217 protein-coding genes, 3 tRNA genes and 3 pseudogenes (1 of these 223 running past the window's edge) are annotated in these 226,475 nt (G+C 69.0%); 128 read left to right on the plus strand and 95 right to left on the minus strand.

Going from position 1 to position 226,475, the window contains the following annotated elements; genetic code table 11:
- The first annotated feature begins 283 nt into the window (after positions 1-283).
- The gene (locus QE388_RS05815) at positions 284-1,351 is read left to right on the plus strand and encodes an IS1249 family transposase (protein WP_307383792.1); all 1,068 of its coding nucleotides are present in this window, start codon (positions 284-286) and stop codon (positions 1,349-1,351) included.
- 105 nt (positions 1,352-1,456) lie between these two features.
- Here QE388_RS05815 and QE388_RS05820 read toward each other — a convergent pair.
- A tRNA-Leu gene (locus tag QE388_RS05820) sits at positions 1,457-1,540 on the minus strand.
- A 154-nt stretch (positions 1,541-1,694) separates the two neighbouring features.
- Between QE388_RS05820 and QE388_RS05825 the strand changes: the two genes are divergently transcribed.
- From QE388_RS05825 to pknB, 7 genes are all read left to right on the plus strand, one after another.
- Entirely contained in the window at positions 1,695-2,432 is a 738-nt protein-coding gene (locus tag QE388_RS05825; RefSeq protein ID WP_275796855.1) for a DUF3662 and FHA domain-containing protein, read from the plus strand.
- Entirely contained in the window at positions 2,429-2,965 is a 537-nt protein-coding gene (locus QE388_RS05830; RefSeq protein ID WP_307383796.1) for an FHA domain-containing protein, read from the plus strand. The genes QE388_RS05825 and QE388_RS05830 overlap by 4 nt, the downstream gene beginning before the upstream one ends.
- A 9-nt stretch (positions 2,966-2,974) precedes the next feature.
- A complete protein-coding gene (locus tag QE388_RS05835) occupies positions 2,975-4,213 on the plus strand; it encodes a PP2C family serine/threonine-protein phosphatase (RefSeq protein WP_275796850.1) in 1,239 nt (412 codons plus the stop codon).
- On the plus strand, positions 4,210-5,610 hold the full coding sequence (locus QE388_RS05840; protein ID WP_307383799.1) for an FtsW/RodA/SpoVE family cell cycle protein: 1,401 nt from the start codon (positions 4,210-4,212) through the stop codon (positions 5,608-5,610). The genes QE388_RS05835 and QE388_RS05840 overlap by 4 nt, the downstream gene beginning before the upstream one ends.
- Before the next feature lie 61 nt (positions 5,611-5,671).
- On the plus strand, positions 5,672-7,129 hold the full coding sequence (locus tag QE388_RS05845; RefSeq protein ID WP_307383803.1) for a penicillin-binding protein 2: 1,458 nt from the start codon (positions 5,672-5,674) through the stop codon (positions 7,127-7,129).
- Positions 7,126-8,871, plus strand: a complete 1,746-nt coding sequence (locus QE388_RS05850; RefSeq protein WP_307383806.1) for a serine/threonine-protein kinase — start codon at positions 7,126-7,128, stop codon at positions 8,869-8,871. The genes QE388_RS05845 and QE388_RS05850 overlap by 4 nt, the downstream gene beginning before the upstream one ends.
- Before the next feature lie 33 nt (positions 8,872-8,904).
- Positions 8,905-10,635, plus strand: a complete 1,731-nt coding sequence (gene pknB / locus QE388_RS05855) for a Stk1 family PASTA domain-containing Ser/Thr kinase (protein WP_307383809.1) — start codon at positions 8,905-8,907, stop codon at positions 10,633-10,635.
- Here pknB and QE388_RS05860 read toward each other — a convergent pair.
- The 3 genes and pseudogenes from QE388_RS05860 to QE388_RS05870 all read right to left on the minus strand — a co-directional run bounded on the left by QE388_RS05860 (position 10,613) and on the right by QE388_RS05870 (position 12,226).
- Positions 10,613-11,265: pseudogene (locus tag QE388_RS05860) on the minus strand (aminodeoxychorismate/anthranilate synthase component II). The gene pknB and the pseudogene QE388_RS05860 sit on opposite strands and share 23 nt — an antisense overlap.
- Positions 11,262-11,417: a hypothetical protein gene (locus QE388_RS05865; RefSeq protein WP_193751324.1), complete on the minus strand. Its 156-nt coding sequence runs from the start codon at positions 11,415-11,417 to the stop codon at positions 11,262-11,264. Before QE388_RS05865 ends, QE388_RS05860 begins: the two are co-directional and overlap by 4 nt.
- The gene (locus tag QE388_RS05870) at positions 11,417-12,226 is read right to left on the minus strand and encodes a class E sortase (RefSeq protein WP_307383815.1); all 810 of its coding nucleotides are present in this window, start codon (positions 12,224-12,226) and stop codon (positions 11,417-11,419) included. The genes QE388_RS05865 and QE388_RS05870 overlap by 1 nt, the downstream gene beginning before the upstream one ends.
- A 54-nt stretch (positions 12,227-12,280) precedes the next feature.
- Between QE388_RS05870 and QE388_RS05875 the strand changes: the two genes are divergently transcribed.
- Positions 12,281-12,520 carry a cell division protein CrgA gene (locus QE388_RS05875; protein ID WP_058596186.1) on the plus strand — a complete coding sequence of 80 codons (240 nt, stop codon included), beginning with the start codon at positions 12,281-12,283 and terminating at the stop codon, positions 12,518-12,520.
- Between the two features lie 27 nt (positions 12,521-12,547).
- Here QE388_RS05875 and QE388_RS05880 read toward each other — a convergent pair whose 3' ends face one another.
- Both QE388_RS05880 and QE388_RS05885 read right to left on the minus strand, forming a co-directional pair.
- Positions 12,548-13,513 carry a rhomboid family intramembrane serine protease gene (locus QE388_RS05880; protein ID WP_307383819.1) on the minus strand — a complete coding sequence of 322 codons (966 nt, stop codon included), beginning with the start codon at positions 13,511-13,513 and terminating at the stop codon, positions 12,548-12,550.
- Between the two features lie 18 nt (positions 13,514-13,531).
- Entirely contained in the window at positions 13,532-14,089 is a 558-nt protein-coding gene (locus QE388_RS05885) for a peptidylprolyl isomerase (protein WP_275796832.1), read from the minus strand.
- A 100-nt stretch (positions 14,090-14,189) separates the two neighbouring features.
- On the opposite strand from QE388_RS05885, the gene QE388_RS05890 reads away from it, so the two are divergent.
- Together QE388_RS05890 and QE388_RS05895 are read left to right on the plus strand one after the other, a co-directional pair.
- Positions 14,190-14,762 (plus strand): hypothetical protein, encoded by a 573-nt coding sequence (locus QE388_RS05890; protein WP_058596189.1) that lies wholly within the window; start codon positions 14,190-14,192, stop codon positions 14,760-14,762.
- Positions 14,759-15,232, plus strand: coding sequence for an aminoacyl-tRNA deacylase (locus tag QE388_RS05895; RefSeq protein ID WP_307383824.1), 474 nt, complete (start codon positions 14,759-14,761; stop codon positions 15,230-15,232). The genes QE388_RS05890 and QE388_RS05895 overlap by 4 nt, the downstream gene beginning before the upstream one ends.
- On the opposite strand, the gene QE388_RS05900 is transcribed toward QE388_RS05895, so the two are convergent.
- From QE388_RS05900 to dnaA, 10 genes are all read right to left on the minus strand, one after another.
- Positions 15,213-15,680, minus strand: coding sequence for an NUDIX hydrolase (locus QE388_RS05900; RefSeq protein WP_307383826.1), 468 nt, complete (start codon positions 15,678-15,680; stop codon positions 15,213-15,215). The genes QE388_RS05895 and QE388_RS05900 overlap by 20 nt on opposite strands.
- Positions 15,681-15,767: 87 nt before the next feature.
- A tRNA-Ala gene (locus tag QE388_RS05905) sits at positions 15,768-15,840 on the minus strand.
- Between the two features lie 12 nt (positions 15,841-15,852).
- A tRNA-Ile gene (locus QE388_RS05910) sits at positions 15,853-15,926 on the minus strand.
- Positions 15,927-15,994: 68 nt separating this feature from the next.
- Positions 15,995-16,399, minus strand: a complete 405-nt coding sequence (locus QE388_RS05915; RefSeq protein WP_058596192.1) for a DUF3566 domain-containing protein — start codon at positions 16,397-16,399, stop codon at positions 15,995-15,997.
- Complete coding sequence (gyrA, locus tag QE388_RS05920; protein ID WP_307383831.1) at positions 16,396-19,026, minus strand: DNA gyrase subunit A; 2,631 nt, start codon at positions 19,024-19,026, stop codon at positions 16,396-16,398. Before gyrA ends, QE388_RS05915 begins: the two co-directional genes overlap by 4 nt.
- 71 nt (positions 19,027-19,097) lie before the next feature.
- On the minus strand, positions 19,098-21,131 hold the full coding sequence (gene gyrB / locus QE388_RS05925; RefSeq protein ID WP_058596194.1) for a DNA topoisomerase (ATP-hydrolyzing) subunit B: 2,034 nt from the start codon (positions 21,129-21,131) through the stop codon (positions 19,098-19,100).
- Between the two features lie 118 nt (positions 21,132-21,249).
- A complete protein-coding gene (locus QE388_RS05930; protein WP_307383834.1) occupies positions 21,250-21,738 on the minus strand; it encodes a DUF721 domain-containing protein in 489 nt (162 codons plus the stop codon).
- A 5-nt stretch (positions 21,739-21,743) separates the two neighbouring features.
- On the minus strand, positions 21,744-22,895 hold the full coding sequence (gene recF / locus QE388_RS05935) for a DNA replication/repair protein RecF (protein ID WP_307383836.1): 1,152 nt from the start codon (positions 22,893-22,895) through the stop codon (positions 21,744-21,746).
- Positions 22,896-22,952: 57 nt separating this feature from the next.
- Positions 22,953-24,104 (minus strand): DNA polymerase III subunit beta, encoded by a 1,152-nt coding sequence (gene dnaN / locus QE388_RS05940; protein ID WP_275796820.1) that lies wholly within the window; start codon positions 24,102-24,104, stop codon positions 22,953-22,955.
- A gap of 448 nt (positions 24,105-24,552) precedes the next feature.
- Positions 24,553-25,968, minus strand: coding sequence for a chromosomal replication initiator protein DnaA (gene dnaA / locus QE388_RS05945; protein ID WP_307383839.1), 1,416 nt, complete (start codon positions 25,966-25,968; stop codon positions 24,553-24,555).
- Positions 25,969-26,264: 296 nt separating this feature from the next.
- On the opposite strand from dnaA, the gene rpmH reads away from it, so the two are divergent.
- From rpmH to rsmG, 6 genes are read left to right on the plus strand one after another with little or no spacing between them, the layout of a single operon-like run.
- The gene (rpmH, locus tag QE388_RS05950; protein WP_013584598.1) at positions 26,265-26,402 is read left to right on the plus strand and encodes a 50S ribosomal protein L34; all 138 of its coding nucleotides are present in this window, start codon (positions 26,265-26,267) and stop codon (positions 26,400-26,402) included.
- Positions 26,403-26,410: 8 nt separating this feature from the next.
- On the plus strand, positions 26,411-26,749 hold the full coding sequence (gene rnpA, locus QE388_RS05955; RefSeq protein WP_307383842.1) for a ribonuclease P protein component: 339 nt from the start codon (positions 26,411-26,413) through the stop codon (positions 26,747-26,749).
- Positions 26,746-27,102, plus strand: coding sequence for a membrane protein insertion efficiency factor YidD (gene yidD, locus QE388_RS05960; RefSeq protein ID WP_013584600.1), 357 nt, complete (start codon positions 26,746-26,748; stop codon positions 27,100-27,102). Before rnpA ends, yidD begins: the two co-directional genes overlap by 4 nt.
- Before the next feature lie 47 nt (positions 27,103-27,149).
- Positions 27,150-28,178 (plus strand): membrane protein insertase YidC, encoded by a 1,029-nt coding sequence (gene yidC, locus QE388_RS05965; RefSeq protein WP_373426638.1) that lies wholly within the window; start codon positions 27,150-27,152, stop codon positions 28,176-28,178.
- Positions 28,179-28,192: 14 nt separating this feature from the next.
- Positions 28,193-28,696 (plus strand): R3H domain-containing nucleic acid-binding protein, encoded by a 504-nt coding sequence (locus tag QE388_RS05970; RefSeq protein WP_275796785.1) that lies wholly within the window; start codon positions 28,193-28,195, stop codon positions 28,694-28,696.
- An 8-nt stretch (positions 28,697-28,704) separates the two neighbouring features.
- Entirely contained in the window at positions 28,705-29,334 is a 630-nt protein-coding gene (gene rsmG, locus QE388_RS05975) for a 16S rRNA (guanine(527)-N(7))-methyltransferase RsmG (protein ID WP_307383851.1), read from the plus strand.
- A 2,057-nt stretch (positions 29,335-31,391) separates the two neighbouring features.
- Here the strand turns inward: rsmG and QE388_RS05980 are convergent.
- A protein-coding gene (locus tag QE388_RS05980; RefSeq protein ID WP_307383853.1) for an IS5 family transposase occupies positions 31,392-32,286 on the minus strand; the annotation gives its coding sequence in 2 pieces (ribosomal slippage) (positions 31,392-31,934 and positions 31,936-32,286; 894 coding nt in all).
- A 3,041-nt stretch (positions 32,287-35,327) separates the two neighbouring features.
- Here QE388_RS05980 and QE388_RS05985 point away from each other — a divergent pair.
- The 3 genes from QE388_RS05985 to QE388_RS05995 are packed head-to-tail and all read left to right on the plus strand — an operon-like array spanning position 35,328 to position 37,615.
- Complete coding sequence (locus QE388_RS05985) at positions 35,328-36,245, plus strand: ParA family protein (protein ID WP_307383856.1); 918 nt, start codon at positions 35,328-35,330, stop codon at positions 36,243-36,245.
- Positions 36,245-37,225 (plus strand): ParB/RepB/Spo0J family partition protein, encoded by a 981-nt coding sequence (locus QE388_RS05990; RefSeq protein ID WP_307383859.1) that lies wholly within the window; start codon positions 36,245-36,247, stop codon positions 37,223-37,225. Before QE388_RS05985 ends, QE388_RS05990 begins: the two co-directional genes overlap by 1 nt.
- 42 nt (positions 37,226-37,267) lie before the next feature.
- The gene (locus QE388_RS05995; RefSeq protein ID WP_058596205.1) at positions 37,268-37,615 is read left to right on the plus strand and encodes a hypothetical protein; all 348 of its coding nucleotides are present in this window, start codon (positions 37,268-37,270) and stop codon (positions 37,613-37,615) included.
- Between the two features lie 401 nt (positions 37,616-38,016).
- On the opposite strand, the gene trxA is transcribed toward QE388_RS05995, so the two are convergent.
- The 4 genes from trxA to QE388_RS06015 all read right to left on the minus strand — a co-directional run bounded on the left by trxA (position 38,017) and on the right by QE388_RS06015 (position 43,295).
- Positions 38,017-38,340 carry a thioredoxin gene (gene trxA / locus QE388_RS06000; protein ID WP_058596206.1) on the minus strand — a complete coding sequence of 108 codons (324 nt, stop codon included), beginning with the start codon at positions 38,338-38,340 and terminating at the stop codon, positions 38,017-38,019.
- 61 nt (positions 38,341-38,401) lie between these two features.
- The gene (gene trxB / locus QE388_RS06005) at positions 38,402-39,388 is read right to left on the minus strand and encodes a thioredoxin-disulfide reductase (protein WP_307383861.1); all 987 of its coding nucleotides are present in this window, start codon (positions 39,386-39,388) and stop codon (positions 38,402-38,404) included.
- A gap of 74 nt (positions 39,389-39,462) precedes the next feature.
- The gene (gene murJ / locus QE388_RS06010) at positions 39,463-41,061 is read right to left on the minus strand and encodes a murein biosynthesis integral membrane protein MurJ (protein ID WP_307383862.1); all 1,599 of its coding nucleotides are present in this window, start codon (positions 41,059-41,061) and stop codon (positions 39,463-39,465) included.
- Positions 41,058-43,295: a DUF6049 family protein gene (locus tag QE388_RS06015; RefSeq protein WP_307383864.1), complete on the minus strand. Its 2,238-nt coding sequence runs from the start codon at positions 43,293-43,295 to the stop codon at positions 41,058-41,060. Before QE388_RS06015 ends, murJ begins: the two co-directional genes overlap by 4 nt.
- A gap of 68 nt (positions 43,296-43,363) precedes the next feature.
- On the opposite strand from QE388_RS06015, the gene QE388_RS06020 reads away from it, so the two are divergent.
- Together QE388_RS06020 and QE388_RS06025 are read left to right on the plus strand one after the other, a co-directional pair.
- Positions 43,364-44,878: a methyltransferase gene (locus QE388_RS06020; protein WP_307383866.1), complete on the plus strand. Its 1,515-nt coding sequence runs from the start codon at positions 43,364-43,366 to the stop codon at positions 44,876-44,878.
- 124 nt (positions 44,879-45,002) lie between these two features.
- Positions 45,003-46,430, plus strand: a complete 1,428-nt coding sequence (locus QE388_RS06025; RefSeq protein WP_307383868.1) for a CCA tRNA nucleotidyltransferase — start codon at positions 45,003-45,005, stop codon at positions 46,428-46,430.
- 329 nt (positions 46,431-46,759) lie between these two features.
- Here QE388_RS06025 and QE388_RS06030 read toward each other — a convergent pair whose 3' ends face one another.
- From QE388_RS06030 to QE388_RS06040, 3 genes are all read right to left on the minus strand, one after another.
- Positions 46,760-47,848, minus strand: a complete 1,089-nt coding sequence (locus QE388_RS06030) for a hypothetical protein (protein ID WP_307383870.1) — start codon at positions 47,846-47,848, stop codon at positions 46,760-46,762.
- The gene (locus QE388_RS06035; protein ID WP_275799065.1) at positions 47,845-48,201 is read right to left on the minus strand and encodes a PadR family transcriptional regulator; all 357 of its coding nucleotides are present in this window, start codon (positions 48,199-48,201) and stop codon (positions 47,845-47,847) included. Before QE388_RS06035 ends, QE388_RS06030 begins: the two co-directional genes overlap by 4 nt.
- A 198-nt stretch (positions 48,202-48,399) precedes the next feature.
- Positions 48,400-49,434 carry an NAD(P)-dependent alcohol dehydrogenase gene (locus QE388_RS06040; protein ID WP_307383873.1) on the minus strand — a complete coding sequence of 345 codons (1,035 nt, stop codon included), beginning with the start codon at positions 49,432-49,434 and terminating at the stop codon, positions 48,400-48,402.
- A gap of 237 nt (positions 49,435-49,671) precedes the next feature.
- On the opposite strand from QE388_RS06040, the gene QE388_RS06045 reads away from it, so the two are divergent.
- The 4 genes from QE388_RS06045 to QE388_RS06060 all read left to right on the plus strand — a co-directional run bounded on the left by QE388_RS06045 (position 49,672) and on the right by QE388_RS06060 (position 54,178).
- A complete protein-coding gene (locus QE388_RS06045; protein ID WP_307387065.1) occupies positions 49,672-50,961 on the plus strand; it encodes a GAF domain-containing protein in 1,290 nt (429 codons plus the stop codon).
- A 198-nt stretch (positions 50,962-51,159) separates the two neighbouring features.
- Positions 51,160-51,684 (plus strand): hypothetical protein, encoded by a 525-nt coding sequence (locus QE388_RS06050; protein WP_307383876.1) that lies wholly within the window; start codon positions 51,160-51,162, stop codon positions 51,682-51,684.
- 339 nt (positions 51,685-52,023) lie between these two features.
- Complete coding sequence (locus tag QE388_RS06055; RefSeq protein ID WP_307383878.1) at positions 52,024-53,574, plus strand: aldehyde dehydrogenase family protein; 1,551 nt, start codon at positions 52,024-52,026, stop codon at positions 53,572-53,574.
- 205 nt (positions 53,575-53,779) lie between these two features.
- On the plus strand, positions 53,780-54,178 hold the full coding sequence (locus QE388_RS06060; RefSeq protein ID WP_307383880.1) for a DUF779 domain-containing protein: 399 nt from the start codon (positions 53,780-53,782) through the stop codon (positions 54,176-54,178).
- 7 nt (positions 54,179-54,185) lie between these two features.
- Here QE388_RS06060 and QE388_RS06065 read toward each other — a convergent pair whose 3' ends face one another.
- The 5 genes from QE388_RS06065 to QE388_RS06085 form a co-directional block, all read right to left on the minus strand.
- Positions 54,186-54,791 carry a response regulator transcription factor gene (locus QE388_RS06065; protein WP_307383883.1) on the minus strand — a complete coding sequence of 202 codons (606 nt, stop codon included), beginning with the start codon at positions 54,789-54,791 and terminating at the stop codon, positions 54,186-54,188.
- Complete coding sequence (locus QE388_RS06070) at positions 54,788-55,897, minus strand: sensor histidine kinase (RefSeq protein ID WP_307383885.1); 1,110 nt, start codon at positions 55,895-55,897, stop codon at positions 54,788-54,790. The genes QE388_RS06065 and QE388_RS06070 overlap by 4 nt, the downstream gene beginning before the upstream one ends.
- Before the next feature lie 17 nt (positions 55,898-55,914).
- Positions 55,915-56,712 (minus strand): ABC transporter permease, encoded by a 798-nt coding sequence (locus QE388_RS06075; protein WP_307383887.1) that lies wholly within the window; start codon positions 56,710-56,712, stop codon positions 55,915-55,917.
- Complete coding sequence (locus tag QE388_RS06080) at positions 56,709-57,638, minus strand: ABC transporter ATP-binding protein (protein ID WP_307383890.1); 930 nt, start codon at positions 57,636-57,638, stop codon at positions 56,709-56,711. The genes QE388_RS06075 and QE388_RS06080 overlap by 4 nt, the downstream gene beginning before the upstream one ends.
- A gap of 118 nt (positions 57,639-57,756) precedes the next feature.
- Positions 57,757-58,668 (minus strand): AbaSI family restriction endonuclease, encoded by a 912-nt coding sequence (locus QE388_RS06085; RefSeq protein ID WP_307383892.1) that lies wholly within the window; start codon positions 58,666-58,668, stop codon positions 57,757-57,759.
- 884 nt (positions 58,669-59,552) lie between these two features.
- Here QE388_RS06085 and QE388_RS06090 point away from each other — a divergent pair.
- Both QE388_RS06090 and QE388_RS06095 read left to right on the plus strand, forming a co-directional pair.
- Positions 59,553-60,602, plus strand: a pseudogene (locus QE388_RS06090) (aminotransferase class I/II-fold pyridoxal phosphate-dependent enzyme); the annotation flags it as partial.
- Positions 60,603-60,711: 109 nt separating this feature from the next.
- The gene (locus QE388_RS06095; protein ID WP_307383894.1) at positions 60,712-61,116 is read left to right on the plus strand and encodes a PLP-dependent transferase; all 405 of its coding nucleotides are present in this window, start codon (positions 60,712-60,714) and stop codon (positions 61,114-61,116) included.
- 309 nt (positions 61,117-61,425) lie between these two features.
- Here the strand turns inward: QE388_RS06095 and QE388_RS06100 are convergent, their stop codons facing one another.
- On the minus strand, positions 61,426-62,487 hold the full coding sequence (locus tag QE388_RS06100; RefSeq protein WP_307383896.1) for an LLM class flavin-dependent oxidoreductase: 1,062 nt from the start codon (positions 62,485-62,487) through the stop codon (positions 61,426-61,428).
- A gap of 125 nt (positions 62,488-62,612) precedes the next feature.
- On the opposite strand from QE388_RS06100, the gene sfnG reads away from it, so the two are divergent.
- The 3 genes from sfnG (at position 62,613) to QE388_RS06115 (ending at position 65,830) form a co-directional block, all read left to right on the plus strand.
- Positions 62,613-63,746, plus strand: a complete 1,134-nt coding sequence (gene sfnG / locus QE388_RS06105) for a dimethylsulfone monooxygenase SfnG (RefSeq protein ID WP_307383898.1) — start codon at positions 62,613-62,615, stop codon at positions 63,744-63,746.
- Between the two features lie 41 nt (positions 63,747-63,787).
- Entirely contained in the window at positions 63,788-64,633 is an 846-nt protein-coding gene (locus tag QE388_RS06110) for an aminoglycoside phosphotransferase family protein (RefSeq protein WP_307383901.1), read from the plus strand.
- Between the two features lie 156 nt (positions 64,634-64,789).
- Complete coding sequence (locus QE388_RS06115) at positions 64,790-65,830, plus strand: putative FMN-dependent luciferase-like monooxygenase (RefSeq protein WP_307383904.1); 1,041 nt, start codon at positions 64,790-64,792, stop codon at positions 65,828-65,830.
- Between the two features lie 145 nt (positions 65,831-65,975).
- Here QE388_RS06115 and QE388_RS06120 read toward each other — a convergent pair whose 3' ends face one another.
- Entirely contained in the window at positions 65,976-66,881 is a 906-nt protein-coding gene (locus QE388_RS06120; RefSeq protein WP_307383906.1) for a LysR family transcriptional regulator, read from the minus strand.
- Positions 66,882-66,985: 104 nt separating this feature from the next.
- Here QE388_RS06120 and QE388_RS06125 point away from each other — a divergent pair, with 104 nt between their 5' ends.
- On the plus strand, positions 66,986-68,359 hold the full coding sequence (locus QE388_RS06125) for an MFS transporter (RefSeq protein WP_307383907.1): 1,374 nt from the start codon (positions 66,986-66,988) through the stop codon (positions 68,357-68,359).
- On the plus strand, positions 68,356-69,105 hold the full coding sequence (locus tag QE388_RS06130; RefSeq protein ID WP_307383910.1) for a 3-hydroxybutyrate dehydrogenase: 750 nt from the start codon (positions 68,356-68,358) through the stop codon (positions 69,103-69,105). Before QE388_RS06125 ends, QE388_RS06130 begins: the two co-directional genes overlap by 4 nt.
- A 141-nt stretch (positions 69,106-69,246) precedes the next feature.
- On the opposite strand, the gene QE388_RS06135 is transcribed toward QE388_RS06130, so the two are convergent.
- Together QE388_RS06135 and QE388_RS06140 are read right to left on the minus strand one after the other, a co-directional pair.
- Positions 69,247-70,353 carry a hypothetical protein gene (locus QE388_RS06135; RefSeq protein ID WP_307383912.1) on the minus strand — a complete coding sequence of 369 codons (1,107 nt, stop codon included), beginning with the start codon at positions 70,351-70,353 and terminating at the stop codon, positions 69,247-69,249.
- Between the two features lie 78 nt (positions 70,354-70,431).
- Complete coding sequence (locus QE388_RS06140) at positions 70,432-71,715, minus strand: hypothetical protein (protein ID WP_307383915.1); 1,284 nt, start codon at positions 71,713-71,715, stop codon at positions 70,432-70,434.
- Positions 71,716-71,904: 189 nt separating this feature from the next.
- Between QE388_RS06140 and rpsF the strand changes: the two genes are divergently transcribed.
- From rpsF to QE388_RS06170, 6 genes are all read left to right on the plus strand, one after another.
- Positions 71,905-72,297: a 30S ribosomal protein S6 gene (gene rpsF / locus QE388_RS06145; protein WP_058614014.1), complete on the plus strand. Its 393-nt coding sequence runs from the start codon at positions 71,905-71,907 to the stop codon at positions 72,295-72,297.
- A 5-nt stretch (positions 72,298-72,302) separates the two neighbouring features.
- Positions 72,303-72,812: a single-stranded DNA-binding protein gene (locus QE388_RS06150; protein WP_307383919.1), complete on the plus strand. Its 510-nt coding sequence runs from the start codon at positions 72,303-72,305 to the stop codon at positions 72,810-72,812.
- Positions 72,813-72,916: 104 nt separating this feature from the next.
- On the plus strand, positions 72,917-73,171 hold the full coding sequence (gene rpsR / locus QE388_RS06155; RefSeq protein ID WP_013584646.1) for a 30S ribosomal protein S18: 255 nt from the start codon (positions 72,917-72,919) through the stop codon (positions 73,169-73,171).
- Positions 73,172-73,181: 10 nt separating this feature from the next.
- A complete protein-coding gene (gene rplI, locus QE388_RS06160) occupies positions 73,182-73,634 on the plus strand; it encodes a 50S ribosomal protein L9 (RefSeq protein WP_275796252.1) in 453 nt (150 codons plus the stop codon).
- 238 nt (positions 73,635-73,872) lie between these two features.
- Positions 73,873-75,183, plus strand: a complete 1,311-nt coding sequence (locus QE388_RS06165) for an amidohydrolase family protein (RefSeq protein WP_275796254.1) — start codon at positions 73,873-73,875, stop codon at positions 75,181-75,183.
- Positions 75,180-75,638, plus strand: coding sequence for a cupin domain-containing protein (locus tag QE388_RS06170; RefSeq protein WP_275796256.1), 459 nt, complete (start codon positions 75,180-75,182; stop codon positions 75,636-75,638). The genes QE388_RS06165 and QE388_RS06170 overlap by 4 nt, the downstream gene beginning before the upstream one ends.
- 111 nt (positions 75,639-75,749) lie before the next feature.
- Here the strand turns inward: QE388_RS06170 and QE388_RS06175 are convergent, their stop codons facing one another.
- Together QE388_RS06175 and QE388_RS06180 are read right to left on the minus strand one after the other, a co-directional pair.
- Positions 75,750-77,234, minus strand: a complete 1,485-nt coding sequence (locus QE388_RS06175; RefSeq protein WP_307383923.1) for a chaplin family protein — start codon at positions 77,232-77,234, stop codon at positions 75,750-75,752.
- Between the two features lie 78 nt (positions 77,235-77,312).
- Positions 77,313-78,224 carry a hypothetical protein gene (locus QE388_RS06180; RefSeq protein WP_307383925.1) on the minus strand — a complete coding sequence of 304 codons (912 nt, stop codon included), beginning with the start codon at positions 78,222-78,224 and terminating at the stop codon, positions 77,313-77,315.
- Positions 78,225-79,100: 876 nt separating this feature from the next.
- Between QE388_RS06180 and dnaB the strand changes: the two genes are divergently transcribed.
- Positions 79,101-80,396, plus strand: a complete 1,296-nt coding sequence (dnaB, locus tag QE388_RS06185) for a replicative DNA helicase (protein ID WP_373426639.1) — start codon at positions 79,101-79,103, stop codon at positions 80,394-80,396.
- Positions 80,397-80,423: 27 nt separating this feature from the next.
- The gene (locus QE388_RS06190; protein ID WP_307383929.1) at positions 80,424-81,089 is read left to right on the plus strand and encodes a Type 1 glutamine amidotransferase-like domain-containing protein; all 666 of its coding nucleotides are present in this window, start codon (positions 80,424-80,426) and stop codon (positions 81,087-81,089) included.
- Positions 81,090-81,101: 12 nt separating this feature from the next.
- Here QE388_RS06190 and QE388_RS06195 read toward each other — a convergent pair whose 3' ends face one another.
- The gene (locus tag QE388_RS06195) at positions 81,102-81,788 is read right to left on the minus strand and encodes a TetR/AcrR family transcriptional regulator (protein WP_307383930.1); all 687 of its coding nucleotides are present in this window, start codon (positions 81,786-81,788) and stop codon (positions 81,102-81,104) included.
- Positions 81,789-81,817: 29 nt separating this feature from the next.
- Between QE388_RS06195 and QE388_RS06200 the strand changes: the two genes are divergently transcribed.
- The 3 genes from QE388_RS06200 to QE388_RS06210 are packed head-to-tail and all read left to right on the plus strand — an operon-like array spanning position 81,818 to position 83,317.
- Positions 81,818-82,510 carry a DUF4386 domain-containing protein gene (locus QE388_RS06200; protein ID WP_307383932.1) on the plus strand — a complete coding sequence of 231 codons (693 nt, stop codon included), beginning with the start codon at positions 81,818-81,820 and terminating at the stop codon, positions 82,508-82,510.
- Positions 82,507-82,875 (plus strand): bleomycin resistance protein, encoded by a 369-nt coding sequence (locus QE388_RS06205; protein WP_307383934.1) that lies wholly within the window; start codon positions 82,507-82,509, stop codon positions 82,873-82,875. Before QE388_RS06200 ends, QE388_RS06205 begins: the two co-directional genes overlap by 4 nt.
- 31 nt (positions 82,876-82,906) lie before the next feature.
- Positions 82,907-83,317: an Imm70 family immunity protein gene (locus QE388_RS06210; protein WP_307383936.1), complete on the plus strand. Its 411-nt coding sequence runs from the start codon at positions 82,907-82,909 to the stop codon at positions 83,315-83,317.
- Positions 83,318-83,326: 9 nt separating this feature from the next.
- On the opposite strand, the gene QE388_RS06215 is transcribed toward QE388_RS06210, so the two are convergent.
- On the minus strand, positions 83,327-83,905 hold the full coding sequence (locus tag QE388_RS06215; protein ID WP_307383938.1) for a hypothetical protein: 579 nt from the start codon (positions 83,903-83,905) through the stop codon (positions 83,327-83,329).
- A 741-nt stretch (positions 83,906-84,646) separates the two neighbouring features.
- On the opposite strand from QE388_RS06215, the gene QE388_RS06220 reads away from it, so the two are divergent.
- Positions 84,647-86,911, plus strand: coding sequence for a site-specific DNA-methyltransferase (locus QE388_RS06220; protein WP_307383940.1), 2,265 nt, complete (start codon positions 84,647-84,649; stop codon positions 86,909-86,911).
- Positions 86,908-89,430: a DEAD/DEAH box helicase gene (locus QE388_RS06225; protein WP_307383943.1), complete on the plus strand. Its 2,523-nt coding sequence runs from the start codon at positions 86,908-86,910 to the stop codon at positions 89,428-89,430. The genes QE388_RS06220 and QE388_RS06225 overlap by 4 nt, the downstream gene beginning before the upstream one ends.
- Positions 89,431-90,953: 1,523 nt before the next feature.
- Here QE388_RS06225 and QE388_RS06230 read toward each other — a convergent pair.
- From QE388_RS06230 to QE388_RS06240, 3 genes are all read right to left on the minus strand, one after another.
- Positions 90,954-91,682 carry a bifunctional 2-polyprenyl-6-hydroxyphenol methylase/3-demethylubiquinol 3-O-methyltransferase UbiG gene (locus QE388_RS06230; protein WP_307383946.1) on the minus strand — a complete coding sequence of 243 codons (729 nt, stop codon included), beginning with the start codon at positions 91,680-91,682 and terminating at the stop codon, positions 90,954-90,956.
- Complete coding sequence (locus QE388_RS06235; RefSeq protein WP_307383948.1) at positions 91,679-92,293, minus strand: hypothetical protein; 615 nt, start codon at positions 92,291-92,293, stop codon at positions 91,679-91,681. Before QE388_RS06235 ends, QE388_RS06230 begins: the two co-directional genes overlap by 4 nt.
- A 143-nt stretch (positions 92,294-92,436) precedes the next feature.
- Positions 92,437-92,892, minus strand: coding sequence for a VOC family protein (locus tag QE388_RS06240; protein ID WP_307383949.1), 456 nt, complete (start codon positions 92,890-92,892; stop codon positions 92,437-92,439).
- A gap of 97 nt (positions 92,893-92,989) precedes the next feature.
- Here QE388_RS06240 and QE388_RS06245 point away from each other — a divergent pair, with 97 nt between their 5' ends.
- The 3 genes from QE388_RS06245 to QE388_RS06255 are packed head-to-tail and all read left to right on the plus strand — an operon-like array spanning position 92,990 to position 96,089.
- Positions 92,990-93,976, plus strand: coding sequence for a YafY family protein (locus tag QE388_RS06245; RefSeq protein WP_307383951.1), 987 nt, complete (start codon positions 92,990-92,992; stop codon positions 93,974-93,976).
- Between the two features lie 4 nt (positions 93,977-93,980).
- Positions 93,981-94,547, plus strand: coding sequence for a dihydrofolate reductase family protein (locus tag QE388_RS06250; protein WP_307383954.1), 567 nt, complete (start codon positions 93,981-93,983; stop codon positions 94,545-94,547).
- A gap of 39 nt (positions 94,548-94,586) precedes the next feature.
- Positions 94,587-96,089: an SPFH domain-containing protein gene (locus QE388_RS06255; protein ID WP_307383956.1), complete on the plus strand. Its 1,503-nt coding sequence runs from the start codon at positions 94,587-94,589 to the stop codon at positions 96,087-96,089.
- Here the strand turns inward: QE388_RS06255 and QE388_RS06260 are convergent.
- Both QE388_RS06260 and QE388_RS06265 read right to left on the minus strand, forming a co-directional pair.
- Positions 96,079-97,500, minus strand: coding sequence for a type II toxin-antitoxin system HipA family toxin (locus QE388_RS06260; protein WP_307383958.1), 1,422 nt, complete (start codon positions 97,498-97,500; stop codon positions 96,079-96,081). The genes QE388_RS06255 and QE388_RS06260 overlap by 11 nt on opposite strands.
- A complete protein-coding gene (locus QE388_RS06265) occupies positions 97,497-97,781 on the minus strand; it encodes a helix-turn-helix domain-containing protein (protein ID WP_275801853.1) in 285 nt (94 codons plus the stop codon). The genes QE388_RS06260 and QE388_RS06265 overlap by 4 nt, the downstream gene beginning before the upstream one ends.
- A 252-nt stretch (positions 97,782-98,033) precedes the next feature.
- Here QE388_RS06265 and QE388_RS06270 point away from each other — a divergent pair, with 252 nt between their 5' ends.
- Positions 98,034-98,690 carry a LysE family translocator gene (locus QE388_RS06270; RefSeq protein ID WP_307383963.1) on the plus strand — a complete coding sequence of 219 codons (657 nt, stop codon included), beginning with the start codon at positions 98,034-98,036 and terminating at the stop codon, positions 98,688-98,690.
- A 61-nt stretch (positions 98,691-98,751) separates the two neighbouring features.
- Here the strand turns inward: QE388_RS06270 and QE388_RS06275 are convergent, their stop codons facing one another.
- The 3 genes from QE388_RS06275 to QE388_RS06285 all read right to left on the minus strand — a co-directional run bounded on the left by QE388_RS06275 (position 98,752) and on the right by QE388_RS06285 (position 100,746).
- Positions 98,752-99,126, minus strand: a complete 375-nt coding sequence (locus QE388_RS06275) for a DUF86 domain-containing protein (RefSeq protein ID WP_307383966.1) — start codon at positions 99,124-99,126, stop codon at positions 98,752-98,754.
- On the minus strand, positions 99,123-99,566 hold the full coding sequence (locus QE388_RS06280) for a helix-turn-helix domain-containing protein (RefSeq protein WP_307383969.1): 444 nt from the start codon (positions 99,564-99,566) through the stop codon (positions 99,123-99,125). Before QE388_RS06280 ends, QE388_RS06275 begins: the two co-directional genes overlap by 4 nt.
- Before the next feature lie 103 nt (positions 99,567-99,669).
- Positions 99,670-100,746 (minus strand): alkene reductase, encoded by a 1,077-nt coding sequence (locus tag QE388_RS06285; RefSeq protein WP_307383972.1) that lies wholly within the window; start codon positions 100,744-100,746, stop codon positions 99,670-99,672.
- A gap of 253 nt (positions 100,747-100,999) precedes the next feature.
- On the opposite strand from QE388_RS06285, the gene QE388_RS06290 reads away from it, so the two are divergent.
- Both QE388_RS06290 and QE388_RS06295 read left to right on the plus strand, forming a co-directional pair.
- On the plus strand, positions 101,000-101,755 hold the full coding sequence (locus QE388_RS06290) for a nitrilase family protein (RefSeq protein ID WP_307383975.1): 756 nt from the start codon (positions 101,000-101,002) through the stop codon (positions 101,753-101,755).
- Between the two features lie 72 nt (positions 101,756-101,827).
- A complete protein-coding gene (locus QE388_RS06295) occupies positions 101,828-102,916 on the plus strand; it encodes a M20 family metallopeptidase (RefSeq protein WP_307383978.1) in 1,089 nt (362 codons plus the stop codon).
- Between the two features lie 17 nt (positions 102,917-102,933).
- On the opposite strand, the gene QE388_RS06300 is transcribed toward QE388_RS06295, so the two are convergent.
- Genes QE388_RS06300 through QE388_RS06325 form a run of 6 tightly spaced genes read right to left on the minus strand, consistent with a single transcriptional unit; the run spans position 102,934 to position 108,018 of the window.
- Positions 102,934-103,929, minus strand: a complete 996-nt coding sequence (locus QE388_RS06300; RefSeq protein ID WP_307383981.1) for a LacI family DNA-binding transcriptional regulator — start codon at positions 103,927-103,929, stop codon at positions 102,934-102,936.
- A 10-nt stretch (positions 103,930-103,939) separates the two neighbouring features.
- A complete protein-coding gene (locus QE388_RS06305) occupies positions 103,940-104,767 on the minus strand; it encodes an ABC transporter permease (RefSeq protein ID WP_307383984.1) in 828 nt (275 codons plus the stop codon).
- Positions 104,764-105,549 carry an ABC transporter ATP-binding protein gene (locus QE388_RS06310; protein ID WP_307383986.1) on the minus strand — a complete coding sequence of 262 codons (786 nt, stop codon included), beginning with the start codon at positions 105,547-105,549 and terminating at the stop codon, positions 104,764-104,766. Before QE388_RS06310 ends, QE388_RS06305 begins: the two co-directional genes overlap by 4 nt.
- Positions 105,546-106,220: a M24 family metallopeptidase gene (locus tag QE388_RS06315; protein ID WP_275801867.1), complete on the minus strand. Its 675-nt coding sequence runs from the start codon at positions 106,218-106,220 to the stop codon at positions 105,546-105,548. Before QE388_RS06315 ends, QE388_RS06310 begins: the two co-directional genes overlap by 4 nt.
- A complete protein-coding gene (locus QE388_RS06320) occupies positions 106,217-106,990 on the minus strand; it encodes a glutamine amidotransferase (protein WP_275801868.1) in 774 nt (257 codons plus the stop codon). Before QE388_RS06320 ends, QE388_RS06315 begins: the two co-directional genes overlap by 4 nt.
- Positions 106,987-108,018, minus strand: coding sequence for an ABC transporter substrate-binding protein (locus QE388_RS06325; RefSeq protein ID WP_307383993.1), 1,032 nt, complete (start codon positions 108,016-108,018; stop codon positions 106,987-106,989). The genes QE388_RS06320 and QE388_RS06325 overlap by 4 nt, the downstream gene beginning before the upstream one ends.
- 127 nt (positions 108,019-108,145) lie before the next feature.
- Between QE388_RS06325 and pdxH the strand changes: the two genes are divergently transcribed.
- The 5 genes from pdxH to QE388_RS06350 all read left to right on the plus strand — a co-directional run bounded on the left by pdxH (position 108,146) and on the right by QE388_RS06350 (position 112,174).
- Complete coding sequence (pdxH, locus tag QE388_RS06330) at positions 108,146-108,787, plus strand: pyridoxamine 5'-phosphate oxidase (protein ID WP_307383995.1); 642 nt, start codon at positions 108,146-108,148, stop codon at positions 108,785-108,787.
- The gene (locus tag QE388_RS06335; protein ID WP_307383997.1) at positions 108,784-109,518 is read left to right on the plus strand and encodes an MBL fold metallo-hydrolase; all 735 of its coding nucleotides are present in this window, start codon (positions 108,784-108,786) and stop codon (positions 109,516-109,518) included. Before pdxH ends, QE388_RS06335 begins: the two co-directional genes overlap by 4 nt.
- 112 nt (positions 109,519-109,630) lie before the next feature.
- Positions 109,631-110,107: a hypothetical protein gene (locus QE388_RS06340; RefSeq protein ID WP_307383999.1), complete on the plus strand. Its 477-nt coding sequence runs from the start codon at positions 109,631-109,633 to the stop codon at positions 110,105-110,107.
- Between the two features lie 109 nt (positions 110,108-110,216).
- Entirely contained in the window at positions 110,217-111,371 is a 1,155-nt protein-coding gene (locus tag QE388_RS06345; protein WP_307384001.1) for a DUF697 domain-containing protein, read from the plus strand.
- 146 nt (positions 111,372-111,517) lie between these two features.
- Positions 111,518-112,174 (plus strand): HEAT repeat domain-containing protein, encoded by a 657-nt coding sequence (locus QE388_RS06350; protein WP_307384003.1) that lies wholly within the window; start codon positions 111,518-111,520, stop codon positions 112,172-112,174.
- A gap of 63 nt (positions 112,175-112,237) precedes the next feature.
- On the opposite strand, the gene QE388_RS06355 is transcribed toward QE388_RS06350, so the two are convergent.
- Positions 112,238-112,630: a hypothetical protein gene (locus tag QE388_RS06355; protein ID WP_307384006.1), complete on the minus strand. Its 393-nt coding sequence runs from the start codon at positions 112,628-112,630 to the stop codon at positions 112,238-112,240.
- 605 nt (positions 112,631-113,235) lie between these two features.
- Between QE388_RS06355 and QE388_RS06360 the strand changes: the two genes are divergently transcribed.
- From QE388_RS06360 to QE388_RS06390, 7 genes are all read left to right on the plus strand, one after another.
- Complete coding sequence (locus QE388_RS06360; protein WP_307384009.1) at positions 113,236-114,252, plus strand: LacI family DNA-binding transcriptional regulator; 1,017 nt, start codon at positions 113,236-113,238, stop codon at positions 114,250-114,252.
- 138 nt (positions 114,253-114,390) lie between these two features.
- A complete protein-coding gene (locus QE388_RS06365; RefSeq protein ID WP_307384011.1) occupies positions 114,391-115,713 on the plus strand; it encodes an ABC transporter substrate-binding protein in 1,323 nt (440 codons plus the stop codon).
- 58 nt (positions 115,714-115,771) lie between these two features.
- Entirely contained in the window at positions 115,772-116,734 is a 963-nt protein-coding gene (locus QE388_RS06370) for a carbohydrate ABC transporter permease (protein ID WP_307384013.1), read from the plus strand.
- Positions 116,734-117,660 (plus strand): carbohydrate ABC transporter permease, encoded by a 927-nt coding sequence (locus QE388_RS06375; RefSeq protein ID WP_307384016.1) that lies wholly within the window; start codon positions 116,734-116,736, stop codon positions 117,658-117,660. Before QE388_RS06370 ends, QE388_RS06375 begins: the two co-directional genes overlap by 1 nt.
- A complete protein-coding gene (gene yicI, locus QE388_RS06380; RefSeq protein ID WP_307384019.1) occupies positions 117,660-119,888 on the plus strand; it encodes an alpha-xylosidase in 2,229 nt (742 codons plus the stop codon). Before QE388_RS06375 ends, yicI begins: the two co-directional genes overlap by 1 nt.
- Positions 119,889-120,352: 464 nt before the next feature.
- Positions 120,353-121,189: an alpha/beta fold hydrolase gene (locus QE388_RS06385; protein ID WP_307384022.1), complete on the plus strand. Its 837-nt coding sequence runs from the start codon at positions 120,353-120,355 to the stop codon at positions 121,187-121,189.
- A gap of 150 nt (positions 121,190-121,339) precedes the next feature.
- Positions 121,340-122,377, plus strand: coding sequence for a helix-turn-helix domain-containing protein (locus QE388_RS06390; protein WP_307384024.1), 1,038 nt, complete (start codon positions 121,340-121,342; stop codon positions 122,375-122,377).
- Positions 122,378-122,514: 137 nt separating this feature from the next.
- On the opposite strand, the gene QE388_RS06395 is transcribed toward QE388_RS06390, so the two are convergent.
- Both QE388_RS06395 and QE388_RS06400 read right to left on the minus strand, forming a co-directional pair.
- Positions 122,515-123,237 carry an FAD-binding oxidoreductase gene (locus tag QE388_RS06395; RefSeq protein ID WP_307384026.1) on the minus strand — a complete coding sequence of 241 codons (723 nt, stop codon included), beginning with the start codon at positions 123,235-123,237 and terminating at the stop codon, positions 122,515-122,517.
- Entirely contained in the window at positions 123,234-123,827 is a 594-nt protein-coding gene (locus QE388_RS06400) for a molybdopterin-dependent oxidoreductase (protein ID WP_307384027.1), read from the minus strand. Before QE388_RS06400 ends, QE388_RS06395 begins: the two co-directional genes overlap by 4 nt.
- Positions 123,828-123,925: 98 nt before the next feature.
- Here QE388_RS06400 and QE388_RS06405 point away from each other — a divergent pair, with 98 nt between their 5' ends.
- Together QE388_RS06405 and QE388_RS06410 are read left to right on the plus strand one after the other, a co-directional pair.
- Positions 123,926-124,060, plus strand: coding sequence for a hypothetical protein (locus tag QE388_RS06405; RefSeq protein ID WP_307384031.1), 135 nt, complete (start codon positions 123,926-123,928; stop codon positions 124,058-124,060).
- Between the two features lie 158 nt (positions 124,061-124,218).
- Positions 124,219-124,461 carry a hypothetical protein gene (locus QE388_RS06410; protein ID WP_307384033.1) on the plus strand — a complete coding sequence of 81 codons (243 nt, stop codon included), beginning with the start codon at positions 124,219-124,221 and terminating at the stop codon, positions 124,459-124,461.
- A 52-nt stretch (positions 124,462-124,513) separates the two neighbouring features.
- On the opposite strand, the gene QE388_RS06415 is transcribed toward QE388_RS06410, so the two are convergent.
- Positions 124,514-124,777 (minus strand): hypothetical protein, encoded by a 264-nt coding sequence (locus QE388_RS06415; protein ID WP_307384035.1) that lies wholly within the window; start codon positions 124,775-124,777, stop codon positions 124,514-124,516.
- Positions 124,778-124,995: 218 nt separating this feature from the next.
- Positions 124,996-125,376 carry a PadR family transcriptional regulator gene (locus QE388_RS06420; protein ID WP_307387066.1) on the minus strand — a complete coding sequence of 127 codons (381 nt, stop codon included), beginning with the start codon at positions 125,374-125,376 and terminating at the stop codon, positions 124,996-124,998.
- 172 nt (positions 125,377-125,548) lie between these two features.
- On the opposite strand from QE388_RS06420, the gene QE388_RS06425 reads away from it, so the two are divergent.
- The gene (locus QE388_RS06425; RefSeq protein ID WP_307384038.1) at positions 125,549-125,854 is read left to right on the plus strand and encodes a hypothetical protein; all 306 of its coding nucleotides are present in this window, start codon (positions 125,549-125,551) and stop codon (positions 125,852-125,854) included.
- Positions 125,855-126,010: 156 nt separating this feature from the next.
- On the opposite strand, the gene QE388_RS06430 is transcribed toward QE388_RS06425, so the two are convergent.
- Positions 126,011-126,268: a hypothetical protein gene (locus QE388_RS06430; protein ID WP_307384039.1), complete on the minus strand. Its 258-nt coding sequence runs from the start codon at positions 126,266-126,268 to the stop codon at positions 126,011-126,013.
- A gap of 169 nt (positions 126,269-126,437) precedes the next feature.
- Between QE388_RS06430 and QE388_RS06435 the strand changes: the two genes are divergently transcribed.
- On the plus strand, positions 126,438-126,686 hold the full coding sequence (locus tag QE388_RS06435) for a hypothetical protein (protein WP_307384041.1): 249 nt from the start codon (positions 126,438-126,440) through the stop codon (positions 126,684-126,686).
- 657 nt (positions 126,687-127,343) lie between these two features.
- Here the strand turns inward: QE388_RS06435 and QE388_RS06440 are convergent.
- Together QE388_RS06440 and QE388_RS06445 are read right to left on the minus strand one after the other, a co-directional pair.
- Positions 127,344-128,042 carry a hypothetical protein gene (locus tag QE388_RS06440; protein ID WP_307384043.1) on the minus strand — a complete coding sequence of 233 codons (699 nt, stop codon included), beginning with the start codon at positions 128,040-128,042 and terminating at the stop codon, positions 127,344-127,346.
- A gap of 376 nt (positions 128,043-128,418) precedes the next feature.
- The gene (locus tag QE388_RS06445; protein WP_307384044.1) at positions 128,419-129,018 is read right to left on the minus strand and encodes a TetR/AcrR family transcriptional regulator; all 600 of its coding nucleotides are present in this window, start codon (positions 129,016-129,018) and stop codon (positions 128,419-128,421) included.
- Positions 129,019-129,161: 143 nt separating this feature from the next.
- On the opposite strand from QE388_RS06445, the gene QE388_RS06450 reads away from it, so the two are divergent.
- On the plus strand, positions 129,162-130,007 hold the full coding sequence (locus tag QE388_RS06450; RefSeq protein ID WP_307384047.1) for a helix-turn-helix domain-containing protein: 846 nt from the start codon (positions 129,162-129,164) through the stop codon (positions 130,005-130,007).
- Positions 130,008-130,137: 130 nt separating this feature from the next.
- On the opposite strand, the gene QE388_RS06455 is transcribed toward QE388_RS06450, so the two are convergent.
- On the minus strand, positions 130,138-131,124 hold the full coding sequence (locus QE388_RS06455; RefSeq protein ID WP_307384049.1) for a GlxA family transcriptional regulator: 987 nt from the start codon (positions 131,122-131,124) through the stop codon (positions 130,138-130,140).
- A 180-nt stretch (positions 131,125-131,304) separates the two neighbouring features.
- Here QE388_RS06455 and QE388_RS06460 point away from each other — a divergent pair, with 180 nt between their 5' ends.
- Genes QE388_RS06460 through QE388_RS06470 form a run of 3 tightly spaced genes read left to right on the plus strand, consistent with a single transcriptional unit; the run spans position 131,305 to position 133,258 of the window.
- Positions 131,305-132,021 carry an alpha/beta fold hydrolase gene (locus tag QE388_RS06460; protein ID WP_307384051.1) on the plus strand — a complete coding sequence of 239 codons (717 nt, stop codon included), beginning with the start codon at positions 131,305-131,307 and terminating at the stop codon, positions 132,019-132,021.
- Entirely contained in the window at positions 132,021-132,386 is a 366-nt protein-coding gene (locus QE388_RS06465; protein ID WP_307384053.1) for a UBP-type zinc finger domain-containing protein, read from the plus strand. The genes QE388_RS06460 and QE388_RS06465 overlap by 1 nt, the downstream gene beginning before the upstream one ends.
- A complete protein-coding gene (locus QE388_RS06470; protein ID WP_307384055.1) occupies positions 132,383-133,258 on the plus strand; it encodes a DUF5996 family protein in 876 nt (291 codons plus the stop codon). Before QE388_RS06465 ends, QE388_RS06470 begins: the two co-directional genes overlap by 4 nt.
- A gap of 239 nt (positions 133,259-133,497) precedes the next feature.
- On the opposite strand, the gene QE388_RS06475 is transcribed toward QE388_RS06470, so the two are convergent.
- From QE388_RS06475 to QE388_RS06485, 3 genes are read right to left on the minus strand one after another with little or no spacing between them, the layout of a single operon-like run.
- The gene (locus QE388_RS06475; protein WP_307384059.1) at positions 133,498-136,395 is read right to left on the minus strand and encodes an FtsX-like permease family protein; all 2,898 of its coding nucleotides are present in this window, start codon (positions 136,393-136,395) and stop codon (positions 133,498-133,500) included.
- A complete protein-coding gene (locus QE388_RS06480) occupies positions 136,395-137,120 on the minus strand; it encodes an ABC transporter ATP-binding protein (RefSeq protein ID WP_307384060.1) in 726 nt (241 codons plus the stop codon). The genes QE388_RS06475 and QE388_RS06480 overlap by 1 nt, the downstream gene beginning before the upstream one ends.
- Positions 137,117-137,695, minus strand: a complete 579-nt coding sequence (locus QE388_RS06485) for a PadR family transcriptional regulator (RefSeq protein ID WP_307384062.1) — start codon at positions 137,693-137,695, stop codon at positions 137,117-137,119. The genes QE388_RS06480 and QE388_RS06485 overlap by 4 nt, the downstream gene beginning before the upstream one ends.
- A 183-nt stretch (positions 137,696-137,878) precedes the next feature.
- On the opposite strand from QE388_RS06485, the gene QE388_RS06490 reads away from it, so the two are divergent.
- The 6 genes from QE388_RS06490 (at position 137,879) to QE388_RS06515 (ending at position 143,415) form a co-directional block, all read left to right on the plus strand.
- Positions 137,879-139,102: an acyltransferase gene (locus QE388_RS06490; RefSeq protein WP_307384064.1), complete on the plus strand. Its 1,224-nt coding sequence runs from the start codon at positions 137,879-137,881 to the stop codon at positions 139,100-139,102.
- A gap of 81 nt (positions 139,103-139,183) precedes the next feature.
- On the plus strand, positions 139,184-140,440 hold the full coding sequence (locus QE388_RS06495) for a glycosyl hydrolase family 18 protein (protein ID WP_307384067.1): 1,257 nt from the start codon (positions 139,184-139,186) through the stop codon (positions 140,438-140,440).
- Positions 140,441-140,449: 9 nt separating this feature from the next.
- Positions 140,450-140,608, plus strand: coding sequence for a hypothetical protein (locus tag QE388_RS06500; protein ID WP_275801026.1), 159 nt, complete (start codon positions 140,450-140,452; stop codon positions 140,606-140,608).
- A gap of 160 nt (positions 140,609-140,768) precedes the next feature.
- Positions 140,769-141,398, plus strand: coding sequence for a nucleotidyltransferase family protein (locus QE388_RS06505; protein ID WP_307384069.1), 630 nt, complete (start codon positions 140,769-140,771; stop codon positions 141,396-141,398).
- An 8-nt stretch (positions 141,399-141,406) separates the two neighbouring features.
- On the plus strand, positions 141,407-141,805 hold the full coding sequence (locus QE388_RS06510) for a hypothetical protein (protein WP_307384071.1): 399 nt from the start codon (positions 141,407-141,409) through the stop codon (positions 141,803-141,805).
- Between the two features lie 164 nt (positions 141,806-141,969).
- Positions 141,970-143,415 (plus strand): SDR family oxidoreductase, encoded by a 1,446-nt coding sequence (locus QE388_RS06515; protein ID WP_307387068.1) that lies wholly within the window; start codon positions 141,970-141,972, stop codon positions 143,413-143,415.
- 339 nt (positions 143,416-143,754) lie between these two features.
- Here QE388_RS06515 and QE388_RS06520 read toward each other — a convergent pair whose 3' ends face one another.
- Positions 143,755-144,108, minus strand: coding sequence for a hypothetical protein (locus tag QE388_RS06520; RefSeq protein WP_307384072.1), 354 nt, complete (start codon positions 144,106-144,108; stop codon positions 143,755-143,757).
- A gap of 318 nt (positions 144,109-144,426) precedes the next feature.
- Here QE388_RS06520 and QE388_RS06525 point away from each other — a divergent pair, with 318 nt between their 5' ends.
- From QE388_RS06525 to QE388_RS06545, 5 genes are read left to right on the plus strand one after another with little or no spacing between them, the layout of a single operon-like run.
- Positions 144,427-145,977, plus strand: a complete 1,551-nt coding sequence (locus tag QE388_RS06525) for a carboxyl transferase domain-containing protein (RefSeq protein WP_307384074.1) — start codon at positions 144,427-144,429, stop codon at positions 145,975-145,977.
- A 5-nt stretch (positions 145,978-145,982) separates the two neighbouring features.
- Entirely contained in the window at positions 145,983-148,085 is a 2,103-nt protein-coding gene (locus QE388_RS06530; RefSeq protein WP_307384077.1) for a biotin carboxylase N-terminal domain-containing protein, read from the plus strand.
- Positions 148,082-148,612, plus strand: a complete 531-nt coding sequence (locus QE388_RS06535; protein WP_307384079.1) for a MaoC family dehydratase — start codon at positions 148,082-148,084, stop codon at positions 148,610-148,612. The genes QE388_RS06530 and QE388_RS06535 overlap by 4 nt, the downstream gene beginning before the upstream one ends.
- Positions 148,612-149,397, plus strand: a complete 786-nt coding sequence (locus QE388_RS06540; RefSeq protein ID WP_307387069.1) for a CoA ester lyase — start codon at positions 148,612-148,614, stop codon at positions 149,395-149,397. Before QE388_RS06535 ends, QE388_RS06540 begins: the two co-directional genes overlap by 1 nt.
- A complete protein-coding gene (locus QE388_RS06545) occupies positions 149,394-149,981 on the plus strand; it encodes a TetR/AcrR family transcriptional regulator (RefSeq protein ID WP_307384081.1) in 588 nt (195 codons plus the stop codon). The genes QE388_RS06540 and QE388_RS06545 overlap by 4 nt, the downstream gene beginning before the upstream one ends.
- Positions 149,982-150,409: 428 nt before the next feature.
- On the opposite strand, the gene QE388_RS06550 is transcribed toward QE388_RS06545, so the two are convergent.
- The 6 genes from QE388_RS06550 to QE388_RS06575 all read right to left on the minus strand — a co-directional run bounded on the left by QE388_RS06550 (position 150,410) and on the right by QE388_RS06575 (position 155,893).
- The gene (locus QE388_RS06550) at positions 150,410-150,817 is read right to left on the minus strand and encodes an NUDIX domain-containing protein (protein WP_275798471.1); all 408 of its coding nucleotides are present in this window, start codon (positions 150,815-150,817) and stop codon (positions 150,410-150,412) included.
- 127 nt (positions 150,818-150,944) lie between these two features.
- Entirely contained in the window at positions 150,945-152,279 is a 1,335-nt protein-coding gene (locus tag QE388_RS06555) for an FtsX-like permease family protein (protein WP_307384084.1), read from the minus strand.
- Positions 152,276-152,980 (minus strand): ABC transporter ATP-binding protein, encoded by a 705-nt coding sequence (locus QE388_RS06560; RefSeq protein ID WP_307384087.1) that lies wholly within the window; start codon positions 152,978-152,980, stop codon positions 152,276-152,278. Before QE388_RS06560 ends, QE388_RS06555 begins: the two co-directional genes overlap by 4 nt.
- A gap of 78 nt (positions 152,981-153,058) precedes the next feature.
- Complete coding sequence (locus QE388_RS06565; RefSeq protein WP_275798475.1) at positions 153,059-153,826, minus strand: ABC transporter ATP-binding protein; 768 nt, start codon at positions 153,824-153,826, stop codon at positions 153,059-153,061.
- A complete protein-coding gene (locus QE388_RS06570; protein ID WP_307384089.1) occupies positions 153,819-154,790 on the minus strand; it encodes an ABC transporter substrate-binding protein in 972 nt (323 codons plus the stop codon). Before QE388_RS06570 ends, QE388_RS06565 begins: the two co-directional genes overlap by 8 nt.
- Positions 154,791-154,813: 23 nt before the next feature.
- Positions 154,814-155,893 (minus strand): iron ABC transporter permease, encoded by a 1,080-nt coding sequence (locus tag QE388_RS06575; RefSeq protein WP_307384093.1) that lies wholly within the window; start codon positions 155,891-155,893, stop codon positions 154,814-154,816.
- Positions 155,894-155,930: 37 nt separating this feature from the next.
- Here QE388_RS06575 and QE388_RS06580 point away from each other — a divergent pair, with 37 nt between their 5' ends.
- From QE388_RS06580 to QE388_RS06595, 4 genes are all read left to right on the plus strand, one after another.
- On the plus strand, positions 155,931-157,655 hold the full coding sequence (locus QE388_RS06580; RefSeq protein ID WP_307384095.1) for an ATP-binding cassette domain-containing protein: 1,725 nt from the start codon (positions 155,931-155,933) through the stop codon (positions 157,653-157,655).
- The gene (locus QE388_RS06585; RefSeq protein ID WP_307384097.1) at positions 157,652-159,403 is read left to right on the plus strand and encodes an amino acid ABC transporter ATP-binding/permease protein; all 1,752 of its coding nucleotides are present in this window, start codon (positions 157,652-157,654) and stop codon (positions 159,401-159,403) included. Before QE388_RS06580 ends, QE388_RS06585 begins: the two co-directional genes overlap by 4 nt.
- A gap of 192 nt (positions 159,404-159,595) precedes the next feature.
- Positions 159,596-161,806 carry a YcaO-like family protein gene (locus tag QE388_RS06590; RefSeq protein ID WP_307384100.1) on the plus strand — a complete coding sequence of 737 codons (2,211 nt, stop codon included), beginning with the start codon at positions 159,596-159,598 and terminating at the stop codon, positions 161,804-161,806.
- A gap of 79 nt (positions 161,807-161,885) precedes the next feature.
- Positions 161,886-162,995: a hypothetical protein gene (locus tag QE388_RS06595; RefSeq protein WP_307384103.1), complete on the plus strand. Its 1,110-nt coding sequence runs from the start codon at positions 161,886-161,888 to the stop codon at positions 162,993-162,995.
- A gap of 8 nt (positions 162,996-163,003) precedes the next feature.
- On the opposite strand, the gene ppsA is transcribed toward QE388_RS06595, so the two are convergent.
- From ppsA to QE388_RS06640, 9 genes are all read right to left on the minus strand, one after another.
- Positions 163,004-165,430: a phosphoenolpyruvate synthase gene (gene ppsA / locus QE388_RS06600; RefSeq protein WP_307384105.1), complete on the minus strand. Its 2,427-nt coding sequence runs from the start codon at positions 165,428-165,430 to the stop codon at positions 163,004-163,006.
- The gene (locus QE388_RS06605) at positions 165,427-166,269 is read right to left on the minus strand and encodes a pyruvate, water dikinase regulatory protein (RefSeq protein WP_307384107.1); all 843 of its coding nucleotides are present in this window, start codon (positions 166,267-166,269) and stop codon (positions 165,427-165,429) included. Before QE388_RS06605 ends, ppsA begins: the two co-directional genes overlap by 4 nt.
- Before the next feature lie 116 nt (positions 166,270-166,385).
- The gene (locus tag QE388_RS06610) at positions 166,386-166,784 is read right to left on the minus strand and encodes a hypothetical protein (protein WP_307384109.1); all 399 of its coding nucleotides are present in this window, start codon (positions 166,782-166,784) and stop codon (positions 166,386-166,388) included.
- The gene (locus tag QE388_RS06615; protein ID WP_307384111.1) at positions 166,784-167,032 is read right to left on the minus strand and encodes a hypothetical protein; all 249 of its coding nucleotides are present in this window, start codon (positions 167,030-167,032) and stop codon (positions 166,784-166,786) included. The genes QE388_RS06610 and QE388_RS06615 overlap by 1 nt, the downstream gene beginning before the upstream one ends.
- A gap of 76 nt (positions 167,033-167,108) precedes the next feature.
- Positions 167,109-167,504: a hypothetical protein gene (locus QE388_RS06620; protein ID WP_307384115.1), complete on the minus strand. Its 396-nt coding sequence runs from the start codon at positions 167,502-167,504 to the stop codon at positions 167,109-167,111.
- A gap of 94 nt (positions 167,505-167,598) precedes the next feature.
- Positions 167,599-167,898, minus strand: coding sequence for a hypothetical protein (locus tag QE388_RS06625; RefSeq protein ID WP_307384119.1), 300 nt, complete (start codon positions 167,896-167,898; stop codon positions 167,599-167,601).
- 11 nt (positions 167,899-167,909) lie between these two features.
- Positions 167,910-168,497, minus strand: a complete 588-nt coding sequence (locus tag QE388_RS06630; protein WP_275801841.1) for a hypothetical protein — start codon at positions 168,495-168,497, stop codon at positions 167,910-167,912.
- A gap of 35 nt (positions 168,498-168,532) precedes the next feature.
- Positions 168,533-168,931 carry a hypothetical protein gene (locus QE388_RS06635; RefSeq protein WP_307384123.1) on the minus strand — a complete coding sequence of 133 codons (399 nt, stop codon included), beginning with the start codon at positions 168,929-168,931 and terminating at the stop codon, positions 168,533-168,535.
- On the minus strand, positions 168,928-174,321 hold the full coding sequence (locus tag QE388_RS06640; RefSeq protein WP_307384124.1) for a DUF6531 domain-containing protein: 5,394 nt from the start codon (positions 174,319-174,321) through the stop codon (positions 168,928-168,930). Before QE388_RS06640 ends, QE388_RS06635 begins: the two co-directional genes overlap by 4 nt.
- 252 nt (positions 174,322-174,573) lie before the next feature.
- Between QE388_RS06640 and QE388_RS06645 the strand changes: the two genes are divergently transcribed.
- Complete coding sequence (locus QE388_RS06645) at positions 174,574-175,209, plus strand: acyl-CoA synthetase (protein WP_307384125.1); 636 nt, start codon at positions 174,574-174,576, stop codon at positions 175,207-175,209.
- Entirely contained in the window at positions 175,206-175,580 is a 375-nt protein-coding gene (locus QE388_RS06650) for an amino acid transporter (RefSeq protein WP_275801837.1), read from the plus strand. Before QE388_RS06645 ends, QE388_RS06650 begins: the two co-directional genes overlap by 4 nt.
- A gap of 89 nt (positions 175,581-175,669) precedes the next feature.
- Here QE388_RS06650 and QE388_RS06655 read toward each other — a convergent pair whose 3' ends face one another.
- The 4 genes from QE388_RS06655 to QE388_RS06670 all read right to left on the minus strand — a co-directional run bounded on the left by QE388_RS06655 (position 175,670) and on the right by QE388_RS06670 (position 179,577).
- Positions 175,670-176,710, minus strand: coding sequence for a zinc-dependent alcohol dehydrogenase family protein (locus QE388_RS06655; protein WP_307384129.1), 1,041 nt, complete (start codon positions 176,708-176,710; stop codon positions 175,670-175,672).
- 430 nt (positions 176,711-177,140) lie between these two features.
- The gene (gene purB, locus QE388_RS06660) at positions 177,141-178,520 is read right to left on the minus strand and encodes an adenylosuccinate lyase (protein WP_307384131.1); all 1,380 of its coding nucleotides are present in this window, start codon (positions 178,518-178,520) and stop codon (positions 177,141-177,143) included.
- Positions 178,521-178,547: 27 nt separating this feature from the next.
- Positions 178,548-179,054 carry a low molecular weight protein-tyrosine-phosphatase gene (locus tag QE388_RS06665; protein WP_275799944.1) on the minus strand — a complete coding sequence of 169 codons (507 nt, stop codon included), beginning with the start codon at positions 179,052-179,054 and terminating at the stop codon, positions 178,548-178,550.
- 118 nt (positions 179,055-179,172) lie between these two features.
- Positions 179,173-179,577, minus strand: a complete 405-nt coding sequence (locus QE388_RS06670; RefSeq protein ID WP_275799945.1) for a phage holin family protein — start codon at positions 179,575-179,577, stop codon at positions 179,173-179,175.
- 101 nt (positions 179,578-179,678) lie between these two features.
- On the opposite strand from QE388_RS06670, the gene QE388_RS06675 reads away from it, so the two are divergent.
- The 6 genes from QE388_RS06675 (at position 179,679) to QE388_RS06700 (ending at position 186,190) form a co-directional block, all read left to right on the plus strand.
- Positions 179,679-180,755 (plus strand): histidinol-phosphate transaminase, encoded by a 1,077-nt coding sequence (locus QE388_RS06675; RefSeq protein ID WP_307384134.1) that lies wholly within the window; start codon positions 179,679-179,681, stop codon positions 180,753-180,755.
- A 273-nt stretch (positions 180,756-181,028) separates the two neighbouring features.
- Positions 181,029-182,159 (plus strand): thiamine pyrophosphate-dependent enzyme, encoded by a 1,131-nt coding sequence (locus QE388_RS06680; protein WP_307384136.1) that lies wholly within the window; start codon positions 181,029-181,031, stop codon positions 182,157-182,159.
- Positions 182,160-182,167: 8 nt separating this feature from the next.
- Entirely contained in the window at positions 182,168-183,133 is a 966-nt protein-coding gene (locus QE388_RS06685; protein WP_307387071.1) for an alpha-ketoacid dehydrogenase subunit beta, read from the plus strand.
- 90 nt (positions 183,134-183,223) lie between these two features.
- Positions 183,224-184,552 carry a dihydrolipoamide acetyltransferase family protein gene (locus QE388_RS06690; RefSeq protein WP_307384138.1) on the plus strand — a complete coding sequence of 443 codons (1,329 nt, stop codon included), beginning with the start codon at positions 183,224-183,226 and terminating at the stop codon, positions 184,550-184,552.
- Between the two features lie 65 nt (positions 184,553-184,617).
- Positions 184,618-184,962, plus strand: coding sequence for a helix-turn-helix transcriptional regulator (locus QE388_RS06695; protein ID WP_307384141.1), 345 nt, complete (start codon positions 184,618-184,620; stop codon positions 184,960-184,962).
- Complete coding sequence (locus tag QE388_RS06700) at positions 184,946-186,190, plus strand: type II toxin-antitoxin system HipA family toxin (RefSeq protein WP_307384144.1); 1,245 nt, start codon at positions 184,946-184,948, stop codon at positions 186,188-186,190. Before QE388_RS06695 ends, QE388_RS06700 begins: the two co-directional genes overlap by 17 nt.
- A gap of 61 nt (positions 186,191-186,251) precedes the next feature.
- Here the strand turns inward: QE388_RS06700 and QE388_RS06705 are convergent, their stop codons facing one another.
- The 3 genes from QE388_RS06705 to QE388_RS06715 are packed head-to-tail and all read right to left on the minus strand — an operon-like array spanning position 186,252 to position 189,932.
- On the minus strand, positions 186,252-187,544 hold the full coding sequence (locus tag QE388_RS06705) for an MFS transporter (protein WP_307384147.1): 1,293 nt from the start codon (positions 187,542-187,544) through the stop codon (positions 186,252-186,254).
- A gap of 52 nt (positions 187,545-187,596) precedes the next feature.
- Positions 187,597-188,448, minus strand: coding sequence for an N-acyl homoserine lactonase family protein (locus QE388_RS06710; RefSeq protein ID WP_307384149.1), 852 nt, complete (start codon positions 188,446-188,448; stop codon positions 187,597-187,599).
- Positions 188,448-189,932, minus strand: a complete 1,485-nt coding sequence (locus QE388_RS06715; protein ID WP_307384151.1) for an aldehyde dehydrogenase — start codon at positions 189,930-189,932, stop codon at positions 188,448-188,450. Before QE388_RS06715 ends, QE388_RS06710 begins: the two co-directional genes overlap by 1 nt.
- A 59-nt stretch (positions 189,933-189,991) precedes the next feature.
- On the opposite strand from QE388_RS06715, the gene QE388_RS06720 reads away from it, so the two are divergent.
- Positions 189,992-190,903 (plus strand): NAD(P)-dependent oxidoreductase, encoded by a 912-nt coding sequence (locus tag QE388_RS06720; RefSeq protein WP_307384154.1) that lies wholly within the window; start codon positions 189,992-189,994, stop codon positions 190,901-190,903.
- 9 nt (positions 190,904-190,912) lie between these two features.
- Complete coding sequence (locus tag QE388_RS06725) at positions 190,913-191,611, plus strand: GntR family transcriptional regulator (RefSeq protein WP_307384156.1); 699 nt, start codon at positions 190,913-190,915, stop codon at positions 191,609-191,611.
- A gap of 53 nt (positions 191,612-191,664) precedes the next feature.
- Here QE388_RS06725 and QE388_RS06730 read toward each other — a convergent pair.
- Positions 191,665-192,027: pseudogene (locus QE388_RS06730) on the minus strand (MFS transporter); the annotation flags it as partial.
- A gap of 335 nt (positions 192,028-192,362) precedes the next feature.
- Here QE388_RS06730 and QE388_RS06735 point away from each other — a divergent pair.
- The 10 genes from QE388_RS06735 (at position 192,363) to QE388_RS06780 (ending at position 200,448) form a co-directional block, all read left to right on the plus strand.
- Positions 192,363-193,160, plus strand: coding sequence for an SDR family NAD(P)-dependent oxidoreductase (locus tag QE388_RS06735; protein ID WP_307384160.1), 798 nt, complete (start codon positions 192,363-192,365; stop codon positions 193,158-193,160).
- Positions 193,161-193,202: 42 nt separating this feature from the next.
- The gene (locus QE388_RS06740; protein ID WP_307384163.1) at positions 193,203-194,036 is read left to right on the plus strand and encodes an N-acyl homoserine lactonase family protein; all 834 of its coding nucleotides are present in this window, start codon (positions 193,203-193,205) and stop codon (positions 194,034-194,036) included.
- Positions 194,033-194,434, plus strand: a complete 402-nt coding sequence (locus QE388_RS06745) for a carboxymuconolactone decarboxylase family protein (protein WP_307384165.1) — start codon at positions 194,033-194,035, stop codon at positions 194,432-194,434. The genes QE388_RS06740 and QE388_RS06745 overlap by 4 nt, the downstream gene beginning before the upstream one ends.
- Complete coding sequence (locus QE388_RS06750) at positions 194,431-195,324, plus strand: NAD(P)-dependent oxidoreductase (protein ID WP_307384168.1); 894 nt, start codon at positions 194,431-194,433, stop codon at positions 195,322-195,324. Before QE388_RS06745 ends, QE388_RS06750 begins: the two co-directional genes overlap by 4 nt.
- A complete protein-coding gene (locus tag QE388_RS06755) occupies positions 195,321-196,070 on the plus strand; it encodes a carboxymuconolactone decarboxylase family protein (protein WP_307384171.1) in 750 nt (249 codons plus the stop codon). The genes QE388_RS06750 and QE388_RS06755 overlap by 4 nt, the downstream gene beginning before the upstream one ends.
- Positions 196,071-196,203: 133 nt before the next feature.
- Positions 196,204-197,208, plus strand: coding sequence for an ABC transporter substrate-binding protein (locus tag QE388_RS06760; RefSeq protein WP_307384174.1), 1,005 nt, complete (start codon positions 196,204-196,206; stop codon positions 197,206-197,208).
- 18 nt (positions 197,209-197,226) lie between these two features.
- Positions 197,227-198,066, plus strand: coding sequence for an ABC transporter permease (locus tag QE388_RS06765; protein ID WP_307384176.1), 840 nt, complete (start codon positions 197,227-197,229; stop codon positions 198,064-198,066).
- Positions 198,063-198,854: an ABC transporter permease gene (locus QE388_RS06770; RefSeq protein ID WP_307384178.1), complete on the plus strand. Its 792-nt coding sequence runs from the start codon at positions 198,063-198,065 to the stop codon at positions 198,852-198,854. Before QE388_RS06765 ends, QE388_RS06770 begins: the two co-directional genes overlap by 4 nt.
- Positions 198,851-199,669: an ABC transporter ATP-binding protein gene (locus QE388_RS06775; protein ID WP_307384181.1), complete on the plus strand. Its 819-nt coding sequence runs from the start codon at positions 198,851-198,853 to the stop codon at positions 199,667-199,669. The genes QE388_RS06770 and QE388_RS06775 overlap by 4 nt, the downstream gene beginning before the upstream one ends.
- The gene (locus QE388_RS06780; protein ID WP_307384185.1) at positions 199,666-200,448 is read left to right on the plus strand and encodes an SDR family NAD(P)-dependent oxidoreductase; all 783 of its coding nucleotides are present in this window, start codon (positions 199,666-199,668) and stop codon (positions 200,446-200,448) included. The genes QE388_RS06775 and QE388_RS06780 overlap by 4 nt, the downstream gene beginning before the upstream one ends.
- Positions 200,449-200,481: 33 nt before the next feature.
- On the opposite strand, the gene QE388_RS06785 is transcribed toward QE388_RS06780, so the two are convergent.
- Together QE388_RS06785 and QE388_RS06790 are read right to left on the minus strand one after the other, a co-directional pair.
- Entirely contained in the window at positions 200,482-201,291 is an 810-nt protein-coding gene (locus QE388_RS06785; protein WP_307384186.1) for an SDR family NAD(P)-dependent oxidoreductase, read from the minus strand.
- Positions 201,288-202,862 carry an FAD-binding oxidoreductase gene (locus QE388_RS06790; RefSeq protein ID WP_307384189.1) on the minus strand — a complete coding sequence of 525 codons (1,575 nt, stop codon included), beginning with the start codon at positions 202,860-202,862 and terminating at the stop codon, positions 201,288-201,290. The genes QE388_RS06785 and QE388_RS06790 overlap by 4 nt, the downstream gene beginning before the upstream one ends.
- A gap of 117 nt (positions 202,863-202,979) precedes the next feature.
- Between QE388_RS06790 and QE388_RS06795 the strand changes: the two genes are divergently transcribed.
- Both QE388_RS06795 and QE388_RS06800 read left to right on the plus strand, forming a co-directional pair.
- Positions 202,980-204,173 carry a serine hydrolase gene (locus QE388_RS06795; protein ID WP_307384191.1) on the plus strand — a complete coding sequence of 398 codons (1,194 nt, stop codon included), beginning with the start codon at positions 202,980-202,982 and terminating at the stop codon, positions 204,171-204,173.
- A gap of 96 nt (positions 204,174-204,269) precedes the next feature.
- A complete protein-coding gene (locus QE388_RS06800; RefSeq protein ID WP_307384193.1) occupies positions 204,270-204,995 on the plus strand; it encodes a GntR family transcriptional regulator in 726 nt (241 codons plus the stop codon).
- A gap of 22 nt (positions 204,996-205,017) precedes the next feature.
- On the opposite strand, the gene QE388_RS06805 is transcribed toward QE388_RS06800, so the two are convergent.
- The gene (locus QE388_RS06805; protein ID WP_307384196.1) at positions 205,018-205,431 is read right to left on the minus strand and encodes an MFS transporter; all 414 of its coding nucleotides are present in this window, start codon (positions 205,429-205,431) and stop codon (positions 205,018-205,020) included.
- A 187-nt stretch (positions 205,432-205,618) separates the two neighbouring features.
- Here QE388_RS06805 and QE388_RS06810 point away from each other — a divergent pair, with 187 nt between their 5' ends.
- From QE388_RS06810 to rpsN, 17 genes are all read left to right on the plus strand, one after another.
- Positions 205,619-205,927, plus strand: a complete 309-nt coding sequence (locus tag QE388_RS06810; RefSeq protein ID WP_307384199.1) for a type II toxin-antitoxin system RelE/ParE family toxin — start codon at positions 205,619-205,621, stop codon at positions 205,925-205,927.
- A gap of 12 nt (positions 205,928-205,939) precedes the next feature.
- Entirely contained in the window at positions 205,940-206,209 is a 270-nt protein-coding gene (locus tag QE388_RS06815) for a HigA family addiction module antitoxin (protein ID WP_307384202.1), read from the plus strand.
- Between the two features lie 149 nt (positions 206,210-206,358).
- On the plus strand, positions 206,359-207,036 hold the full coding sequence (locus QE388_RS06820; RefSeq protein WP_307384205.1) for an ImmA/IrrE family metallo-endopeptidase: 678 nt from the start codon (positions 206,359-206,361) through the stop codon (positions 207,034-207,036).
- A 145-nt stretch (positions 207,037-207,181) separates the two neighbouring features.
- Complete coding sequence (locus QE388_RS06825) at positions 207,182-208,084, plus strand: MetQ/NlpA family ABC transporter substrate-binding protein (RefSeq protein WP_307384208.1); 903 nt, start codon at positions 207,182-207,184, stop codon at positions 208,082-208,084.
- Positions 208,081-209,109: a methionine ABC transporter ATP-binding protein gene (locus QE388_RS06830; protein ID WP_307384211.1), complete on the plus strand. Its 1,029-nt coding sequence runs from the start codon at positions 208,081-208,083 to the stop codon at positions 209,107-209,109. Before QE388_RS06825 ends, QE388_RS06830 begins: the two co-directional genes overlap by 4 nt.
- Entirely contained in the window at positions 209,106-209,765 is a 660-nt protein-coding gene (locus QE388_RS06835) for a methionine ABC transporter permease (RefSeq protein ID WP_275800268.1), read from the plus strand. Before QE388_RS06830 ends, QE388_RS06835 begins: the two co-directional genes overlap by 4 nt.
- A gap of 270 nt (positions 209,766-210,035) precedes the next feature.
- Positions 210,036-211,052, plus strand: coding sequence for a metal ABC transporter solute-binding protein, Zn/Mn family (locus tag QE388_RS06840; protein WP_307384216.1), 1,017 nt, complete (start codon positions 210,036-210,038; stop codon positions 211,050-211,052).
- Positions 211,049-211,864, plus strand: coding sequence for a metal ABC transporter ATP-binding protein (locus QE388_RS06845; protein WP_307384219.1), 816 nt, complete (start codon positions 211,049-211,051; stop codon positions 211,862-211,864). The genes QE388_RS06840 and QE388_RS06845 overlap by 4 nt, the downstream gene beginning before the upstream one ends.
- On the plus strand, positions 211,861-212,721 hold the full coding sequence (locus QE388_RS06850) for a metal ABC transporter permease (protein ID WP_307384221.1): 861 nt from the start codon (positions 211,861-211,863) through the stop codon (positions 212,719-212,721). The genes QE388_RS06845 and QE388_RS06850 overlap by 4 nt, the downstream gene beginning before the upstream one ends.
- A gap of 42 nt (positions 212,722-212,763) precedes the next feature.
- The gene (locus QE388_RS06855) at positions 212,764-213,177 is read left to right on the plus strand and encodes a Fur family transcriptional regulator (RefSeq protein ID WP_058595985.1); all 414 of its coding nucleotides are present in this window, start codon (positions 212,764-212,766) and stop codon (positions 213,175-213,177) included.
- On the plus strand, positions 213,164-214,192 hold the full coding sequence (locus QE388_RS06860) for a permease (RefSeq protein ID WP_307384225.1): 1,029 nt from the start codon (positions 213,164-213,166) through the stop codon (positions 214,190-214,192). The genes QE388_RS06855 and QE388_RS06860 overlap by 14 nt, the downstream gene beginning before the upstream one ends.
- Positions 214,185-215,042 (plus strand): DUF1980 domain-containing protein, encoded by an 858-nt coding sequence (locus QE388_RS06865; RefSeq protein WP_058595983.1) that lies wholly within the window; start codon positions 214,185-214,187, stop codon positions 215,040-215,042. The genes QE388_RS06860 and QE388_RS06865 overlap by 8 nt, the downstream gene beginning before the upstream one ends.
- Positions 215,032-216,462 carry a hypothetical protein gene (locus tag QE388_RS06870; RefSeq protein ID WP_307384228.1) on the plus strand — a complete coding sequence of 477 codons (1,431 nt, stop codon included), beginning with the start codon at positions 215,032-215,034 and terminating at the stop codon, positions 216,460-216,462. Before QE388_RS06865 ends, QE388_RS06870 begins: the two co-directional genes overlap by 11 nt.
- Positions 216,459-217,133, plus strand: a complete 675-nt coding sequence (locus QE388_RS06875) for a DNA-3-methyladenine glycosylase (RefSeq protein WP_307384230.1) — start codon at positions 216,459-216,461, stop codon at positions 217,131-217,133. Before QE388_RS06870 ends, QE388_RS06875 begins: the two co-directional genes overlap by 4 nt.
- A 322-nt stretch (positions 217,134-217,455) precedes the next feature.
- Positions 217,456-217,692 (plus strand): 50S ribosomal protein L28, encoded by a 237-nt coding sequence (gene rpmB / locus QE388_RS06880; protein WP_013584774.1) that lies wholly within the window; start codon positions 217,456-217,458, stop codon positions 217,690-217,692.
- Positions 217,692-217,862, plus strand: coding sequence for a 50S ribosomal protein L33 (rpmG, locus tag QE388_RS06885; protein ID WP_013584775.1), 171 nt, complete (start codon positions 217,692-217,694; stop codon positions 217,860-217,862). Before rpmB ends, rpmG begins: the two co-directional genes overlap by 1 nt.
- A gap of 4 nt (positions 217,863-217,866) precedes the next feature.
- Complete coding sequence (gene rpsN / locus QE388_RS06890; RefSeq protein WP_022878196.1) at positions 217,867-218,172, plus strand: 30S ribosomal protein S14; 306 nt, start codon at positions 217,867-217,869, stop codon at positions 218,170-218,172.
- Between the two features lie 57 nt (positions 218,173-218,229).
- On the opposite strand, the gene QE388_RS06895 is transcribed toward rpsN, so the two are convergent.
- Positions 218,230-219,672: a LuxR family transcriptional regulator gene (locus QE388_RS06895; RefSeq protein ID WP_307384237.1), complete on the minus strand. Its 1,443-nt coding sequence runs from the start codon at positions 219,670-219,672 to the stop codon at positions 218,230-218,232.
- Between the two features lie 404 nt (positions 219,673-220,076).
- Here QE388_RS06895 and QE388_RS06900 point away from each other — a divergent pair, with 404 nt between their 5' ends.
- Entirely contained in the window at positions 220,077-220,364 is a 288-nt protein-coding gene (locus QE388_RS06900; RefSeq protein ID WP_013584778.1) for an HU family DNA-binding protein, read from the plus strand.
- A gap of 192 nt (positions 220,365-220,556) precedes the next feature.
- Positions 220,557-222,551, plus strand: a complete 1,995-nt coding sequence (locus QE388_RS06905) for a cytochrome c oxidase assembly protein (protein ID WP_275801657.1) — start codon at positions 220,557-220,559, stop codon at positions 222,549-222,551.
- Positions 222,552-222,583: 32 nt separating this feature from the next.
- On the opposite strand, the gene QE388_RS06910 is transcribed toward QE388_RS06905, so the two are convergent.
- From QE388_RS06910 to QE388_RS06925, 4 genes are all read right to left on the minus strand, one after another.
- A complete protein-coding gene (locus tag QE388_RS06910; RefSeq protein ID WP_307384241.1) occupies positions 222,584-223,621 on the minus strand; it encodes a hypothetical protein in 1,038 nt (345 codons plus the stop codon).
- Between the two features lie 101 nt (positions 223,622-223,722).
- A complete protein-coding gene (locus QE388_RS06915) occupies positions 223,723-224,205 on the minus strand; it encodes an Lrp/AsnC family transcriptional regulator (protein WP_307384244.1) in 483 nt (160 codons plus the stop codon).
- A gap of 40 nt (positions 224,206-224,245) precedes the next feature.
- Positions 224,246-225,721 (minus strand): aldehyde dehydrogenase, encoded by a 1,476-nt coding sequence (locus tag QE388_RS06920; protein ID WP_307384247.1) that lies wholly within the window; start codon positions 225,719-225,721, stop codon positions 224,246-224,248.
- 35 nt (positions 225,722-225,756) lie between these two features.
- Positions 225,757-226,475: the 3' portion of an APC family permease gene (locus tag QE388_RS06925; protein ID WP_307384249.1), read on the minus strand. Its footprint extends 691 nt past the window's final position; the window shows 719 of its 1,410 coding nt (coding positions 692-1,410); its start codon lies off the right edge, out of view; its stop codon occupies positions 225,757-225,759.

Raw genomic sequence — 226,475 nt, forward strand, 5'->3', positions numbered from 1 at the left:
AACTGACCGGCCATTTCCTGTTTACGTACAACTGGGTCTGAATCCAAGTACAGACCCTTGTGTGCGCGAGGGGGGACTTTCCCCACCGCCTCTCCACACGCCGCTTCGCGGCGCGCGGAGCCTCGGGCGGCGTGGGCCCAACCCAGAATGGGTCCCAAGCCGGGTTATAGGCAAGAACGTGTGGATGGGATGGTGATCTAGCCGCGCGATCACGCGGTGAAACGGGGTTGTGCATGGTCCGCGACGCTTAGGCGTGGACCATCCCTCGAATCAGGCGCTCTGCGTGATATGCGGTGCTCGGCTGGTGAAGAACGGTAAGACCGCCGCCGGAACACAGCGATGGCGCTGCCCCGACTGCGGCGCATCATCTGTCCGCTCCCGACGCGACGTGAGCGAGCGGGAGCAGCTGCGCCGGTTCCTGCGCTGGTTGACGGGCAAAACAACGCAAGCGGAAATCGGCGGCGGAACCGGGCGCTCATTTCGTCACGACACCGCCTGGTGCTGGGGTCTGCAGCCCGTGATGCCGGTCACCGGCGAAGTTCACGATGTCGTCCTCGTCGACGGTGTCTGGATCGGCTCCTGGTGCCTTCTCGTCGCCCAATCCGACACCGGACGCGTCCTCGCCTGGCAGTGGTGCGCCCGAGAATCCACCGCCGCGTGGACGGCCCTGTTCGAACAGGTCCCGCCCCCGGTCGTCGTCGTCACCGACGGCGGTTCCGGCATCCGCTCCGCCCTAGCCACGACCTGGCCCGACACCGCCGTGCAACGCTGCATCTTCCACCTGCAACTGAACGTCACCCGCGAGCTGACGCGCAATCCCCGCACCCGCGCCGGCCGCGACCTGCGCCAGATCTCCCTCGCGTTGACCGCGGTCCACACCATCGATGACGCCATCTCCTGGCGGCTCACGTTGCAAGCGTGGTGGCAGACCCACGGGCATCTCACCAAAGAACGCACCCTCTACGCGAACGGGCACTTCGGGTTCACCCACTTCAAACTCCGCCGAGCCTGGAATGTCCTTCATCGCGCCGCAGAATCAGGGCACGTGTTCACCACTCTCCAGCACGGAAACCCCCGCACCACTTCACGCCTGGAGGGTTTGAACAGTCAGATCCGCCACCTTCTGCGCCATCACCGGGGCATGCCCACCGAGCACCGCCGCAAAGCCGTCGAGTGGTTCCTGCTGCTGCACGAGGTTCCCCTCGAGCGCGCGCACCGGCACGCCATCACGCCCACCCCGCCGGCCACACCCGACGAGCCCGACGACGACGGACAGCCAGCTCTCTACGACACCGCCGTCACCGCCGAGGAAGGCCTCTGGATCCGAACCGGATGGGCAGGACGGAGCTGACACGCCCGAGCCATCCACACGTTCTTGCCTATAAGCCCCAAGCCCTCCCGCTCCCGCAGAGATGAGAAAGGCCCCCGGGATGAACCCGGGGGCCTTTCTCATCTGTGCGCGAGGGGGGACTTGAACCCCCACGCCCGTGAAGGCACTGGCACCTGAAGCCAGCGCGTCTACCTATTCCGCCACTCGCGCGTGCGCGACATCGAGGATGCCGCGCGACCAACTTCCCGAGAGTATCACGGCCGCGTCAACACAGCGAAACGCGGGCTCTGCAGGCGTCATCCATGACCTGCTCAGCCGCCCTGACTACGATGTGCCTACTGGTCTGCCTGCCCGAAGGAGTCTCGTGGGACTACTCGACAGTTTCGAGAAGGGTCTCGAACGCGCCGTCAACGGTGCGTTCGCGAAGACCTTCCGCAGTGGCATCCAGCCGGTGGAGATCGCCTCCGCGCTGCGGAGTGAACTCGACAAGAAGGCCGTCGTGGTCACCCGCGACCGCATCCTCGCGCCCAACGCGTTCGCGGTGCGCCTCTCGCCCGCCGACGACGAGAAGATGAGCGCCCTGGGGTCGACCCTCGTCACCGAGCTCACCACGCTCGTGAAGAAGCACGCCAGCACACAGGGGTACTCGTTCGCCGGTCCCCTCGCCATCTCGATCGAACGCGACGAGTCGCTGTCGACGGGGACCCTCCGCGTCGACTCGCAGACCAGCGAGGGCCAGGTCTCGTGGCGCGGTGTCGTCGACATCAACGGCACGCGGCACGAGCTCACCCGCGCGCGCACGGTCATCGGGCGCGGCAGCGACGCCGACATCACGATCCCCGACGCCGGCACCAGCCGCAAGCACGTCGAGATCCTCTGGGACGGCGAGCGCGCGATGGTCCGCGACCTCGGATCCACCAACGGCACGACCCTCAACGGCCGTAAAGTGTCAGAAGCCGCACTTCCGCCCGATTCGACCATCTCCATCGGTCGCACCACGATCGTGTTCCGTGTGGTGGCGCAGGCGCAGCCGGCGCGACGCGCGGCGGTTTCCGACGCCACGCGCCTGTTCGACGTTCGGGAGCGGGGGCCCCTGTCATGAGTCCGTTGACTCTTCTGCTGCTGCAGGGAGGCTTCCTCGTCCTCCTGTGGTTCTTCGTCTTCGGCGTGGTGTACTCGCTGCGCGCCGACCTCTTCGGCGTCAAGGTGCGAAAGCTGCCCGAGCCGGCGGCATCCGCCCCCGCCGCTCCCGCCCCGGTCGCGTCTCCCGACGCGGTGACCACCCAGGTCAAGCGGCAGCCCGCCCCGGCGCCCGCGCCCGCCGGCGGGCTCGCCACCACCGAAACCGTCTCGCGCATCGTCATCACGAGCGGCCCGAAGGTCGGTCTCGAGCTCCCGCTCGGCACCGAACCGCTCACGATCGGCCGCTCGAGCGAGTCCGGTCTCGTGGTCCGCGACGACTACACCTCCAGCCACCACGCGCGGCTCGTGCTGTGGGGCAACCAGTGGATGCTGCAAGACCTCGACTCGACCAACGGCACCACGCACGACGGGGTGCGCGTGGCATCCCCGGTGCAGGTGAAGGTCGGCGCCCCGATCAAGGTGGGCGCGACGACCTTCGAGTTGAGGAAGTAACCCTCCTCCATGGTCTTCCAGGGCTCGAGCGCCGCCATCTCCCACACGGGCAAGGTGCGCTCCAACAACCAGGATTCGGGCTATTCCGGCTCGAATCTCTTCGTGGTCGCCGACGGCATGGGCGGCCACGCGGGCGGTGACGTCGCGTCGAGCCTCGCGATCCACCGCATGACCGAGCTGGACCAGCCCTTCCCGACCCCCGCCGACGCCGAGCACGCCCTCCGCGACGCCCTGTCCGACACGGCAGCCGAGCTCATCGACACGGTCGCGCGCCGACCCGAGCTCGCGGGCATGGGAACCACCGTCAGCGCGCTGATCATGGTCGACGACTACGCCGTCATCGGCCACATCGGCGACTCGCGCATCTATCTCTACCGCGACGGCGAACTCACCCAGATCACGACCGACCACACGTTCGTGCAGCGCCTGGTCGACTCGGGTCGCATCACCCCCGAAGAGGCGCGGTACCACCCGCGCCGCTCGGTCCTCATGCGCGTGCTCGGCGACATGGACCCCGATCCCGAGATCGACACGTTCATCATGCCGACGCAGGATGGCGATCGCTGGCTGCTGTGCTCCGACGGACTCTCGGGCGTCGTCGACGACACGCACACGGACCGCACCCTCGCCCTCGGGATGCCGCCCGCCCGCACCGCGGACGCGCTCCTCAAGCAGGCGCTCGACGGAGGGGCGCCCGACAACGTCACCGTCGTCATCGTCGACGTCGGCGGCCAGCACCCCGTCTTCACCGGCACGCCGACGATCGTCGGTTCGGCGCTGAACCCGGTTGGAGCCGTCGCTCCCGCGGGCCGACCGGCGCGATCGAACTGGCTGCACCCCGTCCGCCAGGCCGCGAACGAGCCGACGCACTTCGAACCCGCGCCCGAGTTCCTCGAGGAGCTCATCGAGGAAGACCGGCGCCGCGCCCGTCGGCGCCGCCTCGGCTGGCTCGCCGCACTCCTGATCGTGCTGGCCGGCATCGGCCTCGCTCTCTTCGCCGGCTACAACTGGACCCAGACGCGGTACTACGTGGGCGCCGACGACGATTCCGTCGTCATCTACCGCGGAGTGCAGCAGTCCATCGGCCCGATCTCGCTGTCGTCGGTGTACGAAGACACCAACATCGTCCTCGCCGACCTCTCGGACTTCGACCGCCAGACGGTCGAGGCCACGATCTCGGCGCGCTCCCTGTCCGACGCCGAACAGATCGTGGAGCGTCTGCGTCCCACCCCGGAGGCCGGCGGATGACCGATCAGAAGCTGACCCGCGACAACGCCGTGTCGACCGACACGGCCGTGATGCGCGCCCTGAAGAAGATCCGCGTCCCCGCCACGCAGCGCAATCGCGAGCTGGGCCTGCTGATCTTCGCGATCGCCGTCTACGGCGCCGCTCTCGTCCTCGTGCAGTTGGGCGCCACCGGCGCGATCGAGTCGGGCTTCCTCACGCTGGCGAGCATTCCCGCCGTCCTCGCGCTGATCCTCCACGTCGTGCTGCGCCTGCGCGCCCGCGACGCCGACCCCTTCGTCCTGCCGATCGCCACGGTGCTGACCGGGATCGGCATCGCGATGATCTACCGCATCGACCTCGCGGTCCGCCTCGAGGGCTGGGATGCCACGTCCAACCGCCAGATCGCCTGGGCGGCCATCGCTCTGGTCGCCGCTCTCGCCGTGGTCGTCTTCGTGCGCAACTACCGCGTGCTCTTCCGCTACACCTACCTCTCGGGTCTCATCGGCATCCTGCTGCTGCTCCTGCCGTTCGTCCCGGGCCTGGGTACCGAGCAGAACGCCGACGTGTGGGTCTCGCTCGGGTTCGTGTCGTTCCAGCCGGGTGAGCTGGCCAAGATCTGCCTCGCGATCTTCTTCGCCGGCTACCTCGTGCGCACCCGTGAGAGCCTGACCTCCACGGGCACCCGGTTCCTCTTCATGACCTGGCCCCGCGCGCGCGAGCTCGGCCCACTCCTGATCATCTGGCTCGTCTCGCTCGGCATCATCGTGCTCCAGCGCGACCTCGGTACGGGTCTGCTCATCTTCGGCATGTTCGTCGCGATGCTCTATGTCGCGACCGGCAAGACGAGCTGGGTGCTGATCGGTGTCGTCCTCGCTGCGACCGGAGCGTTCTTGGCATCCCGGGTCCTCCCCTACGTCAACGGGCGCTTCGCCAACTGGCTCGACGCGTTCAACCCCGAGGTCATCAACCGCGACGGCGGCAGCTATCAGCTCGTGCAAGGGATCTTCGGCCTCTCGCACGGCGGACTCTTCGGCACCGGTCTCGGCCAGGGCCGCCCGTACATCACCCCGCTTTCGCAGAGCGACTACATCGTCCCGAGCCTCGGTGAAGAGCTGGGTCTCGTCGGCTTGTTCGCGATCCTCGCGCTCTACATGGTGTTCGCGAGCCGCGGCATCCGCATCGGTCTCGCGGGTCAGGACGACTTCGGAAAGCTCCTGGCGACCGGCTTCTCGTTCACGATCGCGCTGCAGGTGTTCATCATGGTCGGCGGTGTCACGCGCGTGATCCCGCTGACCGGCCTGACCACCCCGTTCCTCGCCGCCGGCGGCTCCTCGCTCGTGGCCAACTGGATCATCGTGGCCTTCCTGCTGCGGATCTCGGATGCCGTGCGCAGCCGCCCCCGGGTGGTGATCGGTTGATGACGCCCACGATCGCGCCCCCCACCGCGCCCCTCGGCGCTCCCCGACCGGAGGAGGCACCGTGACCAAAGAACTCCGACGCCTCAGCATCGTCATGCTGGCGATGTTCCTCGCCCTGTTCGCCTCGACGAGCATTATCCAGGTCGCCCAGGCGGGCAATCTCACCGATGCCCCCGGCAACACTCGCGCCCTCTACGACTCGTACGAGATCCAGCGCGGCTCGATCATCGCGAGCGGAAGCCCGATCGCGCAGTCGGTGCCGGCGGACGACGTCTACAGCTGGCAGCGCCAGTACACCGACGCGCAGATGTGGGCTCCCGTGACCGGGTACGTCAACCCCGTGCTCGACTCGCGAACCCAGATCGAGGATGCCGAGAACTCGGTGCTCAGCGGCTCGGGAGAGAACGAGTTCTTCTCGCGCATCAATCGCGCCATCACGGGTCAGGCGCCCCGAGGCGCGAACGTGGAGCTGTCGCTCGACGCCAACGTTCAGCGCGCCGCGTGGGACGCCCTCGGCGGTCTGCAGGGTGCTGTCGTCGCGATGGAGCCCTCGACCGGCCGCATCCTGGCCATGGTGTCGACGCCGAGTTTCGACACGAACGCCCTCGCGTCCCACGACACGGATGCCGTCGACTCGACCTACGATCAGCTGGTCGCCGACCCGTCGCAGCCGATGGACAACCGCGCCATCGCGGGCAACCTCAACCCTCCGGGGTCGACGTTCAAGCTGGTCGTGGCGTCGGCGGCCTTGGCATCCGGAAAGTACACCCCCGACTCGAGCTTCCCGAACGTGGCCGAGTACACGTTGCCGCAGTCGAGCAGCGTCGTGCGCAACGCCGGCGGCGGCACGTGCGGCGGCGGCGACACCGTCACGATCGCCACCGCGTTGCGGTTGAGCTGCAACATCCCGATGGCCGAGCTGGCCGTCGAGCTCGGCGACGACGCGATCAAGGCCGAAGCCGAGAAGTACGGCTTCAACAAGCAGTTCTCGATGCCCCTGACCTCGACGGCGTCCAGCTACCCCTCGGGTCTCGACGCCGCGCAGACGGCGCTCAGCGGATTCGGTCAGGGACAGGTGACCGCGACCCCGCTGCAGATGGCGATGGTGTCGGCCGGAATCGCGAACGGCGGGGTGGTGATGAACCCGCGGATGGTGGACCGCGTGATCGAGTCCGACCTGTCGGTGACCGACGAGCGCGCTGACAGCGAGTTCGGCCGCGCGCTCGACGCGAATCTCGCGGCACAGATGGTTTCGATGATGACGGCGAACGTCCAGGACGGCGCGGCGTCGAATGCAAGAATAGACGGGGTCCAGGTCGCCGGTAAGACCGGCACCGCGGAGAACGGATCGACACGTCCGTTCACTCTCTGGTTCACGGGTTTTGCTCCGGCCGACGACCCCAAGGTCGCCGTCGCAGTGGTGGTCGAGAACGGCGGGGGCCAGGGGCAGAGCGGGAGCGGCAACGACATTGCCGCCCCGATAGCGAAGAAGGTCATGGAGGCGGTGCTGGGTAAATGAGACCGACGCAGGGAGTGACCTTCGGAGGACGGTACGAGCTCGATACGCGTATTGCGATCGGCGGTATGGGTGAGGTGTGGGAGGCGACCGATCATGTGATCGGACGCACCGTCGCCATCAAGATCCTCAAAGACGAATACATGGGCGACCCCGGGTTCCTCGAGCGTTTCCGCGCCGAGGCCCGCCACGCCGCCCTCGTGAACCACGAGGGCATCGCCAGCGTGTTCGACTACGGCGAGGAAGACGGCAGCGCCTTCCTCGTCATGGAACTCGTCCCCGGCGAAGCCCTGTCGACGATCCTCGAGCGCGAGGGCTCGCTGTCGACCGACAAGACGCTCGACATCGTCGCGCAGACCGCCGCCGCGCTGCAGGCTGCGCACGCGGCCGGTCTCGTCCACCGCGACATCAAGCCGGGCAACCTGCTGATCACGCCCGACGGCCGCGTCAAGATCACCGACTTCGGCATCGCCCGCATCGCCGACCAGGTCCCGCTGACCGCGACCGGTCAGGTCATGGGCACCGTGCAGTACCTGTCGCCCGAGCAGGCGTCCGGACACCCGGCGTCTCCGGCGACCGACATCTACTCGCTCGGCATCGTCGCGTACGAGTGCCTCGCGGGCAAGCGCCCCTTCACCGGCGAGTCGCAGGTCGCGATCGCGATGGCCCAGATCAACGAGCAGCCCGCGCCGCTCCCGCCCACCGTGGCGGTTCCGGTGCAGAACCTCGTGATGGCGATGATCGCGAAGAAGCCCGACGACCGGCCCGCCTCGGCCGCCGCCGTCTCGCGCGCCGCCACGGCCCTGCGCCGGGGAGACCTGACCGCCGCCGCGGCCGCGGTCCCCGCCATCGCCGCGGGTGCCGCCGTCGCCGACGACGTCACGCAGCTCCTGTCTCCCGGACAGACGGGCGCGGCGACGCGCCTCATGCCGACGCCAGCGGCCACGTCGCTCCTCACCGAGGAGCACACCGAAGAGACCGTGCCGCAGAAGAAGAAGCGAAGCCGGCTCACGTGGCCGCTCATCGCGCTGATCGTGCTGCTCGTCCTGGTCCTCGGAGGAACGCTCGCCGCTCTGCTGACCAACCAGAACGAGCCCGACGCGGCCCCCTCGAGCACGGCTCCGACCGCAGCCACGCCGGTGCCGAGCGCGTCGACGCCTTCGCCGGCTCCGTCGCCCTCGCAGACGCTCGTCGACGTCGACTCGCTCGAGCTGGTCGGCCGCACATGTGACGAGGCCCGCGCAATCCTCCGCGAGAACAACCTCGCGGCCACGTGCGCCACCGGAAATGCGGCGACCAGCGCCGACGAGGTCGGCAAGGTCTACATCGTCGACCCCACCGGTCGTAACCCTGCGGGCACCAACATCACGGTGACGGTCTACGGCGAAGAGACGCCCCTCAGCCAGCCGGGAACGCCCACTCTGCCGTCGTCGGTCGCGGCCGGCGCCACGGTGCAGGTTTCGTGGCAGCAGTACACCTGCCCCTCGGGCACGGGCAACGTGACGTCGTACAATTTCACCGCCGAGCAGGGCACCTTCGCCACCAACGGCTCGTCGACGGCGTCGTTCTCCCCCGACGAGCGCAACGCCGAACTGGTGGTGAGCAACTCGCCCGGGTCGACTCTCCGCGTCACCTACACGGTCAGCTGCTCGGGCACCGATCGGACCGCGGGTCCCTCGGGCGAGGCCTCGGCCACCATCTCCGGCGGTCCGTCGCCGACGACCTCCGCGTCGCCCAAGAACTGACCCCTCGAACACGCACCACCCTGGAGTTCCTTCGTGACCACTGAGACGCGCGTCCTGTCCGGACGCTACCGCGTTGACGACCTCATCGGTCGTGGCGGCATGGCGAGCGTCTACCGCGGCTACGACCAGACGCTCGGGCGGACCGTCGCGATCAAGGTCCTCAAGGCCGATCTCGCCGGCGACGCGGCCTTCCGTACGCGCTTCCGCCTCGAGGCGCAGGCCGCGTCGCGCATGGCGCACCCCACGATCGTGCGGGTGTTCGACGCGGGCGAAGACGTGGAGACGGGCCCGGACGGCCAGGAACGTCCCGTTCCGTACATCGTCATGGAACTCGTCCACGGGCGTCTGCTCAAGGACATCATCTCGGCGGGCCCCGTTCCCACCGACGACGCACTGCGGTACGTCGACGGCATCCTCGAGGCGCTCGAGTACTCGCACCGCGCCGGTGTCGTGCACCGCGACATCAAGCCCGGCAACGTGATGATCACCGAATCCGGCGGTGTGAAGGTCATGGACTTCGGCATCGCGCGCGCGGTGTCGGACTCCTCGTCGACCGTGGCCGAGACGACGGCGATCGTCGGCACGGCCGCCTACTTCTCTCCGGAACAGGCGAAGGGCGAGTCGGTCGACGCGCGTGCCGACCTGTACTCGACGGGTGTCGTCCTCTACGAACTGCTGACCGGCCGACCGCCGTTCCGTGGTGAGACACCCGTGGCCGTCGCGTACCAGCACGTCAGCGAAGCCCCGGTGCCGCCGAGCGAGGTCAACGAATCCGTTTCGACGGCTCTGGATGCCATCGTGCTCCGCGCCCTCGCGAAAGATCCGTTCCAACGCCCGCAGGATGCCGCCGGCTTCCGGGAAGCGCTGGATGCCACCGTGGACGGCAAGGGTCCGACCAAGCGTCAGATGTCGGCGCTGTCGAACGAGCTCTACGGACCCAACCCGCGTCAGGCGGCCGAGACCGCACGGTCGCTGCGCCAGCTCAGCACCGACACGACGATGCGCCGTACGCAGCCGGGCCCTCCCGTCGCCTGGATCTGGGCGGGTGTCACCGTTCTCGCCGTGCTCCTGGTCGCCGTGCTGTTCTGGGTGATGCAGATCCAGCCCTCGAACAACGTCCCGTCCGCCGGCCGAGCCGTGCCCAACGTCGTCGACATGTCGTACGACCGGGCCGTCGAGGCGCTGGAGGGGGAAGACCTCGTCGCCAAGCGCGTCGACGAACCCAGCGACAAGATCGCCGCCGGAAACGTCACGCGGACGACGCCTGCCGCCGACACGTCCGTCGCGGAGGGTCAGGAGGTCGTGCTCTACGTCTCGAGCGGCCCCGATCTCGCCACCATGCCCACCCTTTCGGGGATGAGCGAAGAGGCCGCGCGCACCGCGCTGCAGCAGGCGGGGCTCTCCGTCGGTTCGGTCCGGCGACAGAACGACCCGGCTCTCGCCGCGAACACCGTGATCTCCGCGAATGTCGCGAGCGGCGGTGCAGTGACGAACGTTGAGGCGGGTTCGCAGCTCGCCAAGAACACCACCGTGAACCTCATCGTCGCCAGCGGCCAGGTCGTGATCGTCGACTACACGGGGTACACCGTGGATGCCGCCAAGCGCCAGCTCGAGTCCGATGCGACGCAGCTGACGGTCAAGGTCGAAGAGGATCCCAGCTGCGCGGCCTCGGTCCCGAGCCCCACGGTCAAGACGCAGTCGTTGGCTCCCGGTGAGGTCCCGGTCCACAGCGAGATCACGCTCACGTCCTGCTCGGGCTCCTGACGCGGCGGGGGTGGAGGGTCGCCCCGCGCTCGGCGGCGCCGCGGCATCCGGCATCCTCCATCCATCTGCCGAGAAGCCGGTGACCCCCCTCGGTCAGCACACTCTCCGGGTGGAATTGGACGCCGACGATCGGCGCGAACCGGTGGCGGAGGCCCATGATCACGCCGCTGTCGGTACGCGCCGTGACCTCGAGCTCAGCGGGGAGTGTTCCGTCCGACACGGCGAGGGAGTGGTAGCGCGTCGCCGCGAACCCGTCGGGCAGGTCGGCGAACACGCCTCGTCCGTCGTGGCGGATGCGGCTCGTGATGCCGTGCAGGAGCTCGGGGGCGTGGTCGACGCGGGCTCCGAACGCGACCGCGATCGCCTGATGGCCGAGGCAGACGCCGAGGAGCGGACGCATCGCGTCATGTGCGGCTCGGACGACCTCGATCGACCCTCCCGCCTGATCGGGATGACCGGGCCCGGGTGAGATCACGACGGCCTCGGCGCGTGTCGAGACCGCGTGGAGCAGCGTCGGGTCGTTCGCGGGAAGCGTCTCGACGCTCGCACCGAAAGATCGCTCAGGTACCCGGCGAGGGTGTGGACGAAGCTGTCGCGGTTGTCGACGACGACCACGCGCCACCGACTCACTCGACCGTGACCTCCTGCGGGTAGACCATGTCGCTCACCCAGGGGAAGACGTAGTAAAAGAGTCCGTAGAGCACCGCGGCAGCGAGGACGAGAAGGATGAGCACCCGCACCCACCAGGGTCCGGGCAGCACACGCCAGAGGGCTCCGTACATCAGGCGGCTCCAGAGGTCAGCGAAGCAGGGGCGCCGTTGGCGCGGGGCGTGAACGATTCGAAGACGCCGTAGCCGATGGCACGCTCCGAGAATCCGTAACGCGGGCTGCACGTGGTCATCGTGATCAACCGATCCGTTGCCTCCACCTGAGCGGCCTGCGGGACCGGGAGCAGCACGCCGACGCCGTCGGGCTGCACATACTCGAGGTTGCGGTAGCGGTAGGTGTACCAGCCGTCGGGGGTCTCGACGACGATGGCGTCGCCGATGTGGAGAGAGGGGAGGTCGGCGAACGGAGCGCCATGGCTGCCGCGGTGTCCCGCGATGGCGAAGTTGCCGACCTGACCGGGCATCGCGTTGTCGGGGTAGTGCCCCACGCCGATCGGGTCGAGCGTGACCGATGAACTCACTCCGCCCGCCAGCTTGAACTGGTAGTCCGACCCCAGGCGCGGGATGCGCAGGACGCCGAAGACCTCGCCGTCGCCGGGCTGTGGCAGAGCGGGCGGCTCGGCGGTGGCCGGCTCCGTCGGGGCGGGCGCTCCGGAGGACGAAGCGGTCGGCGACGGCGCGGGGGCGGGTGTCTCGGTCGCCCACTTGTCGGTCAGTGAACTGGCTTCGTTCTTGTACTGGGCACCGATGATCGCGTCGCCGATCCAGAGCTGCCAGGCGACGAACAGAAGCACGAGCACGCCCGCGGTCAGCAGCAGGTCACCGAAGACACCGATGACCGATACCCGGCGCCGCGGAGCGGAACGCCGGCGAGAGCCACGGCGAGCGTCGCGACGCGTCTGCGGAGAGGATGCGGTGTCCACCAGGCGATTCTAGTTCCGTGGGTCGCACAGCACCTGAGCATTAGACTGGGCCGCATGGCTCGAACTGGAAACGGCGACGACCCGATCGCCGAGCGCAACGAAGGCGCGTCGGCACCGAACCCTGTGTGGTTCCTGCCCATCATGATCGGTCTCATGCTGGTGGGCCTGGTCTGGGTCCTGGTGTTCTACCTCAGCAACTCGCAGTTCCCCATTCCCGGCATCGGCCCGTGGAACCTCGTCATCGGCTTCGGAATCGCCTTCGTGGGCTTCCTGATGACCACGCGCTGGCGCTGAATTTCACCCGACTTACACGTGTGTAATTCATCCCCACCTGTGGATGAGCCTGTGGATAACTCTCAGTAGTACACGACGACGGGGATCACGAGCAGCGCGAGAAGCACCGCGCCCACCCCGACCAGCAGCCCGATCTGCAACGCTCTCTGACGCGCGAGACGCGTCCGGCGCGTAGACGAAGCCCACGGCCGCCCCGGTGATGAGGCCACCCAGGTGCGCCTGCCAGGAGATCCCGACGCCGTTGAGCGCGGAGATGAAGTCGCCCGTACCGATCGAGGTGATGAGCGCGACGACGAACGGCCATGCGAAGTTGATGCCGATCAGCACGGCGATGACGCGGATGTCGGCGCCGATATGGCGCCCGATGACGAGCAGGGCGCCGAAGAGGGCGAAGATCGCGCCCGAGGCGCCGACGACCGGGGTCAGCGGCGCGAGGAGTGCCACCGCCACGGATCCGCCGAGTGTGCCGAGGACGTAGAGGACGACGAACCGCCATCGCCCCAGGAGCGGTTCGAGGTTTCGACCGATGAACCACAGCGCGAGCATGTTCAGCGCGATGTGGAAGAAGCCGGAGTGCACGAGCGAGACGGTGAACAGCCGCCACGGCTCGAACGCCCCGAACTGCGGAACGAGGTACGGGCCGTAGAACATGAGCGCGTTGCTCAGGATCGACCCGAGACCGGGGATGATCCCGATGATGTAGACCAGGCCTGTGATCGCGATGATCGTCAGCGTCGCGAGGGGTCGTCCCGAGGCGACCACGACGGCCGGGCGACGCGATGCCCAGCGTCGTTCCGCCTTCTTTTGGGCAGGGGTCTCCGCGGCGCGCTGCTGAGCCATGCACTCGGGGCAGATCACGCCGACGGCGGCGGGTGTGCGACATTCCGAACAGACCGTACGCAGGCATCGCTGGCAGAGCACGAAGCTCTGTCGATCCGGATGCCGGTAACAGAAGTTGTCGCTGTTACGACGGAACTCGTCGGTCGTGGACACCCGCCGCCGCCTCGAAGATCAGACGGCCACGACGTCGACCGAGTGCAGGACGACGTCGGCCTTCGGACGGTCCTGGGCACCGGTGGGCACCGCAGCGATGGCGTCGACGACGGCCTTCGACGCGTCGTCGGCCACCTCACCGAAGATGGTGTGCTTGCCCTGCAGCCACGGCGTCGGGTCGGTGGTGATGAAGAACTGCGAGCCGTTGGTGCCCTCGGCCTGGCCCGTGATGGCGTTGCGGCGCAGGCCGGCGTTGGCCATGGCGAGCTTGTAGGGCTGCGTGAAATCGAGCTCGGGGTGGATCTCGTCGTTGAAGTTGTAGCCGGGCCCGCCGATGCCCTGACCGAGCGGGTCGCCGCCCTGGATCATGAAGTTCGGGATGATGCGGTGGAAGATGACGTCCTTGTAGAGCGGACCCTCACCCTTGGCGCCGGTGGCGGGGTTGGTCCATTCCTGCGTTCCATCGGAGAGGCCGATGAAGTTGCGGACGGTACGGGGAGCGTGGTCGCCGAACAGGTTGACCACGATGTCGCCGTGGTTGGTGTGCAAGGTCGCGACGGCGGTGTGAGTAGCCATGGGTACATTCTCTCAGAGTTATCTGCAAGGGTCCGTGGTGGGCACCGCCCGGTCTGGCAAGATGAAGCAACGTACATCCCATCGACAGGGAGGATGAGCCGTGGGCCTCAGCCGCAAGAGCAAGAAGGAACTGCGCAAGCTCCAGAAGCACGCCGCGAAGGTGTGGGAGTCGCAGCAGGTGCTGCTGGGCGAGAGCGGAAAGGTGGCTCGCGAAGCCGGCCACCAGCTCGGTCGCTTCAGCCGCGAAGACCTCGTCCCCGCCGTCCAAGACGGCTACAACAAGTACGCCGCGCCCTACGTCGACAAGAGCGTGAAGTACAGCAACCGCTTCCTCAGCAACAAGCTCATTCCGGCGGCCGGTGCGGTCGTCGGCGGGGCGATGTCGGTGTGGGATGCCGCGGGCGACACGCGTGACCGCCTCGCGAAGGGCCAGGGCTTCGAGCTCGATGCCCATAAGTACGCGAAGCGCGCCGAGAAATACGGCAAGAAGGCGTCGAAGAACCTCGCCAAAAAGCTTCCGCACCAGAACGACGGCATCGGCGCCGGCGGCGTCATCGCCATCATCCTCGGCGTCGTCGCGGCGGCCGGTGTGGCCTACGCCGCGTGGCAGACACTTCGTGCCGACGACGAGCTGTGGGTGGCCGACGACCCGCTGCGTGCACCGGACGCGTGAGCGACCCCACCATCAGAGTCCGAGAGGCCGCGCGCGAGCGCGGCCTCTCCGTCCATATCCGGGAGCGTCCGGCGGCGTCGAGCCTGGACGAGGCGGCCGAACTCCTCGGCATCCCCTCCGCGGCCATCGTGAAGACGCTCGTGGTCAAGCGATCCGACGACACGTATCTCTTCGCGCTCGTGCCCGGTGACCGGGCGATCTCGTGGCCCAAGCTCCGCGCCGTCGTCGGAGTCAACAAGCTCCGACTGCCCGAACCCGAGCTCGCCCTGGCGGCGACTGGATACGAACGCGGGACGATCGTGCCGATCGGCAGCACGACCGACTGGCCGGTCTACGCCGACGAGAGCATCGTCGGCCAGCGCATCGCCATGGGGGCCGGGGCGCACGGCTACAGCCTCTTCGTCGAGGCCGACGACCTGATCGACGCGTACGACGCGACGGTCGCCGATATCACCGCGCCTCGTGCGTGAGCGTTGACTCCTCCGTCCCGCGCGGCGAGATCTTCGCCATGCGGAGCGCGATGTCCACGAGCTGAACACGGCGAAGCTTGCGGACCGCCGGCAACGAGAACCACTCTGCACGGTCCGTAGATCCCCCGACCTCGTGGCGGAGACGCCCTCCGACCACGTGGGCGCGGTAGACGATGCGCAGCGTGTGGAGCGGACCGTCGGCATCGTCCGACAGACGCCCGGACGCCGGTATCACTCGGGAATGGATGCCGAGCAGCTCATCGACCACCACACGGTAGCCCGTCTCCTCCCGCACCTCGCGCCGGACCGCGCGCTCGGGGTCCTCCCCCGCCTCGAGACCGCCCCCGGGGAGCGTCCACGCCGCCCGACGGCCCTCGACCCAGTGCGCCAGCAACAAACGGTCGCTCGAGCCGGTGACGATGGCATAGGCGGCGACTCGCATGTCCATTGCGACACCATAGCGGCGCGACGGCGGCGGCGTGCGCCTCGGACCGTGAAGAGTCCCGCATCGGCCGGAGCCGGGGTGACGAAGATGTGGAGCCTGGGAGATTCGAACTCCCGACATCCTGCTTGCAAAGCAGGCGCTCTACCAACTGAGCTAAGGCCCCGTGGGGATGGGGTGGGGCTACCAGGACTTGAACCTGGGACCTCTTCATTATCAGTGAAGCGCTCTAACCGCCTGAGCTATAGCCCCGTTGTGACGACGTGATGTCGTCAACCTCGAAGACTTTACCGGAATCCCGAGGTTTTTCCGAATCGGCCTCAGTTCGAGGTGAAGCCGACCAGGAGACCGCCGGTCACCTTGACCGCGAGGTTGTAGATTCCGGCGACGACCGCGCCGAGAACCGTGATGACGACCAGGTTGAGGATCGCGACGATCGCCGCGAACGCCATCACCTGGGGGAGCCCGACGTACTGCGACAGCGTCGCGCCGCCGTCGGTGAAGCTCGTGAAGAACTCGTCGAGTTTCGTGATGAGGCCCGTGGCGCTCACGACGAGATAGATGAGGAAGTACGACACCACGGTCACGATCGCGACCGCCACGGCGGCCAGGAACGACAGCTTCACCGCCGACCAGAAGTCGATGTAGACCAGGCGCAGGCGGACCTGCTTGGCGGGGGTCTTGTGAGTCGACTTCTTAGCGAGCTTGTCGGCTACCGTGCTCATGCGTCAGTACTTTCCTCGGGGGTCTCGGGAGCGGAGGCGTCGGCCTCGTCCGCAGGGGCTGCGGCGGGCTCCGTGGTCGTCTCCGTCGTCTCTGCCAAGTTTCGTTCGGCGTTTCGAGCGATCGCGATGATGCGATCGTCGCCTCCAGCACGGGCGAACACGACACCCATCGTGTCGCGTCCCTTGGCGGGCACCTCGGCCACGGCAGAGCGTACCACCTTGCCGCTGGCAAGAACCACAAGGACCTCGTCGCCCTCGGAGACCATCATTCCGCCCGCGAGGACGCCTCGATCGTCGGTCAAACGAGCCACCTTGATGCCCAGGCCGCCGCGGTTCTGCATGCGGTACTCGGTCACCGCCGTGCGCTTGGCGTAGCCGCCCTCGGTCACGACGAAGACGTACTCGTCGTCCTTGGCGACGGATGCCGAGAGCAGGCTGTCGCCCTCGCGGAAGTCCATGCCCTTCACGCCCGACGTCGACCGACCCATCGGCCGCAGCGCGCTGTCGGTCGCGGAGAACCGCAGCGACATTCCCAGCCGACTGATGAGGAGGATGTCGTCGCCCTCGTCGACCAGCAGAGCGCTCACCAGTTCGTCGGCCGTGCCGGGCTCGGTGTCGTCGCCCTCCTCGGCCACCTGGCCGCGGAGCTTGATCGCGATGACGCCGCCCTGCCGGTTGGTGTCGTACTCGTCGAGGCGCGTCTTCTTCACCAGACCGTTGCGGGTCGCCAGCACCAGGTAGGTGGCGACGTTGTAGTCGCGGATGTCGAGGATCTGCGCGATCTCTTCATCGGGCTGGAGCGCGAGCAGATTCGCGACGTGCTGGCCCTTGGCATCCCGACCCGCTTCGGGGACCTCGTAGGCCTTCGAACGGTAGACGCGACCCTTGTTCGTGAAGAACAGGAGCCAGTGGTGCGTCGTGGTGACGAAGAAGTGCTCCACGACGTCGTCGGCGCGCAGCTGCGCACCCTTCACGCCCTTGCCGCCGCGATGCTGCGACCGGTAGTTGTCGCTGCGGGTGCGCTTGATGTAGCCATCGCGCGTGACGGTGATGACCATCTCTTCTTCGGCGATGAGGTCTTCGATCGACACGTCGCCGTCGAAGCCGTGCAGGATCTGGGTGCGACGGTCGTCGCCGAAGCGGTCGACGATCCCGGTCAGCTCGTCACGGATGATCGTGCGCTGGCGGGCAGGGGTCGCGAGGATGTCGTTGAAGTCCGCGATGCGGGCCTCGAGCTCGGTCGCCTCGTCGACGATCTTCTGCCGTTCGAGCGCTGCCAGACGACGCAGCTGCATGTCGAGGATGGCCTGCGCCTGGATGTCGTCGATGTCGAGGAGCTTCTGCAGTCCCTCGTTGGCATCCTGGGCTGTCGGAGACCGACGGATGAGCGCGATGACCTCGTCGAGGGCGTCGAGCGCCTTCAGGTACCCGCGCAGGATGTGCATGCGCTCTTCGGCCTTGCGGAGCCGGTAGCGCGTGCGGCGCACGATGACGTCGAGCTGGTGGTCGATCCAGTGGCTGATGAAGCCGTCGAGCGACAGGGTGCGGGGCACGCCGTCGACGATCGCGAGCATGTTCGCGCCGAAGTTCTCTTGCAGCTGGGTGTGCTTGTAGAGGTTGTTCAGCACGACCTTGGCGACCGCGTCGCGCTTGAGCACGACGACGAGGCGCTGACCAGTGCGACCCGAGGTCTCGTCGCGGATGTCGGCGATACCGGTGATCTTGCCCTCGCGAGCGAGGTCGCCGATCTTCACCGCGACGTTGTCGGGGTTCACCTGGTACGGCAGCTCGGTGATCACGAGGCACGTGCGGCCCTGGATCTCCTCGATGTTGACGACGGCGCGCATCGTGATCGAGCCGCGACCGGTGCGGTAGGCGTCCTTGATCCCGCGCGTGCCGAGGATCTGCGCGGCGGTCGGGAAGTCAGGCCCCGGGATGCGCTCCATGAGGGCTTCGAGCAGTTCCTCGCGGGTGGCATCCGGGTTCTCGAGAGCCCACAGCGCGCCGGCGGAGACCTCGCGGAGATTGTGCGGCGGGATGTTCGTCGCCATACCGACCGCGATGCCGACCGAACCGTTGACGAGCAGGTTCGGGAAGCGCGACGGCAGGACGACGGGCTCCTGCGTCTGACCGTCGTAGTTGTCCTCGAAGTCGACGGTCTCTTCTTCGATGTCGCGCACCATCTCGAGCGCGAGCTGCGACATCTTCGTCTCGGTGTAGCGCGGAGCAGCCGCTCCCTGGTTGCCCGGCGAGCCGAAGTTGCCCTGTCCGAGCGCGAGGGGGTATCGCAGCGACCACGGCTGCACGAGGCGCACGAGGGCGTCGTAGATCGGGGCGTCGCCGTGGGGGTGGTAGTGCCCCATCACCTCGCCGACCACGCGGGCGCACTTCGAGAACGACTTGTCGGGGCGGAAGCCCCCGTCGTACATGCCGTAGATCACGCGACGGTGAACCGGCTTGAGACCGTCTTCGACGCGCGGCAGGGCACGACCGACGATGACGCTCATGGCGTAGTCGAGGTAGCTCCGCTGCATCTCGAGCTGGAGGTCGACCTGGTCGATCCTGCCGTGGTTGTGCGCGGGTTCCGACCGGACCTCGTCGGGCTCGGGCGTGATGTCGTCAGCCATGTCTTCTCAGTTTCGTAGTACGTCGTCGATCGTCGTCGTGAGGTTCCGTGCGGGGTCGCGCGGGCGAGAGATCAGATGTCGAGGAAGCGGACGTCTTTGGCGTTGCGCTGGATGAAGCTGCGGCGCGACTCGACGTCTTCGCCCATGAGGACCGAGAAGATCTCGTCGGCCGCGGCGGCATCGTCGATCGTGACCTGCTTCAGCGTGCGCGTCTCGGGGTCCATCGTGGTCTCCCAGAGCTCGTGGTCGTTCATCTCGCCCAGACCCTTGTAGCGCTGGATGCCGTTGTCCTTGGGGATACGGCGACCAGCGGCCTGGCCGTCGACGAGCATCGCGTCGCGCTCACGGTCGCTGTAGGCGTACTCGTGCGGGTGGTTGGACCACTTCAGGCGGTAGAGGGGCGGCTGAGCCAGATAGACGAAACCGGCCTCGATGAGTCCGCGCATGTAGCGGAACAGCAGGGTCAGAAGAAGCGTGGTGATGTGCTGGCCGTCGACGTCGGCATCCGCCATGAGCACGATCTTGTGGTAGCGCGCCTTGGCCATGTCGAAGTCTTCGCCGATGCCCGTGCCGAAGGCCTGGATCATCGCCTGGACTTCTTTGTTGCCCAGTGCCCGGTCGAGACGCGCGCGCTCGACATTGAGGATCTTGCCGCGCAGCGCCAGAATCGCCTGCGTGTGCGGGTCACGGCCCTGCACGGCCGAACCGCCGGCGGAGTCACCCTCGACGAGGAAGATCTCGCTGATCGAGGGATCCTTCGAGGTGCAGTCCTTGAGCTTGTCGGGCATCGCGGCCGACTCGAAAACGCTCTTGCGGCGAGCGGTCTCGCGCGCCTTGCGCGCGGCGAGACGTGCGGTTGCGGCATCGATCGCCTTGCGGATGATGTTCTTCGCCTGGCCCGGGTTGCGGTCGAACCAGTCGCCGAGCTTGTCGCCGACGACCTTCTGCACGAAGGCACGCGCCTCGGTGTTCCCGAGTTTCGTCTTCGTCTGGCCCTCGAACTGCGGCTCCGACAGCTTCACCGAGATGACGGCGGTGAGTCCCTCACGGATGTCGTCTCCGGTGAGGTTGTCGTCCTTCTCTTTGAGCAGGTTGTTCGCGCGGGCGTAGCGGTTGACCAGCGTGGTCAGCGCGGCACGGAAGCCCTCTTCGTGGGTGCCGCCCTCATGAGTGTTGATTGTGTTCGCGTACGTGAACACGTTCTCGGTGTATGCCGTGGTCCACTGCATCGCGAGCTCGAGCGCGATGTGACGCTCGGTGTCTTCCGACTCGACCTCGATGATCTCGTCGTTGACGACATCGGCCTTGCGCACACGGTTGAGGTGCTCGACGTAGTCGACGAGACCTCGCTCGTAGAGGAACGAGTCGTTGCGCGCCTCGGTGACCTCTTCGCCCGGCTCCCCCTCGACGACCACCGACTGCGGACGCTCGTCGCGGAGGCTGATGCGCAGGCCCTTGTTGAGGAACGCCATCTGCTGGAAACGCGTGCGGAGGGTGTCGTAGTCGAAGTCGATGGTGTCGAAGATCGTGGCATCCGGCCAGAACGTGATCGTCGTCCCGGTCTGGTCGCTTTCTTCGCCCTTCTCGAGCGGGGCCAGAGGGTGTCCGCCATCGCGGAACGACTGGCGCCACACGTGACCCTGCCGCTTGACCTCGACCTCGAGGCGAGTCGACAGCGCGTTCACGACCGACGAACCGACGCCGTGCAGACCGCCGGACACGGCGTATCCGCCACCTCCGAACTTTCCTCCGGCGTGCAGCACCGTGAGCACGACCTCGACCGTCGACTTGCCCTCGGTGCGGTGCATGTCGACCGGGATGCCGCGGCCGTTGTCGACGACGCGGACAGCGCCGTCGCTGAGGATCGTGACCTCGATCGTGTCGCAGTACCCGGCCAGGGCCTCATCGACGGAGTTGTCGACGATCTCTTGGACGAGGTGGTGCAGGCCCCGCTCGCCGGTGGAGCCGATGTACATGCCGGGGCGCTTGCGGACCGCCTCGAGACCTTCGAGCACCTGGATGGCGTCGGCCCCGTACTCGTTGGGAACCTTGGTGGAGGGTGCTTCGGGTTCCTCGGAAACGCTGTCGGGGTTTTCGGACGTCATGGGTACGCGCGCTCCAGATCGGTTCTCGGAGCTTCCATCCTATCGCGCGCGACCTGCAGAAATGGCGTGTACGCCCCTACGCGGCGATAAATCGACCCGAGGCGGGATCGACCATGGCCTAGCCGTAGGTATCGCGCGGGCCGCGGCCTGGAACGGCTCTGGGCCCCCATTTCCAGGAGGGGACGTCGGGTCCCACGAACCGGATCGCTTCGACACCCGCCTCGGGAAAGCGACGCAGGATCTCCGACAGGATCTGCGCGCGCATGAGCTGGAGCTGTTTCGCCCACGCCGTGGAGTCGGCCTGGACCGTGAGAGTGCCGGCGTCCAGAGCGACGGGACGGGTGTGGGCAGCCGTGTCTGCACCGGCGACGTCGTGCCAGGTGCGGACCAGATCCTCGCGAGCGAGCTGTGGCTCCCACCCGGCGGACTGCGTGAGCGTCGAGAGCACGTCGCCGAGTCCCCGCGGGTCGCGGCCGGGGGTGAAGGGGGCGTTCTCGTCGTCGTCCGTGCGCCGACGACGCCTCTTCTTGCGGTAGGGCGAGGGTTCGAGGCCACGAAGGCGCAGGTAGGTCGCCATCGTCTCGGGCAGTTCGGTGTCGTCACTCATCGTCGTCACTCATCGTCGTCGCTCACGATCCGACCCGCCTCCACCCGAACCACGTGGGCGCGGAGGGCGTCGGGGACGTCCTCTTCGACCGCGGAGGTGACGATCACCTGCTCGTATCCGCCGACGAGCTCGGCGAGGCGCGCGCGGCGTCCGGCGTCGAGCTCGGCGAACACGTCATCGAGGATCAGGACCGGGTCTCCGAGACGTGACTCCGCGCGCAGGATCTCGGCCGAGGCCAGTCGCAGAGCGAGCGCGACCGACCAGGACTCCCCGTGCGAGGCGTAGCCCTTCACGGGCAGGTTGCGGACTCGCAGGACCAGGTCGTCACGGTGCGGGCCGACGAGGGTCAGTCCGCGCTCGAGCTCAGCGGCACGACGAGCGGTGAGGGCGGCGCGGAACTGGTCGGCGAGGGGCCCGGCCGACGTCGAGGTCGCCGCGTCGCCTTCTTCGGGGTCGCCGCCTCCGACGGAGAGTGCCCATTCGAGGCGCGGTTCGTGGTCGGCGCCGGCAATGGCCGCGTACGCCCGCGCCACCGGCTCCGACAGATCGGATGCCAGCGCCAGGCGCGCCTCGATGAGCTCGGTTCCGAGGGTGACGAGCTTGTCGTCCCACACGTCGAGCGTGCCGAGGGCGTCGCCGCGCACCCCTCTCGCCCGAGCGGACTTCAACAGAGCGGTGCGCTGACGCAGGACCCGGTCGTAGTCGGCGACGACCGCGGCCATGCGGGGGCTGCGTTGCACGATCAGCTGGTCGGCGAAGCGCCGGCGTGCGGACGGGTCACCGCGGACGATCTGAAGGTCCTCGGGCGCGAAGAGGATCACCTGCGCGTAGCGCGGCAACTCGGCGGTGCGGACGTTCACGCCGTTCACGCGCGCGCGATTGGAGCCCTGGCGATTGAGCTGCAGTTCGAGCAGGACGCTGCGCTCCCCGTGGGCGAGACGCGCGCGGACGATCGCGGCATCCGCCCCGTCTCTCACCATCGGCGCGTCACTGGAGACGCGATGAGAACCGAGCGTGGCCAGGTAGGCGACCGCCTCGACGAGGTTGGTCTTGCCCTGGCCGTTCCGCCCGACGAAGACGTTGGCGCCGGTGGCGAGCGAGACGTCGACTTCCGCGTAATTGCGGAAATCCCTGAGTCCCAGCTGCTCCACGATCACCGAGTCAGACTACCGGCCGCCTCCGACACCGAAGCCCGAGGATCGGCCCGGGCCGGCTCAGCGCAGCAGCAGATTCGGCTGGAGCAGGTACTTGAACGTGCCCTCGCCGCCCTTGTCGACCGAGGTCTGCGGGGTGACCAGCACGGGGCTCAGCTTGTTCGCGTTGTCGCTCGACGTGAACGTGATGCGGGTGAACTCGCTGCGCACGGCACCGAGCGACTCGAGCAGGTACTGCGGATTGAGGCCGAGCGTGACCTCGTCGCCGACCAGCGTGGCATCCACTGTCTCGGTGGCGCGCGCCTGCTCGGTCCCCGAGGCGTCCATCGACACTCCGTCGGCGCCGAAGGTGAAGCGCAGCGGAGCGGAGCGGTCGAGGACGAGCGCCACACGGCGGACGGCTTCGGCCAGTTCTGCGGTGTTCACGACGCTGTGGTGCTCGGTCTGCTCGGGGAAAAGCCGGCGCACCGGGGGGAAGTTGCCCTTGATGAGGAGAGACGTGACGGTCTTGTTCGCCGCGGTGAACGCGATGATCTCGCGATCGCCGGAGCCCGAGAAGGCGATCGAGATGTCGCCGCCGTGCGCGAAGGTCTTGCCGACCTCCTGCAGGGTGCGCGCGGGCACCAGCGCCGAGGTCGTCTCGTCGGATGCCGCGTGCCCGCCGTCCCAGGGGATCTCGCGCAGCGCGACGCGGTAGCGGTCGGTGGCGACGAGGCTGAGCCGCGTTCCGCTCACCTCGAGCTGGACGCCGGTGAGGACGGGGGTGACGTCGTCGCGGGACGCCGCGAAGGCCACCTGCGCGATCGCGGTGGCGAACTCGTCCGCGGGGACCAGACCCGACTCACCCGTGACCTCGGGGATGGCGGGGTACTCCTGGACGGGCATCGAGGCGAGGGTGAACCGCGCCGACCCGCACGTGAGCAGGATTCCGCCGTCGTCGTCGACGGCGATCTGGATGGGAGCGTTCGGCAGGCGGCTGGCGATGTCGCTGAGAAGACGACCGTGGACGAGGATCGTGCCGGGCTCGTCGACCGTCGCCTCGATCGTCGTCCGCGCGGAGGCTTCGTAGTCGAACGCGGCGAGCGTGAGTCCCTGATCGCCGGCCTCGATGAGCACACCCGCGAGGATCGGCTGCGGATTGCGCTGCGGCAGGAGCTTGACCACGAACGAGACGGCTTCGCTGAACACATCGCGATTGACGTGGAACTTCACGGACGCTCCCTTGACGGCGGGTATGGCTTACCCATGCTAGTCCCCGACCGAGGCGCCCCCGATGTGCGTGCCTTCGCACCACGAGGTCATCGAATCTCTCTTAACTCAAATGGGATCTTTCATCTTGTTAACAGCTGTGGAGAGTGTGGATAACTCGACGGATCCCTGTTAACAGAAGGGAACGACACCAGTGTGACCTGTGGAGGCGTTGCGGAGAGCCTGCGCAGTTAACACGACGGCACTCGAAGGGGGTGCGCCTGCCGTCCACAGGTTAAGGCGCGTCGTACACAAGTCATCCGCAGAGATTTGGAGTTATCCACAGGTTTTCCACACTGTGTAGAACCGTGCGAAAAGTCTTCGCGGAAGAGGTTGTGACGGGTTCTCCCGGGCGAAAAAGACGAAAGGCCCGACCGCGGATGCGGACGGGCCCGGTGCGGGAGACGAGCTCTCAGCGCATACGTCCGAGTTGGCTCGTGATCTCCGAGACCTGGTTGAAGATCGATCGACGCTCCTTCATGAGGTCGCTGATCTTCTTGTAGGCGTACATGACGGTGGTGTGGTCGCGGTTGCCGAACAGCTGTCCGATCTTGGGCAGTGACAGGCTCGTACGCTCGCGGCAGAGATACATCGCGATCTGCCGGGCGGTGGCGACGGCCTGTGATCGGCTCGAACCGTAGAGGTCGTCGACCGAGAGCTTGAAGTACTGCGCGGTCGCCGTGATGATGTCGGTCGGAGAGACGACATTGGCGTCGTCCTGATCGATGATGTCGCGAAGCACCGTCTGCGCGAGCGACATGTCGAGGGTCGACCGGTTCAGACTCGCGAACGCGGAAACGCGGATGAGGGCACCCTCGAGTTCGCGGATGTTCGACGACACCACTGTGGCGATGTACTCGAGGACGTCGTCGGGAATGAGGAGACGTTCGCTCTGCGCCTTCTTACGGAGGATCGCGATGCGGGTCTCGAGGTCGGGCGCCTGCACATCGGTGATGAGGCCCCACTCGAAGCGACTCCGCATGCGATCTTCGAAGCCCGTGAGCTGCTTCGGGGGCAGGTCGCTCGTGATCACGACCTGCTTGTCGTGGTCGTGCAGGGTGTTGAACGTGTGGAAGAAGGCTTCCTGCGTCTCGGCACGCCCCTGGAGGAACTGGATGTCGTCGATCAGAAGGATGTCGACGTCGCGATATCGGGCCTGGAACGCCGAGCCGCGGTTGTTCGCGATCGAGTTGATGAAGTCGTTCGTGAACTCTTCGCTCGAGACGTATCGGACGCGGATGCCGGCGTACATGCTCGCGGCGTAGTCGCCGATCGCGTGCAGCAGGTGGGTCTTGCCCAGTCCCGAGTCCCCATAGATGAAGAGCGGGTTGTAGGCCTTCGCCGGCGCTTCGGCGACGGCGACAGCCGCTGCGTGGGCGAATCGGTTGGACTGGCCGATGACGAAGTTGTCGAAGGTGTACTTCGGGTTCAGTCGGGTGTCGCTGCGAGAAGCCGGGACGATCGGCTCCGGAGCCTGCTCGGGGATGAGTGAGTGACCGGCCGGCGCCGACACGGAGCGCTCGTCGGCAGGAGTGGGTCGCGGCGAATCGATCAGGTCGGGATTCACGACCACACGGAACGCGTTCACTTCGGGGTCGGGCCCCTGAACCTGGGTCAGAGCCTCGAGGATGGGAGCCCGCATGCGCTTGTTGATCTGCCCTGCAGTCAGGTCATTGGGGACATCGAGGTACAGGGTGCCGCCCATCACGCCCTGGGGAACGGCGAGGTTCAGGAAGCCGTGGAGCTGCGGCGTGACGCGCTCGTCCTTGAGAAGGTGGTCGAGCACGGCGGACCAGACGGGAACATCCGGTACTTCGTGCAATGACATGTCCCCTCCGGGATCTCGGCGCGCGGGCAGACCGACGGAGTCACGTCGAACCTGTGGATAACTTCCGGGGCCACGCTAGTTCGCGGCTCATCCGGAGCAAAATCCACTGTAGAACGCTGTCGCGTGTCTTTGCCACGCCTGTGGACAACGACTGGGGATAATGGGCGGTCGGTTTCTCGGTTTGAGTTAAGGGCGCGCGCGACGTAGCCTTAGTCGGTTGACTTATGCCTATACGGCAGTCCCGACCCACGTCCCCGGCAGAAGAGCATCGGGCGACACCACCTCCGGAGTGACCCATGAGCAAGCGCACCTTCCAGCCCAACAACCGTCGCCGCGCCAAGAAGCACGGCTTCCGCGCCCGCATGCGCACGCGCGCCGGCCGCGGCATCCTCGCGGCCCGTCGTGCCAAGGGCCGCACCGAACTCTCGGCCTGATTCACCCGGTGCTCGCGAAGCCGAACCGACTCACCCGCGGATCGGACTATAAAGCCACTGTCCGCCGGGGGACTCGGTGCGCCGGAACGCACGCCGTGACCTATGTCGGCAGCGTGGACGAAGACGGCCCCGCCCGTTTCGGTTTCATCGTGAGCAAGCAGGTCGGATCCGCGGTGATCCGCAACACCATCCGCCGCCGCCTGAAGGCGGTGTGCGCCGAGGCGCTCCCGTCTGTCCGCGGGGGCGCCTCGGTCGTGATCCGGGCACTCCCCTCCTCGGCGACCGCCGATTACGCGTCGCTCCGGTCCGACGTCCTTCGTTGCTTGCAGCGGAAGGCTTTCGCATGAGCGCCTCGACCCTCCCCACCTCGTCCACCGGGACGGCTCATTTCGAGCTGTCCGCGGTGGTGGCATCCGTCCCGCTCCTCCCCAGGAACGCGGGACTGGCCCTGTTGCACGCGTATCGCGCGACGATCTCGCACGTCTATGGCGACGTCTGCAAGTACTACCCGTCCTGTTCTGCCTATTCGGTAGGCGCCGTGCAGCAGCACGGACTCGTCAAGGGTGTCGCGCTGACCGCGGCCCGCCTCGCACGCTGTCATCCCTGGGCTCAGGGAGGCATCGACGATGTCCGTCCTCACCGCGCCTTCCGTCACGAACTCACTCCGCACGGATTCGTCGTGCCCTCCCGGAAGGACTGATCGTGCAATTCGATCTCATTGGGACCATCCTCTGGCCGTTGAAATGGATGGTCGAGCTCGTGCTGGTGGGCTGGCACGCGCTGTTCACGGCGTTGGGTATGGCGCCGGCCGCGGGCCTCACCTGGGTGCTCTCGATCGTGGGTCTCGTGCTCATCGTGCGTGCCGCCCTGATCCCGCTCTTCGTGAAGCAGATCAAGAGCCAGCGCAAGATGATGGAGATCGCTCCGGAACTGCGCAAGGTGCAGGAGAAGTACAAGGGCAAGCGCGACCAGCTGTCTCGCGAGGCGATGAGCCGCGAGACCATGGCTCTGTACAAGAAGCACGGCACGACGCCGGTCTCGAGCTGCCTCCCGCTCCTGGTGCAGATGCCGATCTTCTTCGCCCTGTTCAGCGTGCTGAACGACGTGTCGAAGCACGCCGCGAGCGGCGTCGGTGGTGTGGGTCTGCTCACCCCCGAGCTCACGACCGAGTTCTACGACGCGCGTCTGTTCGACGTGGCATCCATGCACGTGAACCTCGTGACGGCGTGGAGCCAGCCCGACGGCCAGGTCACCGTGGCGATCCTGCTCACGCTGGTGGTGCTGATGATCGCGTCGCAGTTCTTCACGCAGCTGCAGATCATCTCGAAGAACCTCTCCCCCGAGGCGAAGACCGGCCAGGCGTACCAGATGCAGAAGGTGATGCTTTACATCCTTCCGCTGGCGTTCATCTTCTCGGGCGTCTTCTTCCCGCTCGGTGTCGTCATCTACTGGTTCGTCAGCAACCTGTGGACGATGGTCCAGCAGTTCGTCGTCATCCGCGAGATGCCGACCCCCGGATCGGACGCGGCGAAGGCCCGCGAAGAGCGCCTCGCGCGCAAGGGCAAGGCGATCGATTCGAGCGGCAAGGTCGTCCCGATCGAGAAGTACCGCGCCGAGCAGCAGCGTCTCCTCGAAGAGGCCGAGCGCGCCCGTGCAGCGCAGCCCAAGCGGCAGCAGCCGGTCGGCAAGCAGCGTGCCAAGAAGCAGCAGGGCAACAAGCCCGGCTCCCCGGCACGGCCGGCCCCCGGCTCCGCCGCATCCGACCCCTCCTCCTGACGACCGGAGACATCATGACGACGTCCGAGCAGATCTCGACCGACCAGAACGCCGCCACCGAAGAGCAGCTCGAGCAAGAGGGCGACATCGCCGCCGACTTCCTGGAGGGTCTGCTCGACATCGCCGATATCGACGGTGATCTCGCCCTCGACGTGCGTGCCGGGCGTGCCTACGTGTCCGTGGAGGCGGACGACGCGAGCGCGCTGTCGTCGCTGTCGCACCCTGACACGGTTCAGGCCCTCCAAGAGCTCACGCGTCTCGCCGTGCAGAACGCGACCGGTCGCTTCTCCCGACTGATCCTCGACGTCGGCGGCTCGCGCGACGCGCGCCAGCGTCAGCTCGAGAACCTCGTCGACCGCGCGATCGAACGCCTGGACGAAGGCGCTTCGCAGGCGTCTCTGCCGGCGATGTCGAGCTACGAGCGCAAGCTCGTCCACGACATCGCCGCGGAGCGCGGCTGCGTGTCCGAATCCTTCGGCGAGGGCGCGGACCGTCACACCGTTCTGCGCCGTAGCTGAGGACCCGGATGCCGTTGGAGCTGGAGCCGGAGCCGGCTGTCGCCGCGGAGATCTTCGGTGATCGTCTCAGCCTCGCTCGGCGATTCACCGAGGCTCTCGCGCAGCATGGCGAGAAACGCGGTCTGATCGGTCCGCTCGAGGTCCCACGTCTGTGGACACGTCACATCCTCAACAGTGCTGTCGCGGCGCCCTTCTTCGAAGGGCAGGCGGCGGACATCGGTTCTGGTGCCGGTCTGCCGGGGATCGTTCTCGCGATCGCGCGCCCGGACGTGCAGTGGACGCTCATCGAGCCGATGGAGCGCCGGACGATCTGGTTGACCGAGCAGGCGGAGGCCCTCGGACTCTCGAACGTCACGGTCGCTCGAATGCGCGGGGAAGAGTGGACCGGTGGGCGTTCGTTCGACGTCGTCACCGCGCGTGCGGTGAGTGCGCTCCGCACCTTGCTCCCCTTCACGGCTCCCCTGGTTCGTCCGGGCGGTCGACTGGTGCTCTTGAAGGGAGCGAATGTCGCGGCCGAGATCGACGCGGCCGCGAAGCAGGTGCGCCGCTTCGGACTGACGGATGTGCGCGTTGAGGTCGTCGGCGAGGGTCAGCTGGACGAGCCGACACGCGTGTTCGTCGCGACGGTATCGCGCTGACGAGCTCTTTCTTCCGCCGCTCGCGAGCCTGATTACCGCGACTGATCGCGGTGCTGTCTCACCAGCCCGCGTGAGGCTTCGGTGAAGCACTGTTCTCTTCGGGCCGCGGACGCGACGTATGCGTAGCGTGGCCCGCGAACATGTATGACAAGTACGTGCGGCGCTTTCAGTACGACCGTCACGAGCTTCTCGATTGAAAGACGTGCATCGCAGTGCTTCCGGCGTGAACCCGGGTGCCCGCGTGCGTCAATCCTTGGATGGTCACTGCGGACGTTACCGCCGCATGGGGAGCGCGCGTTCCACGTGAAACGCGACTCTCAGAGTCCCGTGGTGTCGATGACGGCTGTGCATCCTCACCCTCGGTGATGGCCCGGTGCGTCGGCGGTGAGAGAGTGCGATTCCTTTTCCAAGTGGGCGTGGCCCTTTCGACCGAGTCTGGTGGGAAGCATCTGGCGGGCTCGTGGGGCAATGCCATGGGACCTCAATCACCTGCGCTCGACTGCGGTGACAGGAGAAGCTCGACGGAGAGTTCTGATCAACATCTGAAGTCGCTCGCGTCTGGATGTGGTCCCTGGCCGAGGCCATGCTCGGTGTCCTGCTCAAGGGAGATCGCGCTTCACCTCTCCCCCGCGGCCAGGGGAGGTGTCCGTACAACGCGGCCGGAAGCCTGCTGCTTGGTGATCGTCGGAAGTGCCCGACCTCTAAAACTCCCGTGATCGCAAGAGTCGGTGGTTTCAGGGCGATGACCGGCACCGGCGTGAGCCGTCGGCGGCGTTGTCGGCGGTGGAGTTGCGGCGCCCGCACGCCGGGGTCAGTGGCTTCTGCGATGGGCATCAATGTCGGTTGGACAGGTTGTCAACTGCCAGGGTTCGCGCGCATGGGCGGTGAGGGCGTCGTTTGATGTCGAGGTCGTGTGACACGAGGGCCCTTCCCCGGCGCGAGCTCGTGTCGGGGCGTGAACGGAGGAGTGACCGCGCCCGCGCGTTGTTCGGCTGACCCCGGTTGAGACTCAAGGCGTCGGAGACAGACCTCGAGACGGCGATGCGCACGTCGTCGGTGACCGGCGCGATCAGGGTGTGACAGGCGACGGTGTTCGACACGAGAGTTGTTTGAGCGAGGCCAGCGCTCGCCCGGTTTCCGTGGGTGAGCGGCACGATGGGACGGCATCCCGGCTCTATCGGTCATCGCTCGCACCATTGCGCAGGCAGTGTTGCGCGGCTCACCGTCTCACCGCGACGCCGGACTGGTGTGTGGCGTGTTGCCAGGCCTCGGAGCTCGGCGTGTGTTCGGTGCCGCCGTGGGTTTCGGCGCCCTCGGAGCGGCGCGGCGCACGAGCGTCGCCCGCCGTGACGGTCGCGGGTGACACGGTTGTCGGCTCCTGGAGGGAAAGTGGACGCGCACTGCGGGCTGCTCGAGCCGACCTGCGTGCTCGCGTGCCAGGTTGAATCGAGAATTCGAGCAGATCGACCTGCTGCGTGAGATGGTCCCGCAGAGTGCGGTTGTCGCACAGGGGGTTCGATGAGGAAGTGACGGGATGCTGCGACGCGCGGGCGTCTGTGATCTTGGCGGTCGTCGCAGGATGCTGGGTGTCGCTCGACTGCCGAGATCATTTCGTGTGCGTAGGGAAGTGCTGGGAGAAGCGCCGCTGCCAGGGTCGCGTCTCGGATACATCTCGCGTCTCGATGGCAGAGGTCCATGAGATCCGCTACGCCTGAGTCGCGTAGCGGTCTGAGTGGGCTGAAGCCCCGTCACGTGTGATCCTCCTGAGTGCGCACGTCTGAGGCGTGTGACCAGGCGTGATGTTTCACGTGGAACGAGGCGTGCGCTACTCCCCCTGACGTCGAGGCGCCGCGTGGCGACAGTTTTCTGGGATGAGTTGGCGGCGTGAGGAGCACGTCACGCCTATCCGATCGTTTTTGCACCCGACCCGCACGTTCGGCGTTCCTGTTTCACGTGAAACATTCTTTGCCGTACGCCCGCGGTCCCCTGGCGTCGGGATGTCGTTGCCGACCCATGCGTACTGTGTGAACGTACGTGGTGTCCGCGCGCGGGAAGCCCTAGGCCGTGTCTGACAATGTCTTGGTCCAGGTGATGGTGGCGTGGATGAGGACGGCGGCGCGGAATACGACCGCTAACTTGTCGTAGCGGGTGGCGAGGCCTCGCCATTGCTTGGTGTGGCAAAACCGCCGCTCGATGACGTTGCGGTTGCGGTAGTCATCGGCGTCGAGCCCGACGGGCCTGCCGCCGCGGGATCCGCGGCGTTTGCGGTGACCTTGCTGGTCACGCGGTTCCGGGATCACGGCCTTGATTCCCCGGCCGCGCAGGTGCGCTCGGATCGCGCGCGACGAGTACGCCTTGTCGCCGCGGACCGCATTCGGACGTGTGCGAGGCCGTCCGACCGGTCGGGTCACGCGCAGCTGCTCCAGCATCGGGATCAGCATCGGTGAATCACCAGCCTGGCCGGGAGTGATCACGGTGACCAGCGGAAACCCGTTGCCGTCGACGAGTTGATGGATCTTCGTCGACAGACCACCTCTCGAGCGGCCGATGCCGTGATCAGGCGGCTCGACGGTCAGATTCGTGTAATTCGATCCAGCCCCCTGTGGGGCGGGTCGTGTTCGTTGCGTGCTGATGCGCGCGAGCGATCGTGGAATCCACCGACACCGACCAGTCCACCATCCCTTCGGCGTCGGCCTGGGCGATCAGTGTGGACACGATCGTGTCCCACGTCCCCTCGGTGGCGAGCCGGTGATGCCAGGTCCATACCGTCTGCCAGGGCCCGAACACCTCGGGCAGATCACGCCACGCGATGCCGCACCGGTACCGGTAGATGATGCCCTCCAACATCGACCGCGCATCCGAGAACTTCCGCCCCGGACGCCCCGTCGGCTTCGGCAACATCGACTCAATCAACGACCACTGAGCATCAGAGAGCAACTGGAACCGCGACACGACCCCAGGCTCTCAGCCAAACGCACCAACCTTTGTCAGACACGCCCTAGCAGCGCAGGAGCGCGCACGAGTTGTGCAAGAGCTGCTGGCACGCGAGACCTACCAGCACGGACGCACGGGCGTGCGAGCTAGTGTGCAAAGGCCGGTGATCTTGAGACATCTGCTCGTCGATTCGGCTGGCTGATGAGCGAGTCGTGGAGTCAACTGACACGTGCAGGTACGTGTCCAGGCCACCACGCGTGCGGTCTTTCGCGTGCAGGTCGCGCACGGCGGTGAGTTCACCGATCCGTTGGCCCGAAGATGCCGAGCGTGTCCATTCCAGGTGATGTCGGGTCCCGTGAACGTGAGTGGACTGCTCGTCAGAGCAAGTCACACGCAGTGGACGGTCGGAGGTTCCGATGCGCGCCGTCCAGACCAAAGAAGACCCGCGACTGTCCCGGTGGAAATCAGGGCGCCGCGCGTGGTCGGGGACCTGTGCGTGCGCAAGACTTCGTGGCTGAAAGCAGGACGCCTCAGGATGAGAACAGTGACCTGATCGAATGATGCGGCGAGCTCATCCCCCACAGGTCCCTCAAGGGTGGTGCCCGCGTTTCGCGATGGCTGGTCGCACGTTGGCGGTTCTGGACCGGGGTCTGTCACTCGGTACGTCGCGAGCATTTGCCACCGGATCCTGCCTGCGCTGCTGTTGAGCGGCGCAGAGGTTATTCGAGGCAGGATTGGGGCGCTGAGGTGGATGGCGCGATCAGACCGACCTCCCCGCGCCGTCAGAGCCGCGGTCAGGCCTGTGGTGTGCAGTCCGCAGTCGAGCGCACGCGTCGACCTGCCCGTGAGCGGCGGATGCGCCGAGGGAAGTTCCCGCCGAGGTCGTGTGCCAACACGATTCTCCATGAGGTGCACGCATAGGGTGTTGGGTGGCCTGAGTCCGGCCGACGGGTTCGCGCGTTTCACGTGGAACGCGTGCACGCTGAGCAGTGCGAGCGGTCCACCAGGAGCGGCCGGCGAGACCAGCATCGGTCTGGTGGCTACGGCGCACGTGACGCCATCACGGGACCGAACGTCGGCCTTGCCGGGCGGTGTCGGATAATGGATGGGCGATTATCCATGATGGGTCGCACGAGGTGCTTGCTCAGTGTCCAGCCCCGACTGACGCCCGCAACTATCCGCCGAGGGCACTTCACGCTTTGGTGTCAACATCGAGTGTGGGTGTACGCATCCCGCGGTGAGCCCGCTGCCCGCATACCTGCTGGCTCGCGGTTCATAGACGACTACGGGCGGGATGTGTCGGCGGGTGAAAGCTAGGTCCGGGCGACACCCGCTCAGCCCCAGCTCTGACGGATGTACTCCACGACTGCTGGAAGCCAATGCAGCGTCGGCGTCGTTACCCGCGTTCGGGCCGTCCGCGGGGACTCGCGACTTCCGCACGAGCCACCGCACGACAACGCCTCGGGCGTGGCAGTGCTTTCTGATGAGACGACTCCTCACCGCGGCGTGCGGCGTTCTCATGGGACAACTCAACCGCCCGTCGAGAGCGGGTCGTGAGCTGAGTGGTTGGCTCCCACCTATCGTCGCCCGGTCGCGCGTTGGGGTTGTGCTGAACCTGCGGTTAGCGCGAGTGCGCGGCGAGAACCGTCCAGGACGCTGTTCCCATCGGCTCATTGTGTCTCTCGCAAGCGGTGTTTCACGTGAAACATGTTGCGGGCGCCGGCGTGCTGCTCGGGTCAGTATGAAGAAGAGAGAATACCGCGCAGGTCCAATCTGGTGGGGGGCGACGGGGCACCGGAGTGGAAAGAGTCGGGGTGAGTCGACGGCGGTCTCGTCAAGATCGCGGCGTTGCCCTCCTGGCCGACTTCGCCTCGCGCCCAACGTGAAGAAGGCGCGAGGAGTGGGTGTCTTGAAGCAGGAGACTGGCGATTGCTTCGACGGGTGATCGATACGCGAGCGTGACTGGGGCAATCGGACCGCACTGCAAACTGCAAGCCAGTTCGGCGCTTCGGGATGTTTCACGTGAAACCGACCAACGGATCTCGCTGCGCGGGATGTGCCCACGCGTGGGGAAGAGTGCAGGACGTCGCCGGGAGCCGGAGAGTCTCCCCAGCGGCGGAGAGTTGATCGAGTTCACGTAACGAGAACCGATCACGTCAATCGGTCATGGATCCAGTCGCTCCCGGGTCGATCTCGCTCACGTCAGAGTGTCGCTGGAGGAGTCCGGTTGGTTGTGTCTCCCTCGTCGAACAAGGTCGACGGTGTACCACGAGAAACGCCGACTGTTTGAGCCTTCGCGATGCAAGCCGGGCTGTCTGCGCTGCATGAAGCACCCCTGTCTGTTCTGACTACTCCTCGCGCGTCGCGGCTGGTCGACATGGCACAGTGAGTGCCGTGCGGCCGTGATCGCTGGCGCGCCGGCCACGCGCGGCGTGCAAGAAGCCTGCTGCACGGCTTCGCCCGGCAGGCAGCGAAGTTCGCGACCCGTGGTGAGATGCTCGATCGGCGAAACAGAGCTGATTGCGATCCTCTGCGTGTTCTCTGTGCACTCGAACTCTGTGGTCTTGACACGCCTTGGATCCTGGTTGAGTCGCTCGTCCTGCCCCGCGGCGCATGTCGCAGAATACGAGCACAGAGCGCACCGCAGACGTTGCTCACGCGAGACCTTGCACTCGGGGCTCGTCGCTCGACGCTTCGCGCTCCCGAGTTGGTGCTTGGTGCCTGGGGCTCGGCAGTCAGGACTCGGTGGTCGTCACTTGCTACTCTGTGAGTCGCTCGTGGCAGGCGGCACTTCACGGGTGGCAGGGTGCTGACGCCTCGCGGCACCAGGCTGCGACTTAGCCACTCTCCCTGATGTCGACAGCGCCTTACCGCCCCCAGTGACCTCCATAAGACCGCGCCTCGGGGTGGACGAGGCAGGCAACGGCATCCCGACCACCCCCACGAAGTGGGCTCGAACCTCGCCCACAACTCTGTGGATAACCGGCGCTCGGCGATCGTCGCGACCGCCTCGCGGGTAGACTGGGCGAGTTCGGCGACGGCAAGGGAGAGCGTTTCACGTGAAACAGTCCGACGAAACGCCATCGTCATCCTCGTTCTATGACTCCCCCATCGCACGCGAGATCGCTGATCTGTCCGCGCGGCGTCGGGCGCTCGAGAGCGCGAAGGTCGAACTCTCCGGGCGTACGCGCGTCTTCACGGTGTCGAACCAGAAGGGCGGCGTCGGCAAGACGACGACGGCCGTGAACATCGCCGCCGCTCTCGCGTCTGTGGGAGCGCGCGTGCTGGTGGTCGACCTCGACCCGCAGGGGAATGCCTCTACGGCGCTGGGGGTCGCTCACAACGCAGAAACCGCGAGCATCTACGACGTTCTGATCAACGAGGTGCCTCTCGCGGATATCGTCCAGACGAGTCCCGAGTCACCGAACCTCCTGTGCGCGCCCAGCACCATCCACCTGGCGGGCGCCGAGATTGAACTGGTCTCACAGGTCGCTCGCGAGCACCGTCTTCGAGGAGCGCTGCGCGACTACCTCGCGATCGATGGCAATCATCTCGATTTCGTCATCATCGACTGTCCCCCGTCGCTGGGTCTGCTCACCATCAATGCGTTCACGGCGGCCGACGAGGTCATGATCCCGATTCAGTGCGAGTACTACGCGCTGGAGGGGTTGAGCCAGCTTCTCGGCAGCGTTCAGATGATCCAGAAGCATCTCAATCCGACGCTGCATGTCTCCACGATCCTCCTCACCATGTATGACGGGCGTACCCGTCTGGCTCAGCAGGTGGCCGACGAGGTGCGTTCCCACTTCACGGACGAAGTGCTCGATACCGTGATCCCCCGCTCTGTGCGCGTTTCGGAGGCACCGAGCTTCGGGCAGACCGTGATCGCGTACGATGGCCAGTCAGCGGGCGCCATCGCCTACCGCGAAGCCGCGGTCGAGATCGTCAACCGCGACACCACGACGAAGGGCTCCTGATGGCGAAGAGGACCGGACTCGGGCGCGGTATCGGCGCCCTGATCCCCACGGCGGAGGCTTCGGAGGCGCGTCCGGTCGACGTTTTCTTTCCCGGCGCGCCGGCGAAGGATTCGTCGGCCCAGCCGGCATCCCCCGCTGGAACGGACGCGGCTTCGCCTGCGGACGACCTCGTTTCGGTGCCGGGCGCTCGTCTCGTACACATCGACCCCAAGGCGATCGTCCCCAACCCTCGCCAGCCACGTACGCACTTCGACCCCGAAGACCTCGCGGAGCTCGTGCACTCCGTGCGGGAGTTCGGTGTGCTCCAGCCCGTGGTCGTCCGCGACAAGGGCGACGGCACCTATGAACTGATCATGGGCGAGCGCCGGACGCGCGCTTCGAGGGAGGCGGGCCTCGAGTCCATCCCCGCCGTGGTTCGCGAGACCGACGACGAGTTTCTGCTGCGCGACGCGCTCCTCGAGAACCTCCACCGCTCGCAGCTCAACCCTCTCGAAGAGGCGTCCGCCTACCAGCAACTCCTCGAGGACTTCGGCATCACCCAAGAGGAGTTGGCCACTCGTATCGGTCGTTCTCGTCCACAGATCAGCAACACCATTCGCTTGCTGAAGCTCCCTGTGCCTGTTCAGCAGCGGGTGGCGGCGGGAGTACTCAGCGCGGGGCACGCACGCGCGATCCTGTCGCTCGACGACCCGCAGGAGATGCAGAAGCTCGCCGACAAGATCGTCAACGAGGATCTCTCTGTGCGCGCGGCGGAAGCAGCGGCCAAGATGCCGGGGGTCTCGCCCGCGCGTCAGAAGCCGAAGGCAGGGTCGCGACGTTCCGGTCTCGACGACGTCGCGGAGCGGCTCGGTGACCGACTCGACACCAAAGTACGCGTTTCGCTGACGGCAAAGAAAGGCCAGATCAGCATTGATTTCGCTTCGATTCAGGACCTGAATCGCATCCTTTCCGCCCTGGGCGAAGAGGGCTACACCGGCTGACGGACAGCGCCGGGTGCCGCCGGTCGCGCGTACCCTTGAAAGGTGACCGCGAACGAGCAAGACCCGCCCCGGCGGGCGAGTCTGGAACTGCTGCGGGCAGAGGCATCCGACGAACTGGCAGTGCTCATCCATGAGCGGCTGCGCGGTGGCGAAGACCCGTGGGACTTCATGGAAGACCTCCCGAGCGTCGATGAGCTCGTCGTCCTGACGCTGCGGGCCGACAACATCGCCGAGAACGGCGGGCAGCGCCCGAACCGTGCGCGCAACTATCGCGTCCTGCGGCAGATCGCTCTCGACTATCCCCCGCTCACGCGCGCTGTGTGGCGCATCCTGGGCGAAGAAGAGCCACACCGGCGCTGGGATGCCAGCGTGCGCCTCGACGCCTCCTGACGGCCCTCAGGCGCCTGACGCGCCGCACTCCCGGTACGACGTTGGGACCGCGCGGCGTACATTCCGCGGTCCGCGCAAAGCGCGAGCCGCGCACGGCGCCCACCCCCGCACGACGCGGTCCGCGCACGACGCGATCCGTGCACGACGCACACCGCGCGCGTTGCACACCCCGGTAAGACACGGCCCGCGCGACGCAAACCCCGAAGCGCGACCCCGTAGCGTCCTCTCCCCCGCCGCGTCGATGATGAAGCCTCCGTGGGCCTCATCCCAGCGCACCCCGGGCGTGATCGAGCGCGGGCCCTGCTCGGCATCCATTGTCCTTGCGACCCCCGGGGCGATACGCCGCCGGAAACGACGGATCCCCGACGCCGAAGCGCCGGGGATCCGATTCGCGAGGGGACTCAGCCGATGAACGGCGCGAGGTCCTGCTCGAGCGCGTACTTGGGCTTCGCGCCGATGATGGTCGTCTTGACCTCGCCGCCCTGGAACACCTTCATCGCGGGGATCGAGGTGATCTGGTACTTCATCGCGAGGTCGGGGTTCTCATCGACATTGAGCTTGAGGATCGTGATTTTGCCCGAGTTCTCGGACTGGATCTCGTCGAGCACGGGGGCGACCATGCGACACGGTCCACACCACTCGGCCCAGAAGTCCACGAGAACGGGTCCGTCGGCCTGCAGGACGTCCTGCTCGAAGGTCGCGGAGGTCGTCGCCTTGGCGGTCATGTGCTTTTCTCCTTAGTGAGAGCGTCAGTTGGTGAAACGCCCGGGGGCGTCGAATTGTTCCTCAGACCACCGCAGCGTCGGGCAGGCCCTCGATGAGGCTGTCGGCGACGGCCGGTTTGCCGGCCTCACCACGCGCCGCGAGGAAGTGCTCCACGTCGAGGGCGGCGACCGTGCCGCTGCCGGCCGCGGTGATCGCCTGGCGGTATGTGGGGTCGATCACGTCGCCGGCGGCGAAGACACCCTCGACCGACGTGCGCGACGAGCGCCCGTCGACCCAGATGGTGCCTTGATCGGTGAGCTGCAGCTTGTCGTGCACGAGGTGCGTGCGCGGGTCGTTTCCGATCGCGACGAACAGGCCGTCGAGCGGCAGCTCGCGCGTGGTGTCGTCGACGGTCGAGCGCAGGCGGACGCCGGAGACGGCCTCGTCGCCGAGAATCTCGTCGACCGCGCTGTTCCAGATGAACTCGATCTTGGGGTTCGCGAAAGCGCGCTCCTGCATGATCTTCGACGCGCGCAGGGTGTCCTTGCGGTGGATGATGTACACCTTCGACGCGAACTTCGTGAGGAAGTTGGCCTCTTCCATCGCGGAGTCGCCGCCGCCGACGACGGCGATCGTGCGGTCGCGGAAGAAGAATCCGTCGCACGTGGCACACCACGAGACGCCGCGGCCGGACAGGCGGTCCTCGCCCTCGAGCCCGAGCTTGCGGTACGCGGAGCCGGTCGCGTAGATGACCGAGACGGCCTCTTCGACCTTGCCGCTGCCCAACGTGACCTTCTTGACGTGTCCCTCGAGGTCGAGAGACACGACGTCGTCGTACAGGACCTCCGCGCCGAAACGCTCGGCCTGCGCCTGCATCTTGGCCATGAGGTCGGGGCCCTGGATGCCGTCGGGGAACCCGGGGAAGTTCTCGACCTCGGTCGTGTTCATGAGGTCGCCGCCGGCTTCGACGGAGCTCGCGACGACGAGGGGCTCGAGGTTCGCCCGGGCGGCGTAGATGGCGGCCGTGTAGCCGGCAGGACCCGACCCGATGATGATGACGTGACGCACGATTGCGCCTTCCTCTCGTTGATTCCGTCGGATGAAACCCATGGTAGCCCCGGGGTATTCCGCGGGGCTGAGGGCTAGCGTCGGGGCAGGAACCGCCGAACGAGTGAGAACGCCGACGCCACCTCGGGGGTGCGGAACAGGGCCAGGATGCCGACGTACACCGCCAGCACGACGGTTCCGATCAGGCCGGCTCCGACCGCTCCGGCGAGAGAGCTCGTCGTCATCCAGCCGGTCGATCCCCCGAGGAGCGAGAGAACGACGAATCCGGCCATCGCGGCCGGAAGCGACGCGAGGGTGAACTTGACCAGCGCGGGGAGCCACGCGGCAGCCCCGATCCCGCCGAGGCGCCGGTGCAGCAGCACGCTCGCGACGATGACCTGCACGATGCTGGCGAAGGATTGGGTGAGGGCCACCCCCGCGGCGAGGACGCTGCGATCAAGGAGGAGGCCCGCGAGAACCGCGCCACCGGCCACGAGAGCGCACTGCAGCAGCGTGAAGAAGAACGGGGTCCGGGTGTCGTTGTACGCGTAGAACGTCCGCTGCACGACGAACAGGACGGCCAGAGGCACCAGGCAGAGCAGGAAGCACAGGAGCACCGGAGCCGCGGCGGTCGCCTGCTCGGCGCCGTTGGTGAAGATGCGGCTGGCGGGTACCGCGGCCACGGCGAGGGCGGCAGCGGCCACGACGATGAAGAACCCGAGCGTACGAATGCTGCGAGCGATGTCGGCCCGCACCTCGTCGTGCCGTCCGGATGCCGCGTGCTCGCTGAGCTGCGTGAAGTACGGCGTCCCGATCGAGAGCACGATGATCGAGTACGGGAGCATGAAGAGGAGCCAGGCGTTCTGTGACGCGAAGATCGCCGGGTCCTCCCCAGAGGCGCCAGAGAGCACGTTGGATTGCACGATGCCGGCGAGTTGACCCGCGACGACCATGAGAAACGTCCACCCGGCCAGTCGGGCGATGTGGCGCAGGCCCACGCCCTTCCACTGGAAGTCCGGCCGCAGCGCCAAGCCGGCCCGCCGCCAGAAGAACACCAGCACGAGGGTCTGAACGACGATGCCCGCCGTCGCCGTTCCCGCCAGCACCGCGATCATGCTCGGTGTCCAGGCATCCACCCGGGTCTGGGGACCGCCGAAGATCAGGATGAACGCGCCGAAACCGGCGATCGAGACGATGTTGTTGACGATGGGTGCCCACGTGTACGGGCCGAACACCCGTCGAGCATTGAGGATCTCACCGAGTAGCGCATAAAGGCCGTAGAAGAAGATCTGCGGCAGGCACCAATAGGCGAACGCCGTCGACAGCGCGAGTTGGTCCGCTGTGAACTTGCTCGCGTACACCTGCACGAGGAACGGCGCGGCGATCATCGCGAGGGCGGTCGCGCCGAGCAGCCCGACCGTCCCGAGCGTGAAGAGCTTCGAGATGAACGCTTGGCCGCCGTCGGCGTGCGCTGCGGCCTTGACGATCTGCGGGACGACGACGGCGGTCAGCAGGCCGGTCGAGATGATCGCGTAGATGTTGTTGGGCAGCTGGTTCGCGACGGCGAACGCGTCGCCGGCGCCGCCGAAGGATCCGATCGCGGCGACGAGCACGATCGTGCGGAGCAGGCCACTGACCCGCGAGACGACGGTGCCCGCCCCGATGAGGACGCTCGCGCGACCGATGCTGCTCACGGGCGGGACTCCTCGGAGGCGCGGGGGTCGGTGGGGTCGTCGTCGACGGCATCGCCCTCGGCGGGCGCGCGTCCGTCGGCCGGCTCGTCGTCGGGTGTCGGCTCTGGTTCCTGGCCGGCGGCGACGCGCCGTCGACGCGCGAGGGTGCGGATCACGCCCACGCTGAGGAAGACGACGACGAGCACGATCACGACGATGAGGCCGATGCTCTCCCACTCGGCGCGCACTTCGACGTCGACGACCTGCGGGGCGCCGACGGGCTCTCCCGTGGGGCTGTAGAGCTGCAGGGCGACGCTGACCTCGCCGTTGGCCAGTCGCGCCTCGACGGGCACTTCGACGCGCGTGTTCGCCGAGGCCTGGGCCTCGACGGGGGTGCGATCCTGCACCCGGAGTCGCGCATCGTCGGGGCGGACCGCGAGCACGACCGAGATCGGCCACGGGAGGTCGTTGCGCACCCATGGACGCAGCGGCGCGCTCGAGCTCACCAGGCGGAAGTCCGACGACAGGATGCCGACCGCGTTCAGCGTGGTCTGTGTCGCGGCGCGATGGTCGGAGACGGTCGTGCGGGCGGCATCCCCTGTCCATCCCACGTTCAGCACCTGGAGGACCTCGGCGCGCTCGCGACCGGTGAGGAGGTCGGGCTGCTCGAGGATCGTCGCGAAGCGGTCGATGACCTGCTCGTCGGCGACGAGGTTCGTCACGTCGTCGACGAGCGTGCTGTCGACCGCGGCGTCGACGAGCGAGATCGCGGATGCCGGCTGCCCGGCGATCGCGTCGAGGGTCGTTCCGGTGAAGCCCGGCGCGGTCGTGACGGCCGTCATGGTGGCGCGCAGGCTCCCACGCGATCGGTCCGTGCCGCGGTCGAGGAGGGCGAGGACGGGGCGGTCGGCGTTCGCGGTGCGAGCGAAAGCCAGATAGCCGAGTGCCGCGGCGAGGTCGGCTCCGCGTCGAGTGGTGTCGTTCTCGCCGGCCGCGCGGGTCAGTGCCGCCGAGACCTCGGCGTCGTACACGGGGGTGGACACTCCTCCGACGCTGGCGTTCGCCGGGACGGCCTCGCCCGCACCGGCGACGGTGCTCGAGGGAACCAGGACTCGTGTGGGGGCATCCGCGGTCCCCTGACCGCCGAGAGCGGCCACCGTGTCGGCACCCGCGGAGCCGGAGGCCGGCCAATACACCGACGGAGTGGAAGAGCCGATGTCGAGGAGGGTCGTCAGGTCGGGGAGCGTCGGCTGACCGGGGGTCGCGGAGGGATCCGGCGACGGGCTCGCGACCGCAGGGGGCTGCGTGAAATCGCTCGCGATCATGTACGACTGGAGCGAGGTCGGGGCGAGGGGCGCCGTGAGCCCGGCGCGCAGTTGCGATGCCAGGTCGGCGTCGCCGAACTGCAGAGCGAAGCGTTCATTGGGCAGGGACAGCAGTCTCTGCAGCCACGCCACGGCGGTGGGAGGTGCCGACGAGCCCAGTGCGCGGATGGATGCCACGATCGCCGGGTCGATCGCCAGGGTCGCCCGCGTGCCGTCGACGGCGTCGAGCTGGGCCGAGAGCGGACCGTCGACCGCCGTCAGATCGACGAGCTCGTTCGCGGTGAGAAGACCCCGCGTCATCGGCGAGGCGGTGATCGGGACGACCAGCCCCAGGGGCGTCGGCGTTCCCGCGTCGGCGGTCACCACCACGACGCTGAGCGCCGTGAGGCCGTCGGCCGTGCGGGCGAGGAGCGGGTACACACCGGCGGCCCGACCGGCCACCGCGGCATCGGTCGCGGGCACGCTGAACGTCGTCGACGCCTGCGAGCCGGAGGGAGTGGCATCCAGAATCCCGGTGGCGATCTGCTGGAGCGTCACGCCCGTCGAATCACCGTCGAGCCAGCGCGTGAGCGCCGAGTCGTCGGCCAGGGCCTGTGTGCCGATCGACAGGGCCACGGAGGAGGCAGGGAGGGCGCTTCCCCCGCTGGGGTTCGCTCGGGTCGCGGTCGCGGTGAGTGCGTCTCCGCTGCGCAGGATGCCGTTGGCCGCCGGAGCGACCGCGAGCACCGGTGCGGCGCTCGCCGTGGCGGAGGGCGTCGGCGTGGCCGTTGGAGCAGCCACGGCGGCGGCGGGCGCGGCCATACCCAGCGCGAGGGCGGTTGCCGCGAGGGTCGCCAGCAGCCGGCGCGTGAGAGGGCGCCGCAGCACGGGTGAGCCAGAGGGCTGGGAGATCACGGTCATACGAGCGTCGGTGGGCGAGGGGTCTCGCACCGCGACGAGTCTAGGGCCGCCCACCTCGGAGCCCCCCGATAGCCTCGCGAAGACGGTTGAATGGAGCGGTGCTTCCCGAACCCGATCCGACGCTGTGCCGCCTCCTCGCCGACGACCTGCGGGCGGCGGGCTACCGCAGCGCCGAGCTGAGGAGCGCGTGGGGTCCGCGAGCCGACGACGCCGTCGCACACGGACTGCTCGGCCCCGCGATGCGCGCGCTGGGCGACCGGCGCGATCCCCTCGCGGTGCTGGGGCGCCTTTGGGGGCTCGGTCGTTCGGTGAGGCGCGACGACCTCGCAGCTGCCCTGCCGTCAGTCGGGATTGCGGGAGCCGTCACTCTGGGCCTCGCCGCGGAGGACGGAGACACCGTGGCGCCCACCGTTCTCGTCCGCCCGCAGGCCATCGCCGACACGGACGGCGAGGAGGAGTGGTGGATCGCGAGCGACCTCGACGAGGCGGCGCTGGGCGGCCCTCTTCCCGAGGATCACGTGTTGGGCGTCGGTGGGGCGTCGCAGACGCTCGCGCGGCTGCAGGTCACCTGGCGCGCCGCTTCGGCTCTCGACATCGGCACGGGGTGCGGCATCCAGGCTCTTCGCCTGCGTCGCCTGGTGCCGCGAGTGGTCGCCACCGACATCTCCGAACGGGCGTTGCGGTTCACGCGCCTGAACGCCCTTCTGAACGACGTCGACGGGATCGAGACGCGGCACGGTTCGCTTTTCGAACCCGTCGAGGGAGAGGTGTTCGAGCGGGTGGCATCCAATCCCCCGTTCGTCATCACCCCGCGTGTCGCGGGGGTTCCGGCCTACGAGTACCGCGACGGGGGCCTCGAGGGCGATGCGCTCGTCGCCTCGGTCATCCGCGGGGTCGGAGCTCACCTCGCGCCGGGCGGAGTGGCGCAGTCGCTCGGGAACTGGGAGTACCGCGACGGCGAGAGCGGGCTGGACCGGGTGAAGGGGTGGGTCGATCCCGAGCTGGACGCCTGGGTGATCGAGCGCGAGGTGCTGGATCCGCTCGCCTACGCCGAGCTGTGGGTGCGCGACGGCGGAACGGTGCCGGGGACACCCGCCTACGCCCGTCTGATCGACGCCTGGCTCGAGGACTTCGATCGGCGCGGGGTCACGGGGGTCGGCTTCGGGTACGTGCTCCTGCGTCGACCGCTGGCCGGTGCACCCACCCTGGAACGCTACGAGCGGGTCGCGGGCGGCGGAGAGGCGGCGTTCGGTCCGCACCTGGCCGCGTGCCTCGAGGAGCACGACCGCGCCGCCCTGCTCGACGACGACGGGCTGGCTGCCGCGACCCTTCGTGTGGCGCCCGACGTCACGGAGGCCCGGCACCATCGTCCCGGCGAGGAGTCTCCGTCGGTGATCGAGCTGCGCCAGGGCGGGGGCTTCGGTCGCACGATCGAGGTCGACCCGGCGCTCGCCGCCCTCGTCGGCGCTTGCGATGGAGACCTCGCCGTGGGAGCGCTGATCGGTGCGATCGCGGAGCTTCTCGAGGTGGATGCCGACGACCTCCGTGCCGATCTTCTCCCCCGCGTCCGCGAGCTCATCGTGACCGGTTTCCTGCGCTTCCTCGACGCGTAGGGCCCTCGCCGGTTGAGTGTCCACGACACGCCGCAACTGCGGGGTGCGATACGGCGTGTCTTGGACACTCAACCGGAGGCGGCACCGCTGCGGTGCTGTCGGCGGCCCCGGATAGGCTCGAAGCATGCTGAACATGGCCGAGGGTCTCGCGCGCCTCGAAGAGCTCGCCGCGCATCCCGTGGTCGCCACGCTGGCCCGCGTCTTCGCCGATGCGGGCCGCGATCTCGCGATCGTGGGCGGACCGGTGCGCGATGCGCTGCTCGGACGCCTCACCCACGACTTCGACTTCACCACCGACGCCCGCCCCGACGAGATCCTCGCGCTCGTGAAGCCCGTTTCGTCGGTGCAGTGGGACGTGGGACGGGCCTTCGGCACGATCGGCGCGCGCGTCCAGGGCGAGCAGGTCGAGATCACGACCTATCGCGCCGACAGCTACGACGGCGTCACCCGCAAGCCCACGGTCGAGTTCGGCGACACGCTCGAGGCCGACCTCAGCCGTCGCGACTTCACCGTCAACGCGATGGCGCTGCGCGTCCCCGCGCGGACGCTCGTCGACCCGACCGGTGGTGTCGAAGACCTTATCGCCGGGCGCCTGCGCACCCCGATCGACCCGGCCGTCAGCTTCGGCGACGATCCGCTGCGCATGCTGCGCGGGGCGCGCTTCTCGTCGCAGCTCGAGTTCGCGATCGACCCCGACACCCTCGACGCGGTGAGCGCGCTGCGGCAGACGCTCCAGATCGTCAGTCCCGAGCGGGTCCAGGCCGAGCTCGTGCGGCTTCTGCAGACGGATGACCCGGTGCGTGGCATCCGGGTCCTGGTCGAGACGCGGCTGATCGACGAGTTCCTCCCCGAGGTCCCCGCGCTGCGGCTCGAGGTCGACGAGCACCACCACCACAAAGACGTGTACGAGCACTCGCTCACGGTGCTGCGGCAGGCCATCGCGCTCGAGAAGGAGCGGAACCCGGATGCCGCGCCCGACGTGCCCCTCCGCCTCGCGGCCCTGCTGCACGACATCGGCAAGCCCGCGACCCGGCGACTGGAGCCCGGCGGCGGCGTCACCTTCCACCACCACGACATCAAGGGTGCGCGGATGGCGCGCAAGCGCCTGCAGGCGCTGCGGTTCGACGCCGCGACCACGACGACCGTCTCGCGCCTGATCGAGCTGCACCTGCGCTTCTTCGGCTACGCGGAAGGCGCGTGGACGGATGCCGCGGTGCGGCGTTACGTCCGCGATGCGGGCGACGAGCTCGAGCGTCTGCACATCCTCACGCGGGCGGACGTGACCACGCGGAACAAGCGCAAGGCCCAGCGCTTGGCATCCGCCTACGACGACATCGAATCCCGCATCGCCGCCCTCCGCGAGCAGGAGGAGATCGACGCGATCCGGCCAGAGCTCGACGGCAACCGCATCCAGGAGGTGCTGGGGCTGACGCCGGGCCGCGAGGTCGGTGAGGCGTATCGCTTCCTGCTCGACCTGCGACTCGACGAAGGCGTGCTCGGCGAAGAAGAGGCCGAGCGGCGTCTTCGGGAGTGGTGGGCTGCCCGGGGGTGAGCTGCGCTCCGGCCGAGCACGAATGGCGTGCGGGCCGGGCGTGGTGTGCCGTCGGGCGTGGTGTGCGGCCGGGCGCGAGGTGTGCCGTCGCGCGGAGTTCGTGGCCGACACGCCGGTCCGGAGCGGTCGGGAACGGCGTGTCGAGGGCGAACTCCGCACGACGGCGCGCGTTCAGCGGGCGGGGAGACGGCCGGGGCGTGATTCGACGCCCCCAAACCGCCGAATCACGCCCCGAGTTCGGGATGCCTACTCCTCCTCGTCGCGAGCGTCCTCCAGTGCGGCGATCACGAGGTGGGTGAGGTCGATGCTCACGATGCGCGGCTCGTCGCTCACGGGGTCACCGCCGCGTCGGTGGGGCTCGGTGACGGCTGAGGCGTGGCCTCGGCAGCCGTTCCGGCGGAAGGTGCCGCGTCGGTCGGGACGGGCTGGACGCGCAGGAACGGGAACGCCGGCGTCGTCGCCTTCTTGACGTCCTCGACCGAGTCCCAGGTCATCGTGCCCGCCGGGATCTCGTGCAGCGGGTAGATGTTCCACGCGTCGGCAGCGCCGGGTGCCGTGTAGGACACGGGCACGGGACCGCCCCCGCCATAGAAGTAGTTGTCGAAGGGAGCGTTGCCGTTCGCGTTGCCGACGGTCGTGAGCGGAGTGCCGTCCTGATCGAACAGCTGCACGGTCGGGATCGCGTTGCCGTCGGCGTCGAACGCGAAGATGTTGCGGACGCGCTGACCGTCGAGCGACAGACCCGACGTGTAGGGCGCCGCGAGGACGTCGTGCGATCCATCCCACACCAGGGACTGCAGGTTGCCGCCGATCGCCGCGAGCGTGAACGGGGTCAAGACCACGGCCACGATGGTCACCGCGGTGCGGAGACCGCGGACGATCGCGTTGGGCGCCCATCGTCCACGACCCCACTGCACGCTCACCAGCAGCAGCACCGCCAGGAGCACGATGCCCGGGAACTGCACCGCCCCGATCAGATACGCGAGCGCACCCGACATCGAGCCGTACCCGGACCAGAAGAGTGGCGCGATGAAGAGATACAGCACCACCGCGCGCAGAATCCACCAGATCGGACGGAGGGATGCCAGCAGGTCGAGCAGCCAGGCACCGGCCGGGTTGCGACGGATCTGTGCCTCGACAGACGTCCGGGCGTGCGCGAGACGCTGGCGGAACGGCGTGCTTTTCGCTGCGGGATCATCGCCGCGTTCGGGGAGCCCCGCGGCCGCACGCAGCTCGGCGGCGTAGGTCGCGGCATCCGGAATCGTGAAACCGTCACCGGCCTCGGCGGCCTGATCCGACAGGTCGGCCTCGAGACCGTCGAGCAGGTCGTCGACCTCGTCGACGGGAAGGTCGTCGAGGTGCGCGCGCACCGCTGAGGCGAAGGCGCGGATGTCGTCGCGGACGGGCGTGGTGATCATCGGGCGTCTCCGATCGTGCGCAGCTTCGTGGTCGGGGTGTCGTCGAGGAGTGTGCTCATGGCGGAGGAGAAGTGGGCCCAGCTCGCGCGTTGCGCGGCGAGCAGCTCGCGGCCCTGCGGATTGATCGCGTAGTACTTGCGGTGCGGTCCCCCGTCGCTCGGTACGACGTAGCTCGACAGTGCCCCCGCGGAATAGAGGCGCCGGAGCGTGCCGTACACCGAGGCATCCCCCACCTCGCCGAGCCCCGCCTCGCGCAGGCGTCGCACGATGTCGTAGCCGTACCCGTCGTCGTGCTGCACGACCGCCAACACGGCGGCATCCAGCACTCCCTTCAATAGCTGCGTCGTATCCACACGCGGCCCCCTTCGCTTGTCTGCCTCGGACAGTACCACGCAGTGCGCGGTAGTGTGCGGTGCGAAGGCGTGTCGCGATCTGGACGACCCGCCGCGCGCTCGGAACAGACGGATGCTTCGCGCGACGGCGCCGTGGAGGAACGCCGAGGGGGTGGCATCCAATCCCGACGAATGGATGCCACCCCCTCGAGGTGTCGATCAGGGAACGATGACCGCGCGGCCGCGCACCTTCCCCGCGTGCAGCTTCTTGTACGCCTCGACGGCGCCGTCGAAGCCATAGCGCTCGACGTGGACGCCGACGGCTCCGCTGCGCGCGAGATCGAGCACCTCGATCAGCTCGCTGCGGGTGCCCCAGTAGGGTGCGCGCACGGCCGCGCCGAACGGGGTCGAGAAGAACCCGGCGGGAAGGATGCCGCCGCCGATCCCGACGATGTGGATGAAGCTGTCGATCCCGGCGACCTCTCGGGCGAGGTCGATCGTCGGCTGCACGCCGACGAAGTCGAAGACCGCGGCGGCACCGAGACCGTTCGTCAGCTCGCGGATGCGCTCCGCGGCGTGCTCGTCGGAGGTCACGGTGTGGTGCGCGCCGACCTCGCGCGCGAGGGCGAGCTTGTCCTCGCCGATGTCGACCGCGATCACGGTCGCCTGCGTGATGGCCCGCAGGATCTGGACGCCGACGTGGCCGAGACCTCCGACGCCGATCACGACGGCGGTGGCCCCGGGGTACAGCTTCTCTTTCGCGGAGACGATCGCGTGGTACGGCGTGAGACCGGCGTCGGTGAGCGACACGGTCTCGACGGGATCGAGGTCGCCGAGGGGCGCGAGGTGCCGCGGATCGTCGACGATCACGTACTCGGCCATGGCTCCCGGGCTCCCGAGACCGGGAGGGGTGATGCCCATCTCGGCCGCGTGCGGACAGTAGTTCTCGGCGCCCTTCGCGCAGGCGTGGCAGCGCCCGCATCCCCACGGTCCGTAGATGGCGTAGGCCTCGCCGATGTTCACGCCCTCGACCCCCTCGCCGAGCTCGTCGACGATGCCGGCACCCTCGTGGCCGAGCGTGAGGGGAAGTCCGTAGGTGTACTGCTCCTCGGGGAGGTCCATCACGAACCAGTCGGAGTGGCACAGACCGGCCGCCGTCACCTTGAGGCGCACCTGGCCCGGACCCGCGTGGGGTTCTTCGATCTCGACGACCTCGGGGCCTTTGCCGATCTCGCGATACTGCACTGCCTTCATGGCATCCCTTTCTCTTGTACTCTCCACCGTCCGCCCGGGGGCGGCGCGTGTCGAGGGGGTCGACGGCGTTTCCTCGGCTTGAGAACCCGTCTCATCAATGCACGTGAATGGATTTCGGATGCCGAGACGACACGTCGCACGAGGGCTCCCGGTCCTGGCATCCCGCCGTGAACCCTCGCCCCCGCGCGTGTGCGCACCTACACTGGACGCACCTCCGTCACCGCCGATGGGAGTGCCGTGCCTTCTCCGTGGTCGCGACCGCCGATCTCCCCCGAGACATCGGGGCTGCTGATCGCGCGAGCGCACGAGGAACTTCTCGCGGGAAACGAGGAGGATCGGCGGCTGAACGACGTGCGCCCGCTCGTGCAGGAGTCGTGGCGGCGGTCGTTGGCCTCCCTCGTGGGACCGGAGGGACTCCCCTCGCTCGACCTCGCGAGCGACGAGCTCGAGGCGTATCGCCGCGCGCATCCGCTCGCCGGGGTGATGGACATGGTCCGGGCTCTTCTGCTGCCCGGAACGGCCGAGGAGTCGGGCGTCGTCGTGGCCGTGGGCGACGCGGCCGGCCGGCTGCTGTGGGTCGAGGGCGACCGGCACATCCGGGCCCTGACCGGCGACATGGGCTTCGTCGCGGGCGCGAACTGGGCGGAGGATGCCGTCGGCACCTCGGCCCCGGGAACGGCTCTGACCCTCGACCGGTCGGTGCAGATCCGCGGTGCCGAGCATTTCAATCGGCTCGTGCAACCGTGGTCATGCACCGCGGCACCCGTGCACGATCCGGAATCGCGACGCCTCCTCGGAGTCATCGACGTCACGGGGGGCCCGGAGGCGGTGACGCCGCAAGCGCAACTGCTGGTGGATGCCACGGCCCGGGCGATCGAGAGCGAGATCCTCGTGGCGCGGCTGCGGGCCCAGCAGGCGCCGCCGCCGAAGCGATCGGCGCCGGCGCGGGCCCTGCTGCGCATCCTCGGCCGCGACCGGGCGGTGCTCGAGGCCGGCGGAGAGACGCTCGAGCTCAGTGCGCGTCACGCGGAGATCCTGCTGCTGCTCGCCGTCCACCGCGAGGGTCTGTCCGCCGAGGCGTTGAGCGAGGCGGTCTACGGTCATGCCGTCGTCGAGACGCTCCGTCCCGAGATGGTGCGTCTGCGGCGCGCGCTCGCCCCCGTCGCACCACGCCTGGTTCCGGCATCCCGTCCGTATCGGCTGCCCGACGGACTCGAGACCGACGCGCAGCACGTGCTGTCGCTGCTCGACCGCGGGGCGCATCGCGTCGCACTCGCCGCGTACGCGGGGCCCGTGCTGCCGGAGTCGGAGGCGCCGGGCGTCGTCGAGGTGCGCGAGTCGGTGCGCTCGGCGCTGCGCGAGGCGCTGCTCGCCGAGGCGGGGGTCGATGTGCTGCTCGCCTACGCCGAGACCGCGGATGCGCGGGACGACGAGGAGGTGCTGCGGCTGTGCCTGGCGATGCTGCCAGCGCGATCGCCGAAGCGGGCGGGGCTCGTGGCGCGGGTGGAGCGGCTCGGGCGGGAGTAGGCGTTCTCGCCTTGTGGCCCGGGGTGGCAGAGCGGGGCATTCCCGGCTCGGTCTCCGGCCGGGGTCGGCGTATTCCTGGACTGGCATGTCCCACTTCGTGCCGCTATCGCCCCGATTTCACGCACAAAAGGGGACACGCGTTGTGGGGATGATGTCCCGGGGGTGCCCGATGTCGGAGGCCCTCGTTACGCTGAACATATGGACGAAAAGGCGCTCGACATCTTCTCGGCAGCTCGCGCTCGGCGCGACGTGGGGCGCATCCGTGAGGCCCTCGCAGAGGTCAAAGCGGGCGACGTGGCCCGGGTCATCGTCCGATCCCCGCGCTACGGGCTGTACGCGATCGAGGGCACCGTGCGCATCGGCGTGGGCGGGCAGCCGCTCGTCGGCGACATCATCCTGGGCACGAGCTCCGAGATCCAGCGGATCGACGTGGGTATCGAGCCTCCCGAGCCGGCGCTCACGGCCGATGTCGTCGATCCCTCGACCCTCCCCCACGGCACCCCCGTGCGGGTCACGTTCGCCACGCCGACGAACCACACCTTCGCGCTGACCGGGCCGGTGACCGCCGGCAACGATCGCTTCCTCCTCGTCGGCAGCTGGATCGTCGCCGACGATCGCGCGATCGCTCCGCGCGTCATCAGCATCGAGCGCCTCGACGACATCGACCTGCACGAGGTGAACGTCCCGCCCCTGCGCTCGGTCCTGGTCGACGCCGACGCCTGACGGCGCGCGCGGAACGGATGCCACGGCCTCAGGGTCGTGGCATCCGCGGTTTTCGGTGACTTCGCCGGCGCGCGCTGGACGTGCGTGGCGTCTCGCCGGCCGTCGCGTGCTGCCCGCGCGGGGCGTGCGCGGCGCCGACGAGGTGAACGGATTCGGATGCGCGCAGCGGATACGGATCGAACGGGCAGCGGCATCCGAATCCGCTGCACGTATCCGATTCCGGTGGCGAGGTCTCGGGTGCAGGCGGGTGCAACCCGATGCAACCTTCCCCGGCGTACTGTCGGCGCCATCGCCGCTCGAAGCCGAGGCGGCGACTCATGACCGTCGAAGGAGACCAGCATGACCATCGTCGAAGAAGGCGTTTCCAGCGTCTACGCCGCCCCCGGGCAACGGGGGGCCGTCGCCGAGTACCGCTCGCGGTACGGGCACTACATCGGTGGCGAATGGGTCGAACCGCACAGCGGCGAGTACTTCGAGAACATCACCCCCGTCACCGGCAAGCCCTTCTGCGAGGTCGCGCGCGGTGACGGGCACGACATCGATCGGGCGGTGGATGCCGCATGGAAGGCGTTCGCGACCTGGAAGAAGACCACCCCCGCCGAGCGCAGCGTCATCCTGAACAAAATCGCCGACCGGATCGAGGAGAACCTCGAGCGGATCGCCGTCGCCGAAACGTGGGAGAACGGCAAGCCGGTGCGCGAGACGCTCGCGGCCGACATCCCGCTGACCGTCGACCACTTCCGCTACTTCGCGGGAGTCCTGCGGGCGCAGGAGGGTTCGCTGAGCCAGCTGGACGAGAACACCGTCGCGTACCACTTCAACGAACCGCTCGGCGTGGTGGGGCAGATCATCCCGTGGAACTTCCCCATTCTCATGGCGGCATGGAAGCTCGCTCCGGCTCTCGCCGCGGGAAACTGCGTCGTGATCAAGCCGGCCGAGCAGACCCCGGCATCCTTGCTGTTCCTGTTCGACATCATCGGCGACCTACTTCCGGCCGGTGTCGTCAACATCGTCAACGGTTTCGGGATCGAGGCGGGGGCGCCGCTGGCGCAGCACAAGCGCATCCGCAAGATCGCGTTCACGGGTGAGACCACGACCGGGCGTCTGATCATGCAGTACGCGTCGCAGAACCTCATCCCGGTGACGCTCGAACTCGGAGGCAAGAGCCCCAACGTGTTCTTCGAGGACGTCGCGCTGCGGAGCGACGACGCCTACTACGACAAGGCGCTCGAGGGCTTCACGATGTTCGCCCTCAACCAGGGTGAGGTCTGCACGTGTCCGTCGCGATCGCTCATCCAGCGTTCGATCTACGACCAGTTCCTCGGCGACGGCCTCGAGCGCGTGAAGAAGGTCCGCCAGGGCAACCCGCTCGACCCCGAGACGATGATCGGCGCGCAGGCCTCGAACGACCAGCTCGAGAAGATCCTGTCGTACATCGACATCGGCAAGCAGGGCGGTGCCAAGCTGCTCACGGGCGGGGAGCGCGTCGACCTCGGCGGCGAGCTGTCGGGCGGCTACTACGTCGCGCCGACGGTGTTCGAGGGCACGAACGACATGCGCATCTTCCAGGAGGAGATCTTCGGTCCCGTGCTCTCGGTCACGTCGTTCGACGACTTCGACGACGCCATCTCGATCGCCAACGACACCCTGTACGGCCTGGGCGCAGGCGTGTGGAGCCGAAGCGGCGACACCGCCTACCGCGCAGGTCGGGCGATCGAAGCCGGACGCGTCTGGACGAACACGTACCACCAGTACCCCGCGCACGCCGCGTTCGGCGGGTACAAGCAGTCGGGCATCGGCCGCGAGAACCACCTCAAGATGCTCGACCACTACCAGCAGACGAAGAACCTGCTCGTGTCGTACGCCGAAGGGGCGATGGGCTTCTTCTGAGCGGCCACGCCCGTTTGGTCAGCGTCGCGTCGTTCGCCGGCACCGCGCGATGGTGCGTGTCCCACTTTGTGCGAGTTGTCCGGGCGGAATCTGCACAAAGTGGGACGCGCTCCTCGGGTCGGAGATCGCGTGTCCCACTTTGTGCGAATTGAGCATCGACTTCCCGCACAAAGTGGGACACGCCTTGAGGAAAGGACGGAAACGGATGCCAGAACTCTCCCGCGTCGACGTGACGGATGCCGCGGCCTCGCTGCTGCGCGACCTGACGGCCAAGCACGGCCCGCTGATGTTCCATCAGTCCGGTGGCTGCTGCGACGGCAGCTCGCCGATGTGTTATCCGGTGGGCATGTTCCTCATCGGGCCCAGCGACGTACACCTCGGGAGCATCGAGGTCGGGCTGGACGACCCGATCGAGGTCTACATGTCGGAGTCGCAGTTCGAGTACTGGAAGTTCACGCACCTCACTATCGACGTCGTGCCGGGGCGTGGGGCCGGGTTCTCCGTCGAGGGGCCGACCGGGATGCGGTTCCTCATCCGATCGCGGATGCTGACGGAGGACGAGGCGGTGGCGTTCGGGGTTGGTGCGGCTGCCGAACGAGGCTGACTTCCACCTACAGCCACCCCCGCTCCACCGCCACCCGCACGGCATCCGACCGATTCCGCCCGCCGGTCTTCCCGATCGCGCTGGACAAGTGATTCTTCACCGTCCCCTCTGACAGGTGCACCGTCCGCGCGATGTCGGCGATCGAGCCGCCGTCGCGCGCCGCGGCGAGCACGTCGGTCTCGCGCTCGGTGAGCGGGGAGTCGCCCTGCGCGAGCGACTCGGCCGCCAGGGCCGGGTCGACCACCCGCAGACCGAGAGAGACGCGTCGTACCGCGTCGGCCAGCTCCGCCGCGGGGGTGTCCTTGACCACGAATCCGGACGCGCCGGCTTGCATGGCACGCGCCAGGTAGCCGGGGCGACCGAAGGTCGTGACGATGAGGGCGCGGCATCCGGGAACCTCCGAACGCAGGAGGGATGCCGCGGCGATGCCGTCGATGCCGGGCATCTCGATGTCGAGGAGGGCGACGTCGGCTTCGGACGCCCGCGCCGCCTCGACCACCTCGTCGCCGCGGCCGACCTGGGCCACGACCTCGATGTCGTGTTCGAGACCGAGCAGCGCGGCGAGGGCGCCGCGCACGAGAGCCTGGTCGTCGGCGATGAGCAGTCGGATCACCATGCCACCTTGAGTTTGAATCCGCCGAGGTCGCTGCGACCGATGGTCAGACGCGCGCCGGACGTCTCGACGCGCTCGCGCAGGCCCGCCAGTCCCGAGCCCGAGGATGCCGTGGACGAGGGGCCGCAGCCGTCATCGACCACCTCGATCGACCGGCCGTCGAGCCGCACGCGGCACGCGGTGGCACCGGAATGGCGGATGACGTTGGTCACTGCCTCGCGGACCACCCACCCGGCCAGTTCGCGGCGGTCGGCGGGCACCTGCTCGGTCGATCCGGGGAGGTCGGCGGAGACCCCGGCGCTCTCCAGCGCGGCACGAGCTGCCGCGAGCTCTCCGCTGATGCTCACCCCGCGATACCCGTGGACCGTCGTGCGAACGTCGGAGAGGGCACCACGCGCCAGCTGCTCGATCTGGGTGATCTCGTCGCGGGCGGCCGGGGAGCCGGCATCCATCAGTCGTCCGGCGAGTTCTGCCTTCACCGTGATCACGGTGAGCGAGTGACCGAGGATGTCGTGCACGTCGCGCGCGACGCGACCACGCTCCTTCTCGGCGGCGAGTTCGGCGATCTGAGCCTGCGCATCGCGGAGACGCTCGAGGGTCGAGATGTTCCGCATGAAGCTGAACATCATGATCGAGATGGAGAGGATGATCGCCGAGTTGAGCACGCTCGTGAAGGTGTCGGCCCCGCTCCACTCCCCCACGGCGAACGAGAGTCCGCTCAGCACCCCGACGGTCGTCCACATGGTGCGGGACCCCATACGCGAGACGGCGACGGAGACTCCCACGAACGTCCACAGCCACCGCACGTCGGCGCCGAGCCACGGCCAGAGCGCGAGGCTCAGCGCGAAGAGGGCCACGGGCAGAAGCAGTCGGCGTCCGTAAGAAGGCGTGCGACGGGCGAGGGGAGCGGTCGCCATGAACAGCGCCGCGAACACCACCACGATCGCCGTTCCGAGCACCCGCGGGGCCAGACCCGGCTCTTCCCAGAGGGTGAGCAGCGTCGGGAACGTCCAGATCAGGGAGATCGACGAACCGATGAGCCACCCGCGCTGAAACGGGCGACGGCCCGGAACGATCGCTCGTTCCGGGCCGGTCCCACTGCTCATGTCGTTCACCCTAGGCGTCACGCGCGCCGCGTGTCGCGACGGAAGAAGTACACGGTCCCCGCGACGAACACCGCGAGCCAGACCACCGCGTTGATCAGGGCGCCGAGGTCGAAGGCATCCCCCGTCAGAGGCGACCGGGCGAGCTCGCCGATCCCGTAGACGGGTGTCAGCTTGCCGATGGTCTGAAGGAAGTCGGGCATCGACGACAGCGGGAAGAACAGGCCGCCGAGGAACGACAGCAGCACCACGGCGAGGCTGGTGATCTGCGCCGCGTTCTCGCCCGGAACCATGTAGCCGACCATGAGGCCGAGCGTCGTGAACACCGCGCTCGCGAGGAGCCACGCCGCGAGCCCGGTGACGATCCACTGCATCGGCGTCAGGGTGACGCCTGATATGGCCGCGACGGCATACGTCGCGATGACGGCGATCAGACCGAACATCATGCCCGCCAGCATCTTGACGACGACGTTCGCAACGGGGTTGAGCGGGGTGAGGCGGAGCTGGCGGCTCCAGCCCTGTGCGCGCTCGACCGCGACCGACGCCCCGGTCTGGGTCGCCGACATCATGGTCCCGTACATCGCCATCGAGACCATGATGTACGCGGCCACCGACACTCCCCCGGATGCCAGCGGGGTATCGGTCAGCGGAACGTCGAGCGTCTGGAACCCGACGATGAAGAACATCAGCACGGGGAAGGCGACCGTGAACAGCAGGCTGCGGGGGTTGCGGAGCTTGCGCAGCAGCTCGATGCGCAGATACGTGAGCGTGAACCCACCGAACGCGGGGACCGGGCGGTCAAGGGTGATGGCGGTCATCGGACTGCTCCATTCTGGGCGGGTGCGGCGGAGTCGGCGGTGAGGGTGAGGAAGACGCTCTCGAGGTTCTGCGCCGTGATCTCGATGTCGCGCGCGTCGGTGGTGGTGAGCAGGTGGCGGGCGAGCGCGTCGGAGTCGCTCGTGCGGATCGCGATGCGCTCGCCGGCGGCCTCGACCGAGTCGACGCCGGGGAGGGCCGCGAGGGCGGTGAGGTCGGCATCCGGAAGCGTCGCGTGCACCATGCGCCCCGACACGAGGTTCTTGATCTCGGAGGTGGGGCCGTCGGCGACGATCTCTCCCCCGCGCATCAGCACGATGCGGTCGGCGTACTCGTCGGCCTCGTCGAGGTAGTGCGTCGCGAACATGACGGTGCGGCCGCGGGCGGCATCCGCACGGATCGCGTTCCAGAACGAGCGGCGCGCCTCGACGTCCATGCCGGTGGTCGGTTCGTCGAGGATGAGCAGGGCCGGGTCGCTCACGAGCGCCATCGCGAAGCGGAGACGCTGCTGCTCGCCGCCGGAGCAGAGGCCGACGCGTCGGCTCGCCAGATTCCGGATGCCGGCCCGCTCGAGCGCTTCGTCGACGGGACGCTTCTCGGCGAACAGGCTCGCCGTCAGCTCGACGGTCTCGCGAACGGTGAGGTCTTTCAGCAGCCCACCCGTCTGGAGGACCGCGGACACGAGACCCCGGGCGATCGCGCCGCGCGGGCTGTGCCCGAAGACGCTGATCGAGCCGGAGTCGGGGGTGCTCAGGCCGAGGATCATGTCGATCGTCGTGGTCTTGCCCGCGCCGTTCGGCCCGAGGAACGCCACGATCTCGCCCGGCTTGATCGAGAGGTCTATGCCGCGGACGGCATGAACGGAACCGAAGCTCTTGACGACGCCCCGCGCGTCGATCGCGGCGGGAGTGGGGGTGGAGGAGGTCATGTCTTCATGCTGGCCGCCGGGCGGCCGAACGACCTCAGACTCTCGTCACGATGTGGGGGTGACGTTCGTCATGGGTGCACCCGTCCTCCTGTCAGGGTGCCGGCGGGCGCGAGGTCCGTCATTCGCGGAGGATCTCCAAGCCGCCCGCGCCGTCGACGGTGATCCGCTCGCCGATGCGGCGGAAGTCGGCGCTGTGGCCATCCTGGCCGGTGTGCTCGAACGCCCCGACGAAGCGGTAGTAGATCCGCCCGAACTCGTCGCGGTAATGCGCGAAGACGAGGCGGGTCTCGCCCGACCCGCTGCCGGCGGGAAGCGGCTCGGGGTCGCTTCCCCCGGTCACGTCGACCGCGAGACACTGCACGATGCGCCGGCCGTCGTCGAGCAGAGCGTTGTCCCACTCCTTGTTCGGGTAGAGCTTCGGGAACCAGACCTGCACGCTCTCCGTCAGCCGCAGCATGCCCGAGCGGTGCGCGGCGAGATCCTTACCGAACAGGCGAGCGACATCGACGTGGCGACGGAAGCGGGCGTCGTCCTGGATGCCGACTCCCCCGCGCTCGATCCACTCGGCGGGGTCGTAGGTGCGGCCGAATCGGAACGGCACGAAGGTGCCCTCGTCGATCTGCGCGCGCTTGCGCTTACGGAGGTCGTCGACCAGCTCATCGATGTGCTTCCGTGCGTCGTCGAGGGTGTGGATGTCGTGCATCTTCCACCGCCAGAACTCGACGTTCGCGGTGTCGATGACATGCCGCTCCCGAAGGCGGTCCTGCTCGACCTGGTCGACGTGCTGCAGCTCGTCGATCTCCACGGCCAGCCGGAACTGCGGGAAGTAGAGGTCGAGCAGCGCGCGCTTCCCCTCCTCGCGCGCGGGGACGGCCTGTTGGGTGACCCACTCGATCTCGGGGTCGTCCAGACCGTGCACGATGCGGGTGATCGCCCATAGCTCGAACTGCTTGTGCACGATCTTCCGAAGGCGCAGGGCCTGCCAATCGAGTTCGGCGTCGATAGGCGTTCGCGGGGGCTTGGCATCCATCGGTTCTCTTTCCTGCGTGGTCGCGAGTCGACCGCGGGTGGGTCTTTTCATCCAAAGGGATGCCACGGAGCCGGCGTGGTCGCGCGGTGTTCGGGGTTGTTCGGATTCGACGGGCGCCCCGTGCATCCGGGGGACGGCGATGACGCACGGTGACGCGCGACGGCCGCGATGTCGGGGCCCCGGGCTAGCCTGGCGGCATGTCGGGCAAGGTGTACGTGATCCATGACAACCCCTCGTGGTTGCCGCCGTTCCGCGCGGCCTTCGACGCCCAGGGGGTGCCGCTCGAGGAGTGGCTGCTGACGGAGGGGGCCATCGACCTCTCGTCCGAGCCGCCGGAGGGCGTGTTCTGGTCGCGACTGAGCGCCTCGGCGCACACCCGCGATCGCGCGAACAGCAAGGACTACGGTCGGGCGGTGCTGCGGTGGCTCTCGGCATGGGGTCGTACCGTCATCAACGGTGCCGACGTCCTCGAACTCGAGGTGAGCAAGGTCGCGCAGCACGTGGCCCTTCAGCACGCGGGCATCGAGGTCGCCCGCACCGTCGCCGTCCTCGGCACCGACGGGATCGTCGAGTGGGCTGCGGAGTTCGGGGCCCCCTTCATCAGCAAGCACAACCAGGGCGGCAAGGGCCTCGGCGTGCGGCGGTGGGACTCCGTCGAAGAGTTCGCGGCGTGGGTCGAGAGCCCCGAGTTCGAGCCGTCACCCGACGGAATCACGCTGCTGCAAGAGCTGCTCGTCGCCCAAGCGCCGTTCATCACCCGCGCAGAGTTCGTCGCCGGCTCGCTCGTCTACGCGGTGCGGGTCGACACCAGCGCGGGCAGCTTCGAGCTGTGCCCGGCCGAGGCCTGCGCGATCCCCGGAGCCGACGGCGTCGAGCCCGAGCCGATGTTCCGTCGCCGCGACGACGTGGATCCCGAGCTCGTCGACCGATACCTCGCGTTCCTCGCCGCCGAGGGCATCGGCATCGCCGGAATCGAGTTCATCGAGACGCGCGACGGACGCACGGTCACCTACGACGTCAACACACGAACACCAACTACAACCCCGACGTCGAGGCGACCGCGCCGCGGTCGGGACCGCGTGAGATCGCGCGGTGGCTCGGTTCGCTTCTGCCGCAAGAAGTGGTCGGAGCTCGTGGCTGAGGCATCACCGCCCCACGTCGAATGGGACGGCTTCGGCTTCCAGACGCGCCAGGTGCACGCCGGCGAGGTCGAAGACCTCACGCACGGCTCCCGCATCACCCCGGTTCACTTGTCGGCGGCGTATCGCTTCGCATCCTTCCAGGAGGCGACGGATCGGTTCGCCGGTGCCGATCTCGGACACCTCTATTCCCGCAACCTCAACCCCACGAACCAGGTGGCCGAGCGGCGCCTGGCCTCTCTCGAGGGTGGCAGCGGAGCGATCGTCGTCGGCTCGGGGCAGGCGGCGATCACGACCGCCCTGCTGGCGCTGGCGGGCACCGGCGAACACATCGTCTCGACCGCGAGCATCTACAGTGGCACGCGCGTGCTCTTCGATCGCACGTTCGCGCGCATGGGCGTCACCGTCGAGTACGTCTGGAACCCCGACGACGAGGCGGAGTGGGACAGCCTCATCCGCCCCGAGACGAAGGCGATCTTCACCGAGACGCTGCCCAACCCCAAGAACGACGTCGTCGACATCGCCGCCGTCGCCCGCATCGCGAAGCGCCACGGCATCCCTCTGATCGTCGACAACACCATCGCGACACCGTTCCTCATCCGCCCGATCGAGCACGGCGCCGACATCGTGGTGCACTCGGCCACGAAGTTCCTCTCGGGACACGGGGCCAACCTCGCCGGGGCGGTGGTCGACGGCGGAACGTTCGACTGGGTGGCATCCGATCGCTCGTATCCCGCCATCACCGCGACGCCGATCGCCGAGCACACGTCGTATGTCGAGGCTTTCGGCCCGCGCGCCTTCGAGTTCTCGCTGCGGTTCGGGATCGCGAACGACACGGGGCCCGCGCTGTCTCCGCTCAACGGCTTCCTCTTGCAGCAGGGCATTGGAGACGCTCTCAGTGCGCATGCGGCAGCACCTCGCCTCCGCCCGCACGATCGCCGAGTGGCTCGAGCACCAGCCCGCCGTCGAGAGCGTCGACTACGCGGGACTCCCGTCGCACCCGCAGCACGCTCTCGCCGTGCGCGACTACGGCGGGCTGTCGGGCTCGGTGTTCTCCTTCACAGTGCGCGGGGGACGACCGGCGGCCGAACGGTTCTTCGACGCGCTCCGGCTGTTCAGCCGCATGACGAACATCGGTGACACCCGCTCGATGGCGCTGCATCCGGCGACCACGACGCACCTCGGCTTCACGCAAGAGACGCGCGATCGCCTCGGCATCGGCGACGGGCTCATCCGCCTGTCGATCGGACTCGAGGATGCCGAAGACCTGATCGCCGACCTCGATCAGGCGCTGCCCGCGGCGGGATAGCCGGGACCCTGAGGTTATCCAAGCGTCCGGGGGCGGTGGCTTCGACAGGCTCAGCCACCTCGTGGGGCTCAGCCACCTCGCGGGGCTCGGCCCCCGCGCGGACGTTCGGGAGGACCCTGAGCTTGTCGAAGGGTCCGGGCGTGCGTGCGTGCGGTGGCTTCGACAGGCTCAGCCACCTCGCGGGGCTCGGCCACTTCGTGGGGCTCGGCCACTTCGTGGGGCTCGGCCACCTCGCGGGGCTCGGCCACCTCGCGCGGACGTTCGGGAGGACCCTGAGCTTGTCGAAGGGTCCGGGCGTGCGTGGGGGCGTCAGGCGTCGCGCTGCGCCTCCAGGCGGCGCACGCGCGGAATCACCTCGGCCGCGAAGCGCTGCATCTCGGGCAGGTGCGGCGAGAACTGCAGCAGCAGCGTCGAGACCCCGACGTTCGCGAACTCCACGATGCGTTCGGCGACCTGGTCGGGCGTTCCGACAAGGTTCGGACGCAGGCCGCGGTTCGACACCGAGTACTCCTTGAGGTCGACCTGGGTGTCGAGCTTCGACTTGCTCACGAAGTCCTGGTACGAGCCGTACGCCGCTCCCCCGCGGACGTCGGTGATCCGCTCGATCTCCGCCTGCGCTTCTTCCTCGGTGTCGCGCACGATCGCGTACGCGGCCATCCCGAACGCCTCGAAGGGGGTCGCACCGGCCTCGGACCGGCGCCGGCGCATGTCCGCGACCTTCGCCGACAGCTCTTCGAGCGTCCCGCCGTGGGTGAGGTACGCGTCGGCGAAGCGGGTGATCGCGGTGCGACCGGCCTCGCTCTCACCACCGGCGTACAGGCGCGGCTGCACCCGGGGCTTCGGCTCGGTGTACGTGCCCTCGGTGCGGTAGTACTCGCCCTCGTAGGCGAACGGCGTCTCGTTCCAGAGTCCGCGCAGCACCTCGACCCACTCGATCGTCCGGGCGTACCGGTCGTCGTGGGCGCTGAACAGTCCCTCGTACTGCTTGGCCTCCTCGGCCCACCAGGCGGAGACGACGTTGAGGGTGAACCGTCCGCCGCTGATCTCGTCGATCGTGGCGGCCTGCTTGGCGGTGTGGAACGGATTGTGGAAGCCGGGGCGTACGGCGGTCATCAGCTCGAGCCTCGACGTCACCGCGGCAAGCCCGGCGGTGACGGCCCAGGCATCGAGCGAGGGAGCTTCGACGCCCTTGATGTCGTTGAGGTTGAGCTCGGGGATGAGCGTCAGGTCGAAGCCGTCCTCTTCCGCGGCGCGAGCGATTTCCGCGATGTGGGCGAACGAGACGGGGGTCTGCTCGTCGTCGACGTTGCGCAGCCATCCGCCGAAGATGGGGGTCCAGTAGCCGAAGCGCACGCGCTGGGGGGAGGTCATGGCATCCATCCTGACCCGGCTCGATGTCGTGTGTCGTCATGCGAAGACACGGGCCGTCACACACCGTTGACCGCCGTCGAGGTCGGTGCGACGGTAGCCGGGTTCCGATCCTCGAGGAGAACCCCATGACCGACATCGCCCCCACGCACGAGCCCCTCAAGTTCGCCTACTGGGTTCCCAACGTCAGCGGCGGCCTGGTGATCAGCTCGATCGAGCAGCGCACAGACTGGGGCTACGACTACAACGTGAAGCTCGCGCAGACGGCGGAGCGCGTCGGCTTCGAGTACGCGCTGAGCCAGGTTCGATACGCCTCGAGCTACGGTGCCGCACAGCAGCACGAGTCCACCTCGATCAGCCTGGCGCTGCTGCTGAACACCGAGAAACTCAAGGTCATCTCGGCCATCCACCCCGGGATCTGGCATCCGGCCGTCCTGGCGAAGTTCATCAACACCGCTGATCAGTTCTCGCACGGGCGTGCCGCCGTGAACGTCGTGAGCGGCTGGTTCAAGGACGAATACACCGACCTGGGTCTCGAGTGGCTCGAGCACGACGAGCGCTATGAGCGCGCCGCCGAGTTCATCCAGGTGCTGCGCGGACTCTGGACGCAGGAGAAGTTCTCGTTCCACGGCAAGTACTACGACATCACCGACTTCACGCTGCGTCCGTTCCCGTACGAGGTGCCGGGGCGTGCGCACCCCGACATCTTCCAGGGCGGCAACTCGACGGCGGCGCGCTTCAACGGCGGCGCATTCTCGGACTGGTACTTCTCCAACGGCAAGGACTTCGACGGCTTCACCGAGCAGTACGACGACGTCACGCGGATCGCGGCCGAACACGGGCGTCGCACGCGCTTCGGTCTCAACGGTTTCGTCATCCAGCGAGACAGCCGGGCGGAGGCGGAGCGGCAGCTTCGCGAGATCATCGCTCACGCGGACGACGGCGCGGTCGAGGGCTTCCGCAAGAGCGTGCAAGAGGCCGGAGCATCGACGAAGGACGGCAAGGGCATGTGGGCCGACTCCTCCCTCGACGACCTCGTGCAGTACAACGACGGCTTCCGCACGCAGCTGTTCGGTGACGCGCAGCAGATCGCCGAACGGATCATCGAGTACAAGAAGCGCGGCGTCGACCTGTTCCTGCTCGGCTTCCTCCACTTCCAGGAGGAGCTCGAGCGTTTCGGTGAGACGGTCATCCCGATCGTGCGCGAGCTCGAGGCGGATCTCGCGCGCACCGGCGACCCGATCGAGGTCGCCGCGCGCTGAGGGGCGGACGGATGCCGTGACCCGGCCCGTAGGCTCGGCGCATGGTCGAGACGCGGTACGTCACCCCCGACCGCTCCCGCACCGAGGCTCTCGTCGCCGCCGCTCTCCGGGCTGCCGGGCAGCCCGTGGCTCCCGCTGAGTGGCAGTGGGTCGAGCACGGATCAGCCAATCTCGTCGTCCTCGCCGGTGCCGTCGCCGTCCGGGTCGGTCGTACCGTCACGGCCGCCGCGGAGTCGCTCCGCGCGCAAGCCCTCGTCGACACACTCCCCCACCTGCCGTTCGCGGTCCCGCGCGGGCTCGCCGGCCCGATGTGGGACGAGGAGATCGTCGCCGTCACGCAGCGTCGGCTGGACGGCATCCCCCATCCGAGCGGACACGGGGACGCCGATGAGCTGCGGGTCCTGCTCGACGCCGTGGCCGAGGTGCCCATCGACACGTGCGAACGGCACCTCGCGACGCCGCACGCGTTCATGGGCGGCGCGCACTGGCATCCGGTGATCGTCGAACAGGCGATCCCGTTGCTCGCTCCCGGGGTCCGGGATGCCGCGCTCCGGGCGGCCGACGCGCTTGCCGAGCTCGATCCGGTGCCTCCCGCTCTCGTCCACGGCGATCTCGCCGGCTCGAACGTGCTCTGGGGTGGGGGCGCGGTGACGGGCGTCATCGACTGGGACCTCGCCAGTGCGGGGGATCCGGCGGTCGATGTCGCGGCCCTCGCCGTCTGGCACGGGTGGGACGTCATCGAGCGCGTGTGTCCTCCCGAGGTCGTGCGGCGGGCGCGGGTCGTCGCGGCGACGCATCCGCTGCAGGTGATCGGCTTCTCGATCGTGAACGAGCGCCCGGAGGACGAACTCCTCCGCGCTGCGGCGTGGGCGAGTGCCCGCATGTGACACGTACATGTTCATCTGCCGCGAGCGGCCGTGATGCGTCAGATCGCGGATACCGTATCGGTGCCGCACTGCGGACGGCAGGTCGACGCGCGCCACCCGCGCGCGGACATTCCCGGAACGGCATACATACATAGCGGCGGAAACGGAGGCGACGCGATGAGCGGCGCACGACTCGGAATCTTCACCCGACTTCTGGATGCCGGAACCGACGGCGATCGGTACCACCGAGCGCTCGCGCAGGTCCGCGCTGCCGAGCAGCACGGCTTCGCCTCGCTCTGGGTGGCGCAGCACCACTTCGACCGCGACGAGGGCGGTCTGCCCTCGCCCTTCCCGTTCCTCGCGGCGGCCGCGGTGCAGACCGAGCGCATCGCACTGGGCACCGGGATCGTGACACTTCCCATCGACGACCCGGTCCGCGTGGCCGAGGACGCCGCGGTCGTGAATGCGCTGAGCGGTGGACGCGTGCAACTCGGCATCGGCACCGGGGGAACGCCGTCGTCGTTCGCCGCGTTCCGACGTTCGTCCGACGACCGCCGCGCGATCCAGGCCGAGCACGTCGAGGTGCTGCGCGACGCGTTCGGCGGGCGCGGCATCCGGGGCACGTCCTCGGTGCTCAATCCCCCGGCTTCTGACCTCGCCGTCCGACTGTGGCAGGCGACGTTATCCGTCGAGGGCGGCCGGCGCGCGGGGCTCGACGGTGACGGGCTGCTGCTCTCGCGCACCCAGCCGAAGGATCCCGGTCAGACGCTGCACGACGTGCAGCTCCCGATCGTCGAGGCCTACCTCGAGGCGCTGCCGTCGGGTGTCGCGCCGCGCATCCTGGCGTCGCGCACGGCCGTCGTGGTGGATGCCGCCGATCTCGACGCCGCGTGGGAGGCGGCCGACCCGGGTCTCCGGCGTCTCGCGCGGACCTTCCTCAAGCGGGACGGCGCGGGCGACCTGCGCGACGTCGCGCGGATCACCGACACGCATCTCGGCACGGTCGACGAGGTCGTGGCCTCTCTCGGGGCCGACCTCACCCTCGGGCGGGCGACCGACGTCGCGTTTCAGGTGCACTCCGTCGATCCCGCGCACGAGATCACGCTGCGCTCGATCGAGCTCCTCGCGACCGAGGTCGCGCCGCGCCTCGGTCTCCGCATCGGGGCCGAAGCGGCCGCGGAACTGCGGAACCTCACCGCCCAGACCACGCCCGCGTGATCCCCCTTCGCTCCCGGCACTCCTCCGGTGCCTCCCCGCTGTTGCGTGTCCAAGACACGCCGTAACCGGCGCGCGCATAACGGCGTGTTTTGGACACTCAACGGGCGCGGGCGGGCGGGGACAGGGGCGCGGGTGCGCGCCCGGGTCAGCGCGGAACCCCCGCGAGCATCGCCGTGGCCCGTGCCGTCTCCTCGCGGAGCGCGTCGGCCAGGGCCACCACCGCGGGGATCCGCAACGAGTCGGCGCGCACGATCATCCAGTACGGCAGGCTCTCGCTCACCTCGTCGGCGAGCAGGCGCTCGAGGTCGTCGTGCCGGTCGGCGGTGAAGCACGGCAGCATGCCGATCCCAGCACCCGCGCGCGTCGCCTCGACCTGCACCAGCACGTTGGTCGAGCTCACGCCGTCGCGCATGTGCGGGACGACCCGGCGGGGCAGATCGAGCGCTTCGACCTGCAGCATCGAGTCGACGAAGTACACGAGCCGGTGCTGCTCGAGGTCCTCCACGCGAGCGGGTCGTCCGGCCCGCGCGAGGTAGGCAGACGACCCATAGAGCCCGAGCGTGTACCGCCCCAGCTCGACCGCGTGCCCGCGTGACGACTGCGGCTCCCCCACAACCACCTCGAGGTCGAGACCCGGGTGGAGGGCAGCCCGTCGTTGGGCCGTGACGATCTCGACGGAGAGATCCGGATGCCGCTGACGCAGCGCCGCAACCGCGGGAGCCGCGATGTAGGCGCTGAAGCCATCGGTCGCCGACATGCGCACGACGCCCGACACGGGGTCGGGTTCGACTCCCCCGCCGGCGAGGTGAGACATCGCCGCCTCGATGCGGCCCGCGGTCTCGACGGCGTGCTGACCGAGGGCCGTCAGCTCCCACCCGCGGCCGGACGCCGACACCACCCGGCCGCCGAGGGCGTCCTCGAGGGCGGAGATCCGCCGGGCGACGGTCGTGTGGTCGACGCCGCGAAGCTGTGCCGCGGCCGTGTAACGGCCGGTGCGGGCGACCGCGAGCAGCATCAAGAGGTCGTCGGCGCGCACGGAATCGGCATCCATGTGTGCAATTCTGCACAGCAGAGACGCGGTACTGGGCATTTTCGCTCATCAACCCGCGCCGCAGACTGAACCGCGGATGTCACCGTCGACACCGAAGGAGCAGCATGGAATCCCCCGCCACCAGCCGCCGCAGTGCAGCCCCCACCACTCCGATCCGCCGGGTCGTCGCCGCCTCGATGGCCGGCACGGTCGTCGAGTGGTACGAGTTCTTCCTCTACGCCACCGCCGCGAGCCTCGTCTTCGGCACGTTCTTCTTCCCGTCGTCGGGCTCTCCGCTCGACGGGATCATCGCGGCCTTCGTCACCTACGCGGTCGGCTTCGTCGCCCGCCCGCTCGGCGGCATCGTGTTCGGGCAGATCGGTGACCGCTTCGGTCGCAAGCCGACGCTGCAGGCGACGATCGTCATCGTCGGCGCGGCGACCTTCCTGATGGGATGCCTTCCCGGCTTCGCGAGCGTCGGATACTGGGCGCCCGCGATGCTCGTGGCCCTCCGCTTCATCCAGGGCTTCGCCGTCGGCGGAGAGTGGGGCGGCGCCGTGCTCCTCGTCGCGGAGCAGAGCCCCGACAGGCAGCGCGCCTTCTGGTCGAGCTGGCCGCAGGCGGCGGTTCCCATCGGCAACCTGCTTGCGACCATGGTGCTGCTCGTCACGTCGTTCGTGCTGAGCCCCGCGGCCTTCCTCGACTGGGGCTGGCGTATCGCGTTCTGGCTCTCGGCAGTGATCGTGCTGGTCGGCTTCTACATCCGCACGCACGTCGAAGAGGCACCGATCTTCCTCGAGGCGAAGGCGCAGGTCGAGAAAGAGAAGGCGACGTCGTTCGGGGTCGTCGAGGTGCTCCGCCGCTACCCGAAGGGTGTCGCGCAGGCGATGGGTGTCCGCTTCGCGGAGAACATCGTCTACTACATCGTCGTGAGCTTCTCGATCGTGTACCTGAAGGTCGTGCACTCCTACGACACGAGCCAGCTCCTGCTCGCGCTGCTCATCGCGCACGTCATCCACTTCGCCGTGATCCCGCCCCTCGGTCGCCTCGCCGACCGCGTCGGACGGCGCCCTGTTTACCTCGCCGGCGCGATCCTCAGCGCGACCTGGGCGTTCTTCGCCTTCCCGATGTTCGACACGCTCAACCCCGTGCTCATCGTCGCCGCCGTGACGATCGGTCTCGTGTTCCACGCCGGGATGTACGCACCGCAGCCCGCGGTCATGGCGGAGCTCTTCCCGACGCGCATGCGCTATTCCGGCGTCTCGCTCGGCGCCCAGGTCACCGCGATCCTCGCCGGCTCCCTCGCGCCGATCCTGGCGACGCAGTGGCTGCGCGACTTCGGCTCATGGCTGCCGATCGCGATGTACATCGTCGTGGCGTGCGTCATCACCGCCCTCACCGTGCTGTCGTTGAAGGAGACCCGCGGCATCTCGCTGCACGCCATCGACGCGGCGGACGCGGCGCGGTCGGGCCGCGCAGCGACGAAGGAGACGGCATGAGCATCGACCTCACCGGGCGCAGGGCGCTGGTCACCGGGGGAGCGAGCGGCATCGGCGAGGCGGTCGCGCGGAGATTCGCGGATGCCGGAGCCCAGGTGACCGTGGCCGACGTCAACCGCGAAGCCGCCGAGCGCGTGGCGGGGGAGATCGGCGGTCGTGCATGGGCGGTCGACCTCTCCGACACGGCCGCGCTCCGCGAGCTGAGCCTCGACGTCGACATCCTCGTCAACAACGCCGGCATCCAGCACGTGAGCCCGATCGAGCAGTTCGACCCCGAGCGGTTCGCGTTCATGCTGCGTCTGATGCTCGAGGCCCCGTTCCTCCTCATCCGTGCGGCGCTGCCGGGGATGTACGAGCGCGGCTTCGGGCGGGTGCCCAACATGTCGAGCGTGCACGGTATACGCGCATCGGCATATAAGTCGGCGTACGTCACGGCGAAGCACGGCCTAGAGGGTCTGTCTAAGACCACGGCGCTCGAGGGTGGCCCGCACGGGGTCACGAGCGTGTGCATCGATCCCGGCTACGTGCGTTCGCCGCTCGTCGAGAAACAGGTCGCTGAGCAGGCCAAAGCGCACGGCATCCCGGAGAGCGAGGTGTTGGAGAAGGTGCTCCTTCAGGATGCCGCGATCAAGCGCCTCGTGGAGCCCGACGAGGTGGCATCCCTCGCTCTGTGGCTTGCGGGTCCCGACGCCGGAATGGTCACGGGCGCGAGCTACACGATGGACGGCGGCTGGTCGGCCCACTGACCGCGCGCTCCCCGCCCCCTGCGCCGCCCGCGGCCCCTTGTTGAGTGTCCAAAACACGCCGTAACTCCCGGGCGCATTACGGCGTGTCTTGGACACTCAACGGGAGACGCGAGCGCGGTGGGTGCGTGGGGGCGACGCCGGTCAGCGGAGGAACACGTCCGAGACGATGCTCACGATCCAGTACCCGACGACGATCACGCCGATCGCGACCGTCAGCCACGAGACGCTGCGCTTGAGGCGGCGACCCTGCGGGGCGACGCCCGCGGGCGGGGGAGTGAGCAGGGGCGCGGCGGTCCCGACCGCAGTGGGGCCTGCCGCCACGGATGCCTGCAGCCGCTCGTCGCGCCACCGCGCCCACTGCGCGACCTTTTCCTCGATCGCCGCCACCGTCGTGAAGAGCCATTCCCACGTCCGCGGGTCGAGGGTCGACAGGTCGCGCCGCGCATAGAGGAACAGCCAATCGTCGACGATCTCGACATCGAGGGCGGCGGCGTTGTCGATGAAGCGCGCCATGACGTCGGGAGTGAAGAGGTAGAGCGCGTCGCGCTCATATCCTTCGGGGCAGTACAGCGCGAAGTAGGTGTCGAAGTCGCCCTCGAGCCCGAGGCGCTGCTCGCGAGTGAACGTGATGGGCAGGTTCGACGCCCCGAACAGACCGTTGTTGCCGACGGCATCCAGAACGATATGGGGCAGAGGGGTGTCGAGTCGGATCGCGACGTACGCCCACTTGTGCGTCGTCTCGCTCTTGCCGGAGCCGGTCTTGTACGCGTAGTTGGCGACCTCGATGAATCGGGGGCGGTACCCGCTCACGACGTCGCTCGCCTCGCGCGAGTGGCCCTGGTCGAAGATCATGCCGGGCAGGGGCGGGTCGTCGACGTCTCCGCGCCATTCGAGTCCGTTGGCGCGGGCGAAGCGGTCGAGTCGATATCGGCGCTCGGCCCGTCCGCGGAACGCCCGCACGATCGCCACCACGATCACCGCGATGACCGCGGCGAGGAACAGCACGAAGAAGATCGAGACCGGGCTGATCGTGTTCATGCCGGACGCGATGGTCGAGACCAGGGCGAGCAGCGCCGGGACCGTGAAGAGCACGATGGCCCCGCCGATGATCGCCAGGACGGCACCCGAAAGCCACCTCGTGCGCAACGCTCCGCTCCGCCGCAGCTCGGCCGTGAAGGCGCGCACCTCGGCGCGGTCGACGGCCGCGGTCAGGGCCGTCGGGTCGAACGGGGGAGTTCCGGATGCCACGGGCACACCTTCCTCAGAGGGTCTCGTCGTGCGCGGCCCAGGTTACCCAGCCGCGCTCACCCGGCGCCGTACCGCCCGTCAGCGCAGGAACAGCACCGGGAGCAGAAGCGTCCCCCCGATCAGGACGAAACCCAGCGCCAGCACGCCGCCGATGATCCCGAGCGCCAGCCAGGGGACGCCCCGGCGCAGGCGTCGACCCGGGGGAGCGACCCCGGGCGGTGCCGACAGCGGCAGCGGCGCGACAGGGGCGGGAGCGGATGCCACGCCTTCCGGCATCCCTCCTCCGGGGGCCACGAAGCCCGGTCCCGCCGTGCCCGGCGCTCCGCTGACCGGTGCCCCCGCGCCCGGCGCGCCCGCGCCCGCCGCCGCCAGCCCTGCCGCAGCGACCCCCGGCGCAGGGCTCGCCGCCGCCCCCGGACCCCACGGCACGCCCGGATCGGTGGCCGGCAGCAGTCGGTCGTCGCGCCAGCGCTCCCACTGCGCGAGCTTGTCGAGCAGGGCCGAGAGCAGCGAGAACGTCCAGGCCCAGCGCCCGGGGTCGAGGGTCGACATGTCGTCCGAGGAGTACAGGAACAGCCAGTCGTCGACGATCTCGACGTCGAACACGGCGGCATTGTCGATGAAGCGCGCCATCACGTCGGGGGTGAAGAGGTAGAGCGCGTCGCGCTCGTACCCCTGCGGGCAGTACAGCCGGAAGTACCGGTCGAAGTCGCCCTCGAGGCTGAGGTGCTGGTCGCGGCCGAACGTGCCGAGCGAGATGTTGTTGCCCGAGGCGTCCAGGACGATGTGGGGGAGCGGAACGTTCAGCTTGATCGCGATGTAGCCCCACCGCACCGTGGTCTGGTTCTTCCCGTTGCTCACCGTGTAGCGGTAGTTGCCGACCTCGACGAACCGCGGTTCCCGCCCGCGCAGGACGTCGACGGCGGTCCGCCCGCTCCCGCGCTGGAAGATCGAGCCCGGCAGCGGGGGCTCGCTGATCGACGGCACGTACTCCATGCTCACGGCGTGCGCGAAGCGCGCGAGCCGCCAGCGCCGCTCCTGCGCGATGCGGTCGCCGCGCAGCCCGAAGAAGAACGCCCCGACGATCACGCCGACGCACAGCAGTACCGGAAGGCCGAACAGGATGCCGATGAAGATCGCACCCTCTTTGAGCACCGACGCGAAGACGATGAGGAAGAACAGCCCGACGAGGGCGAATCCGCCGATGAAGACGAGCATCACGATGTAGACGACGATCGCGGCAACTCTGCCGCCCTCGTTGATGCGACCCTCTCGGCGCAGCCGGGTCGTGAACGCTTTCGCTGCGGCGGTGTCGACGGGGTCCACCAGCGCGCGTGCGTCGAACGGTCGAATTCCCGGCATCCGTCCCCCCACGGTCGTGACTCACATCCACGTTACCCAGGACGATTCCGCCGAGCGAGGTGGCATCCGTTAGACTGTGAAGGTTGTCTGGCGACGCCCATGCGCGTATAAGCCCACGACGACGTGCAACACACCCTCCTGCTGCCGGGAAATGCCCGTCAGCCGTTCTAGTCCGAAGGAGGTGGGTTAGTGACGCACCAGTACGAACTCATGGTCATCTTCGATCCCGAGGTCGACGAGCGCCAGGTCGCTCCGAAGCTCGACGGATTCCTCAAGGTCATCACGGCCGATGGAGGAACCATCGACAAGGTCGACATCTGGGGCCGCCGTCGTCTCGCCTACGAGATCCGCAAGAAGAACGAGGGCATCTACGCCGTCGTCAACTTCGTCGCGAGCAGCGAGGCCACGAACGAGCTCGACCGTCAGCTGAAGCTGAACGAGCAGATCATGCGCACCAAGGTCCTCCGTGCCGAAGAAGCGATCGCCCAGGTCGCCGCCGAAGCCAAGCGCTCCGAGGAGAAGGCCGCTCGCAAGGCTGCCGCTCCCCGCAAGGTCGAGTCCGCCGAGAAGGCTGCGAAGTAACGACGATGGCCGGCGAAACCGTCATCACCGTTGTGGGCAACCTCACGGCCGACCCCGAGCTGCGCTACACGCAGAACGGTCTTCCGGTCGCGAACTTCACCATCGCGTCGACTCCCCGCACGTTCGACCGTCAGGCGAACGAGTGGAAAGACGGCGAGGCGCTGTTCCTGCGTGCCTCGGTGTGGCGCGAATTCGCCGAGCACGTCGCCGGTTCGCTGACGAAGGGCAGCCGTGTCATCGCGACCGGTCGCCTGAAGCAGCGTTCGTACCAGGACCGCGAGGGCAACAACCGCACCTCCATCGAACTCGAAGTCGATGAGATCGGCCCCTCGCTCCGCTACGCGACCGCGCAGGTCACCCGTGCCGCTTCCGGCGGCGGCGGTGGCGGCGGTCAGCGCCCGCAGGTGCAGCAGTCCAACGACGAGCCGTGGTCGACGCCCGGTTCGAACAGCGGCAACGGCGGCGCCGACGCGTGGAGCACTCCTGGTTCCTACGGAGACGACACCCCGTTCTGATCTTCGCCGCGCTCTCGCGAGCACGACGACCCCCTGAAATTCCGGATGCCACACCCCGGTCCGCGTGACCGGCTCGGCATCCGAACCACACGAAAGAAGGAAGCATGGCTGGAAAGGCCACTGGCGACCGCCGCAAGCCGCGGAAGGGTGCGAAGAACGCAGCCCCCGCGAAGGCGATCCGCGTCGGCGTCATCGACTACAAGGACGTCGCAACCCTCCGCAAGTTCATCTCGGAGCGCGGGAAGATCCGCGCCCGTCGTATCACCGGTGTCTCCGTGCAGGAGCAGCGCCTGATCGCCCGCGCCATCAAGAACGCGCGCGAGATGGCTCTCCTGCCCTACGCCGGCGCCGGCCGCTAAGGAGCACCCGATGGCAAAGCTGATTCTCACGAATGAGGTCACCGGGCTCGGTAGCGCCGGTGACGTTGTCGAGGTCAAGAACGGGTACGCCCGCAACTACCTCATCCCGCAGGGCTTCGCCGTGGCTTGGAGCCGCGGTGGCGAGAAGCAGGTCGCGTCGATCCGCGCCGCTCGCGAGGCCCGCGCGATCCACGCGCACGAAGACGCCGTGGCCCTGAAGAACACGCTCGAGTCGAACACCGTCAAGCTCGCCGTCAAGGCCGGCAACGAGGGTCGCCTCTTCGGTTCGGTCAAGCCCGCCGATGTCGCCGACGCCGTCAAGGCCGCCGGTCTCGGTGAGCTCGACAAGCGCAAGATCCAGATCACCTCTTCGATCAAGTCGGTTGGCGAGCACGAGGCGACCGTTCGCCTGCGTGACGACGTCACCGCCGTGATCACCCTCCAGGTGGTCGCCGCGAAGTAATTCGCGACGCACGATTCGGCCCCGCTCCTGCTTCGGCAGGGCGGGGCCTTTTCGTATCTTGCGGGGGTTGGGGTGCGAGGTTTGGGGCGCGGTTTGCCGTTCGGGGCGGGGTATTCCGCGCCCCAAACGGACAAACGCGCCCCAAACCGTGTGGTGGGGGAGGTCCCTGAGCCTGTCGATGGGACCGGGCGAGCAGCGCGACACATGCCCGTCACACCCCGACCCTAGGCTGAACGCTGTGCAAGAGCGTGCCGGTCGAGTCGTCGTGTACTCGGCATCCCTCGTTCTGCCGATCACCGCTCCGCCCATCCGCGGTGGGGCGATCGCCGTGGCGGCGGGGCGGATCCGGCACGTGGGGGAGCGCGAGTGGGTCGTGCACGAGCTGCGGACCCGCGGCGTCGCCTTCGACGAGGTGCACTGGTCGGGAGTCCTCACCCCCGGCCTCGTCAACGCGCACGCGCACCTGCAGTACACGGGCATGGCCGAGGTGGGCCGCGGCACGTACGACGGCTTCGACGACTGGACGCGGGCGTTCCAGGTCGTCTACGAGACCCCGCACGACTGGGGAGCGGATGCCAGGGCCGGAGCGAACGCGATGATCGCCGCCGGCACCACCGCCGTCGCCGATGTCGTCACCGACGTCGAGGCCGCTTCTGCACTGCACGACGCTCGTCTGCACGGCATCACCTACTGGGAGGTGATGAGCTGGACCAACGACGCGTGGGCAGAACGAGGCCGCGCGGAGGTCGAGGCGCGCCTCGACGCGCTGCCCTCGCCGCCCGGAACCGGTCTCTCGCCGCACGCGCCGTACTCGCTCGACGTCGAGCCGCTGCTGGAGATCCCCGACATCGTGCGCGAGCGGGGGAGTCGCCTCCATATCCACCTCGGCGAGGCCGCGTTCGAGCGGGAACACGGGGAGGCGGCACCGTGGCGCGAGCGGCGTCCCGCGAGCTTCCAGGCGCTGCGCGAGCAGGGATTCGGCACCGGGGCGACGGAGTTCGTCGACGAGCTCGGTGTGCTCGGACCCGATTGCCACATCGCGCACGGTGTCTACATGACCGCCCGCGACCGCGCGACGCTCCGCGCCCGCGGGACCACCGTGGCCCTGTGCCCGCGGTCCAACGCCGTCATCGGCCTCGACGAGCCGCCGGTCGCCGCGTATCTCATCGAGGGCAATGCGCTGGCCGTGGGCACCGACTCGCTGTCGTCGTCGCCGTCGCTGGATCTTCTCGCCGACGTCGCGGCGCTGCACCGGCTCGCGCGGGCGCAGGGCTACACCGGTCGCGACCTGTCGGAGCTGCTATTGCGCGCGGCGACCCTGGGCGGGGCGCACGCGATGGGCCTCGACACGGGTCCCGCGCGCACGGGGTATCTGGCGGTGGGGGCGGTGGCGGACCTGGCGTTCTTCGACATCCCGGTGTCGGACGTGGATGCCACGATCGAACACCTCGTTGTGGCCGGGTCTGCGACCGCGGCCGCGACGTTCATCGACGGCGAGGCGCGTTTCGCCTCGCCCGCCTTCACCCGTGAGACAGGAGTGCGCGCATGACCGACCGTGGTGAGACCGCTGGCGTGGGGGACGACCGCCCGCAGACGGCGCGGCTGCTCGACCTCGAGCCGCACCCGGAGGGCGGGTGGTTCCGTCGCATGTGGACGGGGTCGTACGCCGTCGACACCCCCGCGGGGGAGCGACCCGCGGCGACCTGCATTCATTACCTGTTGCAGCCCGATGAGCGCAGTGCGTGGCACGTCGTCACGAGCGACGAGGTGTGGCTGTGGCACGGCCCCGGTGCGCTCGAGCTGTCGCTCGGCGGGTCGGGCACCGAGCCGGGCGAGGCGCAGACGATCACGCTGGGTCCCGACCTCGCCGCCGGTCACGTGCTGCAGCACACCGTTCCGGCGGGGGTGTGGCAGGCGGCCCGGCCCTCGGGTGACGCCGAGGTCGTGGTGAGCTGCCTCGTGTCGCCGGGGTTCAGCTTCGACGACTGGCGCCTGGCCGACTGACAACGTCGGCGCGCTGCCGAACACCGGGTTCCGAGCGCGCCACGACACCGGATGCCGCGACAGCGCGTCGGCATCCGGTGTCTCGCGCCGAGGGTCAGTGCCCTCCGCGACTCACGAGAGCGAGCGGCGGCGGCGCAGCAGCACGCCTCCCATCAGCAGCGCGAGCAGGCCGGCGATTCCGAGTCCGAGGGCCGTGGAGCCGTCGGTCCCGGTGACCGCGAGCGTCCTCGCAGCGTTCGTCGTGAGCGGCGTCACCGAGCTCGTCGAAGCGACCGAGCCGACGACGGGGGTGCCGCCAGTGGTGGTGTGACCGCCGGGGGTTTCCGGGGTTCCGGGGGTTCCCGGGGTGCCGGGTGTGCCGGGGGTGCCGGGGGTGCCGGGGGTGCCGGGTGTTCCGGGGGTGCCGGGGGTGCCGGGTGTGCCGGGGGTGCCGGGGGTGCCGGGGGTGCCGGGTGTTCCGGGGGTGCCGGGTGTTCCCGGGGTGCCAGGCGTGCCGCCGGTGTGCGAGCCCTCGGTGGTGCTGTCGCCGATGACCGATACCGCGTTGCCACCGATCGTGACGGGCAGCTGGATCGGGATGACGGCCTGGTTGCCGCCGCCGATGCTGCCGGTGCCGTCGGTGACGATCCCACCGATCAGACCGCCGTCGCCGGCCCCACCTGTGGTGGTCGCGCCCGTGGAGGTGCTGTCACCGATGCCCGAAACGGCGTTGCCGCCGATGGTGACGGGTACGGCGATCGGGATGATGGCCTGGTTGCCGCCGAGGAGGCTGTCCGTGCCGTCGGTTTCGACGTCGCCGGTGGAGCCGGTGTTGCCGCCGGTGGTGGTGGCGTCCTCGCTGTGGCTGTCACCGATGCCCGAAACGGCGTTGCCGCCGATGGTGACGGGTACGGCGATCGGGATGATGGCCTGGTTGCCGCCGCCGATGCTGTCCGTGCCGTCGGTTTCGACGTCGCCGGTAGAGCCGGTGTTGCCGGTGGTGCCGCCGGTGGTGTCGGCGTCCTCGCTGTGGCTGTCGCCGATCACCGAGACCGCGTTGCCGCCCACGGTGACCGGCACCTCGACCGGTGCGACGGCCTGGTTGCCACCCGCGACGCTGTCGGTGCCGTCCGTGGTCACGGCGTCGGTCTTTCCCGGCACCTCGTCGGTGGGGACCGGTGCGACGTGCAGCGGGGGCTGCTCGGGGGCCGTCTCCGGCGCGGAAGCGGGCTCGGCAGGCACCGAGGTGTCGGCGTCCTCGCTGTGACTGTCACCGACCACCGAGACGGCGTTTCCGCCGACGGTGACGGGCACCTCGACCGAGATGATCCCCTGGTTGCCCGAGGCCACCCCGTCGCTGCCGTCGGTGCTGGTCACCGGGGCGGCATCCGGAGCGGGCACCGAGGTGTCGGCATCCTCGCTGTGGCTGTCGCCGATCACCGAGACGGCGTTTCCGCCGATGGTGACAGGCAGGTCGACCGACACGGCGGCCTGGTCGCCCGAGAGCAGACCGTCCGCTCCCGAGGTCTCCGCGGCGTTGGCGATGCCGCATCCGAGGACGGCCAGGCCGCCCCCGACGAGCGCGCCCAGCAGGGCACGCGAGTAGAACTTGCGCATGAGTGTTTCTCCTGTGTGTGAATGAGGGTGCGCGAATGCGCGGGGTCGATTGCCGTGCGGGGCACGGCGCGACCGTCCTCAGTCAGGAGAGACGTCGGTGGCGAAGACGGGGCTCCCCGGCAGGTCGTCGTCGACGTCGTGGCGCAGAGCGAGAAGCAGCATCCCGGCGCCGAAGGCGGCGTCGGCGGGCGTTGCGACGGGGGAGGGCGCGGCGGCGGAGCTCCCGGATGCCGACGACGAGGCCGGGACGCCCGACACGCTCTGTGTGGCGAGGGGCGTCGGAGCGTCGGCGGGAACCGCGGGGGACGCGGGGGCGGCGATCTGCGTCGGCGGCGCGGAGTGCGCAGCGGCGGTGAAGAACGCGGCGGTCGCGCGAGCGTGCACGATGAGCGCGTCGGTGGGGTTGGCCGGGGGAGCCGTCGACGATGCGTCCACCAGCAGCGGGGACGCGGGGTCAGTCGCCACCGGCGCGGCCGGGGGCGTGACGACTCCGCCCGGGTCGACCGGCTCTACGGGCATCGGAACCGTCGGCACGACCGGAATCGAGGGGATGATGGGCGTCACCGGAGCGACGGGGTCGACGGAGGGAAGCTCGCCGACGATCACTGGAACCGTGCCGTCGACCGTGTCGCCCACGTCGGTGACGACGCCCCCGAGGCCCGTGTCGTCGACGATGGGTCCGACCACGGGCAGCGCCTCGACGGTGTCGACGACGGGCTCGACGATCGTGCCGCCCACGCCTGAGTCGACGACATCGGACACCCCCTGCGTCGCGTCGTCGATGATGGCGTCGACCGTGCCGAGTGCTCCACCGGTGACGTCACCCGCCGTGTCGGAGACGGCGCTCGCCGTGTCGGTGACGGTGTCGGTCACCGTGTCGGTGATCTCGGTGACCGGGGCCGCGACGGGCTCGGGCAGCGCTTCGGAGACGGTGTCGGAGACGGATGCCGCGGTGTCGGGCGACGTGATCGGTGACAGGTTCGACGGCATCGGTGACGGGGCGGGCGACGTCGGCGACCGCATCGGTCGCGTCGTCGACGGTCGAGGCGATTCCGCCGCGCAGACCGGATCCCCCGCCGTCATCGGCCGACGCGGACGTCACCGAGAGGATGAGCGAGAGGAGCGCGAGGGCGAATGCCGCGCAGGCGCCGGCGATGAGCAATCGCAGCGTGTGCGACACTCCCCGCTTCGCCGTGGCATCCATCGATGCACCCCCAAAGAATCGTGAGCGACTCTGCGGCGGCAACGGTACGCCTGCGTCGGCGGGTTCGATAGGGCGGGGGTGAAATCTCGGTAGTCGGTAAGTAACCGCGGGATGACGGGCGACACGCCGGATGGGAAAAATGATTTGACAGCCGGGACCTTGGATGGCTAGGCGTCCGGCGAGTTATCCCCCGAGTTGTGCACATGCGAACCCCGTAGCGCACAACCTTCAAGCCGAAGTTCACGCAGGTTTCAAACAGAAAAGCTGTGGAGAGATTTATCCCTGGTCGGAGGGCTATTTTTGCCTAAAATTCGTATCCATCCACCTAGTTGTCCACAGTAGTTGTGCACAGACGTGGCGGCGTTTCCCGCAAACTCTCCACAGAGTTATCCACAGGTCTGTTTGCATGTGGAGACAGTGGTATCTAGCGTGGGGGCAGCCCCTCGGGCATCCCCCTCACCACCGGCGCGCGTCGATGTCGGATGTTGGTGATTTCATGCTGGCGAGATCGTCCCACCCGCAGCGTTCCCGACCTTCCCACGCGCGCGCGCGAGGAGGTGAGGGGGCGTCGGAGCACTGAAGGAGAGCACGTGTCGATCGCTGACATCGCCGAAGAGCGTCTCGGAAAAGCGCCGCGCCCCGAGCGCACCCCGCCGCACGACATGCTGGCCGAGCAGAGCGCTCTGGGCGGCATGCTCCTGTCGAAGGATGCCGTGGCGGATGTCATCGAGACCCTTCGCGGCCCCGACTTCTACGTGCCGAAGCACGAGCTGATCTTCGAGGCGATCCTCACCCTCTACTCGCACGGTGAGCCGACCGACGTCGTGGCCGTCACCGACGAGCTCATCAAGACCGGCGAGCTCCAGCGTGCCGGGGGTGCGGATTACCTCCACACCCTGACCTCGATCGTCCCCACGGCCGCCAACGCCGGCTATTACGCGTCGATCGTCGCCGAGCGCGCTCTGCTGCGCCGCCTCGTCGAGGCCGGCACCCGCATCGTGCAGATGGGTTACGCCGGTGAGGGCGACCCGACCGAGCTCGTCAACAGCGCTCAGGCCGAGATCTACAACGTCTCGGGCGACGACAGCGCCGAAGACTACATTCCCCTGACGGTGGCCGTGGATGCCGCTGTCGACGAGATCGAGGCCGCTCGCGGCCGCGACGGGTCGATGACCGGCATCCCCACCGGCTTCGCCGGTCTCGATCAGCTGACCAACGGCCTGCACCCCGGTCAGATGATCGTTCTCGCCGCGCGTCCGGCCATGGGTAAGTCGACGCTCGCGCTCGACTTCGCCCGCGCCGCCGCGATCAAGTCGAACGCTCCGTGCATCTTCTTCTCGCTCGAAATGGGTCGGTCCGAGATTGCGATGCGCCTGCTCAGCGCCGAGGGAGCCATCCCGCTGCAGAGCATGCGCAAGGGAACCCTCGACTCCCGCGACTGGACCACCGTCGCCGCCACCCGCGGCCGCATCAACGACGCGCCCCTCTACATCGACGACAGCCCGAACATGACGCTGGTCGAGATCCGCGCGAAGTGCCGTCGCCTGAAGCAGCGCGAGGGTTTGAAGATGGTCGTCATCGACTACCTGCAGCTGCTCACGAGCGGTAAGCGCGTCGAGTCGCGCCAGCAAGAGGTCAGTGAGTTCTCGCGTGCGCTGAAGCTGATGGCGAAGGAGCTGCAGGTTCCCGTCATCGCCCTGTCGCAGCTGAACCGTGGTGCCGAGCAGCGCGCCGACAAGAAGCCGGCTCTCTCCGACCTGCGTGAGTCGGGCTCGATCGAGCAGGATGCCGACATGGTCGTGCTCCTGCACCGTGAGGCCGCGTACGAGAAGGACTCCCCGCGTGCGGGCGAGGCGGACCTGATCGTGGCGAAGCATCGTAACGGGCCGACCGATACGATCACGGTGGCGTTCCAGGGGCATTATTCGCGGTTCGCGGATATGGCGCCGGGGATGTGACCCAGCCGTGTCGATCGCGGTGACGGCGTGAGACTCCTCCTCACCTCCGGTGGTGTCACGAACGACAGCATCCGTGCCGCTCTCGTCGAGCTGCTCGGCAAGCCGATCGAGGAGTCGCGCGCGTTGGTGATCCCGACGGCGCAGTGGGGCCACCCGATGTGCACGCCCGAGAGCCTGTGGCGCGCTGTCTCGGGGAAGACGCGTCTCGTGGAGCTGGGCTGGGAGTCCGTCGGGGTCCTTGAGCTCCTCGCGTTGCCCACCATGCGTCGCGAGCGCTGGGAGCCGTGGGTGCGAGAGGCCGATGTCCTCCTCGTCGACGGAGGCGAGGCGGTGTACCTCGCGCACTGGCTGCGCGAGTCGGGGCTCGCTGACCTGCTTCCGTCACTGTCAGACACGGTGTGGGTCGGGGTGAGTGCCGGCAGCATGGTGCTGACGCCGCGCATCGGGCCAGAGTTCGTCGAGTGGCAGCCGGACGGCACCGACGAGACGCTCGGTCTCGTCGAGTTCTCGATCTTCCCGCACCTGGACTATCCGGGCTGGTCGTCGAACACGACGGAGAGCGCGCGCCGGTGGGCGGCGAAGATCGGTGGTCCGGCCTATGCGATCGACGACGAGACGGCCCTCATGGTCGAGGGCGATGAGGTGCGCGTGGTGTCGGAGGGGCGCTGGGAGCACTTCGCAGGCGGGGCTTAGCCGGGGGCGCGATCAGCCCCGGAGGGCGTCGTCGACGGGCATCGCGCGGGTCCATCCCTGCTCGTGCAGCCGCCGCGTCCCAGCGAGGATCAGATCGAGGGCGAAACCGAACTCGGCATCGTCGTCGCACGCCTCACCCGCGTGGGGAGAGGTGGTGGCCATGCGCACGATCGCGGGATACGACGTCGCGAAGGTCGCCATCGCGCGCGCCCGTTCGTCGGGATCGCTGGGCGGTTGCGGGGTCGGCAGCACGTCCCGCGTGAAGCCCCACATGCGTGTCGACAGGGCGTGCATCGTGTGATGCACGAGATCGGCCGAGAGCCCGCCGGCGAACATGCCCGCCATCAGGGCGTCCATGTGCCGCAGGGTCAGCGGGGTCGCGAGCGGGCGCGTCTCGATCGCTTCTCGAGCCCAGGGGTGCGCGGCGAACGCCGCTCGGGCCGCGAAGATCCGCGCCCGCGTTGCGTGCATCCAGTCGCCTTCGGCGTCGACGTCGGGGACGCCGGCGATCACGTGGTCGAGCATGTTGTCGATCAGCTCGGAACGGTTGGCGACGTGGTTGTATAGCGCCATCGGGGTGACCTTCAGCTGGTCGGCGAGAGCCCGCCGCATGCTCGTCCGATCGAGCCCCTGCTCGTCGGCCATCGCGACCGCAGCCTCGACGACGCGCTCCCTGTCGAGGCGCGGGGGAGTTGACATATGTACAGCGTATATCCATACTCTCGATCATGCAGGCATACACCGTATACACCAACGCTTCTCCGTCCCTCTCGCGGCACACCCCGCGCCAGCACGCCCGCGCCGCCGGCATCCTCTACTTGGTGACCCACGTGACGTCGGTCGTCGCCGTGGTCGCGTATGGTGCCGGGCTTCTCCCGGCGGGAATCACGCTCGAGTTCGCCCTCGCGATCGGGTGCGCGGGGACGGGGGTGCTGCTCTGGCACCTCTTGCGCGCCTTTGGGCCGGTCCGCGCCGCGACCTTCGCGATCCTCCGCGCGGTCGAAGCGGCGGTCATCATCGCCGGGACGCTGCCGATGCTCGCGATGATGTGGGCGCCGATGGCTGGTGGCGCGGTGACGGAGGTGGCATCCGCGATGCACACCGCCTCGTTCCTGGTGGGTCAAGGCTTGGTGATCAGTGTCAACACGATCGTGCTCGGGTGGCTGCTGTGGGACGCGCGCGTCGTTCCCCGCGCGCTCGCCGCGCTCGGCCTCGTCGGGGGCGCGCTCGTGCTCGCGAGCAACCACTGCCAGCTGTGGGCGGTCATCCCTCTCAACGGGCCGGTCGCGGGGGTGGCGGCGCTGCCGGTGTTCGCCTTCGAGGTCTGGCTCGCGATCCTGCTCATCGTCCGCGGGTTCCGGGAGCCTGTCGCCGCGGACCTCTCCGCCCAGCCGAGTGGCCCGATAGGGTCACCGGCATGACCGATCGCGCCGTCCCGAACCTGCCGTCTCGCGACTTCGACGCCACCATCGCGTTCTATCGAGGGTTCGGGTTCGAGCAGGACTACCGCGACGAGGGCTGGCTCATCCTTCGGCGCGGCGAGCTCTCGCTGGAGTTCTTCCCCTTCGCCGACCTCGACCCCGCGAGCAGCTCGTTCATGCGCAGCATCCGCGTCGACGACGTCGATGAGCTGTACCGACGCATCACGTCGGCGGGCGTCGCCGAGAAGACGGTCGGGTTCCCGCGCGTTCATCCGGTGACGATGCAGCCGTCGGGATTGCGGATCGGGAACCTGGTCGACATCGACGGCACGCAGGTGAACCTGATCGAGAACCCCGCGCCGTGAGACGCGGACTGAGCCTTCCTAAGCTCTTGCCATGAGCGTCAGTCTGCGGGTGGGTCCAATCGCGTATCCCGTCGGACGCGCCGACTTCCTCGGGTCGTTCTTCGACACCGTCACGGTTCGGCTCGAGGGAGGTGCTCGCGGCTCGCGGTTCCCGACGCTCGCGGCTCTGTATCGGGATGGTGAGATGTCTCCGGATGCCACGGAGCTCGCCCGCGTGGAACTGGCGGACGTCGAGCGGGAGTTGCGGCAATACGCGCCCGCCGACGTGGTCTGGGACATCGACAAGCCGGACGTCAGCCCGCCGTGGGGGAGCGGCATCGCCGACACGATCACCTCGCTCGGTGATTACTTCGTGACGGCCGATGGGCGGCAGCTCATTGCGGTAATGGACACTGCGCTCGATGCGAGCGCGCGCACGGGCAAACCGATGCGGATCGCCTGACCGCGGACGTCAGGGTTGCCAGAATCCGAGCGTGCATAGCAGCTGCGTATCGTCGTCGGCGTCCGCGGGCGGCTCGATGGCCGGCGGGAAGACGCCCCACTGCCGCCACTCGTCGGCGTGCGGGACCACGTGCTCGTTGAATCCGACGACCAGCTCGGGGGAGAGGTGGAACGGGATGCCGAAGTGCTTCGCGATCGAGTAAGCCTGGAACGCGCGATACGTCGCGAGGTGCGCGAAGCCCTCGTCGGCCGGGTAGTCGCCGTAGGTGAACCGTAAGGTCTCGGCTACGTCGCCCGACCGCACGGCTTCCGTCGCCGTGTCGTTGAGCTCGTCATAGGACGCGATGGGGTCGTCGCCGAGCAGATCGACGCCGGCGTACGGGTCACCGTCCGCGGCGGCTCGGCCCGCGAGCACGTCGGGAATCCATGCTTCGTCGTAGGCGTGTCGTCCGAGGATGCCGAGCAGCGTGGGCGACTCGAGCTGGCTCCACTCCTTCGGCACGGATGCGGAGAAGTCAGCGGGATCGAGCTGGTCGATGACCTCGCGCAGCGCGGCATCGGCGTGGAGGAAGAGTTCGACTGGGGTCATGGTGGGGAGGGTACTCCGGGGGCGGACATGGACTAGACGTCCCTTGCGGCTCGAACACAACGCTTGATTCGTGGCTAGCTGGGCAAGATGCCCGAACCACTCACGACCGGCGCGCCTCCGGCCCCCGAGTAAGCACGACGCCGCAAAGGCACTGCCTCGATGTCGTCATACTGACATGATGGCCAGACACCTCGTCGCGATACTTCACAGCCTGCCAAGCGGTGGGGGCAAACCAACCATCAGGCGAGTGGACTTGGCGCGGCAAGCCCTCGGATGCACGTCCTCGTCGATCGCGAATATCTTCCCTGCGAAGCTCGCGGGAGTGCGTGACATGTCCGTGCCGGGCGCCGAGGCCATCTGGCACCTCGGTCGCATTCAGATTGAGGGCGAAGTGGCGCGCCACGATACATCTGATGTTCTGCTCGGGTACGGGGTGTCGGAACCAGGTGGAGTCCTGCGCTCGCAGTTCCGGGAGCAGATGGCCTGGCTGGAGAGTCTGCTCATCGCTTCCGGCCACCGCGTCTGGACATTCGGCGGTCGACCGACGCACCCCTCACGTTGGCAGCGGGTCGTTTTCAGAGAACGCCCTGGCCGAGCCATAGAGCAAGTCGTGGCCGACCTACTCACTCCAGTCCCGCCTGCGTGGCATCCGTTTAGCCGTCATGCCCTGGACCGGACCGCGCCGACAGGAATGTCGCGGCCCGTCGATACGATGAACCGACGACCCTGATTGAGGAGCAAATGACAGAGCTGGACGACGCGCTCGCTCGCGTACATGACGAGGGGGTACGAGCTCAGCTGCAGGCCGGCATAGACGCGCTGACGCGGCAGCTGCGGTTTGGTCTGGTCTTCGAGCGGCACCTGCCTGAGGGCGTGCGGGCCTATGGCGCCGCGATCCGCGTCGACGACACAGTGCAGTTCCGCTCGGACCTGACCGGCAACCAGGAGTTCAAGGTTCTTACGATTGCGGGCGAGACCGCGACTATTCGGGCGACGGATGGCGCGGAGCAAACCGCAGGCCTACACGAACTCGTCGTCCTCAAGCGCTTTGGCGAACCGGCCTATCCTGCGCTGAAGTCGGTGGGTGCGCACCGTGGTTCGAACGACCGACCGTTCCACACCGTCATCAACGGTGAGAATTACCACGCTTTACAACTACTGCGGTACCTGTATCGGAGTCAGGTGGATTGCATCTACATCGATCCGCCCTACAACACAGGTGCGAAGGACTGGAAGTACAATAACCGGTACGTCGACAACAACGACCGATGGAGACACAGCAAGTGGTTGTCGTTCATGGAGAAGCGACTGACTATCGCCCGAGAACTCCTCAAGCCTGACGGTGTGCTGATCGTTACGATCGATGAGCACGAGGTGCATCATCTCGGAGTGCTACTCGAGCAGATGTTTCCCAGCCACAACGTCCACACGGTGAGCATCGTCATCAATCCGAAGGGGACAGGAAAGTTCAATTTCTCCAGGATCGCGGAGTATGCCCTGTTCGTGATTCCTGATGTGAACAACAGCATCATTCGCGGTCTCCCACCGGAGGAGGCCGATCTGATGACCGGGCGCCGCACGCTCGATAGTCAGGACTGGTATGAGTTCGATGAGGATGCCCCTGAACTGCGCGAGCCGTCCGCAACTGATGATGGCGCTCAGGATTCCGATGGCGCGTCCGAAGATGTTGATGCCCGTCGGGCGACCTCAGATGCGGGCCCAGATGAAGATGACGATGACTATGACGACGAAGCGCTCGAGACCGCTTCCGATGCAACCGAGCTCGTCGAGACGTCGTCGGTAACGCTTCCGTTCCCGGCCGAGGATCTGCCCCTCTGGGAACTACGTCACGCCCGTCGACGTGGCGGCGAGTCCAGTTACCGCCACCAGCGGCCCAATCAGTTCTATGCGCTTTACGTAGACCCGGACGCGAAGAAGGTGGTGCGCGCTGGTCCATCCCTAGCCCTCGATGCGCGCCCTGACCATTCGGTGGTGGATGGCTTGGTTCCGGTGTGGCCCGTGGACGCGGAGGGCAACGAGCGAGTTTGGCGATTCATCCCACCCTCGATGCAGTCGCGTATCGACGACGGGATGGTGGTTCTGGGTCGCCCCAACACTGAAGCCACGTCTTGGACCGTCAACTACTGGACGCCGCGAGTTGTGCGAAAGAAATACAAGGACGTTTGGTGGAATACCCTTCACGACGCGGGCACGCACGGCACAACACTGCTCGCCAAATTTCTCGGGCAGCGCAACGCCTTCCCGTTTCCGAAGTCGCTCTACTCGGTCCGTGACGCGCTGCTCGCTGTCGTACGCGACAGGCCAAACGCACTCATCCTCGACTTCTTCGCCGGCTCCGGGACGACCTTGCACGCCACCTCACTCATAAATGAGTCGGACCAGGGCTCGCGGCGCACAATCTTGGTGACCAACAACGAAGTCGATGCGAAAACAAGCCGACGCCTGCGTCGAGAGGGCCACTTGCCCGGAGACGAGGAGTACGAGAGGCACGGCATATTCCGGCTCGCAACCCGTCCGCGCGTGGAGGCGGCGCTCACGGGGCGCACGCCAGACGGAAGCCCCGCCGTGGGCAAGTACGCGGACGGTCGGTCCTTCTCGGACGGCTTCGATGAGAACGTTGAGTTCTTCGAGCTGAGGTACCTCGACAAGGATGACGTGCGGCAAGGGACTGAGTTCGCCGCCATCGAGCCACTTCTCTGGCTTCAAGCCGGAGGGATTGGCGAACGCGGATCGCTCGACGCATCTGCTCATTTCGGCATTGCGACGCGCAGCAACTATGCGGTCCTCTTCCACCGCGCCGCGTACGCTAACTTCCTTCGCGCGCTCGCGGCGGCGGACGGTGTTGAGCACGTTTACTTGGTCACGGATTCCGAGGACGCGTACCGCCAAATGACAGCCCGGCTACCCGAAGGAATGACGGCCTCGATGCTCTACCGGGACTACCTCACAAACTTCCGAATCAACACGATCGAGGCCTACCGATGAAGTTTTCGCTGCTTCGTTTCCAGCAGGACGTGGTCGGAGATGCCATTCGAAACGTCCGGCTGAGCATGAACGAAGTGGCTCAAGTTGGAGGCGCAGCAGGCGGGCAAGTTGTCACTCTCATTGCGCCAACCGGTGCCGGAAAGACTGTCATGGCCGCCGCGGTGTTGGAAGCACTCTTCGCGGGAGACGCGGATCAGGTGGGCGAGGACAGGCTCACCGTCGTGTGGCTCAGTGATCTTCCGAAAGTGAACGAGCAGACCGCTCGACGGCTCTCGGCCGCGTCAAGCGAGCTGGACTCCCGATTGATTGATCTCGACAACGACTTCAGCGGGGCCGAGTTGTCACCTGGCCGAATCTACTTCTTGAACACCCAAAAACTCGCGGCGAACGCAGGTTTGGTCAACGACGGGGAGGCTCGACCGTACACGATCTGGGAGATCCTTAACCGTACCGTCGCGCGCGATCCCGCGAAGTTCATTCTGGTGATCGACGAAGCGCATCGCGGCATGGAGCGTGGGTCGGCTGCCGACGGCGCGAGCACGATTGTTCAGCGATTCATCCTGGGCAGCGAGAACCTCAACCCGATACCAATCATCGTTGGGCTGTCGGCCACGCCGACACGCTTCACGGAGCTGCTTCAGAACGACACGCGGCGGGTAGTCCGCCGTACTGAGGCGGACGTCCCGGAGGTACGCAAATCTGGCCTCATCAAGGATCGAGTGGTTGTCTGGCGCCCGGAAGACAGCCTGACGCATTCCGAACACACGCTGTTGCAGCGAGCGGCGCAGGAGTTGCAGGACTTTACCCTTCGCTGGCGCACGTATTCAGAACGTCAGGGTCTCGCGAAAACGGTTGAGCCCGTCCTGGTCGTTCAAGTTGAAGACCGCACCAGTGATTCGATCTCCGCCACTGACATCGAGTCGGCCATACAAGCCATCGAAGAAGTCATCGGCGCTCAGCATCCGGATGCCTTCGCGCACAGCTTCGGGGACGCACCCACCGGGATCGGCATCGGGGGATCTCGACGTCTCCGGTACATTAACGCCTCCGACATCGACGCGGACCCACTTGTCCGCGTTGTGTTCTTCAAGACGTCGCTAGTCACGGGTTGGGATTGTCCCCGGGCTGAAGTCATGATGTCCTACCGGACGGCCGAGGACCCAACGTCGATCGCTCAGTTGGTGGGGCGCATGGTACGCACGCCACTTGCCCGGCGTGTCTCGGAGGACGACGTGCTCAACTCAGTTTCGCTCTATCTTCCGAAGTACAATCGCGCCGCCGTGCAGGACATCGTCAAGCGACTGAAGGCTGGCGACCCTGACTCGTTCCCTGCAATCGATGCCGACGAGGGCGCCGAAGTTGTCACTTGCGAGCGTGATGAGCGGCTCTATTCGCGGATCGAAGAACGCGCCGCCCTGCTCAGGACCTACATTGTGCCCAGACCACGGCGTATGCCGCCCGTGCAGCGAGTTGAACGGCTGGCCGGTTCCCTGTCGGACTTCGATCTCCTGCCGACTGCCCCGACTGAAATCGAGGACAAACTCCTCGACCTACTATGGGGTCAACTGGAGTCACTTCGTCAGGATCCCGAGTTCCAGGCGGCTCTGGCCGACAGCCGAAAGATCGGGCTGAACGCTGTCACCCTGACCTATCTGACTGGCCTTACTGCAGACACGTCGATCCAGATTGAGTCGACGTCCACTTCGTTGGAGCGTCTGTTTGATCAAGTGGGTGCGCGAACAGGCGCAGGGCTTCATCTCAAGCTCTGGCGGCGAATTCGCCTCGCTGATCGAATGAAGTCGTCGGACGAGGCCCACGTAGAGGTCATCGCTGTACTGAGACATCCCGACTCAGCTGCCGCGCTGGAGCAGTGCGCACGAGAGATCTACGAGACCTGGATGTCGGCGTACGCAGAAGCTTTCGACGGTCTGAGTGAAGACGCGCAGGAAGAGATTGATCGACTGAGAGAGGAGGCTGATGCTCCGAGCGCCCATCGCATACAGCTGCCTGCCAACGTCACAGCTCGTCGGACGACCCGAAGCACCGACTGGCCGAAAAACCTCTACCGGGACCCGCAGGGCTACTTCCCCGACAGGCTCAACGAGTGGGAGGAAGGCGTGCTGGAGGCCGAGATCGCCCGCACTGACCTCATCTGCTGGGTAAGGAACACGCCGCGTAAACGCTGGGCCGTCGCATACCCGTACGACAAGACTCCCTCCGAGAAGGCCGCTGCCTACCCTGACTTCGTGTTCTACCGATCCGCGGGTGATGATGTGCGTGCTGACCTAGTGGATCCTCACGGTATCCACCTCCCTGATGCGCCCGCAAAGGCTCGCGGGTTCGCCGCGTATGCGAAGCTACACGGCGCGACGTTCGATCGCATCGAGATGGTCATTTACGACGAACAAAGCAAGCGCAAGCGCACGCTGAATCTCAAATCGATCGCAGTGCGGGATCAGGTCGGAAAAGTGACCACCCGGGAGCACCTGCAAGCGCTTTTTGACATCGTTGGGAGCTAATACGAGTAGCGACCGGAACTTGACATCAAGGAGTGCGAACGACCGGAACAAGTCCGCGAATTCTGGCGTCGATAATGGCTGAGCCCTGTGCCGTCCGTTTCCGAAGGCCCCGCCACGAGCGACAGCTAGAGGGGCGGCGAGAAATGAAAGCGCGAGCTCAGCGGGAGCGCTGCCTTCATTCAGGACACTGTCAAGATCAGCTGCAGACGAGAGCCCCGAGACCAGACGATTCTTGGGTAGCGTATCGAGGTGCGACACGGCCAGATCGGCGGCGGGTTGATAGTCGACAATCTTCACGTGCTGGGAATCACTGAAGTGGATTTTGTCGGGGACCCGCCCGCAAAGCAAGGGGCATATATGAAGGTCTCGCCGATCACTCATCGAAGGCGCATGCCAGAGGCGCTCAGGTCTTCTGGGTCACAAAACTCGAACTCGCCTGGGGAGTGATTCATTAGCGAGCGTCGCTTCATCGGATTTCGATGCCACGAGTCGGCTTAGGGCTGATGGGTCTTCGGTCCTGAAAGGCAGCATACGAAGGGACTTCCGGTCGCCGGCGCCTGTTCGCAGACGGCAAAGCTCTCGTCTACGTTGCGCACCCGACGGTGATCAGACGTCCTGACCGGCATCGAGTCGTTTCGTTGGCAACCTCGAAGTGCACGGAGTTGACAAGCGCCGAACGTTGCCTTACTGCCAACCTCTTCTGGCGGCGCAGACACATATTCGGCATCGGTTCGCGCCACCACTTTTTGTGCCTGCACGGCGGGAGCTTGACGCCGTCCAGGTTGGTGCGCATCCAACCGAGCGGTCACGTGCGCCCTGGGCGTTGCCCTAGGCTTAGTGACTCATTCCGCCCTGCAGCAGCGGCGGTCTGCCGACGCCAGTTCCAGACTTCTCAGGGCCAGGGACTCAAACCAGTCGTTGCCCACCTATGGCGCGGTGATGGCACCGCAGGATGGGCACCGCCAACAGGCCTCAACCCAGGATCCATGAATTTCGAGGCGAACCAGGCAAATTGTGCAATTCGGCGTGAAGATGATGTCGTCCACGCAGCAACGTTAGTGGTGGCATCAGCTCACAGCGCGTGAACCGTGCTCATCTGTGGACAAGTAGGCGACGGCGCCACCGCAATCCTCGCCCAGGGTGTGTCGGGCGCAACGAAGCGCATCGGGATGCTGAAAGGTGTCGCGAGCGGAGGGAGGCCGCCGCCGTGTTCCCTCTCCAGTAGAAGGCTGACAACGATTCGCGTGGGCAGCAGAAGTTAGATGTCGGCGCTTACGCGCTCTATCTGGTTTTCGAGGGCGGCTAGGTTCTTCGTCCCTTGCGAAGCGGCCACTGTTGTATCGTGCCCGGAGACTGAATTGGAGGCGCTGCGCAGGCGGTCCAGTGCCGACACCGAGGATTTCGCGCCTAGGCCATCCGGAGGTAAGGCCAAACGCGCGAAGGGGGTGCTCGCGTCACGGCGATCCAGGCGAAGGCCCGGGCGTTTCGTGAATGCCTTCCCCGGTCTTATCAAGCTCGGCGCACTATTCGACGACGGCCTCTATTCCGATGAAACGCGGAAACGGAAACGTAACGCGTGGCTCGGGTCCGCGAAGCTCCTGGAGGTGAGTTACCTTAAGGCCATTTGTGCGGAACGCCTGCAGGTATGTGCTTAGTGGTCGATGAACATGAGTTGCTATTAGGCCGAACTCGTGGGAGCTTGTCTTGAATGGTGCTTCGATAACAGCCTCGGTGAGGTAGTCAAAGCCCGGGTTCGTCGCGTACCCCCAATAAATGGGCCAAAATGTGGGGTGGGTCATCGTTGCGAGGATTCGTCCCTTGCGTGCGATGCGTGCGATCGCCGCAATGAAAGAGTCAAGATGCAGCGCATCCATAAGAACCATGTTGGCTACTACGAGATCGATTTCAGCGTCCGGATGCTGCGCGGCCCACTGCTCTGCCGAGGCGACGGCGTATCTTGTTCCGTCATCGTGCGACTGAGCAATGTCGATACTGACGCTACTGGGGTCAATCCCGACTACCGTCTCGGCGCGAAGGTGGAGTTTCGAGGTGAGACGCCCAGTGCCGCAGCCCACATCAATGATGTTCCGCGCCCCGCGGGTTCGATCGAGAACCCAGGGTTCTAACACTCGGGTGAAGGATGCATCGTGATTACCGGCCACTTGCGCGTCTCGCTCAGGAGCGATCAAATCCCATTCGCCGGTAACAGCGGTCTGGGCCTTGTGCGCAACGATTCGAATGTCTTCGTTCAAGGCGTGGCTCCTGCCGCAACGTGGCGCTTTGCCAGCCGATAGAGATCGTCAGCCAGGTAGACGGTTGGGTCGCTTTCGGCGTGAACCTCACGGATGGTATGAGCACCACTGTCCCCGTGTCCGATAGCGACCCAAGCGTCGGCGCGCGCATGATTCACCAGAGTGAACCGGCTCCGAAATCTGAAATCCCGATCGCCATAGTAGTAGGTCTCTGCTCCAGCGTTTTCGAGTTCTCGACTAAGGTCGGTTGGGCGTGGCATCACAAGTGCTAAAGATTTTTGCCTAGCTTTTTCAAAAAGGGCGTCGCGCGCCTCCCCCGCCACCCAACTCAGGTCGTTCGAGGACATCACACATTGTCCGTCGAACTTCAGAACCCGGATCATATAGTTGAGAATTTTCTTGTTGCGGTCTCTGCCGCGGTAGCGGATAGGCTGACTTCGCTTCGCCCCGACAACATCCCAAACTGCCAAAACGGCTGCCAGTAAGATAGCCAGAGTTACGACGATCGCGTTCAATGGGGTCTTCAGTAAAGCTCCGACGTCGCCGGCCAGTAAGACGCCTAGGATGAGGGCGGCAAGTGCAGCGGCGTGCGCGAGGACGGTTCGTGTCATTGTCGAAGGCTATCGGGCCGGGGGCCTCCGTCTTCCACACGGGCATTTGAGTGGAAAGCCATCATCCGAACCCGGGCGACGGGACTCTACCCCCCAGTCTCCCGATACGCCGGGCACACCTATGCCGCTCAGTTTATGCGTGCTTATTCGGTGGTGACCGACACACTCCACGTGACCCCAAACCGGTCCGTCAACATCCCGAACCCGGCACTCCACGCCGAAGCCCCCAGCGGCTCGACGACCGCGGCATCCACAGCCAGAGCATCCCAGTAGCCCTGCAGCTCCTCGAGCGTCGGCGTACGGATCGATACGAACGCCGCTTGTTCGGTGACGGTCGTGCCGTTCTCGCGGCGCGTCGCACCGCCGCCCGCGATGCCGCCTTCGGTGAGCCCCGGGATGTCGTAACCCATCACGCGGAATCCGTTCTCGGCGGCGACCAGGCCGAAGACGACCTTGTCGGATCCGGGGATCTCGGCCGGCATCCCGAAATCCGCGTACGTGTTGATCACGAGGTGGCCGCCGAAGACGGACTGGTAGAACGTGAGCGCCTCGCGGGCGTCGCCTCGGAAGTTCAGGTGGGTGGTGGTCTGCACGGACATTTCTGCTCCTCGGTATCTCGGCCGGAATCGGCCCGTGGAACGAGAGTCCCACCCGTATAGGTCTGGTTCTGTCCTAGATGCGATCTACCGTGGATGCATGGCCACGACGTCGCGATTGCTCACCCTGCTGTCGCTGCTGCAGGCCCGGCGTGACTGGCCGGGATCGGTGCTGGCGACGCGGCTCGGTATCAGCGATCGCACGGTGCGGCGCGATATCGATCGGCTCCGCGGGATGGGTTACCGCATCGAGTCGACGATGGGCCCTGAAGGCGGATACCGGCTCGAAGCCGGCAACGACATGCCCCCGCTCCTGTTCGACGACGATCAGGCGCTCGCCGTCGCGATTGCGTTGCGGGCGGCGCCGGCGCTCGGTGCCGGGATCGGCGAGGCCGCGGTCCGGGCTCTCGCGACGATGCGCCAGGTGCTTCCGTCGCGGCTTCGTCACCGGCTCGACGCGGTCGAGGTGACGACGGTCGGGCGTCCGGGCGAGGCGCCGATCGCCGCGGTGCCGCTCGACGTTCTGCTGACCCTGGCGCAGGCGGTGCGCGACCGGGTGACGCTGCGGTTCGATTACCTGCCGAGGGGCGAGGGTGACCCCCAGCCGAGACGCGTCGAGCCGCATCACCTCGTCACCTCGCACGGCCGGTGGTACCTGCTCGGGTGGGATCTCGACCGCGACGACTGGCGACTCTTCGCCGCCGAGCGGATCCACCCGTGCGTGCCGCACGGCGCCCCCTTCGTGCCGCGGGTCGTGCCCGGTGGTGACGTCGACGCCTTCGTCTCGGGGCGTTTCAAGGGATCGGATGCCAACGAGTGGCCGTGCCGTGGAACGGTCGTCCTGTACGCGCCGGCGCATCGCGTCCGGCCCTTCGCGGGTGACGGAACCGTGACGGTGGTCGACGAGGGCCGCTGCACGCTCGAAGCCGGATCGTGGTCGTGGGGTGCGCTCGCGGCATCCTTCGGCCGGTTCGAGGTGGAGATGGAGGTCGTCGGGCCGCCCGAGCTGGCGGAGGCGTTCGCGATGCAGGCGGAGCGATTCGCGGGAGCGGGCTCTTCCGCGGAGGAGCCCCGGCGAGGAAGCTAGCGGCATGACCCAGCCCCTCCGTTACGCCATCAACGTCACCCTCGACGGCTGCTGTTCGCACGAGGAGGGCCTCCCGCCCGACGAAGAGTCCATGGCGTTCTGGACCGACGAGCTCCGTCGCTCCGACACGCTCCTCTATGGGCGCGTGACGTATGAGCTGATGCAAGGCGCGTGGCGCAGGCCCGAATCGGGACAGTGGCCGGACTGGATGGACGCCAGTGAGGTCGCCTTCTCGGAGGTCATGGATCCGATGCGGAAGGTGGTGGCATCCACGACTCTCGACGAAGTCGACTGGAACGCTGAGCTGGTCAACGGCGATGTCGTTGACGCGGTGCGGCGGTTGAAGGAGCGGCCGGGGCGGGGGATCTCGCTCGGCGGCGTGCGGCTGCCGGCGGCGCTCGCCGCGGCGGGGCTCATCGACGAGTTCACGTTCGTGGTGCATCCCGTGGTGGCGGGGCGGGGTCCGCGGTTGCTCGAGGGGATCGGGGAGCACCTGAAGCTCGAGCTCGTCGAGCGGTGGGAGTTCGGTTCGGGGGCTACCGTGCAGCGGTACCGGCACCCGATAGCGTGATCCCAGAATCCGCAATCTCGGAGCCGGGGGGCGCTTGTCGTGAACAATGACATTTTCTGGATCATCGCTGTCGTCGTCGCCGTCGGGGCGGTGCTGCTGATCCTGCTGATCGGTTTCTTCATCTTCCGGGCCTGGTATCAGGTGCCGCAGGCCGATGAGGCGATTGTGATCGTCGGTAAGAAGCAGCGCGGGTCCGACGGGCTGACGTCGAATATGACGGTCATCACCGGTGGCGGTGCTTTCGTCAACAAGCTCACGCAGCGTTCGGATCGCATCTCGCTCCGTTCGCGCCAGATCAAAATGGAGCCCGTCGCGCAGACGAAGAACGGCGTGACCATCCACCTGGCGGGTGTCGCGCTGGTCAAAATCGGGTCGCTCCCCGACCAGGTTCGTGCTGCCGCGGAGCGCTTCGCCTCGCAGGACCAGGCGATCGACGTCTTCACCACCGAGCAGCTCGAGGGCGCGCTGCGCGGTGTCGTCGCGAAGCTCAACGTCGAAGAGGTCATGCAAGACCGCCAGAAGCTCGGTGACGAGATCGCCGAGGGCATCAAGGGCGACCTTCTCGCGCAGGGTCTCGTGCTCGATTCCTTCGCCATTCAGGGCGTCACCGACCGCAACGGCTACATCGAGGCCCTCGGCGCGCAAGAGGTCGAGCGCGTCAAGCGCGAGGCCGAGGTCGCGCGGATCGAGGCGGCCCGCGAGGTCAAGGCGCGCCAGCTCGCGACGGAGGAAGCGAACCTCATCGAGCAGACCGCGTTCGACAAGAACACGGCGGCGTCGAAGTCCGAGGTGGGTCGCGCCAACGCCGAGGCGGAGCAGGCCGAGAACCTCGCCCGCGCGGAGCGGGAACAGGCCGTTCTGGTGCAGCGCGCCGAGAACCGTCAGGCCGAGCTCGACGCCGACGTGAAGCGCGTCGCGGATGCCGAGAAGTACCGCAAGCAGACCGAAGCCGACGCCGAGTCGTACGCACGCCAGAAGAAGGCCGAGACCGACCGTCAGGTGGCGCAGCAGGAATCGGATGCCGAGGCCTACGCGGTGCAGCGTCAGGCCGAGGCCCGGCAGGCCTCCGCCGCCGCCGAAGCGGCCGCCGTGCGGGCGCGCGCAGAGGCCGAAGCTGAGGCGTTGCGCGCGAAGTCCAGTGCCGAAGCCGAGGCGCTCCGTGCTCAGGCCCTCGCCGAGGCGGAGGCCATTCGCGCGAAGGGTGAGGCGAGTGCCGCGGCGATCCAGGCCGAGGCCGAGGCGCTCCGCGAGAACCAGGAGGCCATCTTGGGCCGCGAGCTCATCGGGCAGCTGCCCGCCCTCATGGCGGAGTTTGCGAAGGGCTACCAGAACGTCGGCAACGTCACCCTCGTGGGCGGCGACTCCGCCGGTACGCACATCGCGCGCGAACAGGCGGCGGGTCTGGCGGCGACGTTCGACAGCGTGAAGTCGGCGACCGGTGTGGACCTCGGGGCAATTCTGCAGGGGCAGGCGTTCGGGCGGGGTGTGGCGTCGTCGCGCTCGTCCCGGGAGGCGGAGTCTTCAGCAGCCGTCAGCGACTGACGCAGAGGGCCACGGGGAAGCACACAACGACACAGGGTGAGGAATCTGCCCAACAATCGCTCGGGGCGAGCGAGGTTGTGCGGGTCTTCACCGTCGATCTAGCTGCCCGCCGCAGATCCTGTGTGCGCTCGCGGGCTCGATCGATCAGCGTCGCGGCAAACTGTCGTTCTTCCCCGCTGAGGGAGGCTTCCTCGGCGGCAAGGCTCAGTGCCTCGGGCAACCCATCGACGTACGTTCGAGCGCGCGAATACACCCAGTCCACGGTGGCTGATTGCCCCAGGATGCCGGTGAAGACACTCGCCTCGCGCACGATGTGCCGAGGCTCGATCTCGTACGTGCGGTAGTGGCCGTCGAATGACATCGCGAGCTTCGCCCTGCGGTTGTTGATCTCGGGATATGCCAGTGCCGAGCCGAGGTCGTAGAGAGGCGCCAGGCGAGGCCATCCTGTTCGAGCCGTCGGCCACAGCAGTGCGTAGTTCTTCGCATGGGCATCGGTTCCCAGTGCAACCCAGTTGAAGATCGTGGCGTCGAAGAATCCCAGGGCATGCATCGGGCCAGCGGGACCGAATCTGTCGATGATGAGTCGTGAGATCGCGGCAATGCCGGGGCCGCCCTCGTTCTGATACTTCGCCGTCGGATGCGTTCCCGTCGCCTGCGCGAAGTCCTCCTGGTGCGCGCGGGCGATTGACGTTCCCTCAGCGTGCTCGGCGCGGCGATACCGGTCGAAGCGTTCGATCACGATCGCGCTCTCGTCGTCGAAGTTCACCAGTCGGCTGCGTGCGACATCCATGTTCAGGTGATGCGCAGCACGCATCGTCAGGTGCTCATTCAGATCGCCCCGGCGGAGCCCTGCCACGCCGGATTTGACGATGTGCGTCGACGCGGTGCTTCCGGTCGCGAATCCCCAGGCGTCGCGGCCACGGACGAGAGTGAACTTGGACTGCGCTCCGGCGAGCGAGAAGTAGCCTCCGTCGTACCCCGTCGCCACCCACGCGGAAGGGTCGGCGCGCAGTTCGCGCAGGTGCGAGGCAATGGTCGCGTCATCGATCCACTCGATCTCGCCCGGTCCGTCGAGGACCGGCTCGTCCCACTGAGTCGAGTCGATGAGCTGTACGGCGCCCGCCGCATCCCGTCCGACGTTGGCGAGCAACCCCATCGGGTTGCGCGGCGAGACGCCGAACGTCCGCCCCCACCGCGCCAGCACGGCGTCGTTGTCGGGCAGAAGGTTCCAGAGGAAGTTCCCGGGCGCGGCGCCCTCGTGCCGGCGGCGGCTCTTCGGCAGAGACAGTGACAGTTCGAGGCGGCCGGCGTCACGCTGCCAGGCGGGATCGAACTCCAGCGAGATGTCGCCACCGTCGCGCTGGCTGAACCAGCCGATGCGCCGCCCGTCCAGATACGCGGTGAGCCTCACGGCTGCGCCTTCGGCGCATCCCATGGATCGACGACATCCATGAACATCGGATCCGAGTCGGTCTCATCCTCCGCCGTGTCGACCTCGGCATACAGATCAAGCGCGTGGAGCACTGCCATCAGGCTGTCCACGCTCGCGCTCCCGGCGTGACCGGACTCGAACCGGACCACCCACTGGCGGGCGCGCCCGATCCGCTGCGCCAAGTCCGCTTGGGTCAGTCCGAGGTCGGAGCGGCGGTCGCGGACGATGTTTCCCCAGTCGAGCGAGACGTTTACGAGCACTGGCAGGTCCTCCCTCACTCGCAGCATGTACGAAATTCCAGTCACATCCTGCTATGTACGAGGATTCTGACACGCACCGTTGATGTACGTCAATGCGTACACGAGCCGCTCGGTGGGGTGGTCTTCACACTCGGGGTGGGTCGAGATCCACTTGCTGAGTCCGCGGGGGTCCGCGCCTTCCTGTAAGGGTTGAGATGCGTAACATCGTTACGCCACCGTGGTCAGGACTCACGGACGGACGGCGGTGGCGCGATGCTGGTTGGTCTCATTTCCTGGAGCGCAGCGGTCGGGGTGGCCTTGGCAGCGCTGGTCATGGTGCTCACGCCCGGGCCGAACATGGTCTCCCTCGTCTCCCGCAGCATCGCCCAGGGGTGGACAGCGGGCCTGATCTCGTTGGCGGGCACCGGGGTGGGGTTCCTCGTCTACATGACGATGGCAAACCTGGGACTCGCCGTCGTCTTCGTGATCATTCCTTGGCTCTACATCCGCCTCAAAGCCGCGGGCGTGGCCTATCTCGCGTACCTGGCCTGGCGGACCTTGCGTCCGGGCGGGACCGGGCTTTTCGAGACCCGCGTCCTCGGGCGGGATTCCGGGGCGAAGCTGTTCCGACTGGGGCTGGTCACGAATCTGCTGAATCCGAAGGTCGCCGTCATGTACCTGGCGTTGATCCCGCAGTTCATCGACTCATGCGCCGGTCATGCTGTCGCCCAGGGCTTCGTGCTCGGCGGCATCCAAATCCTGGTCAGCCTCATCGTGAACGCCACCATCGTCATCGCTGCCGGGTCGATCGCTCGCTCCCTGCACACCCGCCCCACCTGGACGAGATGGCAGCGCCGAGTCACCGGAAGCTTGCTCGGTCTCGTCGCGATCTTCCTCGCCGTCGAGGTCCCCAAAGCCGCGCGGCCATGAGGTGCCTCGATCTGCCGCCTTCCCGTCTCGACGACATGCCTGAGGAGTATTTCGCCGGGGACTACCGTGCTGCGTTACCGGTGTCCGGGGAGAGTCCCGGAATGACGACTGACGCCAGGTACTCGCGCAACCGCGGCACATCACGCGTGAGCGTGCGCCAGACGCGGTGCGGGTCGAGGTCGTCGTACTGGTGGGCGGCGAAGTTCCGCATGTCGATGATCTGACGCCATGGCTGACCGGCGAAGCGCTCGCGAACGGGCGGCGGGATCTTGGCGACCGCCTCGCCGATCCGCATCAGCCCCATCTCCGCGGCCCATTGCGCCTCGACCTCGCGGAGGAAGTGCTCCTCGCCCTTTTCGACGATGAGTGCGATGACCTCGCACACCGCGATCACGCGGGTCGCGGCATCCTGTGCCTGACGACTCTCGATGCTCACAGCGGGACGGCCTCGCGGAGCACCCGCTCCCGGAACTCACCGCGGAGGGTGTCGGAGGCGATGACATCGACCTCGACGTGAAGCAGATCGGCGAGGGCGAGGCGCAGGCCCACCTCATCCAGGAGGCCGGCTTCGGGCGTGAAGTCGACGAGGATGTCGATGTCGGATGCCGCGGTCTCCTCGCCGCGAGCCACGGATCCGAACACCCGCGGCGCGGTGGCGTGATGCTCGGCGACGAGGCGATGAATCTCGTCGCGGTGACGGAAGAGACGTTCGTTGAGGGTGCCGACCAGCGCGCGACGGATCCGTTCGAGGACCTCGGGGCTGGGCTGACGTCGGCCGTTCTCGTACGCCGAGATGTTGGGCTGCGCCACACGGGCGGCGCGGGCGAGCTCGGCCTGGCTCATGCCCGCCGCTTCTCGTCCCGCGCGGATGTTCATGCGATCAGGGTAGTCGAGGGGTTATCGCGGGCGATATACCCCTGTTCTCGCCAAACAAAGGGCCCCGCACGAACGATCGCGCGAGGCCCCCGGCATCCGGAACTCAGCCCTGCAGCGCCGGGTAATCCGTGTACCCGCGCTCGCCGCCGCCGTAGACCGAGGCCTGGTCGACCTCGTTCTCTTCCGCGCCCTGCTCCCAGCGCGTGACGAGGTCGGGGTTGGCGATCGCGGGGCGGCCGACGGCGATGAGGTCGGCGATGTCGTCCTCCACGACCGACACCGCTTCTTCGCGCGTGGTGAACTTTGAGAAGCCCGAGTTGACGATGAAGGTTCCGCCGAAGGCGCGGCGGAGGTCCTGGATCAGCTCGCCGGCGGGGTCGGCGTGCAGCACGCTCAGGTACGCCAGGCCTAGGGGCGCGAGGCCGGTGACGAGGGCTTCGTAAGTGGCTCGGGTCTCGGCGTCGTCCTTTTCCCACACGTCCTGGATGTTGTGGGCGGGAGAGATCCGGATGCCGACGCGCTCCGCGCCGATCTCCGCGGCCACGGCCCGCGCGACCTCGATGACGAAGCGGGCGCGGGCCTCGGGTGATCCGCCGTAGGCGTCGGTGCGCTGGTTGGAGGCGGGGGAGAGGAACTCGTGCAGCAGGTAGCCGTTGGCGCTGTGGAGTTCGACGCCGTCGAGTCCGGCATCCACGGCGCGACGGGCGGCGGCGACGAACTCGTCGAGGACGGTGGCGAGCTCCGACGTCTCGAGCGCGTGCGGCACGGCGTAGTCGACCTTGGTGCCGTCGGCGAGGCGGGTCTCGCCCTGGATGGCGATCGCCGAGGGGGCGACGATGCGGTCGGTGCCGGTGATGAGCGGGTGGGTGACGCGCCCGCTGTTCATGAGCTGCATGAAGACGGTGCCGCCCTCGGCGTGGACGGCATCCGCGACCTTCGCCCATCCCGCGGCCTGCGCGTCGGTCACGATTCCGGGCTGGCCCGGGTACGCGCGCGACTCGTCGCTCGGGAAGACGCCCTCGGTGACCAGCAGGCCGATGCCCGCGCGCTGCGCGTAGTAGGTCGCGACGATCGGTCCGGGAACGCCGTCCGCTCCGGCGCGGAGGCGGGTCATCGGCGCGAGCGAGACGCGGTTGCGGACCGCGGTGCTGCCGACGGTGGTGGGGCTGAAGAGGCTCATCGAGGAGTCCTTTCGTGGAGGGGGCAGTGCCACGCGGGTGCAACTCGGGGTGCTCGGTGAGCATTCCGCGGATGCACGTCTTCTCAGCCGCCATCGTGTTCACTGACGCCGTTCCTTCGCCACCTCCTGGGGGCGGGGGTGTTCCGGATCCTCGGGTCTCGGCACGTTTCCGGTGCGTAAATTCCGCGCCGAGCCATCGAACGCGGCATGCCGACGTGCGAGCATAGGTAATCGATTACCAGGAGGCGTTGTCATGCGAGTAGCAGTGGGCCAGGTCGAGCCGGCATTCGGTGATGTCGACGCGAACGTCGCTCTCACCGAGTCGGTCATTCGGGAGGCGGCCGCGAAGGGTGCCGACGTCGTCGTGCTGCCCGAGTTGGTCTCGTCGGGATACATGATGGCGTCGCGCGACGAAGCGTTCGGACTTGCCGAGGTCGCAGGTGCGGGCCCCGCCACGATCGCCTGGAAGAGTCTCGCTACCGAGCTCGGAGTGATCGTCGTCGCGGGCTTCCCCGAACGGGAGGGTTCGCGGCTGTTCAACGCGGCGATCCTCTGCCTTCCCGACGGGCAGCACACGGTCTATCGCAAAGTTCACCTCTGGGACGAGGAGGCCCTCTTCTTCGAGCCCGGCGACCTGGGCTTTCCGATCGTCGATACGCGATTCGGTCGGCTGGGCATGATGATCTGCTATGACGGATGGTTCCCCGAAAGCTATCGCGCGCTCGCGCTCCAGGGTGTCGATCTGGTGTGCGTGCCGACGAACTGGGTGCCCATCCCCGGTCAAGCGGTGGGACAGCCCGGCATGGCCACCATCCTCACGATGGGGGCGGCGCACGCGAACGGCATCGTCGTGGCCGCGGCCGACCGCGTCGGGGTCGAGCGCGGGCAGGAGTTCATCGGCCAGAGCCTCATCGTCAGCCACACGGGTTGGCCCGTGGCCGGCCCCGCTTCCGGCGACCGGGTCCGCGCTGCTCGTCGCCGACATCGACCTCGCGGCAACGCGGCGTAGTCGCGCGTGGGGCGCGTTCAACAACCCGGTGCGCGACCGGCGTCCCGAGGCCTATCGGCTCGATCCCGTTCGATGACCCGGTCCTCGACTCCTGACGTCGTCGGGCTGACGCGAGATCTCATCCGCCTCGACACGGTCGACGGCAACGAGGACGCTGCCCTGTCCGTGCTCGCGCCGATCCTCTCCGACGCGGGACTCGACCTCGCGTGGGTGCCGTGGCATCCGGGGCGCTCCAACCTCGTCGCGACGTGGCGCGGAGGAGGACCTCTGACCCTCAGCGGTCATCTCGACACGGTTCCGACGGGAGCGGCTCCGTGGGCCAGGAGCCCGTTCGGGGGGGAGATCGACGGCGACCGGCTCTTCGGACGGGGAGCCAGCGACATGAAAGGCGGGGTGGCGGCGATGACCGTCGCCGCGGCTCGCGCAGCTCGCGAGGGATCCGCGCCTTTCCGGCTCGTCTTCACCTCGGCTGAAGAGACCGGATGCCACGGCGCCGCCGCCGTGGCCGCGCACGTCCCTCTGCCGGAGGACGGCATCCTCGTCGTGGGGGAATCCACCGGAAACGAGGTGCGCTTCGGCCACAAGGGCGCGAGCTGGCTGCGACTCGACGCGCGAGGACGAGCTGCGCACGGGTCGCGCCCGGACCTCGGGACGAACGCCATCGATGCCCTCGCCGACGCCGTGCATGCTCTGCGGGATGCGCCGCGGGGCCCGCGGCATCCGCACCTCGGCACGCGGACGACCAACGTCGGCACGATCGCCGGGGGCACCCAGACCAACCTCGTGCCCGACGCCGCGACCATGACCGTGGACGTGCGCGCCGTTCCCGGCGCCGGCGCCGAAGAGATCGTCGCGCTCCTGGCCGACCACGGCAGCGTCACCCGCGCCCTCGATGTGCCTTCGGTGTGGAGCGATCCCGACTCGGCGGTGTCGCGGACGGTGCTCGACATCGTGGCATCCGTACGCGGAGAACCCTCCGACGCTGGTGGCGTGAGCTACTTCACCGACGCGGCCGTGCTGGACCCGGCTCGATCGCGCTCGTACATCATCGGGCCGGGCGATGCCGATCAGCCCCACACCACCGACGAGTCCGTGTCGGTGCGCCGGCTCGAGGAGGCGGTCGAGGTATACCACGCCCTCATCGCTGCGCGGTGGGGCTGAGCACTTCGGCTGAAGGGTCAGGCGCTGCCGCGGACGATCAACTCCACCGGGAGGAGGGTCTCGTCGGGTGCCGTCTGATCGTTGATGAGGGCGAGAAGCGTGGCGACCGACGTGGAGACGATCTCCGCAACAGGCTGTCGCACGGTGGTCAGAGTCGGCCGGCACGCCGTGGCGATCGAGATGTCGTCGAAGCCGGTGATCGCGAGGTCGCCGGGCACCGTTCGGCCGAGGTCCGCTGCCGCGTCGAGGGCACCGAGAGCGATGAGATCGTTGGCGCACACCAGCGCATCGATCTCACCGTCGCGCGACAACAGTTCGAGCGTTGCCGTCCGGCCCGATTCGCGGCTGAAGTCACCGTCGGCGACTCGGCGTGTCGCGGAGGCGTCGTGCGCCCGGGCCCACGTCGTGAAACCTTCGAGGCGGCGTGCACCCGACCAGTTCGTCGGGTCGGCACCGACGAACGCGAGACGCCGACGGCCGCTCGCGGTCAGGTGGCGGATCACCGCATCGATCCCCGTGGAGTCGTCGATACCAACGAACGGGGCCGCCACGGTCGGCACACGTTGATCGATCTGGACCAGGGGCACCGCCTCGCGCGCGGCCTCGAGCGCGGGGGCCGACGCCGTCTGCGAGCACGGGACGACGAGGATGCCATCGACCTGGCGCTCGATCAGAACGTCGAGGCGGCTGCTCTCGGTGTCGACGTCGTCGTCGGAGCTGCACAGGAACAGGGCGAGTGCGTGCGCCTGCAGGGCCCTCTCGACGCCGCTGACGACCTGGGGGAAGAAGGGATTGTCGATGCGCGGCACGACCATCCCGACCACGCCCGTGCGTGCCCGGCGCAGGGCGCGTGCGACCGAGTGCGGACGGTAGCCCAGCTGAGCCGCGACCGCCGCCACGCGCTCGCGGTGCTCGGGTTTGACGGCCCGTGCCCCCGACAGAGCGCGGGACACCGTGGCGACTGAGACACCCGCGGCGTCGGCTACGTCTCGTACCGTCGGACGCCGCGTCATGCCCCCCAGCCTATGACCGCGCACGCGTCGACATGCGGCGTCGCCGAGGCACGATGCTCGTCCGGCGCCAGGGCGTGCTCGCCGACTCCCACAGCGAGATCAGCAGGAACGCGAGCAGCCCGATCGAGGCGAGAACGATGATGGCCGCGTAGACGCCCGGGGTGTTGAAGCGACCCTGCATGGTCGAGAGATACACGCCGAGGCCTCCGGTCGTGGATGCCAACGACTCCGCCAGAATCGCGCCGGTCACCGAGAAGGTGGCCGACATCTTCAAGGCCGAGAACAGCGGCGTGTAGGTCGCGGGCAGCGTGATGACGACGAAGGTGCGCCAGGGCGACGCCCCCATCGCCCGAGCGAGGTTCTTCGTGTCGGGATCCACGGAGCGCAGTCCGTCGAGCACGTTCACGAGTACCGGGAAGAAGACGATCATCGCCACGACGACGAGCTTGGGCGCGAGTCCGAAGCCCAGCCAGATCACCAGGGCCGCACCGATCGCCACGACGGGGATCGCCTGGCTCACGATCATGATCGGGTACAGCAGCCGGAACAGCAGCGGTGACGCCGCCATGACCAAGGCCAGCGCGAAACCCAGCACCGCGCCGATGACGAAGCCCAGGGCGAACACCTGGCCGGTCGCGACGATGCCTCGGCTGATGGCATCCCGGTCCTCCGCGATCGCGGCGAAGGCGGCCCACGGTGAGGGCAGGACATACTGCGGGATCGCGAAGACCTGGACCGCGAGCGCCCAGACCGCGATGAGGGCCACGACCGACACGATGGGAGTGACCAGGGTCACCCATCGGCGCGGCCCGGCGGGAGAGAGGGCATCGATGCTCATGCGGGAGACCGCCTTTCGTCGAGGGCGCCGGAGGCGCGACCGTAGATGAGGTCGACCGCCCGCTTCTTCAGCGCCGTGAACCGCTCGGTCGTCAACACGTCGACGTCACGAGGGCGGGGGAGATCGACCGTGAGGATCTCGCTGATCCGCCCCGGACGCGGTGACATCACCACCACGCGATCGGCGAGGAAGATCGCCTCGTCGATGTCGTGCGTGATGAAGAGGACCGTCGAGCCGGTCTCCGTCCACACGCGCAGGAGCCACTGCTGCATGTCGAGGCGGGTCTGGCTGTCGAGCGCGCCGAACGGCTCATCGAGCAGCATCACGTCTTTCGCGAAGGCGAGGGTGCGCATCAGCGCCACGCGTTGCCGCATCCCCCCGCTCATCGCGTGGGGGAAGTGGTCGAGGAAGTCGCCGAGACCGTAGTGCGTCGCCATCTCGGCCGCCCGTTGCTTCGTCTCGCGCGTCACGCGGCCGGTGAGACGGGCGCCGAGAGTGATGTTCTCGAGGGCGCTCAGCGAGGGGACCAGCAGATCCTTCTGCAGCATGTAGCCCACCTGCCCGGGCCGCCCGGTGGTGTCGCGACCGTCGATGCTCACCGACCCCCGCGTGGGTCGGAGGATGCCCGAGACGATGTTGAACAGCGTCGACTTTCCGCATCCGCTCGGCCCGATGACCGAGACGAACTCCCCCGGGGCGACGGTGAGATCGGTCGGGGCGAGCGCCTCGGTGGAACCGAAGCGCTGCGCCACGTCGCGGAGGACGATCTTCGCTTCGCTCATGAGATCACCGTCACCCTCGTCGGGCCGAACCACACGACATCCTCCCGCTTCACCCCGTAGAGGTGATTCCCGATGAAGGGCTCGACGGCCCACGCGCCCGTCATCACCGTCTCGTTGTAGGCGTCGATGTAGCCGTCGTCGTACGACGAGTCGTGCGAGAGCGAGTGGCCGATGTTCTGCAGCCGGTCGAGCAGCAGGAGGTCGGTCTCGGCCAACAGCGCGTGGAAATGCGCGAACCAGTCGCACGCGCGCATTCCGGGACGGGCGGCGGCCAGGACGGAGGCGTGGATCCTCTCCACCGTCTCGAGGGCGCGCCGCTGCGGGACGTTGTCACCCCGGATGAGTGTGCGGGTGCAGTCGCCCCACCATCCGTCGGGTGTGACGGGGTGGACATCGATCGTGCCCAGGTCGATGTTCCACAGCGGTCGCTCCGACGGCACGTCGGTGGGGAAGCAACTGAGGGTGCCGACTCCGAAACCGACCACCGTCGGTGTCCATGTGCCGACTCCACCCAGCTCGATGACCCGCCGGTCGACCCGATCGCGCACCTCGCGCTCGGAGGCGCCGGGTTCGACCTCGCGCGCGAACTCCTCCGCAACCTGGATGGCCAGGCGCTGTGCCCGCACCAAGCCTTCGGGCGGTTCGTCCGACACCGTGCGCGGCGACGTCATGAGGTCTGCTCCGCGGCATCCTCGTCGGTGAGCCAGGCGGCGAGCTGGTTCCACAGCACCGCGTACCCCGGCCATTCGACGAAAGCCGTCGTCAACCAGTGCGGTCCCATGTCGGTGGCGACCGCCCCGACGCGCCCCGCTCCGTGGTGCCCCACCACGACGAGCGGGTGCTCGCCGACGGTGGCGACGACCTCGGCCCCGGCCGCGGGAACGAGCCGCTGGAACCCCAGGATGCCCGGCCATTCGCCCCCCAGGCCGCGCGTCACGGCGTGGTCGCCGTCGGAGAGCGGGGTGATCGCCTCGGGAGTCTCTTCGCGGTCGTCGCCCACCTCCATCACGACCGGGAGGACCTCGGCCAGCGCGGTCGCGCGGTAGTTCGCCTTGGCCTCGATGCCCTGGAACGACAGATATCCACCGACCATGAGCAGGGACCCTCCGCGCGCGACCCACGCGGCCAGCGAGGTGAGGCGGTTGGCGGGAGCCGGCCGGCCGCCGGTGAACACCGCGTTGGTCAGGAGCAGGGTGTTGGCGCCGATGTCGCTCAGCACCACCAGGTCGTACGGCGCGAGCTCCTCCTCGGTGTACGGGAACTTCTCGGCGGCGACGTGGTTGGGCTGGAACTCCACCGTCCATCCGCCCGCCTCGAGGGCGTGGATGAACGGCCAGGCGCCCTCTTCGTAGGCCGAGGTGTGGAACGTGTCGAATCCCTTGGTGTGGACGGACGTCGTGCTCCACGACTCACCGGCCAGCAGAATCCTTCCGCGGCTCACTGGCCGAGCCCCGCGTTCGTGTAGAGGTCGGAGACCGGGATGGCCTTGTCGATCAGCCCGTACTTCACGGCGACGTCGACCAGCGACTGCCAGGTGTCGGCCGACTGGGCGAGATCGTCGGCCGTGACATCGGTGCCCTCGTCGCCGAACAGCGCCGACGTCGCCTGCCACTGCAGGGTGGTGAACTCCTTCGTCTGGGCGTCGGGGTACGCCGTCATGAAGATGTCGACGGCTTTGTCGGGGTTCTGACGAGCCCAGTTGAGGCCCTCGATCGTCGCCGTCATGAATGCCGACGCCTGGTCGGGGTGCGACTGCAGCCACTGCGAGTTACCGGCCAGCATGAGCACGGGAGCGTCGGGAGCGCCGTAGTCGCGGGAGTACGAGATGGAGTAGTCCTTGCCCAGCGACTGCAGCTCGCTGCCCTCGGCGTTGGTGATGCCGGTGATGGCATCGACTTTGCCGTCCACCAGCAGCGGCACGGTGCTCGAATCGGCCGTGACGAGGGTGACGTCGTTGATCGTCTTGCCCACGGAGCCGAGCATGATCGACAGCTGCGCGTTCGACCACGCGTCGTTGTACGTCCCGATGAGCTTGCCCGGCAGGTCGCTCGGGGCGATCGGCTCACCCGAGGTCGTCATGAGACCCCAGTTGTTGTTCTTGCCGTAGGTGCCGATGCCGACCACCGGCACCCCCTGCGAACGTGCCGTGACGATGTCGACGCTGGTCGTGAAGGCCAGATCGGCCTGCTGGGTGCCGAGGTACTGCATCGTGGCCGACGTGTTCGGCGGCGTGATGATGTCGACATCGAGGCCGGCATCTTTGTAGAAGCCCTTCTCCTTCGCGACGAGCCAGGGGATCCAGAAGCCGTCGGCGACCGGCCACTCCTGGACGAAACGGACGGTCGTCAGTGAGCCGTCGCTCGATTGCTCGGCGGCGCTTCCGCCGGCGCAGGCGGCGAGGCTGAGGGCGATCGCGGTGCCGCAGGCGGCGGCGACGACGCGACGGACGTGACGTGCTGCTGTGCTCATGGTGGAGTCCTTCGGGAGTCGGGTAATCGATTACCAAAGTATCCGCACGTCATCGCGATCTGTATAGCCCTCGTGTTACCGTCCCGTTAAAGATGAGGCGACTGTCGACCGACTGGAGACCCGCGCGATGACCGAGAACCCCCTCGCCCACCGGCTCGACTACACGCTCGACGAGCTCGACGACGCCGCGCTCGCGGCATCCCCTCTCGTTCTTCTCCAGCGGTGGCTGACCGACGCGGCCGACCTGCCCGAGCCGAACGCGATGGTCGTCTCGACAGTGGATGCCACGGGCTCACCGACCTCGCGCACCGTGCTGCTGCGCGGGATCGACGACGACGGCGCCCTGTGGTTCTTCACCAACCGTCTCTCGCGCAAGGGGCGCGCGCTCGCCGAGAATCCGCGCGTCTCGATCCTGTTCCCCTGGTACGCGCTGCAGCGGCAGGTGATCGTGCTCGGCACCGCGACGCCGCTGTCGCCCGAGCGCGACGATGCGTACTTCGCCTCGCGTCCGCGCGGGTCGCAGCTGTCGGCCTGGGCGAGTCACCAGTCGGAGGCCGTGGCATCCCGAGCCGCCCTCGAGGAGCAGATGGCCGAGGTCACCGCGCGCTTCCCCGACGACCAGCCGGTGCCGAGGCCGCCGCACTGGGGCGGATACCGGGTGGATGCCACGGAGTTCGAGTTCTGGCAGGGCCGCCCGTCGCGTTTGCATGACCGGATCGTGTTCCAGCGCGACGGCGACGGGTGGGTGGGGGTGCGGCGGCAGCCGTGACCACCCTCCGCGAGGTCGCGCCCGGCGTGCTGGTCCGCACGAGCCGGGTCATGCAGACGAACACGACCGTCGTCGTGGCATCCGGGCGGGCTCTGCTCATCGACCCCGCGTGGCTCCCCGACGAGCTCGCGGCGCTCGCCGACAACCTGCGCGAGCGCGAGATCACCGTCGCCGAGGGCTTCGCGACCCACGCTCATCACGACCATGTGCTGTGGCATCCGGAATTCGGGGACGTTCCGCGGTGGGCCTCGCCCCGCACCGCCGAGCTCGCCCGCACCGAGCGCGATGACCTCGTCGCGGCGCTCGGGCCGGAGTTCACCCCCGACCTCATCGACCTCATGGGGCGGGTGGGTGCCGGCACCCCGGCGTTCGACGTCGAGCTCATCGTGCACGACGGACACGCCCCCGGGCACACGGCGGTGTGGCTCCCCGAGCCGCGCGTGCTGGTCGCGGGTGACATGATCAGCGACATCGAGCTTCCGCTGCCCTTCTGGCCGCACGACGTCGCCGCGTACGAGCGCGCGCTCGATCTGCTCGAGCCGTACGCCGACGCGGCGCGCGTCGTGATCCCGGGGCACGGGAACGTCGGCGCCGACGCGCGCGCCCGACTCGACGCCGACCGGCGCTATCTCGCGGAGATGCGCCGGACCGGCCGGTCGGACGACCCGCGGCGCGCGAACGCGGGGATGGATGCCGAGTACGAGCTGTTGCGCGAGATCCTCGGGGCGTGATCACCCGGCTGGGGAGTGCATACGTTTTCGACACGTGCCGGTCCGTAGCCTTCGGGGCGTGACTCCTCATGGCAAACGCCGCTTTCGCCGCGGGCCCGGTGGGTGGGGGTGCGTGACCCTTCTCGTCGTCGTAGCCATCACCGTGGTCGTCGCCGCTGGGTTCGGGATCGCGGGAGCGGTCGAGCAGGCGAAGTTGCGCTCCATCGCCCCCGTGGAATGGATGAGCGTTGGGCAGCCGACCCCGGGTGGCGATGCGGCGACCATCACCATCCGTCTCGAGGACACGGGTCGGGCGCTCGTTGAGAACATGCCCCGGGGCGCGGAGGGGAACGACTTCTTCGGCGGGCGGAAGTACACCTGTTTCCGAGTGGAGGGCGACGACGTGTACTCGGGCCCGGCGTCGTGGGAATGGGTGAGCGACTTCGCTGTGCGGCTGCGTTTCGGGTCCTCTTCTGTCCTCATCTTCGCGGACAAGAGCGGCTACTTCCTTCCCGACCCTGACTGGGAGAATCCGAGCTTCCGGGAGTGCGGGTACGCCGACCGGGAATGGCATCTCTCGCCCACCGCGGAGTTCCGGCGACATCGGTGAGGAGCGCAGGCGAATGTCTCCGCATGCTTCGGCCTCTCTGTGTCCATAGGCGGCCTCGCGGTGATCGCGAATGCGAAACTGACAAAAGCGGCGAGAACGAGGGGGCGCAATGGCCAAGAAGGACCCGAGGAAACCCGCGTTCGACGAGAAAGCGTTCGTCGACGCGTCGTCGGAAGCGCGGTCGCGCTACGGGCGGTTCAACCTCGCGATCGTCGGCAGCTCCGGCGTGGGGAAGTCGTCGCTCGTCAACGCCGTCTTCGGGCGCGACTGGGCGAAGGTCGGGAAGGGCCTCCCGGTCACGCGGGGCGTGCAGTTCTACCACGACGAGTCCCTCGGGATCTGGGACGTCGAGGGCTTCGAGATCGGCTCACCCGTCCCGCCCGACCAGCAGCTGCGCGGTCACCTCGACGCGATCGCGGCGCACCCGGGCGACCACCAGATCTCGGTCGTCTGGTACTGCGTGAAAGCCAACGACGACCGGCTCACGCCCGCCGACATCGCGATGATCCGTGAGCTCGACGCGCGGGGGCTCCCCGTCATCCTCGTGCTCACCAAGGTCGACTGGATCAAGAACCCCATCACCGGGCAGCGCGGGATCGCGAAAGACCTCCAGGCGTTCGTCGACTGGTTGCACGAACCCGTGGATGCCACCGGCCAGCCGCTGCACGTGCCGTATCGCCGCGTGATCCTGACCTCCACCCGCGACCGGCACGGGAAGGGCAAGGGGCACGGCCTCGGTGACCTTGTCACGGAGACCCTGGCGCTCGCCCCCGAGAGCGACAAGGACGCCTTTCGCATCGCGCAGCGTCTCAACCTCCCGTGGAAGCGCGAGATGGCGCGGCCCGTCATCGCCGCCGCCACCGCGGCCGCCGCGGGAGCGGCGTCGGTTCCCCTCCCTGTCACGGACGCTGTCACGCTGGCGCCGATCCAGCTGACGATGATGGGGCGGATCGCGACGATCTACGACCTCGAGTTCAAGACGATGCTCTCGGCCGGTGCGCTCGCGCAGTTCGGCGTACAGGTCGCCGGGCGCGCGCTGGCGACGAGCTTCCTCAAGCTCATCCCGGGCGCCGGTGTCGTCGTGAACGCGGGGGTGGCCGGCGCGCTCACCGCGGCGACGGGAGAGAGCTGGATGAAGCTGTGCGAACTCATCCACACGGGCAAGATCGACGTCGCGAAGCTCGATAAGGAGTGGGCGAAGTACGCGCCGCACTTCGCCGACGTCGTCCGCAAGCTGATCGAGCAGCGGGCGGTCCGGCGGTAGCCGCGCGCCCGACCGTGTCGCGGGCGGAGGCCGGCGGCATCCGTCCCGCCCTGGTCGGGCGTCGAATTCGCCCTCGCTGGGAGAGTCGTCGCACCGGCCCCGGGTCTTTTGCGGCGTGCCACGCTGGAAGGACCGAAGGGATCATCATGACCGAACCCGCTCCGTCCGACCGGTTGCGCGCAGCGCTCGAGCACCCGGACGCGTCCGCCCGCCTCGAAGCCGCGCTCGCCGCCGGCACACGACCCGATGACAGCTACGTCGTCGAGCTCGTGGCGCGGTGCGCGGTCGAACCCGACTTCTTCGTGCGCGACATGCTGACCTGGGCTCTCACGAGGCACGATCCGTCGCGCGCGGTCGAGGTCCTCCTGCCCGAGGTGACGTCCGAGATCCCGCAGGCGCGCAGTCAGGCGCTGCACACCCTGTCGAAGATCGGCGACCCGATCGCGTTCGCGGCCATCACGCCCGCGGTGCTGCGCGACCCGCACCCCGAGGTGGCGCGAGCGGCCTGGCGCACGGCATCCGGTCTCGTTCCCGAAGGAGCGCAGGAAGACCTCGCCGACGAGCTCGCCACCCAGTTCGGACGGGGCGATCACGAGACCCAGCGGAGCCTGAGCCGTGCGTTCGCAGCCATCGGTTTCCGCGCCGAGGGGGCGATCGAGCGGGCGACGGTGTCGCCGTACGACGTCATCAGCGCGCACGCGCGGGCCACGGCGATCGTCATGGGCGACCCCGACACCGACTTCGCCGAAGCGGCCGTCGAGGCGCGGCGCGTCGTCGCGAAGCGGGCCCTTCCGCGGGACTGAGCCGCGCTCTCGCGTGCGGCGCGCGCGTGCGCGCGCGGGGCGAGGCCTCGAGCCCCGGGTACCTCAAGCGCGGAGCGGGTGTGCCGCGCGGGCAGAGCTGTGCAGGATGAACCAGGTCAGGCCGAGCATCGCGAAGATGCCCAGCAGAAGGGTCGCGGCGATCCCGAGATCGTTCGGCAGCGTCGTCACGGCGAGCACCGCCGCGGCGGCGGCACCGGCCACGACGACCGCGAGGGCGACCCATCGCACGACCGGCAACGCGACGAAGACGGCGACCACGAGGAGCACGCTGAGCAGGATCTCCGTGATCCCGGCGGCGAGCATCGGCGGCGACGCGAGGCCGAATCCCGTGAGAGCGACACCCACCGCCGCGAAGAAGGCGGCGGAGAAGGGGGTGAGGATCCGCGTCCGCCGTGCGAGCTTCTCGGGTGGCACGGGTGCAGCGTTTCCGCTCATGGGTCGTCCTCGGGGTGAAGTTCGTCGGATGCCGAGTGGTCAGGCTATCCCGGAGCGCGGGCGCGCGTCAGACGCGCGGCACCCCCGCGGCCCCCGCGCGGAGGAGCGCGACGCCGCTCGCCGTGAGCCCCACGACGTCGGCGGTCTTGATGCCGCCGAGGCCCGTGGCATCCGGTCGTCCTTGCCTTGGGGGGGAGGAGATTCGGGGAGGGGAGGGGGGATGCCGCGGCGCTCGTCCTCCCGTGCCGGTTTCTCCTCCGCTCGCCACCGCCTTCCTCCGCCCGGCGCGTGACCGGGGGAGGGCGAGGGGCGAGGGGAGGAGGGATGCGGCGGGTTCGTCCTCCGCGGTCCCCTGGTCCTCCGCTCGGCACCGCCTTCCTTCGCGGTGCGTGACCGGGGGAGGGTGAGGGGCGAGGGGAGGAGGGATGCGGCGGGTTCGTCCTCCGTCCATCCCAGGCTCTCCGCTCGTCACGCGTCGCGGCGCGAGCCCGGGCACCCGTTTTGTTGCGATCGCCAACTTAACTCTTGCGCTCCCCGGCGACCTGATCTACGTTTGCCATCGAAGCGCTTCCGAGAAGCGCTTCGACAGCCACGAAGGAGTCGCTATGGTCAAGATCGACGAGGTCGCCCGGGCTGCGGGCGTATCGATCAGCACCGTCTCCTACGCGCTCAGCGGCAAGCGTCCGGTCTCGGCCGAGACCCGCCTCCGCATCCAAGACGCCGTGCGCGAACTCGGCTACAGCCCGAACGCGGGTGCGCGCATGCTCGCCGGCAGCCAGACGAACATCTTCGCGCTGTCGGAACCGCTGCGCGCCGACTCGCACGCCCCGAGCCACATGTCGTTCATGCACGCGATGACCGTGGCCGCGCGCCGCAAGGAGTACGACATGCTCCTGCTCACCGACGAAGACGCCTCGGCCGGCATGAAGCGGGTCGCGCAGAGCGGACTCGTGGATGCCATCCTCGTGCTCGACGTCGCCCCCGACGACGCGCGGGTCGAGATCGCCCGTGCGAGCGCGACCCCGACGATCTTCGTCGGCATTCCCGACGACCACGACGACCTCGTCTGCGTCGACCTCGACTTCGAGCGTGCGACGATCGAGGCCGTCGACCGGCTCGCCGACGCGGGACACCGCGCGATCGGCCTCATCGGCGGATCGGAGCGCGCGTACGAGAAGTCGAACTTCCCCTCTCGCGTGCGCGCCGCCCTGTCGGAGCGCGCGACCGAGCGGAGGATGAGCGCCACGTCGGTGGCATCCGGTCCCGTCGTCACCGATCGCAGCCAGGTGCGTCGCGCGGTGCGGGCGTTCGTCGAGGCGGGTATCACCGGGATCGTGCTGCACGCGCCCGAAGAGGTGCTGCAGGTCGTGCTCGTCGAGCTCGCGGCCCTCGGCAAGAGCGTTCCGGGCGACGTGTCGATCGTGTCGGTCGGCAGCAGCTTCGACACCGACGCCCAGCCCACCCCGGTCGACTCGATCCCGCTCGTGCCGCAGAGCTCGTGCGAACTCGCCGTCGATCTCGCCATCGAGTTGATCGCCGGTCGACCCGTGGCATCCGGTCTCCATCTCATCGCCCCGACCTATCTCGAGCGTGGCTCCGTGGCCGCGGCTCCCTGCGCCTGACCCTCCAACTCCACATCTCGCTCTGTTCGCCCCTCATCGAAGCGCTTCGACGATTCTTCGACGCCGGGCACGCAGCGCATCCGCCCCCGCTAGCGGACCCACCTGAACCAGCGGAACACAGTGAAAGGAGTGCCAACGATGGCACGCACGAACGCACAACGACGCGCGACCCGAGCCCTCGCGGCCGTCGGCTCGATCGCCGTCGCCGCCCTCACCCTCTCGGCCTGCAGCGGGGGAGGCGGCGACGCCGGATCCACCGACGGCGCGGGCAAGACCCTCACGCTCTGGCACTACGAGGGAGCCGACAGCGCCATGGCGAAGGCCTGGAACGCGGCCATCCCGATCTTCGAGGAGAAGACGGGCGCGACGGTCAAGGTCGAGGAGAAGTCCTTCGAGCAGATCCAGAAGACCGCGAGCCAGGTGCTCGACACCGACGCCGCCCCCGACCTCATGGAGTTCAACAAGGGCAACGCGACCGCCGGCTTCCTCGCCAGCACCGGCCTGATCGCCGACATCGGCGACGCCGTCAGCGAGTACGGGTGGGATGCCAAGCTCGCCCCGTCGCTGCAGACCACCGCGAAGTACTCGTCCGACGGCGTCATGGGCGGCGACACCTGGTACGGCGTGCCGAACTACGGCGAATTCGTCGGGGTCTACTACAACCTCGACGCGTTCAAAGCGGCGGGCATCGAGGTGCCGACGACCTACGACGAGTTCGTGAAGGCCCTCGACGCGTTCGTCGCAAAGGGCATCACCCCGCTCGCCGAGGCCGGTGCCGAATACCCCCTCGGCCAGCTCTGGTACCAGCTCGCGCTGACGAAGGCCGACCGCTCGTGGGTCGACGACTACCAGCTGTACAAGAACCCCGTCGACTGGAACGGCCCCGAGGTCGACTACGCCTCGGAGACCCTCAAGGAGTACGTCGACAAGGGCTACATCGCTAAGGATGTCTCGTCGGTCAAGGCCGAGGACGCGGGCGTCTCGTTCATCAACGGCACCTCGCCGATCTTCGTCTCGGGCTCGTGGTGGTACGGCCGCTTCACCGAGGAGGCGGGCTTCGACTGGTCGCTCGCGACCTTCCCGAGCTCGAAGCTGTCGCTCGGATCGTCGGGCAACCTCTGGGTCGTGCCGGAGCGCTCGAAGAACAAGGACCTCGCGTACCAGTTCATCGACATCACGATGAGCCCCGAGATCCAGGCGATCATCGGCAACAACGGCGGCGTTCCCGTCGCGGCCGACACCGCCGACATCACGGATGCCAAGAGCAAGGAGCTGATCGACACGTTCAACGGCATCCTGACCGACGACGGACTGTCGTTCTACCCGGACTGGCCCGCCCCCGGCTTCTACGACGTGCTCGTCCAGGAGCTGCAGGGCCTGGTGACCGGGACGCAGGACCCCGCGACCACCAACGCCAACCTCGGGAAGAAGTACGACGAGGGCACCGCGGACTTCCGCTGACCCCGGTGGGGGCGGCGCGTCCCGTCGCCCCCACCTCTTCCGATTCGGAGACCCGCACATGGCCCTTCTGACCCGCCCGGCGCGCGTGGCCCTGCCACCCGAACAGCCGGCCATCCCCCAGCGCCGCGGTGGCACCGCCGGCTACTGGCTCTACCTGTTGCCCGGTTTCGTGCTGCTGCTGGTGATCGTGATCATCCCGCTGGTGTGGAACGTCTTCCTCACCTTCACGAAGTGGCGGGGCGTCGGCGACCCCGAGTTCATCGGACTCGACAACTGGACGAAGCTCCTCGCCGACGAGGACTTCTGGACGTCGTTCGTCAACTCGGTGTGGATGATCCTCGCGATGGTCGTCGTCCCGACGATCGTCGGTCTCACCGTCGCGGCGCTGCTGTTCGACGTGGTGGGGCGCAAGTTCGGCGGGAAGGTCGGCAGCTTCCTCCGCGCGACCTACTACCTGCCGCAGATCCTTCCCATCGCGGTGGCCGGCATCGTCATCGGCTGGATCGTCCGGCCCGGCGAGACCGGCGCGCTCAACCAGATCCTCGCGGGCCTCGGTCTGCCCTCGTACGACTGGCTCGGGCAGATGCCCTCGGCGCTCATCGTGCTGATGGTCGTGCTCGTGTGGGTGCAGATCGGCTACCCGGTCGTGGTCTTCATGGCGGCTCTGCAGCGGGTCGACCCCGAGCTGTACGAGGCCGCCGAGCTCGACGGGGCGAACTGGTTCCAGCGCTTCACCGCGATCACGATGAGCATCATCCGGCCCGAGATCTTCGTCGTGACCCTGACCTGCACGATCGCGGCGCTGAAGGTGTTCGGCCCCGTCTACGTGATCACGCAGGGCGGGCCCGCGGGCTCGACGATCGTCCCCGCGTACTACGCCTACCTCGAGTTCTTCACGAAGCGGAACGTCGGCTACGGCGCCACGATCGCGACGGTGCTCACGATCGTCGTCGTCATCGTGTCGATCGTGTTCATCCGGGTGCAGGGCTCGCTCGAACGCAAGGAAAGGGCGGGACTCTGATGGCCTCGGCATCCGTTCTCACCACGACCGCCGCCGAACGCCCGCCGCGGCGTCGCGCCGGTGGCCCGGGTCGCGGCGGCCGCGGCGGCCGCGGCGGCATGACCCGCCGCCGCCCGGTCGACTGGCTGCTGCTCGCGCTCGTCGTCGTCGGCGCGCTGCTCGTGCTCGCGCCGTTCTACCTCGTGCTCGTGAACTCGTTCAAGTCGCCGCTCGACTACGCGACCTCGGGGCCGCTCGCGCTCCCGCAGCAGCTCGACTTCGGCGGGATCGTCGACTTCTGGAACCGCGTGGACTTCCCCCGCAAGGTCGGCAACTCGATCCTCATCTCGGGTGTCGTCGCCGTGCTCGCGGTGCTCATCTCGGTGCTCAACGCCTTCGCGATCGGCATCGGGCGCGTGCGCGGGCGCACCGGCATCGTGCTGCTGTTCCTCATGGCGAACCTGCTCCCGCAGGAGGCGCTGCTGTACCCGCTGTACTACATGTTCAAATCGGTCGGCCTGTACGACAACGTCCTGTCGGTCATCATCGTCTTCACGGTGGTACAGGCGGCGTTCGGCACCTACCTGCTGTCGTCGGTGTACGGCACGTTCCCGCGCGAGATCCTCGAGGCCGCCGCGATCGACGGCGCGAGCCGCTGGCAGATCCTCTGGCGCGTGATCTTCCCGATCAGCCGCCCGACCCTCGCGGTGCTGCTCATCTTCTTCTTCATCTGGACGTGGAACGAGTTCCTCATCCCGCTGACGTTCCTGGCATCCAACGACAACCAGACGGTGCCGGTCGCGATCAGCGTCCTGCAGGGCGACCGTCTCATGGACGTCACCACCATCAGCGCGTCGGCGCTGCTCGGCATCATCCCGACGCTCATCTTCTTCCTCATCTTCCAACGCACGCTCACACGCGGCATCACGGCAGGAGCAGTCAAGTAATGAAGTTCACCGATGGGTTCTGGCTCATGCGTCACGGCGTGACCGTCGACTACGCGGCCGAGGCCTACGACATCAGCCGGACCGACGACACCCCGGACGGACCGGGGCTCGTCGTGCACGCGCCGACGAAGGTCATCGCGAAGCGCGGCGATGTGCTCAACCGGACGCTCCTGACCGTGACGCTGTCGTCGCCGCTCGAGGGGGTCGTGCGGGTGCGGATCGTGCACCACGACGGAGCCGGCCGCGGACGCGGGTTCGCGCTGCCGGGGGCCGTCGGCGGCGGCGGCGACGTCGATGTCGAGGCCGGCACCCTGAGCGCGGGGCGGCTCGTCGCGCGCATCGCGCCGGGCGCGCCGTGGGACCTCTCCTTCGAGCTCGACGGGCAGCGCGTGACCGGCAGCGGGCACCGGTCTCTCGGGCGGGTGAGTCTCGCGGCGGATGCCGACGTCGACGCCGGCGTGATCTCGAACCGAGGTGCGGACACCGGCATCCCGGCATCCCGTCACTTCATCCACGAACAGCTCGACCTCGGCGTCGGCGAGACGGTCTACGGGCTCGGCGAACGCTTCGGGCCGGTCGTGAAGAACGGTCAGACCGTCGACATCTGGAACGCCGACGGCGGCACCTCGAGCGAGCAGGCGTACAAGAGCGTGCCGTTCTACGTCTCGTCGGGCGGGTACGGCGTGCTCGTCAACGACCCGGGACACGTGTCGTTCGAGGTCGCGTCCGAGAACGTCGAGCGCGTGCAGTTCTCGGTCTCGGGCGAGGCGCTGGAGTACTTCGTCATCGCCGGCCCCACCCCGAAGGACGTGCTCGAGCGCTACACCGCACTCACCGGCCGCCCGCCCGTCGTGCCGGCGTGGTCGTTCGGCACCTGGCTCACCACCTCGTTCACGACCGATTACGACGAGCAGACCGTCACCTCCTTCATCGACGGCATGGCCGAGCGCGACCTGCCGCTGTCGGTCTTCCACTTCGACTGCTTCTGGATGCGCGAGTTCTCCTGGACCGACTTCACCTGGGACGACCGGGTCTTCCCGGATCCGGATGCCATGCTCCAGCGCCTCCACGACCGGGGCCTGCGGGTGTCGGTGTGGATCAACCCCTACATCGCACAGCGTTCGGTGCTGTTCGCCGAGGGGGTCGCGAACGGCTACTTCGTGCGCCGACCCGACGGGACGCCGTGGCAGTGGGACCTGTGGACGCCGGGCATGGCGCTCGTCGACTTCACGAACCCGGATGCCGTGCGCTGGTACCAGTCGCACCTGCGGCGTCTCATCGCGCAGGGCGTGGACTGCTTCAAGACCGACTTCGGCGAGCGGATCCCCACCGACGTCGTCTACTTCGACGGCACCGACCCCGAGCGCATGCACAACCTGTACGCGCAGCTGTACAACGCCGCGGTGCACGAGGTGCTGGTGGAGGAGCGGGGCGTCGGAGAAGCCGTGCTGTTCGCGCGCTCGGCGACGGCGGGTGGGCAGACGATGCCCGTGCACTGGGGCGGCGACAACTCGTCGACCTTCGCCTCGATGGCGGAGACGCTCCGTGGCGGCCTGTCACTCGCGTGGAGCGGCTTCTCGTTCTGGAGCCACGACATCGGCGGCTTCGAGGGCACCCCCGACCCGGCCGTGTTCAAGCGCTGGATCGCCTACGGGATGCTGTCGTCGCACAGCCGCTTCCACGGCTCGGACTCGTACCGGGTGCCATGGGCGTTCGACGAGGAGGCGGTCGACGTCACGCGCCTGTTCTCGCGCCTGAAGCTGCGGCTGATGCCGTATCTGTACGCGGCGGCACGGGAGGCTGCGGCCACGGGCGTTCCGGTGATGCGGCCGATGGCGCTCGAGTTCCCCGACGACCCCACGACCCTGTACCTCGACCGCCAGTACATGCTCGGCGGCGATCTTCTCGTGGCGCCGGTGTTCTCGGCATCCGGAGACGTGTCGTTCTATCTGCCCGAGGGGGAGTGGACGCACCTGCTCACCGGGGAGCGGGTGGTCGGCGGCGGGTGGCGTCGCGAGACGCACGGCTTCGACTCGCTGCCGCTGTACGTGCGGCCGGGGGCCGTGCTGCCGTGGGGCGCGCGCGAGGACCGGCCCGACTACGACTACCTCGACGGGCTGTCGCTGCGGGTGTTCCCCGGCGGCTCGGGGGTGGCCGAAGTCACGGTGACGGCGCCGGACGGGCGGAGCGAGACGTTCCGGGTGGATCGGGCTGAGGTGACGGAGTAGGGGTCGCGGGGGCGCGGCGTCGCGGGGGCGCGGCTGCGGGCGGAGGGGGCTGAGCTTGTCGAAGCTCCCGGTCCCTTCGACAGGCTCAGGGACCTCGGTGGGGCTCCGGGAGCGGGGTGGGGCTCAGGGACCTGGGTGGGGCTCCGGGATCTGGCGCGTGACCGGGGGAGGGCGAGGGACCAAGGGAGGACCGGTGCCTCGGGGTCGTCCTCCGTGCGTCCCTCGTCCTCCGTGGATCACGCGGGACCGGGCGCGAGGCTCGTCGCGCGGGTCGCGGGAGGGGAGGAGATTCGGCCTGGGGAGGAGGGATGCCGCGGCCCTCGTCCTCCCGTCCCGAGATCTCCTCCGCTCGCCGGGCGCCGGCGGTTCTCGACGAACGTCTGATGCTCGCGCGGGAGCCGCGGAGTTGAGTGGTCGAGCCACATTCGTGGCGCACTCGTCGAGACAAGGAAGAGGGCAACGTCATGGCATTCGTGACCACCGAAGACGGCGCGGAGATCTACTACAAGGACTGGGGCAACCCCGAGGCGCAGCCGATCGTGTTCCACCACGGCTGGCCCCTGTCGTCCGACGACTGGGATGCGCAGATGCTCTACTTCCTCGGCAAGGGCTACCGCGTGATCGCGAGCGACCGTCGCGGTCACGGACGCTCGTCGCAGATCGGCACGGGCCACGACATGGACCACTACGCCAGCGACGTCAGCGCCGTGGTCGAGCACCTCGACCTGCGCAACGCGGTGCACGTCGGCCACTCCACCGGCGGCGGCCAGGTGGCCCGCTACGTCGCGAAGCACGGCGAGCCCCAAGGCCGTGTCGCCAAGGCCGTCCTGGTCGCGGCCGTGCCGCCGCTCATGCTGCAGCGCGACGACAACCCCGAGGGCACCCCGCTGTCGGTGTTCGACGGGTTCCGTGAGGCCCTCGCGGCCAACCGTGCCGAGTTCTTCGAGGCCGTGGCATCCGGTCCTTTCTACGGATTCAACCGCGAGGGCGTCACCCCCTCGCAGCCGGTCATCGACAACTGGTGGCGCCAGGGCATGACGGGCAGCGCGGTCGCGCACTACGAGGGCATCAAGGCGTTCTCCGAGACCGACCAGGAAGCCGACCTCCGAGCCATCACCGTGCCCGTGCTGGTGCTGCAGGGCGACGACGACCAGGTCGTGCCGTACAAGGCTGCGGCGCTCCGCCAGCACGAGATGCTCGCCAACTCGACGCTGAAGATCTACGAGGGCTACCCGCACGGCATGCTCACCACGCACGCCGATGTGATCAACCCCGACATCCTGGCGTTCATCCAGTCGTGAACCCCTGACGAGAGGCGCATTCCGGGGGATCGGGGTGCGCCTCTCGCGCGTCGTGGGAGCGGTACCGTGTGTGCGAGAGGGCCACGCTGCCGCGGGCCTCGCCGACGTAGCGTGTGAGGACCCCCACCGGAACGCACGCGAGGAGTCGGGATGTATCCGCCGCAGATCGTGGACCAACTCTCGACCATGCTGGGCCGCCGGGTACGTCTGCGCGAGACGACGTATCCGGCGGTCGCCGACCGCGAGGCCGTGTGCGTCGACGTCCCGTTCGGTCGGGGAGCGGCCTATCTGCGCGTCGTCGGCGCCGTGCAGAGCGAGCTCGGCCCGTTCGAGTGGGCCGTGATCGACGCGGCGGCGTACCTGCTCGACCTCGGGGCGGGCCTGGCCGCGTCGCGAGACACGGTGCTCACTGCACTGATGGATGCCGACCGCCGAAGGCGGCGCGACGCCCTCGGCGAGGTGCGCGCCCGGCGGTGGATCGATGGCCGCGCCGACGATCTCGATGTGCTCGTGATCCGGCTCGATCCCGCCCGCGAGCTCGCGGTCACGGCATTCGGTCGGCACCTCGCGCTCACCCTGCACGGAGCGGTGCACTTCGTCGGCATCCGTGAAGAATCCGCCGTCTTCCTCGCCGCGCCCGTGCGCGACATCGACGAGCTGACGGATGCCGTCTCCCGAGAGGCCGCCGTGCACGGGGTCGTGCCGCGGGGTCTCGGGATGGCGACGTGCGGCGGAGACGAGACCGACATCGACGCCGCCGTCGAGCGGGCGATCGCCTCCGCGCGGCTGCGCGCGACGCTGCCCGACCAGGTCGTGTCGGTGCGCGCCGAAGACCTCGGTGGGTGGGCGCTCATGCACACGGTGCCGCGCTCGCGTCCCCTGCTGCACCAGGCCTGCCCGGCCGCCTTCGACCTGCTGGCCCTCGACGATCCGACGCCGCGCGAGACGGTGGAGGCGTACCTGGATGCCGCCGGCCGCGTGCCCGTGGCCTGCGAGAGGCTGCACATCCACCGCACGACGCTGTACTACCGGCTCGAGCACCTGCCCGAGTCGGTGCGCGCCGCGCTCGCCGACGGCCTGCAGCGGAGCACCCTGCACCTCGCGCTCAAGCTGCTGCGGCTGTGGGAGGAGGAAGCGGTCGAGGCGCCGGTGATCCCGCTGCGCGAGGAGGGGTTGCTGCGGGCGTGACGGGCTCGCCGTCGCGACGCAGCGCGGGGTGAGCGGAGGGCGAGGGGTGAGCGGAGGGCTGTGTCGCGGCATCCGTCCTCCCTGCGTCCCTGGTCCTCCGCTGACCACGGCCGAGGCGATCACGAGGCCCGATCCTGCTACGCCCCGCCGAAACGCTCCGTGCGCACCCGGAGCGGCGGGTGACCGACGGCGACGACGGCATCGGCCGTCGCCTCGACGAACGCGGTCGGCCCGCAGATGAAGATGAGGGGTCGCTCCGCGGGCGGGATCGTCAGGCGCTCGAGCTCGGCCATCGACACGCGCCCCGCGGCCCGCGGCGATCCGGGCGGGGCGAGGCGCGTGTGGATCCACTCGGTCGGGATGCCGAGGGCCCCGAGCCGGTCGATCTCGTCGGCGTACATGGCATCCGGTGCCGAACGCACCGAGTACAGCAACCGGAAGGGCTGGGCGGTGCCCGCGGCCGCGCGCGCCCGGGCGATGGAGAGGAGCGGGACGATGCCCGAGCCGCCGGCGATGAGCTGCACGGGCGACGGGTCGCTCTCGCGCCACACGAAGTACTGACCGAGCGGGCCCTTCACCTCGAGGAAGTCGCCGGGACGCACCTCTTCGACGAGGTAGGGCGAGACCTCGCCGCCGTCGACCTCGTCGACGGCGAGCTCGACGCTGTTCCCGGGGCCGAAGCTCGCGATCGAGTACGAGCGCTCGGCCTGGTAGCCGTCTTCGGCGGTGAGGCGGATGTCGAGGTGCTGCCCGGGGACGCTCCCCGTCCAGCCCGGGACGTCGAGCACGAGCGAGCGGGCGTGCGCGGTGAGGCGGGTGACCGACGCGACGTGCGCCGGCAGCCAGGGCGTCGCCGTCACCAGTACCGCTCTTCGCGCCACGGATCGCCGTGCATGTTGTAGCCGTTCTGCTCCCAGAAGCCGGGATCGTCGCGCGGCTGCATGACGAGACCGCGGACCCACTTCGCGCTCTTCCAGAAGTACAGATGCGGGACGAGCAGGCGCGCGGGCCCGCCGTGCTCGGGGGCGAGGGGCTTGCCGTCGAACTCGAAGACGACCCAGGCCTTGCCGCCCATCAGGTCTTTCACCGGCACGTTCGTCGTGTAGCCGCCGTACGAGTGCGCCATCACCGAGGGCGCGGCACTGTCGATGTCGGCGAGCAGCGTGTCGACCGAGACCCCGCGCCAAGAGGTGCCGAACTTCGACCACCGGGTCACGCAGTGGATGTCGGTGTGCACGTCTTCGATCGGCAGCGCGTGGATCTCATCCCACGTCCAGGTCGTCGTCGCGCCCGTCTCGGTGCGGATCGCGAACTGCCACTCGTCGAGTCGGATGCGAGGGGTCGGGCCCGCGGACAGCACGGGGAAGTCGTCGGTGAGGTACTGCCCCGGGGGGAGCTGCGGGTCGGACGCGCGTCGGCGGGTCCCGAAACCCCTGCTGAATTCGGCCATGACGCCTCCCTGGCCCCGACCCTACTCGCGGGGTCCGACACCCGGCTTCGACAATTGACGCACTTCCGCGGTTCCGCAGCTACATCCGCGAAGACGTGATGCACACCGACGCACCCCTTACCGGAGAGGTGGTCACGACCTACCCGCGCAGCCTCGCGACCGCCAACGCGATCGACGACTACAAAGACCTCGCCCTAGAGCTCACGAGCCTCTGGGTCAATGGAAAGAGATAGGGGACCCCCATGGCACGCAGAACCCTCTCGTCCCTCGTCGGGCGCCTCGACGACGACCAGCCCGTCGAGGCCACACAGCCGGCCCCGTTGCCCCCGCGCCGGATCAGAAGCCCTCAAGGCCCGCGAACTGCCCCAGGGGCGCCCAATGGGGGTGTGATGTGAGCCCGGAATTGCAACGGAACCTGACCGCCGCGGTCCTCGTCATCGCCAGCCTCGGCATCGGCTACGGACTGCGCAGTGCCTTCCCGCCGTACGAGGTGATCACCACCCCCGTGGTGATCGACGAAGCTCTCTGGCGTGCGATGCTCAGTGGCCCCCCCGGATGGCCGGCGTCTTCGCCGTCATCGCCGCAGCAATCGCCTTCACACCCGCCATCCTTTCGACCCGAGCTCACCAATTGAGGGCCACGCCGGACATTCGGCGTGGCCCTCAACGTTGCCGGTGCGGGCGGGGTCAGGGGATTTGCTCGCCATCGGTCGGGTTCATGCGTCCGGCGATGATGAGGGTGCTGACATCGATGGTCTCCGCGGGCGGGTCGTCCTCGAGCGACGCCCAGGTGATGTTGTCAGCGTCGGGGCCGGCGCTGGCGACGCGGATGCGGTGATCAATGGTGTCGCTGAGCCAGCCGGTTCCCACGGCCACGCCCCCGGCCAGGAGGACGGAGAGGCTGAGGGCCCCCGCGGCGAGTTTGGTGAGAGGGGCAACGAGAGGGTGCATGGTCCTGCCTTTCGAGCGTTGTTCCGGAAGATCCGCGGACTCGACGGGGCCACGGCTGGTCGCTGTGGCTGTCAGCGCACCGACAGCCACGGAGAGAGGTGAGATACCCAACTCGGGGGCATCGCGGAGGTCAGCGGCCCACTGCTCGCTTCGATCAGCACGACACGAACGAGGCGACAGCCGCACGGCGACACCGACGAGCACCGTTGAGAGAGTTGTCATGAGGTAGCCAACCGTCCCGGTCGCGCAGGCGCCGCGGCGCTCTGCTTAGCCGCGTGCGCGGCGATCACCGATCGCGCCGCGGGAGAACCCTCCGCAGTGAGTCGATACAACCGCCGACGCGGACCCGAACGAGCCGGGTCGTCTTCCCACTCCGAGGTGAGCCACCCTTGCCGCTCCAACCGCTCCAGGATCGGATACACCGTGCCCGCAGGGCGCTGCGTTTCTTTGATGATGCGCAGCCCCCACGCGGGCCCGGTCGTCCCCAGCAGGACGCCGAGGACGTCGATGGTTGGTTGCGTCACACGCTGAAGAGGCTCCACGCGCACTATTCTATATATATCGTCTCTATTGTCCAGCTGACCCGATCGGACATCCATCGCCGCGAGACATGCGCCACCAGGCGTTGCGATCCACACGCCCGCTGCCGCGGAACAGATCTCGGTGTCCACTCTGTCCGCGGGCTACGGAAGGCGCCACCAACGATTTTCTATTCGAGCGAACTCCTGCTGAGGAGTTCCGACGAGAGGCAGAAGATGGTTAGGTGCCGCCATGGCTACGGGACGCGATCGACGCGTGGGCTACTCCATCGAGTGCACTGTCTGCATCATCGTCATCGACGAGGGCGTCGAGAAGAAGCTCGTGCATGAGCGTCCACAGGTGCAGCTCCCGAATCGACCCCTCACGCCGCAAGGGTGCGCGCGGGCGCTAGAAGTCGCCAACGATGCTCAACTTACGAACGAAGCGAAGTGGATCTTCAGTGACATGAAGAGCAAGGGCCGGATCGGGGAGAAGGCCGAGCTGGGCGCGGTGTTCATTGCCCGGACGGCCGCCGCTGCTCTGGAGATGCGCCTCTGAGGACGGAGCGGGTGCTTCGTGAGCATGGCGGCCGCCGTAGACGCGGCGGGGAGGGCCTGGTTTTCGACGTCTTCCAGGTCGGGGATGCCTGGTACGTGCACCGCTCGTGCGGCTAGGTGATGCCCCGGGGGGCGGCATCACCTAGCCGCACGAACCTCAGTGCGGGTAGTCGTTCTCGTTCGCTACGAGGATGACGCGCAGCATGTCATCGGAGAACCAGAACGCGGTGTACACCGTCCCGGGGATGTGCGTCGACCACCAGCTGCGCGAGCTGATGAATCGGTTCCGGGGGTCGGCCTTAGCCTCGTCGACGTCGGCGGCGATGCGCTCGAGCGCGTCGTACAGCTTGTCGCTCTCGCGATCGCTCATGGTCGCCTCGACGGCAAGCGACTCGTCACTCAGAAAGATGTGCATGCGCCAACTTTACCAGAGTGGGGCAAGTCGGCATATTCCACGGTGCCCCATTTCGTGCTACGGTAAAGCGGTGAACTGCTGAAGGGGAACCTTCGGCAGAGTGGGGCGGCCAACAGAGCCGCTGCAACAACGCATCACTACGACCCCTCAACAGTGCGGAAACCTCACCATGACTCTTGTGCACACCGATAGCCGGGGCCGAGTCAGCCTCGGAAAGATCCTCCAGCCAGAACGCGACTACCGCGTCACCACCGGCCCTCACGGCGTTGTCGTGATGGAACCGGTCACCGCCATCAGCGACTACGAGCGCGCCCTACTTGCAAACGAAGGGCTCGTCGCAGCCCTCGAGCGCGGCCGCGAGCAGATCGAGAACGGACAGGGGCGCGTCTTCACCGGGCGCCGCACCTCTCAATCCTGAGCACCGAGAGGGCTCCGACTCCGAAACGGGAGTCGAGCCCTCTCGGCATTATGTGAGCGGTACGCTCGTCCAGCGGGGCCCCACTCTCAGGCGCTGCCCGCTCGCAATCGAGGGTCGGCCATGACGAAGCCGCGAATCGTTCGATTACCAATACCCGAACCTTGCGGCCCTCTGCGTCGGTGAAGGGGTGTCGTTGGTTGAACATGTCCAGCAAGAACTTGCAATCGTTGGCGCCGTTGCCACGGTTGTACTCATTGCCCGGGAATGCCCCGTTCTCCCACGAGACGTGCGGACTCCATTAGAACGCGCTCGTTACTGCGCCGGGGCCCGCCGGGCAACATCAGTCCGAGAAGGAACTCAACGTGGCCTCCGGCGAACACGATCTGTCGGACGCTGTGTGTGAAATGGGAGGGGATCTGATCCGCTCGCCCAGATAAGGCGTCGAGGCTGGCCGCGTGACCCTGTGCAGAGCCCAGAGATCCCCACAACCTTGCGTCGGAGGAGCGATGTTCACCGGGACGCCAGCGTGGCCCTCAGGCGTCCGGATAGGGATGGTTTACCGGACGGCGTGGCGCAGAGCGGGGGCATCACTGAGAGTGCGGGTGGGGCCGCGGGACTCGGCTGGAGAGCGGTGACGGGCCTTTCGTCGCGAGAGGTCTACAGTCCGGCGATGTGGCTCAGGAGTGCAGCGGTTGCCGCGGCGACCCACGCCTTCACGCTGTCAGCGGCTCCGCTCTTCGCTGAGTCTGCCAAGTCTCCGATCACACCGTTGACGCCGTGGAGTGCGCGCTTTACGGCGCTTGGCTTCTCGGCCTCGCGCGCAGCGGTCGTTGCGTCCGTCAAGGCTTCCTCGATCTCTTCGAGTTCACCCGCATTCAGCGCTTCACGCGGAATAGTGTTGCGAATCTCACCGAGGGCGCTGACGACGTCCGGGTAGTGCACTGTCTGGTTAGTGAGCTGCAAGGTGTTGCCATCGCCAACAGCAAACTGGTTGACGCCCCCGTTGACGACGATATGAGGCTCCGCGAAACGACGTGCGACGTGACGCCTTTCGACGAGCTGGGCCTTCCAGTGGTCGTTGCCGTGACCAAAGGGGTCCTTACTGAACTCGTAGCGATCGATCGCATACTCGATCACACCACCCCGGGGATCTTTGCGTTCGACCAGATCGCCCTCATGCACAGGGGCCGTGGGTGGGAAGGTCGCCTCCCCATCCGTGAGTAGCACTTCGATCGTGAAGGCTGGCTTCGCAGGGTCCGCCGGCCGCACTACTACGTCCTCTCCACCGAAGTGTCCGAAGAAGCTGCTCACCGCACGAATTCCGGGCTCGCGGCGAAGCTCGTCATCAGTCGACATGCAGCGAGCATAGGTCCAGCTCCTGACTCCAAGTAAGTCTCGATAGCCGATCAGCCCGAGAGAGGGGATTATTGGCATCCGAGTAGCGAAGTTCGCCATGAATCCCGCCGTCGGCTCAGCCCCGGCATCCAGCGACGTCGACGCGACGGACGCGGCCCGCCCCCGGCACCTGGGGCGGAATGGGCAGATATTGCGCTGGATAGCGTCGAACTCAGGTCTGGCTGAGGGAGGCGGGGAGGGCGTCACGTTGTCGCGCGCGGAAGCCGCACGAGGGACAAGGTGTCTTCGATCTGTGGGGGCTTTCCGAGCAGCAAGCCGACAAGAACGTGACGCAGACAGGCGCGCCACCGCTCAGCACGGTCGAGCAGCAGCTCGGTCAGGCGCCCTGCCACACCGAGGCTCGGGCCGAGTGCGCGGCGAGAGCCGCGAGACGCTCGTGCGGGACGCGGAGGCGACTCAGCTGGATGAGCCCCTGGGATGCCAGCACCGTGCGCTCGGCATGAGCGGCGGCCTCGTCGGCATCCAGGGTCAGATCGTGTTCCGCCGCGGTGCGGAGGAACGTCTCCGCCAGCACGCGCTCCATTCGCGCGGTCGTCGCCGTCGAGATGTCGAGCACCTCGGGGAAGCGATCGCCGAGCTCGACGATCGTGTTGAGCATCAGGCATCCCCGTCGATCCGCGGACGAGCCGCACTCGTCGACCACGCGCTGGAGGAACTGCCCGGCCACCACCGCCAGGTCGGTGGCCGGCGCGGACGTTGCCTCGGCCACGAACGCCACGCGCCCTTCGCAGTACCGGCGGAAGACGCAGAGGAACAGCCCGAGCTTGCTCGCGTACGCCGCGTACAGGCTGCTGGTGCCGACTCCGGATGCCACGGCCACATCTTCCATCGAGGTGCGGTCGTATCCGCGCGACCAGAACAGCTCCTGCGCGGCATCCAGGAGCTGATCTTCGTCGTATCGCCGGGGTCGACCCACGCGGCCACGGTACCCGTTGCACCCCCGCCCTCTTCAACGGGCACGTCCGGTTCTCGCGCAATCGTGTCCGTTTGCGTCGCACGGTCGGACGGCGCCGCGCGGAGAATTGGAGCGACCGTTCCATTACTCGGCGGAGGATGCGCGTGACGACCTCGAGTGGCCCGCTGGCCGAGTTCCTGCGCGACCGACGCGAGTCGCTCACGCCCGCGCAGGTCGGGCTGTCGGACTCGTCGCGCCGCCGCGTCCGGGGCCTGCGTCGCACCGAGGTGGCCGAGCTCGCCGGGATCAGCGCCGACTACTACCTGCGCATCGAGCAGGGGCGGGGCCACCGCCCCTCGGCAGAGGTGCTCAGCGCCCTCAGCCGCGCGCTCCTCCTCGACGTGTACGGCGACGAGCACCTGCACCGCGTCGCGAACCTGTCGGCGGGGCACGAGGCGCCGGCCGTCAGCGACGAGGTCCCCGCGGGCATCCGGGAGTTGCTCGACCTGCACCCCGAGACGCCGGCGTACCTGTCGAACGGCACCCTCGACGTCATCGGGGTCAACGAAGCGGGCCGTCTGCTCGCGCCCGGGGGTCTGCGCCCGGGACTCAACCTCGTGCTGTCGGTGTTCGAGCACTATCCCGACCCGCACTCGGAGTCGCACTGGCGCCGAACTGCGAGCAACCTCGTCGCGTCGCTGCGGTATCACGCGGACCCGCGCAGTCCCCGGTTGCGGCACATCGTCGACACGCTCAGCGCCACCGATCCGCGCTTCGTCGAGCTGTGGCAGCGGTGCGAGGTGCGACCGCACACGAGCTCGTGGCCGCTCGTGTACATCGAGTCCCACGGGTGGGTGGGGCTGCGCAGCGAGACGTTGGCGATCCCTGCATCCCGAGGCTGCACGATGACCCAGTTCTTCGCCGGACCGAACACCCCCGGGGTCGAGGCGCTGCGCGATCTCGTGCGGCGGGCGTACGGGCGGGAGCCGCGCGTCGAGCCGAGCGCGTGAGGAGCGGAGCGCGTGACGAGCGGAGGGTCAGGGACGGAGGAAGGGCGACAGTCCGCGCCTGATCCTCCCCTCGCCCCTGATCCTCCGCTCGTCCCCGCTCCGCCCGACGCGGACGCCCCCGGTGGTCGATCTACGCCGACAGCTCCTCGGCCTGCGGCGCGACCGTCGAGCGGAACCGCTGCTGATACCCCGACGGCGTCACGCGGTAGCGCGCGAGGAAAGCGCGGCGTAGGGCCGCAGGCGAGCCGAAGCCGGCCGCGGCGGCCGACTGGGCGATCGAGACCCCCGACTCGAGCAGGTTGACCGCGAGCTCCAACCGCAGCGACGCGATGTAGGCGGCCGGAGTGACGCCCAGCTCGTCGCGGATGACGCGGGTGAGGTGCCGCGGACTGACGTTCACGTGCGCCGCGAGCTCGGTGACGCTCGTGGGCCGGGTCGGATCGTCGGAGACGTAGTCGGCGACCGCGCGGGCGATGCTCGTGCGCGGGGCCGGCATCTTCAGCGCCGCGGAGAACTGCGACTGCCCGCCCGAGCGGCGCATGTACACGAGAAGGTGCTGGGCGACGCTGCGCGCGACCTCGGCGCCGAGGTCGTCTTCGACCAGTGAGAGCGCGAGGTCGATGCCCGCGGCCACCCCCGCCGAGGTGTAGATGTCACCCTGCTTGGTGAAGATGCGCTCCGAGTCGACCGCGACCCGGGGGTAGCGGCTGGCCAGCGCGTCGGCGAACTTCCAGTGCGTCGTCGCGGGGTGACCGTCGAGGAGGCCCGTGGCGGCGAGACCGAACGCGCCGCTGCAGATCGACGCGATGCGTCGCGCCTGGCGCGCGAGGTCGGTGATCGCCCGCTGCAGGTCGGGGTCGTCGAACACGCCCGGTGCCCGTTCGCTCCCCGGGATGATCACCGTGTCGAGCGGCCCGCTCTCGGACGCGGCGCCGTCGACGCCGATCCGCAGGCCCATGAACGCCGTGACATCGGCGCCGGTGGGCGAGTAGAACCGGAGCTCGTAGGCATCCGTCGTCAGGTTCGTCTCGGAGAACACTTCGGCCGGCCCCACGAAATCGAGCGCCTTGACCCCGTCGAACAGCAGAATTCCGACTCGACGTCGTTGTCCCGTCATCCGCTGCTCCCCGTCTCGACCCTTCCTCCAGCCTGTCACCGATCCCGTCTCGACGGGGATCCGCTTTCGACATCTGTCGAGCGTGATTCTCGACGAATGCCCCTGCCGCCCCGGTGCCGCGCTGCCTAGCGTGGGCACCCACTCGCGGCGACTCGGCCGCGACGAGAGGAGTGGCATCCGATGTCCGAACAACCCACGATCGTCCTCGTCCACGGAGCCTTCGCGGATGCCGCGAGCTGGGCACCCGTGACCCGCGCGCTGCTCGACCAGGGGTACACCGTGCGGGTTCCCGCCGTGCCGAACCGCAGCCTCATCGGCGATGCGGCGTACATCCGCTCGGTCGTCGAGCAGATCGAGGGACCGGTGCTGCTCGCCGGGCACTCGTACGGCGGTGCCGTGATCACCGTCGCGGGTGTCGCGGAGAACGTGGTGGGCCTGGTCTACGTCTCGGGCTACGCGCTCGAAGAGGGCGAGAGCCTCGGGCAGTTGCAGGGCGGCTTCCCCGACTCCGACCTCGCGCAGCACCTCGTCTACACGCCGTTCCCGATCGAGGGCGGCGAGCCCGGCACCGACGTGTCGGTCGAGGTCGCGGCCTTCCCCGACGTCTTCGCGCACGGTGTGCCGCTCGAGCGGGCCGAGGTGCTCGCCGTGTCGCAGCGCCCGCTCGCCACGCTCGCGTTCGGCGAGAACGCGCCGGTCGCTGCCTGGAAGACGAAGCCCGCCTGGGGCATCGTCTCGAGCGCCGATCACACGATCAACCCCGACGTCGAGCGCTTCGGCTACCAGCGCGCGGGCCTGCGGACGGTCGTCGAACTCGACGCGCCGCACCTCGTGATGCAGAGCCACCCCGCGGAGGTCGCGAAGGTCATCACGGACGCCGTCGCCGAGCTCGCCTGATGACCACGGCCGAGCAGATCGACCGGGGCGTCCCCCCGAGCGGGACCGGATGCCAGGAGTGCGACACGAGCGGAAGCTGGTGGGTGCACCTGCGCCGGTGCGTCGCGTGCGGACACGTCGGCTGCTGCGACTCGTCGTTGAACCGTCACGCGACGGCCCACTTCCACGCGACGGGGCACCGCTACATCCAGAGCTTCGAGCCGGGCGAGGTGTGGTGGTGGGACTACGAGACCTCGGCGGTCGTGCACGGCCCCCCGCTCGCCCCGCCGACGACCCACCCCGTCGACCAGACGGTCCCGGGGCCGGAGGAGCGGCTCCCCGCGGATTGGGAGGAGCAGCTCGCCGCTCGCCGAGGAGACGAATGACCGAGCCGTTCCCGCGCCTCGCGGTGGCCGACTGGCAGGGCACCCGGGACACGCTGCACATGTGGCTGCAGATCGTGGGCAAGATCCGCATGGTCTCGTCGCCTCCGGTCAACCACTACTGGCACGCGACGCTGCGTGTCTCGGCGCGCGGACTGAGCACCGGGGCCTTCGATGCCCCCGGTGGCCTGCTCGACATCGAGTTCGATCTGATCGCGCACCGGCTCGGCATCCGGTGCAGTGACGGACGCGAGATCGCGCTGCCTTTCGCCGGCCTCTCGGTCGCGGACTTCTACGCCGCGGTCTTCGGGGCGCTGCGCGAGTTCGGGGTGCACGCCGAGATTCACGCATGGCCCAACGAGGTCGAGGTGGCGCTGCCGTTCGCCACTGACACCGTGCACGCGACGTACGAGCCCGAGCACGCGCACGCGTTCTGGCGGCAGCTGGTCTACGCGCAGCGGCAGCTCGAGGCGTTTCGCGCCGGATTCCGAGGCAAATGCAGCCCGGTCCACTTCTTCTGGGGAGCGCTCGACCTCGCGGTCACGCGGTTCTCGGGCCGTCCGGCCCCGGTGCACCCGGGAGGCGTGCCGCACTGCCCCGACGAGGTGATGCGCGAGAGCTACTCCGACGAGCTGAGCAGTGCGGGCTTCTGGCCCGGCGGCGGTGACGAGGGGGCGTTCTCCTCGTACGGGTACCCCGTTCCGGCGGGGTTCGCGTCGGCGGTCGTGCCGTCGGAGGCGTTCTTCAGCGAAGGGGTCGGAGAGTTCCTGCTGCCGGCCGAGCGGGTGCGGACGGCGTCCGATCCCGACGCGCTCGTGCAGGAGTTCCTGCGCGCGACGGCGCGGGCGGCGGCGGAGAGGGGTGGGTGGCCCTGAGGGGGGCGGCTTTCGCGAGGGTGGTGAGGGGAGGAAACGCGGTGACGGGAGGACGGATGCCGCGGGCTCGATCCTCCGCTCCCGGAATCTCCTCCGCCCGACACGCGGGTGCGCGTGATCAGCCCGAGAAGGGGGCTTCGGCCCCCACCCGCCACGCGCACACGTCGTTGCGTTCCGGAGGCGTCGGCCCCGCCCCACGCGCCGTTGGACGCATGGCATCCACGCTCGGAAAGCCTCGCTCAGTCCACCCGCCGGACCGCGCGTCGCGGCGGGCGCGCCACGAGCAACACCCCGACGAGCGACGCTCCGACCACCACGACCGCGAGCAGGCCCTGGAGGTCCCACAGCGGGATCGTCTGCAGCCACGACCCGGGACTCCCGGCGAACCGCGACCACGCCACCACGTACGAGCCCATCGCGAGTCCCGCGCCGAGCCCGAGCGGCACCCCGAGGAGGAGGATCAGCGACCCCTGCGCGAGCGCGACCCGACGCAGGAACCGCGGGGTCGCGCCGACCGCGTACATCGTGGTCGCATCGCGCCGGGCCTGGGTGCGCGCAAGCAGCAGCGACACCGTGGTCGCGACGACGGCGAGGGCGGCCAGGGCCAGGACCGGTGCGAGGCCCGCGGCATCGCCCCACGGGTCCACGTTCTGCGGAATGGCGATCGTGACGAGCGAGGTGTGGGCGGTGACGATCTGGCGAGCGCGGTCCACCTCGCCCGCGGTGAGCGGTCGCGAGGTCAGCACGTACTCGCCCACGAAGTCGAACTGGGTGATCCCGAGCGCGCGGGCCGTCTCGGGCGAGACCGTGAGCGGCGGAGCGAACCCGCGCAGGAAGGCGCCGGGAACGGGCGTGATCGATGAGGCACCCTCTTCGCCGGGGAACATGTCGGCCCCGACCGCGAGCCGTACCTCCCCCTCACCGCTGAGCTTCGTCGCATCGTTGACGATCGCCCCGCCCGCCTCCAGCACGTCGGCGGCGGCGTCTGCCCCGGCGATCCCCGACGCGCGGACCGCGCCCGGCGACAGGACGTAGGTGTTCGTGCCGCCCATCCACGCGAGGCTCATGCTCTGCGAGTAGCCGTCGACCGCGTCGCGGCAGGTCACGGCCTCGCCGGGGTCGAGCACCGCGGGCGCGTCCGGGGCGAGGCCGGCCGGGCAGGTCTTCCCAGGCGCGGGGAGCGCTTCGATGTGCTGCGAGCCGCCGACCGCAGTGGTCTCGATCGGGAGCGTGCCGGTCACGGGGAGCTCCTCGGCCAGCGCGCGGGTGGCGTCGGCGAACACCAGTCGGTCGAACGCGGGCGAGACGGGCACGAACGTGCCCAGCACGACGTGCCCGGCGCCGACCATTTGTCCCGTGGAGTCGCGGTTGTTCTGCGTTCCCGACCCGGTCACGACGAGCAGAGCGGATGCCGCGAGCACCGCGACCAGCACGCCCGCGGCCGCGGGGACCACACGTGTCGGGTGATCGAGACCGTCGCGCACGGCCAGTCGGAGCGCGAGGGGAGCGCGCCCCGCGGTGCGACCCGCGACGGAGAGGAGCGCCCGGATGCCGAGGACGAGAGCGCTCGCGCCCAGGACGACGGTCGCGGCGACCAGCAGGGCCGACGAGGGGTCGACCTGGCCGGGCGCGCGGTACTCGACGGGAAGCTGAGCGAGGTCGTCACGGAACGCTCCGGCCCGCGCGAACGCTCCCCACCCCGCGACCACGGCGAGCACCGCGAGCAGCACGGGAAGCACTGCTCGCGCGATGACGCGGGCGCGGCGCGGTGCGGTGGGCGCGGCGACACGGTCTCGGACCACGTCGACCGGTTCAAGGCGTGCGGCGCGGCGAGCGGGACCCAGAGTGGCGACGAGCCCGATCACCACGGCGATGGCGACGCCCGCGAATGGCGCCCACACCGGGAACCGGGTCCACATGTTCGCGTCGGGGTAGACCGCCGCGATGAGGAGCGCGCCACCCGCGATGCCGAGGCCGACGCCCACGAGGCCACCACCGGCGCCGACGAGGCCACCCTGCAAGAGGATCGTGCGTCGCAGATCACGCGGAGTGGCCCCGGCGACGGCGGCGAGGCCGAGCATCCGGCGCGACTCGTCGGCCGCCACCGCGAACGCGGGCGTCACGAGGCCGAGGACGAGCAGTGCCCCCACGAAAGCGACGAGCACCGCCACCGCCGCGCGCTCCATGAGCGCCTTGGCATCCGTCTCGACGGGGTAGAGCGCGCCGGCGGGTGGGTAGTTCTCGAGCACGTCGCGCGAGACGGCGAACGTCTGCAGAGCGTTCAGCTCTTTCGCGTTCTCCCACGTGACCGGCGCCTCGCCCACGACGAGCCAGCGCCCGTCGATCCCGACGGGGTCGGCGGCGATGAGGCGCGACATCCAGCCCGCGGGCGCCCACGCCGTCTGCTCGGCGCCGGGTGCGATGCCGCTCACGCGGTACCCGCGCTGCACGTTCTGGACGACCTCGCCGAGGCGCCCCTCCCCCGTGCTCCCGTACCACCCCGACCATGGCGGGGCCACGAGAGACACGTCGTCGCCGACGGTGAGGCCCAGGCGATCGGCGAAGGCTCGCGAGACGACCGCTTCGGTGTCGTCGGTGGGCATCCGCCCCTCGTCGAGGGCCGGGATCAGGATGCCGAGCCCCTCGGCATCCGCTTCGATCAGGCGCCCGGTCGACAGCGTCGAGACGTCGATGTCGGCTGACGCCACGTCGGCTCCGGCAGTGCTCTCGACTCCGGGAGCGAGATCCAGCCCCGTCGTCGCGATGAGGTCGAGCGAACGCCAGAACGGGATGAGGCGGTCGCCCGGGGGAAGAGCGCGCGCGAGTTCGTCAGCCGTCGGGGGTGTGGTCTGAAGGTCGCCGTCCCAGGGGCCGGGGGCTCCCTCGGGGAGTTGGGGGAACGGTGGCGCCTCGCGCGGCAGGGTGGTCGCGGTGAGAACGGCCTGCGCGTCCGACGGGATGCTCGCGAGGGCCTGGTCGCGCGACGGCGTCGGGGCCTGCTGGACGGCTGCCCACGCCACGAGCGCGGCGATCGGCAGCGCGATGAGCAGGCACGACAGCACCGTGCGAAGCCCGTGTGCGCGCGTGTCGCGGAGAGCGAGCCGAAGAGTCGGTCGCCACGAGAGGATGCCGCGCATCAGACGACCCCGGATGCCTCGGCGAGCAGCGCGTCGGGATCGCTCGGCCCCGTCTGGTCGACGATGCGTCCGTCGCGCAGGAAGATCGTGCGGTCGGCCCACGCGGCGAAACGCGGTTCGTGCGTGACCATGAGCACCGCCGCCCCGCGATCGGCGCGGTCGCGCAGCACCTCCAGGACGGCGGTGCCGGTGGCCGAGTCCAGGGCGCCGGTCGGTTCGTCGGCGAGCACGAGTCGGCGTGCCCCGACGAGGGCGCGAGCGATCGCCACGCGTTGGGCCTGCCCACCCGACAGCTCATCGGGGCGGCGGTCGGCGACATCGATCAGCCCGGTGTCGGCGAGGACGTCGAGCGCGGCCCGGCGCGCGCGGCGCGCGGAGTGGCCGTCGAGCTCGAGGGGGAACGCCACGTTCTCGGCGGCGGTCAGGGAAGGGAGGAGGTTGAAGTCCTGGAAGACGTACCCGACGCTCCGCCGGCGAAGGAGCGCGAGCTTCGTCGCGTCGAGACCGCTGATGTCGGTGCCTTCGAGGAGGACCTGCCCTGACGTCGGCCGATCGAGTCCTCCCGCGAGGTGGAGCAGCGTCGACTTGCCCGAGCCGGATGGCCCCATGACGGCCACGAACTCGCGCGGGCGCACGATCAGGTCGGCGTGGCGCAGGGCGGTGACCTCGCGGGCTCCCTGGCCGTGAACGCGGGTCGCGCCGCGCAGCTCGAGGACGGCGGTCATCGCGCGCTCCGCTCACGCGGCGCGGTCGGCGTCGTCCGTGATGCCCGGCGCGTGGCATCCGGAGTCCGATGCCGCGCGGCGGTCTCTTCGACATCGTCGAGCCAGCGCAGCTCGGCCTCGGTCAGGAAGACGTGGTTGTCGAGCACGAGACGTCCCGCGATGTCGTCGGCGTCGAGCCCACGGCGCAGGCGCGTGAGGTCGTGGAGCGTGCGGTGGGTGGCGCTGCGCTGCTTCTGCACGAGGTCGTGCACGTCGAGGTCGCCGAGGGCCACCGCGAGGGCGAACTTGATGACGAGCTCGTCGCGCCCGCGCTGGGCCGGGGAGACGGGGTCGGCCCACCAGGCCTCGAGCTCGCGATGCCCCTGGTCGGTGAGATGCCAGGGGCGGGCGTCGTCGTCATCGTGCTCGTCGCGCACGACCAGGCCGTCACGCTGCAGCCGCTGGAGGGTCGATGACACCTGGCCGATGTTCAACGGCCAGGAATTGCTCGTCGTCTCGTCGAAGTCCTTCCGCAGCTGGTACGTGGTCGAGGGCTGCCGCGAGAGCAGCGCGAGCAGAGCGAACTTGACGGACATCGAACCTCCAGGGTTACTGAGTAACCACAGCGTAGGGGGTTACTCGGTAACCGTCAAGGGAGCGGAAAGGTGCCGATGGTCGGACGTCAAGCCCCCACCCCTCCCAGGGATCTCTTCAAGACCGCCGTGTACCGTCTCACCCGGTCTGCGCGACTTCACGTGCTCAGGTCGACTCCATAGGCGGTGTCGTCGACGGGTGCGGGATCGCGCTCGGTCACGACACGGGAGGCGATCACGATCAGCACGCTCACTGCCCCCGTCGCCGCTCCGACGGCGAAGAGCCCCGGCCCCCTCGATAAGGTCCGCAACCTGCCCTCCCTCACGGGACTGCGCTGGGCCACGGCGATGCTCATCTTCGGCCACCACCTCATGGCGGTCGAATATTTCGGGGGCACGCCCGGCGTGATCTGGGGGACCCTCTTCGAGGCCGGGAAGACCGGCGTGACCCTGTTCTTCATCCTCTCGGGCTTCGTGCTGGCGTGGGGATACAAGCCGCAGCAGACCGCGCGGTCGTTCTGGTGGCACCGCATCGCGCGGATCTATCCGCTGCACCTCGTCGGGGTCGGGCTCGCGCTGGTCGCCGCGGCCACCCTCGTCCCCGAGATCCGCACCGACGGCACCGCGCCCGTGGTCGCGAACGCCTTCCTCGTCAACGGCTGGGTGCCCGACTGGTGGCAGGCGGGCAACCCCGCGAGTTGGTCGCTCGTGTGCGAGGCGTTCTTCTACCTCACCTTCCCCTTCCTCATCCGCCCGCTCGCGCGCGCGTCGAACCGGGCACTCGGCGTCGTGGTCGTGGCATCCCTCGTCGTCGCCGCACTCGCGCCGCAGATCGCGTCGATGTCGCCGATCCCGATGTCGGCCGCGTCGACCCCGCTGCTGCGGATGCCTGAGTTCGTGATCGGCGTGAGCCTCGCGCTGCTGATGAAGAAGAGCGCGTGGCAGCCGGTTCGGCTGGTCGTCGCGGTGCCGCTCGCGGTCGCCGGGTACGCGTTGTCGGAGGCGCCGACGCTGCCCGGCACCGACATCCACCCGGGGCTCGCCGCCACCGTCGGCTCCTACGCTCTGCTCGTCGCCTCGCTCGCGAACGCCGACGCCCGGGCGAACTCGACCTTCCTCGCGCGGCCCCTCTGGCAAGAGCTCGGACGCGTGTCGTTCGCGTTCTATCTCGTGCACCTGCTCGTCATCGCCTCGGTCTCGTCGGCGTGGCCCGACGGACACCCGCAGCTGCCGTGGCGTCAGGCCGTGCCGCTCGCGCTCGCGGCCTTCGGGATCGCGCTCGCCCTCGCCTGGGCGATGCACAAGCTCATCGAGATCCCGGCGCAGCGGTGGCTGCTGCGCTACGACCGGTCGCGGTCCGCGGCCCGGCCTTCCTCGGTGCGCTCGGCCCCCCTCGTCGCGAATCGCTGACGCGCAGAGCTTCCGTCCCGGGCGCCGACTGGACCCGGATGCCGCTGTGACGGCATCCTGTGACGAGGACAGGGGGCGGACATGACGCAGCGCGCAACGAAGACGCACGGTACTCGGGTGATCGTGGGAGCCGCCGTCGTCGCGCTGGCCCTCGCGTTCGGGGGAGGAATCGGAGCGGCATCGGCGGCCGGGCCGGCCGGGTCGACGGCATCCGGAACCGTCGTGCGCGACAGCGGGCGGGTCGTCGTCTACTACCAAAAGCAGTTCGTCGACGGATCGACGGGCGCGTACATCTCGCCGCTGCCCCTCGTGACCGAGAACACCGGCGTTGACGTCGTCAACCTCGCCGCGGTGCACATGAACGCCGACGAACTGCGGCTCAACGATCTGCTGCCGGACGACCCCTCCTTCGACACGATGTGGAGCGAACTGGCCGAGATCCAGCGGTCGGGGGTCGCCGTCGTCGGGATGATCGGCGGCGCGCAGAACGCCACCTGGCAGAGCCTGACCGACGACTACGACGTGCAGTACGCGCGGCTCCGGGACTTCGTCGAGGCGCACGCGCTCGACGGCATCGATCTCGACGTCGAGACCGACACCGACATCTCGGTGGTCGAGAAGGTGGTCGCCGACCTGAGCGCCGACTTCGGCCCGTCGTTCCTCATCACGCTGTCGCCCGTGACCGCGGCGCTGGTGGGGGAGGACAACCTCTCGGGATTCGACTACGACGACCTGTACCGCAGCTCGGGGGACTCGATCGACTGGTTCAACACGCAGTTCTATTGCGGGTGGGGCGATCCCACCGCGGCGGACTACGGCGAGATCGTCGACTACCAGAGCACGAAGGGCGCCGGGATCCCGGCGTCGAAGATCGTGATCGCCGCCCTCACGAACCCCGACAACTGCGGGGACGGATGGGTTCCGCTCGACGAGCTGACGGCGTCGATCCAGGAGATCAAGACCACGACCCCCACCTTCGGCGGAATCGCGGGATGGGAGTACTTCAACTCGCTCCCCGGCGGGACGGAGGCGCCGTGGAAGTGGGCAGCCGTGATGCGCGCGGCGATCGACGAGCCGCTGCCGACGCCGACGCGGACGCCGACGGCGAGCCCGACGACGACCCCGACCGCGGAGCCCGCCCCGGTTCCGACGGCGACCCCCACGCCCGCGTCCGGCGTCCTCGCCGCGAGCGGTCAGGACTCGTCGGGACTCGTCGCGGGCGGCATCATCGGGGCGATCGCCGTCCTCGTCGGAGCCGTTGCGCTGGCGGTGGCGGCCTTCCGCCGACGCGCGTCGGTGGAAAGGTGGGCCCTGGAGTCTCGGCAGCCCCGCGACTAGGCTCGCCGGATGTTCTCAGCTGTCGGAGGCGCCCACCTGCTCATCCTTCTGCTCGGCTGGCTGGTCGCGCTCGCGGTCATCGGCCTGGTGACGTACTTCGTCGTGCGCTTGGCCGTGCTGCACGCTCTGAAGGCGCACACGCGCTGGCTCGACGGCGGCAAGCAGTAGCTGCGGTCGGTCAACCACGCACCGTCCGCAGAGCCGATCGCTCCCGACCGGTGGGCAGCGTCCGCACCTCGTCGGCCTCACGCACATACCTCGAGCGGACCGTTGTCCACGATTCGTGACAATTGTCTAGAAATCGATACAAGCGTGTCAAAATCGTGTCATGAACTTGTCGGAGCCCCTTGAGGGTCTCATGTCCCCCGTGGAGGCTGCCGTGCTCCGGGTTCTGAGCCGCACCGATGCCGGACTCTCCGGGAGACAGGCTCACGCTCTGGCGGGTGAGGGCTCCATCACGACAGTTCATCGCGCGTTGCGGAACCTGGCCCACGTCGGTCTCGCGGTGGTCGAGGTCCGACCTCCTTCCCTGATCTATCGGCCGAACCGTGAGCACGTGCTGTGGAGCGCAGTCGATAGTGCGCTGCGGGCTCGTGAGCGCGCCATCGACGGCATCCGACAATTCTTCGTAGACAACGTGCCAGAGGAGGTTCCTCTGGACTGGCATGTCACGGCGACGCTCTATGGGTCAGTGGCGCGTCGGACCTCGACAGCGGACTCTGACGTTGACGTTCTCGTCGTCTTCCCGGACGACTTCGATTCAGACGCCCGAGCCGACTTCGTCCTTCGGCTCGCTGAGAGGATCGAGGAGCTGACGGGAAACGACGCGCAGGTGAACAGCTTGCTCCGCGGGGAGTTCCTCCTTCGGCAGGGCGAGGATGATCCATTCCTCTCCAACGTCACTAACGAGGGCATACACCTGTTCGGGCCGACTCCAGATATGTGGCGAGCAGTGTGACGCCGCGCATGAGCTCGCGTCGTCAGGCGATGGACGCAGTGGCGGTGTCCATCCGGATGAAAGATGCTCTCACGCGTCTGGACTCGGCCGAGCTGCAACTCAGCGGGGCTAATCCGCACGAGTGGAAGCATGCAGCTGAAATTGCCGTGAGTGCAGGGATTGCCGCGAGTGACGCCGTATGCGGTCATACCCTCGGCTTCAAGATCGCGGCCGAATCCCATCGTGATGCGGTGGCGGCGTTGAAGGAGGCAGCAGGGGCTGCGGTCGCAAAGCACCTCGATGCGTTGCTCGCGGCGAAGTCCGTGCAGTCGTACGGTGACCGTCTGCCGTCACGAAAAGACTGCGAGCGCTTGGTTCTGCACGCGCGGCGTCTCATCGAGGCGGCCGACGGCATCCTCCGCACGTGACCCATCCCGCGTCCAGCGAGCCCTCGGTACACTTCCCTGTGCCCGAAACACCCCCCAGCCCCGATCGTGACGCCGATCGCGTCACCGCGCCGGATGCCGCCGCGCCGCTGACCGGTGCGGATCCGGATGCCACGGACGCCGGTGCCGCGCCCGACGTCGAGCGCGTGGCATCCATCGATCCGGCCGAACTCGAGATCGCGTTGCGCGTCATCGACGCAGCGTCGTCGCTCGATCGCGAAGACCCCGCGTATATCGCGCTGCGCCGCCAGACCGGCAAGCTCTACAAGGACGTCAAGCGGCAGTCGCGGCGCGAGAAGCGCCAGCGCATCGCCGACGCCGACCGCGCGGTCGTCGCCGCCACGGCGACCGGTGCCGCCGACCGCATCGACGACGAGACGCGCGGCATCCCGCTCGCGACCCGCACGACAACGCCGTTCGCCGGAGAGCTGATCAAAGCCCGCGCCTGCTACATCTGCAAGCAGGACTACACCCTCGTCGACGCGTTCTACCACCAGCTGTGCCCCGACTGCGCGGCGATGAGCCACGCCAAGCGCGACGCTCGCACCGACCTCACCGGCAAGCGCGCGCTGCTCACCGGAGGTCGCGCCAAGATCGGCATGTACATCGCGCTGCGGCTGCTGCGCGACGGCGCCCACACGACGATCACGACGCGCTTCCCGCGCGACGCTGTGCGGCGCTTCTCGTCGCTGCCCGACAGCGCCGACTGGCTGCACCGGCTCAAGGTCGTGGGCATCGACCTGCGTGATCCCGCCCAGGTGATCGGACTCGCCGAGTCGGTGGCATCCGATGGTCCGCTCGACATCCTCATCAACAACGCAGCTCAAACCGTCCGGCGCTCGCCGGGGGCGTACAAACCCCTGGTGGATGCCGAACTCGCACCGCTCCCGGACGGACCGCTGCCCGAGCTGGTCACCTTCGGCCACACGAACGACGCGCACCCGCTCGCTCTCGCGCAGTCGGTGTCGGCGCATCCGATCCTCGCGTCGGCCGCGCGCACGGCGGAGGAGCTGACCGCCGAGGCGATGGCGGCGGGTTCGTCGTCGCTCGAGCGCCTGGCGGCGGGCACCGCGATCGACGCGGGCGGGCTCGTGCCCGACGAGGACCGCATCAACAGCTGGACGCAGCACGTCGACCAGGTCGAGCCCCTCGAGATGCTCGAGGTGCAGCTGGCCAACATGACCGCGCCGTTCCTGCTGGTGAGCCGCCTGCGCCCCGCGATGGCCGCGTCGACGGCGCGGCGGAAGTACATCGTCAACGTCTCGGCGATGGAGGGCGTGTTCGGCCGCGGATACAAGGGTCCGGGCCACCCGCACACCAACATGGCGAAGGCCGCGCTCAACATGCTCACGCGCACGAGCGCCCGCGAGATGTTCGAGTCGGACGGCATCCTGATGACCGCGGTCGACACCGGCTGGATCACCGACGAGCGTCCGCACTTCACCAAGGTGCGCCTCGCCGAGGAGGGGTTCCACGCCCCGCTCGACCTCGTCGACGGAGCCGCACGCGTGTACGACCCGATCGTGCGCGGCGAGGCCGGCGAAGACCTCTTCGGCATCTTCCTGAAGGACTACCGCAAGAGCTCCTGGTGAGCGTGTCGAGGTTCCGGGGTTGCGTGAGGTCCCTGAGCCTGTCGTAGGTCCCTGAGCTTGTCGTAGGTCCCTGAGCTTGTCGAAGGGACCGGAGGCTTCGACAAGCTCAGCCACCTGTGTTCAGCCCTTGATCAGTGGCCGCAGCACCCCTTCGTGGTTTCGCGAGGCCCCTGAGCTTGTCGAAGGGACCGGAGGCTTCGACAAGCTCAGCCACCTGTGTTCAGCCCTTGGTCAGTGGCCGCAGCACCCCTTCGTGGTTTCGCGAGGTCCCTGAGCCTGTCGAAGGTCCCTGAGCCTGTCGAAGGGACCGGAGGCTTCGACAAGCTCAGCCACCTGTGTTCAGCCCTTGGTCAGTGGCCGCAGCACCCCTTCGTCGACGGGGAACGCCACGTCGTAGAACAACTGCGGCGCACCGACGGCGCCCCAGTCGTCTTTCTTGACCCGGATGCCGGAGGTCGAGACCTCGGCGATGCGTACCCGCAGCCACGACCCGTCGGCGAGGCGCAGCTCGTACATGTCGGCGAGGTAGCCGATCCCGCGCTCCTCGAGCGTCTCCTCAGCGGTCAGCCAGTCGACCGCCTCGGGCGAGCGCCGGCCAAGCAGGTCGATGACGACGAAGCCGTCGCCGTTCGGCTCCATCCACCCGAGCACCTCGCCGTCGGGGCGTCGGTGCGTGATCCAGTCGCTGCGCATGGCGTCGAGCCTACGGCCGGTGCCTCGGCTGGTCGACTGTCCAAGACACGCCGCATTGGGCGCGGCGGTTACGGCGTGTCTCGGACACTCAACGGGTTTGGTGACATCCCGTGCCGGCCCGGCGCCCGGCGCCCGACGCGCCGCGCGCCCGGTGCCGTGCCGGCCCTGGTCGACCGTCCAAGACGCGCCGTAATGCGAGGGGGAGTTGCGGCGCGTCTTGGACACTCGACCGCGATGAGAACGCCGACCCGTAGACAACTCGATTACCGAGCCGTAACCTAACTGCATTACTGATCGGTAACTCAACGAGGAGTTGTCATGATGCAGGCCTACCGCGAGCTCGTCGCCCAGCTGCGCGAGCGGCGCGAGACGATCGCGAGAGGCGGACCGGATGCCACGCGCGAGCGCCACGTCGCCCGCGGCAAGATGCTCGCCCGGGACCGCATCGACGAACTGCTCGACGTCGGGAGCCCGTTCCTCGAGGTCGCGCCGCTCGCGGCCTACGGGATGTACGGTGGCGACTGCCCCGCCGGCGGCGTGGTCGCGGGCATCGGGCTCGTCCACGGCCGGCACGTGATGGTGGTCGCCAACGACGCGACCGTGAAGGGCGGCAGCTACTTCCCGATCACGGTGAAGAAGCACCTGCGCGCGCAGGAGATCGCCGCCGAGAACCGCCTGCCGTGCGTGTACCTCGTCGACTCGGGCGGAGCGTTCCTCCCGATGCAGGACGAGGTCTTCCCCGACCGCGACCACTTCGGCCGCATCTTCTACAACCAGGCTCGCATGTCGCGCGACGGCATCCCGCAGATCGCGGCGGTGCTCGGCTCGTCGACCGCGGGCGGCGCGTACGTCCCGGCGATGAGCGACGAGACCGTGATCGTGCGGAACCAGGGCACGATCTTCCTCGGTGGCCCGCCGCTGGTGAAGGCCGCGACCGGAGAGGTCGTCACCGCCGAAGACCTCGGCGGCGGCGTCGTGCACACCCGTGTCTCGGGCGTCGCCGACCACCTCGCCGAGGACGACGCCCACGCGCTCGAGATCGTGCGCGACATCGTCGCGACACTGCCTCCCCCCGAACAGCGGATGCCAGAGCCTGCCGCCGACCCCGAGAAAGACCCGCGAGAGCTCGAGGACATCGTGCCGGTCGAACTCACGACCCCCTACGACGCCCGCGAGATCCTCACGCGGATCGTCGATGCCGGCAGCATCCACGAGTTCAAGCGTGAGTACGGGGAGACCCTCGTCACCGCCTTCGCCCGGATCGAGGGGCACCGGGTCGGGATCATCGCGAACAACGGCGTCCTCTTCGGCGAATCGGCCCTCAAGGGGGCGCACTTCATCGAGCTGTGCGACCAGCGCGGCATCCCCCTGGTGTTCCTGCAGAACATCACCGGGTTCATGGTCGGCCGCGAGTACGAGTCGGGCGGCATCGCCAAGCACGGCGCGAAGATGGTCAACGCCGTCGCGTGCGCCTCGGTGCCCAAGCTCACCGTCGTGGTCGGTGGGTCCTTCGGCGCCGGCACCTACTCGATGTGCGGACGCGCCTACTCGCCGCGCTTCCTCTGGCTCTGGCCGGGCGCGCGCGTCTCGGTCATGGGTGGGCCGCAGGCGGCATCCGTCCTCTCCACCGTCCGCCGCGACCAGATCGAGGCCGGCGGCGGCGAATGGTCGGCCGACGACCAGGCCGCCTTCGAGGCGCCGGTCCGCGAGCAGTACGAGCGACAGGGGAGCCCCTACTACTCGACAGCGCGGCTCTGGGACGACGGGATCATCGAGCCGGCACAGACCCGCGACGTCCTCGCCCTCGCCCTCGACGTCATCACTCGCTCGCCCCTCGACGCGCCGGGTTACGGCGTCTTCCGGATGTGACCCGCATGTTCACCACCGTTCTGATCGCCAACCGCGGCGAGATCGCCTGCCGCATCATCCGCACCCTCCGCCGTCTCGGCATCCGCTCGGTCGCCGTCTACAGCGACGCGGATGCCGGGGCCCGCCACGTCCATCTCGCCGATGTCGCGGTGGGCCTGGGGCCGGCGCCGGCGGCGCGAAGCTACCTCGACATCGACGCCGTGATCCGCGCGGCGCGGGATACCGGTGCCGAGGCGATCCACCCCGGTTACGGATTCCTCGCCGAGAACGCCGCTTTCGCGCGGGCGTGCGAGGAGGCGGGGATCGTGTTCATCGGACCGACCGCCGAGGCGATCCGGGTCATGGGCGACAAGATCTCGGCCAAGCACGCGGTCGAGGCGCGCGGAGTGCCCACCGTTCCCGGGGTCGCGCGTGCCGGGATGACGGATGCCGAGCTGATCGCCGCGGGCGACGACGTGGGCTACCCGTTGCTCATCAAGCCGTCCGCGGGCGGCGGCGGAAAGGGCATGCACGTCGTGGAGGCGTCCGATGCTCTTCCGGCAGCGATCGCCGCGGCCCGCCGGGAAGCGGCGGCGAGCTTCGGCGACGACACCCTGTTCCTCGAGCGCTACGTGCGGAGCCCTCGCCACATCGAGGTGCAGGTGCTCGCCGACGCGCACGGCGCGGTCGTGCACCTGGGCGAGCGCGAGTGCTCGCTGCAGCGCCGTCACCAGAAGGTCATCGAAGAGGCGCCGTCGCCCCTCCTCGACGCCGAGACCCGCGCGCGCATCGGCCAGGCCGCGTGCGAGACCGCGCGCAGCGTCGACTACCGCGGCGCGGGGACGGTGGAGTTCATCGTGTCGGCCGAGGCTCCGGGGGAGTTCTTCTTCATGGAGATGAACACGCGCCTGCAGGTCGAGCATCCGGTCACCGAAGAGGTCACCGGCCTCGACCTCGTCGAGCAGCAGCTCCGGATCGCCGCCGGCGAGCCCCTCGGCTTCGATCAGGATGCCGTCACCCTCACCGGACACGCGTTCGAGGCGCGCGTGTACGCCGAGGATCCGGCATCCGGCTTCCTGCCGACCGGCGGTCACGTCGCGCGCGTGCGACACCCGCGCGGGGAGGGGATCCGCGTCGACACGGCGCTCGAGGACGGCCTCGACGTCTCGGTCGACTACGACCCGATGCTCGCGAAGGTCATCGCGTGGGGACCCGACCGCGAGAGCGCGCGGCGGCGGCTCGTGGGGGCGCTGGGCGACACGACCGTGTTCGGCTTCGCGACCAATGTGGCGTTCCTGCGGGCGCTGCTCGAGGTTCCGGACGTCGTGGCGGGCGCCCTCGACACGGGGCTCATCGCGCGAGAGCTCGAGGGGCTCACGACCGAGGCGCCCGAGGAACGCGCCTTCGCGGAGGCGGCTCTGATCCTGGATGCCACGGCCTCACGCTCACAGGAACCGTGGCGACGCGGTGACGGGTGGCGGCTGGGGGCGTCGGCTCCGCGGCGCTATCGGCTCGCGGTCGGCGAAGAGCAGCGCACGGTCGAGGTGACCGGGGTGGGGGAGACGCTTGCGGTCGCGGGACCGGTGCGCCCCATGCCGGCGGCGGCGGAGCAGAAGCGGACCGAGAGCGACCGCGCGGGAACCGCCCCCGAGGCCGCGCGTCCGGCGCGCGTCCGGCGAGTCGACGCCGGTCTCGTCTCGATCACGCTCGACGGCCGCACGCGCACTCTCGCGTCCGAGGTCGGCGACGTCGGTGTGTGGATCGCGCACGAAGGGGCCGTGTGGCGCGTCGAGAGGGTCCGCACCGTGCACCGCGCCGACGCCACCGCGGACGCCGACCCGCAGCTCGTCTCGCCCATGCCCGGCACCGTGGTGATGGTGCACGTCGCCGACGGGGCGACGGTGGGGGTGGGCGACGCGGTGCTCGCCGTGGAGGCCATGAAGATGGAGCACGTGGTGCGATCGAGCGTCGCGGGGACGGTCAGGCTGCAGGCGGCGGTCGGCGACGTGGTCGCGCGCGGGCAGGCGCTGGCGGTGGTCGCGCCCGGCGGCGGTGAGCCGGAGGGGGCGCGACCGGGCGCCGAGACGCCGGACGAACCCGGCACCGACGACGAAAGGGGCGGGGAGTGAGTGGCATCCGGATCATCCAGAGAGGGCTCTACTTCGACGAGATCGAAGAGGGCGCGACCTACGTGCACAGCCCGGGTCGCACGGTGACCGAGGCCGACAACGTCCTCTTCACGACACTGACGATGAACACGCAGTCACTGCACCTGGATGCCGCGTGGTCGGCGTCGACCGAGTTCAACGAGCGGCTGGTCAACAGCATGTTCACGCTGTCGACGATGGTCGGGCTCTCGGTCGCGCAGCTCACGCAGGGCACGATCGTCGCGAACCTCGGGTTCAGCGACGTGCGCTTCCCGGCGCCCGTGCGCGTCGGCGACACGCTGTACGCCGAGACGCTCATCGCGGGTAAACGCCTATCGACCTCGCGGCCGGGCCAGGGGATCGTGGAGTTCGCCCACACGATGCGCAACCAGAATGGGGTGGTGGTCGCCGAAGCGCGCCGCTCGACCCTCATGCTCGTAAGGCCCGCGATCGCGCCCGACTCCGACCGGGCCCCGGGCCCTGACCGTAACCCCGAGGAGGCGCCTTGATGCACGGCCCCGCCCTGCTCTTCTGTCCCGCCGACCGCCCCGACCGGTACGCCAAGGCGGCCGCGGCGGCCGACACCGTGATCCTCGACCTCGAGGATGCCGTGGCTCCCGCCGACAAGGTACGCGCGCGTGAGGCGCTCGCCGCTCATCCTCTCGACCCGGAGCGGGTGATCGTTCGGCTCAACGCGGCGGGATCGCCCGACCACGCGCTCGACCTCACCGCCGTCCGGGCGAGCGGGTACACGACCGTGATGCTCGCGAAGGCGGAGTCGGCCGCCGACGTCGAGGCGACGGACGGGTTCGAGGTCGTCGCGCTGTGCGAGACGGCGCGCGGCATCGTGCACGCCGCCGAGATCGCCGCGCACCCCGCGACGGTCGGGTTGATGTGGGGAGCCGAAGACCTCATCGCGAGCATGAGCGGCCGCTCGAGCCGCTTCGCCGACGGCCGCTACCGCGACGTCGCCCGCACCGCGCGCGCGAACGTTCTGCTGGCCGCCCGCGCCCACGGCAAGGACGCGATCGACGCGGTACACCTCGACATCGCGGACCTCGAGGGCCTGCGCGCCGAGTGCGAGGATGCCGCGGCCTCGGGGTTCACCGCGACGGCGTGCATTCACCCGACGCAGGTCGCGACGATCCGCTCGGCCTACGCGAGCACCGACCCCGAGCGCGAGTGGGCCCGGGCGGTGCTCGCCGAGGCGGAGGGACAGCCCGGGGTGTTCCGTTTCCGCGGGCGCATGATCGATGAGCCGGTGCTGCGGCAGGCACGCGAGATGCTGCGGTGACGGCAACCTGGCGCGCGACGCAGAAAGCCAACCGCCGGGCGTCGCTGATGCGTTCGGCGGCGGCGCTGTTCGCCGAGCGGGGCTTCGCGGCCGTGTCGACGGTGGAGTTGGGCGAGGCCGTGGGCATGAGCGGCCCCGCGCTCTACAACTACTTCCCGAGCAAAGAGGCGCTCCTCGCCGAGCTGCTGATCGACGCCAGCCGCCGCCTGCTCGAGGGGGGTCGCGCTCTGGTGGCCGAGGCCGGGTCCCCCGACGAGGTTCTGTCGCGGCTCGTCCGCTTCCACCTCGACTTCGCGACGGCCGACCCCGACACGATCCGTATCCAGGACCGCGAGCTCGCCCAACTGCCCGCCGACGCGAATCACCAGGTGCGCAGTCTGCAGCGGCGATACGTCCAGGAATGGGATGCCGTCCTGGCATCCGTCCGTCCCGAACTCGATGCGGCCGAGCGCCAGACGCGCGTCCTCGGCACCTTCGGCCTGCTCAACTCGACCCCGCACAGCGCCGAATCGTCCGGCGACCGCGCGGCGGAGATCCTGGCCGCGATGGCCCTGCGCGCGCTGGTGGGGGCAGTCGGCGGCTGACGTCGCTGAGCGGGGCCGGGGCTGTGGTTCCGGGCCGCGGGCCGGGGCCGCATCCTGTGCCGTTGTGCGGAGTCCGTGGGCGACGCGCCGTGTGGCGGCCGTGGACGGCGGCGTGTCGGGCCTGGAGTCCGCGTGACGGTACGCGGGGTGGTGCCGGGGCTGTGGTTCCGGGCCGCGGGCCGGGGCCGTGGCATCCTGTGCCGTTGTGCGGAGTCCGTGGGCGACGCGCCGTGTGGCGGCCGTGGACGGCGGCGTGTCGGGCCTGGAGTCCGCGTGAGGGTACGCCGGCCGGTGCCGCCGGCGCCGTGGCACCCTGTGCCGTTGTGCGGAGTCCGTGGGCGACGCGCCGTGTGGCGGCCGTGGCTGGCGGTGTGTCGGCCCTGAACTCCGCCCGAGGGTTCGGCCCGTGGCGCCCGAGCGACGCCCCGTCACTCCGGCAGGAAATACTCCCGCGCCAGCGGGGCGATCTCGATTCCGGATGCCGTCGCGGCGGTGACCCAGCGAAGTTCCACGATCTCGGCATCCAGGACCGGCTGCTGGTCACCGATGTCGACACGGAACACGTCCGCGACCACCTCGAAGCCGGGTTCGTTCGCCGCCGCGGCAGCGAACTCGCCGAGCGGCTCGAGGGCGGCGGGGTCGACGTCGAGGTTGATCTCCTCGGCGAGCTCGCGGGCGAGGGTCTCGGCCGCCGTCTCGCCCGCCTCGGGCTTGCCGCCGGGCTGCATGAAGGCGGTGGTCCCCGCCTTCCGCACGAGCAGCAGGCGTCCCTCGGCGTCGGTGATCACCGCGGCGGAAACGCGGATTCGGCGGGGTTCCGTGGCATCCTGTCGCACCCCCGCACGCTAACACCCGCGCGGGGCCACCTCGTAACAGCGTTGAGTGTCCAAGACACGCCGCAACCGCGCGGGCGGAAACGGCGTGTCTTGGACACTCAACGGGGACGGGGACGGAGGTGCAGCGTCAGACCGTGCCGCGGCGGATGCCCGTCACGATCGGACGCGTTGACGCGAGGGCCGCGGCGACCAGCCCGAAGCCCGCGACGAAAGTCACGGCGATCGTCGCCACCGACAGCGGGGCCATCACGAGACCGATCCCCACGATCGGGAACGACAGCACCCCGCCCAGGGCGGCACCGCCCACCGCGGCCCACCGCAGGGGAACCATGACCGTGAGCCGGCGGGCGCGGCGGAGTTCGGCATCCGGGATGCCGAGCCGGTCGAGGCCGACGATGAGGTCGCGCTCCTCGAGCGCCGACGCCGCCTGCGTGACCCCCACCGCGCACGCGAGCAGGACGAAGGCGATACCGAGCGTGAGGAGAACGCCGGTGCGGATGTCGGTCAGAAGCGTCACGCCCTCGGCACCCTCGGCCGCGTTGACGACGGCCAGGCCGCACCCGGCGACCACCGCGATGAACGACACGATCGCCATGCCCGACACCCGGCGCCAGGACGGACCCGCGTGAGCCGCGAGCTCACGACCCGCGACGAGCTGCGCCGCACCTTTCGCGTGGCGGGCCATGGCGCGGCCACGGGCCGCGATGATCGGCGCGCCCACGAGGTTGAGCAGGGCCATGCCGCCCACGAACAGTCCGAGCAGCACGCCCGTGGCGAGGGCAGGCCCGACGAGGCTGCCGACGACACTGAAGTTCGCGACCGCGAGGCCGACCGCCACGAGCAGGACGAGCCCGACGATGAGCACCGCGCGACGCGACGGCGGCGCGGCGCTGCGCGTCCGCACGCCCAGCGGGGTCACGGTGACCTTCCGCAGGCTCGCGGCGGCGCTGATCGCGGCGATGACGACCACGCCCACCAGCACGCCCGCCCCCAGGAGAGGGGTGATCGCGACGGCCGCGACCCCGACCGGGCCGCCGAAGAACGGGAGCAGGCCGACCAGCGGCAGGAACGCGGCGTACAGCGCCACGCCCGCGACGGCGCCCGCGGCGGCGACGAGGGTGGCCTCGAGCACCGTGAGCGCCCAGATCTCGCGTCCGCTCGCGCCCAGCAGACGCAGGGTGGCGAGCCGGTCGTTGCGGCGGCGGCTCGACAGGCGCGCGGCCGCCGCTCCGAGCGTCACGAGCGGGACGGCCAGCAGCAGCAGGGCGAGCGAGGCCAGGATGCCGTAGACCCCTTCGCCGCTCTGCGTTCGAGGATCCACGAGGAACATGTGCGCGCCACCGGCGACGGTGAGGAGCAGAGCCGTGGTCACCGCGAAGGCGACCGCGGGGAGGACGAGCGCCGCGCGACCCTGGCGGCTGGGACGCGACAGCAGACGGGCCAGGGGGAGGACGGTGCTCATCGCAGGACCCCCGCGGTGTCGTCGACGACCTGGCCGTCGCGCAGCCGCACGATGCGCGAGCAGCGGCGGGCGACCTCGGCGTCGTGCGTGACCATGACGAGCGTCCGGCCCTGGCCGGTGGTGGCGTGCAGGAGCGCGCTCAGCACGTCGGTCGAGGTGGCCGAATCCAGCGCACCGGTGGGCTCGTCGGCGAAGACGACCGGTGCCCCGGTCACCTGCGCGCGGGCGATCGCGACGCGTTGCGCCTGCCCGCCCGAGAGCTGACCGATGCGGCGGGACTCCATTCCCGCGAGTCCCAGGGCGGCGAGCCAGCCGGCGGCGTGGCGCTCGGCATCCGTTCGCCTCATCCCGGTGAGCAGCAGCGGCAGGGCCGCGTTCTCGACGGCGGTCAGCTCGGGCAGCAGCAGGTGCTCCTGGAAGACGAAGCCCAGGAGCGTGCGGCGGACGCGCGCGCGTTCGCCCTCGCTGAGGCCGACGAGCTCGATCGGCTGAGCGCCCGGTGGCGAGAGCACGACGGAGCCGGAGTCGGGTGCGATCACGGCGGCGAGGGTGTGCAGCAGGGTGGTCTTGCCCGACCCCGACGCCCCCATGACGGCGACGGACTCGCCGGCGCGGATGGTCAGGGACACGGAGTCGAGCGCCGACAGCTCGCCGTAGCGCTTGACGAGTCCGGTGGCGGTGAGGACGGGAGAAGAGGTCATGCCTCCATCCCAGCCGCGGGGGTCGGCCGTGTCGTCCGTCCCGGAGCGTATCCGCATCCGCCGCGGGAGGGACCCCGATCATCCGACGAGGATGCGCGCCCGTCCACCCACGTGGGTCGAGGTGATGGGCACGCCGTAGACCTTCGAGACCCGCTCCGACGACAGGGCCGCGTCGGGGGCGCCGTCGGCGAGGACCCGCCCGTGCTGCAGCAGGACGACCCGCGTGCAGTACGCGGCAGCGAGATCGAGGTCGTGGAGGGTCAGCACGGCGGTGGCGGCGGTGTCGCGCAAGTGCGCGAGAAGAGCGTGCTGGTGACGCAGGTCGAGATGGTTCGTGGGCTCGTCCAGCAGGACCACTTCCGCCTGCTGCGCGAAGGCGCGCGCCAGAAGCACGCGCCTTCGCTCGCCACCCGACAGGGCGTCGAGGGTGCGATCCAGCAGCCCCGTCAGCTCCCACCGCTCGGCCACCGCCGAGACCACCGCGTGATCGTCGCCGTCGTAGCGATGCCAGTCGCCGCGGCCCGCCGCGCGCCCGAGCAGCAGCACGTCGCGCGCCCGGTACGGCAGATCGGTGTGCTCGTCCTGCGCGACGAAGGCGAGGTGCCGCGCGCGGTCGCGGTCCCGCAGGCGCGTCAGGTCACGACCGTGGAGGAGCACGCGCCCGCCGGCCGGGCGGGTGAGCCCGGCCAGCGCGCGCAGCAGAGAGGTCTTCCCCGCACCGTTGGGGCCGACGATCGCGACGCGCTCACCCGGGTGCAGGGTGAAGGAGAGATCCTCGATCACGCGGTGGCGTCCGTGCGCGACGGCGACCCCGTCGGCCTCGAGCAGTGCGGGGGTGTCAGCCATCGGTGCCCGCGGTGATGGTCTCCAGGCCCGCGATCGCCGCGGGCGCCGGACTCGACGTGTCGGCACCGACCATGACGATGCGGCCGGCCTTCACGGCATCCAGTTCTCCGATCCCGGGCTCGGCGAGCAGCTTCTCGCGCGCCTGTTCCTCGGTCTCTCCGTACAGACCGTGCGTGAGCACGATCCAGGTCGGCTGCGCCGCCAGGAGGCTCTCGGTCGAGACGGTGAGGTACACGTCGCTCTGGTCGCCGTACACGTTGTCGAGTCCGGCCGCGGTCAGGACCGCCGCGGGCATGCCCGCTCCGCCGTATGCCGAGATCGGGTCCTCCGACGAGAAGTAGTACACCCAGGCCGCCGAGTCTCCGGTCGCGGGGCGCGTCGCCGCGGCGATCCGCTGGTCGAGGGCGTCGGCCGCGGGGTCGGCGGTCGCGCTCGTGTCGAAGACCGTGCCCAGGCGCCGGACATCGGCGGTGATCGTGTGCAGGTCGACGGCCCCGCTCGCGGTGGTGGCGTCGTGCCCGCATTCGCCCTGCACGGTCAGGATCGGGATGCCGGCTGCCTTCACCTGCGCCGGGTCGGCCGAGAAGAGCCCGTAGCCGAACACCAGGTCGGGCGTCGCCCCCACGATGGTCTCGGTCGTCGGGTCGGCGGGGTCGAGGATGAGGTCGTCGGAGGGCGGGTCGGTGATCGAGGCCGCGAGCGCCGCTCCGAACTCGGCGGTGCGGGCGGTGACGGCGTCTCCGGCGCCCGCGGCGGCGAGCAGCTCGACGGCGGCGGTCCCCACGGTCAGCACCCGCTCGGGGCGTGCGTCGATCTGCACGTCGGTTCCGCAGTCGGTGACGGTCACGGGGTACGTCTCTCCGGAGTTCGCGGAGGGAGCGGCGGCGCCGGGGGAGGAGCATCCGGCGAGGGCAGTGGCACCGACCAGGAGGAGGGAGGTGGCGAGGGCGGGACGCGAGCGCATCGATTTCCTTTCGGGTGGGGCTGTCACGCGTCGCGGCTGCGACGGGCGATCAGCAGGAGGAGCAGGGGAGTGCCGAGCAGGGCGGTCAGGATGCCGAGCGGGATCTCCCGCGGGGCCAGCACGGTGCGCGCGAGGGTGTCGGCGGCCACGAGGAGCAGCCCGCCGAGCAGCGCACTCGTGGGCAGGAGGAGGCGATGTGTCGCTCCGACGAGTCCGCGGGCGAGGTGGGGGACGACGAGACCGACGAATCCGATGGACCCGCTCACCGCGACCGCGGCGGCGATGGCGACGGCGGTGACGATGGCGACGTTTCGGCGGAGGCGGTCGGGGTCGCTCCCGAGGCTCCGGGCCACGTCGTCGCCGAGGCCGATGGCATCCAACCGGCGTCCCCAGACGGTGAGGATACCCACGGTCGTCACGAGGGCGAGAGCGACGAGCGGCAGGTCGGTCCACGACGCCTGCCCCAGGGAGCCGAGCATCCAGAAGGTGATCGCGCGGATCGCGTCGCGATTGTCCGAGAGCACCACGACGAGATTCGTCACGGCCGAGAGGGCGTACCCGACGGCGAGTCCGGCGAGCACCAGTCGACCCGAACCGAGCCGACGGCGCGGACCGACGAGCACGAGCACGACGACGAGCGCGAGCAACGCCCCCACGAAGGCTCCGCCCGAGGTCGAGAGCGTGCCCGCGAGCGCGCCGACGCCCAGCGCGATCACGGCGGCTGCGCCGAGCGAGGCGCCGGAGGTGATCCCCAGCAGATAGGGGTCGGCGAGGTCGTTGCGAACGACCGCCTGCAATGCCGCGCCGCTGGCCGCGAGGATCGCGCCCACGCAGAACCCGAGCAGCACGCGCGGGGCGCGCAGCTGCCCGACGACGGTGTCGGCCAGACGTGTGGCATCGGTGCTTCCCGCCGTTCCCGTCAGTGCGCGCCAGGCGGCGTCGACGACCTCGGCCGGGGTGAGCGCGATCTGGCCGACGGCGACGGCGAGCACCATGACCACAGGGACGGCGACGGCCAGCAGAGCGACGACGGCGACGGCCGGGCGGCGGCGTCGAGCGGCCGTCGCCGACTTGACGTCGGTCGCGAGCTCTCCTACGGTCATGGCCTAATGATAACCATTCTCAATAAGGTGAAATGACATGGCTCACCTTCGACTCCTCCGCCTCTGGCGTGGGCATACGGGGGCGCTTCTTGCGCTCATCGGCGTCGGCGTAGCGATCTCGGCAACGTGGGCGACGCAGGCCGTCGTGCTGTCGCAGCTGTTCGCGGGTCTGCTCGCGGGCCGCTCGCTCGTCGACTCCGCGCTCCTCCCCCTGCTCATCGCGGTGGCCGCGGTCCTGCTCCTCCGCCCCGGTCTCACTCTTCTGCGTGCCGCGATCGCACACCGGGCGATGGATGCCGTCAAGCGCGACCTGCGTCGGCACGCCGTCGCCGCGCTGATCGAGCGCACGGCGCGCACGCCCGGTGAGGGACGCACCGGCGCGGACCAGGCCACCGTGACCGACGGTGTCGAGAACCTCGACGCGTACCTCTCGGCCTACGTGCCGCAGCTGGCGGTGACGGGTGTCGTGTTCGTCGCCGTCGGAACGGGTCTCGTGCTCGTGGACCCCGTGATCGGGGCCGTGGCGATCGTCGCCGCCGTCGTTCTTCCGCTCGCCCCTCGCCTGTGGGACCGGGTGCTCGCTGCCCGGGGCGGTGACCACTGGGACGCGTACCAGCAGCTCCATGCCGAGTTCGTCGACTCGATGCACGGGATGACGACCCTCGTCGCGTTCGGGCAGGAAGAACGGCGCGAGCGCGAACTGGCCGCGGCTTCCGACACGCTGCTTCGGCGGACGCTGCGCCAGTTGAGCGTGTCGCTCGTGGAGTCGGGACTGTCGCAGTTCGCCCTGCTCGCCGTCCCGGCGCTCGTACTCGTGCTCATCGCCGTGCGGGGTGGGGAGCTGAGCGCATTCGAGATGTTCGCCGCCGTCCTGCTGTCGATCGAGCTGGTCCGCCCCCTGCGCGAACTCGCCGCAGCCTGGCACGCGGGCTACCTCGGAACCTTCTCGGGACCGCTCGTGCTCGACCTCGTCGAGGCGGACCGCGGGCGCCGTGACCCGGAGCCGGTCGCGCGCGGCGAGGTCGCGCTGCCTTTGGAGGCCCGGGATCTGAGCCTGCGGCATCCGAACTCCTCCGCACCGGTCGTGCGGGGAGCGTCCTTCCGTGTGGATGCCGGACTCACCGCGATCGTCGGTCCCACCGGCGCCGGCAAGTCATCGATCGCGGCGGCCATGGCGGGTCTGCTCGAGCCCGAGGAGGGCACGATCTCGCTCGGCGGTCGGACCATGGGCGTCGATGAGCTGCGGGCGCGCGTGAGCCTGGTCGCCCAGGACCCGGCGCTGCTCGCGGGCGATGTGGCCGCCGAGATCGCGCTCGCGGCTCCCGCGGACGCCGAGGCGGTCGAGGTCGTCGCAGCGCGGGCCGGGATCGGCACGGGAGAGAGCCGTCTCACCCTCGAAACCTCGCTCGGCGACGGCGGAGCGGTGCTCTCGGGAGGGCAGCGCCAGCGCGTCGCCATCGCCCGCGGTGACATGCAGCAGCGGCGTGTCCTGGTCCTCGACGAAGCCACCTCGGCCCTCGACCCCGCGGCGGAGGCCCGGGTGATCGCCTCCTTGCGCGCGGCCCGCCCCGACGACGCGATCGTCGCGGTCACCCACCGTCTCGCGGTGGCGGAGAGCGCCGACCGGGTGATCGTCGTGCAGGAGGGAAGAGTCGTGGAGACCGGTGCGCCCGCCGACCTCCGAGCGCGCGACGGGGCGTACGCCGCGTTGCTCGCCGCCGAGGCGGTCGGCGCCGTGCCCGCCGGGGGAGGTCGCGCGTGAGCGTCCTTCGCCCTCTCGGCCTGCTCGTGCCCTATCTGCGCCGACGGCGCGGACTGTTCCTCGGCGTCCTCGCGGTCGTGACCGTCGGAATGCTCGCGACCATCGCTGTGTCGGTGCTCTCGGTGACCGCGGCGTCGGCGCTCGCGACCGCGGCAGGGGCTCCCCCGCTGGTGCTGGCCGTCATCGTGGCGGTCGTCGCTGCCGGTCTGGCGGCCTGGGGCGAGCAGTGGTTCGCGCATGTGCTCGCGTACCGGGTGATCGACGCGCTCCGCGTCGACGTGCACCGCGCCATCGCCCGTCTGGCCCCGGTGGGCCTGGCCCGTCGGCGGTCGGGCGACACGGTCGCCGCGGCGATGGGTGATGTGGAGTCGCTGGAGTGGTTCGCTGCGCACACCGTCGCGCAGGTCGCGGCCGGTGTGCTGGCGTGTCTCGTGATCGACGTCACCGCGGTCGCGCTCCTCGGTCCCGTGTGGCTGTTGCTCGTACCCGCGCAGGTGCTTCTCGTGGCGGTGCCGGTGCTCTTCGCGCGCCGCGCTGCGGCCCAGGGGCAGATCCTGCGGGCGGCGCTCGCGCGCCTGTCCGCGCGCGTCCTCGCGGCGCGCTCCAGTGCCCGCGATGTGGTCCTGCTCGGGCGGGTGGGCGCCGAAGCCGAGGCGGTGGCCGATGAGACCGGGGCTGTGCAGCGCGCGCGGCGCGGGCTGTCATTGCGTGCGGGCCTCGAACAGGCTCTGACCGATGCGATGACGGTGGTCGTGCTGCTGACGACGCTTCTGCTCACCTCGGCGGCGATCGCCGGGGGGATGGATGCCGCGATCGCCCCGTCGCTGGTGGTCTTCGCCGCCGCCGCGCTGTCTCCCGCCGCGATCGCCGCCGGTGCGCTCGGGCGCATCGGCGAGACCGCCGAGGCCGCTCGCCGCGTCGACGCCGTCCTGCGGGCCCCGGGCGTGCGCCCCGTCGACCCCGAGGGTTTCCGCGCGTTCTCGACGCCCGACCCGGGCGCGGTCGTGGCCCGGGACCTCCGCGCCACCTACCCCGAGGGGGAGGGGACCGCCCTGGACGGCGCCGATCTCTCCCTCGCGCCGGGTGAGCACGTGGCGGTGGTCGGCGAGAGCGGGGCCGGCAAGACGACCCTCGCTCTCGTGCTGGCCCGGCTCCTCGCCGCCGAGGGTGAGCTGTCGGTGGACGGCGTCGACTGCGCGGCGGAGTCGGGGGCCGAGACGCGCCGACGGGTCGTCCTCGTGCCGCAGCAGCCGCACGTCTTCCGCGCCACCGTTCGAGAGAACCTGCTCGCACCGGATGCCGATGACCGGGCGCTCTGGACCGCACTCGAACACGCGCGCCTCGCCGACCACGTGCGTGCCCTCCCCGAGGGTCTCGACACCCTGCTCGCCGAGCGTGGCGCGACGTGGTCGGGCGGGGAGCGCCAGCGCCTGGGGCTCGCGAGAGCCCTGCTGCGCGACCCGTCCGTCCTGGTGCTGGACGAACCCACCGCGAGCCTCGACACCCTCACGGAGGCGGACTTCGTCGCCGCCCTCACCGCCACGCGCGCGGGGCGGACGACGGTGGCCATCACGCACCGCCCCACGCTCATGCGCGCGATGGATCGCGTCCTCTTCGTCGAGCGCGGACGCGTCGTCGACACGGCCCCGCACGACGAGCTGACCGCACGGTCGCCCCGGTATCGCGCGGTCGTCGAGGGCGCCCTCACCGGAGCCCTGTCCGAAACCCCCGACCTCGAGAGGAGGTGATGTCCATGTCGCAGATCACGATCGTCGCCGTCGAGGAGCAGCGCGCCGCCGAAACGGTGCTCGCTCCGAACTCCAACCACCACGGTCACGTGGCGACCGCGTTCGCCTGGTCCTGACCTCTCCGCGCGCGGGCTCGGCTTCGGCCGGGCCCGCGCGTGCCCGCTTCCACCCGCTCTCGTGAGGAGACCCCCGATGACGCCCACCCCGCTCGTGCTCGACGCCCGCCCCGCGCGCACCGGTGTCGAGATCCGTCCGCTCGACGAGCGCCGCAGCCTCGTCACCGTCGGTGAGCAGCACCACATCGTCGACGTTCCCGCCGCCGTCGTCCAGGTCCTCCTCTGGGCGTGGCACGAGAGGCGCGACGATCTGATCGGCGTCGAGTTCGCCGAGGCAGCCGCTGCCCTGCGGCCGCTGCTCGCCGCCGCCGCGGTCTCTTCGCCGACCATGATCACCCCGGCCCCGCGACCCGACGCGGGTCCCGCGGTCCGCGCCGTGCTGGCCGGCGACGACGATGTGGTCTCCGCGGCCCGCGCGCGGTTGCGAGCCGATGACGACGTGCTCCCCGCCCCCGTCGGTCCGCCGCGCACCGTCGCGACGACGGCCTTCTCGGCCGACCGCCTCCTCGTCGTCGCCCTGCGCGGCGGCCGCGAGCGCGAGTTCATCGACCTGGACCGCATCTGCCACGACCTCCGCGTGCCGTGGCTGGCCGTCGAGCTCGCCCGCGGTCGGCTGTGGGTCGGCCCGCTCGTCACGCCGGGGGTCGGGGCGTCGTACGAAGACGCGGCAGCCCGCCGTCTGGCATCCGCCCGCAACGCCACCGTCCACCGGGCGCTGCGGGGTCCGGCCGTCGGCGGAGACCAGGGGCCGGATGCCGCTGACTTGCCCGCTCTGCTCGACGCGATGTGGGAGCTGGTCGCGGTCGCCGCTGAGACCGTCGCCCGTGAGGACCTCGCGCAGGCACCGGGTGATCTCCTGCACGAGCTCTGGCTCGGGGAGGGGGAGGTGCGTCACACCGCCCATCCGGTGCTGCCGCTCCCGCACCGGCGCACGCGGCATCGCTCGCACTCCGCGCTCGACCTCGTCGACGAGCGCTCGGGGGTCATCACGCGCGTGCGCGATGTCCGGCATCACGCGCGGGTTCCCGCGGGTCTCGTCACTCGCCAGGCCGACGTCGCCGACATCCGCGCGGTGACGTCGTGGGCCAACAACGTGCTGTGTCAGGGGTCGGCGTTCGACGACGAGGGATCCGCTCACGCGGCCGCGATCGGGGAGTCGGTGGAACGGTACTGCGGCAACATCCTCGACACCCTGCCCGTGCGGCACGGCTCCTTCGCGCAGCTGCGTCGGGCGGGCGTGCCCGCGCTCGATCCCCGCCGGCTCGTCCTCTACAGTGACGCGCAGTACGCCGCGCCCGGATTCCCCTTCGTCCCTCTGGATGCCGACCTCCCCGTGCACTGGGTGCCGGGTCGCTCGGCGGTGACCGGTCGCGAGATCTGGGTGCCGGCATCCCTCGTCTACGTCAACTGGTATTCGGCCGACGTGGCCGCCGCGCCGCCGACGAACTTTTGCGCCTTCGCGGGCATCGCCGCAGGCCCCAGCGAGGAGTTCGCCGTGACCAGCGCGATCGAAGAGGTCGTCGAGCGTCACGCGACGATGGTGTGGTGGCTGAACGCGCAGCCCCTTCCCCGTGTCGAGGGCGTGACCGCGCCGCCGGTCGCCGAGGGCTCGCGCGTCTCGTTCGTCCATCTCGACAACGAGTTCGCCGTTCCCGTCGCCGCCGCGATCCTGCACGACGACGACGATCAGCTGGTCAATGTCGGCTTCTCGGCGCGCCCTGACTTCGCCTCCGCAGCCTCGAAGGCCCTGACCGAGGCGTACACGCTGCAGGAGGGCTCGCGCGACCTGTTGCACGCCGACGGCCTGCACTGGCGCGTCATGACGGAGGGCGAGCTCAACGGTCGGGCGTTCAAGCCCTGGCGGGCCGACCGCCGCTACCTCGACGACTTCCGCGCCGACATGCACGACTGCGACGACCTCATGGTGCAGCAGCAGGTGTACCTCGACCCCCGCGCCGGCCGACGCATGCGCCCTCTCCTGCTCCCGGGGACGACCCGTTCGCCCGACAGCGTGCCCCGGATGCCGGAGCGCTCCCGCGTCGCGATGATCGCCGCCCTCGAACGCGCCGACGTCGAGCCCATCTTGGTCGACATCACGACCCCCGACATCCGCAGCGCCGGGCTCACGGTCGTGCGCGTCGTCGCGCCGGGGACGATCGGTAACGCGCCCGCGGCGTTCCCGTTCCTCGGCCACGGACGCGTCCAGCGCATCGCGGTCGAGCTGGGCTGGCGTGAGACTCCTCTCGCCGAGCACGAGATCAACCTGTTCCCGCTGCCGCATGCCTGATCCGGCGCTGACCGCCCGCCCGGTGCGAGTCCGGCATTCCGCCCCGTTCCCCTCGACTTTCCCACACCTCCAGGTCGCGATGCCCGGGGCGCCCGGTGTCGATGCGCACGCGGTCGTCGTCGACCTCGCCCCTGAAGTCGATCCCGACGCCATCGACGCCGCCGTCCGCCGCCACTGGTGGTCGGCCGATCATGGGCAGCTCGAGGTCCGTCGCGCGTCGGCCCGCGGCCTCGCCGCCGAGGGGGCGCCCGTGCTCCGCGCATCGGATCTCGGCTGGGTCGATCCGATCGAGCGCGCGATGCCCGGCTTCCCGCTCGCGCCCGACGACGACCTCGTCGAACGCCGGTGGGTGCGCGCTCGCCGCGGGAGCGTGGAGGGATGGATGCCGTACACCGCCGCCGTGGCTCGTCCCGGTGATGCGCGGCCCGACGAGCCTCTCGTGCACCCACCGCTGCTGGGCGGGTTCGGTGCGGGTGTCGACAACGACGACGCACGCGCGCAGGCGTCGAGGTCTGTCGTCGTCGACGACGCGCTGTGGTGCTGGTGGACGGGCCTCGCTCCCGCGGCATCCCTCGCTCTCTCTTCTCAGGTGCGGGACTCGTGGGCCGACGCGGACCTGGAACTGACCCTTCGCCGTCTCGATCGCGGAGTGCTCGGCCCGGTCGCTCTGGCCGCCGTCGACGACGGGCGCATCCTGACCGTCGGCGGCGGATACGGACTCGATGCGCCCGGTCAGCGTGCCGCGATCGCCCGAGCGCTGTGGCAGCTCGTGCTGGCCCGGTCGCTCGACGATCCGGGCTCCGACCTGCACGCGCTCGGTGTGCCGGGGGTCGTCCCGCCCCGCGCGGACCGTCGGTACGCTCCCACCGATCCGCGCGCACGCCGACGCCTTCTCGACCCTCTCGCGCACGTGCAGCTCACCCTCGACCCGCGCGTGCGGGCCCGCCTCCGCGAACGGCTCGATGACCTCCGTCCCGGTCCCCCCGCCGTGAGCGTCGCGGGAGAAACGTGGACGGTCGACCTCGCACCCGACGGACGTGTCGTCCGAGCGCTGTGCCCCGACGCGATCCCTCTGCCGTTGGGCGCGTTCCGGCTCGATCCCGCTCTCATCGCGGCGGCCGCGCGACGCCCGGGGGCGAACCCCGTGACGCCGGCAGCCGCCGCGCAGACACCCTTCCCGGGGTGGTGAGCGGGTGCTCAGCCGCGGTGCGACACCCCGAGCTGCGCCTCCGTCAGCACCTCCCCCTTCGGCCGCTCGCTCGCGGCCAGCGCGAGCCACGTCTCGACCACCGTGTCGGGGTTGAGAGACAGCGACTGGATGCCACGCGCCACCAGCCACTCGGCGAAGTCGGGGTGATCAGAGGGCCCCTGTCCGCAGATCCCGACGTACTTGCCCTGGCGCCGACACGCGTCGATCGCCATCCCGAGCAGGTGACGGACCGCCGGGTCTCGCTCGTCGAAAGCGGATGCCATGAGCGCCGAGTCGCGATCGAGCCCGAGGGTCAGCTGGGTCATGTCGTTCGAGCCGATCGAGAAGCCGTCGAAGTGTTCGAGGAACTGCTCGGCGAGGATCGCGTTCGCGGGCAGCTCGCACATCATCACGACCTTGAGACCGTTCTCCCCACGGCGCAGGCCGTTGGTCGCGAGCAGGTCGATGACCGCGGCCGCCTCACCGACGGTGCGGACGAACGGCACCATGATCTGCACGTTCGTGAGCCCCATGTCGTCGCGCACGCGCCGCAGGGCTTCGCACTCCATGTCGAAGCACGCGCGGAACTCCGGCGAGACGTACCGCGCCGCCCCGCGGTAGCCGAGCATCGGGTTCTCCTCGTGCGGTTCGTAGAGCGGACCGCCGATGAGGTTCGCGTACTCGTTCGACTTGAAGTCCGACAGGCGCACGATCACCGGCTCGGGGGCGAAGGCCGCCGCGATCATCGAGACGCCCTCGGCCACGCGCTGGATGAAGTACTCCTCCGGCGACGGGTAGGCCGCCACGCGTGCGCGGATGTCGTCCGCGAGCTCGCCGTCGAGCGCGTCGAGCTCCAGGAGCGCGCGCGGGTGGATCCCGATCTGCCGGTTGATGATGAACTCGAGCCGCGCGAGCCCCACGCCCGCGTTCGGCAGCCTCGAGAACGCGAAGGCCTGGTCGGGGGTGCCGACGTTCATCATGATCTTGGCCGGGGGTTCCGGCATCCGGTCCAACTCGGTCTGCTCTTCAACGAAGGGCAGGATGCCGCCGTACACAAGGCCGTCGTCGCCCTCGGCGCACGAGACCGTGACCTCCTGCCCGTCGGCGAGCGCGCGGGTGGCGACACCCGTGCCGACGACGGCGGGGATGCCGAGCTCGCGGGCGATGATCGCCGCGTGGCACGTCCGGCCGCCCCGGTCGGTCACGATCGCCGAGGCGCGCTTCATGATCGGCTCCCAGTCGGGGTCGGTCATGTCGGCGACGAGCACATCGCCGTGCGCGAAGTCGGCCATCTGGTCGATCGAGGTGAGCACGCGCACGCGTCCCGCGCCGATGCGCTGACCGATCGCGCGCCCCTCGAGCAGCACCGGGCCGCGCTCGGCCAGCACGAAGCGGCGCAGGACGCCCGCCGACTGGCGCGAGACGACCGTCTCGGGGCGGGCCTGCAGCACGTACAGACGCCCGTCGACACCGTCCTTGCCCCACTCGATGTCCATCGGGCGGCCGTAGTGCTCCTCGATGACCAGTGCGATGCGGCCGAGCTCCTCGACCTCCGCGTCGGTGAGCGAGAACTGCGCCCGGTCGGCGGCATCCACCTCCACGAAGGCCGTGCTGTCGTCGACGTGGATGCCATCGGTGTAGCGCATCGCGATGGCCTTCTCGCCCACCGACCGCTTGAGGATCGCCGGGCGCCCGGCGCGGAGGGCCGGCTTGTAGACGTAGAACTCGTCGGGGTTCACCGCGCCCTGCACGACCGCTTCGCCCAGGCCGTACGAGCTGGTGACGAACACGGCGTCCTCGAAGCCCGACTCGGTGTCGAGGGTGAACATGACGCCCGAAGCACCGATATCGGACCGCACCATGCGCTGCACCCCGGCCGAGAGGGCGACCTCGTGGTGGTCGAAGCCGTGGTGCGCGCGGTACGCGATCGCGCGGTCGTTGTAGAGCGAGGCGAAGACGCGACGGATCGCCTGCAGGATGTTCTCGATCCCTCCGATGTTGAGGAAGGTCTCCTGCTGACCCGCGAACGAGGCGTCGGGGAGGTCTTCCGCGGTCGCGCTCGAACGGACGGCCCAGGTGACGGCATCCGGATCCGACTCCTCCGCCACGAGCGCCGCGTAGGCGGTGCGGATGTCGGTCTCGAGATCGGCCGGGAAGGGCTGCTCCTCGATCCAGGCGCGCACCCGGGCTCCCAGTTGGCTCAGCGCGGCGACGTCGTCGACGTCGATGCCCTCGACCGCCGCGCGGATGCGCTGGTCGAGCCCGCCCTCGGCGAGGAAGCGTCCGAATGCATCAGAGGTGGTGGCGAACCCGGGCGGGACCCGGACGTCGGCGGATGCCAGGTGCGACACCATCTCGCCGAGCGAGGCGTTCTTGCCGCCGACCTGCGCGAGATCGCTCATGCCGATCTCGTCGAAACGAAGGATGTTGGTCATGGGGTGGGCCTTTCGTGGGGGCGGTCCCGCAGTTTCATCGACTGCAGGATCACGGCGGACATCTCCTCGACGCTCCGGGTCGCGGAGCTGAGGAACGGAATGCGGTTGCGGCGGTAGAGGTCTTCGGCCCGGCGGATCTCGAGGGTGCACTGGGCGAGGCTGGCGTACGTCGAGTTCGGGCGGCGCTCGTGTCGCACCTGGCTGAGGCGCAGCGCGGTGGTGGTGAGCCCGAAGCAGCGATCCGCGTGCGGGGCGACGATGCGCGGCAGGCCGTCGGTGGGGAAGTCGTCGTCGGTGAGCGGATAGTTCGCCACGAGGAGCCCGTAGTGCAGGGCGAGGTACATCGTGGTCGGCGTCTTCCCGCAGCGGGAGGGCGCGACGATGATGACGTCGGCGGTGTCGAGCGCGCGGCCGCTCTGGCCGTCGTCGTGCTCGATCGCGAACTCGACCGCGCGCATGCGCGCGAAGTACCGCTCGAGGTCGCCGAGCCCGTGATACTGCCCCGAGCGCTGCTCGGCGGGGGTGTCGAGCGCGGCTTCGAGCTCGGTCAGGTGCCCCGCGAGGAGATCGATGACCACCGCCGCGGAGCCGGCGATCAGAGCCCGGATGCCGGCATCCTTCACCGTGGCGAAGACGATCGGCGCGGCCTCCGGCGTCGTCGCGCTCTGCAATGCCGCGGCGACGGTCGACACGGGCGTCACCGTCCCCACGAAGGGGATGGTGTGGCGATCGAAGTGGGCGGCGGGGAAGTTGGCGAGGAGCGCGTTGCCGAGGGTCTCGGCGGTGATCCCCGTGCTGTCGGACACGAAGAACACCGCGCGCGTGGCGGCGCTCAGCACGGTGTCCGCGGCGTCGTGGGGTGGGCCATGCGACGACGCTAGGGAAGTTCACTCAGAATTCCTGCGCCGAACGAAAGTAAGAAACTGGATTCTTATCCGATGCGTAATCCGCGCTCTCAGGGCACTGCTTCGTAGGACTGCACGCTGGCAAGACCGATCAACGGCATGATGCGAGCCGAGACCCACCCCACCTGGAAGTCGTAGACGCCCGGTCGGAACTCGGCGGCGACGCGCGCGGAGTTGTCGAAGGTGACGCCCCTCTGGAGCACGACGTCACCGCACTCCGTGGTGTGGAGGAGCACGCTGGGAAGGCTGCTCGACCCTTTGAACCCGCCGGAGGACTCTCGGGGCTCCGCGGAGGTGACGGTGCACCGCCACGTGGTCAGCACGTTGTTCTCGAGCGGCGGTCCGATGAAGAGCGTGAACACGGTGAGCGCGAACCCCAGTGCGACGACGAGCAGTGACGCGAGGAACGCGAGTTTGCTCGGAGGCTTCTTCTTTCGACCCGCCGGCATCAACGCCCCTCGGTCAGGATGCCGTTGACCTCGGTCTCGATCGCGCGTGCGCGCGCGGCGGTCTCGGGGCTGCCCGCGTGCACCCCGGGCGCGAGCCGCGTCAGGACGCTTCGCAGGCGCATCAGGATCTCGGTGCCGGTCGAGCCGCCCGCGATCGCGTCGTCGATCTCGCGGGACCAGTTCTGGTGCCCGGCGGCGTCGAGCTCGTCGCGCAGTCCGCGCGCCGTCGCGAGAACGTCGTAGGCCATGAGAGGACTTCCTGTCTGCTCGAGCGACAACGGACGAAGAGCATCTCGGCTGGTCGTCGCGCGGTCGGCATCCGGTTCATTCCCGCAGGAAGGTGAAACTCTTTACCGTCGGAAGGCCGTCGGGCAGAAGCGGCATGATCGTGCGGGAGAACCATCCCGTCTCGATGTTGTACACCCCCGGCGCGAACGACGCAGCGATCTCGGCACTGTTGTCGAAGGTGACCCCCTGCTGCCAGCTCAGGGCTCCGCAGTCGTTCGTCTCGATTCGGACGATGGGGAGGGTCGGGCTTCGTCCGCCCCCGGAGGATGCCGCGCTCGCCCCCGTCACCGTGCACTCGCGGCCCTCGATCCCGATGTCGTCCCAGATGGGAATCAGGACAACTCCCAACGCCGCGAGCATCATCAGGGTGAGCGCGCCGAGCACCGCGCCGCGCTTGAGGGAGCGTCGTGACGTCTGGCATCGCCGGCTCATGCGTTCGGCCACTGCTCGCGTGGCGGGGCGGCCCGGAACTTCACCATCGACATCCCTTTCCCCTTGCGCCGCGTGTCGGCTCTTCGGCGCCCGATCAGACGAGACGCCTGAGAGAGTCGTAGACGGCTTCCCGTCGTTCATCGATTCTGCGATTGTTCTCGACATCGGGGACGATGCCGTCCATCAACACGAGGTCGGTGAACGAGTTCATCCCTCCGAAGACCGCCAGGCCGCGGGCGGCCGCCTCGCGAACCTCGTCCGGGCTGCCGGCGCGAAGGAGGTCACGGGCGACCCCGTCGAAGAACGTCGCGTATCGGTCTTCGTCGACGGTTCTCAGCGCCTGGGCGATCGTCACCACGTCTGCGACCGCGCTGTCGACGAGTCCCGCGTTCATCGAGGTGCTCCTCACCTCTCCTGCAGGGGGCGGGCGGCGTCGGGGATCGGGAGGTCGGGGCGGTACTGCCGGAAGTATTCGATGAGCTGCGGGTAGCCGAGCATGATGCCGGTGGCGTAGAACCGGGTTTTCGATCCGGTCTTTCCGAGGATGCCGCCGTAGTTGCTCGTGATGTGCGGGGCGAGGGCCGTGAGCTCGGCGAGGGGGATCTCGCGGGGTGCCGCGATCATCGGGAAGGACCAGATGGTGTCGGGGGTCACTTCGAGCCGTAGGCGGTGCATGCCCTTGGCGAGAAGGATCAACAGGATGCCGCCGACGACAGTGGCAACGCCGGCGATCCTCATCGCTGGCGGTGATGCCGGACGGGTGAAGGCGACCAACGCGATGACGGCTCCCAGCGCGACGACGGCGATGCCGACGGTGCGGATGAGCACGCGTTGCCAGCGTCGGGTGGAGACGACGAAGAGGACGTTGGCCTTGGTGGCCTTGTATGTCGCGGTCGACGGCGAGCGGCGGATGCCGGCCGACACGGCGAGTGTGACGATGACCATCGCGGCGACGGCGACTCCGACACTCACGGCCGTGGTGGAGAAGTTCATGGCTCAGCCTTTCATGCACTCGATCGGGGCGTCGGTCAGCTCACGGGCTCATACGACTGGGCCTCGGGAAGCCCGTTCGGGAGGAGTCTGATCAGGAAAGCGGATACCCAACCAATCTGGAAGTCGTAGGTACCTAGCACGAAGTCAGCGGCGATTTCAGTGTTGTTGTCGAAGGTCACGCCGTTCTGAAGGGCGATGTCACCGCAGTCGCTCGTGTGCAGGAGCACGCTGGGCAGCGTGGTCGATCCCTTGAATGTTCCCGACGATTCTCGCGGCTCGGCGGATGTCACGTCGCACCTCCAGGTGGTGAGTACGTTCTTCTCCAGCCCGGGGGCAACGAACAGCACGAAAATGACGACCGCCACCATGAGAAGGAAGATCGATCCGAGCACCTTCAGCTTCAGCGACGATTTGCGCCTGGTAGAGGTCATCACGGCGCCCACCTTCCCACGACGGGTCCGTCTGCGCCGTTCGCCAGTCCCTGGAGCAGACCGCTCGTGATGTCCGTCGGGGTCGGGCCGCCGGGTTTGAGAGCACTGTTGGCCAAACCGCTGAGGGCTCCGGTGACGTGGCTCACTCCGAGCTCGGTCAACATGCTGCCGTAGTTGAACGGCGCAGCGTGGCGGCCGCTGCTGGTCGCTGCGACGAAGTTGGGGAACTGTGCGGCGACCGCGTCTGAGAGCCCCTTGCCCAAGTACCCGGAGACCGCTGATCCTCCGGCTCCCGTGAGGAAGCCCGACGTGCCCGCCTGCAGGTAGCCCGGCAGGGAGTGGTCGCCGTCACTGAACTGGTAATCGAGCAGGTTGCCTGTGGATCCGCTGGTGCCACCTGCCACGATCCCGCGGTTAAGGGGATCCTTGAGCAGGTTGTACAGGTTCTGCACGCCCTTGCCTGCGTCATCCGCAAACGAGGCGATGCGCACGACATCCTTCGCCCTGGCCAGCCCCGCTGCGACGCCTCCTCCGACAGCTCCTGAGACGGCGCCGGTGAGCGTGTCCGTCCCGACCTTTCCCCAGTCGACCGTTCCCGTCGTGGTCTTCTGCGAGATGTACGACGTACCGCCGGATATGAGAGCCCCGCTGGCGGCACCGATGAGGACAGCGCCGACCGGCCCACCAACCCCGGTGAACATCAGCCCCACTCCGACGACCACGACGGCTCCGGCGAGGATGACGTCCCAGTTGTCCCCGACCCAGTCCGCCGCCGTGGCCAGCGCCCCCTGGTGCGCCTCGGCGTACGCCGTGAGCTCGGCATCCGTCACCGGCCGCAGGCCCAGCGGGTCGGTGGCGTGAAGCGGGTCGTTCCCCGCGAACGAGTAGGGGTTGGTGCCCCACACCGCGCCGATGGGCGCCTCGAGCGGGTCGGTGGTGAGGAAGCCGCGCGTCGACGGATCGTAGGCGCGCGCCCCCATCCACTCGAGCCCGGCGATCGCCAGGTCTCCGCTCGGGGTGATCGAGACCGCGCCACCGCCCAGCGACTGGACGGCGCGCAGAGCGGCCCACGGCTCGTCCGCCGCCGCGGAGCGCGCGTCGCGCCAGCCGCCGACGACCCACTCGCCGTCGATTCCCGCGAGGGCGCCCGGCGCACGGAAGACATCGGTCGATCCGACCCGCAGCGCACGAGGCATACCGTCGGCGGTGTCCCAGAGCAGGCGGATGCCGTCGACCTCGACGAGATCGCCGAGCGCATCGACGTGGAGCGAGGTCTGACGCGCCTCACCGTCGGAGAGGCGTTCGGTCACGCTCCGCAGCCAGCCGCGTTCCTCCCACGAGTAGGTCGTCTCGTGGTCGAGAGCGACCTCGCGCATACGACGTCCGCGGGCGTCGTAGGAGAAGGTCGTCTCACCGTCCGCGTCGGTCATCGACACGAGCTGTCCGGCCTCGTCGTACGTCGACACGCGCTCGCCGTGGCGAGTCGTCTCGCTCACGAGGCGGCCGGCGTCGTCGTAGCGCCAGAGGGTCTCGCCGTCCGCGTTCACCGCCGAGACCAGCTGTGCCGCGTCATCGTGCAGGTAACGCGTGGTGCCCGTGGCATCCGTGATCGCGAGGATCCGGCCGGTGTGGTCGCGCTCGATGCGCGTCACGGTCGCGCCCGTGGCATCGGTCCGCGTGTGCGCGACCGGGAAGCCGTCTGCGTAGTCCCAGGTCTGCAGGCTGTCGCCTGCGCGGGCTTCGAGGATCCGCCCGAACGCGTCGCGCGTGTAGTGCACGGCGCCGAGGCGGGAGTGATCCAGACGGGTGAGGCGGCCCGCGGCATCCCGTGTGTAGTCGACGGTGACCCCCGTGGGGGTGACGAGGCGGGTGCGAGCACCGTCGGCGTCGTACTCCCACCGCGTCGTCTCGTCGCCCGTGACGCGCTCGACGAGCCGGCCGATGCGGCTGTAGCGCAGCGTGTGGGACACGGTTTCGGCGCCGGTGTGGTCGACGACCGTGGCGGATCGTTCACCCGGATCGCGGCGGATCTCGGTGACCCGGCGCCCGTCGACCGAGAGACCGGATGCCAGCCCCGCAGCGTCGTACGTCCACTCGGTCGTGACGCCGTCCGGCGCCGTCTGCGCGATCTGGCGACCGGCTGCGTCATACGCGGCGGTGGTCACCCGCCCGAGCGGGTCGGTCTGCGAGGCGACCTGGTCGAGGTCGGTGTACGCGCGCGTCGTCACCGATCCGAGGGGATCGGTGATCGACACCAGGCGCCCCCGGTCGTCATAGGCGTACCGGGTGACCCCACCGATGCCGTTCGTGGCGGCGACGAGCTGGCCGGCGGCGTCGTACGAGAAGCGACGGATGCCGTAGCGCGCGTCCTGCGCGAAGGTCAGGCGCCCCGCTTTGTCGTAGCCGAGCCGCGTGACACCCACGCCGGGGGTGTCGAGGCGAACCACGCGTCCGACCTCATCGTAGGTGGTCTCGGCGCGTTCTCCGGTGGGGAGGATGCGGGCGACGATGCGGGAGTCGGCATCGTATTCGAGGGTGGTGCGGGCGTCGTTGCCGTCGATGGCCGCGACGGGACGGCCGCAGTGGTCGTACTCGTACCGGGTCGTTCGTCCCGCGGGGGTCGTGATCGTGGTGACACGCCCGGCCAGGTCGCGTTCGATGCGGGTGAGGCCGCCGTCGGCGTCGACGAGCTCCACCGGTCGCCCGCACGCGTCGTAGGTGATGAGCGATGGGTTGCCCGCGGCATCCTGGATCCTCTCCGGCCGGCCGTAGCTGTCGTAACGGACCGAGGTCTCTTCGAATGCGGTGCGCACCGTGAAGGTGGTGTCCTCGCGCGAGATGTCAGTGTGCACGCCGGTGGGATCGGTCGTGCGCACCAGCTCGCCGACGGCGTCGTACTCGCGGGTCCAGACCCCGCCCGTGGGATCGGTGATCTCGCGCAGGCGGGAGAGGGCGTCGTGGGTGAAGCCCCAGGTCGCGCCGTCGGGGAGGGTCATCGCGGTGACGTTGCCGAAGGCGTCGAACGACCGGTCGATGGCCCGGCCGAGCGGGTCGGTGGTTCGGGTGAGGCGGCCGTGGGGGCCGTACTCGAGCTCGGTGCGCGCGCCGAGGGGGTCGATGATCGCGGTGATCTGTCCGCCGGGGCCGTGTTCGTAGCGCCAGATCGCGCCGTCCGGATCTTCGCGGGATGCCAGGGCGCCGGTGTCGCCGTACACGTATCGCGTGACGGCACCGAGGGGGGTGATGGCCTGGGTGACCCGGCCGGTGGCGTCGCGAAGAAGCTTCGCGACCGCGCCGTCGGCGTTGCGGGTCGCGGTGAGTTCGCCGTGCGCGTCGTAGTCGAGACGGACGACGACACCCTCGGGGTCTTCGACGCGGCGGAGGAGCCCGTTCTCCCAGTCGAGCTCGGTGACACCCCCACCGGGATCAGTCACCCGGGACGGGTTCCGCTCCAGATCGTTGGGGTAGTCGTAGGTGACGACACCGCCGTCGGCGGTGACGACGGTGGTGACGCGGTCGTGGTCGTCGTACCCGTAGGTGATGTCGGCGCCGTCGGGGGTGACGGTGCGGGTCTTGCGTCCGCGGGTGTCGTACGCGTGGACGGTGATGCGTCCTTCGCGGTCGGTGACGGAGACGAGGTTGCCGGTGGGGTCGTACGCCATCGACTGGCGGTTGCCGTCGGTGTCGATGATCCCGACGAGGCGGCCCTTGCGGTCGGCGATCCACGTGTTCGCGTTCGACCCATCGGCGTCTGCGACCTCGGTGACGCGGCCGGAGAGGTAGGTGAAGCGGGTGTGACGCCCGAACTCCGTGGTCTGCTCCCGCACGCGCCGCTGCGCGTCGTACACGTTGGTGCACTCGATCACACCGGTCGCGGCGGTGACCTGGTCGATGAGGTCGTCGTCGTTCCACCGGTACGTCCGCGTCCCCGCCGGACCGGTGACCGCGGTGAGGCGCCGGTCGTCGTCGTACAGGTACTCGACCCGGCGCCCGTCGGAGGAGGTGACGGATGCCACGAGCCCGTCGACGTAGTCGACGTCGATGCGGCGGTTGCGGGAGTGCTCCAGGGCTGTTACGGCTCCGGATGCGTCACGGAGAACGGTCATGACGTTGCCGGCTCCCGCGCCGGCGGCGACCCAGTCGCCGCCGGTGGTGAACGCCCACCACGCCCCCGCGTTGTCGGTGACGAGCAGCCCGTCCGGCGCGGTGAGACCCCGCGCCGCGAGCTCCGCCGCGCTCGCCCGGTTCAGCCAGTAGTTCTCCCCCGTCCCGCGGGCCCAGTCGCGCCCATCGACGCCGAACACGATCTGCCGCCCGTCCGCCATCACGAACCGGGCATCGTCCTCACCCAGTACCAGGGTGGTGTCCAGGATCGACGACCACCCGACACCGAACACCCCCGCCCCGTCGTTGAGGGAGTTGTACATGCGTGTCAGCGACAGCAACGCCGTCGCCGCGGGGAACGGCAGGTCGTTCTCCGGCTCGAGGAAATTGCCCGTGGCGGAGTTCACCGGGTCGTTCACGAACCCCGTCGTCGGAGCCCCACCCCACGCCGTCGGCGGGTCGATCACCAGATCCTGACGGGTCGCGGACACCCCCGCCGCGGCCAGCGACGCCGCCAACGCGGCATCCGACACCGTCCCGATCCCCCCGTTCGTCCCGGCGTCCTCGAACGCCTGCGCGATCGTGTTCGCCCACGCCGTGTCGTTCGCATTCGCGTCCAACCACGCGCGGAAACCCGCGACGACCGGACTGACATCAATGCCACCGAAATCGCACGTCGCCATGAAATCGCCGGTCCACTCCGACAGACGCCCCGGGTGCGCCGAGAGGCCGGCGTCCAATTCCGCGGTGCCGTTGGCGAACGACCGGAGGTTCTCGGGGCGCGCCGACGACGTGCCGCCGCCCCCGCCTCCGCTGCCCGGTGCGGGCGTCTGTCGGGGCGACGACGTCAGCGTCGTGGCCTGGAACACCGGCGGATCGATCGGCCCCGCGGTGGGCGGCGGCTCCTCGCCGAAGATGTCGTCCCACGTCGCGTCCAGCCAGTTCGACCGCCGCGCCTCGACTCGGTCGCGCCACTCCCGCGCGCGCTTGCGCCGCGCGTTCTCCTCCCGCGCCGCATCGCTCAGGCGCCCCATGAACGACGCCACGTCGCGCAGTCGGTAGACCAGCTCGCGCGCGTCGCTCGCCGCGATGTCGGCGTTCGCGTTGAACAGCTCGGAGAAGTAGCCCGAGAAATCGGTCCGCGCCGTCGCGGCGTACGAGATCCGCGACGCGGTCTGATCTTCGATGTGGTTCGCGGCCGCGTTCGCCGCCGACGCGACAGCGTCGGCCCGTCCGAAGTCGTACGTCAGGTCAGGTGCCCCATACACCTCGAGATCGACATCAGCCACCGAAAACCCCCCAGTCGTCCCGCGGTCACACACCGACCGCTCATGGCGACAGAAAGGATAACTCGCCACCCTTTTTCGTCCCGGAAGACTTGATTTTGCTCGGCGTCTGCAGCAAGAAGACGGCCGTTCCGCTCCCGCACGGCGTCACCTGGGGATTGCCGATGAGCCCGTCAGCATCCAGGCTCTCCGGAGGTCGCGCGCTCCCCGAGGAATAGACTGGATGCCATCGACACCGTTCTTCCGGGATCTTCCGTGGCCACTTCCTCTTCTGCGCGCGCCTTCGACGTGCGTCATCTGCAGCTCGCGCGCGCCTTCTTCGCCGCCATCGCCGCTGCCATGGTCACCTTCTCGTCCGACCACTCCGCGTCCGTGGGCCTCGCCGTCTTCAGCGGGTTCACGCTCGCCACGGCGCTCGTGTTCGCCCTGTCGGCCTGGCTCGTCTTCCCGCGCGGATCCCGCGCGACGGTCATCGTCCTCGCCGTCGTCTCGGCCGTGGCAGGCATGGCCGCGAGCGTTCCGTCGTGGCGAGAGACCGGCACCTTCTTCGCCATCGTGATCGCGTGGGCGTTCGTGAGCGGTCTCATCGAGGTGATCGCCGCGGTCCGCGATCGTCGAGCCGGGCGCGTCGCGGCCGCTCCCCGTGACGGCCTGCTCATCGGCATCCTGACTCTCGTCCTCGGCGTCGGCCTCCTGGTCACCAACCCGCAGTTCGCCCTCGGCTACGCGATCGAGGGGGCGGGTTCGTTCACCCTGACCGGGATCGTCATCGCCGTCGGGCTCTTCGGCGGTTACGCGGCGGTCGTCGCCGTCTTTCTGGCGATCGCGGGCTTCTCTCCGCGCCGCCCCGAGCCGATTCCGGCTGCACCCACCGAGGAGGCCGTGTCGTGACCGACAAGCCCGCCGAAAAGCCGACCCGCCGTGACCTGATGAAGCCCGTCCAGCTGCTGGGCCTCGCCTTCGGCGCCGCCGTGTTCGCCGGTTTCGTCACGCTCATGTCGATGGGTTTCTTCCAGACGCGTCCCGCCGACGAGATCCAGCGCGCTCTCGTGGTCGGTCTCGTCGCCGCCGGCGTCACCTTCATCGTGGTGCTCGTGAGCGTCGCGCTCATGCTTCTCGTCGTCGACCCCGCGAAGGTCACCGCGACCGTCGACCGGCCGCTGCTGCTTCCGAAAGAGACTCCGGATGCCACCGCCCCCGACGCCGCGAACGCCCCCGAGGCTCCGCCGGCCGACGGCGGTCCCGAGAAGCCGCGGGGCTAGCGGCCTCGGGAGGAGTTTCCCGGGAGGGAGGACGAGCCGAGGCCCCGGCATCCTCCCGCCGCCGAATCTCCTCCGCTCGCGGCGCGACCTCAGTCCCGCCGCGGATCGATCATCGTCATGCCCGCCGGTGAGGCCGTGTCCATGCCGGGGAGCAGGGTCGCCGCCTCGCTCAGCCCGATGACGCGCTCGATCAGGTCGTGCGGGCGCAGCGCACCGCTCTCGATCAGCGAGAGCATCTCGGGATAGTCGACCGCGGCCATGCCGTGGCTGCCCAGGAGGTCGAGCTCCCACGCGATGACGCGCGCCATCGGCATCGGGGTCATCCCGTCGGCCGTGGGCAGCAGCCCGATCTGCACGTGGCGTCCCCGCCGGCGCAGGCTCAGCACCGCGTCGCGCGAGGTCTGAGCACTGCCGACCGCATCGACGGCGACGTGGCTCCCGCCGCCGGTGATCTCGTGCACCACGGCGGCGATGTCGGACCCGTCGGCGAGAAGCGTGTGCTCGGCGCCGAGGCGGGCGGCCGCCTCGAGAGCCGCGGGTGTGCGGTCGACGACGATCACGCGCGCGCCGAGGGCGACCCCGATCATCACCGCGCTGAGGCCCACTCCGCCGGCCCCGACGACGGTGACCCACTCGCCCGCCTGCACGCGGGCGCGGCCGGTCAGGGCGCGGTACGCCGTGGCGAAGCGGCATCCGAGCGCCGCAGCCGCCTCGAAAGAGACGCCGTCGGGGATCCGCACGACGTTCGTGTCGGCCGCGCGCAGGACGACCCGCTCGGCGAACGAGCCCCACTGCGTGAACCCGGGCTGCTGCTGGTCGGGGCACACCTGCGCGTCGCCCGCGAGGCACCACTCGCACGCCCCGCAGCCCATCACGAACGGCACGGTGACGCGGTCGCCGACGCTCCACCGCTGAACGCCCGCGCCGACCTCGACGATGACGCCCGCCAGCTCGTGCCCGGGAACGTGGGGGAGCGAGACGTCGTCATGCCCGACCCACGCGTGCCAGTCGCTCTTGCAGAGCCCGGTCGCGTGCACCTCGACCACGACCCCGCCGTCCGGAGCGGTCGGGGCCTCGACGTCGCGCACCTCGAGGGGTGCGGCCAGGGCGTCCATGATCATCGCGCGCATGGCATCCATTCTCCCGCGCAGCCGCAGCCGCAGCCGCAGCCGGGCGGCCGCGCAGCCGGGCGGCCGCGCAGCCGGGCAGCCGGGCGGCCACGCAGCCGCGCAGCCGGGCGGCCACGCAGCCCCCGCGATCCGGGGCCATGACCGTCCGGGTGGCGGGCCGAACTCCTGAGAAATCGCGCCCGGCGAGCCCCGGCCCGCAGAAATCAGCCGGTCGCCGGCCGACAACGCTCGAGTTCTCAGGAGTCTCGCCCCGGCCGGATCAGGGCCGGGACGCAGGCACGCCCGCACCGGACGACGAGTCTCGAGGGGACGGGCGGCTGCGCGCGGCGTGCAGAACTCCTGAGAAACGGCCATCGTCGGCCCCACGTCCCGCCGGATGTCATGCCGCGTCCCGATCTCTCAGGAGTTTGGCACCGGCGTGGCGGTCGTGTCAGAGAGAGTCGACCACCCGCGACGCCAGGCCCGCGTAGGCGGCGGGGGTCAGGGCGAGCAGGCGCTCCTTCGCGGCATCCCCGATGTCGAGGCCGCGGACGAACTCGGCCAGCTCGGGGGCACCGACGCGGCGACCGCGCGTGAGGTCCTTCAGCAGCGCGTACGGGTCGGTGATCGTCGAGCGACCGGCGGCGATCTCGGCGCGCACCACGGTCTGGATGGCCTCGGCGAGCACTTCCCAGTTCACGTCGAGGTCGGCCAGAAGCACGTCCTCGGCGAGCGAGATCTCGGTGAGGCCGCGCTGCAGGTTGTCGAGCGCGAGCAGCGAGTGGCCGAACGCGACGCCGATGTTGCGTTGCGTCGTCGAGTCGGTCAGGTCGCGCTGCATCCGGCTCGTCACGAGGGTGGATGCCAGGGTGCTGAACAGTCCACCGGCGATCTCGAGGTTCGCCTCGGCGTTCTCGAAGCGGATCGGGTTGATCTTGTGCGGCATCGTCGACGAGCCGGTGGCTCCCGCGACGGGGATCTGCGTGAAGTACCCGAGCGAGATGTAGGTCCAGATGTCGGTGGCGAGGTTGTGCAGGATGCCACCCGCGTGGCGCGCGCGGTCGTAGAGCTCGACCTGCCAGTCGTGCGACTCGATCTGCGTCGTGACGGGGTTGAACCCGAGACCGAGCGACTCGATGAACTCGCGGGTCAGGGCGGGCCAGTCGACGTCGGGCTCGGCGGCGACGTGCGCCGACCAGGTGCCGGTCGCGCCAGAGAACTTCGCGAGGTACTCCCCGGCATCCAGCTGACGGATGACGCGCTCGAGGCGCCACGCGAACACGCCGATCTCTTTGCCCATCGTCGTGGGCGTCGCGGGCTGGCCGTGCGTGCGCGAGAGCATCGCGGCGTCGCGGTGCTTCACCGCGAGCTCGGCGAGGGCCACGGTGACGGCGCGGAGCTTTGGCAGCCACACACGCTCGACGGCCCGCTTCACGGTCAGGGCGTAGGCGGTGGAGTTGATGTCTTCGCTCGTGCACGCGAAGTGCGTGAGCTCGGCCAGGGCGGTGAGCCCGAGGCTGTCGAGGCGGTCGCGCACGAGGTACTCGACGGCCTTGACGTCGTGGCGCGTCACCGCCTCTTTCTCTTTGAGCCAGGCGATCTCGTCGGCGCCGAACTCCTCGTACAGGGCACGGAGCTTCGCCCGGTCGGCGTCGGACACCGGCGAGGTGCCGAACAGCGAGCGGTCGGTCAGGGCCAGGAGCCACTCGACCTCGACCTCGACGCGGGCGCGGTTCAGGCCCGCCTCCGACAGATAATCGCCGATTTCTGCGACGGTGCCGAAGTACCGGCCGTCGAGCGGGCTGAGGGGCTGCGGAGGCAGAGCGGACACGGGTCTCCCGGGGGTCGCGCGAAGGGGTCAGCCCGCGGAACGGATGGCGGGCTCGAGCTGCCGGAACAGGGCGCGGCAGGCACTCTCGATCATACCGAGCACCTCGTCGAACATCGGGGGGCCGGCGTAGTACGGGTCGGGGACGTCGAGGGTCTCGGCATCCGGAACGAACGACTGCAGCAGGGCGATCTTGTCGGCGGCGTCGTCGTCGCGGGCCCAGCCGCGCAGGACGCGTTCGTGGCTGCGGTCGAGCGCGACGACCAGGTCGTTGCGCTCGAAATCGGCGTACTGGAACTGCCGCGCGCGATGCGCCGCGCCGTCGTACCCCAGACGCTCCAGAGCTGCGAGGGTGCGGTGGTCGGCGCGTTCGCCGACGTGCCAGTCGCCGGTACCGGCCGACGACGAGGCGACACGCGGGCCGAGGCCCGAGGAATCGGCGAGATGACGGAAGACCACATCGGCCATGGGGGAGCGACAGATGTTGCCGCTGCACACGAACACGACGCGGAAGGGCGCGTCGGCACTCGCGGTCATCCCTCCATCATGGCGCTGAAGCGCCGCGACCGCACGCGCCGATTCCTCCGGACGCACGCGGGTTCCGGTCCCTTCGACGGGCTCAGGGACCTCGGCGGTGCGAGGCGGACTCACCGCGTCAGCGTCGTGAACGTTCGTCTCGTCGAGGACGCAGGATGCCGCCGAGCACGGCGTTGATGATGCCGATGAGCAGCGCCGCCACGACCGTCAGCCAGAACTCGCCCGTGCGCAGACCCCAGTTCCAGTTCGCGGTGATGACGGCGGTCAGCCACAGCAGGAAGCCGTTGATCACGAGCGAGATGAGCCCGAGCGTGAGGATGTACAGCGGGATCGCGACGATCTTGACGACGGTCCCGACGATCGTGTTCACCAGGGCGAAGATGAGCCCCACGAGCAGCAGGGTGAGGGCGACCTGCAGCCACTCTCCGGGCGCGAAGGGGATCAGCCGCACCTGAAGGGCGGGCAGCAGCGTGACGATCCAGATGGCGAAGGCGTTGACGGCGACGCGGACGACGAAGCGCATGCCCCCACCCTGGCACGCCGGCGCCACGGTCCGGCAGGGGCTTGCGACGGATGCCACGGAGGGACTGACGCGCGACGGCCGCCCGCGGTTAGGCTCGCGGGGTGAGTGAAGAGCCGGTCCTCCCCCGAATCCGCCCCGAGATCGCCGCCCTGCCGGCGTACCGTCAGGGCCGTCAGGCCAGCGCCGACGCGTTCAAGCTGTCGAGCAACGAGAACCCCTTCGACCCGCTCCCCGGTGTTCTCGAGGCCATCCAGGGGGCGTCCGGCATCAACCGGTATCCGGATGCCACGGCCGCCCGCCTCCGCGAACGTCTCGCCGCGCGCCACGGCGTCTCGCCCGACGACGTGCACATCGGTGCCGGTAGCGTGTCTCTGCTCGCGCAGCTGCTTCTCGCGACCTCGGGACCGGGCGACGAGGTCGTTTACGCCTGGCGTTCCTTCGAGGCCTACCCCTCACTCGTCGCCGTCGCCGGAGCCACCAGCGTGCAGGTGCCGCTCACCGAGGACTTCCGCCACGACTTGCCCGCGATGGCCGCCGCAATCACCGAGCGCACGCGCCTGGTGATCGTGTGCAGCCCGAACAACCCCACGGGCCCCACCGTCACGCACGATGACTTCGCCGCGTTCGTCGAGGCCGTGCAGGCCGATGTGCTGATCGTGCTCGACGAGGCGTATGCGGAGTTCGTGACCGACCCCTCCTCGGTCGAGGGCGACCGCGTGCGCGCGATCATCGCCCGACCGAACATCGTCGTGCTCCGCACCTTCAGCAAGGCCTACGGTCTCGCGGGCCTGCGCGTCGGCTACGCGATCGGGCACACGCGAGTCCTGGATGCCGCGCGCAGCACCGCGATCCCGCTGTCGGTCACGGCTGCGGCCGAAGAGGCCGCGCTCGCGAGCCTCGCCGCCGAGTCCGAGCTCCTGGACCGCGTGCGTGTGATCGCCGAGCGCCGCGATCGTCTCGTCGCGCGCCTCCGCGATGCCGGATGGCCGGTGCCCGACGCCCAGGGCAACTTCGTGTGGCTCCCCGCGGGAGACCGCGCGCTCGAGGTCGCCACGGCGTTCGAAGAGGCCGGTCTCGTGGTTCGTCCCTTCGCCGGCGACGGCGTGCGGATCTCGATCGGCGAAGAGGAGTCGCTCGACCGCATCGTCGAGGTGGCAGCCGCCACGGCTCCGCGCTGACCCCCCGGCGGCACAGGTCCCTGAGCTTGTCGAAGGGCCCGGTACCCGCGGTGCTCCGGTGGCTTCGACAGGCTCAGCCACCTCGCGGAAGGTCCGCGTCCCCGAGCTCGTAGAGGCGACGCGGGGGCTCCGGCGGTCCGCGGGAGGTCCCTGAGCTTGTCGAAGGGACCGGGCCCACGACCGCGCCGCTTTGTGGATGATGGATGCCGAATCCCGGCATCCATTGTTCACCTCATGCGGTCCCCGGCATAGGGCGAGCATTAGCGTGGGAGCATGACCCCGCTCGACGACCCCGCTCTCGTGCGCGTTCTGGCAGCCGACGGCACGATGGCGCCCACGCCCGCGGCCGAGCGCTACCTGCCGCTCATCGACGCGCTGACCGACGCCGAACTCGAGACGTTCTACCGCGACATGGTCTCGATCCGCGCGTTCGACGTGCAGGCCACCAATCTGCAGCGCCAGGGCCAGCTCGCCCTGTGGCCGCCGTCCTTCGGTCAGGAGGCCGCCCAGGTCGGCTCCGCGCGTGCGGCTCGCACGCAGGACCACATCTTCCCCTCGTACCGCGAGCACGTGGTCACCCGCATCCGTGGCGTCGACCCGCTCGACATCATCCGACTGATGCGCGGCCTCACGCACGGCGGCTGGGATCCGTCCGACCCCAAGAACGGCAACACCCACATCTACACGCTCGTGCTCGGTGCGCAGACGCTGCACGCGACGGGCCTCGGCATGGGGCTGGTGTTCGACGGAAAGTGCGGCACCGGAGACCCCGAGCGCGACGAAGCGGTCATCGTCTACTACGGCGACGGCGCGTCCAGCCAGGGCGACGTGCACGAGGCCATGGTCTTCGCCGCGAGCTTCCAGACCCCCGAGGTCTTCTTCCTCCAGAACAACCAGTGGGCCATCTCCGTCCCCGTCGCCACGCAGTCGCGCTCGCCGCTGTACAAGCGCGGTGAGGGATACGGCATCCCGAGCGTCCAGGTCGACGGCAACGACGTGCTCGCCAGCTACGCCGTGTCGAAGCTCGCCCTCGACGAGGCCCGTGCCGGCGGCGGCCCCCGCGCGATCGAGGCGATGACCTACCGCATGGGTGCGCACACGACGAGCGACGACCCCACCAAGTACCGCACCTCCGACGAGGAGCAGTCGTGGGGGCGTCGCGACCCGATCGCCCGCATGCGTGCGTTCCTCGAGGCCCGCGGCGCGTCGCAGCAGTTCTTCGACGACGCGGATGCCGAGGGTGCCGCGCTCGCCGACGACGTGCGCGTGCGCACGAACGAGCTCGGCACGATCCCCCGCGCGCACATGTTCGAGAGCGTGTACTCCGAGGCGCACGCGCTGATCCAGGAGGAGCAGCGCTGGCTCGACGACTACGAGGCGTCGATGGAAGGGGGCGCGCAGTGACCGAGAACATGCCGATCAGCCGCGCGCTGAACGCGGGTCTCCGCCGCGCGCTCGAGACCGACGACCGCGTCCTGCTCATGGGCGAGGACATCGGCCCGCTCGGCGGCGTCTTCCGCGTGACCGAGGGTCTGCAGAAGGACTTCGGACCCCGCCGCGTCATCGACTCGCCCCTCGCCGAGTCCGGCATCGTCGGGACCGCGATCGGCCTCGCGATGGGCGGGTTCAAGCCCGTGCTCGAGATCCAGTTCGACGGCTTCGTCTTCCCGGCCTTCGACCAGATCACCTCGCAGCTCGCGAAGATCACGAACCGTCACGAGGGTGGCGTGCGCATGCCCGTCGTCATCCGCATCCCGTACGGCGGGCACATCGGCGCGGTCGAGCACCACCAGGAGAGCCCCGAGGCGTACTTCACGCACACGGCCGGTCTGCGCGTGGTGAGCCCCTCGAACGCGAACGACGCGTACTGGATGATGCAGCAGGCGATCGCCTCGCCGGACCCGGTGATCTTCCTCGAGCCGAAGGCGAAGTACTGGCAGAAGGGCGAGGTCGACACCGACGCCCCCGCGCTCCCGCTGCACGCGAGCCGCATCGTGCGTCGCGGCACCGACGTGACCCTCGTGGGCCACGGTGCGATGGTCACGACGCTCCTGCAGGCGGCCGCGCTCGCCGAGAGCGAGGGCACGAGCTGCGAGGTCATCGATCTGCGTTCGCTGTCTCCGGTCGACTACGGCCCTCTGCTCGATTCGATCCGCCGCACGGGCCGCATGGTCTACGCGCAGGAGGCGCCGGGCTTCACCTCGCTCGGCTCCGAGATCGCCGCGACCGTGATGGAGAAGGCGTTCTTCGCGCTCGAGGCGCCCGTGCTGCGCGTGTCGGGCTTCGATGTGCCCTTCCCGCCCGCGAAGCTCGAGGGCACCTACCTGCCCGACGCCGACCGCATCCTCGAGGCCGTCGACCGGTCTCTCGCTTACTGACACCCTCCCGGCCGTGAGGCCCTCCCGCCGCCGGATCATTCCGTTGCGGCACCGCCGGTGGCAAGCTGGCTCCCGAGCAAAGGACACCCCGTGACCGAGCAGACCTTCGTTCTCCCCGACGTCGGAGAGGGCCTCACCGAGGCCGAGATCGTGCAGTGGCGCGTCGCGCCCGGTGACACCGTCGCCGTCAACGACGTGATCGTCGAGATCGAGACGGCGAAGTCGCTCGTCGAGCTGCCGTCGCCGTACTCCGGCACGGTCGGCGAGCTCCTCGCCTCCGAGGGGGCCACGGTCGAGGTCGGTGCCCCGATCATCACGATCGGATCGACGGATGCCGGCACCCCGACGCCCGCGGAGCCCGTCACCGTTCCCGAGTCCAGCGACCCCGGCGGCGCCGTGCTCGTGGGATACGGCACGGGTGGCGCGGTGTCGTCGCGCCGCCGCAAGCCCGCGGAGCGTCCGGTGATGGCATCGGTCGGGGTGGTCGCGAAGCCCCCGATCCGCAAGCTCGCGCGCGACCTCGGCGTCGACCTCTCGGCCGTGACGCCGAGCGGTCCCGCCGGCGAGGTGACGCGCGACGACGTCGTGAAGCACGCCGAGCAGGCGAGCGTCTTCCGCAACATCGAGACGCCCGCGTGGGGAGAGGTGCGTGAGGAGACGATCCCGGTCCCCGCTCCCGCGGCGCCCGCGCCCGTGGCATCCGTCCCCGCCGCTGATGCCCGCGAGGAGTCGATCCCCGTCCGCGGCGTCCGCAAGGCCACCGCGAACGCGATGACCTCGAGCGCGTACTCGGCCCCGCACGTGTCGGTGTGGGTCGATGTCGACGCCTCGCGCACGATGGAGCTCGTCAAGCGTCTCAAGGCCTCGCCAGACTTCGCCGACGTGAAGATCTCGCCGCTGCTGATCATGGCCCGCGCGGTGATCTGGGCCCTGCGCCGCACGCCCATGATCAACGCCGCCTGGGTCGACACCGAGGATGGCGCGCAGATCTCGGTGCGCCACTACGTCAACCTCGGCATCGCTGCCGCGACACCGCGCGGCCTGCTCGTGCCGAACATCAAGGACGCGCAGAGCATGAACACGCGCGAGCTCGCGAAGGCGCTCGAGAACCTCACCCTCACGGCCCGCGAGGGCAAGACGAGCCCCGCCGATCAGATCGGCGGCACCTTCACGATCACCAACATCGGCGTGTTCGGAGTGGATGCCGGTACCCCGATCATCAACCCCGGTGAGGCCGGCATCATCGCGCTCGGCGCGATCCGGCAGAAGCCGTGGGTCGTCGACGGCGAGGTGCGCCCCCGCTGGGTGACCACGGTGTCGGGCTCGTTCGATCACCGCGTGGTGGACGGCGACGGGATCTCGCGGTTCATCGCGGACGTGGCATCCGTGCTGGAGGAGCCGGCGCTGCTGCTCGACTGACCGAGCTCACGTCGGAATGAGTAATACTTTACCCATAAGGCATATTTAGGGGTAGAGTATTACTCATGGGTCGTCAAGAGGTCAGCACGGTGCGCGCTGCTGAAGATGCCATTGCCGTCCTCGGGCAGCAGATTCGGCTTGCGCGGTTGGCGCGCGGGATGACGGCGGAGCACCTGGCGGGGTCCGCGGGGATCAGCAGGAAGACGCTGACCGGTATCGAGAACGGCAGCGCCGCCGCAAGCATCGGGAAGGTGTTCACGGTTGCGACCATCGTCGGGGTGCCCTTGTTCGGCGTCGATGACCCGGGCGAACTCCTGGCCCTTCGTCGCCGAGGTGAGGAGCGACTGGCACTCCTGCCGAGCCGTGTGAGCGTGCCGCGCGAGAGCGATGACGATGGCCTCGACTTCTGACGTCTTCGTCTGGGTCTGGCTGCCGGGCGAGTTCGAGCCAGTGCCCGCCGGTCGGCTTCGGGAGCGGGCTCAGGGGCAGTTCTGGTTCGACTACGGGCGCCGCTATCTCGAGCGCGAAGACGCCGTTTCCCTCGCGCCCACGCTTTCGCTCTCGACGCAGACCTTCGCTCCCACCGGCTCCATGGGTCTGCCGGGGGCGCTCCGAGATGCGTCCCCGGATGCCTGGGGGCGACGGGTCGTGCAGTACCAGGTCACGGGAGAGCGTGGCGAGCTCGCTGACACGGGCGACCTCGACGAGCGTACGTACCTCCTGCACTCGACCTCGAATCGCTTCGGCGCCATCGACTTCCAGGAGTCGGCAAGCGTCTACGTCCCTCGGCTGACGGCGCCAGCCTCACTGGAGGACCTTCTCGGCGCCGCCGACACGGTGGAAGCCGGCGGCGAACTCCCTCTCGAACTCGAGCGCGCGCTGCTCAGCGGAACGGCGATGGGCGGGGCCAGGCCCAAAGCGGTGGTCGAGCACGACGGGCGCCAGTACATCGCCAAGTTCTCGGCATCCACCGATCACTTCCCGGTCGTCGGGGCCGAAGCGGCCAGCATGTTCCTCGCGGAGAAGGCCGGGCTTCGCGTCGCCTCGACTCGTGTGGAGAGCGTGCTCGGTCGCACCGTGTTGCTCGTCGAGCGCTTCGATCGCACGGCGGCGGGCGGCCGGATTCTCGCGTCGAGCGCGCTCACGTTGACCGGGCTCGACGAACTCCAGGCGCGCAGCGGCAGCTACGTCGATCTGCTCGACGCGCTCCGCCAGTGGGGCGCGCCCGCGGGAACCGCCGAGGAGCTGTTCGCGCGGGTCGCCTTCAACATGGCCATCTCGAACTCCGACGATCATCTCCGCAACCATGCCGCGTTGTGGGATGGAAAGACAGCGATGCTCAGTCCCGCCTACGACCTGTCGCCGATGAGTCGTAGCGGCGAAACCGCATCGCAGGCCATCGCCTACGGTCGAGCGGGCCAGAAGCGCAACAACTTCGGGGACCTCCTCGCGGTACGTCACCTCTACGACCTGACGGCCGCGGAGGCCGACGGTGTCATCGGTCGAATCGAAGATGCCATCCGGAGTCACTGGGAGGATGCCGCCGACTACGGGCAGCTCACAGTGGCCGAGCGGCGTCTGCTCTGGGGAAGGCAGTTCCTCAATCCGGGGACTCTGTACGGTTCTCGCGGGCGCTGAGCAGCGTGGACACGCCAGAGGGGGAGGCGCCGGTGCGGCACCTCCCCCTCTCCCGTTGCGATCAGACCCGCGCGAGCTCACGCGTCCGCGCCAACTGGCGCGTCACCGCGATGCCCGCGATCAGCGTGATCGCGCTCATCAGCGCGAGGTAGCCGGGGATGAGCACGCCGAACGACGGGTTCGTCAGCGCCGCGGTGAGGATCAGCGGCGAGAAGCCGCCGACGACGCCGCCGAACTGGAACGCGAGCGAGACGCCGGTGTAGCGGATGCCCGCGGGGAACAGGTCGGTGAACATCGTCGACAGCAGGGCGTAGGTGAGCGGGTGGATGATCGACATCGATCCGACCATGACCACCAGCAGCACGGCCGTGTTGCCCGCGGCGGCGATGAGCGCCGCGACGGCGGGGAACGCGAGGACCACGAGCAGCGCCGCGCCGATGGTGAAGACCTTGCCGCGCCCGTAGGTGTCGGCGAGCCAGCCGGCCACCGGCATGAGCGCGATCTCGACGGTCGCCGCGATCGTCACCGAGAGCAGCAGGGTCTGCCGGTCGAAGCCGAGGGTGCTCACGCCGAAGGTGAGCAGGAACGTCGTGAGGAAGTAGAAGTACACGAACGGTCCGCAGGTCAGCGCGATCCCGGCGAGCACCTGCAGGGGAGCCTTCGCGAAGGTGGCGAACAGCGGGACGCGGGTGGTCTGTCCGGCCTCGCGCACCTTCTTGAACTCGGGCGACTCGTCGACCTTCAGTCGGATGAACAGGCCGATCGCCACGAGGAGAGCGCTGAACAGGAACGGCACGCGCCAGCCCCACGTGAGGAACACCTCGTCGGGCTGTGCCGAGAAGATGGCGATGATGCCGGTCGCGAGAACGAGACCCGCGGGGGAGCCGACCTGCACGAGCGCGCCGGCGAGGTTCTTCTTGCCTTCGGGGGCGTGCTCGACAGAGAGCAGCATCGCGCCGCCCCACTCGCCGCCCACGCAGAAGCCCTGGATGAGGCGGCAGATGACCAGCAGGATCGGCGCCAGCACGCCCACCTGGTCGTAGGTGGGGAGAAGGCCCACCGCGACGGTGGCGACACCCATGCCGACGAGGCTGTAGATCAGCATCTTCTTGCGGCCGATGCGGTCGCCGAAGTGCCCGAACACCGCGGCGCCGATCGGGCGGGCGAGGAAGCCGATCGCGAAGGTCGCGAAGGCCGCGATGGTTCCGACGAGCGGGTCGTCGGCGTGGAAGAACAGCATGCCGAAAACGAGGGCGGATGCCGTGCCGTAGATGTAGAAGTCGTACCACTCGATGATGGTGCCGACGACGGCCGAGGTCGTGACCTTGCGGTCGAGCTTGGGTGAGGTCTGCATTGACGTCTCCTAGAGGGGCGGCCGCGGGCGCGGCCAGGGGGTGGAAGGGGTGTTACAGGAGGGACCAGACGCGACCCACGAGGCGCGGGTCGCCCCCGTCGGCCGGGGTGAAGCGTTCGGTGACGGCCGGATCGTGGCCGGGCACGATGGTGCCGAGGCTGCCGTCGGCGCCGACGGCGAGCTGGTGGAGGTCGTCGAACGCGTCGTACATGCGCGGCGTCTCGTGGGCGATCGAGAACGGCCGGTCCTCGCACACGTTCGCGTCGAAGTGACTGGCATCGGATGCCAGGACGATGGGCGCGCGGCCGGGGATCTGCACCCGCACGACCTGCATGCCGGGCGTGTGTCCGCCGACGTGGTGCACCGTGACGCCCGGGGCGATCTCGACATCGCCGGCGAGCACGTCGACCCGACCGTCGAAGTTCGCGCGGACGAGCGCCGCGACATCGTCGGGGTGCGCGATCGTGGCGTAGAGGCCGCGGCGCACGTGGCGACCGGTCCAGAAGGCCATCTCGGCCTCCTGCACGTGCACGGTCGCGTCGGGCAGGTGCCCGAGGTAGCCGGTGTGGTCGTAGTGCATGTGGGTGACGACGACGCTCGGGATCCGCTCGACGGGGTACCCGAGCGCCTCGGCGACCTCGAGCGGCGACCCGAGGTGCTCGCGGCCCGGGCGCGCCTCGGCCGTCTCGGGCGTGAACCCCGCGTCGACGAGGATCGCGGCATCCTGACCCGTGATCAGCCAGACGAAGTAGTCGATCGGCATCGACGCGTCGCCGTGGGGGATGTGGCCCATGAAGTGCTCGGCGGCCACCGCGGTCGGGCGGGTGGCGTAGCGGATGACGTACACCTGTTCCGGCATCCATCCCGCGGGGAGGGTCTCGCGGCCCGGAATGAGCACGCGCATCAGCGCAGACCGCCGACGTGCGTCACGACCGCCTTGACCTGGCTGTAGCCGTAGAGCGCCTCGAAGCCCTTCTCGCGGCCGTGGCCCGAGTGCTTGACGCCGCCGAAGGGGATCTCGTTGCCGGCCCCGATGAATCCGTTGATCTGCACCTGTCCAGCGTGCAGCCCCGCGGCCACGCGCATCGCACGATCGATGTCCTTCGTGAAGACGGCGGCGGCGAGGCCGTAATCGGTGGAGTTCGCGATGCGCACGGCATCCGCCTCTTCGGTGAAGCCGAACACCGACTGGACGGGGCCGAAGATCTCGGTCGAGGCGATCGCCATCTCGGGCCGCACGTCGGTCAGCACCATCGGCTCCAGGAACCACCCGGCGGGCAGGCCTTCAGGGGTCTCGAGCGAGCCCTGGGCGAGGGTGGCGCCCTCGTCGAGAGCGCCGGCCACGAGGGCGCGCACGCGCTCGCGCTGCTTCTCCGAGACGAGCGGGCCGATGGTGGCGTCGTCGATCCCGGGGCCGATCGAGAAGGATGCCACCCGCTCGACGAGCCGCTCGGTGAACTCCGCGCGGACGTTCTCGTGCACGATCCAGCGGGTCAGCGCCGAGCACGACTGCCCGGAGTTGCGCACCACGGCTTGAGCTGCGAGAGCCGCCGCGGCCGGGATGTCGGCGTCGGCGAACACGACCGCGGCCGACTTGCCGCCGAGCTCGAGGTTGCTCGCGACGACGTTGGCCGCGGCGGCCTGGGAAGCGCGGATGCCGGTCTCCACAGACCCCGTGAAGGTGAGGTGGTCGATGTCGGGGTGTCCGGCGAGCGTCGCTCCCGCGGTCACGCCGTCGCCCTGCACGACGCACATCACGCCCGCGGGGAGGATGTCGCGCGAGAGCTCGGCGAACAGCAGCGACGACAGCGGGGCGAGCTCGGACGGCTTCACGACCACGGTGTTGCCGATCGCGAGCGAGGGCGCGACGCCGCGGGTGAACTGGCTGATCGGGGCGTTCCACGGCGTGATGTGCGCGACGACGCCGAGCGGTTCGCGGAGCGTCTGCACGAGGCGGCCGGGAACCGAGGGGATCGTGTCGCCGAACAGGTGCTGGGCGGCGTGTGCGTAGAACCGCAGGTACGCCTCGGCTCCCTTCACGTCGGTGCGCGACTGCGACAGGGGCTTTCCGGTGTCGAGCGTCTCGACGCGGGCCAGCTCGTCGGCGTTCGCCGCGACGGCATCCGCGAGTTGCTCCAGAATGACGGCGCGATCGGCGGTCGAGCGCGCGGCCCACGCGGGGAAGGCTGCGCGGGCGCTGTGGACGGCGCGGTCCATGTCGGCCGCGGTGGCATCGGCGACGGATGCCAGGGGTTCGCCCGTGGCGGGATCCTCGATCGTGCGGTGGGGACCGTGGACGTCGTTCCAGTCGCCGTCGACCCACATCCCGAAGGGGAGGGTGCGGCCGCCGGGAAGGGTGGTGTTCACCTCGTTGTATGCACCTTGCATGCAAGAACTGTATTCTTCGAGGACGAACATCGCAACAGGAGCTCAGAGAGGCGCATCCGATGCAGAACACCACACACACCATCGCCGTCGTCGGACTCGGCAACATGGGCATCGAGGTCGCCACGCGCCTCGCCGCCGCGTGGCCCACGATCGGCGTCGACCTGAGCGCAGAGCGCCAGACCGAGGCGTCCGAGCGGGGCCTTCGCACCGCGCCGCTGGAGTCCGCCGTCGACGAGAGCGACATCGTCGCCCTTTCGCTCCCGACGCCCGCCGCCTCGCTCGCGGTCGCCCGCAGTCTCGCGGCCCGGCCCGGAACGGTACGCACGGTCCTCGAGATGTCGACCGTGACCCCGAACGACATGAAAGCCATCCAGCGCGTGCTCGAGCCGGCCGGCATCCGGGTGCTCGACTGCGCCGTGCTCGCCGGTATCGCGCAGATGCGCGCCGGCACCGCGGGTCTCGTGCTCGCGGGCGACGCCGCGGCGATCGAGGAGATCTCGCCCGTGCTCGACGCGCTCACCGCGAAGCGCCGCGTCCTCGGAGACGTGGGAACCGGCATGGCCGCGAAGGTGCTCAACAACGCCGTCGCGCACGGCGTGATGGTCATGCTCGGCGAGGTCATGGCTATGGCCGTGCGCACCGGGCTCGACCCTCGCGCGCTCGTCGACATCCTCGCGGGCGACGACGGCGGACTGCTCCGCCCGCTCACGCACCGCGTCGCCGAGCGCGGCTTCACCGGCTCGTACGACGGCGGGATGTCGCTCGAAGCGGCTCGCAAGGACTCCGTGCTCGCCCTGTCGATGGCGCAGGACGACGGCGTGCCCGTCTTCACCCTGCCCGCGGCCCACGGCGTGTACGAGATGGCGATGGCCGAGGACGGGTGGGCACGCAACGACTACGCCGTGCTGCTGCGCCTGTGGGAGCACTGGGGCGGTTTCACGTTCCCGGATGCCGTCGGCCCCACCCCGTAGCATTGGCCCATGTCATCCGCGACGGGCCTCGAAGACTTCACGGGCGTCGCGGCCTATCTGCCCGCGCAGCGTCGTCGAGGTGACGCGGTCGAGAGCACGACGTTCGCGATTCGCGAGGCGATCCTCGAGGGCGACCTGCCCGGCGGCACGTGGCTGCGTGAGGAATCGATCGCGGGCGTGCTCGGGATGTCGCGCACGCCCGTGCGCGAGGCGTTCAACCGCCTTGTCGAGGAGGGGCTCGTCGAGCGGCTGCCGGGATCGGGCGTCCGCGTCTCGGCGCTGACCGTCGACGACGTGGCCGTCGTGTACCAGGTGCGCGGCAGCCTCGAATCGCTCGCGGTCGGTATCGCGGCACGCCGGGGCGATCCGGCCGTGCACGGGCGGCTCCGGTCGCTGCACGAGGCGATGGTCCGCGCGGCCGAGGCCGACGATGCCGCGGCATTCCATCACGCGAACGTGGCGTTCCACGCCGCCTTCGCCGAGATCGGCGACAACAACTATCTCCGCCGCCTGCTTGGCACGGTTTACACCGCCGTGCGGCGCATAGGCACCCGCACCTTCAGTGCCGAGCGAATGCGCGAGATCCTCGCCGAGCACGAGCTGATCATCGACGCCGTGATCGCGGGAGACCCCGAAGCGGCCTCCGCCGCCGCGCAGGCGCACGCCGAGCGTGCGCGCGCGATCACGCTGGCGCGGCTGCTCGCCTGAGGCGCGTCCTCTTCCGCCCCTGCCCCGTGCGCGCCTCGCGATGAAGAGGACGCTCATTCGGGCAGCGACGCCCGCTCGCCGGCCGGGTTCTCGCGCGTCGTGATGAACAACGCCAGCACGAGGGCGACGGCCGCGGCGCCGATGCCCAGCAGGAACGACACGTGGAACGCCTCCGCCGTGGGGACGCGGGTGTCGCCGTCACCGGTCGAGAGAGTTGCGAGGACCACTCCGACGATCGCCGCGGCCGTGCTCGTGCCCAGTGACCGTGCCAGGGCGTTGAGCCCGTTGGACGCGCCCGTCTCGCTCGGTGGGACAGCGCGCATGATGAGCATCGGCATCGCGGCGTACCCGAAGCCGATGCCGAACCCGATGAGGATGTTCGCCACGACGAAGTGCCACACCTCGGTCGAGAAGAAGAGGCTCGACGCGCAGTTCGTACCAGCCCCAGGCGAGGAGGATCAGTATGCCTCCACCTCGGTCCTTCGCCCTGCTGAGGGCACAACGGAGCGCCGTGCGGAGGGGGATGCGCGCGCGACCCGACCGCATCGAGCGGTGACCGCATGGGCGGGGCGATCGCCGCGGCTCCGGTCGTCGCGCCGCGCCTCCTGACGCGCTCGCCGGGTGATTCGAGCGATCCGCATCGTAGCTAGGAACTATGTTAGTGTCAGACAGGTTACTCGGCCGCTGACACGTATCCGCTCGATCGAACGACGCTCCGCGGCCCGCGAGACCCACATCAAGGAGGATGTCGATGGATGGACGCACGTTCCGCTCGGATTTCACGGGGCGATCGGTCGTCGTCACCGGGGGTGCCCGGGGTCAGGGTGCCGCAGAGGTCGAGGTGCTCGCCCGCGAAGGCGCGCGGGTGTTCGCGGCGGACATCCTGATCGACCGCGGTGAGGAGTTCGCCGCGGCGATGCGCGCCGACGGCCTCGCCGTCGACTTCGTCGAGCTCGACGTCACCGAGCCCGAGAGCTGGCGCGCGCTCGCCCGCCGGGTGGCCGAGGCGGACGAGACGCCGTGGGGTCTGGTCAACAACGCGGGCGCCTCCGCGCCGGGTCGGGTCGAGACCGTGACAGTCGATACGTGGCACCGCGCCCTCGATGTCAACGCGCTCGGCGCCCTGCTCGGCACGCAGGTGATGGCGCCCCTGATGACCGCGGGCGGATCGATCGTCAACGTCGGATCCGTCGCCGCGTCGCTCGCCCACACGAGTGTGGCCTACGGTGCGGCCAAATGGGCTCTGCGCGGGATCACGAAGTCGTCGGTGGTCGATCTCGCGCGGTATGGCATCCGGGTGAACCTCGTGCACCCGGGATACATCGCGACCGAGTTGAACGCCCAGGGCGACCGCCGGTTCTTCGACGCGCACCTCGCCCAGACGCCGCAGGGACGGCACGGAACCGTCGACGAGGTGGCGCGCGTCGTGCGCTTCCTGCTCTCGGACGACGCGTCGTACGTCGACGGCGCCGAGATCCCCGTCGACGGCGGTTTCATCGCGCACGGCGGCACGAAGTCGATGTTCGACGCGGTCGGCCCGGCGGTCTGACGTGCTGCGCCGCGCACCCGGGCATAGGGGAGAGGAAGAGGGATGACACTCGCCGACAACACCGTGATCGCCGTGCGCTACGGTCGCCTCGCGACGACGCGGTCGGACGTGTACCTGAACTACGGCGACTACGGCGAGGCCGACGGGCCCGACGCCCTGGCCTACTACTTCTGGGTCGTCGAGTTCGGAGACCGCCGCGTCGTCCTCGACACCGGCTTCGCAGCCGACGTGGGCAGACGACGGGGACGCACCCTCCTCCTCGACCCGCGTGCCGCCCTCGATGCGCTTTCGGTGCCCGATGAGCCGGACACCCTGATCGTCCTCAGCCATGCCCACTACGACCACATCGGGAACGTCGACCACTTCGCGCGAGCGTCGTTCGCGATGGCTCGCGCGGAGTACCAGTACTGGGTCGAGAGTCCTCGTCCGCTGACGATCACGCACCGCGTGGTCGAGCAGAGCGAGCTCGAGATGCTGCGGTCGCTCCACGAGCAGGGGCGCCTGCGGCTGCTCGACGACGATGTCGATCTCGCTCCCGGCATCCGAGTCATCCTCGCCCCCGGCCACACTCCCGGACAGCTCATGCTGCTCGTGGACACCGCGGGTGGTCGCGTCCTGCTCACCTCCGATGCGGTGCACACCGACGAAGAGCTCGCCCGGCGGATGCCGTTCCGCCACATGTGCGATCTCGTCACGACGGCGGCCACGTACGACCTCATCGACCGGCTGCGGGCGGAGGTCGCCCCGACCGACGTGGTCGTCGGTCACGAGGATTCCCTGTGGTCTCGCTATCCGCCCGACCCTCGTCTCCCCGATCACTCCCTCGTTCTCACCCCCTCCCGCTCTGACTCCCTATCGACAAGGAAGGCGCCATGACGCTCAACGACTACCCCTCCCACCAGGCCTCCTACGACGCGGGGCTCGCCGTGCGTCGCGAGGTGCTGGGCTCCGACTACGTGGACAAGTCGCTTGCCAAGGCCAACGACTTCAACCGCGCCATGCAGGAGCTCGTCACCGAGTACTGCTGGGGCGAGATCTGGACCCGTGAGGGTCTGGGGCGCCGCGACCGCAGCCTGCTCAACCTCGCGTTCATGACGGCTCTCAACCGGCCCTTCGAGCTCGCTCTGCACGTCCGCGGCGCCATCGCCAACGGTGTGACCAAAGAAGAGATGCGGGAGGTGTTCCTGCAGGCCGCGATCTATGCGGGCGTTCCCGCCGCCCTGGACGCGTTCAAGGTCGCCGAGTCGGTGTTCGCCGAGCTGGACGACCAGTGAGTGCCCCGGTCGCTGATCTCGCCCTCATCGGCCTCGGCAACATGGGCGTGCCGATGGCGCGTCGATGGATCGAGGCGGGCGTGTCGGTGTGGGGGTTCGATCTGGATCCGCAGGCCGCGAGCCGCCTCTCCGACGCGGGCGGCACGCCCTGTGCGACGGCAGCGGAAGCGGCCGGCAGGGCATCGGTCGTCGTCCTCATGCTGCCCAACAGCGCGATCGTCGACACCGTGATCGCCGATCTCCTCGCGCACGATGCGCTGGAGGCCGGCGACCTGGTCATCGACATGAGCTCCTCGCAGCCGCTGCGCAGCAGGAACAATGCCGAGCGACTCGCCGACCGGGGCGTCGATTTCGTCGACGCGCCGGTATCGGGTGGGGTTCGTGGCGTCGTGGCGGGCACCCTCGCGATCATGGCGGGCGGACCCGAGTCTCTCGTCTCGCGGGCGACGCCCGTGCTCGAGGCGCTGGGCCGGGTCACCCGGGTCGGCGACATCGGCGCCGGGCACGCCGCGAAAGCCCTCAACAACCTCGTGTCGGCCGCCCACCTGTGGATGACATCCGAGGCGGTGCTCGTGGGACGAGAGTTCGGGATCGAGCCCGAGACCCTCGTCGACGTGATCAACGCGTCCACCGGACGCAGCGTCTCGAGCGAGGTGAAGTGGCCGAAGTTCATCCTCCCCGGGACCTTCGACTCGGGATTCGGCGCCGCCCTGTTGGCGAAGGACACGCGCGTGGCCGTGGACCTCCGTGAGTCACTGGGCCTGCCTGGCCTTCTCGACGAGACGGTCGCGGGTCTGTGGGAGCGCGCGGTCACCGAACTCCCCGCCGGGGCCGACCACACCGAGGTCGCCCGCTACATCGACGAGGCCTATGGCGGGAGATCGGCGTGACGACGGGCGCGTCCACGGGTGCCGTTTCCGCTACGCCGGATCCTCCGGCCCCCGCGGACGGTCCGGTGTGGGAGGCGTTGCGGGCCCTCCGCCCCGGCTATGCGCGCGCTGCCGGGGAGTTCGCTCGCTCGACCTGGGGTGGGGCGCTGGATGCCAAGACGCGCGCGTTCGTGCGCATGGCGCTGAACGGCGCTGTCACTCACCTCCGAGGGGAAGCCCTGGCCGAGGCCATGGGCGACGCACGAGACGCGGGTGCGAGCGCCGAGGAAATCCTCGAGGTGCTGATGGTGACGTGCACGATCGGCGTCCACGGCATGAACGCGGACGTGCTGGCCGACGTCCTCGCAGAACGCGGGGAGCCGGTCGACACCACGGTGCTGACCCCGGCGCAGGAGCGCATCCGCGAGGACTATCGGCGCACACGCGGATACTGGCGCGACTTCCTCGATCCGACGCTCGCGCTCGCTCCCGGCTTCCTCGAGGCCTACCTCGAGTTCTCCGGTGCTCCTTGGCGCGAGGGAGTGCTCGAGCCGAAGGTGCGCGAGTTCCTCTACCTCGCCTTCGACACGTCGCCCACTCACCTGCACATGGCCGGTCTGCGCGTGCACATCCACAATGTCCTGGACCACGGAGCGACCGTCGACGAGATCGTGGCGGTCATGGCGATGTCCGCCGGGCTCGGGCTGCAGACCCTCTCCGCCGCGGATGCGGCATGGAAAGCGCTGTACCTAACTGACAACAGTTAGCTGCTATTGACATGGCGGGCAGCGTCGGATAACTTCGAATTCCCGACGTGCGCTCGCACTCAGGCGCCGACTCGACGACGCCCCGGCAGCGTCGCGGAACAGCGATATGGACACCCAAAGGAGGGACCATCACATGCATGCACGAATGACTCGCGTCTTCTCGGCGGCCGCGGCGATCGTGACCGCCGGCGCGCTGCTCGCCGGCTGCTCGTCCGGCGCTCAGACAGCCTCGGGAGACGCCTCGAGCGCCGGGGGTGACGTCGCGATCTCCGTCGCCACGTACCCCGTCCTGTCGAACGCGGCCGCCTACATCGGCGAGAGCGAGGGCATCTTCGCCGAGAACGGCCTCACGCCCACGTTCCAGACCATCACTGCCGGTGCCGAGGCGGTACCGCTCCTGCTCAAGGGCGATCTCACCTTCGCGCCGGTCGATGTCCCCACCGCGGTGAAGGCGGCGCAGGAGAACGTCGGCGTCGTCGCCGTGGCATCCATGATGGAAGGCGTCGACATCGACAAGGGCTACGTGGGCGTCGTCGCCCCCGCGAACTCCGGCATCACGGACTGGAAGGGCCTCGAGGGCAAGAAGGTCGCGGTCAACGCGCTGGGTGGCTCGGCCGTCGCCCAGATCAGTGCGTCGATGGAAGACGTCGGCGCCGACCCCAGCACGGTCCAATGGGTCGAGCTCGCGCAGCCGCAGACCATTCCGGCGATCCTCGCCGGCCAGGTCGACGCCGCCAACCTCGCGCAGCCGCTGCTGACCGCCGCCGAGCTCGAGGGCCTCGTGCAGGTCGGTAACCCCGAGAAGCTCACGGTGGCAGGCGTGCCGACCTTCGTGTACCTCGCCACGAAGCAGTACGTCGAACAGAACCCTGATGCGGTGAAGAGCTTCCAGGCCGCGATCGAGGCCGCTGGCGCCGCCGCCAACGGCGACCACGCGCTCGTGATCGAGACGGCGAAGACCTCGACCACCGTCGATCCCGCGCTGCTCGACGAGGTCACGGGCTTCCCCAACTGGGCCGAGGGCCCGCTGACCGCAGCCGACCTGCAGAAGTACATCGACCTGATGGTGACCGCGGGGATGATCGAGCAGTCCAAGGCCCCCGCCGCCTCCGACGTCGTGTCCTCGCTCAACCAGTAGCACCGGCAAGGAGTTCACATGACGACCGCGACCGCGCCCACCCGGCGTGCCGTCGGCATCGCCGACACGCCGCCCCGGGCACGCACGCTCGGCCGCCTCGGGTGGCTCCTCATCCAGGTCTCGGTGTTCCTCGCGGTGGGGGGCGTGTGGTGGATCGCATCCACGCTCCTCCCCGCGGGGACCATGCCGCCCCCGGCGGAAGTGCTCGGGCGACTGGGTGGTCTCGCCCTGACCGCCGACTTCTGGGCGGCCACCGGGATCACCGCGCTGACCTTCCTGGTCGCCTTCGTCGTGTGCGTGGGGGTGGGAGTTCCTCTGGGGCTGGCCATCGGGGCGAGCTCCATCGCCTCGCAGAGCACTCGGCTGCTGTTCGACTTCTTGCGCACCATCCCGCCCATCGCGATCCTGCCGCTGCTCCTGCTGCTCTTCGGCCCTGAGCTGCAGATGGTGCTCATCCTGGCGATCGCAGGTGCCATCTGGCCGGTGCTCATCCAGTCCATCTACGCCGCCCGTCAGGGTGAGGCGTTGCTGGTGGAGATGTCTCGGGCGTTCCGCATTCCCCGCGGATGGTTCATCCGCCACATCTTCCTCCCCGGCACCCTGCCGTTCGTCATGACGGGGCTGCGGCTCGGGGCCACGATCTGCCTGCTCCTGACCGTGTCGGGCGAGTTGCTCGGCAACGCGCCGGGCGTGGGCTTCGAGATCTCGCAAGCGCAAGCGTTCTATGACAACTCGCGCATGTACGCCTATGTGCTGGTCTCGGCCATCCTCGGCCTCATCGTCAACGGACTGTTCTGGGAGGTGCAGCGCCGCGTGCTGCGCTGGCACCCGTCGATGCGTAAGGAGGCGACGTCATGATCGCGGCTCGTCGCTGGTCGGGCGCCACGCTCATGGAGCTGTGGCTTCCCCTCGTGCTCTTCGCCGTCTGGTGGTTCGCCAGCGCGGGATCCACATCGCTGTACTTCCCGCCCCTGTCAGCGATCATGGACTCTTTCGCCGAGAACTGGCTCGACCCCTCGAACGCCCTCGGCAATCTGGTGCCGAGCCTGCAGATCCTCCTCCTCGGCTACGGCATCGCCGTGGTCGCAGGCGTCGCCCTCGGCACCGTGCTCGGGCTCGTCCGCCCGATCGAGCGGGCTGTCCGCCCGTTCCTGGAGAGCCTGCGCGCGGTGCCCGGCGTGGCGCTCCTGCCCCTGTTCATCGTCATCTTCGGCATCGACCAGCCGATGAAGGTCCTTCTCGTCGCCTTCGGTGCCTCGTGGCCCGTGCTGTTGAACACGATCGACGGCGTTCGCGCGGTCGAACCGGTGCTGCTCGACGTCGCACGCACGTACCGCGTGGGTCGCGCCCGGCGCCTGTTCCGCATCATCCTGCCCTCGGCCGGCCCGCAGATCTTCGCCGGTGCGCGCATCGCCCTCGCGATCTCGCTCATCATCATGGTCGTGTCCGAGACCGTCGGCGGTGACGGCGGCATCGGGTACTTCCTGCTGCGGGCGCAGCGCGATTTCGCAATCACCTCGATGTGGAGCGCGATCGTCGCCCTCGGCGTCCTGGGCTATCTCCTCAACATCCTGTTCCGCATCGCGGAGCGCTACATCCTGCGCTGGCACCGCCTCCAGCAGTCCCGATTGGAGACCACTCGATGAACGTTGCCGCTCCCGCCTCGGGGTCCACCGCCGCGGCCCTCGAGGCCAGAGAACTCGGGCACTCGTACGGTGCGCGCACCGTGCTCGGCCGCATCGACTTCGCCGTCGCCCGTGGCGAGTTCGTCTGCATCGTCGGTCCGTCGGGCGTCGGAAAGACGACGCTGCTGCGTTGTCTCGCGGGCCTCCAGCGCTCCACCCGCGGCGACATCGTGGTCGACGGCACGGTCGTGCGGGAGCCCCAGTCGGGCGTCGCCGTGGTCTTCCAGGACTACAGTCGCTCGCTCATGCCGTGGTCGTCGGTGTTGCACAACATCACCCTGCCGTTGCGGGCGAACGGCGTCCGCAAACCCGACGCCGAGAAGCGCGCCCGTCTCGCGCTCAGCCAGGTCGGTCTGAAGGAGGCGGTGGCGGATCAGTATCCGTGGCAGCTGTCCGGCGGCATGCAGCAGCGCGTCGCGATCGCCCGCGCCCTGGCGTACGACCCGACCGTGCTGCTCATGGACGAGCCGTTCGCCTCGGTCGACGCGCAGACCCGCGCCGACCTCGAAGACCTCGTTCGCCGCCTGCAGCGAGAGCTGTCGCTCACCGTGCTGCTGGTGACGCATGACATCGACGAGGCCGTGTACCTCTCCGACCGCGTCGTCGCGCTGTCGGGGTCGCCCGCGCACGTCGCCGACATCGTCGACGTGCCGCTCGGCTCGTCGCGGGACCAGATCGAGACGAAGAGCACGCCGGAGTTCGCGGAGATCCGCGCTCGCGTGCACAACCTCGTCCGCCAGGCCGTCGGGAGTGCGAAGGACGCGCTGACGTCGTGATCGGCATCGATCTCGCGGGACGGCGCGCCGTGGTCACGGGCGCGAGCGCGGGAATCGGCCGCGCGAGCGCGTCGATGCTCGCGAGAGCCGGGGCGGACGTCGTAGCGGTGGGCCGTCGCGTCGATGCCCTGGCCGAGCTGCGCGAACTCGAGCCCGAACGGATCACGCCCCTCGTCGCCGATGTGACGGCGCCAGACGCCGCTGATCGGATCGCGTCGGCCGCGGATTCCGTCGGCGGTGTCGACATCCTCGTCAACGCGGCAGGCGGATCCCGGACGGTGGCGCTCGACTCGCCGGAGAGCGCATGGCGGGAGGCAATGGAGCTGAACTTCGACAGTCTCCGGCGTCTGACGCACGCTCTGCTTCCGATGATCACGCGCAGTGCTCATGGCCGCGTCATCTGCATCACGGGGTCGTCGGAGCCGGCATCCAATCCCGTCTTCGGGAACTCCCACGCGGTCTCGTCGCTGAACGCGGCGAACTCGGCGAAGGCTGCCGTGCACGCGTGGGCGAAAGGGCTCTCGCGAGAGGTGGGCCGACACGGTGTCACCGTGAACAGCGTGGCGCCGGGCACGGTGCGCACGACGCAGATTCGTCGGATCTTCCCGACGGGTGCCGACGAGCAGCGCCATATCGCGGATCTCGCCATTCCTCTCGGGCGACTGGGCGAGCCCGAGGAGGTCGCGGCACTCATCGCCTTCCTCGCCTCCGACCACGGGTCGTACGTGACGGGCGAGATCATCCACGTCGACGGCGGCAAACGACGCTTCGCGTTCTGAGGACCCGGTGTCGTGTCCTCCCGCGCGCCGGCGTCAGCCTTCCGCGGCCGGGTACTGCCGGAAAGCCGCCCGGATCCGGTCGAAGCGCGCTTCCACCGCGGGCAGGCGTTCGGGGTGGGTGATGGCGTAGGCATCGTCGTTGCGCACCGCCCGTGTGACGATCTGCCCCACATCGTCGGGGCTCAACCAGCGCGCGCTGTTCGCGAACGACAGGTCGATCTGCGCGTCGCGCAGCGCGCCCTCGCCGCTCGGGCGCGAGCGGGTGCTCTGGGCGATGTTGCTGCGGACGGAGCCCGGCACGAGCAGGGTGGCGTGCACGCGACTCCCCGCCGTCGCGAGCTCCGCCTGGAGGACCTCGGTCAGCGCCGAGACGCCGACCTTCGTCACGGCGTACGAGCCGAGCGTCTCGAAGGGCGTGAGGGATGCCATCGACGAGGTGTTCACGATGTGACCGCCGTCGGGGTTCTGCTCGAGGAGGGGGAGGAAGACGTGCACGCCATGGATGACGCCGTAGAGGTTGACGTCGATGATCCACCGCCAGTCGTCCATCGTGAGGTCGGCGATTCGGGCGAACGGCCCGACCCCGGCGTTGTTGACCACGATGTCGACCCCGCCGAGTTGCTGCACCGTCGCATCCGCGAGGTCGCGCACGCTCTCGAGCGAGCTGACGTCGACGACCGCGGCGCCGGCGCCGATCTCGTCACCCGTGCGCCGGACGGCCCCCTCGTCGATGTCGGCGATGACGACGCGCGCCCCTTCGGCGATCAGCGACTCCGCGATGCCCCGGCCGATGCCCGAGGCGCCGCCGGTCACGACCGCGCGGGCTCCCTCGATGCGGGTCACGCCGCCTCCCCTCCGTCCCGACGTTTCGCCGGCCAGATCCCGTTCCGCCCGGGGGCGATCACGCCGGCCGGGTCGACGGCATCCTTGATCCTCTCGACGAAACGGCGGTAGGCGTGATCGTTGAACGACAGCTGATCGGCGACCAGATCCATGAGGTCGATGTGGGCGCGGTACTCCGTGTAGCCGCGCTCGCCGCCCTCGCGGACGAGGCGTCGCAGCGCCCCGTACGCCCGGGCGTTGACATCGGCGTCGTCGACGTCGAAGGTGAGGGGGTTCACCACGATGCACGTGCGGTCGTTGGGGAAGTAGAGCGCGCAGACGTGGTTGTTGCCGACTTCTTCGACGATGGTGTCGCGCATCAGGTCGATCGTGCGCGCGACGAGCTCTCCCCGCAGCGGCAGCACGGGCGCGAAGAACGCGTGGGCGATGTGCGACGGGGTCGCCTGCACGATGTCCATGCTGGGGATCCCGGCCTGGACCTTGTCGACGAACGAGGTGATCTGGTCCCACTCGTCACGCCCGTAGATCCGATTGCTCAGGACCTTCCCGCCCTCGATCTGCGACCACGCATCGCGGATCCTCTGAAGGTGGTGCTCCACGACGGGGCGGTCGCCCCACAGCGCCGTGCGCGCCCCCCAGCGTCCGAGCCCGCTCTCGTCTCCGAGGCGATCGAGCGACTCCTCGTCGAGGGCCTCGTCAGCGCGCAGGTAGAGGTGGCGCGTGTGGTCGAACTGGGCCGACATCGTGACGAAGTTCTGAATGCTGGGCACGCCGCGCACGACCCCGTCGAGTCGCAGCTCGCGGAAGATGTCGATGGCCTGCGCCAGCTGCGCGTGACGCGGAATGGTGAGGAACAGCGGCGCGAACGCCTCGGGGCGGCGCATGAGCCAGATGCCCGCGCGGGTGACGATGCCGAGGTTCGACTGCATGAAGAGCGGGTCGAGGACGGGACCGAAGCCGCGCGTGTAGAGGTGCCAGGAATCGTTGCCCGGCTGGCCGCCCAGGCCGGTACGCAGGATCTCTCCCGTGCCGAGGACGACCTCGAGCCCGCACAGCTTCTGGAAGTCGGAGCCGTTCGGGCCGTACGTGAGACCGTTGTCGAGGGAGTTGCCGATGACGCTGCCCCACCCGAGGTCGGGGATCGAGAACCACAGGTCTTCGTTTCCTGAGGCGTCGAGGGCCTCGCGCAGCTCGAACCAGCTGACACCCGGCTCGACGACGGCGTACGCGAGCTCGCGGTCGATCTCGAGGACGCGGTTCATGCGGCGCATGCTGAGAAGAACCGACCCCTGGACGCGCCCGGACGGGCCGCCGTAACCGTTGTTGCGCCCCTGCGACGACGGCCAGACGGGTACGGCGTGCGCGGCGCAGATGCGCACGATGTCCTGGATCTCGTCCACCGAGGTGGGCATCAGCACGAGGGACGAGTCGTACGTGTCGTCGTCGGCGTTCCAGTAGGGATCGCGGAAAGTCGCGCGCTCCTCGGGCGTCTGCAGGGCGGCGTCCGCGCCGACCACGGCGACGAGCCGATCGCGAACCTCCGGATCGAGCGTGTACGTCGCGTACGGCATGAGCGAGGTCCCTTCGTCATCGAAGCAGGCGAGGCGCGTTCCTTGCCAGTTATGTAGTTGTAGACGATATAGTTGTCAGACAGCACTTGTCTACGGCAGACAGGCGAGGAGGAACACATGAGCGCAATCACCGCTGACCGCTCCCTCGACATCGACGGGCTCGCGATTCCCCTGCGGGGCACGTACGACGAACGCTTCGCCGGTGTGGTCGACGCCTTCATCGAGAACTACGCCCGCGAGGACGAGCTCGGCTCCGCGGTGAGCGTCGTCGTGGACGGGCGTTCCGTCGTGGACCTCTGGGGCGGGTGGCAGGATGCCGAGCGCACCCTGCCCTGGGAGGCCGACACGATCGTGTGCATGATGTCGGTGGCCAAGGGCATCTCCGCCATCGCCTTCAACATGCTGCTGGATCGCGGGCTCGTCGACGTCGACGCTCCTGTCGCGCACTACTGGCCGGAGTTCGCCGACAACGGCAAGGCCGAGCTGCCGGTGCGCTACCTTCTCGACCACCGGGCCGGTCTCCCGGTCCTGACGCCCGAGAAGCTGTGGCCGGGTGCGATGTTCGACCGTGAGGCGATGGTGTCGGCACTGGCCGCGCAAGCGCCCCTGTGGGAGCCCGGGACCGTGGCCGCGTACCACGTTCACACCCAGGGCTACCTCCTCAGCGAGATCACACGACGCGTGACCGGGTCACTGCTCGGCGAGTTCGTGGCATCCGAGATCGCTCGCCCGCTCGAGGCCGACTACCACCTCGGCGTCGACGAGGTCGACCTTCAGCGCATCACCGACCTCGTGCCCAACCCGGGTGCGCGGCTCGTCGCCGCTCGAGACGCGGAACCCGCGGACTCCCTCCGCGGCCTCGCCTTCGCGCAGAACCCGCCGTGGCCGTGGGCGCAGACCTTCAATTCGCGCGAGTTCCGCACGATGGACATGCCGAGCGCGAGCGGGCACGGCAACGCGCGAGCCGTCGCTCGCATCTACGGGGCGCTCGCCGACGGTGGCGCCGGGTCGGTGCGGCTGATGAGCGACGGGGGCGTCGATCGCATGACCGAGATGCAGCACGACATGATCGAGCTGCTGCAGGAGCGTCACTATCGTCAGGGGCTGGGCGTGCTGCTCAACTCGCCCGATGCGGTGTACATGGGGCCTCACCCCGAGGCCTTCGGGCACCACGGGATCGGGGGCTCGATCGGGTTCGCCGATCGTCGGGAGCGCGTGGGCTTCTCCTATTCGATGAACAAGATGCATGCGGTGGGCACCAACGGCCCGCGCGCGGCCAGACTGATCGATGCTGTCTACGCCGCCCTGTGAGAACGAGCGCGCGCGAGCGGGCAGCCTTCCCCAGCTGTCTGCTACCTACAGCGCTAAGGTGACACTGATCGGGGAACGACGGGAGGTCGGAGCGGAATGAACGAGTTGCTGGGTGGCCGGCAGGTGCAACGGCACGCACCCATCCGCGAGCAGGTGGCCTCCATCATCCGCGACGCCATCGTCGAGATGCGTCTCGAGCCGGGGCAGGTCCTCGTCGAGCGAGAACTGTGCGAGATGACGCAGGCGAGTCGCCCGTCCGTGCGCGAGGCGCTCCGTCAGCTCGCCGCCGAGGGTCTCGTCGAGTCGCACAATGGCAAGGGCACCGTGGTCGCCGAAGCCACTCCCGAGCTGGCTGAGCACGTTTACCAGGTGCGCGCCGAACTCGAGGGTCTCGCCGCCGAGCTCTTCGCGCGAGACGCCGCCGACGAGCAGGTGCGCGAGTTCGCCGAGGTCGTCGCAGAGCTTCGAGTCATCTCCGAGACGGACTCGCCGACCATCGTGAACGACATGCTCGCGGCGAAGAACCGGGCCTACGACATCCTGTTCGAGGGAGCCGGCAATCCGATCCTCACGCAGATGATCGGCATCCTCCACCGGCGCGTCACGCAGCTCCGGGCGCTCACCCTGGCCCAGCCGGGACGCCCGGCCCAGACGGTCCGCGAGATCGAGGACATCGTCGACGCGATCGAGAGACGCGATACCGAGGCGGCACGTCGCTACGCGACCTCGCACGTGCACCAGGCCGCGCGGACGGTCCTCGGTGCCCTCGGTCACTCCTCCTCGCGCCCCATCTTCGGCGCGGATCCCACGCCGAAGGCCTGACACACCCGGGAGCGCGCCGCGCTCATTCCGGCAGGGAAGCCCGTCGGCCACTCCGGTTTTCCTGCGCCGGAATCAGCAGGGCCAGCACCAGCGCGATCGCCGCCGCGCCGATCCCGAGCAGGAACGACACCTGGAACGCCTGCGCCGTAGGGATACGGCCGTCGTCGTTCCTCGTCGACAGGGTCGCGAGGACGACGCCGACGATCGCCGCGGCCGTGCTCGTCCCGAGCGAGCGCGCGAGGGCGTTCAGCCCGTTCGAAGCCCCGGTCTCGCTCGGCGGGGCGGCGCGCATGATCAGCATCGGCATGGCCGCGTAGCCGAAACCGATCCCGAAGCCGATGAGGATGTTGGCGACGACGAAGTGCCACACCTCGGTCGAGAAGAAGAGGCTGAAGCCGTACGCGAGGATCAGCGAGACCGCCCCCCGGGGTGGCATCCGGGTGAGTCTTCGTCGTTCGTTCTCATCCCGTGACATCACCGTCCAGGCTATCCGCGGCGGTGTGGGGGAGGGCGAAACGCGTTAGGTGCGTGGCTCCTCGAGGCGTGGAAGTCGCCGTTAAACTGGGGAAATTGGGAAGTTTCGTGCGCCATCGTGCGTTATGATGTAACGAAGTCGGTGACACATGGAGGTTCGCTACGGGGACCGAGACCTCGAGAAGTTGTGCACGAACGAGCGCTGGTTGCGGCGGAAACGACAGGACATCGCTTCGCGGCTCCCGCTGAGGATCAAAGCGCTTGAGGAAGCCCGGTCGTTCGAGGATCTCGCGGTGTTGGATCCGTTGGGCGACTGGCACTCACTCACGGGCGACCGAGCGGGAACATGGGCAGGCAAGCTCAGCCGTAACTGGCGCCTGATCGTCCGGCCGCATGGGGCGGAAGACGCCTTAGCGGCAGTGGAAGTCATCGTGCTTGAAATTACCGACTATCACTAGGGAGGCGACCAAATGGCAACGTTGACGGACTACGCCGTCGCGCCCGGACAGTATCTGGACGAGTGGCTTGAGGAGAGCTCACTCACGCAGCAGGAGGCGGCGAACCGACTCGGTGTCAGTCGGAAACATGTGAACGAGATCGTGAACGGAAGGGCTCCTGTGACGCCGGAAACGGCGCTAAAACTGGAGCGTCTTACGGGCATCCCGGCGGACTCGTGGGTCCGTTTTGAAGCAAGGTACCGGCTCGACCTCGCACGGCTTCGTGTGATGATGCTGAACTAGCTCGGCACGCGTCGAAGATTCCACCCACGGTCTCGAAGTACCTTCGGAGTCTCGGCGCCACTGATGCGACGATGCGGACTCCAGCGACTCTCGTCGCCGATTTCCTCCGTTATCACGGCTGTGCCACGTGGGGATCATTCGAGGATCGGGTGGTCGACGCTTCGCAGGGCGACTTCGCGCTTGCTGCTCTCAAAGAAAGCAATTCGAGCCTGGACCATGTTTCTTGCGCGACGTGGCTTCGCGCGGGGGAGCAACATGACGCGTTCCAGCGGGGGCGTCGCTTCACCTTCGACAGGGACGGCTTGCTTGCTCTTCTGCCGACGCTTCGTGAGCGTGCGTCCGTCCCTGACCCGGCACTTCTCGCAGATCTGGCAGAGATGCTGGCGGGGGTGGGTGTCATCTACATGTTCGTCGATGCGCCCGATAAACTGCCCGTCTATGGGATGACGCGGTGGATAGACAAACGTGTCCCCGTGATCCAGCAGTCGGGTCGCCGCCTCAAAGACGGATTCATCATCTGGGCTTTCTTCCACGAGATCGGCCACGTCCTGCATGATCCGCGCGGGGAGCTCCACCTGGAGTACACGACAGAACGCAAAAGGACGAGCGCCGCCGAGAAGGCTGCGAATGAATTTGCTTTTCAGACACTTTTCGGGTCTTCCGGCCTAGAGCCGTTCGATGGACTCCGGTCCGACAGCGCGATCGAGCGAGCGGCGAGAGCTGTCGGGATAGCCCCAGGAGTCGCTGTGCAACAGCTGCATAGGCGGCGAAAGCTCGACTACTCGTACGGTAATCGTCTGTTCGTAGAGCTCGATTGGGATCACTGAACCTGCGTTCACCGTGACGTACCTAGCGCCCACCGATGGCCGACGGTGCGTCCGCTCCACCCCGTCCGTTACCCCGCGTGACGACCCGTTACCACCCGTAACGCCCCGTTTTGAGCCTCGCAACAGCGCATGTTGACGTGGAGTCATGACTTCACGCACCACCGCACGCCTGGCCACGATCCTCGGCGCTTCCGCCGCAGCCCTTCTCCTCGCCCTCACCGGGTGCGCCGGAGGAGCGGCATCCGGAGACGACTCGTCCCGCATCGTCCTCGGTGCCGACGACGGAAATGAGGCGCACTGGACGGTGCTGAAGCAGAAGCTCGCCGACGAGGGCATCGACCTCGAGGTGCGCACGATCAACGACGGCGTGCAGCTCAACCAGGGCGTGCAGGACGGCGAGCTCGACGTGAACCTCTTCCAGCACCTCATCTACCTGTCGCAGTTCAACGTCGAGAACAACGGCACGCTCGTGCCGGTCGGCGCCACCGCCGTGTATCCGCTCGCTCTGTACTCGGAGCAGTACAAAGACGTCAAAGACCTGCCCGAGGGTGCGAAGGTCGCGATCCCGAACAACCCCACGAACCTCGCCCGGGGCCTCCTCAACCTGCAGACGGCGGGGCTGCTCACGCTCAAGGACGGCGGGACCGCCCTCTCGACCCCGGCCGACATCGTCACCTCCAAGGTCGAGCTGCTGCCCGTCGACACGAACCAGACCGTCACCGCGCTCAAGGACGGCAGCGCCCAGGCCGCGATCGTGAACAACACGCAGGCGCAGAAGGGCGGGCTCGGCGACGAGCTCATCATCTTCAAGGAAGACCTGAACAACCCGCAGCTCGCGCCCTACATCAATGCCTTCGTCACCCGCGACGACAAGAAGGACGACCCCCGCTTCGAGAAGCTCGTCGCCGCGTACCACTCGCCCGAGGTCGAGGCCGCGGTCACCGAGCTCAATCAAGGCAACCTGCAGTTCAAGGCCGACTGGACCGCGACGCAGCTGCAGGACGAGCTGACGAGCCTTGAAGACGCCCTCAAGGACCAGAACGGATGACGTCGGTCATCGAGCTGCGGGGCGTCACGAAGGGCTTCCGCACCGATCGCCGCTCCTCCACGACCGCCGTCGACGACGTCTCGGTGAGCGTGGAGGAGGGGTCGATCGTCGGCGTTATCGGCTACTCCGGCGCCGGCAAGTCCACTCTGGTGCGCCTGCTGAACGGCCTCGAGAAGCCCACCTTGGGAACCGTCGAGGTGCTGGGGGTGAATGTGGGGGATGCCAGCGAGGCGACGCTGCGCGACCTGCGGCGCCGCGTCGGCATGATCTTCCAGCAGTTCAACCTGTTCTCCTCGCGCACGGTCGCGGCCAACGTCGCCTACCCGCTCAAGGTCGCGGGGTGGAAGAAGGCCGACCGCGACAAGCGCGTCGCCGAGCTGCTCGACTTCGTCGGCATCGGCGACAAGGCGAAGCAGTACCCGCGCCGCCTGTCGGGCGGGCAGAAGCAGCGCGTCGGCATCGCGCGCGCGATCGCGACGAACCCGCGGATCCTCCTCGCCGACGAGGCGACGAGCGCCCTCGACCCGCAGACCACCGCCGAGGTTCTCGACCTGCTCCGCGAGATCAACCGGCGCCTGGGCATCACGATCGTGGTCATCACGCACCAGATCTCGATCGTGCACGAGCTCTGCGATCAGGTCATCGTGATGGACGGCGGACGCGTCGTCGACAGTGGCGACACGTATCGCGTGTTCGCGCACCCGCGGGCGGAGCTGACCAAGCGGTTCGTCGCCGCGGTGACGCAGGGCGTGCCGTCGGGTGAGGCGCTGGCGGCGCTCGCCGCGGGCGGCGGCGCGCTGGTGAGCGTCGAGGTCAACGAGTTCACGAGCGAAGACGTGTCCGAGGTGTTCCACCGCCACGGCGCACGGCACTCGGTCGTCTACGGCGGAGTGACCGACGTGCTCGGCAAGCAGCTCGGCACCCTCACGTATCGGGTGCACACCGACGACCTGGATGCCGTCGTGGCCGAGCTCCGCTCCCACACCGACGTCGTGGTGCCGAACGTCGAGGAGGCCCGCGCATGAACAAATGGGACACCCTGACGCCGGTGCTGCTGCAGTCGATCGGCGAGACCGTCTACATGGTCGCGGTGTCGCTGCTCATCTCGGGCATCGCGGGACTCGCCATCGGCGCCCTGCTCTACGCCACCCGCCCCGGCAACCTGTTCGAGAACCGCGTCGTCTTCTTCGTCGCGAACCTCGTGATCAACCTCATCCGCCCCATCCCGTTCATCATCTTCCTCACCGCCGTGGCCCCGGTCACGCGCGCGGTGACGGGGACGACCCTGGGGACGGATGCCGCGATCGTGCCGATCACGATCATGGCGACCGTCGTGATCGCCCGCGTCGTCGAGCAGAACCTCGTCGCGGTCGATCCCGGCACCGTCGAGGCCGCGCGGGCCGTGGGCGCGCGCCGCATCGGCGTGCTTTTCGGCGTGGTGATCCCCGAGGCGCTCGCGCCGCTCATCCTCGGCTACACGTTCATGTTCATCGCCGTCGTCGACATGTCGGCGATGGCGGGCTACATCGGCGGCGGCGGACTCGGCAACTTCGCGATCATCTACGGCTACCAGCAGTTCAACGCTCAAGCGACGTGGGTCACGGTCGCGATCATCGTGGTGATCGTGCAGGCGGGTCAGCTGGTCGGTAACGCGCTCGCGCACCGCATCCTGCGGCGTTGAACCGAGCCGGGTCGTGCCCGCTTGCACGTCTCGGTCCGCCCGCGAGCGGGGTGCCCGGCGCGCCCGTGCCGTCGTGCGGATCTTGCCCCCCATAAACGCTCTCCGCTCACGGAAACGCGTGCACAGCGTGTTTCTGTGAGCGGAGAGCGTTTATAGGGGTGTGCGAGCGGCCGCGGCAGCGCTGGCCCGCCCGGCGCCTCATCCTGGGAAGCTCTTATGGCCTCCGAGCTGAGTTTGAGAACGGTTATCACTCGCTTTAGAGTGGATGCCATGACCCGACGCCTTCTCGCCCCCCTCGCCCTCGGTGCGGCCTCCGTGCTCGCCCTCGCCGGCTGCGCCAGCGCGTCTCCCTCGGCAGGCTCGACCGCGAGTGCCGACGGCAAGGTGACCGTCGTGGCATCCACCGACGTCTACGGCTCGATCGCCGAGGCGGTCGGCGGCGACTTCGTCGACGTGACGTCGATCATCACCTCGCCGACGCAGGACCCGCACGAGTACGAGGCGAGCGCTCAAGACCAGCTCACGCTGAAGGACGCCGGCCTCGTGATCGAGAACGGCGCGGGATACGACTCCTTCATGGAGGGCCTCGTCCAGGCGAGTGGCACGACGGCCCCCGTCATCACCGCGGTCGAGTTCAACCACGACTACCCCGGCGCCGATTCGCACGACGAGGCCAGCCCCGCCCCCAGCGAGAGCGCCGACGACCACGACCACGCCGAGGGCGAGACCCACGCCGAAGACGACGGCCACGACCACATCGAGGGCTTCAACGAGCACGTCTGGTACGACCCGCACACGGTCGAAGGCCTCACCGAGGCGATCGCCGAGGAGCTCGGCAAGCTGTCGCCCGAGCACTCGGCGGACTTCACCGCCAACGCCGAGGCCTTCACCCAGCAGATCGCCGGTCTCGAGGACTCGCTCGACGCGATCAAGGCGAAGGATGCCGGAGCGAAGATCTTCGTGACCGAGCCGGTGCCCGTGTACCTGACCACGGCGGCCGGTCTCGACAACGCCACGCCGAACGAATTCAGCGAGTCGGTCGAAGAGGGGCAGGACGTGCCGCCCGCGACCCTGCTCGAGTCGCTGCAGCTCCTCGACTCCGGCCAGATCAAGGTCATGATCGTGAACCCGCAGACCGGTGGCGCCGAGGTCACGAAGGTCCAGGACGAAGCCAAGGCCAAGAACATCCCCGTGATCGAGTTCACGGAAACGCTCCCCGAGGGTCAGACTTACATCTCGTGGATGCAGAGCAACATCACGGCCCTGAGCGACGCGCTCGCCGCGTGAGCGCAGCGGCACCGCTGCGCATCCGCGGCGCCGCCCTCGAGAGGGGCGGCCGTGAGCTGTGGGCCGGGCTCGACCTCGAGGTCGAGCCCGGCGAGCTCGTCGCCGTGCTCGGGCCGAGCGGCTCGGGCAAGACCACGCTGCTTCGCGCGATCCTCGGCCTCGAGCGGTTGAGCGAGGGATCCATCGAGGCGCTCGGCGAACCGGTGCGCCGCGCCGGAAACCGCCGCATCGGATACATCCCGCAGCAGCGCCCCCTGCCGCGCGAGACGCCTCTGCGCGGGCGCGACATCGTGGGTCTCGGGGTCGACGGCCATAGCTTCGGCCTGCCGCTCTCGCGCAAGAAGGACCGCGCGCGCATCGACGAACTCCTCGAAGCGGTGGGAGCCACCGCCTTCGGCGACCGCCCCGTCGGTCTGCTGTCGGGCGGCGAGCAGCAGCGACTCCGCGTGGGCCAGGCGCTCGCCGATGATCCCGCTCTCCTGCTCTGCGACGAGCCGCTCACCAGCCTCGACCTCGCGAACCAACAGGCCGTCGTCCGCCTCATCGACCGGCACCGCCGCGAGCGCGATGCCGCCGTGCTGCTGGTCACCCACGACATCAACCCCGTGCTCTCACGCGTCGATCGCATCCTCTACATCGCGAACGGCCGCTTCACCCTCGGCACCCCCGACGAGGTGCTCACCACCGAGACGCTGTCGGCCCTCTACGGTGCGCCGGTCTTCGTGGTGCGCGCCGGTGGGCAGCTCATCGTCGTCGGAGCCCCGGATGCCGATGAGGCCCACCACCATCACCACGACGAGGATCACGCATGAACTGGTCCGACGTCGGAAACGCCCTCTTCGGCGGGATGAGCCAGTACGGCGCGATCCTCGAGCTCGTGCAGAACTCCGTCTACGCGGGGGCCGTCCTCGGCCTGGTCGGCGGCCTGATCGGCGTCTTCGTCATGCAGCGCGACATGGCCTTCGCCGTCCACGGCATCAGCGAGCTGTCGTTCGCCGGCGCGGCCGTCGCCCTTCTGATCGGCGTCGACGTGGTCTCCGGCTCGATCGTGGGCTCCCTGATCGCCGCCGCGTTGATCGGCGTGCTGGGTGCCCGCGCGCGCGACCGGAACTCGATCATCGGCGTGCTCATGCCGTTCGGCTTGGGTGTCGGCATCCTGTGCCTGTCGCTCTACAACGGACGCAGCGCCACCCGGTTCAGCCTGCTGACCGGGCAGATCGTGTCGGTGCAGAGCGGACAGCTCGGATGGCTGGTGGCGATCGGGGCGATCGTGCTGGTCGCGCTGCTGCTGGTCTGGCGTCCACTGCGCTTCGACTCCCTCGACCCGCAGTCCGCCGCCGCGCGCGGGGTGAACACCACCGCGGTGTCGCTGGTGTTCATGCTGCTGCTCGGGCTCATCGTCGCCGTGGCGGTGCACATCATCGGTGCTCTGCTCGTGATGGCCCTGCTCGTCACCCCGGCCGCCGCCGCGATGCGCGTGTCGTCCGGACCCCTGTCGGTGCCGCTGCTGGCAGCGCTGTTCGGCTTCGTGTCCGCGGTGGGCGGAGTCCTCCTCGCGGTGGCGGGAACCCTGCCGGTGAGCCCCTACATCACGACCATCTCGTTCGTCATCTACCTCGTGTGCCGGGTGATCGGCGCGCGCCGCGATCGCACCACCAGGGCCGTGTAGGCGCCCAGCCGATTCACCGACGACCTGGCTAAACTCGGGGCCATGGTCCAGCGCAACACGTGGCAGCGAGAGCGGGTGCGCGAAGCCCTCTCCGGTGCGGGAGGCTTCGTCAGCGCGCAGACGCTGCACGCGACGCTGCGCGACGAGAACACCGGCATCGGCTTGGCGACCGTCTACCGGGCGCTCGCCGGACTCGCGGCCCAGGGCGACGCCGACTCGCTGCAGAGCCCCGAGGGCGAGAACCTGTTCCGCGCGTGCGAGACCCGAGGCCACCACCACCACCTGATCTGCCGCTCGTGCGGCGTCGCGGTCGAGATCGAGGCCGACGCCGTCGAGGAGTGGGCCCAGCGCACCGCCGCGCAGCACGGCTTCACCGAGGCCGAGCACGTGGTCGACATCTTCGGCATCTGCGCCGACTGCGCGCAGGCGCGCGCCCGCGAGCGTGGCGACGACTAGTCGCACCGCGACGCCGTCGCCGCAGCGCACCGGCGCCTCCCGCACCCTGTTCGCACTCGGCCTGGGTGTCGTGGTCATCGCGGCGCTGTTCCTCATCGACGCGTTCGCACCGACCTTCTTCGCGCAGCAGCTGCCCACGCGCGCGCAGGACGGGCTGACCCTCGCCCTCAGCGTGCTGATCGAGTCGCTGCCGTTCGTCGTGCTCGGTGTCGTGCTGTCGATCGTCGTGCAGGTGTGGGTACCGCCGGGGACGATCGAGAGATGGATGCCGCGCGCGCCGTGGGCGCGCCGGGCGGTGCTGTCGCTGCTGGGCATGTTCATCCCCGTCTGCGAGTGCGGCAACGTCCCCTTCGCCCGGGGGCTGCTCATGCGCGGCTTCGGGGTCTCCGACACCCTGACGTTCCTCGTCGCCGCTCCGATCGTGAACCCGATCGTGATCATCAGCACGCACGCGGCGTTCGGCTTCAGCGACGGCATCCTGGTGGCCCGCCTGATCGGCGGGTTCCTCGTCGCCAACCTCATCGGGTGGCTGTACAGCCGGCATCCGAATCCCGACAAGCTGCTCACCGAGCGCTTCCTCGAGACGTGCGAGATCGTCGTGCAGGAGCGCGGCGACCGCGGGAGGCGCACGCTCGCGCAGTTCGTCGTCGAGCTGCGGTCGGTGATGCCGGCCCTCATCATCGGCTCGCTGCTCGCGGGCGCCGTCCAGGTGCTCGTGCCGCGCAGCGCGCTGCTGGCGATCGGGTCCGACCCGGCCCTGTCGATCGCCGCGATGATGGCCCTGGCGATCGTCGTGTCGTTGTGCTCGAACGTCGACGCGTTCTTCGCGCTGTCGTTCGCGTCGACGTTCACCCCGGGGTCGATCGTCGCCTTCCTCGTCGTGGGGCCGATCATCGACCTCAAGATGATGGCGCTGCTGCGCACCACCTTCTCGACGCGCGTCCTGGTGGGGATGACGGTGGTCGTCGTGCTGTTCGCGTTCTCGCTCGGAACGGTGGTGAACCTCCTTGTCTAAGACCGGTGCGCTCGCGACACGCTGGCTGGGAGTGGGTCTCACGGCCTGCCTGTCGATCACGACGATCACGCTCTGGGTCACGGGGCGGATGTCGCTCTACATCAACCCCGACTCTGCCTGGTTCGCCGTCGGGATGTCGGTGGTCGCGCTCATCGGCGCGATCGCGTCGTTCGCCCTCCCGCTCGGGGCCGAGGCCGATCACGGGCACGACCACGAGCACGGTCACGCTCCCGCGGCCGCCTCGGCGCGCCGCGAGGCCTTCGCGCACGCCGACCACGAGCACTCCGACCCGGCCGACGCCCACGACCACGCCGCGCACGAGCACCTCGCGGCCCGTCCACGCCTGACGCCGGCGGGAATCGCCGCGTTCACCGGGGGCGTGCTGGCCTCGACCGCCGTCGTCGCCGTGCTGCTCACGCCCGCCGCCTCACTCTCGACCGAGCTCGCCGTCTCGCGCGATGTGGGCGCCGCGCCCCTGTTCGCCGGATCCGATGTCATCACCCTGGCCGCGTCGGGCGACACCTCGAAATTCGGAGTCGGCGACTGGTCGGCGGTCTTCGCCCACGCGACGAATCCCGAGACCTTCGACGGCAAGCCCGTCACCCTGACCGGCTTCATCACCCCCGGCGGTGACGGGGCGAGCTTCGACCTCACCCGACTCGTCATCACGCACTGCGTCATCGACGCGCAGACCGCGCGTCTGCCGATCGCGGCCACCGGTGACGCCCCGGCGAGCGGGCAGTGGGTGACGGTTACCGGCACGGTGCGTTCGAGCGGCGACGGCAAGCTCGAGGTGCACGCCGACCAGGTGGCCGCGATCGACGAGCCGGCGGACCCCTATGAGTACTGAGACCCGGCGCCGGGGCGGCGCGGACTCTCGTCGCGCGCGGGCGCGCCGACGCCAGGGTCGCGGTTACCTCGCCGCGTTCGGCGTGGTGCTGCTGACCCTCGTGCTCGTGGGCGGGGTGGGCGGCGTCGTCGCCGTCGCGCAGGGACCCCGCGTCACGGACGTGCAGGTCGATCCGGCCGCCGGCATCGCGGCATCCGGATCCCGCGTCATCCTCACCACGACCCAGTCGCTCGAGAAAGTGGATCCCTCGCAGGTCGAGGTGGAGCCGGCGACGCCGTTTACCGTCGACACCTCCGGACGCAGTGTCGGCATCCGCTTCACGCTGCCGCTGCGCGACGACTCCGACTACCGCGTCACCGTGAACGACGTGAAGGGTCTCGGCGCGGGGCCCGGAGCGACCCTCACCGAGACGTTCCGAACGCCTGCCCTGCAGGCGTACCTGATGCAGCGCGGGACGCCCGAGGGCGACACGATCTTCCGCACCGACCTCGAGGGCAAGGCCGGGCTCCCGGTGTTCACCGACCCGCACATCGAGGATTTCCGGACGACGGCGAACCACCTCGTCATCTCCACACGCGACAACGACACCGCCCGCGTGATCGTGACCGATCTCGACGGGAAGAACCCGCGCGACGTCACCCTGCCCGGCCCCGGCTTCGTCTCGAACCTGCAGTCGGCGGATCGCGGAGAGCGCTTCGGTTTCACCTTCTCGGATGCCACTCTCGGCGCCGCGGGCGGACGCGAGAGCCGGCTCTTCACGGCCTCGGCCGCGACCGAGGACGCCCCGGTCGAGGTAGGCCTCAACGGGGGCGATGTGCGCATCGCCGACTGGCGTTTCGTGCCCGACACCGACAGCATGCTCGTGCTGACGTTCGACTCGCGGCTCCTCCTGACCGACGCGGTGGGCGGGAACGCCGCGCCGCTGGGCAGCGCGGTGGCCATCGACGGCATTGCGCGCGGGTCGTCGGTGGCGATCGTCGAACGCCTCGAAGGAGTGCGCGAGATCAACCTCACGGACGGCTCGGAGGTAGCCCTCGTCGACCCGGTGGACCCTCCGGGCAGAACGGGCCGCGCGACGCCCGTCCCCGGTCTCGACGCGGGAACCGTGCGGTCGTTCGCGGACATCGGGTCGGACGGCGCCTACCGCTCGACCATCGTCGGGCACGTCAGCAGCGACGGGACGGTGCGCCAGCTCCTCGACGTGCCGGGAACCGACACGGTCCTGCAGACGTGCGTCTCGCCGAGCGGGCGGTACGCCGCGGTCCTGGTGGCTCCCGGCGCCGTGAACAACCCCTTCGACCGCTACCAGCTTCCCCTGCCCGGAAAGCTGCAGACGCACCTCGTCGAGATCGACACCGGTCAGCAGCTCGTCGCGCTCCAGGGCTTCGACCTCTCGTGGTGCCAGGTCCCGCCCGGATGACGCGGTTCGCGACGCGCGACGAGCTCGCGGGGCTCCCGGTCGAGGTCGCTCCCTCGCTCCTCGGCGCGGTGCTCGAGACCGAGGTCGAGGGGGAGCGGGTCGCCGTCCGCCTCACCGAGGTCGAGGCGTATCACGGTCTCGGCACGGGGGAGCGGCCCGATCCGGGCTCGCACGCACGGATGGGGCCGACCGCCCGCAATGCCACGATGTGGGGCGAGCCCGGTCACCTGTACGTCTACCTGAGCCACGGCATCCATTCCTGCGTCAACGTCGTCTGCGGACCCGAGGGCGTCGCCGGTGGTGTGCTGCTGCGCGGCGGCGAGGTCGTCGAGGGGGCTCCGGTCGCCGAGAGGCGTCGTGTCGAGCGCCGGGGCGTCGTGCGCGCCGCGCGCGACCTCGCCCGGGGTCCCGGTCGTCTGGGCGATGCGGTGGGCCTGCGGCATCCGCAGCATGACGGGATCGATGCGGTGACCGGTGAGATCCGCGCCGGTGCTCGCGCGCGGCTGCGGTGGCCGGACGAACCGGTGGCCCGCATCGCGACCGGCCCGCGCGTCGGGGTGGCCGGTATCGCCGGCACCGCCGCGTTCCCCTGGCGCTTCTGGATCGAGGGGGATGCCACGGTGTCCGCGTTCCGCTGGGGCCGCGGTGCCGCGGAGGCGGCGGGGGAGTGACGGTCCCGGTCCCTTCGACAGGCTCAGGGACCTCGGCGGCGCGAGGGGCCCGTGGTCGGTGCGGGGGAGGTGGCTGAGCCTGTCGAAGCCACCGGGAGTCGAAGTGACCCTTCGACCAGCTCAGGGCCTCTCAGCGCTGAAAGGCTGCGTCCGTCAAGGCGACACGCCGTTCGTGCTAGACTGACCCCTTGTCTGCGCGCACTCCAGCACGCAGTTCGCACCCCTCCTCCTGATCCCGGCTCTCCGTCGTGCTCAGACGGGGTGCAGACAAGGGATCTTGGGTGGCACCGTCCGGTGTCACGGTACAGAAGGAGACATCACCATGGCAGCAGTGTGCCAGGTGACTGGAGCGGTTCCCGGCTTCGGTCACAACATCTCGCACTCGCACCGCCGGACGAAGCGCCGCTTCGACCCGAACGTGCAGAAGAAGACCTACTTCGTTCCGTCGCTGGGTCGCAACATCAAGCTCAACGTTTCGGCGAAGGGCATCAAGGTCATCGACGCGCGCGGTATCGAAGCCGTCGTCCGTGACCTGCAGGCGAAGGGCGTGAAGCTGTAATGGCGAAGAAGGCTCAGGACGTCCGTCCGATCATCAAGCTGCGTTCGACCGCGGGCACGGGGTACACCTACGTGACGCGCAAGAACCGCCGCAACAACCCCGACCGCATCGTGCTCAAGAAGTACGACCCCGTGGTCCGCAAGCACGTCGACTTCCGAGAGGAGCGCTAAGCACATGGCTAAGAAGAGCAAGATCGCGCGCAACGAGCAGCGCAAGGTCGTCGTCGAGCGCTACGCCGCGAAGCGCGCCGAGCTGAAGAAGACCCTGGTCGACCCCAACGCGACCGACGAGGCCCGCGAGGCCGCCCGCGTGGGCCTGCAGAAGCTGCCCCGCAACGCCTCGCCCGCGCGTGTGCGCAGCCGCGACGTCATCGACGGCCGCCCCCGTGGTGTCCTCACGAAGTTCGGCGTCTCGCGCGTCCGCTTCCGTGACATGGCCCACCGTGGCGAGCTGCCCGGTGTGACCAAGTCGTCCTGGTAAGCACCAGTACCACCGCGAAGGGCGGGGGTCCCGAAAGGGGCTCCCGCCCTTCGTCGTTCAGAACGTCCGTCGCAGGAGTTCTCCCACCGCCTCCGCGCGCCCGCTGACGCCGAGCTTGGCGTAGATGGAGCGCACCTGGCTCTTCACGGTGTTGAGAGACACGCCCCGCTCGCGGGCGATGTCCGCCAGGTTCCGGTCCGACGAGAGCAGCACCGCCAGCTCCCGCTCGGTCGGGGTGAAGCCGGTGACCTCCGCGGGGTTCAGCGAGGGTGCGGCGACCGAGGGCAGGAAGTCCCGGATGCCGGTGACGACCGGTCCGAGCTCGGGTCGAGCGCTCACCACCTCGTCGAACAGGGCCAGCGTCTCGCCCAGGGGCAGCATGATGAACGGCGTGATCGAGCCCCCGGTCCGGGAGATCAGCAGCAGAGCCGCTTCCATGCTCTGCGCGGCGCGTCGCGCGGACCCGATACGCGCGAAAGCGATCGCGCGACGCAGCAGGGTGGGAGTCAGGGTGCGCAAGCAGTGGTCTGTCTCGTCGGCCACGCACGCCTCGGTCTCGGCGAGCAGTTCGCGGTCGCGCCCGAGGAGGAGGAGCGCCACCGAGCGCTGCATCGGGAAGCAGATCCCGTGTCCGGGCGGAGTCCGTCCGGTGGAGAGAGTCGCCAGAGCCTCGGCGTACTCGCCTCGCGCGACGAGGATGTCGGACCCGATGCACGTCAGGAGGTCGCGGATTATGCGGTGGCTGCGGTGCCGCCGCGAACCGTACGACAGCTGCCAGTTCGCAGCGAGAGCCCCCGAGTAATCGCGCTCGAAGAGACCCCGCACGACGTCGATGGCACGGGCGGAGTAGTCCCAGTACGGGTCGTCCGGCCGGACCTCGCGCAGGATCGTGGAGACCGCCGCGAGACGATCCGACTGCATCCACGCCGCCGCCACGAGGGACTCCGCGAGCAGGACGAGGTAGTCGATCTCGTCGTCTGGCCAGGCGTTGTCGGCGAAGAGCGCTTGAGCGGCGGCCCTGTCGTTCTCGCTGCTCTCGTACTCGCCGTTGAGGGCATGGCCCAGGGCGAGAACGGCGTGGGCGCGGTATCGGACCGGGGCGGTGTCGGCGAAGAGCAGAGCCTCGGCGCCGTACTGTGCGCCGATCTGCGGCCAGCCGATGGCGCAGCAGTACTCGCCGGCGGCGGCGAGCAGATGCGCGCGCGCGTCGTCGGACAGGGTGGCTTCGCGGGTGAGACGGGTGTCGACGAAGTACCGATCGATGAGCGCGAGCCCCTCGGAGAGGGCGTCTCGCCGCGCCCGCGACACCAGGACGGCGGCGAGGGTCAGGGCCGCCGTGTCGGTCCAGACGCGAGGAAGCGGGGGCGGCGGTGCTTCGGCCAAGAGGGCGAGGTGGCGCTGTTCCGGAATCCCGTGCCCGGGGGCCAACCGGGCCGCGGTCGTGACGACCGCCGCGTGGAAGGCGGCCCGGGCGTCGATGGATCTCTGCGTGTTCGGCATCGCGCCCCTCTCCCGACGGGAGTCGGAGAGGGCGCCCGGACCCTCCGATGGTGCGAGGCACATGACCCGTCGAGCCCCCAACATACGAAAGGCGCTCACCCAGATCTCACTCGTAGCCGGGGATATACCGCTCTCATTCACGTCCGGGGTCACCCGTATCGTCGAGCCGCTTCGCCCGCCTCGTTCGCCCGGGGCGGTGTGGGGACGTGCGTGCTCTCTCACCGGGGCCGGGTCGGGCCCGTTTCGGGCGACACGCCGGTGCATTCGAGGGGGAAATCCCTCAAAATCCCCGTAATTCCGCGGTTCGGTTGATACTGTCGAGGCGGTCTCCCGACCACCGAGGAGAATTCCTCCTCGTCCGATGTAACGAGAGGCGACGACAACGTCGCCTGGAGGACAACCACATGGCTGACAAGTCCATCACCAAGACCGAGCTCGTCGCGAGCATCGCCAGCGCGACCGGGCAGAGCCAGTCCGCCGTGTCGGGCGTGCTCGACTCCCTCTTCTCCACCGTCTCCGAGGCGGTCGCCAAGGGCAGCAAGGTTTCGATCCCCGGCTGGATCGCCTTCGAGCAGGTCGCCACGTCCGCTCGCACGGGCCGCAACCCTCAGACCGGTGAGGAGATCTCGATCCCCGCCGGCAAGCGCGTCAAGGTCACCGCGGGCTCGAAGCTCAAGGCTGCCGTCAAGTAAGACGTCGCCGCACCGCACAGAGGGGGATGCCGAGAGGCATCCCCCTCTGTCTTCGTCCGGCGCGGGTCCATTCGGCGCAAGAGCGTCCGGCGCGAGACCCTTCGGCCCGGAATCGTTCGACATCGTCCTTCGTCGACGACGTGGCCCGCCGCTCCGCGTCTCCTCGTACGCGCGCCGACGTAGTCTGGACGGGTGAACGCCCGTGCCCTCCGTGTGGCGGGACCCGTCATCCTCGTCGCGGTCTCGCTGATCGCCGTCGTCGCGGGCCTCGCCTACGGCGGAGGCGCCGCCGCGCCCCTGCTGGCAGACCCCGGCCCGGTGGTGCGATGGGGACTGCCGCTCGCCACGCTCGTGGTCAACCTGTCGGCGGCGACGATGGTCGGCTCCCTGGTGCTCGCGCTGTTCGCCCTGAAGGCCGGGGAGCGCCCCTTCGAGCTCGCCCTCGACACGGCCTCGATCGGTGCCGCGATCTTCACCGTCGCCTCGGCCGCGACCGGCTACCTGACCTTCCTCAACATCATCAACGCGAAGCCGACGCTCGACCCGCTCTTCGGGCAGCAGCTCGGCCGCTTCCTCGTCGAGAGCGAGATCGGCCCCGCGTGGCTCATCACCACGATCGCCGGTGCGGTGCTGACCGTGCTGACCTTCGCCGTGCGGTCCTGGGTTCCGACGATGATCGTCGCGATCCTCGCGCTGGCGTCGCTCGTCCCGATGGGCACGCAGGGTCACGCCGGCACCGAGGCCAGCCACACGGCGGCCGTGACCTCGCTCGTGCTGCACATCATCGCCGCCGCCGTCTGGCTGGGCGGGCTGGTGCTGCTCGTCGTCGTGCGACCCGCCATGTCGCGGACGCAGCTGCAGACCACGCTGCTGCGGTACTCGTCGATCGCCCTCGCGGCTTTCGTGGTCGTGGCCGTCTCGGGCACGGTGCGCGCCTCGATCGGCTTGCTGGGCTGGGAGAACCTGTTCTCGCCTTACGGCATCCTGGTCCTCGTCAAGGTCGCGGCGCTGCTCGCGATGGGCCTACTGGGGGCGTGGTACCGCCGCCGCCTGATCGCGCGCATGGCCGACGAGCAGGGCTCCCGGCGCTTCTGGGCGATCATCGTCGTCGAACTCGTCTTCATGGGGATCGCGAGCGGGGCGGCCGCCGCGCTCGCCCGCACCCCTCCACCGATCGCTCCGCCGCTGGTGGGCCAGACTCCCGCCGAGATCCTCACGGGCTCGCCGTTGCCGCCCGAGCTGACGATCGAACGCTGGTTCACCAGCTGGGACATCGACCTGCTCTGGGCCTTCGTCGTCGCTTTCGGACTGTTCTTCTACCTCGCCGGCGTGTGGCGTCTGCGCCGCCGCGGCGACAGCTGGCCGATCTACCGGACGGTGCTGTGGTGCCTCGGCATGCTCGCGGTGTTCTGGATCACCTCGGGGCCGGTGAACGTATACCAGGACTACCTGTTCAGCATGCACATGATCGGGCACATGCTGCTGTCGATGGCGATCCCGCTCATGCTGGTGTCGGGGGCGCCGGTGACCCTCGCGGCCCGCGCGATCCGCAAGCGCGACGACGGCACTCGGGGCGGCCGCGAGTGGATCCTCTGGGCCGTGCACAACCCGGTCGCCAAGGTGCTCACGAACCCCTACGTCGCCGCCGGACTGTTCATCGGTTCGCTCTGGGCCTTCTACTACACCGATCTGTTCCGCTGGTCCCTCTACGACCACCTCGGGCACATCTGGATGGTCGCGCACTTCCTCATCACGGGCTACCTGTTCGTGCTGAGCCTCATCGGGATCGACCCGGTCCCGTACCGTCTGCCCTACCCGATGCGGCTCCTCGTGCTCATCGCGATCATGGCCATGCACGCGTTCTTCGGCATCGCGATCATGATGAACTCCGGCTTGATGGTCGCCGAGTGGTTCGGGGCCATGGGGCGCACGTGGGGGCCGACACCCCTCGAGGACCAGTACGCCGGCGGTGGCGTGGCGTGGTCGGTCGGCGAGATCCCGACCCTGATCCTCGCGATCACCGTCGCGATCCAGTGGAGTCGCAGCGACGAGCGCCAGCAACGTCGACGCGACCGCCACGTCGACCGCGTCGGCGACCTCGAGCTCGACGCCTACAACGAAGAGCTCGCGCGGCTCGCGGCGCGCGACGCCCGGGCGGCCGAGCGCGACGCCGCCCGTCGCAGCTGACGGACGCCCCCCTCACTCGCGGGCGGCGCCGTTCAGTCGGAGCTGCCGCTGACGAGGATGGATGCCGTGCCGTCGGGGAGCACCGTGATCTTGCCGTCGACGCTGAAGGGGACGTCCTCGTCGACGTTGCGGATCGAGCCGTCGAAGATCGAGCGGATGTCGACGTCGATGTGCGCGACGGCCCCGGTGGACGGGATGCGCCAGCCCGCGCCGTCGGGGACGATCGTCACCTTCGGCTGCTGGGCGATCGACCACGAGGGCGCCCCCTCGATGCGATTGCGCACCGTGTAGCCGAAGGGGCACCCGGTCGGCTGCAGCACCTTCTGCTCGGCGCAGGTCGTGAGGAAGTTCTCGACGCGCTGCTGCACGACCGAGATGAACTCTTCGGTGGGTTCGGCCTGCACATCGACGGGAACACCCGTCAGGGGCGCGTCCGCCAGCACCGCGACACCCGGGGTCGCCGAGATCGCGGTATCGACCGCCACCGAGTACAGACCGGGCGAGAACACCAGGAGGGGGACGGCGGCCGAGGGATCGGCATCCGCTCCGTCGACCGAGACCTGCCGCTTGTCGACCTCGAAACCATTGACCTCGAATCGCATCGAGCCGCGGACCGAGAGATCGACGACGGCGAGGGGACTCGTCGCGAAGCGCCAGCGTGGCAGGAACCCGGTCTCGCCGTCGCTCTTCACCGCGAAGGTCGTGCGGCCCTCGTGGGTGCCCGCGCGATAGGTGACGCTCACCCGCGTGATGTCGCCGTCGACCGTCTCGTCGATGATCTCGGCGTCGGAGAGGGTGCCCAGGGCGTCGGGCCGGAGCAGCGCCTCGGAGGCCGTCGACGGGAGGCCAGCCGCCTCGAGCTCCGCGGCGTCGATCGCGACCCCGGGGACGGCGAGCGCTTCGGCGGCGCGACGGTCCTCGAGCAGCTCGACGTAGTGCAGGACGAACGCGCGCGGACTGTAGAACTCGCGGTATACCGCCGCCGCGCCTGCGGCCAGCGCCGCGACGAGCAGGAGCCCGACGACGCCGAGGATCGTCAGCTCGCGGGCGAGGTGGAGCGGGCGCGACAAGACAGCACCCGCGGGTGCTGCCGGGCCCCCGTCCGTTGCATGCACAGACTCAGTCTAGGAAAGCCACCTGCGCGACAGCAGCATGCGCCGACACGAGACGGTCAGGAGGGGACGTACTCGACGCCCGGTACGCCCCAGCCGTAGGCGAGCTTGGCCACCTCGAGCACGAAGAACGACTCGGTGGACACGACGCCGGGGATGGAGCCGATGCTGTTCTCGAGCACATCGGCGAAGTGGGCGACGTCGCGGCAGATCACCTCGACGAGAACGTCGAAACGACCCGAGGTCGTGACGACATAACTCGTTTCGGGAAGCGCGGCGAGAGCGGCGCAGACCGCCCTCGCCGCACCGGGCTGCACCCGGACGCCCATCATCGCCATTCGGTCGAAGCCGATCGCGAGAGGATTGGCGATGCCGACGATCTGCAGGATGCCGTCGTCTTCCAGTCGCTTGGCGCGATACCGGACCGACGAGACCGGGACCCCGAACTCCTGAGCCAGACTAGTGAACGGGCGTCGTCCGTCGGCCTGCAGCGCAGCGATGATCTTTCGATCGAGATCGTCGAGGTTCGCGGCGTCGTCCATTTGGCTCAGCGTATTCATCGCGGATCGTCGGCTCCAGTCGTCAGCGCAGGTCGAGGACGCCCGTGCGCAGATCGCTCATGTCGATCAGGGTGTGACGGCCGCCGATGCGACCCCACCCCGTGCGCTTTCCGCCCACTCCTCCGAACGGCATGTTGATGTCCCAGAACCCATTGCTGTCGTTCACGATGACCTGGCCGGTTCGCAGGTTCTCGACGAAGTGGTACGCCGAACCGATGCTGCGGGTGAACACTGCGCCCTGCAGGCCCAGAACATCCTCGTTCGCGAGCCGCAGCAGCTCCTTATCACTGTCGGCGGACACGATGGGCAGCACCGGGCCGAACGTCTCAGCGGTGCTCAGCAGGCTGTCCGGGGCTACGCGGTCGACCACGGTGAACTCGTAGTACAGGTCGGTGGGGTAGCCGGAGGCCCGGTGCCCGCCCAGGAGGATGTCGAAACCGCGCTCACGCGCCTCGGTCAGATGTGCATCGACCTTGGCGGCCGTCAGCTGGTTGTTCATCGGCCCCAAGGTCGTGGACAGGTCGAACGGGTTGCCCAGCACGGCCTCGGTTGCGGCCGCGCGCGCCGCGGCGGCGAACTCCTCGCGGATGGCACTGTGCACGAGAACGCGACCGGTGGCGCAGCACACCTGGCCGGCGTTGTAGTAGGCACCGCGCACGGCCGCGCGGGCCGCCGCCTCGACGTCGGCATCGGCGAGCACGATGACCGGACCGTTCCCGGATGCTTCGATGATCGCGCGCTTCAGACCCGCCGTGCGCACGATCTTCTCCGCCGTCGCGGACGAGCCGATGAAACCGATCGCGTCGATCCCCGGGTGGGTGACGAGCTCGGCACCGAAAGCTCCCTCGCCCGGGAGGATCGACACGAGGCCGTCAGGCACGCCCGCTTCGCGCAGCACGTCCACTGTCGCCAGCAACGTGAGCGGGGTGTGGGTCGGCGGCTTGACGACGACCGCGTTGCCCGTGGCTAGACCCGGGGCGACGAACTCGGCGAACATCAGCACGGGGAAGTTCCACGGGATGACGATGCCCCAGGTGCCGACGGCGTCGTAGAACGTCCACATCCTCTTGTTCACGTCGTTCGACGGAAGCGTCTCACCGTGCAAGCGGATCGCATCTTCCGAGTGCAGGTGGAACAGCTTCGCGGTCTCGTCGATGTCGGCGTATGACTCGGACAGAGGCTTGCCCTGCTCGAGGGTGAGCAGGCGCGAGAGCTCTTCACGACGTTCGCTGATGAGGTCGCCGACACGGTGGAGGATCTCGGCGCGCTGCCATACGCCGACGCGCCGCCATGATGCCTGAGCGTCGCGGGCGAGGCGCACCGCGCGGTCGAGATCCTCTTCGCCCGGCACGGCGACCGAGGCGATGGTCGCACCGGTGACGGGGCTGACGACCTCGGCTGTGCGGCCGGACACGGCGTCGACGTACTCGCCCCCGATGAACAGCTGGGTCTGGGGGATCTCGATGCCTTCGGCGCTGGAGTGGATGTCGTTGGTCATGGTCTTTCCGTTTCGAGTGAGGGAGGGGTCTGTGGTCAGCGGGTGGGGCGGCGGCGATCGGCGGCTTGGACGAAGAGCCAGATCACGACACCGAGCGCGAGGATCCCCAGCGCGATGCTCAGTTCGAGGATCCCGCCGTAACCGGTGATCGAGAAGCCGGTCGCTCCGACGACGAGGATCACCGCCAAGAGCACTGCCAGCACGATCGACAGCGGGACGAAGATCCGTGGCAGCCGGATCGGGCGGGTGGCATCCGGACGATCCTTACGGAGCAGGGCGAAGCCCGCCACGGCCAGAACGTGGGTGAGGACGTATCCGAGGTTGCCGGTGACGATGATCGCGAGCGGCTGTTGCAGCACGACCAGGAGCACGATGTTCAGCACGAGCATCACGTTGAGGGCGCGGATCGGGACTCCGCGGCTGGTGAGCTTGCCGACGGCGCGAACGGTCACGCCCTCTTTCCCCATGTTGAACAGCACGCGCGAGGAGTCGGCGACCGAGGTGAGCATCACCAGGACGAGCGAGGCGATCAGGCAGAGCACCATGATCTGCGCACCCGTCTCGGATCCGACCAGCTGGGCGAAGCTCTCGACGAAGAACGTCGACGGGTTATCGGCGATCGCTGCTTCTCCCGCGAAGCCGCCGAGCGTGATCGGCACGACGATGAACACGCCCAGGCAGAACAAGGCGGCGGCGCGGATCGCGCGAGCGGTGTCCTTGACGGGGTCGCGGTACTCCGACGCGAACGTTGTGC

Source organism: Microbacterium sp. SORGH_AS_0969 (genome assembly GCF_030818255.1).
Classification (GTDB): domain Bacteria; phylum Actinomycetota; class Actinomycetes; order Actinomycetales; family Microbacteriaceae; genus Microbacterium.

Coding starts and splice junctions, on each gene's coding strand:
- QE388_RS05830 (WP_307383796.1), top strand. CDS start 2,429: ATGAGTCCGTTGACTCTTCTGCTGCTGCAGGGAGGCTTCCTCGTCCTC.
- QE388_RS05835 (WP_275796850.1), top strand. CDS start 2,975: ATGGTCTTCCAGGGCTCGAGCGCCGCCATCTCCCACACGGGCAAGGTG.
- QE388_RS05840 (WP_307383799.1), top strand. CDS start 4,210: ATGACCGATCAGAAGCTGACCCGCGACAACGCCGTGTCGACCGACACG.
- QE388_RS05850 (WP_307383806.1), top strand. CDS start 7,126: ATGAGACCGACGCAGGGAGTGACCTTCGGAGGACGGTACGAGCTCGAT.
- QE388_RS05865 (WP_193751324.1), bottom strand. CDS start 11,417: ATGTACGGAGCCCTCTGGCGTGTGCTGCCCGGACCCTGGTGGGTGCGG.
- QE388_RS05875 (WP_058596186.1), top strand. CDS start 12,281: ATGGCTCGAACTGGAAACGGCGACGACCCGATCGCCGAGCGCAACGAA.
- QE388_RS05885 (WP_275796832.1), bottom strand. CDS start 14,089: ATGGCTACTCACACCGCCGTCGCGACCTTGCACACCAACCACGGCGAC.
- QE388_RS05900 (WP_307383826.1), bottom strand. CDS start 15,680: ATGGACATGCGAGTCGCCGCCTATGCCATCGTCACCGGCTCGAGCGAC.
- QE388_RS05915 (WP_058596192.1), bottom strand. CDS start 16,399: ATGAGCACGGTAGCCGACAAGCTCGCTAAGAAGTCGACTCACAAGACC.
- gyrA (WP_307383831.1), bottom strand. CDS start 19,026: ATGGCTGACGACATCACGCCCGAGCCCGACGAGGTCCGGTCGGAACCC.
- gyrB (WP_058596194.1), bottom strand. CDS start 21,131: ATGACGTCCGAAAACCCCGACAGCGTTTCCGAGGAACCCGAAGCACCC.
- QE388_RS05930 (WP_307383834.1), bottom strand. CDS start 21,738: ATGAGTGACGACACCGAACTGCCCGAGACGATGGCGACCTACCTGCGC.
- dnaA (WP_307383839.1), bottom strand. CDS start 25,968: ATGTCATTGCACGAAGTACCGGATGTTCCCGTCTGGTCCGCCGTGCTC.
- rpmH (WP_013584598.1), top strand. CDS start 26,265: ATGAGCAAGCGCACCTTCCAGCCCAACAACCGTCGCCGCGCCAAGAAG.
- yidD (WP_013584600.1), top strand. CDS start 26,746: ATGAGCGCCTCGACCCTCCCCACCTCGTCCACCGGGACGGCTCATTTC.
- yidC (WP_373426638.1), top strand. CDS start 27,150: ATGGTCGAGCTCGTGCTGGTGGGCTGGCACGCGCTGTTCACGGCGTTG.
- QE388_RS05970 (WP_275796785.1), top strand. CDS start 28,193: ATGACGACGTCCGAGCAGATCTCGACCGACCAGAACGCCGCCACCGAA.
- rsmG (WP_307383851.1), top strand. CDS start 28,705: ATGCCGTTGGAGCTGGAGCCGGAGCCGGCTGTCGCCGCGGAGATCTTC.
- QE388_RS05990 (WP_307383859.1), top strand. CDS start 36,245: ATGGCGAAGAGGACCGGACTCGGGCGCGGTATCGGCGCCCTGATCCCC.
- trxA (WP_058596206.1), bottom strand. CDS start 38,340: ATGACCGCCAAGGCGACGACCTCCGCGACCTTCGAGCAGGACGTCCTG.
- QE388_RS06025 (WP_307383868.1), top strand. CDS start 45,003: ATGCTGAACATGGCCGAGGGTCTCGCGCGCCTCGAAGAGCTCGCCGCG.
- QE388_RS06030 (WP_307383870.1), bottom strand. CDS start 47,848: ATGATCACCACGCCCGTCCGCGACGACATCCGCGCCTTCGCCTCAGCG.
- QE388_RS06040 (WP_307383873.1), bottom strand. CDS start 49,434: ATGAAGGCAGTGCAGTATCGCGAGATCGGCAAAGGCCCCGAGGTCGTC.
- QE388_RS06050 (WP_307383876.1), top strand. CDS start 51,160: ATGGACGAAAAGGCGCTCGACATCTTCTCGGCAGCTCGCGCTCGGCGC.
- QE388_RS06055 (WP_307383878.1), top strand. CDS start 52,024: ATGACCATCGTCGAAGAAGGCGTTTCCAGCGTCTACGCCGCCCCCGGG.
- QE388_RS06060 (WP_307383880.1), top strand. CDS start 53,780: ATGCCAGAACTCTCCCGCGTCGACGTGACGGATGCCGCGGCCTCGCTG.
- QE388_RS06070 (WP_307383885.1), bottom strand. CDS start 55,897: ATGAGCAGTGGGACCGGCCCGGAACGAGCGATCGTTCCGGGCCGTCGC.
- QE388_RS06075 (WP_307383887.1), bottom strand. CDS start 56,712: ATGACCGCCATCACCCTTGACCGCCCGGTCCCCGCGTTCGGTGGGTTC.
- QE388_RS06080 (WP_307383890.1), bottom strand. CDS start 57,638: ATGACCTCCTCCACCCCCACTCCCGCCGCGATCGACGCGCGGGGCGTC.
- QE388_RS06085 (WP_307383892.1), bottom strand. CDS start 58,668: ATGGATGCCAAGCCCCCGCGAACGCCTATCGACGCCGAACTCGATTGG.
- QE388_RS06095 (WP_307383894.1), top strand. CDS start 60,712: ATGCGGCAGCACCTCGCCTCCGCCCGCACGATCGCCGAGTGGCTCGAG.
- QE388_RS06100 (WP_307383896.1), bottom strand. CDS start 62,487: ATGACCTCCCCCCAGCGCGTGCGCTTCGGCTACTGGACCCCCATCTTC.
- sfnG (WP_307383898.1), top strand. CDS start 62,613: ATGACCGACATCGCCCCCACGCACGAGCCCCTCAAGTTCGCCTACTGG.
- QE388_RS06110 (WP_307383901.1), top strand. CDS start 63,788: ATGGTCGAGACGCGGTACGTCACCCCCGACCGCTCCCGCACCGAGGCT.
- QE388_RS06115 (WP_307383904.1), top strand. CDS start 64,790: ATGAGCGGCGCACGACTCGGAATCTTCACCCGACTTCTGGATGCCGGA.
- QE388_RS06120 (WP_307383906.1), bottom strand. CDS start 66,881: ATGGATGCCGATTCCGTGCGCGCCGACGACCTCTTGATGCTGCTCGCG.
- QE388_RS06125 (WP_307383907.1), top strand. CDS start 66,986: ATGGAATCCCCCGCCACCAGCCGCCGCAGTGCAGCCCCCACCACTCCG.
- QE388_RS06130 (WP_307383910.1), top strand. CDS start 68,356: ATGAGCATCGACCTCACCGGGCGCAGGGCGCTGGTCACCGGGGGAGCG.
- QE388_RS06140 (WP_307383915.1), bottom strand. CDS start 71,715: ATGCCGGGAATTCGACCGTTCGACGCACGCGCGCTGGTGGACCCCGTC.
- QE388_RS06150 (WP_307383919.1), top strand. CDS start 72,303: ATGGCCGGCGAAACCGTCATCACCGTTGTGGGCAACCTCACGGCCGAC.
- rpsR (WP_013584646.1), top strand. CDS start 72,917: ATGGCTGGAAAGGCCACTGGCGACCGCCGCAAGCCGCGGAAGGGTGCG.
- rplI (WP_275796252.1), top strand. CDS start 73,182: ATGGCAAAGCTGATTCTCACGAATGAGGTCACCGGGCTCGGTAGCGCC.
- QE388_RS06170 (WP_275796256.1), top strand. CDS start 75,180: ATGACCGACCGTGGTGAGACCGCTGGCGTGGGGGACGACCGCCCGCAG.
- QE388_RS06175 (WP_307383923.1), bottom strand. CDS start 77,234: ATGCGCAAGTTCTACTCGCGTGCCCTGCTGGGCGCGCTCGTCGGGGGC.
- QE388_RS06180 (WP_307383925.1), bottom strand. CDS start 78,224: ATGCCGTCGAACCTGTCACCGATCACGTCGCCCGACACCGCGGCATCC.
- dnaB (WP_373426639.1), top strand. CDS start 79,101: ATGCTGGCCGAGCAGAGCGCTCTGGGCGGCATGCTCCTGTCGAAGGAT.
- QE388_RS06195 (WP_307383930.1), bottom strand. CDS start 81,788: ATGTCAACTCCCCCGCGCCTCGACAGGGAGCGCGTCGTCGAGGCTGCG.
- QE388_RS06200 (WP_307383932.1), top strand. CDS start 81,818: ATGCAGGCATACACCGTATACACCAACGCTTCTCCGTCCCTCTCGCGG.
- QE388_RS06205 (WP_307383934.1), top strand. CDS start 82,507: ATGACCGATCGCGCCGTCCCGAACCTGCCGTCTCGCGACTTCGACGCC.
- QE388_RS06210 (WP_307383936.1), top strand. CDS start 82,907: ATGAGCGTCAGTCTGCGGGTGGGTCCAATCGCGTATCCCGTCGGACGC.
- QE388_RS06215 (WP_307383938.1), bottom strand. CDS start 83,905: ATGACCCCAGTCGAACTCTTCCTCCACGCCGATGCCGCGCTGCGCGAG.
- QE388_RS06220 (WP_307383940.1), top strand. CDS start 84,647: ATGACAGAGCTGGACGACGCGCTCGCTCGCGTACATGACGAGGGGGTA.
- QE388_RS06225 (WP_307383943.1), top strand. CDS start 86,908: ATGAAGTTTTCGCTGCTTCGTTTCCAGCAGGACGTGGTCGGAGATGCC.
- QE388_RS06235 (WP_307383948.1), bottom strand. CDS start 92,293: ATGACACGAACCGTCCTCGCGCACGCCGCTGCACTTGCCGCCCTCATC.
- QE388_RS06240 (WP_307383949.1), bottom strand. CDS start 92,892: ATGTCCGTGCAGACCACCACCCACCTGAACTTCCGAGGCGACGCCCGC.
- QE388_RS06245 (WP_307383951.1), top strand. CDS start 92,990: ATGGCCACGACGTCGCGATTGCTCACCCTGCTGTCGCTGCTGCAGGCC.
- QE388_RS06250 (WP_307383954.1), top strand. CDS start 93,981: ATGACCCAGCCCCTCCGTTACGCCATCAACGTCACCCTCGACGGCTGC.
- QE388_RS06270 (WP_307383963.1), top strand. CDS start 98,034: ATGCTGGTTGGTCTCATTTCCTGGAGCGCAGCGGTCGGGGTGGCCTTG.
- QE388_RS06280 (WP_307383969.1), bottom strand. CDS start 99,566: ATGAACATCCGCGCGGGACGAGAAGCGGCGGGCATGAGCCAGGCCGAG.
- QE388_RS06285 (WP_307383972.1), bottom strand. CDS start 100,746: ATGAGCCTCTTCAGCCCCACCACCGTCGGCAGCACCGCGGTCCGCAAC.
- QE388_RS06290 (WP_307383975.1), top strand. CDS start 101,000: ATGCGAGTAGCAGTGGGCCAGGTCGAGCCGGCATTCGGTGATGTCGAC.
- QE388_RS06295 (WP_307383978.1), top strand. CDS start 101,828: ATGACCCGGTCCTCGACTCCTGACGTCGTCGGGCTGACGCGAGATCTC.
- QE388_RS06300 (WP_307383981.1), bottom strand. CDS start 103,929: ATGACGCGGCGTCCGACGGTACGAGACGTAGCCGACGCCGCGGGTGTC.
- QE388_RS06305 (WP_307383984.1), bottom strand. CDS start 104,767: ATGAGCATCGATGCCCTCTCTCCCGCCGGGCCGCGCCGATGGGTGACC.
- QE388_RS06310 (WP_307383986.1), bottom strand. CDS start 105,549: ATGAGCGAAGCGAAGATCGTCCTCCGCGACGTGGCGCAGCGCTTCGGT.
- QE388_RS06315 (WP_275801867.1), bottom strand. CDS start 106,220: ATGACGTCGCCGCGCACGGTGTCGGACGAACCGCCCGAAGGCTTGGTG.
- QE388_RS06325 (WP_307383993.1), bottom strand. CDS start 108,018: ATGAGCACAGCAGCACGTCACGTCCGTCGCGTCGTCGCCGCCGCCTGC.
- pdxH (WP_307383995.1), top strand. CDS start 108,146: ATGACCGAGAACCCCCTCGCCCACCGGCTCGACTACACGCTCGACGAG.
- QE388_RS06345 (WP_307384001.1), top strand. CDS start 110,217: ATGGCCAAGAAGGACCCGAGGAAACCCGCGTTCGACGAGAAAGCGTTC.
- QE388_RS06350 (WP_307384003.1), top strand. CDS start 111,518: ATGACCGAACCCGCTCCGTCCGACCGGTTGCGCGCAGCGCTCGAGCAC.
- QE388_RS06355 (WP_307384006.1), bottom strand. CDS start 112,630: ATGAGCGGAAACGCTGCACCCGTGCCACCCGAGAAGCTCGCACGGCGG.
- QE388_RS06360 (WP_307384009.1), top strand. CDS start 113,236: ATGGTCAAGATCGACGAGGTCGCCCGGGCTGCGGGCGTATCGATCAGC.
- QE388_RS06365 (WP_307384011.1), top strand. CDS start 114,391: ATGGCACGCACGAACGCACAACGACGCGCGACCCGAGCCCTCGCGGCC.
- QE388_RS06370 (WP_307384013.1), top strand. CDS start 115,772: ATGGCCCTTCTGACCCGCCCGGCGCGCGTGGCCCTGCCACCCGAACAG.
- QE388_RS06375 (WP_307384016.1), top strand. CDS start 116,734: ATGGCCTCGGCATCCGTTCTCACCACGACCGCCGCCGAACGCCCGCCG.
- yicI (WP_307384019.1), top strand. CDS start 117,660: ATGAAGTTCACCGATGGGTTCTGGCTCATGCGTCACGGCGTGACCGTC.
- QE388_RS06385 (WP_307384022.1), top strand. CDS start 120,353: ATGGCATTCGTGACCACCGAAGACGGCGCGGAGATCTACTACAAGGAC.
- QE388_RS06390 (WP_307384024.1), top strand. CDS start 121,340: ATGTATCCGCCGCAGATCGTGGACCAACTCTCGACCATGCTGGGCCGC.
- QE388_RS06400 (WP_307384027.1), bottom strand. CDS start 123,827: ATGGCCGAATTCAGCAGGGGTTTCGGGACCCGCCGACGCGCGTCCGAC.
- QE388_RS06405 (WP_307384031.1), top strand. CDS start 123,926: ATGCACACCGACGCACCCCTTACCGGAGAGGTGGTCACGACCTACCCG.
- QE388_RS06415 (WP_307384035.1), bottom strand. CDS start 124,777: ATGCACCCTCTCGTTGCCCCTCTCACCAAACTCGCCGCGGGGGCCCTC.
- QE388_RS06420 (WP_307387066.1), bottom strand. CDS start 125,376: ATGGATGTCCGATCGGGTCAGCTGGACAATAGAGACGATATATATAGA.
- QE388_RS06425 (WP_307384038.1), top strand. CDS start 125,549: ATGGCTACGGGACGCGATCGACGCGTGGGCTACTCCATCGAGTGCACT.
- QE388_RS06430 (WP_307384039.1), bottom strand. CDS start 126,268: ATGCACATCTTTCTGAGTGACGAGTCGCTTGCCGTCGAGGCGACCATG.
- QE388_RS06435 (WP_307384041.1), top strand. CDS start 126,438: ATGACTCTTGTGCACACCGATAGCCGGGGCCGAGTCAGCCTCGGAAAG.
- QE388_RS06440 (WP_307384043.1), bottom strand. CDS start 128,042: ATGTCGACTGATGACGAGCTTCGCCGCGAGCCCGGAATTCGTGCGGTG.
- QE388_RS06455 (WP_307384049.1), bottom strand. CDS start 131,124: ATGACGGGACAACGACGTCGAGTCGGAATTCTGCTGTTCGACGGGGTC.
- QE388_RS06460 (WP_307384051.1), top strand. CDS start 131,305: ATGTCCGAACAACCCACGATCGTCCTCGTCCACGGAGCCTTCGCGGAT.
- QE388_RS06465 (WP_307384053.1), top strand. CDS start 132,021: ATGACCACGGCCGAGCAGATCGACCGGGGCGTCCCCCCGAGCGGGACC.
- QE388_RS06470 (WP_307384055.1), top strand. CDS start 132,383: ATGACCGAGCCGTTCCCGCGCCTCGCGGTGGCCGACTGGCAGGGCACC.
- QE388_RS06475 (WP_307384059.1), bottom strand. CDS start 136,395: ATGCGCGGCATCCTCTCGTGGCGACCGACTCTTCGGCTCGCTCTCCGC.
- QE388_RS06480 (WP_307384060.1), bottom strand. CDS start 137,120: ATGACCGCCGTCCTCGAGCTGCGCGGCGCGACCCGCGTTCACGGCCAG.
- QE388_RS06485 (WP_307384062.1), bottom strand. CDS start 137,695: ATGTCCGTCAAGTTCGCTCTGCTCGCGCTGCTCTCGCGGCAGCCCTCG.
- QE388_RS06495 (WP_307384067.1), top strand. CDS start 139,184: ATGACGCAGCGCGCAACGAAGACGCACGGTACTCGGGTGATCGTGGGA.
- QE388_RS06500 (WP_275801026.1), top strand. CDS start 140,450: ATGTTCTCAGCTGTCGGAGGCGCCCACCTGCTCATCCTTCTGCTCGGC.
- QE388_RS06505 (WP_307384069.1), top strand. CDS start 140,769: ATGAACTTGTCGGAGCCCCTTGAGGGTCTCATGTCCCCCGTGGAGGCT.
- QE388_RS06510 (WP_307384071.1), top strand. CDS start 141,407: ATGAGCTCGCGTCGTCAGGCGATGGACGCAGTGGCGGTGTCCATCCGG.
- QE388_RS06520 (WP_307384072.1), bottom strand. CDS start 144,108: ATGCGCAGCGACTGGATCACGCACCGACGCCCCGACGGCGAGGTGCTC.
- QE388_RS06525 (WP_307384074.1), top strand. CDS start 144,427: ATGATGCAGGCCTACCGCGAGCTCGTCGCCCAGCTGCGCGAGCGGCGC.
- QE388_RS06530 (WP_307384077.1), top strand. CDS start 145,983: ATGTTCACCACCGTTCTGATCGCCAACCGCGGCGAGATCGCCTGCCGC.
- QE388_RS06540 (WP_307387069.1), top strand. CDS start 148,612: ATGCACGGCCCCGCCCTGCTCTTCTGTCCCGCCGACCGCCCCGACCGG.
- QE388_RS06555 (WP_307384084.1), bottom strand. CDS start 152,279: ATGAGCACCGTCCTCCCCCTGGCCCGTCTGCTGTCGCGTCCCAGCCGC.
- QE388_RS06560 (WP_307384087.1), bottom strand. CDS start 152,980: ATGACCTCTTCTCCCGTCCTCACCGCCACCGGACTCGTCAAGCGCTAC.
- QE388_RS06565 (WP_275798475.1), bottom strand. CDS start 153,826: ATGGCTGACACCCCCGCACTGCTCGAGGCCGACGGGGTCGCCGTCGCG.
- QE388_RS06570 (WP_307384089.1), bottom strand. CDS start 154,790: ATGCGCTCGCGTCCCGCCCTCGCCACCTCCCTCCTCCTGGTCGGTGCC.
- QE388_RS06575 (WP_307384093.1), bottom strand. CDS start 155,893: ATGACCGTAGGAGAGCTCGCGACCGACGTCAAGTCGGCGACGGCCGCT.
- QE388_RS06580 (WP_307384095.1), top strand. CDS start 155,931: ATGGCTCACCTTCGACTCCTCCGCCTCTGGCGTGGGCATACGGGGGCG.
- QE388_RS06590 (WP_307384100.1), top strand. CDS start 159,596: ATGACGCCCACCCCGCTCGTGCTCGACGCCCGCCCCGCGCGCACCGGT.
- QE388_RS06595 (WP_307384103.1), top strand. CDS start 161,886: ATGCCCGGGGCGCCCGGTGTCGATGCGCACGCGGTCGTCGTCGACCTC.
- ppsA (WP_307384105.1), bottom strand. CDS start 165,430: ATGACCAACATCCTTCGTTTCGACGAGATCGGCATGAGCGATCTCGCG.
- QE388_RS06610 (WP_307384109.1), bottom strand. CDS start 166,784: ATGCCGGCGGGTCGAAAGAAGAAGCCTCCGAGCAAACTCGCGTTCCTC.
- QE388_RS06615 (WP_307384111.1), bottom strand. CDS start 167,032: ATGGCCTACGACGTTCTCGCGACGGCGCGCGGACTGCGCGACGAGCTC.
- QE388_RS06620 (WP_307384115.1), bottom strand. CDS start 167,504: ATGAGCCGGCGATGCCAGACGTCACGACGCTCCCTCAAGCGCGGCGCG.
- QE388_RS06625 (WP_307384119.1), bottom strand. CDS start 167,898: ATGAACGCGGGACTCGTCGACAGCGCGGTCGCAGACGTGGTGACGATC.
- QE388_RS06630 (WP_275801841.1), bottom strand. CDS start 168,497: ATGAACTTCTCCACCACGGCCGTGAGTGTCGGAGTCGCCGTCGCCGCG.
- QE388_RS06655 (WP_307384129.1), bottom strand. CDS start 176,710: ATGCGCGCGATGATCATGGACGCCCTGGCCGCACCCCTCGAGGTGCGC.
- QE388_RS06665 (WP_275799944.1), bottom strand. CDS start 179,054: ATGACCGCGAGTGCCGACGCGCCCTTCCGCGTCGTGTTCGTGTGCAGC.
- QE388_RS06670 (WP_275799945.1), bottom strand. CDS start 179,577: ATGCGCTTCGTCGTCCGCGTCGCCGTCAACGCCTTCGCCATCTGGATC.
- QE388_RS06680 (WP_307384136.1), top strand. CDS start 181,029: ATGACCCCGCTCGACGACCCCGCTCTCGTGCGCGTTCTGGCAGCCGAC.
- QE388_RS06685 (WP_307387071.1), top strand. CDS start 182,168: ATGCCGATCAGCCGCGCGCTGAACGCGGGTCTCCGCCGCGCGCTCGAG.
- QE388_RS06695 (WP_307384141.1), top strand. CDS start 184,618: ATGGGTCGTCAAGAGGTCAGCACGGTGCGCGCTGCTGAAGATGCCATT.
- QE388_RS06700 (WP_307384144.1), top strand. CDS start 184,946: ATGGCCTCGACTTCTGACGTCTTCGTCTGGGTCTGGCTGCCGGGCGAG.
- QE388_RS06705 (WP_307384147.1), bottom strand. CDS start 187,544: ATGCAGACCTCACCCAAGCTCGACCGCAAGGTCACGACCTCGGCCGTC.
- QE388_RS06710 (WP_307384149.1), bottom strand. CDS start 188,448: ATGCGCGTGCTCATTCCGGGCCGCGAGACCCTCCCCGCGGGATGGATG.
- QE388_RS06715 (WP_307384151.1), bottom strand. CDS start 189,932: ATGCAAGGTGCATACAACGAGGTGAACACCACCCTTCCCGGCGGCCGC.
- QE388_RS06720 (WP_307384154.1), top strand. CDS start 189,992: ATGCAGAACACCACACACACCATCGCCGTCGTCGGACTCGGCAACATG.
- QE388_RS06725 (WP_307384156.1), top strand. CDS start 190,913: ATGTCATCCGCGACGGGCCTCGAAGACTTCACGGGCGTCGCGGCCTAT.
- QE388_RS06735 (WP_307384160.1), top strand. CDS start 192,363: ATGGATGGACGCACGTTCCGCTCGGATTTCACGGGGCGATCGGTCGTC.
- QE388_RS06740 (WP_307384163.1), top strand. CDS start 193,203: ATGACACTCGCCGACAACACCGTGATCGCCGTGCGCTACGGTCGCCTC.
- QE388_RS06745 (WP_307384165.1), top strand. CDS start 194,033: ATGACGCTCAACGACTACCCCTCCCACCAGGCCTCCTACGACGCGGGG.
- QE388_RS06760 (WP_307384174.1), top strand. CDS start 196,204: ATGCATGCACGAATGACTCGCGTCTTCTCGGCGGCCGCGGCGATCGTG.
- QE388_RS06765 (WP_307384176.1), top strand. CDS start 197,227: ATGACGACCGCGACCGCGCCCACCCGGCGTGCCGTCGGCATCGCCGAC.
- QE388_RS06770 (WP_307384178.1), top strand. CDS start 198,063: ATGATCGCGGCTCGTCGCTGGTCGGGCGCCACGCTCATGGAGCTGTGG.
- QE388_RS06775 (WP_307384181.1), top strand. CDS start 198,851: ATGAACGTTGCCGCTCCCGCCTCGGGGTCCACCGCCGCGGCCCTCGAG.
- QE388_RS06790 (WP_307384189.1), bottom strand. CDS start 202,862: ATGCCGTACGCGACGTACACGCTCGATCCGGAGGTTCGCGATCGGCTC.
- QE388_RS06795 (WP_307384191.1), top strand. CDS start 202,980: ATGAGCGCAATCACCGCTGACCGCTCCCTCGACATCGACGGGCTCGCG.
- QE388_RS06800 (WP_307384193.1), top strand. CDS start 204,270: ATGAACGAGTTGCTGGGTGGCCGGCAGGTGCAACGGCACGCACCCATC.
- QE388_RS06805 (WP_307384196.1), bottom strand. CDS start 205,431: ATGCCACCCCGGGGGGCGGTCTCGCTGATCCTCGCGTACGGCTTCAGC.
- QE388_RS06810 (WP_307384199.1), top strand. CDS start 205,619: ATGGAGGTTCGCTACGGGGACCGAGACCTCGAGAAGTTGTGCACGAAC.
- QE388_RS06815 (WP_307384202.1), top strand. CDS start 205,940: ATGGCAACGTTGACGGACTACGCCGTCGCGCCCGGACAGTATCTGGAC.
- QE388_RS06825 (WP_307384208.1), top strand. CDS start 207,182: ATGACTTCACGCACCACCGCACGCCTGGCCACGATCCTCGGCGCTTCC.
- QE388_RS06830 (WP_307384211.1), top strand. CDS start 208,081: ATGACGTCGGTCATCGAGCTGCGGGGCGTCACGAAGGGCTTCCGCACC.
- QE388_RS06835 (WP_275800268.1), top strand. CDS start 209,106: ATGAACAAATGGGACACCCTGACGCCGGTGCTGCTGCAGTCGATCGGC.
- QE388_RS06840 (WP_307384216.1), top strand. CDS start 210,036: ATGACCCGACGCCTTCTCGCCCCCCTCGCCCTCGGTGCGGCCTCCGTG.
- QE388_RS06850 (WP_307384221.1), top strand. CDS start 211,861: ATGAACTGGTCCGACGTCGGAAACGCCCTCTTCGGCGGGATGAGCCAG.
- QE388_RS06855 (WP_058595985.1), top strand. CDS start 212,764: ATGGTCCAGCGCAACACGTGGCAGCGAGAGCGGGTGCGCGAAGCCCTC.
- QE388_RS06870 (WP_307384228.1), top strand. CDS start 215,032: ATGAGTACTGAGACCCGGCGCCGGGGCGGCGCGGACTCTCGTCGCGCG.
- QE388_RS06875 (WP_307384230.1), top strand. CDS start 216,459: ATGACGCGGTTCGCGACGCGCGACGAGCTCGCGGGGCTCCCGGTCGAG.
- rpmB (WP_013584774.1), top strand. CDS start 217,456: ATGGCAGCAGTGTGCCAGGTGACTGGAGCGGTTCCCGGCTTCGGTCAC.
- rpmG (WP_013584775.1), top strand. CDS start 217,692: ATGGCGAAGAAGGCTCAGGACGTCCGTCCGATCATCAAGCTGCGTTCG.
- rpsN (WP_022878196.1), top strand. CDS start 217,867: ATGGCTAAGAAGAGCAAGATCGCGCGCAACGAGCAGCGCAAGGTCGTC.
- QE388_RS06895 (WP_307384237.1), bottom strand. CDS start 219,672: ATGCCGAACACGCAGAGATCCATCGACGCCCGGGCCGCCTTCCACGCG.
- QE388_RS06900 (WP_013584778.1), top strand. CDS start 220,077: ATGGCTGACAAGTCCATCACCAAGACCGAGCTCGTCGCGAGCATCGCC.
- QE388_RS06915 (WP_307384244.1), bottom strand. CDS start 224,205: ATGGACGACGCCGCGAACCTCGACGATCTCGATCGAAAGATCATCGCT.
- QE388_RS06920 (WP_307384247.1), bottom strand. CDS start 225,721: ATGACCAACGACATCCACTCCAGCGCCGAAGGCATCGAGATCCCCCAG.